Genomic DNA, 223,568 nt, shown 5'->3' with positions numbered 1-223,568 from the left:
CACGTCGCCCGAGAGCATCGATTCCGACAGCTTGAACACATCGTAGCGGGCCACGTTCAGCACCGCATCGTGCACCTGGTCGAAGGTAAGTTCGCCGGACGGGTACAGCAGCCCCAGCTTCTGGATTTCCTGGTGCGCCGCCAGCAGGTTGCCTTCGACCTTGTCGGCGATGAACTGCAGCGCACGCCGGCCCGGCTCGCCGCCCTCCACGCGCTGCTGCTGCAGCGACAGTCGCTCGCCGACCCAGGCCGGCAGCCGGGTACGGTCCACGGTGTCGACCTTGATCGACACGCCGGCGCCTTCCAGCGCCTGGAACCAGGCCGACTTGGACGCGGCAAAATCCAGCCGCGGCAGCGTCACCAGCAGCACCACGTCTGGAGACGGCTGGGCGGCCACGGCGCGCAGCGCCTCGCCGCCGTCCTTGCCGGGCTTGCCCGACGGGATGCGCAGTTCAACGATCTTGCGATCGCCGAACAGCGACATGGACTGCTGCGCCTCGACCAGCTGGCCCCAGTGGAAACCGCGCTCGGCAACCAGCACCTCGCGTTCGGAAAAACCGGCTTCGCGCGCCGTCGCGCGCAGGCGGTCGACGGCTTCCAGCACCAGCAGGTGCTCGTCGCCATGCACCACATACAACGGCGCCAGGCCCTTGGCCTTCGCCTGCCGCAGGTGCGCGTCGAGCCCGTCGAGCTTGAGCTGCATGCCGTGATCAGATTGCCTTGACGGCGGCCAGCCGGCGCATCAACTGCTGCACGATATCGCGCTGCATATCGCGGTACAGCTGCTCCTCTTCGTAGGTCTTGGCCAGCGTATTGGCTTCGTTGTAGGTCAGGTCGCGCGTCAGGATCAGCTGCGACGGCGGAATCAGTTCCTTGCCGGCGGGGTCGCGCAGGCGGAAGGTGAAACGCTGCGTCAGGCGGTATTCACGCACCACGCCTTCGGTCGTGATCGACAGGATGGTCTTGGTGCGGGTGTCCTGCAGCACGTCCAGCAGGGCGTCGGCCTCTTTCTGGTCGACCACCACCTGGGTGTCGGAGCCGCCGCGGATGGCGCGGCGCAGGTCCGCGCCCATCAGCGAATTGGCCGGAATCCCGATATAGAGCCGCTTGAAGGCGAAATCCGAGTTGCCGCGCATGTGGAAGCCGCAGCCGGCCAGCAGGCCCGTTGCCGGCACCGCCAGCATTGCCGCGAGCACCTTGCGGCGGCCCATGTTCAGTCGCTTCATTCTTGGCGATTCCTTGTCAGGTTCCGGGGCCAGCTTACAACACCACGTTGACCAGGCGGCCAGGCACCACCACGATCTTCTTCGGCGCCTTGCCCTCGGCAAACTTGGCCACGGTCTCGCTGGCGGCAGCGGTTGCCTCGATGGCGGCGCGGTCGGCGTCGGCGGGCACGGTGATGCTGCCGCGCACCTTGCCGTTGATCTGCAGCACCAGTTCGATCTCGCTGCGCACCAGCGCGGCTTCATCGACCTGCGGCCACGGTGCGTCGAGCAGGTCGCCGGCTTCGGCGGCGTAGCCCAGCTGCTCCCACAGGCCGTGGGTGATGTGCGGCACCACCGGGTACAGCACGCGCAGCAGGATGCCGAAGCACTCGCGGCGCGCGGCCGGCGAGGCGGTCTTGGCATCGTCCAGCGCGTTCAGCATCTTCATCGTGGCGGACACCACGGTGTTGTACTGGATGCGCTGGTAGTCGTAGTTGGCCTGCTTGAGCACGCCGTGGATCTCGCGGCGCAGCTCGGCGTCTTCGGCAGTGGGATTGCCGGCGGCGCCGTCGCGGATGGCCGCGGCGTTGGCAAAGCCATGGTTCCACACGCGGCGCAGGAAACGCGACGCGCCCTCCACGCCCGAGCCGCTCCATTCAAGCTGCTGCTCCGGCGGCGCGGCGAACATGACGAACAGGCGCGCGGTGTCGGCGCCGTACTGGTCGATCAGCGCCTGCGGGTCGATGCCGTTGTTCTTGGACTTCGACATCTTCTCGACGCCGCCGATCACCACCGGCTGGCCGTCGGCGATCAGCGTGGCGCCCACCGGGCGGCCGCGCTCGTCGGTGCGCAGGTCGACCTCGGCCGGGTTGTACCAGTGCTTCTTGCCCGAGGCGTCTTCGCGGTAATAGGTCTCGTTGAGCACCATGCCCTGCGTCAGCAGGTTGGTGAAGGGCTCGTCGAACCTGACCAGGCCCAGGTCGCGCATGACCTTGGTCCAGAAGCGCGCGTACAGCAGGTGCAGGATGGCGTGTTCGATGCCGCCGATGTACTGGTCCATCGGCATCCAGTAATCGTTGCGCGCATCGACCATGGCGGCCGCGTCCGGGCAGGTATAGCGCATGTAGTACCAGCACGAATCGATGAAGGTATCCATCGTGTCGGTCTCGCGGCGCGCCGGCTTGCCGCACGACGGGCAGGTGCACTGCAGGAAGCGCGCATCCTTGGCCAGCGGGTTGCCGGTGCCGTCCGGCACCAGGTCTTCGGGCAGCACCACCGGCAGGTCCTGCTCGGGCACCGGCACCACGCCGCAGCTGTCGCAGTGGATCAGCGGGATCGGTGTGCCCCAGTAGCGCTGGCGCGAGATGCCCCAGTCGCGCAGGCGCCAGGTCACCTTCTTCTCGCCGATGCCCTTGGCACCCAGGTCGGCGGCAATGGCTTCGACCGCGGCCTGGTAGCCGAGGCCGTCGTACTTGCCGCTGTGGATGCAGGTGCCGTTTTCCTTGTCGCCGTACCATTCCTGCCAGGCTTCGGTCGAGTAGGCCTGGCCTTTCACGTCGATGACTTGCCTGATCGGCAGCTTGTACTTGAGCGCGAAGGCGAAGTCGCGCTCATCGTGCGCGGGCACGCCCATCACGGCGCCGTCGCCATAGCTCATCAGCACATAGTTGCCGACCCACACGTCGACCTTCTCGCCGGTCAGCGGGTGCACCACCTGCAGGCCGGTCGGCATGCCCTTCTTCTCCATGGTCGCCATGTCGGCTTCCATGACCGAGCCATGCTTGCATTCGTCGATGAAGGCAGCCAGCTCGGGGTTGTTCAGCGCGGCGTGCGTGGCCAGCGGGTGCTCGGCGGCGACCGCGCAGAAGGTCACGCCCATGATGGTGTCGGCGCGCGTGGTGAACACATACAGCTTGCCGTCATTGATCGGCTTGCCATCCTCGCCCGGGATGTCGTGCGGGAACGCAAAGCGCACGCCCACGCTCTTGCCGATCCAGTTCTGCTGCATCACCTTGACGCGCTCGGGCCAGCCCAGCTGGTCCAGGTCGCCCAGCAGTTCCTCCGCATACTCGGTGATGCGCAGGTAGTACATCGGGATCTCGCGCTTTTCCACCACCGCGCCCGAGCGCCAGCCGCGGCCATCGATGACCTGCTCATTGGCCAGCACGGTCTGGTCCACCGGGTCCCAGTTGACGGTACCGGTCTTGCGGTAAGCGATGCCCTTTTCCAGCATCTTCAGGAACAGCCACTGGTTCCAGCGGTAGTAGTCCGGGCTGCAGGTGGCGACCTCGCGCGACCAGTCGATGGCCAGGCCCATCGACTGCATCTGCTTCTTCATGTAAGCGATGTTGTCGTAGGTCCAGGCCGCCGGCGCCACGCCGTTGTTCAGCGCCGCGTTCTCGGCCGGCATGCCGAAGGCGTCCCAGCCCATCGGCATCAGCACGTTGTTGCCGTTCATGCGCAGGTAGCGCGCCATCACGTCGTTGATGGTGTAGTTGCGCACATGGCCCATGTGCAGCTTGCCCGACGGATACGGCAGCATCGAGCAGGCGTAGAACTTGGGCTTTTCCTTGCCGTCGGCCCCGGCCGCATGCTCCGACACGCGATAGGCGTCGATGGCTTGCCAGTGCTGCTGGGCGGCTTGTTCAACGGCGGAAGGAAGGTATTTGTCTTGCATGGTCGGGACAGCAGTCAGGACAACGTCTGCGCGGCAACTGGCCTGCCGGCATCCGGGGGAATCGTTGGAAGGTAAGCGGCGGGCGCTGGTCGCGGCGCCCGCCCGGCGTGCAATGCGAAAGAGTTCGATTATAACCGTGGCACCGGGCCGGCTTGCCGCCCCGGGGGCCAGGCGCGAAGGCCTTACTTCAGGCCCAGCACGTCCTGCATGTCGAACATGCCGTTGGGCTTGTCGGTCAGGAAGCGGGCGGCGCGCACGGCACCGTCGGCATACGACTGGCGGCTGGAGGACTTGTGGCTGATCTCGATGCGCTCGCCGATGCCGGCGAACATCACGGTATGGTCGCCGACGATATCGCCGCCGCGCACGGTGGCGAAGCCGATCGCGTTCGGGTCGCGCTCGCCGGTGTGGCCTTCGCGGGCGTAGACCGCGCAGGTCTTCAGGTCGCGACCGAGGGCATCGGCAATCACTTCACCCATCTTCAGCGCGGTGCCCGACGGGGCGTCGACCTTGAAACGGTGGTGGGCCTCGATCACTTCGATGTCGTAGCCGGTCGACAGCAGCCTGGCGGCCACTTCCAGCAGCTTGAAGGTGGCGTTGACGCCGACGCTGAAATTGGCGGCGCAGACAATGCTGATTGACTTTGCGGCCTCGGCCAGCACGGCCTTGCCGGCTTCATCGAAGCCGGTGGTGCCGATCACCATCTTCACGCCCAGCTTCTGCGCCGCGGCCACGTGGGCCAGCGTGCCTTCGGGACGGGTGAAGTCGATCAGGCAATCCGCGCCGGCCAGCACGGCTTGCACGTCGGCGCTGATCGCCACGCCGGTCTGGCGGCCCAGCAGCAGGCCCGCATCCTGGCCCAGCGCCGGCGAACCCGGCACGTCGAGCGCGCCCGCCAGGCTCACGCCCTCGGTGTTCAGCACGTGTTCGATCAGCATGCGGCCCATGCGGCCCGATGCGCCTGCGATGGCGATGTTCATGGTGTCTGGCTCAGCGGAATGTGCGCGATGCGCGGAAAGTGAAAGAGCCGGCCATGCCTGACCGGCCCGGAAATCTGGAGGCGCGCCGCAGCCGGCACGCCCGCGCGGCGGATCAGTTGGCGGCCGGCTTGGGTGCCTCGGCGGGCGCGGGGGCCTGGGCCGGCTCGGCGGCCGGGGCCGCAGCCTCGGCGGAGGTCGCGGCGGGGGTGGGCTGCGCCGCACCCGTGGTGGCTGCCGGCTGCTGCGCCTGCCGCGGCACAAAGTTCTCCACCGTGGTCTGCGGCTCGGCCGGGGCGGCCGCGGCGCTGGTGGAAATCCTGCCCGGCCGCTGCTCCTTCAGCGCCTTCTTCATGCCGTCGATTTCGGCAATCAACTCGTACTCGGACGGCAACTCGTCGCCGCCAAACTTGACCAGCTTGTCGCCTTCGAAGAACACCGTGTAGCGGCGCTGCTGCACCACCGGGGTACTGCCGCGGCGGAACGAGAACACGTAGTCCCAGCGGTTGGCGTGGAACACATCGGTCAGCAGCGGCGTGCCAAGCAGGAACTTGACCTGGTCGCGGGTCATGCCTTCGCGCAGTTGCGCGGCGGCTTCGTGTGAAACGAAGTTGCCCTGCACGATATTGATTCGGTACGGCGTGATGGCGTTGGCTACCTTGCGCGAGGTGGAATCGTAGGCCGAGCAAGCGCCGGCCAGCAGGGCCGCGGCCAGCAGGGAGACAACCAGCGTCGGGCGCATGGCGGACGAACGGATAGAACGCATGTATCTCGCTTCCGGGAGGGAAAGAAAAGTACTGCGGCAAAGAACCGCTGCGCGGGCATAAAAACGGCGCAAAATGCGCCGATTGCACCACACACGCAGATTGCGCCTGCCGCGGCAACCACTTGGGACGGCACGCGCGCCGGGGCGCGAAGCCCACATGGGGCATCGCCGCCGCAAGCGACTTTTGCTGCCAAAACCCTTATGATTCAACTATCCAGACATTGTACTCTAGGGAGTCACCCACATGCCGAGTCCGGCGGACCTCAAGAATATCGGCCTGAAGGCGACTGTGCCCCGGCTGAAGATTCTTGAAATTTTTCAGACCAGCGAACAGCGGCACCTGAGCGCTGAAGACGTCTACCGTATCCTGCTGAACGAACATATGGATATCGGCCTGGCCACCGTCTATCGCGTGCTGACCCAGTTCGAGCAGGCAGGGCTGCTGTCGCGCAACAATTTCGAATCCGGCAAGGCAATTTTCGAGCTGAACGAAGGCAAGCACCATGACCACCTGGTGTGCATTGACTGCGGCCGGGTCGAAGAATTCTTCGATTCCGAAATCGAACAGCGCCAGCAAAGCATTGCGCGCGAGCGCGGCTTTACCCTGCAGGAACACGCGCTGTCGCTGTACGGCAACTGCACCAAGACAGACTGTCCCCACAGACCCAAACGATAAGCCCGCACGCTTCCGCTACCGGAGCGCAGACGAGCAACAAAAAACCGGCGCCTGGCGCCGGTTTTTTGTTGGCTGCCTGTCGCGCTCAGGGCGCCTGCAGATCCTGCAGGTCCTGCTCGGTCGCCACCCGCGCCGGGCGTCCCGGCGGCAGGCCGACGAACTCGCCCACCACCTGGCGGAACAGGCTGCGTGCCCACACCAGCATCGGATGGGTGTTGCGGCTGCGGTGCCAGAACATGTTCAGGCCGAGCGTGGTGTTCAGCTCCGCCGGCAGCGGGAAGGCCTTCAGGCCATAGGTCTCGCAGGCCATGTCCTTGGTCAGCGCATTGACCGTGAAGATCATGTCGGTCTGCGCCGCCAGTTCGGCCTGGGCCCGCCAGGAATGCACCGTCAGCGTCGCATTGCGCTTGAGGCCGCGCTGCTGCAGCGCGTAATCGAGCGGGATCAGCGACGGCGCCGGACGGCCCGCGCCGCCCGAATGCGCCATGAAGATATGGCCGCAATCCAGGTATTGCTCGAGCGTGCAGTGGTTCTTCAGTACCGGATGGTCCTTGCGCGCGCACACCCACAGGTTCAGCGACGTCACCATTTCCTCGACGATTTCCGGGTGGCGGGTCGGGAATGGCGAAAATGCCAGGTCGAGCTCATTGGCGCGCATCGAGGCGACATCCGTTTCCCACGAATGGGACTCGACCAGCTTGATATGCAGGTCCGGCGCCAGTTGCTTGACGCGCAGCACAAAACGGTTGAATACCGTGTCGCCCAGTTCCGCGGCAAAGCCGATGCTGAGCGTGCCGGTGGCGATGGCCGGATCGAAATTGTCGGCGTCGCCCTCGTTGATGGACGACCACAGATCCAGCATGTCGCGGATCTTGGGGCCCAGTTCCAGCGCGCGCGGCGTCGGCGTCAGGCCGTGCGGGACGCGGATAAAGAGCGGATCGTCAAAGATTTCGCGCAGCCTGCCCAGCGAGTGCGAGACCGCCGGCGCGGTCATATGCATCTTTTCCGCTACATAAGTGGCGTTTCGCTTGCTCAGCAGTTCGGTGAAGATCACTAAGAGCTTCGTGTCTACGTTCACCATGATCAGGCCTCGGTCGGATTATTCTTAGCTAGATGGCCCCACCACTTGCACTGGCTGCACATCAGATTTCAACAGCGTCTTATTAGTGTAAGAGGAAAAAACAAGCTCGGAAAGCAAATTCGGCATTTCTGAAATGGCTGTCCAGGGCATAAATCTGAAAAATTGCGCGCATTTCGCGCTATTGATTGCACTTGGGTACATTTCCCGCGCCGCAACATGTACCCGCGCATCGGGGTATAGTGGGCATACCGATTCCATTTTTATCATTCTTTTCTGACGGCACGAATCCGCGCCATGCCTGAACACTTTCGCCTCCCGGTACCCCTGCCCAAAGCCTACCGCCTGCTGAACCACGGCCCCACCGTGCTGGTCAGCGCGGCCGCCGGCGGCAAGCGCAATATCATGGCCGCCGCCTGGGCCATGCCGCTGGATTTTGCCCCGCCCAAGGTGGCGGTGGTGCTGGACAAGAGCACCTGGACGCGACGCCTGCTGGAGGACAGCGGCGAGTTCGTGCTGCAGGTGCCCACGGTCAGCCAGGTCGACCTGACCGAGGCGCTGGGTTCCAGCTCCGGCCTGGCGCTGATGGAACAGGAAGGCACCGACAAGTTCGACGCCTACGGACTCGGCACCTTTGCCGGCGCGGCGGTCGGCGCTCCGCTGCTCGAAGGCTGCGCGGCCTGGCTGGAATGCCGGCTGTTGCCCGAACCTGCCACGCAGCAGACCTATGACCTGTTCCTGGGCGAAGTCGTCGCCGCGCATGCGGATACGCGCGTGTTCAGCGACGGGCGCTGGCATTTCGACGGACATGACGGCCTGCGCACCATCCACCATGTGGCCGGCGGCCATTTCCTGGTGGACGGTGCCGCGGTCGACGCGCGCCCGCTGGCGCCCCGCCCCGCCGGCTGAACCCCGCCGCGCCGGAAAAATAAAAACGCGCCCGTGGGCGCGTTTTTATTGACTGCGGTGGCGGAATTACTTGGCCGCGACGCGGACCATTTCCAGCACCTTGTTCGAGTAGCCCCACTCGTTGTCGTACCAGCTCACGACCTTGATGAAGGTGCCGTCCAGCGCGATGCCGGCTTCGGCGTCGAAGATCGAGGTACGGGCGTCGCCGCGGAAGTCGGTGGCGACAACCTTGTCTTCGGTGTAGCCCAGCACGCCCTTGAGCGCGCCCTGGCTCTGGGCCTTCATTTCGGCGCAGATTTCTTCATAGGTCGCCGACTTTTCCAGCTCGACGGTCAGGTCGACCACGGACACGTCCGAGGTCGGCACGCGGAACGACATGCCGGTCAGCTTCTTGTTCAGCTGCGGAATCACCACGCCCACGGCCTTGGCGGCACCGGTCGACGACGGGATGATGTTTTCCAGGATGCCGCGGCCGCCGCGCCAGTCCTTGTTGGACGGGCCGTCAACGGTCTTCTGGGTGGCGGTGGCGGCGTGCACGGTGGTCATCAGGCCACGCTTGATGCCCCACTTGTCGTTCAGCACCTTGGCCACCGGTGCCAGGCAGTTGGTGGTGCAGCTGGCGTTGGAGATGATCGCCTCGCCCTTGTACGACTCGTGGTTCACGCCGTACACGAACATCGGGGTATCGTCCTTGGACGGGGCCGACATGATCACCTTCTTCGCGCCCGCGTCGAGGTGCTTCTGCGCGCCTTCCTTGGTCAGGAAGATGCCGGTCGACTCGACCACCACGTCGGCGCCGATCTCGCCCCACTTCAGCTCGGCCGGATCCTTGACCGCGGTCAGGCGGATCTTCTTGCCGTTGACGACCAGGGTGTTGCCGTCGACCGAGACTTCGCCGTCAAAGCGGCCATGCACCGAGTCGTACTTCAGCATGTACGCCAGGTAGTCGGGCTCCAGCAGGTCGTTGATGCCAACGACTTCGATGTCCTTGAAGTTGGCGACGGCGGCGCGGAACACCATGCGTCCGATGCGGCCGAAGCCGTTGATGCCGATCTTGATGGTCATGACTGTATCTCCTGAGGATCGATTGAAACCGGTGGGCGCCGCGTCTGCCGCGCGGCGCACCGCGCGGCTCCAGCGCCCGGATGCTTAGATAAGGGTGTCTTTCACCGTGCGGACCACGTTCTCGACGGTAAAGCCGAAGTGCTTGAACAGCACGCCGGCCGGGGCCGATTCACCAAAGGTGTCGATGCCCACCACCGCCTGGACCTGGTACTTCCACCAGAAGTCCGTCACGCCCGCCTCGACCGCCACGCGCGGCACGCCGGCCGGCAGCACGCTGGCCTTGTAGGCGGTGTCCTGCTTGTCGAACACGGTGGTGGCCGGCACCGAGACCACGCGCACATGCACGCCTTCGGCGGCCAGCGCGTCAGCGGCACCGACGGCCAGGCCCACTTCGGAGCCGGTGGCCAGGATCACGGCATCCGGGCGCTTGGTCCTGGGGTTGACGCTGTCGCGCAGCACATAGCCGCCACGCGCGATATTGGCGCGGGTGGCGTCGTCGCGGCGCTGGAACGGCAGGTTCTGGCGGCTGAAGATCAGGCAGCTCGGGCCGTTCTCGCGGCGGATCGACTCGGCCCAGGCCACGGCGGTTTCGGTGGTGTCGGCGGTGCGCCAGACATCCATGTTCGGGATCAGGCGCAGGCTGGCGACGTGCTCGATCGACTGGTGGGTCGGGCCGTCTTCGCCCAGGCCGATGGAGTCGTGGGTGAACACGAACAGCGTGCGGATCTTCATCAGCGCCGCCATGCGCAGCGCGTTGCGGCTGTAGTCCGAGAACGTCAGGAAGGTGGCGCCGTAGGGAATGTAGCCACCATGCAGCGTGATGCCGTTCATGATGGCGCTCATGCCGAACTCGCGCACGCCGTAGTTGATATGGTTGCCCCAGGCATCCACGCGCACGGCCTGGCTGCCCGACCAGTTGGTCAGGTTCGAGCCGGTCAGGTCGGCCGAGCCGCCGAGGAACTCGGGCAGCACCGGGCCGAAGGCTTCGATGGTGTTCTGGCTGGCCTTGCGGGTGGCGATGGTCTCGGCCTTCTCTTCGCACTTGGCGATGAAGGCGTCGACGGCGGCATCGAACGAACCCGGCAGCTCGCCCTTCATGCGGCGGCTGAACTCGCCGGCCTCATACGGGTGGCGCTCTGCATACGATTCGAACAGGGCGTTCCAGGCGCGCTCCAGGGCCTGGCCGTTGGCCTTGGCGTCCCAGGCGTCGTAGACCTCGGCCGGCACTTCGAACGGGGCGTGGGCCCAGCCCAGCGCCTCGCGCGTGGCCAGCACTTCGGCGCCGCCCAGCGGGGCGCCGTGCACGTCGTGGCCGCCTTCCTTGTTGGGCGCGCCCTTGCCGATCTTGGTGCGGCAGCAGATCAGGGTCGGCTTGTCGCTGGCCTTGGCCCGCGCGATGGCGTTGTCGACCGCGACCACGTCGTGGCCGTCGATGCCGCGGATCACGTTCCAGCCATAGGCTTCGAAACGCTTCGGGGTATCGTCGTTGAACCAGTGCACCACGTCGCCGTCGATCGAGATGCCGTTGTCATCCCACAGCGCAATCAGCTTGTTCAGCTTGAGCGTGCCGGCCAGCGAGCAGGCCTCGTGCGAGATGCCTTCCATCAGGCAGCCGTCGCCCAGGAAGACATAGGTGTGGTGATTGACGATGTCAAAGCCGGGGCGGTTGAATTCTTCGCCCAGCAGGCGCTCGGCCAGCGCCATGCCGACGGCGTTGGTGATGCCCTGGCCGAGCGGCCCGGTGGTGGTTTCCACGCCCGGGGTGATGCCGTATTCCGGGTGGCCGGCGGTCTTGCTGTGCAGCTGGCGGAAGTTCTTCAGCTCTTCGACTGGCAGCGCATAGCCAGTCAGGTGCAAGAGCGAATAGATCAGCATCGAGCCGTGTCCGTTGGACAACACGAAGCGGTCGCGGTCGGCCCATTGCGGGTTGCCCGGGTTGTGCTTCAGGTGGCGGCCCCACAGCGCCACGGCGATGTCTGCCATGCCCATCGGCGCACCGGGGTGGCCAGAATTGGCCTGCTGGACGGCGTCCATGGCAAGCACGCGGATGGCGTCGGCCATCAGCTTGGCGGGCTGGGAAGCAAAAGGACTTGTGGCGGGATGGGCAAGGGCGGACATGCGGGCGGATTCGGCGTGAGCCTTGGCGGCAGGAAAACCGCAATTTTAGCAGAAGCTAGGGGGTTTTCCGGACTCCCGGACCACCCCCGCGGCGGAGTCCGGGCGATCACCGCAGGGCGCCTGGCGCGCCCGCGCCCCCGCATCGGAACTATCCGGGCCCCGACATGCCCGATGCTTCACCCCGGCGACACCCCCGCCGCCGGCGTGCCGCACTTCGACAGCGTAGCGCGGCACGCGTAAGATGCACTCTCGCACCGCGCGGCCCGCCAGCCGCGCCGGGTTTCCCGCAATCAGGAGACGATCATGACCAGACCGGCCAACACCCCCTGGCTCACCCCCTACCTGACCGTCGCCAACGGGCGTGCCGCGCTGGACTTCTACAGCCGCGCCTTCGGCTTTGCCGCCGGCAACGTGGTCGACGAAAACGGCGTGCCGACCCATGCCGAGATGCACTACCAGGGCCAACTGGTGGTGATGTTCGCGCCCGAAGGCGCCTGGGGCAGCACCGCGCGCACGCCGCGCTCGCTGGGCGTGGAATGCCCGCAGACCTTCTATGTCTATTGCGACGATGTCGACGCCATGCACCAGCGCGCGGTCGACGCCGGCGCGGTCAGCCTGATGGCGCCGGCCGACCAGTTCTGGGGCGACCGCTACTGCATGGTCGAGGACCCCGACGGCTACCGCTGGGGCTTCGGCAAGCCGCTGGACCAGGCAAGCTGATGGCACCACGTTTCTTCGTTGGCGGCGCAGACACCGTGCTGGCCGCCGAGTCCGATTTCCCCTTGCCCGAACCGGTGGTGCGCCACGCGCAGGTGCTGCGCCTGGCGCCGGGCGACGCCATCATCCTGTTCGACGGCCGCGGCGGCAGCCATGCCGCCACGCTGGTCGAGCTGGGCAAGCGCCACGCGCTGGCGCGCATCGGCGCGCATGACGCGGCCGAGGCCGAGCCGCCCTTCCGTGTCACGCTGGCGCAGGGCCTGGCCGGCGGCGACAAGATGGACTGGCTGATCGAGAAAGCGGTGGAGCTGGGCGTCGCCGCGATCCAGCCGCTGCAGGCGAGCCGCTCGGTGGTGCGCCTGGCGGGAGAGCGCGCACAGAAGCGCCAGGCGCACTGGCAGGCGCTGGTGCAGGCTGCCTGCGAGCAATGTGGCCGAAATCGTTTGCCGGAGGTCGCTCCGGTCGCTAACTTTGAGACGTGGCTGGCGCAGACCGGCACAGGCGGCGCCAGGCTGCTGGTGTCGCCGCGCGCCGACCAGTCCCTGCCGGCATTCGTCGCCGAGCGGCGCGAGGCCTTGCTGGCCGATGGCGTGACGCTGCTGATCGGCCCGGAAGGCGGCCTCGCGCCCGAGGAAGAACAGGCCGCGCGGCATGCGGGTTTCACCGGCGTGTCGCTTGGCCCCCGCATCCTGCGTACGGAAACCGCCGGGCTGGCATGCCTGGCAACCCTCAACGCCTTGCTGGGCGGATTCTGACGGCGGCGGCCATCCCGGCCCCGCGTCACCTTGCAACCCTGACTGAAAGGAGTCGACCATGGGACTACTCGATAGCGTGCTGGGCGGCGTGCTCGGACAACTCGGCGGCGCGCGCGGCGAGGCCGGCGGTGCCGGCGGGCTCGACCCCAAGCTGATGATGGCGCTCGGCCTGCTGGCGACGCTGGCCATGCGCGGCCGCGGGCAGGCAGGCGCCGCCGGCGATGCAGCGCAGGCCGATGATGGCCTGGGCGGCCTGGGCAGCCTCGGCGGGCTGTTGGGCGGCATGCTCGGCGGCGGCGGTGCCGGCGCGGCGCCCGGCGCCGCCACCGGCGGCCTCGACCTGGGCTCGCTGCTCGGCGGCCTGCTGGGCGGCCAGGGCGGCGCACCGGCCAACAGCCAGGCAATGGGCGCGGCCGCGGGCGGCATCGGCGCGCTGCAGCAGATCCTGGCGCAGGCCGGCCTGGGCGAACAGGTGAATTCGTGGATCGGCAGCGGCGCCAACCAGCCGGTCACGCCGTCGGCGCTGAGCAATGCGCTGGGCGACACCGGCGCGCTCGAATCGCTGGCACAGTCGACGGGCATGTCGCAGGACGATGTGGCCGCGCACCTGAGCGAAGGCCTGCCGGAACTGATCGACCGTCTTACGCCGCATGGGCACCTGCCGGCGCAGGAATAGTACTGCCCCCGCCAGCAAGCAAAAAGCCCGCATCAGCGGGCTTTTTGCTTGCTATGCCGTGGAACGACCCGGCGAGCGCAGTCAGGCAAACGATCAGGCGAACGAATAGAACACCCGGAACTGTACCTTGCGCTCGCCCCAGAACTCGGCGGCGTCGCGGAACACGTCAAGCAGCACCTCGCGCGCTTCCTTGTCGAATTTCTGCGCGATCGGCAGGCCCTCCAGCACGATCACGAAGCCCGGCTGCTGGCCGGCCTTGTAGATCATGTCGGTCAGGCAGTCGGCCAGTGCGTCGAAATTCTTGCCGAAATGCTTCGGGAAGGTGAACGACGTGGCGATGGTTTCCAGGATCTCCGCCTTGCTCGCGCAATGGGCGCAATTGGCATAGAGGAAATGCTGCCCGAGATCGGCGGCCGCCTGGGCCAGCTCAGGCACGCGGAAAGCGCGGATCGACTGGACGATGTTCGGACGCACCGTCTTGAACAGGTTCATGGCCCCCTCGCTGGTGCCGTCATTCCAACCAGGACCGGCGGGCATGGCCACGGGTGCGGTCGCGGGCGGGAGTTTTTGCATGAGCTCCTGGCTCGGCATCATCAGCACGTTGTCGTATAGGTTCTGGGCCTGCTGCTGAGCCCGCTGCCAGCCATCTCCGGCGCCGCGCTCTTCGCGGGCGGCAAGGGCGTCGCCCAATCCGAAAATGTCAGTCATCATTTGAGTATCCGTTTGAAGCTGTTGTAGTGATCTTCCGTGTAGTAACAATCGTTGGCAGCGCGTTGTTCCCCGCCGCAGACGATCCGCCTGGCTCCCCGGTTCCCTCTCCTGGCGCTCTTGACCGTGTATTCGCGGTAGTACCCGCGTTCACGTTGCGGCAGGATGCGTTCGTAGTTGCCGAATCTCGATCCGTCCTTGTCATACGGGAACGGGCCGCCGGCTTCGATGCGCTCCAGCGTCTGCCGTGCATCGTTGGGCAACTGCTGCACAGCAATGGTTCCCACCTCTTCGGTTTGCGCCTGGCGTGCCAGCGCCGGCTGCGCCAGGGCCAGCACCAGCGCCGCGCCGGTCATGGACCGGGCCAGCATGCGCGTTGCGTGCCGCATCAGAGGAACTTGGAAACCCACGTTGCTTGTCTTGGTTGAACCGGAAATCGAGCCTGCCGCTGGTTGGGTAGACGATCTGTCCGGGCCACCCTGGCCAGCGCCCTGCGCCACCCGTAGAGGAGCGCGATGGATGCCGGCCGCACCGGGGCGCTCATGGCGAGCGCCTGTATCAAAGGCGTAAGGTTACGCGCATGCTCGAAATTAATCAATCCCAGCCCTGTTGCAGCGCTATTTCTTCAATTGTTTCAATATGTTAAGCGTATGTGTGCGCATACTAACCATGCACATGTGGACGAAAAAAAAGCCGGGCGGACCCGGCTTTTCGTCACATTGGCCTGTCAGCTGGCCATGCAGGGGGCTTAACGCTTGGCTGCGGCGTCCGCCACGACCAGCGCGGTCATGTTGACGATGCGGCGCACCGTGGCCGACGGCGTCAGGATATGCACCGGGGCCTTCACGCCCAGCAGGATCGGCCCGATCGCGACATTGTTGCCCGCGGCAACCTTGAGCAGGTTGTACGAGATATTGGCCGCATCGATGTTCGGGCACACCAGCAGGTTGGCTTCGCCCTTGAGCGAGCCGTCCGGCACCAGCTGGTCGCGCAGCTTCTGGTCGAGCGCGCTGTCGCCGTGCATTTCGCCGTCGATCTCCAGTTCCGGGGCGCGATCGCGCAGGATGGCGAGGGTTTCGCGCATCTTGCGGGCCGAAGGCGCTTCGGACGAGCCGAAGTTCGAATGCGACAGCAGCGCGACCTTGGGCTCGATGCCGAAGCGCTTCAGTTCCTCGGCTGCCATCAGCGTGATCTGGGCCAGTTCGTCGGCGGTCGGGTCGACGTTGACGTGCGTGTCCACCAGGAAGATCTGGCGGCCCGGCAGCACCAGGCCGTTCATTGCCGCGTAAACCTTGTTGGTCCCGCCCAGCACCTGGTCGATATAGCGCAGGTGCGCCGCGGTATTGCTGACGGTGCCGCAGATCATGCCGTCGGCCTCGCCCTTGTTCACCAGCATGGCGCCGATCAGCGTGGTGCGGCGGCGCATTTCCAGCTTGGCGTACTGGGGCGTGATGCCCTCGCGGGCCATCATGCGGTAGTAGGCGTCGGAATAGTCGCGGAAGCGCTCGTCGTGTTCCGGGTTGACCACGGTGAAGTCCACGCCGGCGCGCAGGCGCAGGCCGAAGCGCTCGATGCGGTGCTGCAGCACGGCCGGACGGCCGATCAGGATCGGGTTGGCCAGCTTTTCGTCGACGATCACCTGCACCGCGCGCAGCACGCGCTCTTCCTCGCCCTCGGCGAAGACGATGCGCTTCCTTTCCATCTCGACCTTGCGCGCGGCGGCGTAGATCGGCTTCATCACCGTGCCCGAGTGGTACACGAACTGCTGCAGCTGCAGGCGGTAGGCGTCCATGTCCTCGATCGGACGGGCGGCCACGCCGGACTTCATCGCGGCTTCGGCCACGGCCGGGGCCACCTTGACGATCAGGCGCGGGTCGAACGGCTTCGGAATCAGGTATTCGGGACCGAACGACAGGTCCTGGATGCCATAGGCGGTGGCGACGATGTCGCTCTGCTCCTGGCGTGCCAGCTCGGCCAGGGCATTGGCCGCGGCGATTTCCATCTCACGCGTGATGGTGGTGGCGCCGCAGTCCAGCGCCCCGCGGAAGATGAACGGGAAGCACAGGACGTTGTTGACCTGGTTCGGGTAGTCGGTACGGCCGGTGGCCATCACGGCGTCCGGGCGCACTTCCTTGACCAGCTCCGGCGCGATTTCCGGGTTCGGGTTGGCCAGGGCCAGCACCAGCGGCTTGTCGGCCATGCGCTGGACCATGTCCTGCTTGAGCACGCCGGCGGCGGACAGGCCCAGGAAAATGTCGGCGTCGTCGATGACTTCGCCCAGCTTGCGCTTGTCGGTCTTCTGGCAGAAGCGCGCCTTTTCCGGGTCCATCAGCTCGGTACGGCCCTCGTAGACCACGCCGGCCAGGTCCGTCACCCAGATGTTCTCGATGGGCAGGCCGATGTCGACCAGCAGGTCCAGGCAGGCCAGCGCGGCCGCGCCGGCCCCGGAGGCCACCAGCTTGACCTGCTTGATGTCCTTGCCGACCACCTTCAGGCCATTGATGACGGCCGCGGCCACCACGATGGCGGTGCCGTGCTGGTCATCGTGGAAGACGGGGATCTTCATCTTCTCGCGCAGCTTGCGCTCGACGTAGAAGCACTCCGGTGCCTTGATGTCTTCCAGGTTGATGCCGCCGAAGGTGGGCTCGAGCGCGGCAATGATCTGGACCAGCTTTTCCGGATCCTTCTCGTCGACCTCGATATCGAACACGTCGATACCGGCAAACTTCTTGAACAGGCCAGCCTTGCCTTCCATCACCGGCTTGGAAGCCGCGGCGCCAATGTCGCCCAGGCCCAGCACGGCGGTGCCATTAGTGATCACCGCGACCAGGTTGCCGCGGGCGGTGTAGCGGAAGGAATTGGCCGGATCGGAAACGATCTCTTCACAGGCCGCGGCCACGCCCGGCGAATAGGCCAGGGCCAGATCGCGCTGGTTCGACAGCGGCTTGGTCGGCGTGACCGAGATCTTGCCGGGGGTGGGAAACTCGTGGTACTCGAGCGCCGCTTTGCGCAGCGCCTCACGCTGCTGCTGTTTCAGATCGTCTTGGGACGGGGGCTGCTGAGGGCTGGTCATCGGCGCATCTTCCAATCGGTGGAGCCGTCATTGACGAGGCGGGGACGATCGGCGGACCGGCTCCACGTGTCCGCCCTTCTCTTCCTTTGGAACCCCGCATTTTATATAGTGAAATACTATTTCACAATAAGCGTTTTGCTTGGGGCACCTTTGCGATTCGGTACAATATGCCCCATCCCCCGGGGCAATACCAGCAAGCGTAGCGCCTGCTGACAGAAGCGGCGCACCGCCGAGCGGTCATGGCTGTCGTGCGCGGCAGTATCTTGCTGAAATGCCGGGCGCGCCCCATCCTGATGCGCTGCGCGGACACCGCGGGATTGTTCCTCAATCGTCAAGCATCTTCCCGCAACGCGCAGCCATCCCGATGGCGCCCTTCCGCCGCCGGTCTCCTACTACGATGCCCCACGCCCAGCCTGCCCAGCTTTCCGAGTTCGACCTGATCCGCCGCTATTTCACGCGGCCGGTGCGCAAGGCCGCGCTCGGCGTGGGCGATGACTGCGCGCTGATCGAAGGCCGCCCCGGCCACCACCTGGCCATCAGCACCGACATGCTGGTCAGCGGCCGGCATTTCTTCCCGGACGTGGCACCGCGCGCACTCGGCCACAAGGCCCTGGCCGTGAACCTGTCCGACCTGGCCGCCATGGGCGCCGAGCCGCGCGCCTTCACACTGGCGCTGGCGCTGCCCGAGGCCGAGCCCGCCTGGCTGGCCGAACTTGCCGGGGGCATGCTGGCGCTGGCCGACGCCCACGGCTGCGAACTGATCGGCGGCGATACCACGCGCGGTCCGCTGACGCTGTCGCTGACAGTATTCGGCGACGTGCCGCTACGCGCCGCGCTGCGTCGCGACGCCGCCCGCCCCGGCGACGACATCTGGATCTCCGGCACCCTCGGCGACGCCCGCCTGGCGCTGGGCGACTGCCGCGGCGAATGGCTGCTGCCGGAACCCGAGTTCAGCCAGGTCCGGCCCCGCATGGACACGCCCACGCCGCGCGTGGCGCTGGGCATGGCGCTGCGTGGCGTGGCGCATGCCGCACTTGATATTTCCGACGGCCTGGTCGGCGACCTTGGCCATATCCTGGAACGCTCGCAGGTGGGCGCGCTGGTCGATGTCGATGCGCTGCCGCGCTCGGCGGTGCTGGCCGGCCAGCCGGACGCCATCCAGCGCGAATGCGTGCTGGCCGGCGGCGACGACTATGAGCTGTGCTTCACCGCGCCCGCCGGCAACCGCGACGCCATTGCCGCGATCAGCGAGCGCCTGGGGCTGCCGCTGACGCGTATCGGCACGATCACGCCGGAGGCCGGCCTGCGGCTGGTCGACGGTGCCGGCAACCCGACCCGCTACGAAGGCGCCAGCTTCGACCACTTTGCGGCCCCCTGATGGCTGCCCCCTGACACCGGGTCACAGGCATGTCATGATGCCGGCATCGGCATCGGCGCCTGCGCGGGCACGGGAGTCCCGCGAGCATTGCAGCGCAAGCCGGCCATAACCATAAGCAGTCACTGCACCACACGAGCCAACTTTGATGTCCACCTTCCCTCCCGGGGCCGCGCCGCGCGACCCCGCCCTGACCCTGGAAGCCGGCCAGACCGTCAAGGTCACGCGCCCGAGCGTGCGCTTCATGCTGGCCCATCCGGCGCACCTGCTCGCCTTCGGCTTTGGCTCGGGCCTGTCCCCGGTCGGGCCGGGCACGGTCGGCACGCTCTTCGCCTGGCTGTCGTTCGTGGTGATCTCGCGGTGGATCGAACCCACCACCTGGCTGTGGATCATCGTCGGCGGCTTCCTGCTGGGCCTGTGGGCGTGCGCCCGCACCGCGCGCGACATGGGCGTGCACGACCACGGCAGCATGGTCTGGGACGAGATCGTCGCCTTCTGGCTGGTGCTGGCCTTTGTCATGCCGACCGGCTTCTGGGGGCAGTTCGCCGCCTTCCTGTGGTTCCGGCTGTTCGATATCGCCAAGCCGGCACCGATCGGCCACTATGACCGCACGCTCAAGGGCCCGGGCCTGCGCGGCGGCTTTGGCGTGATGTTCGACGATATCTTCGCGGCCTTCTACACGCTGCTGGTGTTTGCGCTGTGGCGCTCGTTCTGAGCCACGATCGCCGCGCAATGCCAGCCGTTTGAAGCGGATTTCCAATCACCACCCCATATCCATCATGTCCGTCAGCCGCCTGCTCGACCAGCTCGCCATCCAGGCCGGCGTCGCCCTAGCCGACAAATCCCTGATGCTCGCCACCGCCGAATCCTGCACCGGCGGGCTGGTGGCCGCCGCCATTACCGATGTGTCGGGCTCATCCGGCTGGTTCGAGCGCGGCTTCGTCACCTATTCCAACGAGGCCAAGTCCACCATGCTGGGCGTGCCCGCCAAGCTGATCCGCGACCACGGCGCGGTCAGCGAGGAAGTGGCGCGCGCCATGGCCGAGGGGGCCCTGCTCAACAGCCGCGCCCAGGTGGCGCTGTCGGTCACCGGCGTGGCCGGCCCCAACGGCGGCACCCCGGATAAGCCGGTGGGCATGGTCTGCTTCGGCTGGAGCAACCGCATCACCACCCTGACGGAAACCCAGCGCTTTCGCGGCGACCGCGGCCAGATCCGCCGGCAGGCCGCCGAGCACGCCATGCGCGGGCTGCTGGAGCTGATCCGGAACGAGGCCTGAGGCCGGCTCCCGGCAATCTCCGCCCCCAATAAAAAAACCGCGCCGTCTCCGGCGCGGTTTTTTTGTCTTTGCCAGGGCTCAGCCGTGGCGGTAGCGGTTGATGGTTTCGCGCGTCTGCAGCGCGACATTGCGCGCCGCCGTGGCGAAGTCCTTCTCGCGGCTGGCATAGAGGATGGCGCGCGACGAGTTGATCATCATGCCGGTGCCGTCCGCGGTGCGCCCCGCCTTGACGGTGGCTTCGATATCGCCACCCTGGGCGCCGATGCCCGGAATCAGCAGCGGCATGTCGCCGACGATCTGGCGCACCCGCGCGATCTCGTTGGGGAAGGTCGCGCCGACCACCAACCCCATCTGCCCGGTGGTGTTCCAGCGCTCGCGCGCGGCCTCGGCCACCAGCTGGTACAGCGGCTTGCCGTCGACCTGCAGGAACTGCACGTCCGAGCCGCCCGGGTTGGAGGTGCGGCACAGTACAATCACGCCGCGGTCCGGGTAGGCCAGGTAAGGCTGCATCGAATCGAAGCCCATGTACGGGCTGACCGTGACCGCGTCGGCGTGGTAGCGCTCGAAGGCTTCCAGCGCGTAGTGCTCGGCGGTCGAGCCGATGTCGCCGCGCTTGGCGTCCAGGATCACCGGAATGCCGGGATGGGCGTCGTGGATGTAGTGGATCAGCTGCTCGAGCTGGTCTTCGGCGCGCTGCGAATGGAAGTAGGCGATCTGCGGCTTGAAGGCGCAGACCAGGTCGGCGGTGGCGTCGACGATCTCGCGGCAGAACGAGAAGATGGCGCCGCCCGTCCCGGTCAGGGACAGCGGCAGCTTCTGCGGGTCAGGATCGAGCCCGACGCACAGAAGGGAATCGTTGCGCTGCCAGGCGGCAGCAAGCTGCTCGGTGAAAGTCATGGGTACTCGGAATATCCTGGTGGCGCCGGCGCCTCACTGGACCGGCCGGCGCGGTTGGCCGCAGCGGCGTGAAAACCTCTCATGCCTGCAGCATATGTCGCTTTCGGCAATTTTACCCGCTGCGTGCTATCGTTTTGCGCTTCCTCTCAAAAACAAAGCGCGGCATCGCGCACAGCCGCGTCCCGTCATGTCTCTCGATCGCCGCGGTACCTTCCTGCTTGTCGTGCTCACCCTGGCCTGGGGCATCAACTGGCCCATCATGAAGGTGGGCGTAGCGCACTTTCCGGCGATGGGCTTCCGCCTGCTGTGCATGGGCGGCGGGCTGGTGGCGCTGGGGCTGGCGCTGCGGCTGCGCGGCGATTCGCTGGCCGTGCCGCGGCGCGAATGGGGCACCGTGGTCCGGCTGGCGATTCCCAACATGGTGATCTGGCACCTGTTCGCGATCTGCGCGGTCAAGATGCTGTCCTCGGGCCGCGCCGCCATCCTTGGCTACACCATGCCGATCTGGGCGGTGGTCTGGGGGCTGGTGTTCTTCCGCGAGCGCATCAGTGCCTGGGCCTGGATCGGCATCGGCTGCGCGCTGGCCGGCACCGTGCTGCTGCTGTCGGGCGAGCTCGCCGCGCTGACCGGCAGCCCCGCCGGCACGCTGCTGATGCTGCTGGCCGCGGCCGGCTGGGGCTTTGGCACCCAGCTGATGAAGCGCACCCAGACTGACGTGCCCATCGGCGCGATGACCTTCTGGATGCTGGCCGTGACCCTGCCCTTCCTGGCGGTTGGCTCGCTGCTGCTGGAAGACGGCTGGCGCCTGCCCACGGCCATCGAATGGGCCGCGATCGCGTACAACGCGGTGGTGGTCTTCGCCTTCTGCCACCTGGTCTGGTTCGGGCTGGCGCGCAGCCTGCCGCCGGTGGTGTCGAGCCTGTCGATCATGTTCATCCCGGTGGTCGGGGTGTTCTCGGGGATGTGGCTGCTGGGCGAGCAGCCGCACTGGCAGGACTACGCGGCCATCGTGCTGATGTTCCTGGCGCTGTCCTCGGTGATGCTGGCGCCGCTGCTGTGGCGCCGGCTGCGGGGCGCGCTGGGCTGATCTCCGGGGTGGGCACGCCCCGGGTCGTGAGCGGGCAACAGACGGCCGCTTGCGCGGAGATTTCACTTAACAAGCCACCCTCCGTTGGGCTACACTCGCGGCCATCACAATCCCGGAGAAATTACGTGGGCAGTAGCATCGGGGGTTCGAGTTGCCGCAGCAGCACTGCGACCTCTGCGAATGCCATGTCACTGCGGGCTGCGTAACGACGACCCGCCCGGAGCACCCGGCTCCGCGCCTCGTCGGCCTCGCCCGCAGCAGAACTGCGGGCGAGTGTCTTTCCGTGCCACCGGCGGCGCCATCCATGCGCGCCGCACCGCTGCGGATTTTCCCTCTCCCGGCTAGCCAGCCAACCCAGGCAAACGCCATCGTCTTGTACCGCCCGCCGCGCCGCTGCGCCGGCAGCCGCGGTACAGCGCGATCACGCTTGCCCGTGGCCCGGCCATTGCGGATCGCCTGCCGGCGTGCCGCTCGGCCATGCAGGGCATGACGGACTACCTGGGAATGCGGCGAGCCGCCTGCGCTTGTCTTCGCGCTTGTCTTTGTTATTCGTCGCAATCAGCAATAAGGAATCCCGGGGATGATCAACCTGTTCGTCCTGCAAAAAGGCCGGCTTGCCCAGGAGCAGGTCGACGAGCGCAATGAGCTGCTGCAGCACAAGCCGATCTGGATCGATGTCGTCAATCCCGACGACGAGGAACTGAACTGGATCAAGGAAGCCTATGGCGTCGCCCTTCCTGAACTGGAAGACCTGGGCGACCTGGAAGCGTCCGCGCGATATTTCGAGGGCGAGGACGAGAATATCCATATCCGCACCGACTTCCTGCTCGACGAGGAAGAGGTATCGCGCAACGTGCGCGTGGCCTTTGTGCTGACGCGCGACGTGCTGTTCTCCATCCACGACGAAGACCTGCCGGTGTTCCGCCTGGTACGGCTGCGCGCGCGCATGCGCCCGGGCTCGGTGCGCAATGCCAAGGACGTGCTGATGGACCTGTACGCGACCGACGCGGAATACTCCGCCGACTCGATCGAGGAAGTCTACGAACGCCTGGAAGAGGCCAGCCGCCGCGTGCTGGCCGAGAACGTGACCGATGCCGCCGCGGCCGACGTGCTGGAGACCATCGCCCGCGAGGAAGACCTGAACGGCCGCATCCGCCGCAACGTGATGGACACGCGCCGCGCGGTGTCCTTCCTGATGCGCAGCCAGCTGCTGTCGGCCGAGCAGCAGGACGAAGCGCGCCAGATCCTGCGCGACATCGACTCGATCGAGAACCACACCGCGTTCCTGTTCGACAAGATCAACTTCCTGATGGACGCGACCGTCGGTTTCATCAACATCAACCAGAACAAGATCATCAAGCTGTTCTCGGTGGTGTCGGTGGCGCTGATGCCGCCCACGCTGATCGCCAGCATCTACGGCATGAACTTCAAGTTCATGCCGGAGCTGGACTGGGTCGCGGGCTATCCGTGGGCGATCGCGCTGATGGCGGTGTCGGCGGCGATCCCGCTGGTGTATTTCCGCAGGAAGGGGTGGTTGAGCTGAGCCCCGCGGGGCTCAGTCGGGCAGCGTGGCTGCCCCCATCCGCCGCGCGATGATGCCCGCCTTGACGCGGAAGTTCACGCGCACATTGGCGCAGTATTCCTTCTTGTCGAAGCACTTGGGCGCCGGAAGCGCCGCGGCCAGGCGCGCGGACTGGCCCACGCTGAGCTTGTCGGCGCCGGTGCGGAAGTAGTGCTGCGCCGCGGCCTGCGCGCCGAAGACACCTTCGCCCCACTCCACTGAGTTCAGGTAGATCTCGTAGATGCGCTGCTTGTCCAGCAAGAACTCGAGCATCCAAGTGATGGCCAGCTCCTGTCCCTTGCGCAGGTAGTTCTGCTCGGACGAGAGGAACAGGTTCTTGGCCAGCTGCTGCGTGATGGTGGAACCACCGCGCACGATGCGTCCGCGCTTCTTGTTGCGCTCCCAGGCATCGAGCATGGCGTCGAGCTCATAGCCGGGGTGGTTGACGAAGTCGGCGTCTTCGCTGGCGATCACCGCGCGTTTCAGATTGCGCGAGATGCGGTCGTAGGGCACCCATTGCCGGTCGAGGCCGCAGTTCCAGACCTTGAGGCCGCACAGGCGCCAGCGCTCGGCGCGCATGAAGGTGGTGGTGGTCGGGTTGAGGTACTGCCACGAGGCGATCTGCACGAAGAAGTACAGCTGCATCGCCACCACGCCCGCAGCCACGCAGCCGAGCAGGTAGCCCAGCCAGCGCAGCGGGTTGAACACGGCGCGGGCCGGCGCGGCACCGGCCGGGCGGTTGCGGTTAGCCACGGCTGGCGGCGCCCCGGTCAGCCCTTGCGTTCGGCCTGCAGCGCGGCGCGCAGCTCGGCCAGCACGGGCGCGGTGCGGGGCCGCACGCCACGCCAGATATAGAAGGCCTCGGCGGCCTGTTCGACCAGCATGCCCAGGCCGTCGCTCACGCGCGCGCCGCAGCGCGCGGCGAACTGCAGGAACACGGTGGGCTCGGCGCCGTACATCATGTCGTAGGCCAGCACGCCATCGCCCAGCAGGAACTCGGGCACCGGCGGCACTTCGCCATGCAGGCTGCTGGACGAGGCATTGATGACCACGTCGACGGCTTCGTCCTCGGACAGCCCGTCGAGCGCATCGAGCCCGCCGCCCCACAGTTCAACGCCGTACTGGTCGGCGGCTTCGACAAATTCTTCCAGCATGTCGCTGGCGCGCGATGCGGTGCGGTTGGCCACCACGATGCGCGACGGCCGGCATTCGATCAGCGGCAGCATCGCGCCCATGGCGGCGCCGCCGGCGCCCAGCAGCAGCACGCGCTTGCCTTCGATCAGCGTGTCGAGGTTGTCCTGGATATCGCGCACCAGGCCGATGCCGTCGGTGTTGTCGCCATGGATCAGGCCCTCTTCGATCCACAGCGTGTTGACCGCGCCGGCGGCCTCGGCGCGCTCGGTCAGGCGGTCGGCCAGGTCGTAGGCCTCCAGCTTGAACGGCACCGTCACGTTGCAGCCATAGCCGCCGTCGGCAAAGAACTGGCGCACGGTGTCGGCAAACCCGTCCAGCGGCGCCTCCAGGCGCTCGTACTGCACGGCCTCGCCGGTCTGGCGCGCAAAGGCGGCGTGGATCGCCGGCGAGCGGCTGTGCGCGACCGGGTTGCCGATCACCACATAGCGGTCGGAGCTGGCTTGGGAAGATTCAGTGGATGTCATCAGCGTGCCTGCAAGCGGGTTTCCAGCCCGCTGCGCGAAAACTTGAAAGTGGAAATGACTTCGAGGATGTCCTGGCGCGACGTCATCTCGGCGGTAAAGGCGCCAAACGGCGCGGCCGCGCGCACGATCGCCACCGCCTGGCGGTCCAGCGCGGGATCGCCCGAGCTCTTGACCACGTCGATGGCGTCGACGTTGTAGCCGTCGCGGTTGTAGCCGAGCTTGCCCAGCCGGTTGACGTTGATCACCAGGATCAGCTGGCCGTACAGCGGCTTGCCATTGCGTTGCGGGAAGTCGGTGGTGCCGCGCGCCTCGATCTTGCGGCGCAGGCGGTCGTAGTACTGCGCGTAGTCGACCGCCTGCGCACTGGTGGCGGTCAGCTGGAAGCGCTTGGGCCGCTTGGCGTAGTGCTCCAGGTTGCGGCCGATCTCGGCCTCGAGCCTGGCCATCTCGTCGGTCGAGGTGCGCTCGTCCTGGCCGCGCTGCGGGGTGTCCTGGCGCTTCTCGCCGGGCTTGAGCGGCTGGTTGCGCACCGCCGGCGCGGCCTCGCGCGACTGGGTCAGCAGGCGTTGCTGCTCCTGTTCCAGCTGCTCGACGCGGCGCTGCACCTGGCGCACCAGGTCGCCCTCCTGCGTCAGGGTCTGCGCGGGCAGCGGCGTGGTGGCGCGCTGCAGGTCATGGTCGCCGCCGCCGTCCAGGTTGGCTTGCGCCAGCGCGGTCGGGTTGCGCGGCTTCTGCGCCGACTTGGCATTGACCAGCACCACGTCCAGCGCGGCATCGGTGCGCTTGATCTCGAACACCTCGGGCGCGGCCACCCGCACCATCAGCAGCACCGCGTGCACGGCCACGGAAATGGCCAGAGCCCTGGCGAGCGTACTGCTGTTGTGCCACCTGGCATGCCACCAGTGGCGGGGAGCGGCGAGAGTGGCGTTCACGATGGCTGGAAGATGGCTCTGGAGGCAACCGCGGGAAAATCAGACGGAGCCGGCCGGACGAAGCCGGCAGGGCTTGCAGGACCGGGGCGCGCGGGCCCCGGATCAGACAGGCATTGTAAGTGAGCCCCGCCGATTTCCGAAGGTTTCAGCCGGCCGCCGGCGCGCCGGTGTCGCGCTCGCCCGACGCCTCGCCGGCGCCGTCGTCGCCGGACTCGGCCGGGGCCTCGTCGGACACGCCCGCGGCCTGCTCGGCGGCATCCTCGGCCGCCGCCTCGGCAGCGGCTTCGGCGGACAACTCTGCGGCTTCCTCGTCGCTTTCCAGCTCTTCCTCGGGCACCTCGCCTTCACCGGCAAAGATTTCCAGCACCCGGCAGGACACTTCCAGCGTGATCTCGTCGGTCTCGCCGATCTCCAGCAGCACCTGGGTGCCGCGCTGCGCCTGCATCAGTTCGGGCACGCGCGTGACCAGCGGGATCTCGGTAAAGCGCACCGCGCCTTCCTTGAGCACCGAGGCCACCATGCGCTCGCGGTTCTCCTGCTTGAGCCAGCGCAGGCACCAGTAGCGCTCCATGGTCGACTGGTGGTCGGCATAGGCGGCGTAGGTGCCTTCAAAGTCCGCCACCGCGGCCAGCAGGTCGGCGTCCTTGGGCTTGAACGGCGCCACCAGCTTGGCGGTCACGCCGTGCTGGGCCACCGCCAGGATCTGCCACTGGTTGACCAGGTCGACATAGCGGCGCAGCGGCGAGGTGCTCCACGCGTACTGCGCCACGCCCAGGCCCTCGTGCGGCGCCGGGTAGGTCTGCATGCGGGTGCGGTGCATGCCCCACGCCTTCTGCGTGCGGTAGATGCCCGGCACGCCGTTGTCGGCCAGCAGCTTGCCCCAGGTGCTGTTGGCCAGGATCATCATCTCGGCCACGATCTTGTCCAGCGGCGAGCCGCGCTTGCGCTGCTCGATGCGCACGCGCTGGCTGCCGTCGGCCTGGTCGTCCAGGTAGAAGTTGAAATCGGCGCGGTTATGCGTCTCGGGGCGCAGGCCGCTGGCCAGGCGCGCCTTCTGGCGCTCGTCGTACAGGTAGCCGGCGAAGTGCCACAGCTGCGTCAGCGCATCGCGGAACGGGTAGTCGCCGGTGCCCTCGGCAAGCGAGGCCTCGGTGATCACATCGTCCAGCAGGTTGTGGCGCAGGTTGGCGGCGATCGGCACCATCTCGGCGCGGGTCTCGCTGCCGGTGATCAGCCACACGCTCGGATCCACCGTCACATACAGCGACAGCGCCGGGCACTGGCGCCCTTCCTGCAGCGTGTAGCGCTCCACCACAGCGTCGGGCAGCATGGTGATCTTGTCGCCGGGGAAGTAGACCGTGGACAGGCGCTGGCGCGCGACGGCGTCGAGCGGCTCGCCGCGGCGGATGCCCAGCGCGGGCGCGGCGATATGGATGCCGATGCGCAGCTTGCCGTCGGGCAGCCGGGTCACGGACAGCGCGTCGTCGATCTCGGTGGTGGTGACGTCGTCGATCGAGAACGCCTCCACGTCGGCCACCGGCAACTCGGTGGACGGCTCGGGTACGTCGTTGTCCGGGAAGCCTGTGCCCTTGGGGAAGCACTCGGCCAGGAACTTGGCCTCATGCAGCGCACGCGCACTGGCCACGCCGCCGGCGGCCACCATCAGCCGCATCGGGCTCATGCCCAGCGCGGTGCAGGCGGCATCCATGGCCTTGTATTCCAGGCTGTTCTTGTCCGGCTTGAACAGCAGCTGCAGCACCTTGTTGCGGAAGGTTTCGGGCAGCGTCAGCGCCTTGAGCTGTTCTTCATATTCGGCCTGCACCAGCGCCTGTTGGCGCTTGCGCTCGAGCGCGGCCAGCGCCGCCTTGAGCTGGTCTTCGGGCGCGCGCTGGTAGCGGCCGCGCCCCTTGCGGCGGAAGTACACCGGGTTGCCGTGCAGCGCCATCGCCAGCGCCGCCTGCTGCAGCGCGCCGGATTCGGCGCCGTAGTATTCGGCGGCCAGCTCGGCAAAGCCGAATTCCGCCTCGGGCGCGCATTCCCACAGGAAGTCCAGGTCGATCTCGGCCACCATGTCGCCGGTCTGGCGCACCAGCTCGATCGCCGACGGCTGCGCGAACTGCAGCAGCACGTCGCGCGACTTGACCTTGGTGCGCTTGCCCGCCGGCAACTCGACCTGGTAAGCCTCGCCCTGCTGGTTCAGCACGGTGCCGGCGCGGATTTCGCCGCCTTCTTCGAACAGCAACTGCATCGATCGGTACTTTCAGATATGCGCGGACCCGCATCGGGCCGCCTTGGGGGCAGCGCTGGAGCGGATCCTGTGGGAAAAATGGTGCAACCGGGCGCGAACGCGCGGTAACGCGTGCGAACGGAAACGACTGCGGGGCGCCAATCACTGACCGGGGACCGCGGGCCGCGCCGCATGGATACGGCCTGAGACCTGGAATGATACCGCACCCCGGTCCGGCGACCCGGGGCCGGCGCGCCGGCAAGGTGCGTCAGCCCGGGCCGCCGTGGCCCCGGCGTCTCAGAGCGACATGCCGCCGCTGGCTTCGATCGCCACGCCGTTGACGTAGCTGGCGTCGTCGCTGGCCAGGAAGGCGTAGATGCTGGCGATCTCGGCCGGCTCGGCCAGGCGGCGCAGCCAGCACGACGACTTCATGCCGTCCAGCACCTTCTCGGGCACGCTCTGCAGGATCTCGGTATTGACGAAGCCCGGGCATACCGCGTTCACGCGCACGCCCTTGGGGCCCAGTTCGCGCGCCCAGGTCTTGGTAAAGCCGATCACGCCGAACTTGCTGGCCGCGTAGTTGGTCTGGCCGAAGTTGCCATACAGGCCGACCACGCTGGAGGCGTTCAGGATCACGCCCTTGCCCTGCTCGCTCATCAGGCCGGCCACGGCCTGCGCGCAGTTGAAGACGCCCTTCAGGTTGACGTCGATGACGGCGTCGAACTGGGCCTCGGTCATCTTGGCCAGGCGCGCGTCTTTGGTGATACCGGCGTTATTGACGAGGATGTCGACGCGGGCGTGCGCGGCCAGCACGGCGGCCACCATGGCATCGACCTCATCGCGCCGGGTCACGTCTACGCGATACGCCGACACGGTGGCGCCGGTGGCGGCCAGCTTGCCGGCGGCCTCGCGCACGCGCGCCTCCTGCACGTCGCACAGGACGACGATGGCGCCGTCGGCGGCAAAGCGCTGCGCCGTGGCAAAGCCGATGCCAGCGGCGGCACCGGTGATGATGGCAACCCGACCCTGCAGTTTCATCTCGTGGTCTCTTTCTTGGTTTCGGTAGTGTGTGGGGAGGGGCTTCGGTCTGTGGTCCGCATATATTTGGGATGCGGAATCGCCTCGGTCCCCGGGGATGGCCGCGACAGCAGGTCCGGCAGGAACACTTCTGTCACGAGCATGACGCCGCCGCCGCGTCGGAACACCGAGCGTCGCGCCGGCAGCATGGGCAGTGGCGCCATGGCCGGCAGCACGCGCTGCAGGGCCTGGCGCAGCGGATGGTGCGGCAGCAGCCGCGCAAACTGGAACGGCTCGCGCTCCACCGCCGGATCGACAAAGAGCCGCCCGCCGAGCGGGCGCTCGCCCAGCCCGCGCAGGAACGGCCAGTCGCGGCGCGCATGGCGCTGGCGCACCACGGTATGGGCAAAGATGGCGGGAATATCGTCGCAGATCAGCAGCACCTCGCGCGTCAGCGCCGGGGTGCGGTCTTGCTGGCCCAGCACCTGCCATTCATCAGCCAGCGGGCGCTGCGGGCACTGCAGCAGCCGCGCCACGCGAAAGCGCTCCGACGCGGCCACCAGGCGCGCGGTCAGCGAGCCGTCATCGCCGGTCACCCAGCGCCGCAGATTGGGCGGGATGGCCGCATCAAAGGCCAGGTGCGCACTCCAGCCGCAGCGGCGCGCGGACTGCGCGCTCATGCCGCGCTGGCGCCGGCCGGCACCTTGCCGCCAGGACCATAGCCGCAGAATGCAAGCACATCGTCGACGTAGTCGGCGAATTCGCTGATGCCATGGTCGCTGCCCTCGATCACGCGGATCTTCGCGCCCGGGCAGGCGGCCACCATTTCGCGGTAGTCCAGCACCTCGTCGCCGGTGGCGGCGATCAGGTAATAGCGCGCGGGGTCGGTGATGGTGTCGACGCGCAGGTCCAGCAGCTCCTGCAGGTGGCGGCGCTCGACCGTGACCGAGCCGCCGCCGTGCCACAGCGGCTGCTCGCCCAGGTAGGTTTCCAGGTCGGTCCAGGGGTGGATGGCCGGATTGAGCAGCACGGTCTTGCAGCCATGCTTCTCGCCCAGCCAGCGGGCATAGAAGCCACCCAGCGACGAGCCGACGATGGCGATTTCCTGGTCGCCGCCGGCCCGTGCGGCGCGGATCGCCGCTTGCGCCTGGGCGATGGCCAGTTCCGGCGAGACATTGAGCGTGGGGCAGGCGTAGTAGCGGCCCACGCCCCACTCGCGCATGCGCTCCTGCACCAGCCGGGCCTTGAACGACTGGGGCGAGGAACGGAATCCGTGCAGATACAGCAGCATGGTCGTACGTCCGCCGGTCAGCGTGCCGCGTCCTGGGCCAGCGCGTCCAGCAGCTTCTGGTGCACGCCGCCGAAGCCGCCGTTGCTCATCACCAGCACATGGTCGCCCGGCTGCGCCGCGGCGCGCACGGACTGCACCAGCGCGCCCAGGTCCTGAAATGCGGTGGCCTTGTCGCCCAGCGGCGCCAGCGATTCGGCCAGGTCCCAGCCCAGCGCGTCCTTGCCGGCCGGGGCGCCGTAGCCGAACACCAGGTCGGCCTGCGCCAGGCTGGCCGGCAGCTGCGCCTTCATGACGCCCAGCTTCATGGTGTTGGAGCGCGGCTCCAGCACGGCCAGGATGCGGGCATTGCCGACGCGGCGGCGCAGACCTTCCAGCGTGGTCTGGATCGCGGTCGGATGGTGGGCGAAGTCGTCGTAGACGGTCACGCCGCCGGCCACGCCGCGCACTTCCATGCGGCGCTTGACGTTGGCGAAGCGTCCGAGCGACTCGATCGCCTGCGCGGCCGGCACGCCCACATGGCGCGCGGCGGCGATCGCGGCCAGCGCGTTCATGCGGTTGTGGGTGCCCTGCAGGTCCCAGACCACGGTACCGGCCACCGCTTCGCCGAACCAGACGTCGAAGGCGTCCTTGCCAGGCGCGGCCTTGGCGCCGGCGGCATCGCTCTCGCGCCAGTCGCCCACGCCGAACTGCTCGACCTCGCTCCAGCAGCCGCGCTCGAGCACCCGCGCCAGGCTGGCTTCCACGCCGTTGACGACGATCCGGCCCTGGCCGGGCACGGTGCGCACCAGGTGGTGGAACTGGGTCTCGATCGCCGCCAGATCCGGGAAGATGTCGGCGTGGTCGTATTCCAGGTTGTTCAGGATGGCGGTGCGCGGGCGGTAGTGGACGAACTTGCTGCGCTTGTCGAAGAAGGCGGTGTCGTACTCGTCGGCCTCGATCACGAAGAAGTCCGACTCGGTCACGCGCGCCGAGATGCCGAAGTTCTGCGGCACCCCGCCCACCAGGAAGCCCGGGTTATAGCCGGCATCCTCCAGGATCCAGGCCAGCATCGACGTGGTGGTGGTCTTGCCATGCGTGCCGGCCACCGCCAGCACCCACTTGCGCGCCAGCACGTGCTCGCCCAGCCATTGCGGGCCCGACACATAAGGCAGGTTGCGGTCGAGGATGGCCTCCATCAGCGGATTGCCGCGCGAGACCACGTTGCCGATCACGAACAGGTCCGGCGCCAGCGACAGCTGGGCCGGGTCGAAGCCCTCGATCAGCTCGATCCCCTGGGCCTCGAGCTGGGTGCTCATCGGCGGGTAGACATTGGCATCGCAGCCCGTGACGCGGTAGCCGGCCTGCTTGGCCAGCACCGCCAGGCCGCCCATGAAGGTGCCGCAGATGCCAAGGATGTGAATATGCATGGGTTCCCGGAAAGACTTGAAGCCCGCAGGCGTGGGGATTCGGCACCCGGCGGCGCGGCGGCTTTTTGCCGTGGTTTGCCGTAAGGCGGCCGGGCAGGAAGCCTTCAATTGTACCCGAGCGCCAGCGCCCTTCGCTGCACTGCGGCACCGTGCCTGCCGGCAGCGCGGATGGCTCCGGTATCATGGGGCATGACCCGACGCACTGCTCCCGACCCCACCCGCCTGCGCGAGGAAATCGCCCAGGCAGCCGCCCGGATGATTGCCGAAGACGGTGCCGACTACGCCACCGCCAAGCGCAAGGCCGCCCGCCAGGTGCTGGGCGAACAGCGCGTGCCCGGCGAATGGCTGCCCGACAATGAGCAGGTCGAAGCCGAAGTGCGCGCCTACCAGGCGCTGTTCCACGCCGACAGCCAGCCGCGCGTGCTGGTGCTGCTGCGCCGGCTGGCGGTGCTGGCCATGGAAGACCTGGCTGCGTTCCGGCCCTACCTGGCCGGCGCCGTGCTCAACGGCACCGCCACCGAGCACTCCGATATCTATCTGCAGTGCTTCTGCGACAGCGCCAAGGACGCGGCGCTGCACCTGATCAACGCCGGCGTCGACTTTGAAACCAGTGAGAGCCGCCACTTCGGCGGCCGCGGCGAGGTCGAGACCCTCAGCTTCCTGTGGAAAGGCCAGTGGCCCGACCGCCGCGAGGCCCGGCTGCTGGCCGGCGAAGTGCGCGCGGAACTGGGTGCCCCGGTCGGCATTCATATAGCGCTGTATGATGCCGTCGACGAACGCGGCGCCGTGCGTGCCGACGCCTCCGGGCGCCCGCCCCGCGCGGATGTGCAGGCGGTACGGGCGCTGCTGGACGCGCCCGCTGCTGCCGACCCGGCCGACCCAACCTGAAAGCCGCCCCCAACTGACTGGTCCAAGCCATCTCCATGACTGAAACCGCCTCTTCGCCCACCCGCCGCTCCCGCCTCTGGCTGTGGATCGCCGTGGCCGTGGTCGCCTGCGCCGCCGGCGCGCTGGCTGGCCACTTTGTGTTCTCGCCCAAGCCCGCCGGCGACCATGCGGTGGAAACCTTCTTCCAGACGCGCCTGCCCGACGCTGCCGGCGCCGACCTGGACCTGGGCAAGCTGCGCGGCAAGACCGTGGTGGTCAACTTCTGGGCGCCCTGGTGCGGCCCGTGCGTCGAGGAAATGCCGGAGCTGACCGCCCTGCATGAGGAATACAAGAACCGCCAGGTGGAGTTTGTCGGCATCGGCATCGATTCCGCTGCCAATATCCAGCAGTTCACCCGGAAGGTGCCGGTGGCTTACCCGCTGGCCGTGGCCGGCTTTGCCGGCACCGAGCTGTCCCGCAACTTTGGCAACAGCGCCGGCGGCCTGCCCTACACCGTGGTGATCAACCCTGACGGATCGGTGAAGTATCGCAAGATGGGGCGAGTGACGGCCGAGGAACTGCGGTCCGTGCTGCCGCGCACGTGAACGCATTCTTCCGCCAAAGTCGCTGAATTTCGGTTTTCTTCAGTGATTTGTTTCGCCGGGAGACCTAAACGACGAGAAAGTGCTCAAAAGGGCGCCGATGCGTAGCGCAGGGCCGTCAAGCCTTGTATCGCGTGCTAGACAAATCCCTCTAAGCTACGGTAATCTCCGCGCAATTTCGTTGATCTGGTCGAGCCGCCGTGACTGCAACCCGCTCCATCCGTCGCTCAGCCCGCTACCGCAAGGTGCTGGTCCTGCATGGGCCAAACCTGAACCTGCTGGGCACGCGCGAGCCGGAAACCTACGGCCACACGACGCTTGCCGATATCGACACGGCCCTGGCGGAACGCGCGGCAAAAGCCGGCATTTCGCTTGAGACGTTCCAGTCCAACCACGAGGGGGCACTGGTCGACCGCGTCCACGCCGCCCGCGCGGAAGGGGTCGAGTTCATCATCATCAACCCGGCTGCCTACACGCACACCAGCGTGGCGCTGCGCGATGCCCTGGCCGGCGTGGCGATCCCGTTCGTCGAGGTACACCTGTCGAACGTGCATCGGCGCGAAAGCTTCCGGCACCACTCCTATTTCTCCGACGTGGCGGTCGGGGTGATCTGCGGGCTTGGCTGGCAGGGTTACCTGCTGGCGCTGGACTATGTGCTGGGCCAGGAGCAGCCGCCACCCGAGAGTTCGGGGAGCTGAACTCCCAAGATTTTTTCGACAACCTGCGCGCGCCGCCCGGCGGCCTGCGCCCGCTGGCGTGCCTCGGCACGGCGGGCGCGGATTTCCGGTGGCCGGCAACACGATTCTTCCGCCGCGGCCCGTCCCGGGCAGCGGCCGGATAACCCGATTCAGGAGGATAAAAAGATGGACCTGCGCAAGCTGAAGACGCTTATCGACCTGGTGGCCGAATCCGGCATCTCCGAGCTGGAAGTCACCGAAGGCGACGGCAAGGTACGCATCGTCAAGCAACCGCCGCAAATCATCGCCGCGCCGATGGCCATGCCGCAGATGCAGGCGCTGCCGCCCGCTGCGGCCGCCGCACCGGCTGGTGCCGCGGCACCGGCGGCCGAGCCCGCCGCCCAGCTGCCCGCCGGCCATATCGTGACCTCGCCGATGGTGGGCACGTTCTACCGCGCGCCGTCGCCGGGCGCCGCGCCCTTCGTCAACGTCGGCGATTCGGTCAAGGAAGGCCAGACCGTCTGCATCATCGAAGCCATGAAGCTGCTCAACGAAATCGAGTGCGACAAGGCCGGCGTCATCAAGGAAATCCTGGTCGAGAACGGCCAGGCCGTGGAATACGGCCAGCCGCTGTTCGTCATCGGCTGATCCTGACCGGCATGCCTGGCCGCACGCTGCCATCGGCATGCCATGGCGTTGTCTGACGCCAGGGACGTTGTGGGCTTCGCGGCCCGTTCCGTGCAGTTCCATGCAGTTCCGCGCAGTATGGCGGCCACGGCGGCGACAGCCCCCGGGGCTGCGCGCCCGGCGTGCCATTGCGCCACGCGGCGGGACCGCTACTGTTCTCGCAGAGAGAGACCATGTTTGAAAAAATTCTGATCGCGAACCGCGGCGAAATCGCTCTTCGCATCCAGCGCGCCTGCCGCGAACTGGGCATCAAGACGGTCGTGGTGTACTCCGAGGCCGACAAGGAGGCCAAGTACGTACGCCTGGCCGACGAAGCCGTCTGCATCGGCCCGGCCCCGTCGCCGCTGTCGTACCTGAACATGCCGGCCATCATCTCGGCCGCCGAAGTGACCGACGCGCAGGCCATCCACCCCGGCTACGGCTTCCTGTCGGAGAACGCCGACTTTGCCGAGCGCGTGGAGAAATCCGGCTTCGTCTTTATCGGCCCGACCGCCGAAAGCATCCGCCTGATGGGTGACAAGGTGTCGGCCAAGCAGGCCATGATCAAGGCTGGCGTGCCGTGCGTGCCCGGCTCGGACGGCGCCCTGCCCGACGATCCCAAGGAAATCCTGGCCACCGCGCGCCGCGTGGGCTACCCGGTGATCATCAAGGCCGCCGGCGGCGGCGGTGGCCGCGGCATGCGCGTGGTGCATACCGAGGCCGCGCTGATCAACGCCGTCAACATGACGCGCGAAGAAGCCGGCCGTGCCTTCGGCAATCCCGAGGTCTACATGGAGAAGTTCCTCGAGAACCCGCGCCATGTGGAGATCCAGATCCTGGCCGACCAGCATCGCCAGGCGATCTGGCTGGGCGAGCGTGACTGCTCGATGCAGCGCCGGCACCAGAAGGTGCTGGAGGAAGCGCCCGCACCGCACATCCCGCGCCGCCTGATCGAGCGCATCGGCGACCGCTGCGCCGAGGCTTGCAGGAAGATGGGCTACCGCGGCGCCGGCACCTTCGAGTTCCTGTACGAGAACAACGAGTTCTACTTCATCGAGATGAACACGCGCGTGCAGGTCGAGCACCCGGTCACCGAGATGATCACCGGCATCGACATCGTGCAGGAGCAGATCCGCATCGCCTTCGGCGAGAAGCTGCGCTTGCGCCAGAAGGATGTGCAGTTCCGCGGCCACGCGATCGAATGCCGCGTGAACGCCGAGGATCCGTTCAAGTTCACGCCGTCGCCGGGCCGCATCACCGCCTGGCACATGCCCGGCGGCCCGGGTGTGCGGGTCGACTCGCACGCGTATGATGGTTACTTCGTCCCGTCCAACTACGATTCGATGATCGGCAAGATCATCACCTACGGCGCCACGCGCGAGCAGGCTATCGCCCGCATGCGCATCGCGCTGTCGGAAATGGTGGTGGACGGCATCCTGACCAACGTGCCGCTGCACCGCGAGCTGATGATGGACGCCAACTTCGTTGAAGGCGGCACCAGCATCCACTATCTCGAGCATCGCCTGGCGGAGCGCGCGAAGGCCTGACGCAACGTAACCCGCAACACAAAAGCAGCACGCAAGGAAGCCCGTGGCATTTCAGGAATGTGTGATCGAAGTGGCGCAGGACCAGGCCGAAGCCTGGTCTGACGCCCTGTTCGACCTCGGCGCGCTGTCGGTCTCGGTGGAAGACGCCGATGCCGACACGCCCGACGAGCAGCCGCTCTTTGGCGAGCCCGGGCTGGAACCGAAGCAACTCGCGTGGAACCGCTCGCGCGTGGTGGCGCTGTTCGGCGACGATGCCGACCCGGCCGTCGTCGTGGCGGCAGCCGCCAACCAGCTTGGCATCGACCCGGTGCCGCCCTACCAGCTGCGCGCGGTCGAGGACCAGGACTGGGTGCGGCTGACGCAATCGCAGTTCGAGCCGATCCGCATCGGCGAGCGCATCTGGGTGGTGCCGTCGTGGCACGACGCCCCCGAGCCCGATGCCGTGGTGCTTGAGCTCGACCCGGGCCTGGCCTTCGGCACCGGCAGCCATCCCACCACGCGGCTGTGCATGCAGTGGCTGGAGCAGAACCTGAAGCCGGGCGAAACCGTGCTCGACTACGGCTGCGGCTCCGGCATCCTGGCGATCGTGGCGCGCAAGCTGGGCGCGGGCGACACCGTTGGCATCGACATCGATCCCAACGCCGTGGAAGCGTCGCGCTACAACGCCGAGCGCAACCGCGTGCAAGCGTCGTTCGCGCTGCCGGAATCGGTGTCCGAGGCCAGCTATGACCTGGTGGTCGCCAACATCCTGTCCAATCCGCTCAAGCTGATGGCGGCCATGCTGAGTGCGCGCGTGCGCGCCGGCGGACGGCTGGTGCTCTCCGGCGTGCTGGAACGCCAGGCGGATGAAGTCGCCGCGGCCTATGCACCCTGGCTGCCGCTGACGGTGTGGCGCAGCGAGGAAGGCTGGGTCTGCCTGCATGGCACCCGTCCCTGATTCACCCCGATGGCCGCCGTCAAGTTAGTCACGCGCTGTCCGGCCTGCCGCACCGCCTTCCGGCTGGTCGCCGACCAGTTGCGCCTGCGCCAGGGCCTGGTGCGCTGCGGCCAGTGCGAAACGGTGTTCGATGCGCGCGAGCACCTGATCGAAATTCCGCTGCCGTCCGACAGCACCGCGGGCAGCACCGCGCCGTCGGCCCGGAAGCCGACGCCGCCATCCGTACCCGCCCCGGCAACTGAACCCGCCGCGTCGCCCGCGTCGGCGCAAGCCGCGCCCGCGCCGCAGCCCGCCTTCACCCCGACCATCGACCCCGGCTATGACGTGCCGGCGCTGGATGCGCCGACGATGCTGATGTCGTCGCCGGAGGACATGGCCATGCCGCCGCAGGCAGGCATGGACGATGCCGAGATCGAGCGCGCGCTGCACGAAGCCAACGAAGCCGTGGCCCATCGCGATGCGCACGACGGGGAACGCCAGGCGGCCAGCCCGGCGCCGGAGCAGCCGGCCCCAGCCTGGCCGGCGCTCGATCACGGCGCGCTGGATACCCCTGCACCAGCCGTGTCGCCACTACCTGTGCCGACGCCGGCAGTGCCCGCCCCGGCCACCATTCCCAGCGCGAGCGAGTTCCTGCGTGCCGCGTCGGCCGATGCCGGGTCCGAACCGGCACCGTGGCCGGACGAGGTGCAGCACTACATCGGCGCGTTGCCCGGCGCATCGTCTTCTGCATCGCCCATCGCCGGCGACGAGGTCGAAGCAGAACCAGCCCTCGGCCCTGACACCAGCCAGCCATCCACCGTCACCGGCGGGGCCGTCGCGCGCGAACAGACCACGCGCCGCTGGGTGCGCGCCGAGGCACCGGCCGGCCCGGTCTTCGCCCCCGACTTCCTGCGCCATGCGCGCGCGCGTGAGCGCGAACGCCAGCCGCGCAAGCCCGTGGCGGTGCCCCGCGCCGCCTGGCGCGTTGCCGCCGTGCTGCTCGCCCTCGCCGCGCTCGTGCAGGGGGTGTACCTGGGGCGCAGCCAGCTGGCCGGGCACTTCCCGATGCTGCGCCCGGCACTCGAGGCCGCCTGTGCGCCGCTGCGCTGCGAGGTGCCGCCCTGGCGCGACATCGATGCGCTGCGCATCGAGACCTCGCAGCTGCAGCGCCAGGATGAAGGCGGCGACACCTACCTGCTGGCGGTGACGCTGCGCAACCTGAGCCGCGCCAGTACCGCCCTGCCCGCGATCGAGCTGGTGATGACCGACCTGCAGGACCAGCTGCTGCTGCGCCGGGTGCTGCAGCCCGCCGAGTACCTGGAACCGTCGCAAAAGGCCTTCGCCGCGCAGGGTCTTCGCGCGGGCATGGAGCTGCCGGTTCGGGTACGATTCCGGACGCAGCAGGCGCCAGCCAACTATCGCGTGCTGATTTTTTACCCCTGAATTCCTGGCCCGCCGCCGGACCGAATCCGAGTCCGGCGGCGGGCCGCGCCCCCGCTCCGGACACCGAGCCGGAAATCCATCAGATATCAAGGAGTAGACATGAGCAACGTCACCCTCGGCGGCAACGCCATCGAAGTCGCAGGCAAGTTCCCGCAAGCCGGCGACAAGGCCCCGGCCTTCGCCCTGGTCGGCAAGGACCTGAAGGACGTCACGCTGGCCGACTTCGCCGGCAAGCGCAAGGTGCTGAACATCGTCCCGAGCCTGGACACCCCGGTGTGCCAGGCCTCGGCGCGCAAGTTCAACGAAGCCGCCAGCGGCCTCGCCAACACCGTGGTGCTGACGATCTCGGCCGACCTGCCGTTCGCCATGGGCCGCTTCTGCACCGCTGAAGGCCTGGCCAACGTGGTGCCGCTGTCGACCATGCGCGGCGCGGAGTTCAAGGGCAACTACGGCGTGGACATCAAGACCGGCCCGCTGGCCGGCGTGACCGCGCGCGCGGTGGTGGTGCTCGACGAGAACGACACCGTCAAGTACAGCCAGCTGGTGTCCGAGATCAAGAACGAGCCGGACTACGACGCAGCCCTGGCCGCGCTGAAGTAATCAGCGGCACGCCCCGGAACCCTCGGGTTCCGGGACGGCAGCGGCCGCCCGCATCCCGGGGCGGCCGCTTTTTGTTTTCTGCCTGACCGATACCGCCCGCAAGGGCTCCGTTCCACCCAATCATCCTGACACCTGGAGAGAGCATGGCCAGCCTGATCTGCGGCTCCGTCGCCTACGACACCATCATGACGTTCGACGGACGCTTCCGTGAACACATCCTGCCGGACCAGATCCACATGCTGAACGTCTCGTTCCTGGTGCCCGGCATGCGCCGCGAGTTCGGCGGCTGCGCCGGCAACATCGCCTACACGCTGAAGATGCTCGGCGGCGATCCGGTGGTGATGGCCACCGTCGGCACCGACGCCGAGCCCTACCTGGAATACCTGCGCAAGCTGGAGATCCCCACCGGCCACATCCGCGTGCTGCCCGAGACCTTCACGGCGCAGGCCATGATCACCACCGACCTGGACAACAACCAGATCACCGCCTTCCACCCTGGCGCAATGAGCCAGTCGCAGCTGAACAACGTCAAGGATGCGCTGGGCGGCGCCGGCGCGCCGGGCCTGGGCATCGTCGCGCCCGACAGCCGCGAAGGCATGCTGCACCATGCGCGCCAGTTCGCCGAAGCCGGCGTGCCGTTCATCTTTGACCTGGGTCAGGCCATGCCCCTGTTCAACGGCGAAGACCTGCGGGAGTTCGTTGAACTCGCCAGTTACGTGACAGTCAATGACTACGAGGCGCAGGTCCTGCTGTCCCGCACGGCGTGGACCAGCGCCGAGGTTGCCGCCAAGGTTCGTGCCTTCATCGTCACGCACGGCGAGCGCGGCGCCAGCATCTTTGCCGATGGCCGCCAGTACGCGATCCCGGCCGTTACGGCCGAGCGCATCGTGGACCCGACCGGCTGCGGCGACGCCTTCCGGGGCGGGCTGCTGTTCGGCATGGAAAACGGATTAGACTGGGAAACGACTGGCCGCCTGGCGTCGCTGATGGGTTCGGTCAAGATCGCGCAACAGGGTCCGCAGAATCACTGGTTGTCGCGCGAGGAAATCGGCAACCGGTTCCAGTCGGCATTCGGGTACCGCTACGCCTGACCTGCGGCCAGCGCGTGGCTCTTTTCGGGAAATGACATGAACAACAAGCTTCGTGGCGGCGCGGTGGCCGTCCTTGGTGCCACCCTGGTGGCCTCCCTGGTGGCCGGCTGCGCCACGCAATCCAACTCCAACAGCGTCTACAGCTCCGGCCAGGCGCAGCGCGAGCAGACCGTGCGCTATGGCGTGGTCGAAGGCATCCGCGAGGTCACCATCCAGGGTAACCAGAGCGGCGCCGGCACGCTGGCGGGCGGCGCCATCGGCGGCATTGCGGCCGGCAGCACCATCGGCAGCGGCAACGGCGCGGTGGCGGCCGGCATCCTCGGCGCAGTGCTGGGCGGCATAGCCGGCAGCGCGACCGAGAACAAGATCAACCAGCGCCGCGGTCTGGAAATCACCGTGCGCCTGGATAACGGCGAGATGCGCGCGATCACGCAAGAGGCCGACGAAGCCTTCCGCCCTGGCGAGCGCGTGCGGCTGCTGTCGTCGGGCGGCGTGACCCGGGTCACGCACTGACTGCCTGAGGGCCTCTGAGGGCCTCTGAGGGGCCGCGGAAAGGCGCAGCACAGGCGCCGCACCCGAAAGGGTCGCGGCGCTTTTTCTTTGCGTCTTTGCAATCTCGTTACATTGTCGCGGGCGCGCGCCCATGAAAAAACCCGCCGGGCGGATGCCATCGGCGGGTCGGCAAGACCAGGTGTCTTGCGGACCGGATACGCAGTATCCGGTCATGCGGGCACGCACTGCGTGCCGGTGCGGTTCCTTGCAGAACGCGTAAGGTCCACTCCGTGGCGGAGCAGCTTACGGACGGTTGCCCGTCGGGAACGGCCAGGCAGCGGCCGGGTTCAGCGCGGTCTTGGCAGCCGAAGCGGGAGCAACGGCAGGGGCCGCGGCAGGCTTGGCGGCAGCCTTCTTGGCAGCCGGCTTCTTGGCAGCAGCCTTCTTGGCGGCCGGCTTCTTGGCAGCAGCCTTCTTGGCAGCAACCTTCTTCACTGCAGCCTTCTTGGCCGGTGCCTTCTTGGCGGCTGCCTTCTTGGCCGGTGCGGCCTTCTTGGCGGCGACCTTCTTCACCGCGGCCTTCTTGGCGGCCGGTGCCTTCTTGGCGGCGGCCTTCTTGGCCGGTGCGGCCTTCTTGGCGGCGACCTTCTTCACCGCAGCCTTCTTCGCGGCCGGTGCCTTCTTGGCGGCTGCCTTCTTGGCCGGTGCGGCCTTCTTGGCGGCGACCTTCTTCACAGCGGCCTTCTTGGCCGGTGCCTTCTTGGCGGCCGGTGCTGCCTTCTTGGCGGCGACCTTCTTCACAGCAGCCTTCTTGGCGGCCGGCTTGGCGGCCTTCTTAGCCGCCGGCTTTTTCTTTGCAGCAGTTGCCATGGATAACTCCTTCACTAGAGAGTGAATATCGAATGACCTAAGTTGGCGACCCGACCGACCCGAGGCGCGCCACTTCAGCGCGGCCCCAGTCGAGCGAGCGATTCATCGGCGTACGGCCCGACAGCTGCTGCACGCTAATGAATTCGGTTGCAGGCGCACCGCCCCTGGCGGTGACTTGGCGGCCGGAGCGAGCCCGCAAGCGGGTCTCGGGCACGTGCCGCGCCCTGGAATATTCGATCAGCCCGCACCGCCCGTTGAGCCGGCGCACGGCCAGAAATGAGGAGATATCGGACAGCTGGCCTGCGGTGCGGGCTTGGCCTCGCGCACGGCAGGCGGCGTTCATTCGTTGGTAGCGGGTCCAACCCGTTAATGGACCAAGGGAGACTGCACGCGTTTTAAGAAGCCGATCCGGCCTGGTCTGCGTCAAAGTTCTCGTGCTCCTCAGCTACTACCTTCGTCACTGCATCGAAGCGCGCATCGCGCTCGTCGTTCGATCTTGCTTCCTGCTTCTCTGCAATGAAGTGAGACTCTTGTCAAGGCGAATCATAATTCGTTTGCACGATGATGTTAAGAAAAAAGTGCAAAAAAACTTGCGCGCATGCATCGCTCCAACTAGATCTCACGCGCAGTGTCACGAAGACGTTGCCGATGACATCGAAACGCATCGCTCGCACGCAGGTGCGGACACGCGTTTCGCGCGCTCGCGCACGCTGCGCGACGCCCCTTCGCACACACCTCGCTCGCAGCTTTTACACACCGCCGCGCGAACCGATAAGAGGCAGCGCGACGCGCGCCCGAAGCGCGCGCAGAACTTCCGCGCGCGCCATCGCACTTTCCGAAAAGCCGCATGGACAAAGGCTTTGCGGGCGATGCATCGAAGCGCGAGTCGCATGCGGCAACCTGCGTGACTGCGCGCCCGCTCACGCGCGCGACGCACTGCCCCGCGCGCGTTCGGCAAGCTTTACACAGTCGGTGGACAGCGCTCGCGCCGCGATGACGTCGACGCTCGGCGACACGCGCGCCGAGCGTTGCGCGACACCATCGCCGATCGCGTCAGAGAGTGATGCGTGCACGCAACGGTTTGCATCGACGCAACAGCGCATGAGCATCGCGAGGGCATCCGAGCGTTGCGATCGAGCCAAGCGGCGACGCTCGCGAAGCATCGCGGCAACACTTCGGCAAGCGCGTCGACCATGTCATCGCCATCTGTGTCCGACCCGCGCGCTTGCCCTGCGATGCGGATCGCGCGCGTCGCGTCTCGCGTCCACGCGCGCTCACCCGAACACTCGCCGTGCGCTGACTGTCGGCGCTTCGTACATCCGCTTAGAGGATTGCTTCAGCGCCCGCCCGCCGGCGCATTTTGCTGCGACACAATAACCCGCAAACGGCTGCTGCATGCGGCTTTGCGGGTAGCAGGCGGTGCCGGCGGACACGCGCGCGTCCCGCCGCGCCGGATTGCAGCGCGGCGCCAGCGCCAGTAGATTGGCGTGGCGACGAACCTCAAAGGAGACATCATGCGCATCCATTCCCCCCTTGCCTCGACCCTGCGCGCCGCCGTGCTCGCCGCCACCCTGCTCGGCAGCGCCGCGGCGATGGCGCAGGCCACGCCCAGCGGCATGTGGAAGACCATCGACGACAACACCGGCAAGCCGCGCGGGCTGGTTGAGATCACCGAGAAGAACGGCGTCTTCAGCGGACGCGTGGTAAAGAGCTTCGTCGAGAGCGAAGGCAAGCCGAAGGTGTGCGACAAGTGCACCGACGCGCGCAAGGACCAGCCCGTCATCGGCATGACCATCCTGACCGGCCTGCGCAAGACCGCCGACAACGAGTGGAGCGGCGGCGAAATCCTGGATCCGGAAAACGGCAAGGTCTACAAGAGCAAGATGTCGCTGGCCGAGGACGGCAACAAGCTCAACGTGCGCGGCTTCATCGGCATCAGCCTGATCGGGCGCACCCAGACCTGGGAGCGCGATCACTGATCCTGGTCCACGGCGCGGGACTCAGGGTTTCTCCGGGGCACGCGGTTGCATGCTCCGGCCGAAGAAGAAACGGCAGTCGAAAAAAAACCGGGCGGTGATGAACCGCCCGGTTTTTTTGTCCACGATGCTGCGCTTTACATCCGGTAGCGCAGGGTGGCCATGACACTGCGCGGAGCGCCCGGCATGTTCAGGTTGGGATTGGTGCCATGCGCCGAGACGATGTAGTTCTTGTTGAACAGGTTGTAGAGGTTCAACTGCGCCTCGAACGGGCCATGGCGGTACCAGGCCATCATGTCCGCCGTGACGTAGCCGGGCAGCGTGACGGTGTTGGCCTGATCGGCCATCCGGGCACCAACCAGGTTCAGGCCGCCGCCGATGCCAAAGCCATTGCCCAGCGTCTTGGTCAGCCAGACGTTGCCGGAGTGGCGAGGCGTCAGCGTGGCACGCTTGCCCTGGAACAGAGGGGTCGACTTGGTGACCACGGCATCCAGGTAAGCGTAGCCGGCCAGCACGCGCCAGCCGCTGCCGAGCTCCGCGGCGCCGCTCAGCTCGACGCCGTCGGTGCGCTGCTCGCCAACCGGGATCAGCGCCGTGCCGGTGGCATTGGCAATCTTCATATTGTTCCGTTCCAGCCGGAACACAGAAATCGTCGTGCTCGCCTTGCCGTCGAGCCAGTCGTACTTGGCACCGACTTCGGCGTTGTTGGTCGTTTCCGGCGCCAGTTCGGCGTTGTTGGCGGCCAGCGCGAAGGTCTCGCCAGACGGCTGGAACGAGCGGCTCCACGACGCGTAATACGACTGCACCTTCGACGGCTGCCAGACCAGGCCCGCACGCGGGCTCCAGGCGTTATCGGTGCGCGACAGGTTGGGCTGCCCAGGCAGGCGCTGGAAAGTGTCTTGCTGGAAGTTGTCGTACCGGATCCCGAGCAGCGCCTTCCATTGCTCAGTGAGCGTGACCATGTCCTGCGTGTAGAACGCCAGGGTCTTGGCCGTGGCCAGGTTGCTCGTGGCCGGCGTGCCGCCAACCAGGACCGGCAGCGTCGGCAGTACCGGATTGAACAGATCGAAGGTGCCTGGTACGGCCTTGGAAAAGTTGACCAGGTCCTTGTTCTGCTGGCCGATCTCCATCCCGTACAGGATTTCGTGCTTCATACCGAAGATCGTCGCCTTCTGCGTCAGGTCCGTCTGGTTGAACCAGCCGTGCTCCTCGCGGTAGACGTTGGAGTGCGACATCGTCAGCCGCTGCGTCACCTCGTTGACCGAGCTGGTCAGCGTGTTATTGCGGTTCAGCGAGTAATGGTAGTACCGCGTGGCATTGCGGATCGACCAGTCGTCGTTGAAGCGATGGTTGATCGTGGCCGTGCCCGAGTACACGCGCGACTGGCTAAAGTCGGCGTCGCGCGCATTGGCCGCGCCGTAGTAGCGCGAGGCCGGCACGTCCACCGGGCGCCCCTTGTAGGCCGGGATGCCGAAGTCCGTCACGCGGCGGTCTTCGAGGTAGTCGGCCTGCAGCAGCACGGTGGTGTCGGGCGCGATGCGCAGCTCCAGCGACGGCGCGATCGCCGAGCGGTCCAGGAACTGCTGCGAGCGGTAGCTGTTGGCCTTCTCCACCGCGCCGGTCACGCGGAAGGCGGCGGCGCCGTCGGCGAACACGCGGCCCACGTCGGCTTCGGCGCGGCGGTCGGCCCACATGCCGTAGCTCAGCGCAAAGTCGGTGACATCGATGCCCGGCTTCTTGGTCACGCGGTTGATCAGGCCGCCCGACGAGCCGCGGCCATACAGCACCGCCGCCGGCCCCTTGATGACTTCGACACGGTCGACGTTGGACAGGTCGCGGAAGTACAGCGCGTCGTCACGGATGCCGTCGACGAACTGGTCGGCGATGGCGGAAAAGCCGCGGATCGACACCTGGTCGCGCTGGCCGTCGCCGGTGGAGAACGACACACCCGGCACGTTCTTCAGCGCGTCCTGCATCGAGGTGGCGTGCTGGTCGCGCATGACATCGGCGGTGACCACATTGACGGTCTGCGGAACGTCGCGCAGCGGCGCCTCGGTCTTGGTCGCGCTGACCGTATTGGACGGGTTATAGCCCTCGCCAAGCTCACGGCCGACGTCGGCCTTGACGGTGACCTCCGGCAACTGCGCCGGAGCTGCTGGCACGGCCTGGGCCCACGCCAGCATGGGTTGAAAAACGAGGCTCCCCGCCACCGCTGCACACATCGGGTGAAGTTTGATTCTCATTGCCCTGTAATCGACTGTAATTTTTTTGAAAATGCGGGCGCATTATCGATTACAGGATTGCCACGGTCAACGAGATTGCGAATTATTCCTATTCTCGATCAGTATATGTTGCTTTCAGCATAAACCGCGGTTACCACCGTCCGTCTTGTGAACGATTTCCGGACTTGCCGCCCCGACGCGAAGCCTCATTCCTTAGCCCAGTTGCCCGGCGAGGGCACCGCGCGCCTCGGCAACAAACGCTGACTCCCGGCGCCGCGCGGGCAGCAGGAAGAACTCCGCCTCAGGCAGCCGCGGCAGCCCCAGGCGTGCGATGGCGGCGGCGTCCAGCGGCGCCACGCCGGGGCCGATCGCCGAGGCGTTCAGGCACGACAGGCCCAGCCCCGCCGCCAGCGCCAGGTGCAGCCCCGCCACGCCCGACGCCGAGTGCGCAATCTCGAACGGCAGCCGCTTGCGCAGCAGCAGCTGCACCACGTACTGGTGCAGCGAGCAGGTATCGGGCAGCAGCACCAGCGGCAGCGTCGCGGGCAGGCTGTCGGCCTCGGCCGGCGCGGCCACCCAGGCAAGCGGCTCGCGCCGCAGCACCGTGCCGCGCGTGCCCTGCCCGCGCGTGCCCGGCAGGCGCATGCTGAGGCCGATATCGAAGGTGTCCATCTCCGCGGCGGCATCGATCGCCGCGCTCTTCATCACCGTCACGTGCAGGCGCAGGTATGGGTAGCGCTCGCGCAGGCCGCGCAGCATGCCGGCGATCTCGCCCGGGCGGAAGTAGTCGGTCACCGCCAGGCGCAGCTCGCCCTCCAGCGCGTGGCCGCGCAGTTCCTGCAGGGCCAGTTCGTTCAGCGCCAGGATGCGCCGCGCGTGCTCCAGCAGCCGCTGGCCCGCCGGCGTGGGCAGCGCGCCGTGACGGCCGCGCGTCAGCAGCGGCACGCCGGCGCGCTCTTCCAGCTTGCGCAGCTGCTCGCTGACGGAGGACTGCGACAGGAACAGCCTGGGCGCCGCCGCCGACAGGCTGCCGCTGTCCGCGACCGTCACAAAGGTGCGCAACTGGTCGGTTTCGAATCCACGCATGGCAAGGCTCCCGGCAAGGACGGTTACTTCGGTATATCCGATGGACCGTATCGAATATTCCCGCTTTTCCGATACTACACCACCCCCTACCATGGCATCACCAACCCTCGCAAAACCAAGGAGCCAGCCATGCCCCACATCGTCCTGCACCTGTCCGGCCAACCCGACGCCGCCCTGACCCGCCGCAGCGCAAAGGCGATCGCCGACCTTACCGAGCGTGTGCTCGGCAAGCAGCGCGAGGTGATTGCCGTCACGGTCCAGTACATCCCGCACGACAGCTGGATCATCGCCGACGTGCCACTGTCCGAGCAGGGCCGCAATGCCTTTCACCTGGACATCAGCGTGACCGATGAGACCAATACCAAGGCGGAGAAGGCGCAGTTCATCGCGGCCGTGTTCGAGACCATGTCGGGGCTGCTGGGCAACCTGCATCCGGTGTCCTACGTGCACGTGATCGACGCCCGTGCCGCGGCCTACGGCTATGGCGGGCGCACGCAGGAGTATCGCCACCAGCACGGCTGAAATGGCACGCCGCCTTCCTGCCTGCCGCGGCCGGCGCGGCTGCCCGCGGCGAGACCCGAGGTTTCGCCGCGGGCCAAGCTGTGGCACAGTCCCCGGCTGATCCCTTATCCTGACGGACTGACAACGACAAGGCGCCACAAGCGCCGGCCCCCGCGCGGCAAATGGACCGCACCTCAGGAGAAGGCAACCCTGAAGGAGATCCGATGTCGTTTCTGATCGTACTGGCAGCCCTTGCCTTTCTGATGCTCGCCGCCTACCGCGGCTACAGCGTGATCCTGTTCGCGCCCATCGCCGCGCTGGGCGCGGTGCTGCTGACCGACCCGTCCGCGGTCGCACCGGTGTTCACCGGCATCTTCATGGAGAAGATGGTCGGCTTCGTGAAGCTGTATTTCCCGGTGTTCTTATTAGGCGCGGTGTTCGGCAAGGTGGTGGAGCTGTCCGGCTTCTCCGAGTCCATCGTCGCCGCGGCGATCCGCTATATCGGGCGTTCGCGAGCCAACGCGGTGATCGTCACGGTGTGCGCGCTGCTGACCTACGGCGGCGTGTCGCTGTTCGTGGTGGTGTTCGCGGTCTATCCGTTCGCGGCCGAGTTGTATCGCCAGAGCAACATCCCCAAGCGGCTGATGCCGGGCGCGCTCGCGCTGGGCGCGTTCTCGTTCACCATGGATTCACTGCCGGGCACGCCGCAGATCCAGAACATCATCCCCACCAACTTCTTCAACACCACCTCCTGGGCCGCGCCGGCGCTGGGCGTGGCCGGGTCGCTGTTTATCCTGGTGGTGGGCCTGAGCTACCTGGAATGGCGCCGCCGCGCCGCCGCCGCGCGCGGTGAGGGCTACGGCACCAACCTGCGCAACGAGCCGGAGCGCAGCCAGTCCGGCAAGCTGCCGCACCCGCTGCTGGCGCTGCTGCCGCTGGTGGTGGTGGGCGTGGCCAACTTCTGGCTGACGCGGATGATCCCGCTCTGGTACGGCGCGTCCAACAGCGTGGCGCTGCCGGGCCTGCCCAAGCCGGTGGAAACCAGGATCGCCAGCGTGACCGCGATCTGGGCGGTGGAAGGCGCGCTGCTGCTGGGCATCGCCGTGGTGCTGGTGACCGCCTTCGGCGCGCTGCGCGAGCGCTTTGCCGAGGGCACCAAGGGCGCCGTCAGCGGCGCGCTGCTGGCGTCGATGAACACCGCATCGGAGTATGGCTTCGGCGGGGTCATCGCCGCCCTGCCCGGCTTCCTGGTGGTCAGCGACGCGCTGCGCGCGATCCCCAATCCGCTGGTCAACGCCGCGGTGTCGGTCAGCACGCTGGCCGGCATCACCGGCTCGGCCTCGGGCGGTATGAGCATTGCGCTGGCGGCGATGTCGCAGACCTTTATCGCGGGCGCGCAGGCCATGCAGATCCCGCTGGAGGTGTTGCACCGCGTGGTGTCGATGGCCAGCGGCGGCATGGATACCCTGCCGCACAACGGCGCCGTGATCACACTGCTGGCGGTGACAGGCCTGACCCACCGCGAGTCCTACCGCGATATCTTCGCCGTCACAATGATCAAGACCGCCGCGGTGTTCTTCGTCATCACCGTGTATTTTCTGACCGGACTGGTCTGAAGCAATCGCGGCCCGCGCGGCTTGTACATTCCAGGTGTTGTTAACTAGTGTGGTTGGGTGCCGCCGGGCACCCGGCCCGGCAAACCAGGAAGCCAACGCATGAAGCAAATCACCCTGCCCGACGGCGAGCGCGTCCCGGCGCTCGGCATGGGAACGTGGAATATGGGCGAGTCGCGCGCCGCGCGCGCCGAGGAGATCGCCACGCTGCGCCTGGGCCTGGACCTTGGCCTGCGGCTGATCGATACCGCCGAGATGTACGGCGAGGGCCAGTCCGAAGAGATGATCGGCGAGGCCATCGCCGGCCGCCGCGACGAGGCCTTCCTCGTCAGCAAGGTCTATCCGTTCAACGCCAGCCGGCGCGGCACGGTGCAGGCCTGCGAGCGCAGCCTGAAGCGGCTGCGCACCGACCGCATCGACCTGTATTTATTGCACTGGCGCGGCGGCGTGCCACTGGAAGAAACCGTGCAGGCCATGGAGGCGCTGCAGCGCGACGGCAAGATCCGCCGCTGGGGCGTCAGCAACCTGGACCTGTCCGATATGCAGGAGTTGTGGGACGCGCCCGGCGGCGACCGGCTGGCCACTAACCAGCTGCTGTACAACCTGGGCCGGCGCGGCATCGAGTGGGACCTGTTGCCGTGGCTGCGCCAGCGCGGCGTGCCCGTGATGGCCTATTCGCCGATCGAGCAGTCGCGCCTGTTAAGCAACCCCGGGCTGAAGCGCTTTGCGCGCGACCACGGCATGACCGCGGCACAGGCGGCGCTGGCGTGGCTGCTGGCGCAGGACGGCGTGATCGCCATCCCCAAGACCGGCCAACGCGAGCGCCTGCAGGAGAACCTGGGCGCGCTGTCGCATACGCTGTCGGCGGACCAGCTGGCCGAACTCGACCGCATCTTCCCGCCACCGGACGGCCCAGGGCCGCTGGAAATGCTGTGACGCAAGTGCCTGGGGCCCGCCCTTAGTTCTGGCGGGCCAGGTAGCGCTCGCGCTCGACATAGCGCACCAGGTAGCTGCGGGCCTTCTCGCGGGTGTCGGTAGTCACGCGCGCCGCCGCCTGGCGGGCGCTGTTCTTGCCGTGCGACGACGACATCTGCGCATCCAGGTAGCCGCGGAATGAATCGTGCATCGCGTCCAGCTCAGGCTGGCACGCGGACAGGGCCAGGTCCGCCACGTCCTTGGGCTGGCCCTTGGCCGACAGGTTGTCGTTGGCCTTCTTCTGGACGCAATCCATGTATTTCGCGCGCAACGCCTGCCAGCTGCCGGGGTCGACGGCTGGCTGCGCCTCGGCGCTGGCGTCACTGGAAGGAACCGGAGGCGGTGAAGCGCACGCGGCCAGGAGGGCCAGCGGCAGGGCGATCAGGAGTTTTTTCATGAGGGGCGAAGCTGTCACGGCGCACGGGCGTCACATGTGTGTCCATGGGACGTAGCGGGCGCAAGGCCCATTATTCTTGCCGCGAACGCCCCTCCCGCACCAGCTTCGTCACAAATGGAAACGACTCGGCACAGTTACATCATTGGTCCGGGTGCTTCCGGCGCCTATCCTTCAACAACGACAACAACACCAAGGAGACGAGATGAAACGTCGAACCTTCCTTTCGGCCAGCGCGGGTCTGGCTCTCGGCAGCCTGGCCTTGGGCGCCTGCACCACCACCAAACCCGATACCCCCACCGACAAGTCCGCGCGCCGGCGCGAACTGGACTCCGGCGTGGACGGCACGCTGTCGCGCCTCTACAGTTCAGTCCAGGGCTCGCGCGAGCTGGGCAACCGTGCACGCGGCATCCTGGTGTTTCCGAAGACCCTGTCGGCGGGCTTTATCGTCGGCGGCGAGTATGGCGACGGTGCCCTGCGCTCGGGCGGCGCCACGCGCGGCTATTACCGCCTGATATCCGGGTCGGTCGGCTGGCAGATCGGCGCGCAGTCCAAGGCCGTGATCTTGATGTTCCTGACGCAGGACGCCTACGACAAGTTCGTGCGTAGCGAAGGCTGGACCGCCGGCGTCGATGCTACCGTGGCAGTGGCCACCGTTGGCGCGAACGGCGTGCTGGACACCAACACCGGCCAGCAGCCCATCGTCGGCTTCGTCATGACCAATGCCGGCCTGATGGCGGGCCTGAGCTTCGAGGGCAGCAAGATCAGCAAGCTCGACCTGTAAGGGCGGGCTCTCAATGACCGCCGCGCGGCCGGCGTGCCGCGCGGCGCCCGTGCTTTTTCTCGGCCGCGCGCCGCGAGAGGATAGAATTCGTCCCTTTGGCCGAATTCCCATGTGGTTCAAGAATCTGCAGGTCCATCGTTTCTCCGCCCCGTGGTCGCCGAGCGCCGACGAGGTCGAAGCCAGCCTGGCGAAGCACGCCTTCTTCCCCGGTACCAGCCTCGAAATGCAGACGCAAGGCTGGGCCTCGCCGCGTGACAACGGCCAGCTGGTCCATACCGTCGGCGGCCAGATGCTGCTGACGCTGCGCACCGAAAAGAAGCTGCTGCCCACCACCGTGGTCAACCAGGTGACGCGCGCGCGCGCCGCCGAGATCGAAGAGCAGCAAGGCTACAAGCCGGGCCGCAAGCAAATGAAGGAACTGAAGGAGCAGGTCACCGAAGAGCTGCTGCCGCGCGCCTTCAGCATCCGCCGCGACACGCGCGTGTGGATCGACCCGGACAACGGCTGGCTTGCCATTGACGCCGCCGCCGCGGCCAAGGCCGATGAAGTGCGCGGCATGCTGTTCAAGGCGCTGGATCCGCTGCCGCTGATCAACCTGCACGTCAACCAGTCGCCGGTGGCTGCCATGACCGAATGGCTGGCGGGCGATGCGGCACCGGGCGGCTTCACCGTCGACCAGGAAATCGAGCTGCAGTCCGGCGCGGAAAGCAAGGCCACGGTGCGCTACGTGCGCCACCCGCTGGACCCGGAAGACCTGCGCCGCCATATCGCCGCCGGCAAGCGCTGCACGCGCCTGGCGATGACGTGGAACGACCGTGTGTCGTTCGTGCTGACCGACGGGCTGGTGGTCAAGAAAGTGGCGCCGCTCGACGTGATCAAGGAACAGGCCGACGGCACGGCGCACGATGAAGACGAGCGCTTTGACGCTGACTTCACCATGATGGCCGGCGAACTCGCCGGCATGCTGAGCGACCTCACCGAGGCGCTCGGCGGCGAGCGCAAGGCCTGAGCCGAAGCGCCTGCAAGACCCGTGGCGCTGTTGCATGACAGCGCCACGCAAGCGCTTACTCCACCCAGTTCACCTTCGGGAAGCGCCCGGCGAACCCTTCCGGCATCGCCACCACCTTCTTCCCCACGTAGTCGAAGAAGACAAAGCCCGACTTGGCCATCGCGATCAACGCGCCGTCGGCCGGGCGCGTAATGCGGAAGATGATGTCGCCGCCGTACTTGTTGAAGTCCATCACCCCCACCTCGAACAGCAGCTGATCGCGCGCATGCGCCTCGTTGCGGTACATCGTGGCCAGGTCGGTCACGATGATGCCGACGCCTTCCTCCCGCACGTCCTCGCTGCCGAATTCAAACAGGAACCGCGCCCGCGCCTCGGAGATCATCGAGATCATCGAATCGTTGGCAAGGTGGTTGGCCGAGTTGATATCGGTCACGCGCACGGTCAGGTGCGTGGCGTAGCAGAACTGGTCGGCGGGCAGGTCGAGTTTGAGGCGGGCCATGGTGGAGCTAGCGAAAAATGGATCGGACGCCGCACGGAATCCGATGGGTAACGGGCTGAGCCCGGCGGCGGCGCCCATCATAAGGGAATTGCCGGTTCGGATTGCGGCACTGCCGCATCCGCCCTCCACGACACGCCTCCGGGTAAGTACTCACCACGCATTTCGTCCATCCCGCCGATGCCGCGGTGTGGCGCTGCCTCGTACGCTGCGCGCTGCCGTGGCCCCTGGCGCATTGATGCCCAGGGCCGCGCACCGACACGAAGTCAACGACAGGAGAAGACACGATGCAAGCTGACCGCCGCAAAGCGCTGCACTGGCTGGGAGCAGGGTCCCTCGCCGCCGGCGCCTCGACCCTTGGAATCGGCCGCGCCATGGCCCAGCAAGCCTGGCCGTCGCGCCTGGTGCGGCTGGTCGTGCCCTACCCGCCCGGCGGCGCCACCGACGTGCTGGCGCGCGCGCTGGGCGACCCGCTCGGCAAGCTGTGGCAACGCCCGGTGATCGTGGAGAACCGCCCCGGCGTGGGCGGCATGATCGGCGCCGACGCGGTCGCCAAGGCGCCGGCGGACGGCTACACGCTGCTGCTGGGCCTGCCCAGCCTGGTACAGACGCCCTATATGGTGGCCAAGCCGCCGTTCGACCCGCTGCGCGACCTGACCGCCATCTGCCAGCTATGCACGTCCAGCCTGGTGCTGACCGCCAGCAGCGCCATGCCGCGCACGCTGCCGCAGATGGTCGGCCTGGCCAGGTCCCAGCCCGAGAAATATTCCTATGGCACCTACGGCATCGGCACCGGCGCCCACCTCTACATGCAGGTCTTCCTCAAGGGCGCGGGCGCCCAACTGGTCCATGTCCCGTACAAGGGCGAAGCCCCCATCGCCACCGACCTGATCGGCGGCCAGATCTCATTGGGCACGCTGTCGCCGATGACCGTGCGCCAGCACGCGCGCTCCGGCAAGCTCCAGCCTCTGGCCGTCACCGGCAATACCCGCGCGCCGATGCTGCCGGACGTGCCGACCTTCCAGGAGCTCGGCTACAAGGGGCTGGACGGCCCCGCCTGGCTGGGCCTGTTCGCCACCGCCGGCACGCCACAGGCCATCGTCGACAAGATCTCGACGGATGTGGAAACGGTGATGGCCGCGCCGGACATCCGCCAGCGCCTGGCCGAGCTGGGGCTGATCGTGAAGACGACGCAGCCGGCGGCCTTTGCGGCGGCGACCCGCGCGGATCAGGCTTACTGGGGCAACGTGATCAAGGAGAACAATATCCGGCTGGATTGAATTGCTGCGGTCCGCGGCGGACATCGCAGGGTCTGCCGCTGACGCGCCAGCCGCGCCGCACACTGCGGTGGCCGCCGCCGTTGCGGCCCTGCCAGCTTACCTGGCGTCCGGCCAGGAGACCTGCTTCCAGTAGGCCTCCTTCGAACGGATCTTGCCGTTCACCACGCGATAGACCTCCAGCCCGGCAGCGTCCACCTTCATCTTCCCCCCGCTGGCAGGCACCTGCACGCGGAAGCGCATGAGGGCCAGTTCACCGCTGTACTCAAGCCTGACGTCCGAAAACACCGGTGCATTGGCCTTGTCGTCAAAGAAGCGCTGCTGCAAATAGGCCCGCGCCGCGGCCTTGCCGCGCACGACCAGGCCGTGCGGGTCGGATTCGCCGGTCGGCAGGGTCCACACGAAGTCATCATCCAGACACGCGGCGATGCGCTCCATGTCTGCGCAGGCAAAGGCAGCGAAGAATTCGCCCATGACTGCTTTTACGTCCGATCCGGCCATCTTGTCTCCTCTTCTGGCTGTGCTCGCAGGCGGTTGCCGGAGGGATCTTGACCAAAGGACGGGATTCGCACCACCACCCGAAAAGGATGGGGTGCGCAAGCGTTCCGGCAAGAGCTTGTCAGACTCAGAAGTCGTAAGTCATGCCAGTTGAGACCGCCTTGATCGTCGTGCCGCTGATGCAGGTACCGGTCGCATCCTTGCAGTCGACCACGGCACCGTGGCCACCTGCGCCGAGATCGTAGTGTGCCCCTTGCTGGTTTTTCATGATGGCACCGACCAGGTACCAGGTCGTCCGGTGGTCACTGAAGTAGTGCCGGTAGCCAAGCGCGTACATGTTGGCCTGATTGGCGATCGGCCCGGCCACCTGCGTCAGGGGAACGCCAGGCTGATTGACCACGCCGCCCGGATCGCCGGGAGTGCGGCCAGCATGGGCCCAGGCTGCGATGATCTCATCTGCCGGGGTGATTTTCTGCGTCAGCGACGTGTAGTACGCGTTGTTCCGGGTCCGTTCATTGAAGGTGTTGTCAGGAGCGCTGCGTTTCAGGCGTTCCCAGATGAAGCTGGCGGTCGTGCCAGTCTTCGCGAGCACATACTGGATGCCCGCCTTGAATGCGCTCTCGTTGGCAATGCCAACCGAGCCCGCGGGCGGGTTGACGCCGTCGGACGCACCCAGCTCGTCACCGACGCGGTTGACGTTGGCATGACGCTCGTAGGCGGCCGTCAGGTAGAGCGGGCCATTTGAATAGGCCAGCGACGTACTCCACAAGTTGCCGAAGGAACCGTCCTGGCAGCCATTGGTTCCGGGAAGATTGCCGCCGGTGCAGTTCGGTTCGCCGCGGGCGGTAATGGAGTTATCGGTCGAACGGTTCTGGCCCGGCGAGAACAGCACCGCGCCGCTGAAGCCCTTGACCGTCGGCGACTCGTACCAGATGGCATGCGGTACCCGCGTGGCGAATTCCACGCGATTGTCGCCGCCGCTGTTGCCCATGATGCTGCGGTAGTCGCCCAGCGTGTTCACAAACGGATCCATGCGCTGTGTCGAGTTCTTGTACGGCGCATCGGTCTTGCCCAGCTTGATCGCCCCCCAGTTGCCCTGCATGCCCAGGAAGCTGTTGCGCGATCCAATTGCGCCCTTGACCGAGCTGTCATTCGACACCCCGCCGTTGGTACAGCAGTTGTTGCCCGGCGTTGCCGCGAACTGGATGTCGGCCTCCAGTTGGATCAAGGCTTTCAGATTGTCGGTAACCGGGCGTTCGCCCTTGATACCAAACAGGGAGTTGTTGCTTGACACCTGGGGCATCCAGCCGTTCTTGCCCTGGGCGCCCGGCCGGTCACCAAGGCCGTTGTCGACGTAGTCGAACGACAGATCACCATGCCCATACAGCGTGATTTCACCGCCGCCGACCTGGAATGTCAGCGCTGACCCTGGCTTCATCCGCACCGCCGGCACCTCTGCTGCCGCCTGGGCAGGCTGCTCGCTCTTCTGCTGCATCTGGGTGTTGACCTGGTCCATCTGGGCCTTCAGCGCAAGCATCTGCTGCTGCAGTGCCTCGAATTTGGCGCCCAGATTGTCGTCCAGCTGTGCCGCCTGTGGAGCGCTGACCGTGAATGCCAGCAGGCCTCCTGCTAGTAACGATAAAAACTTCCTGTACATCATGATGTCTCCTCCTGTTTTTCTGAACCGACTCGCGTGTTTCGCTATTGGCAAGATGCTTTTGTTGGCTGATCTCCTCGCTTAAACGCTGTGCATGGCATGGCCCGGGCAAGCCTCGTTTATATTTCACACACTGAATGTGATATATTAACGTCACATTAATAATGCCTATTGCAGCACAATTTAATGAACCAGAAAAACTTGCCTCACCCTGGAATGGTCATTGCCAAAATGATGCATATTGCTCACAGTGCACGATTCCTCCGGGAAGTATGAATACGAACCCGGAACCAACGCATTTTTCATGCGATATCTACATGAACGCCTCTTATCTATGCACGCCCTACGACTCCCTTACTGACACACAATATATGGTATATCACATGTCAGTAAACTTTTTTTTCGAAAAAAATGCACTGGGGAGTGGGCACACTGAGCGGCCAGTGGAATGACATTGGGAGGCAGATCCCCCTTCCCGCAAGCCCACCGGGTTGCTGCGCGAACACGGGCAAATGACACGCCGTGACCGAGCCAGACCGGTGCGCCACTGGCTGGACATCAAGCGGCCTTACTCGCGCCCCCGAATCAGCGACAATTGCGCCTGCGCCGAGGCGCTGTTCCGCACGTCTTCGCCCGCCTGGACGCTTTGACCTATATTCCCTTGCGAATTGTCGAGGAGGTATTGATGGCACCCTACGCGCGCATTCTCCCGCTCATTCTGCTTTCCGGCCTTCTGAACGGCGTGGCCCATGCCGACGACCGAGCCGATGTGCTCGCGGCCAATCAGGCGATGAGCAAGGCGTTCTCTACGCTGGACATCAAAGCATTCGATCCGCTTTGGGCGCACGACAACAGCGTCACCATCATCCATCCCAGCAGCAAGACAGTGCTGGTCGGTTGGGAGGCCGTGCGGAAGAGCTGGGCAGAGGGTACGCTGACGCGATACAAGGAAATCACGGTCACCATGGATGACCCAGGCATCAGCATCACGAACAATGTCGCGCTCGTTGTCGGCATCGAGAAGGTGCGTGGCACCCGTACGAACGGCGATGCCGCCGAGTTCTCAGCCCTGACAACAAACGTCTATGAAAAGCGCAACGGGCACTGGCTGATGGTGCATCACCATGGGAGCCGAATGCCGCAGTAAGCGCTGGGGGTGATGTGTTCCCTGGCAGTTGAGGCCCCTGCCGTGCGGGCAGCGTGGCGGCCCGCTGACACCTGCCTGCCGGTGTATCCGGCTACGCCACCAGCGCCCGCAACTCGCGCTGCATCGCAGGCACCAGCTGGCTGGCGCACCGTGCAAGATTGACCTGCCTGGCCGCGGCCGCGATTTCAATCAGCGCCGGCTCAATGTCGTACCCCCTCTGCTGCAGCCACTCGAGCACATCCAGCAAGTGCCACAGCGAACTGCTGCCTTCATGCACCGGCACCGGGAAGGACTCCGGATAGCCAAGCATCAGCTTGCGCATGTTCTGGCGAGACACACCAACCATATCGGCAATATCCGTGAGGCCCACCAGGTCCGGCGCCGCCTCGATCAGCGCGGCCGACGGCATGGCGCTGCGGGCATCGGCCAGGGCACTCACCATGGCTACCCGCGCCGACTCTGCCTCGCGGACAAACGCCAGCGCCACGCGGCCCGGCAGGCCAGTGCCCACCAGCGCATCATCGCACCCTGCCTCTCCCAGGCGTTCGACCAGCGCGTCGGTATCGACGTCGGCCTGCGACAGGTGAAATTTGAGGGTGAAGGCATATTCCATGGTCATGTCCTGAGTTGCAGTACGCGCAGCGTTGTCACTTCCTGCTGATGCGAGCAGTTGTCCACGATCCGCCTGATGGCATTGGCGTGGTTGCCTGGATTCTTCGGCGTGCTCCAGATGCTGGATACGCAGAATTCGCCGCAGCGGCACTCCTTGTCGTTGTCGGGGCAGTAGATGCGGCCCCACGCATGACCGTTGCCGTTTGACGGCTCGACACGCCAGCCACTCAGTTCTGCATGTCGGAGTGCGGCTTCAATCTCCTTCTTTGGGTGCCTGGCGCGGGTCATCCGTGTCTCCGACATTAGATGGGCCATCATTGGTTGTCAACTGACAACCAATGAATAAGCACAATCCGAGGGAATCGGAGAATTGTCTTTGGACGGGTCCGAGCGGGTGTTGAGAGGACTCTGGAATCCGAGGAAACGACGTCGTAGCCAGCGTCGCTCGTCTGGCTACGCTGGCTGATGGACTTGCCGGCAAGCGGGCATCGTCAGCGCGCAGGCAGAACGACTCCTTGCTGCTGAGCCGCCGTGGCTTCAGCGAGCCAAGCCAATTGCCAAGCCCGCTCTCAAGCGACGGGGGTCCTGTGTCGAATGTTGCCTCGCCGGGGTCGCCCGGCGCCAGCCATCACTTCTTCTTCCTGGGATCGTCGGCCGGATTGACGTAGGTGATCCCCCAAGGCCCCGCCACGTTGATCTGGATAACGGTTTCCTCCTTGGTCCAGCCAAAGTGGTGCATCTTGGGTGGCATGACAATCAGGCTGCCAGGGCCGAGCGGCGAGGTCTTTTCCGGGTCGAGCTTGTCGTCCATGCCATAGTTGAACGTCCCGGAAAGCACGGTCACGCGCTCCACGCCAGGGTGCCAGTGCGCCGCAACCTTGGCATCCGCCGGAAGCATGATCCGGGCCGTGATCGGCCCTTTCTTGTCCATCTGCCCTTCAAGCACGGCGACTTTGGCACCCGGTATCAGTGGCAGGTCCGTCCATTTGAGCGCATCGGGGGTGACCATGATCAGATTGCTCGCGGTGGCGGCCCATGCCGCAGACATGGTCAGGCAAACGCCGAAGACCAGTGTGGCAATCGGGGAAAGCTTGTTCTTCATGGTGCGCTCCTTCCTGAGACGGCAGCCAGACGGGCGGTTCCGCCGCCAGCCGCCCTGGTGAATTCCACTGCATGGCAGGTCCAGGCATGCAGGCCCGGGCCTCGGCATGTCCAGACCAACAAAGTGACGCATATCGCGGACCACCCGTGGCGCAAGGCTGACGGGCGGGTGCGTGACGCTCGCACGGTGTGCCTGGTGCACCGTGGATCGGCGAAAGCGTTTCATTTGCGAAACACGGCGATTAGCGGTTTGCCTGGTCCGCATCGGCCTTGCCAGGCCCGGCAGGGGTATCCCACAGTGCGGCCGCACCGGGCCGCCGGGCCGGCCCAGGCGAAGGCTTGCGCGGAACCTCCAGGGGGCGGCCGTTTGCCGCTTTACTCCCCCGTCAAGGGCCGATGCCGCTCCTTCAACGCCATCGGCGACGGATCGCGCCCGTCGGACGGCAGCGGCGCCTTGCTTGCCGCGCGTAGCTTGCCGCGAAAGAACCCCATGTAGATTGCGACAACCAGCAGCAGCGTGCAGGTGCTGAGCACCACCTGGATCCGCTCGCCGGGCACGAAGAGCATGGCGCCCAGGATCGCGACGATCACGGCGATGGTGAGGTAGCTCAGGAACGGGAATGCCCACATGCGGAACTGGAGCGGCGCCGCGCCGGATTGCTCATGGCGCCGGCGCTGGCGGATCTGGGCCAGCGCCACCAGAACATAGATGAACAGGACCAGCGTGCCGGATGCATTCAGCAGGAAGGTGAATGCGCTTTCCATGGAAATGGTGTTCAGCATCGACATGCCCAGGCCAAGCCCCGCGCTGAAGATCACCGCGCGGTAGGGGACATGGCGCGCGTTCAGCTTGCCTGCGGCCAACGGCGCGTGGCCGCTGCGAGACAGTTCCTGCAAGGCGCGCGAGGCCACGTAGATGCCCGAATTCAGGCAAGACAGCACCGCGGTCAGCACGATGAACTTCATCGCGATATCGGCACCGGGAATGCCCATCACGCCCATGGCGGCAACAAACGGTGATGCACCGGCCTTGAGCGAACTCCAGGGAACGATCGTCACGATCAGGATGATCGAGACGACATAGAACAGCAGGATACGCAGCGTCACCGTATTGGCGGCGCGGGCCACGTTCCTGGCCGGCGCATCCGACTCCGCGGCGGCGACGGACGCGATCTCGCTGCCGGTGAAGGCAAAGAAGATGGCCGGAATCGCGGCGAACACCGACGAGATGCCGTTGGGGAAGAAGCCGCCATGGTCCACCACGTTTGCCAGCACCGCAGGCCCCGGCCCTGTAACGCCCGCGATATAGGACACGCACAGGATCGCGAAGACAAGGATAGCCATCACCTTGAGCGAGGCAAACCAGAACTCGAACTCACCGTAGGCCTTGGTCGACACCAGGTTGGTCACCATCATCGAGCCGATCAGCAGCGTGTTCATCAGCCATGTCGGCGCCGGCACCCACGCCTGGATCATCTCCGTCGCGACGATCGCTTCAATGGCGACCACGCACAGCCAGAAGAACCAGTACAGCCAGCCGCTGGTGAATCCGGCCCAATCGCCCATGCCCTTGCGGATGTACTCCACGAAGGAGCCGCGGCCCGGATCCGCCACCGCCATTTCCCCCAGCATGCGCATGATCATCAGCACGATCAGGCCAGCCAGGATATAGCTGACGATCACGCCCGGTCCCGCGCGCAGAATGGCAGCGCTGCTGCCCACGAACAGCCCGGCGCCGATGATGCCGCCAAAGGCAATCATGACGACATGCCTGGATTTCAGGTAGCGGGAAGCGTCTGAACGCCCTTCTCTGGTATCAGTCTCTTTACTCATGGTTCTCCTCCGAGGGGTCTCCTCCGTTTTGCCCGCCCATGGGAATGCAGATAGCTTCAGCAGCCGCTGCCGAATCCCACGAACAGCCGCTTTTTTCTGGTCCGGCAGACCAGCCATCAACCTGGAAATCAGGCCAATCAAAGAAAATGGCCGAGCGCGCCCGGACCAGGCGCTTGCTGGCCTCCAGGGCAGTTCACTGACCGGTTAGGGAAAGACCCCTCGATGCAGCCTTGAAAGCGCGGGGGGTCGGATCAGGTTCCGGCAGCGCCATGGGCTGCCGGATGATCGTCAGTCCTTGAACACCGCGAAGCTGTAACGCGGATCGCTGTGCAGGGCCCAATAGGCATCGCGCAGGCGAGCCGTCTCCGGGCCGGCGCCGCCCTTGCCGATCGCCACGCCATTGACCCAGCCGACCGGCATGATCCCGCCCGCGCTGCTGGTGATGAACACTTCGTCGGCGAGCTCCAGCTCCTGGACCGGAAGCGCCCGCTCCTCGACGCGCAGGCCCATCCTGGCCGCAAGCTCCATCGCGGTCTTCCGGGTCACGCCGCGCAGGACGCCGTCTTTCGGGGTGACGACGATGCCGTCCGTGATGGCAAACACATTGAAGCCAGCCCCTTCCACGACATTGCCCGCGCCATCCGACAACGCCGCGGTCTCCTGCCCGTGGTCATAGGCATCGAACAGGCCGCGCACCAGGTCCAGCCAGTGGTAGTTCTTCACCGTCGGATCGACCGATTCCGGGGCGATGCGCCGCACCTCGCTCACGTGCAGCCGCAAACCCCGCTCACGCTGCTCGGGGTTGGCAATCCAGACGAAGGGAACGGCGAAAGCGTAGAAGCGATTGGTGCACTCGCGCGGGTCGCGCGATCCCGGCGCAGGAACGCCGCGCGTGCAGATGACCTCGACATAGGCATTGCGCAAGCCCGAGCGCTGCACCAGCGTGACCAGGATCTGCCGGATCTGCGAGCGCGAGTAGGGCAGCGACATGCGCAGGTTCGCCATGCCGTCCTCAAAGCGGGTCAGGTGATCGTCGAGCCGGAAGAACCGGCCGTCCCACACCTGCGCCACGTCATACGTGGCATCGGAATGGAGAAAGCCCCAGTCGAGCATGGAGATCTTTGCCTCGCTGATCGGCACGATTGCGCCATCGACAAAGGCAAGACTCTGCGGCAGGCCAGCGACCGCCGCGGGTGCATGGGATGGCGAGGAAACGGAAAGGGTAGTCATGGCAGTCAGGTGATAAGCGGCGCGGCGTACAGGCGTGGCGATGCCACCCCCTGCTCCGCGCAGGAAGAAAAGACTTGGAAGAATTGGCAGTGCCAGGATGCGGGCGCCGATGGCCGGGAATGATTCACCCCGGCCCGCGCACCGTGCGATCCCTCCAGAAAGTACTAACCGGCGACCGGTGTCGAAACGCCCACCTTCACCTCATCCATGGCCACGTAGGAGTGCGTGATGCGCACCCCGGGCAGCTTGAGGATCCGCTCCTCCAGCAGTTGCCGGAAGGCGGCAATATGTGCCACGCGGATCTTCATGACGAAGTCCACATCGCCGGTGATCATGTGGCACTCAACGATCTCCTCGATATCGGCAATGGCGGCCCGGAACCGCTCATAGACGCCGTCGACCGCCCGGTCGAACAGCACGAAGGCGAAGATCAGCATGGGATAGCCCACCAGCTCCGGCGACAGCACGGCCTGGTAAGACTGGATATAGCCGTCGCGCTCCAGGCGCCGGACCCGCTCCAGGCAGGGCGTGGGACTGAGATCGACTTCCGATGCCAGCCACTGGTTGGTCGCGCGCCCGTGGGTCTGTAGCAGCCGCAGGATGCGGCGATCAATGTCATCGAGTTCGCGCCGGCCGGGCTCGGACGGCGTGGCGCGCTTTAGATCGGACCCGGGGGGCATTTCGTACTCCGCAATTCAGGCAACAAGATGGCTTGGATTGCCAGAAGGATAGTACTTTTATCCACTAGGCGCGCACTAGTGTTTGTACTTATGCCATGTAATTTTAGTAAATCAGCATAAATAACTACAAAACACTAAGTTCACGGAATTTTATAAACACATGGTGTGCTTGCCGCGATTCTCGGATTTCGGGGCGGGATACCGGGGGGGAGGGACCGCTGGCGTGCTACGGCGTATAGCCGTCATTCAGCGTTCTGAGGAAAGCGGTCACGTCACGGATATCCGCTTCAGACCAGACCGGCTTTTCACCTTTGCGATGCGTGAACGGCGCATTGACGCGATCGACATTGTCCTGCAGCGCTTCGGGGAGGTCGTCGAACCGGCGCTTGCCGTCGGGATGCGGATACCATTTTTGTGGCGCGGTATCGCGCTCCACATAGAAACGCAGCGCGTCTTCCAGCGTGTGGAAGCGCCCGTTATGGAAAAACGCCCCACGCGTGGCCACGTTGCGCAGCGTAGGGGTCCTGAACATCCCGCAATACGCCCGCTCCTGCGTCTTGTCGGTCCGTGCCGGGCCGCACAACCCCATGTCGTAATAGCCGCGATCGGTGTTAGCCGGAATTTCCGGATTGCGCGGCACGCCGATCGCTGCGAAGCTGAAATCGGTAAGCAGCGGGTGCGCGCCGTTGGCGCCTGGCTCAACGATGTGGCAGGCGGCGCAGTTGCCGCCATCCCGGTCCTTGAACAGCCTGAGGCCGCGCAGTTCCTGCGCGCTCAGCGCAACCTTGCCGTCCAGGTAAAGATCGAACTTGCTGTCGTAGGGCTGGAAGCTCGGGTCGTCAAGCTGGAAGCGCTGCAAGGCCTGGCCCAGCGCCTTGAAGGCTGCCTCGGGGCGGGAAAAGATGTCGCGGCCGAAGACTTCACGAAAACGCTGGGCGTAGGCGCTCCTGGAAAGGCGCGCCACCACGGCTTCGACGCCTGCATTGGCCATTTCGTTCGAAGCCAGCAACGGCGCCGCCGCTTGCTCGGCCATGGTGTTGAAGCGGCCATCCCAGGTAAAGCCGCCGACGGGGACATTGTCGGTATCGGTCAGGCGCTCGCGCAGGTTCGACTGATAAGTCTTGAACCAGATTGGTGTGCGACGCAGATAGCGCAGCGACGGCACTGCCCGGGTCCCGTGGGCCTGCAGGTCCGGCCCGCCCAGTTGCACAGCCAGTGCATTGGGCGGACCGTAGGCATGGTCGGGACTATGGCAGCTTGCACAGGACATGCGGCCCGACGCCGACAGCGAAGCGTCGAAAAATGCCAGCCGCCCGAGCTCGGCCACCGCCTTGCCGGAGGGCGCGGCGGCAGGCCTGGACTCGCGGCTGCATGCGCACAGGCAAAGCAGCGCCGCCGCGATAAAGGCGGCTCCCGCCTTGCGCCAGGTCTTGCTCACTGCAGGTTGGTAAAGATGTCGGTACCGAAAGCCGCCAGGTTCTTGTCGTCCGCGTAGCCCAGGTACTCATTGGTCTGGAAGATGTTCTCCAGGCTCTTGAGCAACGAATAGTGGTTATACGGCGTATTGCTCACCGTGCCAGGCTTGATGTACTTCGAGAGCATGACCGCACCAACACGGTCGCCGCCCACGCCCTGATAGTGCAGCTTATATTGCAGGCTCGGCGAAACCGTCAGGATCGCATCGTCCGGCCGCGTCACGTTGGGGCCGATCTGCTGGCCGCAGCAAGCGTCGCCGGGCAGGTTCAACGTCACCGTCGTCACGCCGTTGGCGGTCGTCGAGCCAGCCGGAACGATGTCGGCCGATTCATCGAAGTTGATGATGATGAGGCCGTCCTTCTGGTAGGCGGGCGAGGCCTGAATGGTCGCGATCCATTTTTTCAGGAAGGCATTGATCGAAAACAGGCCGCCCTTGTCGCCGTTGACACAGGGCTTGGCGCCGGTGCCATCACCGTCGTGGCCGTCATCGCACAGGTTCGGGGTGATGAACACGAAGTTGGGGGTGGTATCGACCGACTTCAGGTCCTTTTCCAGGTTCGCATCCAGGTTCACGACATGGTTATCGCAATAGCTCTGGTTGTCGATGATCGAATGGAAATAGACAAACGGATTATGGCGAGTCGCGTACTGGTCGCCCTTCGGCACGTCGGCCGTCGGTGCCTGCGCGGACTGGGTATTGTCGATGGCGCCGATCTTGGGATGGCCGCAGGTGGCCGACTCGCGGGTCGGGTCGTTGCCCATGTCCCCCATATAGCCCTTCCAGGTCAGGCCCAGGTCATCCAGCTGGTTGACGAAGGTCTTCACTTCCTTGGGATACACGCAGCCCATGCCATTCTTCGTCTTCAGCACCTTCGGATTGCCGGCGTCCGCGCCGTCGGCAACCACGTCGTTGAAGCCCTGGAAGCAATCGCTCTGCGTTTCCCTGGTGGAGGGCTGGCCGCTCATCATGGCGATGTAGTTGTCCAGGCTGACGTGACCGGTGCCAAAGTACTGCGTCAGCAGCGCACCCTGCTTCGCCATGGCTTGCAGGTCAGGATCCTGCGTGCTGGAGCCGAAGGTGTCGTTGTAGTTCTTGTTTTCCATGGTCAGCACGAAGACATGCTTGACTGACTGCATGGTCGCCGGCCCACTATCGCCAAAGCTGTTGCAGGCGCTCAAGGCGCCTGCAACCGTGACACAAGACAACAGCGCGCAGGCCGCACGGCCCAGCACGCCGAACGAATATCGGCCCTTGAACAGCATGGATAACTCCCGGATCGGCCGGGCTCTTGTGGGGGCGCCCTTGCCATTGTTTTGTCATGCCCAAGGTTCGACCGTTGACCAGTCACCTCAGGAGTGGCGATTGTCTGGAAAATCGGTGACAAAACAATGAAACGGGTTGCATGGGCACGGCTCGGGACAAGTCGTCAGGGATGCGGGGCAAGAGGCGCTTTCAGTTGCCCTTCCCGACTGGCGAGCGTCGGCTCACGAACGCGTCCACGCCTTCGCGGAAGGCCAATCCAAATTGAATCTCCAGAGAAACGAAATTTTGATCCACGCTCGAGCGAACGTTGGGAGCGCTATGGAATCGGCGGCGTGCGAATACGTTGCCATTGCACAGGCTAAGGGGCGGGTGTTCGGTCACTGCCGTACGCCCGCGACATTTCAAGCAATCACCTTCAATTAGCAGCTGGAACCGTAGATTGGCGGATTGAGTTTGCCACCAGGACTCAGGCTCCACCACAGCCCATCCTTCATGACCTCGGGGCTCGTGCCACATCCGCCTCGCCGGAAGGTATCGAAACTAGCTCCTGCGATATCCCTTCCCTCAGGATTCACGAGTCGGTACTCGGGACGTCCGCCTCGATCTCTCTTCAGAATGAGAGATCCGCCCGAATAGTGGAAAGCGATGGAGCCATCAATGCTCATTGCGGATTGGATAAGAATACCCTCCGGACCGGCTAGTTCCTTACGGTACATGTGGGTCTTGCGATTCGTGTCAGTGAACGCAAAACCGGGTGAATCCTTCCAATGATCGGCGGGACATTCGCCGCGATGGTCGAGTGGTATAGGTGTAGGAAGCATCGGCCGAGGTATTGTCAAATCTGGTGTACGAGGGCTGATCGTGGCCGGTTGTCAGGCGGCGAGTTTCTGCTGATCCGGCGGATTGTCTTGCGCCGGAGTTCCGTCCTTGAAGGGAACACCCTTCAAGAGCAGTTCGATGTGTTCGGCGCCATTGATGCGGCGCCATGTTTTCTCGGCTTCCTCGATCAGCTTGAAGGCCAGGCCAAGGAAGGTTGCTCGTGACACACAATTGCGCGTGCGCGTCGTGCGGTGACGCACGGTCGCGAAGGTCGACTCAATCGCGTTCGTCGTGCGGATGTGCTGCCAGTGCTCGGCCGGGAAGTCGTAGAACGTCAGCAGGCTGTCTCGATCTTTGGTGAGCACGCCGGTGGCCTTGGGGTACTTGGCGCCGTAGATCGTTACAAAGCGATCGAAGGCGGCATAGGCATCTGCCTTGGTGGCTGCCATCCAAATCGCCTGCAGATCTGCCTTGGCGCGGCCATGCTGGGATTTTGGCAAGGCGTTCAGGACATTGCCCATTTTGTGGAACCAGCAACGCTGGGTACGCGTGGCCGGAAACACCTCCTCCAGGGCAGCCCAGAATCCCATGGCGCCATCGCCGACCGCCGCCAGCGGGCCAGCCTGCAGGCCGCGGGATTTCAGGTCCAACAGTACTTCCGCCCACGATGCCTTCGATTCCCGATAGCCGTCACCGATCGCCACGCGCTCCTTCGTGCCGTCGGGCTTAACGCCGATGATCACCAGCAGGCATTGCCCGTCCGATCCCTCGCTGCGCAGACCCGTGTGGATGCCGTCCACCCACCAGTACACATAGCGCGCTGCCGACAGATCACGCTGATTCCAGCTCGCATGCTCATCTGCCCACTGTGCCTTCAACCGGCTCACCACGTTGGCCGATAGTCCTTTGGCATCGTCGCCCAGCAGTACCGACAGCGCCTCACTCATGTCTCCTGTCGAGATTCCCTTCAGGTACAGCCAGGGCAGCGCTGCACTCACCCGCGGCGATTTCCTCACATACGGCGGCACGATCGCCGAGTTGAACTTCACGCCAGACCCGGACCGGTCGCGCACCTTGGGCACCTTCACCTCAATCGGGCCGGCCCCCGTCAGCACCTCGCGCTCAGGGAGATAGCCATTGCGCACCACGGCGCGCTGCCCGCTCAAGGTCTTGACGTTACCGAACTGCTCAAGCAGCTCTGCCAGCTCCACTTCGATCGCCTCCTGGATGACCCGCCGGGCCCCGCGCCTGATCAGCTCCTCGAGCCCCAGCCCGATTTCCGATAGACCGACTGCTTCTTTACCTTTATCCTTGTTCATGGTGGACTTTTCTTGTGCTGGTTTCCGATCTCGACAATCAGATTCTCAGCGAAAAGCTCCACCGCCCTCGACTCCGCGCCTCAAATTCCCCGCCGTACACCACTTTCGACTTTAGCTCGCATCGGCCGGAACGACATGCTGTAGAGCATGCATCCATTTGCCTTTCGGTCAATTGTTTTCCACAGCACCGGATCAGGACGCCCGCCTGGGCTTACGGGAAAGAAGAAGTTATATAGGACCTTAACCTCGTCGAAGAGGGGGATATCGACGCGCTCACCGGACAATGAAAATACTTGCGAGCCATCCTTGGTTGCCACAAGGTAAGCCGGTCCGTTCGGCTCCTGGGGTACCGTCGAGTGTGTTTCCTCAATGGTGGAGATTCGTTCCCACTCGGGCCGCAGTACTTCTCGCAACGTCCTCATGTCCAAGACGCCAAACCCTCCGGGGACAGCTATTGCCTCGATTCTGAGTTGCTGCCCTTGCCCCGCCTGCACAAAGGCTATGTCCCAGCTTGCGGACGATACATAGTGGTGAGGCGACTCAGCAGACTTCTTGCCGTTGGTGAACCTCACGTACGCATGCTCTGCCGCAGGGCCGCCGGCAAAGTCGAGTCGATACCGAACATGCCTCGAGGTCCGGTCGTCCGCCCACGAATCGAGAGTGATACCGGAAAACCGCTCTACCGCGGCAGGCTTCCCGTCCGGGTAGAGTAACTCGCCGCATCCCTGGCGGTAGGCGACGACACCAAGATGCTCGCCCCCAAGGGGTACTGGCACGATGGACTCAAACTGCCGGCGGCTTCGCGCTGGCTCTCGTTTAAGAACGTACCGGGTAACGCCGTCCCCGTGCTTCACTGTGGAGACCATGCTGAACCAGTCCGGATCGCGCTCAATGGCCCCCTTGTAACCCGTGGGACCGTAGCCGGTGAATGGCTCCGCCACAGGAGGCGCGCCAGGATCGGGCTCGCATTGATATGCAGCGAGAGTATGGCCAGTCGAAAGTGCGAAGGAGCCGATGAGAATGAGAAGGCAATGCAACGGTTTCATGTTCGTCCTGATAGCGCGGTCACTTGGTTGCTCGGAACAAACACAAGAGCGTATCGGCCTCCCGCAGCAATCAAAAGGCGCCTACACCTCCATCTTGCGATAGCGCAACCAACCCACTCATTTCAGGGTTCGACTAGAAACAGCATTTGCATCTTGGTGTATGGAGGCGCAGTTGGATGACCAGACCACGCGTCGACGGTGGCACTGCGAGCCTGTTCTCAGGGAATACCGAGAACCTCCGCGATCTTGTCGACGAACTTTACCCCGAGCTTTCCATAGCCGTCCGCAGTCGGATGAATCTCGTTCTCCCAGTCCGCCGTGGCGCCATTATCGTCGGTCCCCGCCGGGGCCAGCGTGCCGCGCGTATCGGCCACATGAAAATTCGGGATGCCGGCCTGGAGGATGACGTCTTCGGCAAGTCGGTCGGTGAAGTCATGGGACAGGGCAATCCAACGATCCTCGGGGATGCCATAGGTCTGCAGCGCGGGAAACAACCACGGCCCCCGGCCCAGCCCCGCACCGCTGTCGCGCGGCGTGGCGTAGTCGTAGGTGTGCGTGATGATCGGCGTGTTCTGGTTCTGCGCGCTGATCCGGCGCAGGAAGTCCAGGGCTCGGTACTGGTCCAGCATATACCGTGTGAATGCAATCCAGCCCGGCTGGGAGATAAAGGTACTGATCGCGTCCGGGCCATCCCATTCATCGTCAGTCAGCAGCAGCCTGTCGTTGGGCGGCCTGCGATGGCCGTTGGCATCGGTCGGCGTGGTCTGGATGGCGTCGATCAGGTCGTTGCCGCCGCCCGACAACAGGATGACGGTCCAGGCCTGGTCGTGTGGACCGACAAGGAAACTGTAGAACAGGGGATCCTGGCGGCTGTCGAGCATATGGGCCAGGGTGTCGCCAGGATCCGCGCAATCCACGGCGATTGCGCTGCGCGACAGCCACATGTTCATCAGCAAATTTGAGCCGCTGAACGGCCTCAACGTATTGATGGAGAACCAGGAGTCGCCCAGGGCCAGGCATTGCAGGTCGAAGTCGCCGAGGATCGGCGCGCCTTCGCGCATCATGTCAAAGGACTGCACTGGCTTGAGTCGGTTGGGGCGTTCGGCTGATCCTGGCATCGCACACCTCGCTCTACTCTCGACAACTTTCCCGGCCCGCCCGGCACGTAGCTACTGTCAGCCACAGGCTGGCCCACGCTGCCTTCCTGTCGTTGAAGGAAATCGTAGGCGTTGCCCGGACAATGCCAAGTCATTGCGATTGAAGTCTGGTCTGCACGGAATTCAGCAAAGGCAAAAGGGGACGGATCTATTCCTGATCAGATCTTGAAACAGATCTGCCCCTTTCTTCTTGCTTTGCGCACCGCACCATTCCCCCCTTACCCCCGCCAAATGTCCGGTTTCGGACCTGCATGAATTGTCTAGAATTCATGTGACTGCCGAACCCCTCCAGCGGCACACCAGCAGCGGCTTTGCAGCCAGTTGCCTGGTGCCGTCTGTGGGCACCCCTGGCCCGGATAGTCGGGCCCCAGTCAGCCGCGACCGGCACGGCTGATCACGCTGCCTGGTGTCGTCGTGGAACTCATTGCGGTGAATGGCCTCGGGAAGACCTACTGGACACGAACGGGTCCGGTGGTTGCGCTGCGGGACATTCATTTCGCGATCGAAAGGGGTCAGTTCGTCGCCATCGTCGGCCCCTCTGGCTGTGGGAAAACAACACTCCTCAAGATACTGACCGGGCTGATTCCCGCCTCGCACGGCGAGGCGCGGCTCAGCGGCACGGCGATAACCGGGCCGCGGCGCGACGTTGGGGTTGTCTTCCAGTCCCCCGTCCTGTTTCCCTGGCGTACCGTGCTCGGCAACGTCATGCTTCCCGTGGATGTGCAGCGCCTGGGCCGCGACAACCTGATGTCGCGTGCCATGACCCTGCTATCCCTTGTCGGCCTCCAGGGTTTCGAAGGGCGTTACCCGCGCGAGTTGTCCGGCGGCATGCAGCAGCGCGTGGCCATGGTGCGGGCGCTGATCCATGACCCCGCGATCCTGCTGATGGATGAGCCGTTCGGCGCGCTGGACGCGATGACCCGGGAACAGATGAATCTGCAACTGCAGGAGATCTGGCTGGACCGGGAGGAAACCGTGCTGTTTATCACCCACTCCATCCCCGAGGCCGTCTTCCTGGCGGACCGGGTGCTGGTGATGACGCAGCGCCCGGGCAGGATCGTGGATGACCTTGCCGTGGATCTTGCACGGCCGCGCAGCCTGGATGTCATGACCACATCCGAGTTTGGCCGCCATGTGAAGCGCATCCGAGCCAGATTCATGAATTCGGGGGTATCTGCGCCATGATCCGGCCACCAGACTTCGTGCTGCGCCTGCTCCTCGTGCTCGCGGTGCTCGCTATCTGGGAAGGCGTCGTGCGTCTTTCGGCAATACCCGCCTATATCCTCCCGGCGCCGTCGAGGGTATTCATGGCGCTGTATCAGGGCATCGTATCGACGCTCTATGTCCGGCACTTGTGGGTCACCCTTGCCGAAACGCTGATCGGTTTCCTGGCAGGCTCAGTGCTTGCGCTCGCGCTCGGCACCCTGATCGCGCTGAGCCGCCACGGGGAATACTTCCTCTATCCGTTCATCGTCATGTTCCAGGCCATGCCAAAAGTGGCACTGGCCCCGCTCATCATTGTGTGGTTTGGACTGGGCATCGGTTCGAAAGTCGCGCAGGCCGCGCTGACTGCCTTCTTTCCGCTGATGGTGAACACGATCGCCGGCCTGAACGCGGCGGACGAAGATCGCGTTGCGCTTATGCGCTCGATCGACGCATCGGAAATGCAGATCTTCCGGATGCTGCGCATTCCGAGCGCGTTGCCGTTTATCTTCGCCGGCTTTGAGATCGCCATGATGCTGTCGCTGATCGGCGCGATCGTTGCGGAGTTTGTCGGCGCGCAAAAGGGACTCGGCGTGCTGATCATGAGCATGACGTTCACGATGGATGTCGCCGGGCAGTTCTCGGTGCTCATCATCCTGTCGTTGCTGGGATTGCTGCTTCATACCCTGATCGTCCGCATCCGCAGGCGACTGCTTTTCTGGGAAGTCTCGCAGCAGAAGAAGGCCGATCTACCACCGGAGGGACAACTCAAATGAAGCGCATCCATTTCCTTGCCACTGCCGCCCTCTTCCTTGGCCTTTGCGCTGCCGACACGTCTGCCCAGACGATCGTGCGGCTAGGCTGGTGTGCGCGCACGATCAGCACCGCTGCGGCGCCATTCGCCGTTGCCATGAAGATGGGCTGGTATGCCCGTGACGGCATCAAGGTGGAGCTTGTTCCCATCACAGGTTCCACAGACTGTGTGAAGCTTGTGGCGACGAGAGAGGTTCCATACTCCCTGCCTTCGTCTGAGCCACTTGCCATCATCCGGCAGCAAGGCGTGAAGGCAAAGATCTTCTATACGGCATACCAGGGGAACATCTATGGGCTCGCCGTGCCCCAGGGCAGCGCCATCACCCGAATCTCGGACCTCAAGGGCAAGACCATCGGCGTCACCTCCATGGGCTCGGGCGGCGTCATCATTGCACGCGCCCTGGCGGCCAATGCAGGACTCAATCCGGACAGCGACATCCGCATCGTCGTGGTCGGCGAAGGCGCGCAGACGGCGGCCCTGGTTCGCACCGGGCAGGTCGACGCGCTGAGCCAGTTCGACACGCAGTACGCCATGGTCGAAAACGCGGGAATCAAGCTGCGGATGTTGCCTGGCAAGGAAATCGAGCAGTTTCCGTCGAACGGCTTTCTTGCGCTCGAAGATACCCTGCGCAACAACCGCAGGCAGGCGGTTGCGCTGGCGCAGGGCTATGCCAAGGGAACCGTCTTCACGATTGCCAATCCGGTGGCAGCCATTCGCATTCTTTGGGAGGTATTTCCTGAAACCAGGCCGACCGGCATCGACGAAGCCACTGCCATGCGCGAAGGCACCAAGACGCTTGAAGCGCGCATCCGGAACTGGAAACTCGAGAAAGCCGGTGTCTCCAGATGGGGCGAGAGTTCAGAGACCCACTACGCCGCCTATGCGAGCTTCATGGAGAAATGGGGAATCACCAAGGGAAAAGTCCCGGCAGGCGAACTCATCACCAATGACCTGATCGACGACATAAACAACTTCAACCAGGCCGAGATCGCTGCCGCCGCCAGGGCTTACAAGGCCCCATGACCTGCCGGCCGCGGGGGCGGAAGCGAAACCGATGCACGCAGCAGGCGGGCGGCACCTTTGCCAGTGGCTACGAGAGGCGACCCGCGCTATTGCGGCCACATCACGTTGATGACTGCGCTGGCACCCCGCGCGATCGCCTGATGACCCGCGACGGTCGGGTGAACGCCGTCCCAGAAGAGATACCCGCCTGGCGCATCGCAATAGGGATGCTCCGTCGTGTTCAGCCTGATGCAAGGCGCCGAGACGATGGAGAATCCGAACGATGCGGGCGCGGCAGTGATGGCATGATGCAGGGCAAAGACATCGACGCGCCCGACAGGCACGCCCAGCCCCGCCTGCAGCCCGGAGAGCATCTGTTCCAGCCCCGCATTGAACTGCTGCGTGAAAAGGCTGGCATAGAACTGCACGATCGGCCCCTGCAACTGCGCCTCCGGCGCCAGGCCAAGGTCAGGCAGGTTCGGCACGAGGAAATTGCGCGCGCCTGCACCGTAAAGCAAGAGCAGATTGTTCTGGATGACGCCAATGGCCTGCTGCAGGATCAGGGCGCTCTGCGCGCCGCTTGGGTCTGTCGCAAGCGCCAGGACGGCATCGCGCAGGTCATCGCCACCGATCCAGGCCACATAGACCGCATCCGCGGCCGCCCGCCCGCCGGCGTCGGCCAGGTACCGGCTGACCTGCCCGGTCAGGTCGTAGGGGCCCGCCAGCCTGGCGCGGGCGCCGCCAACCGCATAATTGAAGAACACGCCGGGATTGCGCAACGCGGGACCGGCTGTAGTCAGCTGCTCGATCCAGGTCTTGCCGTTGCTGAAGTGATGCCCGCCGCGCGCGTAGGGTGCAATGGGGACGAGGCTCTGGAACGGGGGGACTAAGTCCGTGCCCAGCAGGACGAAGGCATTGCCGGGGTCCGACAGGCTGTCGCCGAACACGATGAACTGCCTGGGCTGACCGGCAAATACAGGCGAAGCCAGCGCGAGCACCAGCAGCGCGCCAAGCCAGGTTGCCCTTACCCTGTTCAGGAAGTCTCTCATGGGCGCCACCCGTCTCGCAATTTTACCGACTCAGTATTGGTAGAGGCCTCCGCAAAAGTCAACCTGGCGGCTGCGGCAGATGGGGATCGGGGATAGCGATGACGGAGGCTGGGCGCAAATCCCCTCGTGGTCACCGCCGCTGCCTTGTCACCTCTGTACGTAGCCGATCCGAGCCGTCGCCACGTACTGCCGCACCGCCGTGACGATGGCATGGACAATGCGCGCCTGATTTCCCGGATCACTAACGTAACGCTCGTCAGCAGGATCAACAATGACACCCGCTTCCAACAACAACGCAGGCATCGCGGCTTTTCGGAGGACCACCAGATCGTCGAAGCGGTAGATACCGATATCGGGTGCCAGCAGCTCGCGTGATTCGCCTTCGATTGGCTCCGCATGATGCAGCGTCGGCGGCCGGCCCAGCTTGCGCATTTCCGCGCCCAGCATCTGCGCGACGGCGAGGCTTTGCTCGTAGTGCGCGTTGCGTTGCGACACGAAGATCGAATAGCCGGAAATGGGCCGGGTGGTCCGATACGCGTCGTGGCCGCCGACTGCGATCTTTTCGAGGTACTGCAACTGCGCAGAGTCGTGGTGGATCGACAGGAACAGGTCGGCCTGCCGAGCGTTGGCGAACCGGGCGCGCTCTTCCAGCGACACGTTGTCGCCCGGACCGCGGGTCAGGGCCACGTCGAACCCGGCCTGTGTGAGCGCCCGCACCAGCAGCGACGCAAGCCCGTCGTTGTAGCAAACCTCATGGATGCCACGAACGCCCAGTGCACCGCCCTGCGCCGGCGTGTGACCTGGATCGATGACGATGCGGGCCGGGCGCGTGCCGTTGACTGGCGGCGACGCGCCGGCGAGCGTCGGCAGGCAAGCTGCCAGCCACGCAAGCATCGCGCGGCGCCTGACGGAGATCACCGGCGCCATCGGATCAGTTCCAGGACTTCCTGGCGATCATGTCGTTGCGGCAGGTGCCCGCCTTGCATTCGCGCACGCGGTCGCGCAGGTATTCAGCACGGTCGCGGTTCACGCGGTAATTGCAGTCCACGTCAATCGCGCCGCCCGACTCGCATGACGCGTCGCGGTACTTGATCCACTCCAGCTGGGTGTCCTTCAGCTTCTGTTTCACGCTGTCCCCAACCATGCCGCGCAGCTCGTTGTAGCTCCCGTTCAGCTCCTTGTCGGATTCCAGAAACAGCTTGGCGAAGCAGTAGGTCTTGTCGTAGCTGGTGCGGTACTTGTCGCATTCGTTGGCGGCCTGGGCAACGACCGGGGTCAGCAGAACGAGGGTCAGGGCAGAAAGGATGGCTTTCATCGGATTCGTATGGAGAAAGGTTTGGATTTCCTGCATGCACCCGAGCGGTATCGCCTGGCAGGCTGAACGGGTGCGCACAGTGTATCCGCTGCAACTTGCGGCGGCATCCGGTCGCTTCCTTGGAAGGAGGCCCGTCCAAGCCACGCTTGACGAGATCGCGCCGAAGCGGATAGATTGACGAAACTATGAGCCGCCGCCCCGCCCCCCTCTCTCCTGATCTCGCTGCGAACCAACCGCAGTGGGGCGCGCGCGCCAAATCCAAAAAACAGTCGCTCATCTGACCGGAGCGTGCTGTTCCGTCAGTTGAGCGACGGAACAGCATCAGTGTGGAAGACGGTCTGCCAATCCCTCCCTTACCGTCTTGAGCGCGTCTTGCTCTGTCGCTTGCCTGTGCGGTTTCCGAATCGGTCGATCCGGAGCATGCAATGCAAGAAGTGAAGTATCTCTATCGTGGTATCTGGCTACCCCTGGTCACCCCTTTTCGCAACGATGAGGTCGATCACGTCGCACTGCGGCGGCTAGTGGCCCATTACCGCTGCAGCGGCCTGGCGGGGTTCGTGGTGTGCGGCAGCACTGGTGAAGCCGCCGCGCTCGACGAGGCGGAACAGTTGGCCGTGCTGGATACCGTGCTGGCCGAGGCCGGGGAGTTGCCGGTCATGATGGGCTTGGCTGGCAACAATCTCCGGCATGTGCTGAGCCGTCTGGACAGGATTGGCGAACGTCCGCTGGCGGGGATCCTGGCGCCTGCGCCGTACTACATAAGACCGTCGCAGGAAGGATTGAAGGATTACTTTCGCAAGCTGGCCGACAGATCTCACACACCACTGGTGCTGTACGACATCCCCTATCGAACCGGAGTGACGCTGAGCGCCGAAACGCTGCTCTCGTTGGCGAGTCACGGCAATATCCGAGGTATCAAGGACTGCGGCGGTAACGCTGATACCACGCAGGCGTTAATCGCCGATGGCCGCCTGGCCGTCCTCGCGGGAGAGGACCACCAACTGCTTGCCACGTTGTGCATGGGCGGTCAGGGCGCCATCGTTGCGTCAGCGCACATTCGGCCTGATCTGTTCTCGGCGTTGTGGCGCGCCGTGACTGAACAGCGCTTGAGCGTCGCCCGCCACCTTTTCCATGTCCTGATGCCGATGATTCGGCTTATGTTTGCAGAACCTAACCCTGGTCCGGTCAAGACCCTGCTGGCCAGGCATAGCTGGTTGTCTGATGAACTGCGTTTGCCGATGATGTCGGCTTCAACCGCGCTCGCCGAGCAATTGGTGATGACGTGTGAGGCCTTGGATTCGGTGCGCGCGAATGCGTGGTAGTTGCGCAGGATAGAGGCAGGCGTACGGTCACTGCTGCATACGGCAAACGGCGACGGATCTATTTCTGATCCAGATCTTGAAATAGCTCTGTCCCCTTCCTCCGCATGCGTATTCATAGGTCGGAGTCGATCAATTGGGAAATTTCCCGGATCACTTTCGGAAATCGCCCGATTGATTCCGTACCCAACGCCTAGTTCCATGTCTCCGATGGCGCCTTGCCATGCTCATCGGAGCCGGAAATGGCCTCAATCGGACGCAAGATTCTTCACACAGCGACCTGTGCAGACCTTTGCACTACGTCAAGTTGGACTCAGTTCTTCCAGTTGGTGAGTTCGCGTTGCCGTATCCGCCGGCGGCGGCCAAGCTTGGGCTGAGTGACATGCCTATCCGTTCGCCATGGGGCCGGCGTCGGCCCGTTCGCAGGGAGGTTCGCAATGTCCGGACTACAAGGGCTATCTGGCGCACCCGCAGGTACGCTTATCACAATCTCGGAGTTGCATCGCCTGGCTACGCTCCTTGGTTGCCGTTACGACGTTGACGCTCACCATGAAGCAAATGGCCACTGGGTGGTTATCTTCACGATCGCGGATCGTCACTACGGACTCAGTACAGTGCGGGGCCAGTTGCGGCGCTGGCGCCGGCTCGAGCCTCTTCTGACGTTCTTGAGCGCACATTGTCAGCACCACGGCGCGATGCGCTTGCATAGTGGCTCATGGACCTTCTCTCGGTCCGCGGCGTCTCCCGACTGACTACCAGTGCACGCGCCGCAGTGTCACAGCAGCAACAAGCGCGGAAATCGTACAGACAACTGCGACTGGCAGTGCAGAATCATCGTAGGCAATACCCGCCAGGAACGCGACAGCGCCGCCGGTCAATGTCTGCAGTCCGCCCAGCATGCCGGCGGCAAAGGCGCGGTACTCGGCGGCGACATTCATGATCCATGCGTTGGCGATGGGTACGATCAGGCAGTAACCCAATTGGGCAGCGGCCAATGCCGCCAGAAACAGCTGAAGCGTGCGCACTTCCGTGATGGAGAGAAGCAATAGCCCAAGCGCCGAAAGGCATTGGCAGAAGATGCCGGCGGCAACAAGGCTGCGCTCCGACACGCGTGCCATCAGCGCGCCGGAGCACAGATAGCCGATCACGCCGACGCCTGCAAAGCCAGCAAAAACGCCCCCTATCGCGGTGACTGACAAGCTAAAACGACTTGCCAACAGGAATGGTTTGGCCACCAGTAAAGTGGTATAGCCGCTCTGTGTCGCGCACAGCAGGATCAGCGGGATCCTGGCCATCATGCAAAGGCCAGTCAACTCGCCAAGCGACATCACCTGCCCCGGAGGCCGGGTATCGCGAGCGACGGCCGAGGCCGGAGGCGGAAATATTGCGAATAGCAGCGGAACCGCGAGCAGGGGCATGCAGAACGCGGCAAACATTGTGCGCCACCCCCACGCAGCGGCGATCCATCCGGCAGCCAACGGCGCAACGATGCTGGTTGCTTCCAATGCAGCTTGCCCGTAGGCAAATAGCTTCTTGTATCGCTCATGGGTCAAGAGGTCACGCATCAGGGCCCGGTTGCCAACCGCGCCTATTGCATTCACCGCGAACATTGCCAGCAAGGCTATGGCAAAGGCCAGGTAGCTTTGGGCAGTGGCACTTAGCAAGCCCAGCACGCCGGCCCCCACGGCGCTCACGGCTACGGTGCGCAGCCTGCCAATATGATCGACCAGCCATGGCGCACCGAGAAAAACTGCGGCGCCCACCATCAAGGTTGCCGAGAAGAAGGCCTGAAATCTCGGCTGGCTGACGCCAAGGTCGGCGCCGATCAAAGGCAGAACGGGGCTGAGCACATCGAATAGCGTCGCCACCAGTATCGTTCGGAAGACCAGGCAAACATAGACGATAGCTGTTTCTGATTTCAGGCGGCCAGTCATTTGCGTTCGGGAAAAGCCATCGCTGTTGCCAACGGCATGGTTCTCATCGTTAGCTCATATTGCAACAAGAGTGGTGCCATGGCATGCGGAATTGTCTCGGCATGCCATGGCTGATCTCCGTATTTCAAGCAGCTAGAGCTTCACGCTGGTCAAGGCGATGGAGTTTCCGCCCGCTTGCGATCCACGATTGATGATCGCTCGTCGGAAGACAGCGCTGACCCCACGATCGCGTTGGTTCCATCCGGCAACGCGACCGCCTGGTCCGCATGGCCTGCGAGCTGCTCGAATGGATCCTGCGACCCGAGGTCCTGGGCCTGTGTCGCGTGACAATTGCCGAAGCACCACGGTTTCCACAGCTGGCCCGAACAGTAGTCGACTTCGCCATCCTCGGCGCGGCACGCTCATTCGAGCCGGTATTCCGCACATGGGCTGCCGGCAATCCGAGCGATGATGAAATCGCTTTCGTGGCCTCGCAGTTCCTGCAGAGCGTGGCGGCCGAGCCGTTCCATCGGGCGGTTCAGGGATTGGATGCGGCGGGGTTGGATGCGCCGCGGCGTGAGAAGGTGCGGCGGGCTGTTCGGTTGTTTTTGCGGGGGTTTTTGCAGCGGGATGAGGGCTGACTGACCGCGTCGGCAATCCTGTGCTGTGAACTTAGACTCGTCTCATTCTCCGACATGCGCGTGAAGCGTAGGCTTGCCCATGGTGCTGAACACACCCCCCGAGCGTTGCCACGGCCGATAGCCGTGGCGCGTCTTCCATAGCTTTCTGCTAAGGCCGGGCAGCGCGCATCGATACAAGACCCGAGAGGGGAAACATGCGGGCCGATCTGCGGGGCGGTGTTCAAGTGCCCGGCCGCCCAGTTTGCACGGGCGAATCCAAGTTTCGAATCAGGAGTTCGCTATGCAGAAGATATCTTCCACTGCGCACGTGCGCACATTCACGACCAGCTACAGGCATTTCCGCGTCAAGGCAACTGAAGGTAATCGCTATAGTGGGATGCGATGCGTTCCATGGATTCGGTTAGGTGGGGTATGGTTGGAACGGGCAGGCTTCAAGGTCGGGCAAGCGCTCAAAGTGGAAGTACGGAATAAGGTTGTCGTAATTTCCTCGGAATAGCGCCAAGAGGGGAGCGATTCGTAGATGCTTTGCTGCGGATCCCCCAAACTCTCCGGTCGCGTCTGTCCCACTATGCATGTTGTTGCCGACGTTTCCTCTCACCACAGTGCCGACGGAAAGCCTGACCGGTCGGGGGTCGCACAGCTTCAAGGAACCCGCGCCCGCTTGAGCTTGGCCGACCGATCACCGGCTCATCGACACGTCTCCCGTGGGCTTGTCTAAGCGACGTCGGCACGCACAGCCCTCTTAACGATCACGGTAATCACGGGCTGTTAACGTCATAACGCCAAGAGTCCGCGCTGCAGTTCGTCAGGGCCAGATGCTCGAGAAGCGATCCCGCGAAGGCGCCGACGAATGGCGTTGCGACGGACCGGCCGGCCACCAGGGTGGTGCCGCACTCATCCTTCGTCCTGCGCAGCAGATCCTGGTAGGCTGGCAGGCTGATATCGATCCGCCGACTGGCCTGGGACTCTCCAGCTGCCCAAATGTCACGAGCCAGGCGGCTGCCGGGGAAGGCATGTAGCTGGACCTCCGTGAAGTGCCGGATCCCATCGCCGATGCCGGCTTCGATTACTCGCTCAGCTTCCAGGCGGTCCAGTCCACGGCGTAGTGTCACGTTGTCCACGGCCACCATTGCCACGCGCTCTTTCGCCTTCACCGGCCCGTTATCTAGGTCCAGCCTGCTGGGGTCTCGCACGACCCTATAGCCAAGCCGCTCAAGACGCTCTCCGACGACGTCCACCTTGTATCGGCCGATGTCACCGCTGTTCACAAGAAGGCAGGTGCTCAAGCTAGACGTGCTGACTTTGTCGTAGTCGGTTAAACGCACAACGCTGCCGCGCGCTAGCCGTTTGGAGAGAACCAAAGTCCAAAGCGCGGCTTGACCAAGATGGCCCAAACCGATCACCCACCCACTGTCGAAGTGAAGTGGCTTGCCTGCAGGCAAGCTGAATCGGACCTCCCTAGTTCCGGCAAGTGGGTGCTGACGGTATAGATATTGAAACGCCTCGTTGAGGGCCGCACCAGCTGCGGCAACTCCCAACTCAACGGGAGCGCTTGCGCTCGACCGAGGCGCTTCGTCGGGGGTCAACAAGAAGGCATCGTCGGAGATAGCCATTCGGATGCAGAATCTCCTGGCCTGGCAAGCGGCGTTGCCAAGGCTGACGGTGGCAGCCTCATGCGCCAGAGTTCCCCTAGGTACGCATCCTGCTGCGGCAGCCACCTCCGATAGCTTCCGTCCCCGGAACCAGGCCAAGGAGCAGGTTTGACTGTCGTCTCCAGTCAGCTCGACCCCGCCGAGGAAAGTCTTGGGCGCAGCATGGATTAGGGTCAGAGCGGCAGCTTCGATGGCCGGCGACGCGACCGCCCCTGGCGTGATCTGAATACGAAGCTGGAATCCAGCGAACAATGCCCTAGCTTCTTCAACGCTAGTTGCGCGCCCTTCGTCCATCGCCAGCTTGACCGTGCGGTTCAGTGTCTCCATGAGGTCCACGTGAGACTCCTCTTTTAGATGAATTGGATGGCCGAAGCCGCTTTGGCACCGAAGCGGCTGACCCATTGCCGATTTCCTTGGAAAACGTGAACGCCCAAGGCCCAAGGCGACGTGTCCTTCAGTGCAAACGACGGCACAATGAGCGCGACGTGCCCGGCGATGGCGACCATGGGGTGAGCTTTGTCGGTTGCGCTTTGGGAGCAGCCGACAGGGTGGGTGTGAACGTCACCGACGACTTCAAGTCCCAGCCGATAGCAGTGCCCCCAAGCGCGGGACATTTCTTCGGCGGTGAGGACCACGTAGTCGTGCTTACGGAAGCTCTCCACCGCAACTTGGTCATAGAGCAGGAACGCTTGAACCTCCCGCACACCCTCATGTTGCTTGCCGAGCAAGAAAGCGCCAGCCTCCTTATGCCCACGACCGGAGCAAGCCAAGCTTTCCATCAAGCTCTCGTAGACCGGCCGAGGGAACTTAAGCAGCGGGAGGAACATAGTCAGCCCCGTTGAGCATCGTCCACACCACCGTCAGATACCGCGCCAGCCCAAGTTTGGGGTCCCACGTCCAGGCCGGGTGCTGCTGCAGCCAGACCTCGTGACCGGGCAGGCTCTGGCGGTCGCAAGGGATGTACAGCGCCGTGCCGCCCTGCCAGTCCGAGCGCAGGGCACTGCCGAAGCGCGGCCCTGTACGCGGCCACTTGTGTCCCGCCAGCCAGGAGCCAGCTTGCGGGTCCCAGAAGGCGCCGGTCGGCGCATTGGGATAGCCGTCGCACTGAAGGCGCAGAGTGAAGCTGCGCCCATCTTGGGCGAACACGTCGCAATAGACGTAAGGCCAATCCACCTGCCGCAGCCGCCACTGCTGATTCATCTCGCCCATGAGGAAGGGCGCTTCCTCCAGATGGCGCTGTAAAGTGGCGTGGTCGGATGACAAGCTCGGATCGCCATTGACCGTGTAAGTGCGTACCAAGTCAAAGGTGGCACTGCAGGTGCCCGGCTCAATGAAGCTGCCGACGTGCTGGTCACGAGTGGGCTGCACGTTGCTGCCGGCGACCTGCAGCACTAGCTCATTCGCATCCGTGTCAGAGATGCCGTACTTGTTAATCGCCCAGCGACGCACGCGTCCGATACGCGTCGTCGGAGGGAAGTGGCGTGTCTCCTGCCGGCCGGCGTAACGCACCACCACATGCACCTGAACGCAGTGGCAGACGTGGAACACTTTGCCGTGGGTCAGTTGCTCGTTGTCAGCAAACTCACGAGTGTGGACGTCGTCGTCAGCCTCGTCGAAGATCTGCAGACCCGCCACATGGTGGCCGGCTGCAGCCAACGCTTGCTGGGCGGCGGCGAGAATCGCTTCCTTGGAAGCGTGCTCATCGACGTGGATAACTAGGCCGTCGCGGGCCTGAGGCGACTGAAGGATGATGCGCTTGGACATGATTGACCTCGTTGGCAGCCGGAACAGCCCGGCCTCACAAGATCAATCGGTACTTATGGAAAAAGCCTCGCGCTCGGCAAGCAGTGGACGTTGATCAGTCCTCTAGGCGCTTGTCGCAGGGAAACATGAATGCGCATGTGTGACAAGCGCGTTCGTCGTTGGGCGAAGCTGGGTAGTGGCCACCACAGTAGTGCTGCGCTCTCGTCGTGTAAGTCTGCAGCGTATTTGAGCGGACCACGCCGACGTCGCGCTTCTCCCCGTCGCCCAGCGTGACGACTTCCACCTTGAGCTTGACTCCACCTTTCGCCGCGCTAGCAGCGACCAAGGCTGCCACAGGCTGCTTCAGCGCTTCGTAGCTGCTCTTATTACCTGTGCGGATGAACCTGAGAGTCTGCTGGCTGCCGCAGCTAAGAATTTGGTCAGGCTTGAGGCTAACACTCAGCGGTCCGAGCTGGAGCCCGACGGAGCCACACGGTTTACCGCCCTCCAGCAAGACCGTACGAGCATGTTGGACACCTCGTATCACCTTCTCGCGAATCGCCGACGCGGATGGATGTTCGTGCAACCCCAATGCCTGCAACTGTTCCTCCATCGCCGCCTGCCACTTCCCATCGCTAAGACGGTTGGAGTCTGCTGTCAGGGTCCGCACCGTATTGCGCGTAGCCAGGTCCACGGCACGGTATAACTGCAGCTCCTCGCGAGGTCGCCCCTTGGCTCGAGCGGACATCTCGCGCCGCTTTGGACACTTGATGTACTCGAGGTACTCATCAAGGCTCACTTCCATCGGCGTGGCGTTGGCGGTCGTCGGGACCGCGCTTGCCGGTGGCGATGCAAACGAGGGTGGCTGCAGTAGTTGCAGCCGGTTGGCTAGGGCGTCCGGTAGTTCCTCACCATCAACGGTGTAAATCGCCAGGTGCAGGCGCGCTCGCGACACCGCCACATAGAGCAAGTTGTGGCGCTCATTCAAAAGCACCTTCGCCGCAGACTCTTCGCTCAAGACCGCGTCAGGCAGCAGCTTGTTGGACCGGCTCCGAGGCTGTTGGTACGTACTCTTGCTGACCCGCATGAAGTGCACCGCATCGAACTCCAGACCCTTACTGCCGTGGGCGGTCAGGATCCGAACCGCCTCCATCCCCTCCGCCTCAGGAGGGACCATGCGCATGCTGCGGTCTTCACCTAGGCGGACACGGTCACGAATACGCTGGCCAAGATTCCTTACGGTGGCCCACTTGCCGGTTCCGTCTGCGGTCCTGCAGAAATGCACGAACTGCCAAACGGCCATCAGCGCATTGGCTGTAGCCTGACCAGGCTGGCAAGCCAGATCGCGGAGCCATTGCCCCTCTTCAAGCAGCAGGTGTGACAACGCCTTCCACGGGGAGTCGTTCGGCGCAATGGCAGTGCACAGCCGCTTGAGGTTGCTGAAAGCCTGTCTGTCTTCCGGCGGGAGAGCCGTTTCGTCGACTGCTGTCCAGGGCGAGTCCTTGGTCACTCTTGCGAAGACGGCATCTGCTCCTTGTCGGCTCAACTGCAGCATGGGGGAGTGCCACACGCGCACCAAGCTCGCCCCAAGAGGGTCCACTGCCAACTGCAGCAGGCAGATCAAGTCCTTGATCTCAGGGCGCTCGAAGATATTGCCAAGGTAGAGGACCGGTATGCCTCTTTGCTCCAGCCCCAGGGCGATGCTCGCTCCATCTGAATTGCGGTAGGTGATGACTGCCTGCTCTGCCAAACTCACTCCGTCATCACGCAAAGACCGGATGCGCCAGGCGAGCGCGTCCAGTTCGGTATCCCTGTTCGCGCTGACGATGTGCTTCGGTCCATGGCCGACCGACCCCATTTCTGCATTCAAGCGGACGATAGCGCGTCCGGCTGGATTGGCTCTTGCGACGCCAGTAAAGACGTCAACGATCTCCTGCGAACTTCGATGGTTGAGCAACAGCGGGATAGCTACCGCGCCGGGAAAGTCCTGCTGAAAGTTCGCGAGGTTGCTCGATGAGGCGCCCATGAAGGCATAAATTGCCTGATTGGCGTCACCCACTACCCATAACGTCTTGGCATGTCTGGCGAGCTCCTTTACCAGCAATGCACTGGCGCGGTTGACGTCTTGGTACTCGTCAACCATGACATGGTCGACATCGGCCAAGAAGCGCTCAACGGAAGCATGGTGCGCCTGCAGCACTCGGATAGTCGCACAGAGCAGGTCCGTCAAGTCGATGGCCTTTCGCGCCAGCAGGACGTCCTCGTAGCGCTGGAAGATGGCCGCAGCGTCTTGACGGCGCGCCTGCCACTCAGGGTCAGGATTTGGCTGACCGACTATCGCTGCATTGAACTGATCCGCAGTAAAGACCTCATCCTTGGCGCGCCTGACCGCGTCGATGACATTTTCTAGCCAGGGCAGTGGGTTCGAGAATGGGTCGTAGGCCTGTAGCTGCAAGGTTGGCAGTTCGTCCTCGAGCATGGCCAATGCAGCCAACTTGTCGAGAACCGGAAAGATCGGGCCCAACCCTATAAGATTGCCAAACTTGCGAAGGAACTCCAGACCGAAGGCGTGAAAGGTTCCTATCCAGACCCGGTCGGCACTATCGATGCCGCCAGCACGCGCTCGCTGTACGAGCTCTCTAGCTGCCTTGTTGGAGAAGGTCAGCACGACAATCTTGCTAGGGTCGGCGCCCTGAGAGATGAGGCGCCGCAAGCGCAGTAGCAGGGTCGTCGTCTTGCCTGTCCCTGGACCGGCCTCGATGAGACTAACTGCTGCGTCGCTGTTGACAGCTGGCTCTTGCGCGGGCGTTGGCGTCAGGGGCAGCGTATAGGCCTTCGCAGAATCCTTGACCTCAGGCAAGAGTACAGCGTCGTAGACCTGAAGCTGCACCAGTTCCAACGGGAGTTTGCGCCGCTTGGCGCTGTCGTTGGAGCTGAGCCCATGTTCGAGGAAGTCGCGCCTGGCTTCCTGCTGTGGTAGCAAGAACTCCCGAGAGAAGACATTGGCCTGCAGCTCCTGGCGTTCTCGTACGCCGTAGCTTTCGACTTCCTTGACACCATTCGTCTCACCTTCGCCGCCAAGCGACTCCTGCTTGACCTCAACAGTTCCTACCAGTGATGGGTGCAGTCGAAGGTGGCCGATTTCGTGGGCAATCAGAAATGCCTTAACCTCATCGCTAACATCATTGCGTACGTAGATCCACTTCTTCTTTACGTTGACTGTCGCATCAGCCTTTTTTAGCAGTGTGAAGCTCGGTTCTACACACTTGAGCTTGATGTCTAGGTGTTCGCAAGCTATGCGAACAAGCCCATAACCAGTTCCGTCGAGCGTCAACGCGGCATCCACCAGCTCCTTGCGCAGCAGATGTGCTTCTTGTCGAGCGGACTCAAATGGGTTCATCGAAAACGAGAGGCTGGAGGCTTGGCGCGGCGATGAAAGCGGCTAAGAGCGATCAAGGATCGCCCGCTTTGTCGTTTCATCAGTTATGCATTCCTCAACTGCTTGCCGCCACGTTCGAGGAGGCCCGTCTGCTGGCTTATCTGTTGCACTGAATCTCTGCTGGGCGGGCTGCCTAGAGTGCAGTCCTAATCCAGCTCGCAGTGCTGTCGGTGAGGTACCAATGTGAGATGCCAGCTTGGAAAAGAACCAATCGGGTGCATCCCCCATATCCGAGCCTTCCTCGGTAGCCATGACGAGCAAGTCATCTTCTCCGTGCTCGTCGCTACCAAAGACTTCAAGCGTTGCTGCTCGAGTTGCTTTGGCTCCAGAGACAGAAGCCAGCTTGTTCATGGCTTGCTGGATTTCTGTGCTCGAGGGAACGCCGCGCAGTTCTTGCAGCTTCTTGAGCAGACCGCTTTGTATTGGCAATAGCTCCTCATCTGAGAGCTCCACGGCTTGCAGCTCGTCTTCAGTTGGTGCGGTGATGAGCAGCTGCGCCATCGCGTACTGATGGAGCTCCCGATCATACTCGGGAAACTTCTGGATGAACGAGGCCAGGATCTCGGGATCGAATTCCTCGGCGGCATCGTAGTAGAGGTCGAGAACCTCATCCAGGGAAAGGCGATGATTTTCCATATCTATTGCTCCAGCTTCTGCTTGATGATTTCGATCGCTTCGTTGATGTATTTGGTAGCGCTGGTTTCCCCAACCCTCATCAAGCTGGTAACGGTGACTTCGTCCTTCTTCTTGGAGTGGATCTTGCATCCGCCGTAAAAGCGGAAGGTGAATGCACGTTGAGGCAAATCTGGCAGCTCTTCGACGACTTCACGGATGCGCTCGAGCTTGTTCTCGCGTTCAGCGCGCTCCTGCAACTCCGTGAGGTACTCCTCAGGCGAAAGCAGATGAGCGGACGTGTCAACAGCATCCTCTTGCTGCGCCTGAACGCCGACCGCTTCGGCGTCATCGTCCAGAGACACGCCCGCGCTGAACTTTTTTGCGTTCAAGCGTCCCGCAAAGTCCTTGCACCGCCGGCTAACGTACTGCCCGAATGCGACTTCGGCGTGGCATGGGATCTTTTGGTCGGTCAAGATCTTTAGCGCCACGTCCTGGATGAAGTCGTCGGTCGCGGCGTCCTTACCCCCGAACTTCTGCCACATCGGGTGCTTGGCTACATGTGCTTTTACGTGCAATGCAACACGCGCCAGCAAAATGGAGGCATAGGAGTTCTCCTCCCGGCTGCCTTGCGGCGAGCGGCGTGTGAGCATCGCGACTACCTCATCCTCGACGTACCCGGCTTGGCCGCGGGGAATCCGCAGGCGCCTCAGCCTCTCTGGCATATCGAGGCCCTGAAGCCCATTGAGGAGGCTAGCCCGCGGCTCCGGCGGGTTCCACAACTGATCAGTCTGGTTGTCTTTTTCCATACTATGAAATCCAAGCTACGATGATCTACAGCCTCACCTGATCAATCGGGGTTCGCGGAAAAAGCCTCGCGTCGGAAAAGAGGTCGCGCAAACGGTCGACGCTTCGGGCTCCCCTTTGGCAGAGAGATCGGCCGAAGATCCGCTTCCGGTCTACCGAGGAGGGATCGAAAGTTGGCTACTCGCCGATAGCGGCTATTTCCATCTTGAGTCGCAGCCGCAAAAGAAGAAAAGGGAGCCAAATTGGCTCCCTTTCTTCTTTCATTCAATCCCAGCTCAACGCCCCACCCGTCTGATACTCAATAACCCGAGTCTCAAAGAAGTTCCTCTCCTTCTTCAAGTCAATCATCTCAGACATCCACGGGAACGGATTCTCTTCATTCGCGAACAGCTGCTCCAACCCAATCTGCTGGCACCGCCGATTGCAAATGAAGCGCAGGTAACCCTTAAACATCGGGGCATTCAACCCCAGCACCCCACGCGGCATCGTATCCTCAGCATAGCGATACTCCAGATCCACCGCCTTCTTGAACAGCTCAGTAATCTCAGCCTTGAACTCCGCCGTCCACAGATGCGGATTCTCCAGCTTGATCTGGTTGATCAGATCAATACCAAAATTGCAGTGCAGCGACTCATCCCGCAGGATGTACTGATACTGCTCAGCAGCCCCAGTCATCTTGTTCTGCCGCCCCATCGCCAGAATCTGCGTAAAGCCCACATAGAAGAACAGCCCTTCCATGATGCAAGCAAACACGATCAGCGACTTCAACAGCTTCTGGTCATTCTCCGGCGTACCAGTCTTGAACGACGGATCCGTCAGCGTGTCGATGAACGGGATCAAGAACTCGTCCTTGTCGCGGATCGACTGCACTTCGTGGTACGCGTTGAAGATCTCGGCTTCGTTCAGGCCGAGGGACTCCACGATGTACTGGTAGGCGTGCGTGTGGATGGCCTCTTCAAAGGCCTGGCGCAGGAGGTACTGGCGGCATTCCGGCGCGGTGATCTGGCGGTAGGTGCCCAGCACGATGTTGTTGGCGGCCAGCGAGTCGGCGGTGACGAAGAAGCCGAGGTTGCGCTTGATGATGCGGCGCTCGTCTTCAGTCAGGCCGTTGGGGTCTTTCCACAGGGCGATGTCGCGGGACATGTTGATTTCCTGCGGCATCCAGTGGTTGGCGCAGCCGGCCAGGTATTTTTCCCACGCCCACTTGTACTTGAACGGCACCAGCTGGTTGACGTCGGTCGAGCCGTTGATCACGCGCTTGTCGGCGGCGTTGACGCGGCGGTTGCTTTGCAGGGCGGCGGCGTTGGGGTTGTTGCCCAGGATGCCAGGCTGCGTGGCGGCCGGCGGCAGTACGCCTTGTTGGTCGGCGGTGGTAGCAGCGGGTTGCGGGGCAGGCTGCGGTGCGGCCTGCGGGGTGGCTTGAACGTCGTCGTCCCAGCTCAGCATGATGTGGTTCTCCGTGATTCGATTTGGGGGCGGCGGGTGGTCAGGTTTGACTTGTCACTTCGTGGTGGCGCCGGCCCTCTCCCCCGGCCCCTCTCCCGCGGGCGGGAGAGGGGAGCAAACCCCGGGGTGGTGGTTACTTCGTGATTACTGGCAGGCCTCGCACTCTTCAAAGCCAGGGTCGCCCGGGCGCATCGTGCAGACCGCGCCTTCGGCTTCCGGCATGGCCGGGGCCGATGCGGCGGCTGCGTCCAGGGCGGAGCCGCTGTCGCTGCCCGACGACACTGCGTTCAGCGAGCCGCGCGACACGGTGGACTTCTCCACGTGGGTCGCAGCCATGGTGCGCAGGTAGTAGGTGGTCTTCAGGCCGCGCAGCCAGGCCAGCTTGTAGGTGTCGTCCAGCTTCTTGCCCGAGGCGCCGGCCATGTAGATGTTCAGGGACTGGGCCTGGTCGATCCACTTCTGGCGGCGGCTGGCGGCTTCCACCAGCCAGGTCGGTTCCACTTCGAACGCGGTGGCGTAGATGTCGCGCAGGTCTTGCGGGATGCGGTCGATGCGCGACAGCGAGCCGTCAAAGTACTTCAGGTCGGCAACCATCACCTCGTCCCACAGGCCGCGTTCCTTCAGGTCGCGCACCAGGTAGTCGTTGACCACGGTGAACTCGCCCGACAGGTTGGACTTGACGTACAGGTTCTGGAAGGTCGGCTCGATGCAGGCCGACACGCCGATGATGTTCGAAATGGTCGCGGTCGGGGCGATTGCGATGCAGTTCGAGTTGCGCATGCCGTGCTGCTTGATGCGGGCGCGCAGCGCGTCCCAGTCCATCGTGCTCGACAGGTCCACTTCCAGGTAGCCACCGCGCTCTTCGGCCAGCAGCTTGAGCGAGTCCTGCGGCAGGATGCCACGGTCCCACAGCGAGCCGGCGTAGGTCTCGTAGCGGCCACGCTCTTCGGCCAGCTCGGTGGAAGCCTGGTAGGCGTAGTAGCACACCGCTTCCATCGAGGTATCGGCGAACTTGACGGCGGCGTCGCTCGAATACGGCGTGCGCAGCACGTGCAGGCAGTCCTGGAAGCCCATGATGCCCATGCCGACCGGACGGTGGCGCAGGTTGGAATTGCGTGCCTTCTCAACCGCGTAGTAGTTGATGTCGATCACGTTGTCGAGCATGCGCATGGCGGTGCGCACGGTCTTCTGCAGCTTGGCGTGGTCCAGCGCGAAGGTGCCGTCGGCCTGCCTGGTCATGTGGGCGACCAGGTTGACCGAGCCCAGGTTGCACACGGCGATCTCGCTGTCATTGGTATTGAGCGTGATTTCCGTGCACAGGTTGGAGCTGTGCACCACGCCCACGTGCTGCTGCGGGCTGCGGATGTTGCACGGGTCCTTGAAGGTGATCCACGGGTGGCCGGTCTCGAACAACATGCCCAGCATCTTGCGCCACAGTTGCAGCGCGGGCAGCTTCTTGAACAGCTTCAGCTCACCGCTGGCGGCCTTGGCTTCATAGCCCAGGTAGGCCGTCTCGAATGCCTTGCCGACCTTGTCGTGCAGGTCCGGGCAGGTGGCGGGCGAGAACAGGGTCCACTCGCCGCCTTCCATCACGCGCTTCATGAACAGGTCCGGAATCCAGTTGGCCGTGTTCATGTCGTGGGTGCGGCGGCGGTCGTCGCCGGTGTTCTTGCGCAGTTCCAGGAATTCTTCGATGTCCAGGTGCCACGTTTCCAGGTAGGCGCAGACGGCGCCCTTGCGCTTGCCGCCCTGGTTCACCGCCACGGCGGTGTCGTTGACCACCTTCAGGAACGGCACCACGCCTTGCGACTTGCCGTTGGTGCCCTTGATGTGCGAGCCCAGTGCGCGCACGTTGGTCCAGTCATTGCCCAGGCCGCCGGCAAACTTGGACAGCAGCGCGTTTTCCTTCAGCGCTTCGTAGATGCCTTCCAGGTCGTCCGACACGGTGGTCAGGTAGCACGACGACAGCTGCGAGCGGCGGGTGCCGGAGTTGAACAGGGTCGGCGTGGACGACATGAAATCGAACGACGACAGCAACTGGTAGAACTCGATGGCGCGGGCTTCGCGGTCCTTCTCGTTCAGCGCCAGGCCCATGGCCACGCGCATGAAGAAGGCCTGCGGCATTTCGATGCGGGTTTCATCGATATGCAGGAAGTAGCGGTCGTACAGGGTCTGCAGGCCCAGGTAGTTGAACTGGAAGTCGCGGCCGGCGTCCAGCGCCGCGCCCAGGCGGGCCAGGTCGTAGGTGGCCAGTTGCTCGTCCAGCAGTTCGGCGGCAATGCCGCGGGCGATGAACTTGGGGAAGTACTCGGCGTAGCGGCTCGACATCTCGGCCTGGGTCACTTCGGTGCCCAGGATTTCCTTGCGGATGGTGTGCAGCAGGATACGGGCGGTGACCTGGCTGTAGTCCGGGTCCTTTTCGATCAGGGTACGCGCGGCCAGGATGGCGGAGTCGTACACCTGCGTCATCGGCACGCCTTCGTACAGGTTCTTCAGGGTTTCCTTCAGGATCGGCTCGGCGCTGACGGCATTGCCCAGGCCCGAGCAGGCGTTGTCGATCAGGTCGTGCAGCGCGGCGATATCCAGCACGTGCGTGACGCCGCCATCGGTCACGTTGACCGAGATGCCGCCTTCCTGCACGCGGGCCACGGCCTGCGCGTTGGCTTGCGCGCGCTCGTCCTTGCGCTTCTCGCGGTACAGCACGTAGGCGCGGGCCACTTCATGCTCGCCCGAGCGCATCAGCGCCAGTTCCACGTGGTCCTGCACGTCTTCGATATGGATGGCACCGCCGTTGGGGCGGCTGCGCACCAGCGCGCGCACCACGTTGTCGGTCAGTTGCTCGACGATCTCGCGCACGCGCGCGGAAGCGGCGCCCTGCCCGCCGTTCACGGCGAGGAAGGCCTTGGTCATGGCAACGGCGATCTTGGACGGCTCGAAAGCCACCACGGCGCCATTGCGTCGAATGATCTTGTGATCCGGGTAGTTCGTATTGGCGGCGTTGGCGGGGGTCTGCTGCGCGGTCGGTGCAATACCGGCGGCGGCGGCGCCACCCGTGGTGATTTCGTTCTGGGCCGTTTGCATGAGAACTCCTGTTTTTACCCTGGAAATAAGAGACAAAGAGTCCCTGGCGAAATGCGGCGAAAAGAACGTCCCTCCCGGCTCGAAAAGCGGGTTCGGACAGACTGCCTTCACGTGAACATTTCGCCAGGGACTCTTGTGATTCGCTGGCCTTACGGGGCGGTTTCGGGACGATGCACGAAGTTCGTGATCCCCGACTCACCCTTGGGCCGGCTCCCCGGTTTGACTACTAGATATAGTGGGTGCTGCCTGAAACTGGGCTAAGTATAGTGAAACGAATCCGAATGACCAGTCTTGACAAGCGCTTTTTGGGGGGCGGTGGCGCCGATGCGGCGGCGCCACATGCCCGCAAGCCTAATACACGCAAGGGTTTTCGCCAGACTGTTCGCAACTGCACATTTCACAAAAATTTTTTTGATTGTTGCGAGGTTGCGATAGCCCCACACCGGGGCCGGGCATGCGCGCCGGAACGGGGCGCGCGGGGCCGGGAAATGACGTTAAGAATTCGTCACCCAACCAGCCGCGCCAGGGCGCTGGTAGGGCAACATGCCGGGCGCCACGCCTGCCTGGCTGGCAAAGCGCGCCCAGTCGAAATGCGGGCCGGGATCGGTCTTGCGGCCGGGGGCGATGTCGCTGTGGCCGGCAATCGCGCGCACCGGGTAGGCGGCCATCAGCGCGGGCACCAGCGCGGCCACGGTGTCGTACTGGGCCAGGGTGAACGGCAGGTCGTCGCAGCCCTCGATCTCGATGCCGATGGAAAAATCGTTGCAGCGCGTGCGGCCGAAGAAGTCTGACTGCCCGGCATGCCAGGCCCGCTGCGTGCACGGGACAAACTGCACCAGCTCGCCCGCGCGGGTGACCAGGAAGTGCGCGGACACCTGGACCTGGTGGATGGTGGCAAAGAACGGGTGCTTATCGGGATCGAGCCGGTTCTGGAAGAAGGCTTCGATATCGCCGCTGCCGAACTGGCCGGGCGGCAGGCTGATGTTGTGCAGCACCACCAGCTCCACCGGCATGCCGGCCGGACGCTCGTCGAAGTTGGGCGACGGCACGCGGCGCGCGGCGGGGACCCAGCCGTCGGCGTCGGGCAGGTAGCGGTGCGCGGCGTTGGTCATGGCGTGCCCTCGCCTTCCACGGTGCCGCGGTCGGCGGCGTCCATGGCCTCGCGGATGCCCAGCTGCTGGATGCGGTAGCGCAGCTGGCGCAGGTTCAGGCCCAGCAGCGGCGCGGCCGCGGTGCGGTTGAAATTGGTCTGCGCCAGCGCCTGCAGGATCAGCTCGCGCTCCACGGCTTCCAGCCTGGCCGTCAGGTCGATCGGGAAGACGACGCCGCGGCGGGCGCGCTCGGCGGGATCGCCGGCGGGCTCGGGTTCGGGTGCGCTGGCGGCAGGTTGTGCCACGGGTGGCGGCTCTGCCGGTGCCGGTGCCGGTGCCGGGGCCGGTGCCGGGGCCGGCGCGGCGACAGGCGGCACCGCCCACATGCCCGCGGTGCCCCAGGCTGCGTAACTGTTAGGCGCCATCGCCGGCGCGGGAGCATGCATCAGCCCGGCGCGCTCGGCGCCGGCATCCAGCTGGCCCAGGTCGGCCAGCTCGATCTCTTCGGTCTCGGCAAAAGCGTAGGCACGCTCCAGCAGGTTCTCCAGCTCGCGCACATTGCCCGGGAAGGGATACGCCACCAGCCGTTGCAGCGCCGCCGGCGTCAGCCGCTTGGGGCGCGGGTCGCCGTAGCGCACCGCCAGGTGGTCCAGGATGGCGCGCGCCAGCACCGGGATGTCTTCACCGCGCTCGCGCAGCGTGGGCATGCGCAGCGCCAGCACGTTCAGGCGGTAGTACAAGTCCTGCCGGAACTGCCCGGCCGCCACCATCGCCGCCAGGTCCTTGTGGCTGGCGCACATCACGCGCACGTCGACAGGGTCTTCGCGGCTGGCGCCGATCTTGCGCACGCGGCGCTCCTGCAGCGCGCGCAGCAGCTTGACCTGCATCGGCAGCGGCAGGTCGGCCACCTCGTCGAGCAGCAGCGTGCCGCCGTTGGCGGCCTGGAAGAAGCCGCCGCGCTCGGCGTCGGCGCCGGTAAAGGCGCCTTTGACGTGGCCGAAGAACTCGGACTCCATCAGGTTCTCGGGGATGGCGCCGCAGTTGACGGCGATAAAGGGGTGCGCGGCGCGCCCGCTGATCGCATGGATGGCTTGCGCGGCGCGCTCCTTGCCGCTGCCGGATTCGCCGCTGATCACCACCGGCGCCATGCTGCGCGCCAGCCGCGACAGCGAGCGGCGCACCTCCTGGATGGCGGCGGAATGGCCGGGCAGCAGCGCGGCGGCGCGGTCGGCGGCCCGCTCCGCCGCGGCGGCGGCGTCGGCATCGGCGCTGTCGCGCTGCTGGCGGCCCAGTGCGTTCAGCACCAGGCTGCGCAGCTGCTCCAGCGACACCGGCTTGGCGATGTAATCGAAGGCGCCGGCCTTGAGCGCTTCCACGGCGTTGTCGGCGCTGCCATAGGCGGTGATGACCGCCACCGGGATGCGCTCAGGCGCGGCCGAGAGCTGGCGCACGATCTCGATGCCCAGGCCGTCGCCCAGGCGCATGTCGGTCAGCACCAGGCTGTAGCGGCCCTGCGTCAGCTTCTCGCGCGCTTCGGCCAGGGAGCCGGCCAGCACCACGTCATGGCCCATGCGGCGGATCGAGATGTCCAGCAGCTCGCGCAGGTCGGCCTCGTCGTCGATGACCAGGATGGGATCGGGCGCTCGGGACATTCGGGGTCGCATGGGTGGTGGCTGGATTGAACAGGTCAGGCGGTGGCCGTCGAAGCCGCCTCCGCGCTCTCGATGCGCAGCGTCAGCACGAACGCCTTGCCCGGCAGTGTATCGCGCGCGGCGGGGACCAGCATGCCGGTGCGCTCGAGCAGCGCGGGCAATGAGATCGTGCCGTAGCGCACCAGGGCGTCATTGGCGCCGCACAGTTCGCGCGCCATGAACAGCCCCAGCCCGGTGCCCTGGGCGTTGCTGGTGAAGAAGGGTTCGAACAGGCTGCGCTGGTGTTCGCGCGCCACCTCGGCGCCGTCGTTCCAGACGATCAGCTCGGCGTGGTGCTGGTCCAGCGCGTGCGCCAGCAGCCGGATCGAGCCCGGCAGCCGGCTGCAGTAGCGCCAGGCGTTGTCCAGCAGGTTGCCCAGCACCTGCTGCAGCTGCGAGGCGTCGAACACCACCGGCTGGGCCACGTCCACGGTCAGCCGGATGGCGTTGGCGTTGACGTCGGCCCGGCCGGCCGGGCGGGTCTCGCCGGCGCGCGGGCGGCGCGAGCGCATTTCGGCGCGCCAGCGATCGATGATCTCGGGCAGCGCCTGCGCCAGGTGCACGGTGCTGCGGCCGGTGCGCGGGCGGCGCGACATCTGCAGCACGTCTGACACCACCTGGTCCAGCCGGCGCACGTTGTCGTTGATGATGCGCAGCAGGCGGGCGTCGATATCGACGGTACCGCCCAGCTCCGACGCGCCGGGATCGAGCCGGTCGGAGTCGCCCAGCAGCTCGCTGGCCTGGCTGATCGCCGCCAGCGGGTTGCGGATCTGGTGCGCGATGCTGGCCACCAGCCGGCCCATGGCGGCCAGCTTTTCCTGCTGCACCTGCTCGGCGATGCGTTCCCAGCTTTCGATATGGACCAGCACGGTGTCGCGCATCTCGCTGCGCAAGAGCGCCTCGTCCTCCTGCGACCAGGCCATGGCCTCGTTCTGGGCGATGGCCAGGCGCAGGCGCCCGGCGGCTTCGGGCGACAGTTCGCGCCATGCGGCCGTATCCAGCGTGGCCGGCACGGTGCGGCCATGCGCCATGGTCGAGCGCAATCCGGCCAGCCCCGGCAGCACAAAGCGCAGCCGCAGGCGGGTGTGATGCATGGTGCCGTCGGCCAGCGCGGTGCCGGAGGCCATCGGCAGCAGCTGCAGGATGCGCGGCACGTCGTCCTTGCTGCGCAGCCAGTCGCGCAGCATTTCCATCAGCGGCTGCAGGCGCGGGATGCGGCGCAGGTCGAACAGCTCGGCATCGCCGCCCTGCCCGGTTGCGCCACCCGTCGTGCCATCCGTGGCGCCACTCAATCGCCGCGAGTGGAGACGCTCATGCGACTGCACGCCCAGCAGCACCACCGCCGCGGGGTTGGCGGCCACCACCGCGCCGTTGGCGCGCACCAGCATCACGCCGTCCTGCATGTCGTTGACCATCAGCCGGTTGACCATCTGCTGCAGGCGCAGCTCCTGCTCGCGCGCCAGCGCCAGGCGCTCCTGCGCCATCTGGCGGTTGGCCAGCATATACATCAGCAGCGCGGCGATCATGAACACCAGGCCGAACAGGCCCGATCCCAGCAGCCCGGCATCGGCCTGGCGCAGCAGGATGGTGTGCATGAAGGGCCCGCTCATCACCACCAGCGCGGAGAGCGCCGCGGCAAACAGCGCGAACAGCAGGCTGGTCAGCGCGCCGGCTTCCAGCGCCGGCAGCAGGAAGATCATGGCCAGGCCCTCGGCCTGCCCGCCCCGCCCCAGCACGCTGAAGACCAACGCCAGCAGGGCCAGGTCGGCCAGCACCTGCACCCGCACGCGCAGGTGGAAGCGGCGGCGCAGCAGCGTGCCGGCCAGCATGGCCAGGGCGATGCCAAGATAGGGCACGGCCACGCTCATGGCCGCCGCATGCACGATGCCGCCCAGGCCGAACGGCAAGGCAGGAATGGCGGCGCTGGTCGTCGTGGTGGCCAGTTCGCCGCGCCGCATCAGCGCAAAGCCGACCAGCAGCAGGCCCACGGCCACGCGGGTCCAGCAGAAATAGCGCAGCAGGCGCCAGTGGAAGTCAGGCGGTTCGGGCTGGCCCCACAACTGCGCCAGGGCACGCCAGGCGTTCAGCCGCTGCCAGCCCGACGACGCCGGCTCCGTCATGGGCGGGCACCGCCGCTGCCGTTGCCGTTAGCGCCCTCGGCCCGGCTTTCGTCAGGCAGATGGCTGCGGCGGCAGTAGTGCAGGCCGCGCCAGGCAATGGCCTCGCCCTGCGGCAGGTGCACGCCGCAGTGGGCGCACTGGACCATGGGTTCGGCAGCGTCGTCGGCCGGGCCGGCGGCGGGGCGTTGGCCGGCGTTGCGGGCCTGGCGTGCGCGCTGTTCAGCCAGCCGGGCCTCGGCGCGGGCGCGCAGCCACCAGAAGACGCCCAGCACCACGGCCAGCAGGATCAGGATACGTGCCATGGGGACTCAGACGCGGTGCAGGACGACTTCAATCACGAAACGGCTGCCGACATAGGCCAGCAGCAGGATGCCGAACGAGGCGATGACCCAGCGCAGCGCCACCTTGCCGCGCCAGCCGCGGTAGATGCGCCCGGCCAGGATGCCGCCGAACATGGCCCACGAGATCAGCGCGAACACCGTCTTGTGGTCCAGCCGGAAGGCGCGGCCGAAGAGTTCTTCAGAAAACAGCAAACCCGAGCCGATGGTCAGCGTCAGCAGCACAAAGCCGGCGCCGATCAGCCGGAACAGCAGCTTCTCCAGCGTCAGCAGCGGCGGCAGCAGGTCCAGCCAGCGCCCCAGCCACTCGCTCGGCTGCTGGTCCGCCGGGCGCGCCGGCGCGTGCCGGAAGCCATGCAGGCGCCGTTCGGCCAAGAGCATCAGGAAGGCGTGGAAGGCCGCCAGCGTGAACAGCCCGTAGGCCACGTTGGCGATGATGAAATGCAGCTTGAACAGCGGCCGCGCCGCGTAGCCCAGGATCTGCGAGCCGGGGAAGGCCAGCGGCATCAGGCTGGCCACCAGCGCCACCGGGATCACGATCAGGCCCAGGCCCGCCAGCGAGAAGAAGAAGCTTTCTATCCAGTAGATGCCCACGCCCAGCCACAGCATCGCGGACAGCGCAAAGGCAAAGCCGAACATCATGCGCTCGGCCGGGAAGATGGTTTCATGCAGCAGCAGGCCGTGGCTGGCCAGCGCCGCCAGCATCAGCACGTGCCACCAGGCCGGGCGCCCTTCGCCGTGCGCGCCGCCGGCCGGAGGGTTGGGACCGCCGCCGGCCACCAGCACGGCCGATGCCGATCCGCCAGCCTGGCCGGCAGTGGCCGCAACACGCGGATGGCGCGTGGCCCAGCCATGGAAGGCCAGGCCGCAATAGAGAAGTGCCGTCAGGGCATACAGTACAATGACCATTTACGCAGTTTACCTTAGTGCCCACGGACGGTGGCGGCCGGTGTAACCGGTGTTCCAGGTCCGCCCCGTGTGCCGGACTGCCTCCGATTTCAGCCCCGAGCCCTGCTCAGACTTCTCCCCCGATTCCTGCCATGCTGGACAATCTCACTCAACGCCTGGCGCGTGTGGTCAAGACCATGCGCGGCGAGGCGCGCCTGACCGAGGCCAACACCGCCGAGATGCTGCGCGAAGTGCGCCTTGCCATGCTCGAAGCCGACGTGGCGCTGCCGGTCGTGCGCGAATTCGTTGCCCGCGTGAAGGAAAAGGCCATGGGCGAGGAGGTTGTCAGCAGCCTCACCCCGGGCCAGGCCCTGGTCGGCGTGGTCCAGCGCGAGCTGACCGCCGTGATCGGCGGCACCGACGCGGCCAGCGGCAACAACAAGGAAGCCGAGCTGAACCTGGCCGTGCAGCCGCCCGCCATCATCCTGATGGCCGGCCTGCAGGGTGCCGGCAAGACCACCACCGTGGGCAAGCTGGCCAAGTGGCTCAAGGAGAACAAAAAGAAGAAGGTGCTGACGGTCTCGTGCGACGTCTACCGCCCCGCCGCCATCGCCCAGCTCAAGACGGTTTCCGAGCAGGTCGGCGCTGACTTCTTCCCGTCGCAGCCGGACCAGAAGCCCGCGGACATCGCCCGCGCGGCGGTGGACTGGGCGCGCAAGCACTACCACGACGTGCTGATCGTCGACACGGCCGGCCGGCTGGGTATCGACGAGTTGATGATGCAGGAAATCGCCGCCCTGCACGCCGAGCTGAAGCCCGCCGAAACCCTGTTCGTGGTCGACGCCATGCTGGGCCAGGACGCGGTCAACACCGCCAAGGCCTTCAACGACACCCTGCCGCTGACCGGCGTGGTGCTGACCAAGCTGGACGGCGATGCGCGCGGCGGCGCGGCACTGTCGGTGCGCCATATCACCGGCCGCCCGATCAAGTTCGTCGGCGTCGGCGAGAAGCTGGACGGCCTGGAGCCCTTCTACCCCGACCGCATGGCCCAGCGCATCCTGGGCATGGGCGACATCCTCGCGCTGGTCGAGGAAGCCCAGCGCGGCGTGGACATGGAAGCGGCCGAGAAGCTGGCCAAGAAGATCAAGAAGACCGGCGACTTCGACCTGGAAGACTTCAAGGCCCAGATCGGCCAGATGAAGAAGATGGGCGGCCTGGGCAGCCTGGTCGACAAGCTGCCGGCGCAGTTCGCCCAGCAGGCGCAGGGCGCCAACATGGACCAGGCCGAGAAGCAGGTGGCCCGCATGGAAGGCATCATCAACAGCATGACGCCGGCCGAGCGCGCCAAGCCCGACCTGATCAAGGCCAGCCGCAAGCGCCGCATTGCCGCGGGCGCCGGCGTGCACGTGCAGGAAGTGAACCGCCTGCTCAACCAGTTCGACCAGATGCAGTCCATGATGAAAAAGCTCAAGGGCGGCGGCATGATGAAGATGATGCGCCAGATGGGCGCCATGAAGGGCGGCATGAAGGGCCTCTTCAACCGCTAGCATCCGTCGCCGCAACACGAACTGCCTCCCCCGCAAAAGAACAGGAAAGACATCATGATGAGCGCCGTACAGGCCCGCGAGCTGTGGGCCAACTCCGAAGAAATCGTCTCCGCCGCGGAAGTCCAGGCCTCACTGGACCGCATGGCGACGGAAATCACCGCCAAGATGGGCGATGCCTTCCCGCTGGTGCTGTCCGTGATGGGCGGCGCGGTGGTCTTCACCGGCATGCTGCTGCCCAAGCTGGCGTTCCCGCTGGAGTTCGACTACATCCACCTCTCGCGCTACAACAACAAGACCGTGGGCGGCGAGATGCAGTGGCGCGTGGCCCCGCGCGAATCGGTCAAGGACCGCGTGGTGCTGGTGCTGGACGACATCCTGGATGAAGGCGAGACCATGGCCGCCATCCGCGAGCGCATCATGGACATGGGCGCCAGGGAATTCCACGCCGCGGTGCTGTGCGAGAAGACGCTGACCAAGACCAAGCCCATGCACCCGGACTTCTGCGGCTTTGCCGTGCCGGACCGCTATGTCTTTGGCTGCGGCATGGATGCCAAGGGCTACTGGCGCAACCTGGACTCGATCCGCGCGATGGTTTGAATTTGGTGGACTGATGGTTTGCTCCCCTCTCCCGCTTTCGGGACAGGGGAGCAAACCCATCGGTTACGCCTGGTGCGGCGCCAAAATCGGCCACAGCGAGGCCAGCAGCAGCACGGCCATGCCGATATTGAAGGCGCGCAGCACCTTCGGGCGCGCCAGCCAGCGCCGCAGCGCCGAGCCGCACAAGGCCCACATCGCCACGCTGGGCAGGTTGACCACCCCGAAGATCCCCGCCAGCAGCAGCACGTTGAGCCACAGGTTGCCGTGCAGTACATAGGTGCTGCACGCGCCCACCGCCATCACCCACGCCTTGGGATTGACCCACTGGAACGCCGCCGCGGCCCAGAAGCCCATCGGCCGCTTCACCTGCTGGTCCTGCACGCCGCCGGCGGTGGCCAGCTTCCATGCCAGCCACACCAGGTAGACCGTCGCCACCACGCGCAACACCTGCCAGGTCCACGGAAAGGCGTGGAACAGCGATCCCAGCCCCAGCCCGACCAATCCCACCATCAGCGCAAAGCCAATGCTCACACCGAGCAGGTGCGGCAACGTGCGCACGAAGCCGAAGTTCACGCCCGAGGCAAGCAGCATCGTATTGTTGGGACCGGGGGTGATCGACGACACCAGCGCAAAGCCGGCAAACGCGGCAAAGACACCGGTTCCGGCGGCGAGTTGGGACACTTCCATGACTGACTCCAGGGGCGTTCAGGCCTATTCAGGGAAATCAGTCTACGGTCAGTCAGCGGTACAGTACCGGTACAATTTTTCAAAAATAGGCCGATACAGGGACTGTCAGTTTCCCTCCGGCTTGTGGACGAAAATCCACGCCTGATAGCTGCCCTTGCCGGCAAACGCGGCGTTGGCCGGCGCAAACCCGGCCACGCGCAATGGCACGCCGGGGGCCTGGCTGTAGACGCCGACAATGCCGTTGTCCGGACCGGGAACGATGCCCCACTCGGCGCCTGGCGGCAGCGGGTCACGCCAGGCCCGGCGCAGGTAGCGCGCGACCACGGGCTGGCGCGGGTCGAGCACCAGGTCATCGAGACGTTTGGGGTATTGCCCGGCCGGGCTGGCGTCGTAGTACCTGCCGATCGCCCTGCGGATCTCGTTGCCGTGCGCCAGCAGGTCGGCTTCACGCGCGCGCCGCTCCTGCGTGGCCCACAGCAGGCCGAACTGGCCCAGCATCACGCCAAGGATGGCCAGCGCCACCAGTGCGCCAATATAGACAGAACCCGAGACAGAACCCGGGACAGACCCGCGGCCGCGCCGGTCACCAGCTCGCATAGTCAGTCCCGTCACGCGCCTTGCCCGGCGCGCCGCTGTGGACATCGGCAATGCCGCCCTTGGGCGAGCGCTCGAACACCCAGCTGTCGCGCCGGTTGGTGACCGGGTCCAGCGGCAGCTCGCGCAGGTAGCGGCGCTGTACCAGCTCGTCCAGCGATGCCGGCGACTTGCCGCGGTCGTCGCGGTAGTCGTCCAGCGCCCGGCGCAGCGTCACCAGGTTGTGGCGCAGCACGGTCTCGCGGGCCTTGTCCTGCTGGCGGAAGTACTGCGGCATGGCCAGCGACAGCAGCGTGGCGATGATGGCCAGCACCACCAGCAGTTCGATCAGCGTGAAACCGCGGCGGCGCATGCGGTCACCACCGGTCGTAGTGCGAGCCATCGAGCGCCTCGCCGGTATTGCGCGACATCACGTCGTACACGTCGTCGCCCTCGCGCGGCGCGTCTGGCGGGCTCTGGTAGCTGCGCAGGCGCCAGTGGCGCGCGGCGGGCTCGCCGGGGCAGCCGCACAGCGGGTCGCGCGGCAGGCGGCGCAGGAAGTACAGGCGGCGCTCGCCGGCGGGATCGGTGGCATCGGGCACGCCCTCGGCCAGCGCCTCCAGCGACGGCGGGTAACCACTGTCGCCGACCTTGCGCTGGATCTTGCCGGCGTCGGCCGCGTCCTTGTAATCGTCGATGGCCTTGCGCAGCTCGCGCAGCGCGCGGCGCAGCTCGGTCTCCTGCGCCCGGCGCGCGGTCAGTTCCGCCAGCGGCAGCGCCACCGAGGCCAGCAGTGCCATCAGTGCCAGCGTGACCATCAGTTCGATCAGCGTGAAGCCGCGCGCGGCGCGGGTAAGGTCGGTACGCACGGCGATGGCCTAGCGCGGGGCGGCCGGCGGCTCGCCCAGCCTGCCGGGCGACGGCGCTGTGATCGATGGCGGCGGCGCGGCGGGCACCGCGGGGGCTGGCGCGGCGGGCTGCGGGACATGCTCCACCGGCACTTGCACCACCGGCGACACCGCCTGCGGCGTGGCCGGCGGCGGCAAGACACCACTGGCACCCGTCCCCGCCGGGTCCGGCGTCACGCTGACCCGCACGCCTTCCGAGCCCACCAGCGCCAGCGGCTGGATGCCGGGCCGCGCCTCGGTGCCGCTGGCGAAGGTGCTGACCTGGAACGCGGGCAGGTCCAGGCTGCGCTCGATATGCGGCGTGATCAGCAGCACGATTTCGGTCTGTTCCTGCTTGTCCTGCCGCGTGCCGAAGATGCGGTCGAGCACCGGAATGCGGCTTACCCCCGGCAAGCCTTCGCCGGCCTTGATGTCGGCGCGGCGGATCAGGCCGGCCAGCACCTGGGTCTCGTTGTTGCGCGCGGTCAGCGTGGTCTTGGCGCTGCGCGTGCCGAGCACATAGGTGATCAGCCCGGTGCGCGTCACGGTCTCGCTGATGATGTTGCTGACGTCCATCGCCAGCCGGATGCCGATCTCGTTGCTCAGGCTGATATTGGGCTCCACATCCAGCTTGAGCCCCACGTCCTGGTACTGCACCGACTCGGTCACCACGCCGTTGGCGTTGGTGGTGGTCACCACCGGCACGCGCTCGCCGATGCTGATGGTGGCCTTCTCCCGGTTCCTGACGCGGATCTTTGGGTTGGCCAGCGTCTGCGTATTGCCACTACGCTGCAGCAGATTGAGCGTGACCTGCGGGCTGCCGGCATCGAGCAGGATGTTGTCGGCGTTGATATTGCGCAGCGCGCTCACTGCGACGCCGGCCCCGCCCGGATTGACCGCCTCGGACAATGTGCCGGTGATCTTGCCGGGGTAGCCGATGCCCAGGTTGAGCAGGTCGTTGCGCGCCACCTCCAGCACCTGCACGTCCAGCGTGACCTCGGACTGCGGCAGGTCCAGCGCCTGGATCAGCCGCTCGATCGCCTGCAGCGTCTCGACGCTGTCGCGCACCACCACGCCGTTCAGGCGGTCGTCGACCAGGATCTCCCTGGGCCGGAACAGCTGCTTGATCTGCGCCACCGCCTGCCTGGGGTCGCTGTGGCTGAGGAAGAAGGTGCGCACCGCCAGCGATCGGTAGTCGCGCTCCTTGTCGGGGCGGGACGGGTAGATCAGGAGGGTGTCGGCGTTCAGGGTCTGCTTCTGCAGGTTGGCGGTGGCCAGCAGCAGGTTGATGGCGTCCTCGGCCGTGGTGGTGCTGGCCGAGATGCTGGCGCGCGCATTGGGGTTGATGTCCTTGTCCAGCACGATGCTGATGCCGGCGATGCGCGCGATCAGGTCGAAGATGGCGGTCAGGCTCTGCTCGCGGAAGTTCAGCGCGACCGGCCTGCGCAGCGCGGCGCCGAGCTTCGGGCTGAGCGCGTCGACGCTGGCCAGCCGCTGCATCAGCGCTTCGCGCAGTTCCTGCGCCTCGCGCAGGTTGGGCAACTGGTCCAGCACCTGCTGCACGCGGCGCAGCGCGGCCTGCGGATCGGTGCGCTGCAGTGCGCGTGCCTCGTCCAGTTGCGGACGCAGGCGCCGGATCACCTGGATGCGGTGGATCTCCTGCTGCGCGCCGAGGTTGGCCGGGTCGTAGGCCAGCACCTCGCGCAGCGCGGCAATGGCGGCCTCGTCGTCGCCGCGTTCCAGCGCGGCATCGGCCTCGCGCACGGACTCGCGCACCAGTGTTTCCACGCGCCGGTAGTAGGCATTGCGCAGGCCGATATCGTCCGGGTTGCGGCGCATCTGTTCGCGCAGGACTTCGACCGACTCGGCGTACTGCCCCTCACTCGCATAGCCTTCGCTCTCGCGGATTGCACCGGCGGTGCCGCAGCCGGCCAGCACAACTGCCATCACCAGGCTGATTGTGCGCGGCATGGCCATCACTGCCCTCCCACCGCCGGGCGCGGCGTGACCGGCACCACCGACACATGCCGCATCGGCAGGTAGGTCAGCGTGACGCCGCTCTGCGCGATCCGGTCGATGCGGTACTCGCGCTCCAGCACCGCGCCCACGCCGTGGTGGCCCGGCACGCCGCAGCGCTCGCACAACAGGTAGGTATTGCCGAAGGCCTGCAGCGCGATCACCGGCGGCTGGCCCTGGTAGCGCCACATCGCCGACACCTGGAACGGCATCGGCGGCGGGCCGGGGCGCGACTTCGGGACTGGAATCGCCACCGGGTCCGCCGCCGGCGCGGGGAGCGGCGCCCAGCTGAACGCAGGGAACAGGTTGGGCGGCGTGGGTCCTGCCGCCGGATCCGGCGCGCGGGTCATGGCAGGCAGGTCCGCAATCGCCAAGTTCCCCACCATGCCGGCATCGATGATGCGAGCAACGTCTTCCAGCCGCGCGGCCTGCGCCGCCGGCCACGGCAGCGCGGCCAGTGCCAGCGCGAACGTGCGCCTCACTCCGACACCCCCGGCAGGCTGAAGCGCAGCCGCATACTGATGCTGGCCTCACCGACCGCGCGGCGCTGCAGCGTGACGGCCTCGATCATCAGGCCGGGCTCTTGCGACAGGTCCTGCAGCATGCGCCGCAGCGCCGGGTACTCCCCGGCCAGCGGCAGCTCCACGGTCAGCCGCTGCAGCCGTTCCGGCCCCAGCACGGCAAGCCGGTACGAGGCTTCGCGCACCGGGAAGCCCTGCGCCGCCATCAGCTTAAAGGCTTGTTCCAGCCGGCTGCCGAGGCGGCTTGCAGCGGGCAGGTCACGCCGGTCGGGCGCGGCCGGATCGCCCACGTCGCCGTGCGGATGGCGCGCCGCGGGCAGCACCGCGATGGCGCTGCGCGCCTGCGCCTCCTCCTCGGCGACCGCGTTGCGGCCTGGCGTGATGTAGAGCGCTTGCATGGCCAGCGCGGCAAGCGCCACCGCCAGCGCGCTCAGTCCCGGCCGGCCCAGTGCGCGTGCGGCCAGCGCAGCCTGCCAGCGCAGGCGCGGGCCGAGGTCGGGTGGAAGCTCGCCGGGCAGCCTGCGCAGCGGCATGCCGCGCAGCCAGGCGATGACAGAGGCGGCGTCCCACTTCATTGGCGCACCAGCGAAACGCGCAGCGTTATCGTCAACGGCTGCTGCGGGTCGTTTGCCTTGATGGCGCTCCGGGTCAGCGTGGCGTCCACGCCTGGCGCTGCCTGCAGCGCTTCCAGGTAGCGGAAGGCCGACGTCATGTCGCGCGCCTCCAGTTCGATACTGGCCGCGCGTTCGGCTGCCTGGATATCGACCATGGTCAGGGCCGTGTCCGCTGTCAGCGCCGCGCCGATCGCATCGGCCAGCACCAGCGCATCGCCATGCAACGCGGCGAACGCCGCCAGCTGTCGCTTCTGTTCGGGCAGCCGCAGCATGCGCCCCTTGAGCTGGCGCGCCTGCTGCCCGGCCAGCCGGGTCAGGCGCCGCTGCACCGCCTGCGCCTGCCGTGCCTCCGCTTCCATCGCCAGCCAGTCCTGCCATGCCGTCCCCGCCGCCACTGCTGCCCCCAGCCACGCCGCCGCCACCATGGGCGCCTGCCACTGCCGCCGCCGGGCGAAGTCGAGCGGCGGCCGTCGGCGCCGGTGCAGCGCCGCCCTCCCCCACGCGCTGGCCGCCGCGATGCCACGGCGCAGCCGCAGCATCAGTTTGCGCAGGCTGCTCATGCCCATACCGGCTCCCGTAAACCGCGGTCCCTGCCCCATGGCTGCATGATGCCGAGCCACTGGCCCGCACCCACATCGCCATCGGCCGGCGCCAGCGCGGGGTCGGTTGCGGTCACCAGCGCCGGAGGCGGTGCCTCGCCCAGCAACGCCTCCGCCGCGGCCAGGCGCTGGCGGATGCCCGTGCCGGGCGCACAGTGCAGGCTGGCCACAGCGGTCCACTGCCCGTCGCGGCGATGGATGCAAGTCAACGCCTGCGGTTCGTTGAGCGCGAAGGCACAGTCAGATCGCAGTCGGCCAGAGAACTGTGCCAGTGCGACCAACAGCAGCGGCTGGCACCGCACCATGCGCAAGCCAACGTCGCGCAACTGTTCGCGCAGGCCTTGCAGCAGTCCCGCTTCGACGGCGACGGCCAGCCGCGTCGCCCCGTAAGGCGTGTCGGCCACGGCGATGCAGCGCTCGCCGCCCGCGCCTTCGAGCCATTCGTCGAACAAGGCCTGCGCCAGCGCCTCGCAATCCGCCGGATGCCGGAACGCCTGCCACGGCAGCACCGCGTATTGCGCATGGGGGAAGCCCAGCCAGACTGCAATCCGGTCGAACCGGCGCAGGCGCCCGCGCGGCATGTCCGCCAGTGCGGCAGCAAACGCCTGCGGCCAGTCGCCAGGCGCATGGCCTTGCTGCAAGGGCATGGCAAGGGGGCCGATGCCGCGCGCGGCCCAATGCACGCCGGCCGCATCCAGGCGCGCCACCAGTTCAACCGAGAGGAAGGACACGGAGGATCTCCTGCAATGTGGTCAGCCCGCTGGCGGCGCTCTCCAGTGCAATCTCTCGCACATCGACATGGCCGGCGCGCCGCGCGGTCTCGCGCAGCGCCGCGGCCGACTCGCGCCGCAGCAGCGCGTCCTTGAGCGCATCGTCGATGCGCAGCACCTCGGCCAGCGCCAGCCGGCCATGGAAGCCGGTGCCGCGGCAGGCTTCGCAGCCGTCGCCCTGGCGGAAGTGCCCGGCGCGCACCTGCTCCGGCGTCAGGCGCGCCCTGGCTGCCAGCCAGGGCGCGGGCCGGTGGTCGCGCGCGCAGTGCTCGCACACGCGCCGCACCAGCCGCTGCGCCACCACGCCCTGCAGCGCCTCGACAAAGCTGGCCGGCTCGACGCCCATGTACAGGAAGCGTTCGAGCACGCTGAAGGCGGTGTTGGCGTGCACCGACGACATCACCAGGTGCCCCGTCAGCGCCGCCTGCACCGCGATCGCCGCGGTCTCGCCGTCGCGGATCTCGCCGACCAGCACGGTGTCGGGGTCGTGGCGCAGGATCGAGCGCAGGCCGCGGGCGAAGGTCAGGCCCTTCTTCTCGTTGACCGGGATCTGCAGCACGCCGGCCAGTTCGTATTCGACCGGGTCTTCGATGGTGATGATCTTGTGCTCGCCGGTGTTGGTCTCGGACAGCGCCGCGTAGAGCGTGGTCGACTTGCCGCTGCCGGTGGGGCCGGTGACCAGCACCATGCCGTAGGGCACGCTGGCCAGCGAGCGGATGCGGGCGATCGATCCGGGCGTCAGGCCAAGCGCATCCAGTGTCAGCGCGCTGCCACGCTGGGACTTGTCCAGCACGCGCAGCACCGCGTCCTCGCCGTGGATGCTGGGCATGACCGAGACGCGGAAATCCACGTCGCGGCCCTGCAACTGCGCCTGGAAGCGGCCGTCCTGCGGCACACGCCGCTCGCCGATGTCCAGCCCCGACAGCACCTTGATGCGCGACAGCACCTGCGCTGCGGTATCGGCGCCCGCGGCACGCCCGGACTGCTGCAGCACGCCGTCGATGCGGTACCTGACCACCAGCGCATCGGGCACGCTTTCGACGTGGATGTCGGAGGCGCGGCTGTGCAAGGCATCGAACAGCATCGAGTTGACCAGCCGCACGATCGGGCTTTCGTCGCGGGCAATGCTGGTCAGCGAAATCTCGTGGATGCCGTCGGCACTGCGCTCGTCCTGCCCGGCCAGGTCGAGGCTTTCCATCGCGCGCTCGCCGCGCTCGGCCTGGCGCAGCGCCGCCTGCACCGCGCCCGGCAGGCTCATCGCGCCGAACGCGCGGCGCAGCACGGGATGCGCCTGGTACCAGTGGCGCAGCGCCAGCGAACAGGGATCGGCCAGCACCACGTAGTCGGCACCGTCCACGCGCACGGGCAGCACCCCGCGCGCCAGCGCATCGGGCAGCGGCAACGCGTCGAAATGCCAGTTGCCCTCCAGCTGCTGCGGGGCCAGCGGCACCAGCCCCAGCAACGCGGCCACCTCCGGCAGGTGCTGCGGCGACCCGGCCAGCAGTTCGACCAGGTAGGCCGACAGGGTCTGCTGGCGCAGGCGCGCCGCGTCGCGCCAGGTGTCTTCGAGGACTTGCATCGCCTACTCCTGGATGGCCCCGGCCAGTTCGAAGATCGGCATGTAGAGCAGGAACACCACCAGGCCGATCAGCCCGCCCACCACCAGCATCAGCACCGGGCCGAAGACCTTGCTGAAGACCTCGATGGCGCGCTCCAGCGCCTCGTCGTGGAACAGCGCGATGCGTTCGCACATGGCCGCGATCTCGCCGCTCTGCTCACCCACGCGCAGCAGGCGCTCGGCCACCGGCGTGGCGAGACGGTGCGCGGTGAGGGTGGCGGCCAGCGGCTGGCCGGCGCGCACCCCAGCCAGCGCGCGCGCCACGTCGGGCCGGTAGTCGGCCGGCAGCAGGCCGCCGGCCAGCTCGATCGCCTCGACCACGGTCATGCCGCCCGACAGCAGCATGCCGATGGTGCGATAGAAGCGCGCCAGCACGAACAGCACGCGCTGCGCGCGCAGCGCGGGAATGCGCCATAGCAGGCCGGATACTGCGCCCCTGACCGTCGCGGTGCGCCATGCCAGCACCAGCGCCGCCACCGCCGCCGCCATGCCCGCCGCGATCGCCATGCCGCGCGCTTCGACCTGCGCGCCCCACCACACCATGAAGCGGGCCCCCGCCGGCAGGCTGGCGACCGAATCGAACACGGCGGCAAAGCGCGGCACCACGAAGAACAGCATGAACAGCAGGATCAGCGCGCCCACGCCGACCACCACGGCCGGGTACATCAGCGCGCCGCGCACGCGCGCGCGGATGGTGTCGAGCTGCGCCTCATACAGGCGGTAGCGGCGCAGGGCCAGCGCCAGTTGGCCGGAATGCTCGGATGAGGCGGCCGTGGCCACCAGCAGCGGCGGGAACACGTCGGGCTGGCGCGCCATCGCGCCGGACAGCGGCATGCCCTGGTACATCGCCTGCAGCAACTGCGCGAGCACCTGCCGCGTGGTGCCGGTGCCCTTGTCGCGCAGCGCTTCCATGGCCTCGACCAGCACCAGCCCGGCATCGAGCAGCACGCCCAGTTCCTGGATGAAGATGCCCAGCGCGAAGCGCGGCCTGCGCGCGGGCAGGCGCAAGCGCCGCGTGGCTTTCAGCGACAGGACCCGCAGGCCTTCGTCCTGCAGCCGCCGGCGCGCTTCGTCCAGGGCCGGGGCCTGCAGGCGCCGTGCTTCGATGCGGCCGTCGCGCAGCACGCGCGCCTCGAACTCGTTCACGGTGCGCCCTCCCCCGATGGCGCCCGGCCGGGGCTAGAAGCCATAGACCAGGTCTTTGTCGTCGCCGCTGCCGCCCGGCTTGCCGTCCTTGCCCAGCGAGATGATCTCGACCTCGCTGCCGGCACCCGGGTTTTTCCACAGATAGGCATGGCCCCAGGGATCGGGCGGCAGGCCCTTGGCCAGGTAGGGGCCGTCCCAGCGCGGATCGTTCCCCTTCTGCACCAGCGCATTGAGCCCTTCCTGCTCGCTCGGGTAATGGCCGGTGTCCAGCCGGTACTGGGTCACGGCATCGGCCAGGGTCTTCATCTGCGCCTTGGCGGACTTGACCCGGGCCTTGTCCACCTGCGAGAACAGCCGCGGCCCGACATAGCCGGCCAGCAGCGCGATGATCAGCAGCACCACCAGCAGCTCAAGCAACGTGAACCCTGCCGGCGCCATACCCACGGTCTGGCGGACCCTACGGAACATGCCTGCGCAATCGATGTGCGGAGACCACTTCGGCGCCATGGCACCCCTCGAATTGAATTACCGCTGCGTGCGGAGGTGAGGAAATTCTAGTCAGCAAAATGCGTGATTCAAGATAAAAATCTTGAGTTGCCGAAGTACAAGAAATATAACAATCCTGACTTAATACCAGAAACAACATCCAATCCGCTCCGCCCACATCCAGTCTTCTGATTTTTAAAGCCTCTACATATTTCACGCGAATTCTTTCCGGTGCCACGGAAGGGAGAGGCGCTTTCGACGATCGGCAGCAACGCCATATCCAGCGCGAGTTTGACAAAAATTTTGATGGCATGACGCAGAAATTTGAACACGCATCCAATTGCATAGCTGGTTTCGCAATCCCGGAACGAAGGCATAGGCCATCCGTTTTATTTCCGTAATTTCAGAAAATAGTGAAAGCGTAAAACCATGAAAATTCGAGTAGCATTGCGGTCAAATTTCCAATGGCATCCGCCATAAATACAGACGCAGGATCTTGTAAAGGGCCAGGACCCGGCTGATGCCGGCGCTGGCCGATCTGCATGCGCCATCGCCAGCGTGGACCCGGCACTGCCCGGAAACGATGGCCGTCACCGGAGATAAGACAATGAAGATCAAGCAGACCGTTTTCCCAGCCGTCCTGCTGCTCGGCAGCGGACTTCTGGCCTCGCCCGCGCGGGCGCACGGCGTGGTGGAGTTCCCGATCGCGCGCCAGCTCAAGTGCTTCCAGGACGGCGGCTACTGGTGGCCGGCGGATGGCTCCGGCGTGCCCAACGCCGCCTGCCGCGAGGCCTTCCGGCGCAGCGGCGCCTACCCTTTCCAGCAATGGAACGAGATCACCGGCTTCCCCGAGGACTACAACAGCCAGGCCTCGGTCGAACGGGCCATCAAGGACGGCACGCTGTGCAGCGGGGGCGATCCCAAGAAGGCGGGGCTCGACGTGCGCTCGACGCAGTGGCACAAGACCCCGATCAAGCCCGACAAGGGCAAGATCCGCGTGATGTTCTACGCCACGGCGGCGCATAACCCGTCGTTCGTGCGCATCTACCTGACCAGGGCATCGTATGTCTATGGCGAGCCGCTGCGCTGGGCGGACCTGGAGCAGATCTACGCCGGCGCGGCGCCCGCGCCGCAGACCATCGGCGGCAAGCGCTACTATGTCTACGACGTGCCGATCCCGGCCGGGCGCACCGGCAACGCCGTGATGTACCTGCGCTGGCAGCGGCAGGACGCGGGGCGCGAAGGGTTCTACAACTGCAGCGACGTCACCATCGAGAGCGCCGCGGGCGTGCCCACCGACGGCTTCGCCTGGTTCGATGGCGGCTTCTTCGTCAGGCAGGGCTTTGAGCCGGTGCCCGGCGACCAGGTGCGCTTTCGCGTGCTGGGCAGCGATGCCGGCGGCAAGGAACGCGTGGACGAGCGCCTGCCCATCACCCCGCAGAACGCGCCGCAATCCGCATGGGGTCCGCAACTGGCCAACCTGCTCAACGGCAAGTACAGCGCGCTGCTGCGCATTGGCGAGCGCCAGGGCAACCACGTGGCGTTCAACACGGCCAACCTGCAGGCCAACGTGATCTGGCTGAAGAACGAGAAGGACTCGGCGCAGCTGTCGATCCTGTCGCCGGATGCGCCCACGCCGGCGCCAGCGCCGGCGCCGCCCGCCCCATCTCCTGCTCCGGCTCCTGCCCCGGCTCCCGCACCCACTCCCGCGCCAGCCCCGGCACCTGGCCAGTATCCGAAATGGCCCGCAGGCATCGGCAGCTACAAGCCTGGCGTCAGCATCGTGGTCGGCGTGGACGGCAAGCTGTGGCGCTGCCGGCCGGCGCCATTCGGCGGCTGGTGCAACATCAATCATCCGGCCTACACGCCGGGCGGGCCGCAGGTGCCCAAGGAGGTAGATGCGCAAGCCTGGATGCCCGCGCAGTAGCAGCACGGGCCGGCGTGGCGGGCCCAAGCCCGCCACGCGTCGTCCCGCCGAAAACACGGCCGCCGGTGCGGCCGCGAAGCGACCCAAGACCACACCATGCACCTGACACCGCTTGCCCAACTGCTGATTGCCCACCTTGGCGACCTGGGCAGCCAGTGCGGCCTGTCCCGCACCGCCAGCCAGATCCTGAGCCTGCTCTATATCGCGCCGCGGGCGCTGAACGCCGACGAGATCGCGCAGGCGCTGAGCCGCTCGCGCTCCAATATCAGCGTGGGATTGAGGGAACTGGATTCCTGGAACCTGACCCGCCCCTGTCAGGCCGACGTGCCGCGCGACCGGCGCGAATACCTGCGCGTGCCCGCCGACGTGTGGGTCAGCTTCCGCACGCTGGCCGCCGAACGCAAGCGCCGCGAGATCGACCCGGCGCTGCGGGCACTGCGCGCGCTGCGCCAGGAAGCCGACGTGGCCCAGGACGATCCCCAGTTGCTGGCGCGCATCGATGCGCTGGTGGAACTGCTGGCGCTGCTCGGCAACTGGCTGCACGGCATGCAGCGGCTGGACGACGAGGCGCTGCGGCGCACGCTGCGCCACGGCGCCGCGCAGGAACCGTATTGAGCCTCAGGCGCCGCCGGACTTGCGGCGCCCCGCCGGCGCCATCAACGCTCGCTGCGGTATGGGCGTTCGCGCAGCCATTTGGTGGCGATCCACTTCTCGCCGGATGCCACCGGCAGGCCCGCGTGCAGGGTGCGGTCGTCGAGCGTGCCGTCCGGCAGCAGGTAGCTGAAGTACACCGCGTTGCCCTTGACCGGCGCCACCTCCAGGCCCACGCGCGGGAACGCGGTGGCGCCGCCCGCCTCGGGCGTGTTCAGGTAGATCACCAGGGTGGCGATGCGCTGCCCGCCGACGGCAAGCTGGCGCGCCTCGCCGGGGCGCTGCGGGTTGAAGTAGTCGAAGTGCGGCTGGTACTCGCCGCCGGGCTTGTAGTTGAGGATCTGCAGCCCTTCGCCATGCTCGGCCGGCACGCCGGTAACCGCGGCGATGCGGGCCTCGATGCGCGCGATCAGGGCATGCTCGGCCACCTGGAACATCGCGCCCATGCTGGTGCGGGCGTCGATCAGGTTTTCGTCGCCGGTGTCGGGGTTGACCACCGGCGAGCGCGCCAGCCGGCCGCGCGACAGCGCCACCAGGGCATCGCACTCGTCGTCGGTCAGCAGCTGCTGCAACAGCTGGACCTGCGGCGCCTCCAGCCGGAACAGGATCGGGACCTGGCGGTCGCCACCATCGGCCGCGTAGACCGCATGCGTGCCGGCGGCCGCGGGGCGGGCCTGTGCGGGCCGGACCGGCTGAGCTGGCGTGGGGCCATCGGCGCCCGGTGCAAACGCCGTGGCCACGGCCTGGCGCGCGAAGGCATCGTCATAGCCCGAGCGCAGCATCGACAGCACCAGCGCATCGGCGGCAAAGCCCTGCGCGATATGCCGGGCCAGCCATTGTTCGAGTTCGGGCGAGGATGCGGTGTAGCCGGCCTTGCCGCCGGCAACGGATGCTTCGCGGATCATGACGGGTTGGCTGCGACGCGTTGCGGCGAGAACGGGTTGCGGGCAGGCGGCTCCGCCACCGGTGCGCGCGGGCGCGACGGCGTGATCTCGGGTTCGCCGGCCACGGTGACAGTGGCTTCGGAATACTGCCAGCGCTTCCACGCGGCCAGCACGGCGTTGGGGTACTCGGGGCGGCCGCGGCTGCCGTTGTAGCGGCCCAGCGCCAGGTACAGGTCACCCTGCTCGCGGTCCAGGTAGTAGCGCAGGATGGTGCAGCCGTAGCGCAGGTTGCTCTGCAGGTGGAAGAGCTTGCGCGCGTCGCTGTCGCCGATGGTGCGCACCCAGAACGGCATTACCTGCATCAGCCCGCGCGCACCGGCCGCGCTGATCGCGTACTTGCGGAAGTTGCTCTCGACCTGGACCAGGCCCAGCACCAGCGCGGGCTCCAGCCCGGCGCGCTTGGCCTCGTAGTAGGCCACTTCGATCAGTTCCACGCGCATCTGCGGCTCGGGGATGCGCGATGCCAGGCGGGCGGACATCTCGCCCAGCCACTTCAGGTAGGCCAGGCGCTCGCCGCCGGATGCAAACACCGGCCGCGTGGGCCGGTCATCGGCAATGGCGGCGGCCAGCGCGCCGCGCACGGAATCGGCCAGGTCTTCTTCCTTTTGCGCGCCGGCATGGGCTGCCACGGCCGCCAGGGCCAGCAGCAGCCCCGCGCCCAGGCGGCGGGCGGCGTCGGTCATGCCGCGGGCGGCGCGCATGGGGCTCAGTTCGCCAGCTGGCTGCGCACGTGGCCAACCACGTCGGCCACGCTGACGGCGGTGGCCTGCGCGTCGCGCCGGCCCTGGTACTCGACCTTGCCTTCCTTCAGGCCGCGGTCGCCCACCACCACGCGGTGCGGCACGCCGATCAGTTCCCAGTCAGCAAACATCACGCCCGGGCGCTCGCCGCGGTCGTCGAGGATGACGTCCACGCCGGCGGCGAGCAGCTCGGCATGGACGCGGTCGGCCTCGGCCTTGACGGCTTCGGAACGGTCGTAGCCGACCGGGCAGATCACCACCGCGAACGGGGCGATCGCGGCCGGCCAGATGATGCCGCGCTCATCGAAATTCTGTTCGATCGCCGCGCCCAGGATACGGGTGACGCCAATGCCATAGCAGCCCATCTGCATCGGCTGGGTCTTGCCGTTCTCGTCCAGGAAGGTCGCGTTCATGGACTCGGAATAGCGCGTGCCCAGCATGAACACGTGGCCCACCTCGATGCCGCGGCAGATTTCCAGCGTGCCCTGGCCGTCCGGCGAGGCGTCGCCGGCCACCACGTTGCGCAGGTCGGCCACGATCGGCTCGGGCAGGTCGCGGCCCCAGTTGACGCCGGTGTAGTGGTAGTCGCGGTAGTTGGCGCCGCAGACGAAGTCGCTCATGTTGGCGACGGTGCGGTCGGCCACCACCTTGACCGGCTTCTTCAAGTCGATCGGGCCCAGGTAGCCCGGCGGCGAGCCGAAGGCGTCGACGATCTCGTTCTCGGTGGCAAAGCGGAAGTCCGCCAGGCCCGGCACCTTGGACGCCTTGACCTCGTTCAGCTCGTGGTCGGCACGGATCAGCAGCAGCCAGATCTCGGCGCCGGCCTCGGTGTCCTTGGCCAGCACGATCGACTTGACGTTGCGCTCGAGCGGGACGTTCAGGAATGCCGCCACCTGCTCGCACTTGACCTTTTCCGGGGTGAAGGCCTTGACCAGGTCTTCCCCGGGCGCGGCGCGCCCGGCCAGCAGCGGCAGCGCCTCGGCGGCCTCCATGTTGGCGGCGTAGTCCGAGGTCGGGCAGTAGACGATGGCGTCTTCGCCGGTCTCGGCGATCACGTGGAACTCATGCGAGCCCGAGCCGCCGATGGCGCCGTTGTCGGCCGCCACGGCGCGGAAATCCAGGCCAAAGCGGCGAAAGATGCGCACGTAGGCGTCGTACATGTTCTCGTACGACTTGCGCAGGCCGTCGGTGTCGCGGTCGAAGGAATAGGCATCCTTCATGGTGAACTCGCGCCCGCGCATGATGCCGAAGCGCGGCCGGCGCTCGTCGCGGAACTTGGTCTGGATCTGGTAGAAATTGACCGGCAGCTGCTTGTAGCTGCGGATTTCCGAGCGGGCGATGTCGGTCACCACCTCTTCCGAGGTCGGCTGGACCGCGAAGTCGCGCTCATGGCGGTCCTTCAGGCGCAGCAGTTCGGGGCCCATCTTGTCCCAGCGGCCGGTTTCCTGCCACAGCTCGGCCGGCTGGATCACCGGCATGGCCAGCTCCACCGCGCCGGCCCGGTTCATTTCCTCGCGGACGATGTTCTCCACCTTGCGGATCACGCGCAGTCCGATCGGCATGTAGTTGTAGATGCCGGCACCCAGCTTCTTGATCATGCCGGCGCGCATCATCAGCTTGTGCGAAACGATTTCCGCGTCGGCGGGCGCTTCCTTGAGGGTGGAAATGAAGAATTGCGAGGCTTTCATCCGTAATTTCTCTCTGGGCCGCCGAGGTCGGAAAAATCCGTCCCGGTGAAATCCGGGGGGCCGGCGGCACTGAATTATGCGCACGCGCCTGAAACTGCCCTTCCGCTCGGGGAAAACCAGCATCCCCCGGTCCGGGCCCGGCTGCGCGCTTCCTTTATAATCAGCGTAATTCTAAAGGATTCGAGGTGCAGTCATGCTCGATCGTGAAGGCTTTCGCCCGAACGTCGGCATCATCCTCCTCAACGCAAGAAACGAGGTTTTCTGGGGCAAGCGAATCGGCGAACACTCCTGGCAGTTCCCGCAAGGTGGCATCAAGTACGGCGAAACGCCGGAACAGGCCATGTACCGCGAACTGCATGAGGAAACCGGCCTGCTTCCGGAGCACGTCAGGATCGTCGGTCGCACGCGCGACTGGCTGCGTTACGAGGTGCCGGACAAGTTCATCCGCCGCGAGATCCGCGGCCACTACAAGGGCCAGAAACAAATCTGGTTCCTGCTGCGCATGGCCGGCAGGGACTGCGATATCCACTTGCGCGCCACCGATCACCCGGAGTTCGACGCCTGGCGCTGGAGCCATTACTGGGTGCCGCTGGAGGCGGTGATCGAGTTCAAGCGCGATGTTTACCAGCTGGCGCTGACGGAATTGTCGCGCTTCCTGAACCGGCACCCGCGCGTGCCGCTGAGTCCTTATGGTACGCACGGCACACATGGCCCCCACGGCATGCATGGCCGCCACGGCGGGCCGCGCAGCCAGGCGCTCAGCCGCGCCCAGCAGGCGCAGCAGGCCGACGCCGACTGCCATGCCGAGGCCGAGCATGCGGCGGAGCACGTATCGCCGGCGACGCCGGTTTCCACCTCACGGAGCACTGATGAATAGTTTTACCGGCCTGGGCCGCCGCGGCGGCCTGAGTGCTGCCGGATTGCTGCTTGCCGCGGCCAGCCTTGCGCTGGCCGGCTGCAAGACCACCGGCAAGGAGATGGCGCAGGAAGAAAGCAGCTGGAGCAACCCGTTCGCGCCCAAGGCCTTCGAGGAAGCCAAGGCGATGCTGCCGCCGCCGCCGCAGGACGCCAACCTGATCCCGTTCTCGGTGTCGGGCACCGGCTCGCTGTCGTTTGCGGTGGATGGCAAGTCGGTCTCGGTGGGCAAGGACAAAGTGGTGCGCTACACCGTCGTCACCACCAGCGACAGCGGCGCGCGCAACGTAACCTTTGAAGGCATGCGCTGCGACGTGTTCGAGCGCAAGCTCTACGCCACGCTACCCAAGGGCGCGACCGAATGGGTGCCCAACCGCAGCGACTACGGCGAGACCTGGCACCGCATGGAGACCGGCGTGCGCAACGCCTACGCCGCCACGCTGGCGATCGATTTCTTCTGCGATGCCCATACCGTGGCCGGCACTGCCGACGCCATGGTGCGCGACCTGCAAACGCACGCGCCGCGCAAGCGCTGAAGCGCGGCGTCGGCATGAAAAACGGCGGGGCTGCCAGGCAGTCCCGCCGTTTTTGTTTGCGCCCGGCCTTTAGAACCCATTTCATAATGAAATGGGTTCTTAGCCGCGATGCCGGGTCAGACCAGCACGAGGTTGTCGCGGTGGATCAGTTCGGGCTCGTTCAGGTGGCCGAGCACGGACTCGATCTCGGACGAGGGCTTGCGCGCGATCAGCCGCGCCTCGGCGCTGGAATAGTTGGTGATGCCGCGCGCGACCTCCTTGCCCTGGGTGTCGACGCAGGCGATCACCTCGCCGCGGGCGAACTCGCCCTGCACTTCCGTCACGCCGATCGGCAGCAGCGACTTGCCGCCGCTGGTGAGTTTCTCTACCGCGCCGTTGTCGATCAGGACCCGGCCGCGCAGCTGCAGGTGGTCGGCCATCCATTGCTTGCGCGCCGTGAGCCGCCCGGTCGGCGCCAGCAGCTGGGTGCCGATGGCCTCGCCCGCGGCCAGGCGCTCCAGCACGTTGGCTTCGCGCCCGGAGGCGATGGTGGTGTGGGCGCCGGACTTGGCCGCGCGCTTGGCCGCCAGGATCTTGGTCAGCATGCCGCCGCGCCCGATCGACGTGCCGGCCCCGCCGGCCATGGCTTCCAGCTCGGGCGTGCCGGCCAGGGCCTCGTCCACGAACTGCGCGGCCGGGTCCTTGCGCGGATCGGCGGTGTACAGGCCGCGCTGGTCGGTCAGGATCACCAGCACATCGCCTTCGATCAGGTTGGTCACCAGCGCGCCCAGCGTGTCGTTGTCGCCGAACTTGATTTCGTCGGTGACCACGGTGTCGTTCTCGTTGATGATCGGCACCACGCCCAGGGACAACAGCGTGAGCAGGGTCGAGCGCGCGTTCAGGTAGCGTTCGCGGTCGGCCAGGTCGGCGTGGGTCAGCAGCACCTGCGCGGTGCGGATGCCATAGCGGCCGAACTGGCTTTCATAGACCTGCGCCAGGCCCATCTGGCCGACGGCGGCGGCAGCCTGCAGCTCGTGGATTTCCTTCGGGCGGCGCACCCAGCCCAGGCGCTGCATGCCTTCGGCGATGGCGCCGGAGCTGACCAGCACCACTTCCTTGCCGGCCACGCGCAGCCTGGCGATCTGAGCCGCCCAGCGGGCGATGGCGTCGTGATCCAGACCCTTGCCGTCGTTGGTGACCAGGCTGGAACCGACTTTGACGACGATGCGCTTTGCCTGCGCGATGACCGATTGCATGACGGGAATCCTGTCTCCCGGGCAGCCGGCGGCGGGCGCCGCGCCCGAATTGTCCGTGGGTATTCTTCTGGGTTGGGACGCGCCGGCGGCCGTCCCGCTTATGCTTCGTCCTGCCCCTGGTCGACGTTGTGCAGGCGCTCGTCCAGGCGGATGTCCGGCTCGGCCAGCGCCGCGGCCTCTTCGGCCTTGATCGCCTGCAGGTGGTCCTTGATCGCGTAGATCAGCTCGCGGCAGCCTTCGCCGGTCAGCGCCGAGATCTGGAACACCGGGCCCTTCCACTTGTAGCGCTTGAGGAAGTCCTTCACCCTGGCCGCGCGCTCTTCGTCGGGAACCACGTCGAGCTTGTTCAGCACCAGCCAGCGCGGCTTGTCGTACAGGGTCTCGTCGTACTTCTTCAGTTCGTTGACGATGGCCTTGGCCTCGGCCACCGGGTCGACCGCTTCGTCGAACGGTGCCAGGTCCACGATATGCAGCAGCAGGCCGGTGCGCTGCAGGTGGCGCAGGAACTGGTGGCCCAGGCCCGCGCCTTCGGCGGCGCCTTCGATCAGGCCGGGGATGTCGGCAACCACGAACGATTGTTCATGGTCCACGCGCACCACGCCCAGGTTCGGATGCAGCGTGGTGAACGGATAGTCCGCCACCTTCGGGCGCGCGTTGGACACATGCGAGATAAAGGTCGACTTGCCGGCGTTGGGCATGCCCAGCAGGCCGACGTCGGCCAGCACCTTGAGCTCGAGCTTGAGCATGCGGCGCTCGCCCGGCTTGCCGTCCACCTGCTGGCGCGGCGCGCGGTTGGTACTGGACTTGAAGTGCAGGTTGCCCCAGCCGCCCATGCCGCCTTCGGCCAGGCATACGCGCTGGCCGTGCTCGGTCAGGTCGGCGATGACTTCGCCGGTGTCCATGTCGGTGATCAGCGTGCCCACCGGCATGCGCAGCGCGATGTCCTCGCCGGCGGCGCCGTAGCAGTCGGAGCCGCGGCCGTTCTCGCCGTTGCGGGCGACATGCTTCTTGGCGTAGCGGAAGTCGATCAGCGTATTGATGTTGCGGTCCGCCACGGCGAACACGCTGCCGCCGCGGCCGCCATCGCCACCATCCGGGCCGCCGAAGGGCACAAACTTCTCGCGCCGGAACGAGGCGCTGCCATTGCCGCCGTTGCCGGCGATGGCTTCGATTCGGGCTTCGTCGATGAACTTCATGATGGTTTTCCGTGATGGATCGGCGCGCGGGCGGCTGGATGCCGCCTGCCGGCCGGGCACACCGCAAAAGGCGCTATCCGAACGACCATGCGCGCGGCGCAGGGGGCTGCGGCGGCGGGACCGTCTGGATAGTGCCTCTAATTGTGGCCAGAAAAGAAAAAGCCCCGCAAGGGTTGCGGGGCCTTCATCCTGCAAAGGCTGTTATCAGGCCGCCGGAACGACGCTGACTTGCTGCTTCTTGGCAGGGCCCTTGACGGCGAACTGCACGTGGCCGTCCACCAGGGCAAACAGCGTGTGGTCCTTGCCCACGCCGACGTTGTCGCCGGCATGCACGCGGGTACCGCGTTGGCGGATGATGATGCCGCCGGCGTTGATGGCCTGGCCACCAAACACCTTCACGCCCAGACGCTTCGATTCGGAATCACGGCCGTTCCGCGTGGAACCGCCGCCTTTTTTCTGTGCCATGTCTTACTCCTGTCGCTTTACCTGGTTACGCTCGATCGATCAGGCAACGATCGCTTCGATGCGCAGTTCGGTGTAATTCTGACGATGGCCCTGACGCTTCTGGTAGTGCTTGCGACGGCGCATCTTGAAGATCTTCACCTTGTCGTGACGACCTTGGGAGATAACGGTAGCTTTGACGGAAGCCCCGCTAACCAGCGGCGTACCAAACTTGATTTGGTCGCCGGCGCCCACTGCGAGCACCTGGTCGAGCGTGATTTCTGCGCCAATGTCTGCCGGTATCTGTTCTACTTTCAGTTTTTCGCCAGCAGCAACCTTGTATTGCTTGCCGCCGGTTTTTACGACCGCGTACATTGTCGAACCTCTCGGATGTGAATAAAACGCCTTGCCGGCACTGGCGCGCCCTGCGCAGCCGGTCAAAGCACGGCGTAGCGCGTGGGCGGGCTCACTGCGGCCCGGTTATCCCCCGCCGGCCAGAACCCGCAAAGCGAGCGCAACAGCCGGAGGAAACCGGTAATTGTAAACGAGATCCGGGAAAAGCGCAAAGAAAACAGGCACATAGCCTGTACGCGGCGATAGCGCCACAGCAAGTGTGGCATGCGCCTCAGGTCAGCTCGGCGAGAAGGAATCCGGCCAGTGCGGCAAAAGCCACCCACAGCGCAGTGCGGCGCAGCGGGCGACGGGGTGCGGGCTTGTTCATGGCGCCATTATAGATGCGCCCCATGCGGACACCCTGGGCGCATCCCCCGATCGGGTATGTTTAGAAGCGGCCCATACGTAGAACGCCTTGCGCATCGCATATAATCGTCCGGTTTTGCGTAACGGTGATCATCTTGCCCCAGCCTTCCGCCACTGCCTTGCTTGCCCCGGTCGCTGCAGACATGCGCGCGGTCGATGCTGTTATCCGCCAGCGGCTATCCTCTGAAGTCCCACTGATCGAACAGATCGGCGAATACATCATCAGCGCGGGCGGCAAGCGCCTGCGCCCGGTGATCCTGCTGCTGATGGCGCGCGCGATGGGCTACGACGGCAACCGCCACCACGAGCTGGCCGCCGTCGTGGAATTCATCCACACCGCCACCCTGCTGCACGACGACGTCGTCGACGAGTCCGAGCTGCGGCGCGGGCGCGACACCGCCAACGCCGTGTTCGGCAACGCCGCCAGCGTGCTGGTGGGCGACTTCCTCTATTCGCGCGCGTTCCAGATGATGGTCGATGCGGGCAGCATGCGCATCATGGAGATCCTGTCCAACGCGACCAACGTGATCGCCGAGGGCGAGGTGCTGCAGCTGCTGAACATGCACGACCCCGAGGTCACCGTCGAGCGCTACCTGCAGGTCATCCGCTACAAGACCGCCAAGCTGTTCGAGGCCGCCGCGCAGCTCGGCGCCGTGCTGGCCGGCGCCGACGCGCAGATGGAAGAAGCCGCGGCCGAATACGGCCGCCGCATCGGCACCGCCTTCCAGCTGATCGACGACATGCTGGACTACACCGCCAGCGCCGAGCAGATGGGCAAGAACGCCGGCGACGACCTGCGCGAAGGCAAACCCACCCTGCCGCTGCTGCACCTGCTGGAACACGGCACGCCCGAGCAGCGCCAGCTGGCGCGCGATGCCGTCGTGCAGGGCGGCACCGAGCACTTCGACGCCGTGTTCGCCGCGATCCACGCCAGCGGCGCGCTGGAGGTCACCTTCGAGGCCGCACGGCGCGAGGCCGAGGCCGCCGAGCAGGCGGCACGGCAGTTCCCGCCGTCCGAGCTGAAGGAAACCCTGATCCAGCTCTGCGCGTTCTCGCTGCAGCGGCAGTCCTGACACCACCACGGGGATGGCAGCGGAAGCGGGACGAACGGCGATTTTCCTCACCCTCTTCCATTCCCAAAAAAACACTGCTAAACTTACCTTCTTTGCTGCTGACGACCAAACGTCTGCCAGCAAACCAAATCGGGGTGTAGCTTAGCCTGGTAGAGCGCTACGTTCGGGACGTAGAGGCCGGAGGTTCGAATCCTCTCACCCCGACCAGATTTAAAAGGCCGAATCAACTGACGTTGATTCGGCCTTTTGTCTTTCTGCACTCCTCCCCGCCCCCCTCATCCCTTGATCGCCTTGCGCTGACGCTTGAATGTCTTCAGGCCGGCCGCGGAGAACAGCTGGCTGCGCCCCTCTTCCGCATGGGGAACCAGCTTGCCGCCTCAGATCAAAACGGTGTGGCGTCTTCCGTTGTGAAAGGGCCAATGGAAACGTGGGAACGGACAGGGATTCCTCTCAAAAGGGCCACGGCCCACACGTAGCGAAGTTGCCCTAAACGCCCTCCCCCCTTCATCAGGGTTGCGCTCGTGTCGCGCAAACGCCAATGCCGCGCCGCCATCGCCTTTACAAAAAGTGACCCCAGCGGCAAACTGCCCCGATCCGGGGACGTGGGTCTGTCCGCCCCCGCCTGCATGGCATCCGCCATCGCCTAACCGCACCGCACAGCGCATCTGTCATGACACTCGGTCTTGCCCTGGCCCAGAGCCGGCGTATCGCGCCCGCCCTGCTTGCTCAGCTGGAGCAGGCCGCGCGTGAAAAGCAGTCGCAGCTGATCGACGAGATCATCGGCAGCGGCACCATGAGCGCGCACGACCTGGCGCTGTTCGCCGCGGACAAGTACCAGCTGCCGCTGCTGGACCTGGCCCAGTACAACCTGACCAAGGTGCCGTCGGCACTGGCTGGCAACCGCGAATTCCACGCGCACCGGCTGCTGCCGCTGGGCCGGCGCGAGAACCGGCTGTTGCTGGCGATGTCCGACCCGTCCAACCAGGCCGGGCTGGATGCCATCAAGGAAAAGTACAAGCTGCCGGTCGAAGCGGTGGTGGTCGAGCACGACAAGCTGATGAAGCATGTGCGCTCCGCCGGCGAGGCCCTGGGCACCATGAAGAACATCTCGCCGGTGCAGGCCGAGCGCAAGATGATCGAATACGATCCGGTGGCCGCGGCCGGCAACCAGCGCAACCGCACCACCGCCGACAATATCGACGACGCCCCGGTGGTGCGTTTCCTGCAGAAGCTGCTGACCGAGGCCTTCCACCGTGGCGCCTCGGACCTGCACTTCGAGCCGTTCGAGACCTTCTACCGCATCCGCTTCCGCGTCGACGGCGTGCTGCAGGAGGTCGCGCGCCCGCCGCTGGATATCCGCGACAAGGTCGCCACCCGCATCAAGGTGCTGTCGCGGCTGGATATTTCTGAAAAGCGCGTGCCGCAGGACGGCCGCATGAAGCTGCTGCTCTCCCTGCCCAAGGACAAGGATTCCAAGGAAACGGTCGAGAAGGCGGTGGACTTCCGCGTATCGACGCTGCCGACGCTGTTCGGCGAGAAGATCGTGATGCGGATTCTCGAATCGTCGTCCGACAAGCTTGATATCGACCAGCTCGGCTATGAGCCCGGGCAGAAGGCGCTGCTGCTGGACGTGATCAAGCGCCCCTACGGCATGGTGCTGGTGACCGGCCCCACCGGCAGCGGCAAGACGGTGTCGCTGTACACCTTCCTGAACCTGCTGAACCAGGGCGACATCAATATCTCCACCGCCGAGGACCCGGCGGAAATCCAGCTGCCGGGCATCAACCAGGTCAACGTCAACGAGAAGGCGGGCCTGACCTTTGCCGCGGCGCTGCGCTCGTTCCTGCGCCAGGATCCGGACATCATCATGGTCGGCGAAATCCGCGACCTGGAAACCGCCGATATCTCGATCAAGGCCGCGCAGACCGGCCACCTGGTGTTGTCGACACTGCACACCAACGATGCGCCGACCACGCTGACCCGTTTGATGAACATGGGTGTGGCGGCCTTCAATATTGCGTCGAGCGTGCTGATGATCACCGCGCAGCGGCTGGCGCGGCGGCTGTGCCACTGCAAGCGCGAGGGCGAGATCCCGCGCGAGGCGCTGCTGGAGGCGGGCTTCCGCGAACAAGACCTGGACGGCAGCTGGCAGCCCTACCACCCGGTCGGCTGCGAGCGCTGCAACGGCACCGGCTACAAGGGCCGCTGCGGCATCTACCAGGTCATGCCGATCACCGAACCGATGCAGGAAATCATCCTGACGCACGGCACGGCGTTACAGATTGCAGAGCAGGCGCGCAAGGACGGCGTGCTATCGTTGCGCGAAGCGGGCCTGCTGAAGGTAAAGCAGGGCGTCACGTCACTCGAAGAAGTGCTGGCGACAACGAATACTTAGGGAAGCCACGTAAATACAAGACGCAGAACAAGCGTCGTTTACATTGGGGGTCAATATCATGGCGACGCGCGCACCAGCGGCGGGTGCCCGGACGGCGGCAGCGTCACGGGCGAAATCAGGGAAGGGGCGCAAGGCGCCCACCCAGTACATCTTCGAGTGGGAAGGCAAGGACCGCAAGGGCAAGACCTTCACCGGCGAGCTGCGCGCCGAAAACCAGGCCGAGGTCACCGCCACGCTGCGCAAGCAGGGCCTGACCATCGTCAAGCTGAAGAAGCGCAAGGCCGCGCGCGGGCGCAAGATCACCCAGAAGGACATTGCCTACTTCACCCGGCAACTGTCCACCATGCTCAAGGCCGGCATTCCGCTGCTGCAGTCGATCGACATCATCGCGCGCGGGCATGCGAACCCCAACTTCACCCAGCTGCTGTCCGACATCCGCTTCGACATCGAGGCCGGCAGCAGCATGGCCGCGGCGTTCCGGCGCCATCCGCAGTATTTCGACACGCTGTACTGCAACCTGATCGATGCCGGCGAACAGGGCGGTATCCTGGACTCGCTGCTGGAGCGCCTGTCGCTCTACATGGAAAAGACCATCGCGCTGAAGAGCCAGATCAAGTCGGCGATGATCTACCCGATCGCGGTGCTGACGGTGGCCTTTGCCGTCACGGTGATCCTGATGCTGTTCGTGATTCCGGCGTTCAAGGGCGTGTTCACCAGCTTCGGCGCCAACCTGCCTGCGCCGACGCTGGTGGTGATCGCGATCTCGGACTTCTTTGTCCGGTACTGGTACGTGGTGATCGGGGTGCCGGTGGCGGGCATCACCTTCTATCTGCGCGCGCTGAAGAAATCCGAGAAAGTACAGCGCGCAACCGACCGCACGCTGCTGAAGCTGCCGATTTTCGGCAACCTGTTCCGCAAGGCCGTGATCGCACGCTGGACCCGCACGCTGGCCACCATGTTCGCCGCCGGCACGCCGCTGGTGGAGTCGATGGAGTCCGTGGCCGGCGCGGCCGGCAACTGGGTCTACTACGACGCCACGCGCGAGATCGAGCAATCGGTGCGCATCGGCACCAGCCTGACCAACGCGATGCAGGCTACCCATGTGTTTGACAACATGGTGCTGCAGATGACGCAGATCGGCGAGGAGTCCGGCGCGCTGGACAACATGCTGCTGAAGGTCGCCGAGTTCTACGAGCGCGAGGTCGACGACGCCGTCGCCGCCATTTCCAGCCTGATCGAGCCGCTGATCATCGTGGTGCTGGGCGTGCTGATCGGCGGCATGGTGGTGGCGATGTACCTGCCGATCTTCAAGCTGGGACAGGTGGTGTAAGCAATGCTGTCCGCGTGGTCCGCTTCTCCCTACCTTTCGTCGCCCCCCTCCGGTAGCGCGCCGCTGCTGCAGGCGCTGGCGGCGCTGCCGCCCGCCTTCCTGGTGGCGCTCGCGGCGCTGCTCGGGCTGGTGGTCGGCAGCTTCCTCAATGTGGTCATCCACCGGGTGCCGCGCATGATGGAGCGCGACGAGGCCAACTATATCGCCGAGCTGCGCGGCGATCCGCTGCCCTACCCCGGCCGCTACAACCTGATGGTGCCGCGCTCGGCCTGCCCGCATTGCGGCCACGCGATCGCGCCCTGGGAAAACGTGCCGGTGCTGAGCTACCTGTTCCTGCGCGGACGCTGCTCGGCATGCAAGGCGCCGATCAGCGTGCGCTATCCGCTGGTGGAGCTGGCCTGCGGCGTGCTGAGCGCGCTGGTGGCGTGGCGCTTCGGCCCCGGCGGGCAGGCGCTGGCCGCGCTGGTGCTGGTGTGGGCGCTGCTGGCGCTGACCATGATCGATGCCGATACGCAATTGCTGCCGGACCAGATCACGCTGCCGCTGCTGTGGCTGGGCCTGCTGCTGAACCTTGGCGGCCTGTTCGTGGCGCTGCCGGACGCGGTGATCGGCGCCGCCGCCGGCTACCTGATGCTGTGGACGGCCTACTGGCTGTTCCGGCTGGTGCGCGGCAAGGAAGGCATGGGCTTTGGCGACTTCAAGCTGATGGCGGCGCTGGGCGCCTGGTTCGGCTGGCAGGCGCTGCCGGCGCTGGTGCTGCTGTCGTCGGTGGTGGGCGTGCTGTTCGGGCTGGCCAATATCGCGCTGCGCCGCCAGGAGCGCGATACGCCCTTCCCGTTCGGGCCCTTCATCGCGCTGGCCGGCGTGGTGGTGCTGCTGTTCGGCCCCGGCGTGCTGCCGCTGTTTGCCTGGCCATGACGGCCATGGCGGTGTCCGACGCCGGCCGCTGAAGCTGGTATCGTTGCAGCAACCCCGTCAAACAGAACCTCACATGCTCGAAATCGGACTGACTGGCGGCATCGGCAGCGGCAAGACCCGCGTGGCCGACATGTTCGCCGCGCATGGCGCCGCGATCATCGACACCGACCTGCTCGCGCATGAGATCACTGCCCCGGGCGGGCGCGCCATCCCGGCGCTGGTCGAGGCCTTCGGCCCCGCCTGCCTGCGCGCGGACGGCGCCATGGATCGCGACGCCATGCGCGCGCTGGTGTTTGCCGACCCGGCCGCCAAGGCGCGGCTTGAGGCCATCACGCACCCGCTGATCCGTGCGCTGACCAGCGAGCGCGCACAGTCGATCCGCGATGCGGGCGAGCATCCTTACCTGATCTACGTGGTGCCGCTGCTGGTGGAATCGGGCACATGGCGCGAGCGCGTGGGCCGCGTGCTGGTGGTGGACTGCACCGAGGCCACCCAGGTGGCGCGCGTGATGTCGCGCAACGGCTTCAGCCGTGAGCAGGTGCAGGCCATCATGGCCAGACAGGCGACACGCGGCGCGCGCCTGGCATGTGCCGACGACGTCATCGACAACGACGGGCCGGTGGAAGCGCTCGTCGCGCAGGTCGACCGGCTCGACCGCTACTATCGTGAACTGTCGGCCGCGGCCACGGTCCATCCATAACGCGCAACCCGGCACGCCGGCGCATGGCATCACGCACGCGACATTGTCCTCGGCCCTTGTCTCGCATAGAATGCGCTGGAATATGCGGGGAAATCGCCGCATACTGCCGGTATCCGCCTGCCATAGATCGCCCCTTCCGGCATTTCCCGGGCCTCATTCTGCACCGGGCCGCTCCTGAAAGCGCCCGACGCCCTGCACGGACATAGCACTTGATTCTGTACGAATACCCTTTCAACGAACGCATCAGGACACTCCTGCGCCTGGAGGACCTGTTCGATCGGCTGGAATATTTTCTCGGCCAGGATCATGCCCATCAGCACCATGTCGCGCTGACCACGCTGTTCGAGATCATCGACGTGGCCGGCCGCGCCGATCTCAAGACCGACCTGATCAAGGAACTGGAGCGCCAGCGCCAGGCCCTGGCGCCGCTGCGCGCCAACCCGCAGATCGACCAGGAGGCGCTCGACGCCATCATCGGCGAGATCGAGCAGGGCATCGGCATGCTCAACCAGACCGTGGGCAAGGCCGGCCAGCTGCTGACCGACAACGAGTGGCTGACCAGCATCCGCAGCCGCGCGATCATCCCAGGCGGCACCTGCGAGTTCGACCTGCCGGCCTACTACGCCTGGCAGCACCGCCCCGCCGAAGACCGCCGCGCCGACATCCTGAAGTGGGTTCGTCCGCTGCTGTCGTTGCGCATGGGCACCAGCATCGTGCTGCGCCTGCTGCGCGAAGCGGGCCAGAGCGGCAAGGTGATCGCCACCGGCGGCAGCTACCAGCAGATGCTGTCCGGGCGCAGCTACCAGCTGATGCAGGTCTGGCTGGACGAATCGCTGCTGGCCTTCATCCCCGAGATGAGCGCCAACAAGTACATGCTGTGGGTGCGCTTCACGCAGCAGGACGGCGACCTGCGCCCGCGCGCGGTCGATGCGGATATCCCGTTCCTGCTGAAACTCTGCAATTTCTGAAGCCTGCGCTGAACGCTATGCCTGCTGTCGTCAAATGCCCCACCTGCGGCACCGAGGTGGCCTGGGTGCCCGACAACAAATTCCGCCCGTTCTGTTCCGAACGCTGCAAGCAGATCGATCTCGGCGCCTGGGCGTCCGAGAAGTACGTGATCGGCGGCAAGCCGGGCGAGACCTCGCCCGACCAGTCTGAAGACGAGGACGACTGAAGGGGCGGCGCAAGCGCCCTCGCCTTCAGCGTCCCCCGTGGCTCAGTGCGCCGCCGCCAGCACGCGGCGGTAGAACCCCACGCACACCAGCACGAACACCGCCAGGCCCAGCCACTGCGCGGTCGCTTCAAACCCGCTCCCGACCAGCGCCAGCGGCGCATCCCTGCCGGACAGGCCGATCACCGCGGCCAGCATCACGCCGACCAGGCTTTCCCCCACGATCAGGCCCGAGGCCAGCAGGGTGCCGCGCCGCTCGGCATGTTCCAGCGCCAGCCTGACGTCGTCGCCGCGCGCGGTGGCGCGGCGGCGCTCGCCGCGCAGCAGGAGCCACGACAGCACCGCCCCGACCACCAGCGCCGAGCTGATCGTCGGCGGCAGGTAGATGCCGATGCCCACCGCCAGCACTGGCAGGCGCGCCGCGCCGCGGCGGCGGCGCAGCGCCTCGTCGATGGCGATCAGCACCACGCCCAGCCCGATGCCGATCAGGATCATGGTCCAGTTGAGCTGGTGGGTGAAGATGCCGGTGGCGATCGCGGTCATCAGCGTCGCCTGCGGCGCGGCCAGCGCCTGGTTCGGGTCCATGCCCGCACGCGGCAGTGCGCCGGCGAAGCCATAGGCGCTGTAGAGCAGTTCCAGCACCGGCGGGATCACCGCGGCGCCGACCACGCAGCCGATCAGCAGCGCCACCTGCTGGCGCCACGGCGTGGCGCCGACCAGCCAGCCGGTCTTCAGGTCCTGCAGGTTGTCGTTGGCGATGGACGCCACCGCCACCACCGCCGAAGTGGTGAAGATCGCCAGCGCAATCGCGAACTTGCTGCCCTCGGGCGTGACCAGCAGCCCGTCGGCCTGGCCCGCCAGCAGGATCAGCAGCGACACCAGGATCACCGCGATGATGCCGATGCCCGAGATCGGGCTGGCCGACGAGCCCACCAGCCCGGCCATGTAGCCGCACGCGGCCGCCACCAGGAAGCCGAAGACAAACGCGAACACCACCGCGTAGATCACCAGGCGCCAGCGCGCGCCGCCATCGAGCGGCGCCGGCGCGAGGAACCAGGCGAACACCGTCACCAGCACCGCCAGCAGCCCCAGCATCACCAGCCCGATCCATCTGGCCGGCATGTCCTGCTGCGTGCGCGGCATCTTGCCCTGCCCCGCCGGCCCGCCCTGCAGCGCGCCGAACGAGGCGCGGATGCCGTACAGCATCGGCCCGGCCAGCGACAGCAGCGTCCAGATCGCGGCGATGCCGATGGTGCCGGCGCCGATAAATCGCGCCTGCTGGCTCCACACCATGGTGCCGAAGGCCGACAGCGTGGCGCCGTCCGGGCGTGGCGTGATGGCGGTCAGCCACGGCACCGCGACGCCCCAGGTCAGCACCAGCCCGAGCAGCATGGCCAGCCCGCCGACGATGCCGACGAGGTAGCCCGCGCCGACCAGCGCCAGCGAGAAGCCCATCGACAGCCGCACCACCGAGGCGCCGGCGGACAGCCAGAAGTTGGCGCCCTCGGCCAGCACGCGCAGCCCGCCGGCGGCAAAGCTGAACAGCCCCGCCACCAGGCCGCCGGCCATCAGGTCGGCCAGGCCGGTCGCCTGCGGCTTCCGGCCCGGTGCGGCCTCGTCCGGCACGGCACTGCCCACGCGCAGGATTTCGGCCGCGGCCACGCCCTCGGGGTAAGGCAGTTCGCTCTGCACCACCATCGCATGGCGCAACGGAATGCTGAACACCACGCCCAGCATGCCGCCGGCCGCACAGATCGCCAGCGTCTGCCAGAACGGAAAGCCCTGCCAGTGGCCCAGCATCACCAGGCCCGGCAGGATAAAGATGATCGACGACAGGGTGCCCGCGGCCGAGGCCTGCGTCTGCACCATGTTGTTTTCCAGGATATTGGCGCCGGGGAAGAGCCGCAGCACGGCCATCGAGATCACGGCCGCCGGGATTGCCGACGAGAACGTCAGGCCGACCTTCAGCCCCAGGTAGATGTTGGAAGCGGTGAACACGACCGTGATCAGCGCACCGAGGATGATGCCGCGCAGGGTCAGTTCAGGCAGGGAAACGTCGTCGGCGATACGATCGACACGGTGCATGCAGGGTCCTTTCCTGTGGATCAGGGCCTGATCAGGCCCTGGCGGCGCACAAGCGGGCGCCGCGGCCGCTTGCCCGACAGCGGGAAGGCAGGGTCAGCCGTTGCCCGATTCCTCGGCCAGCCACGCCACCACGGGAATGGTGGCCGGCAGCAGCGGCTCAACCGTCACCGGTGTGCGCTGCCACGAGAAGGCCTGGCCTTCGCGGCCGACGGGCTCGCCCCGCCAGTCGGTGACCTTGCAGAAATACAGCCGCACATAGGCGTGCGGGTAGTCATGTTCCAGGATGTGCCAGCGCTCGCATTGCGTGACATCAAGGCCCAGCTCTTCATGGAGTTCGCGGGCGAGCGCGGCCTCGACCGACTCGCCGGGCTCCAGCTTGCCGCCGGGGAATTCCCAGTAGCCCTCATAGGGCTTGCCGGCCGGGCGCTGCGCCAGCAGGAAGCGGCCGTCGGGCTGCACCAGCACGCCGACCGCCACCTCGGTCACCTTGCGCGGCGGGTTGCCGCCGGCCTGCGCGGGGTTCTCCGTGGCAGCGCTCATGCCTTGGCGTCTCCGGGGACCTCGGCGATATAGGGCTTGCCGTGCTTGCCGCCCCAGTCGCGCGCGAACTGCCAGGCGACGCGGCCCGAGCGCGAGCCGCGCTCCAATGCCCACACCAGCGCGTCGCCGCGCGCGGCGGCGATGTCCTCTTCGGTGCAGCCGAAATGCCTGAGCCAGTGGCCGACGATGGCCAGGTATTCGTCCTGCTTGGGCGGGTAGAACGACAGCCACAGCCCGAAGCGCTCGGACAGCGAGATCTTCTCTTCCACTACTTCGCCGGGATGGATCTCGCCGTCGTCGGTGTGGCGGTAGGTCTCGTTGTCCTTCATGTATTCCGGCAGCAGGTGCCGGCGATTGGAGGTGGCGTAGATCAGCACGTTGTCCGACTGCGCCGCCACCGAGCCGTCCAGCGCCGACTTGAGCGACTTGTAGCCCGACTCGCCTTCCTCGAACGACAGGTCGTCGCAGAAGATCACGAAGCGCTCGGGGCGCTGCGACACCAGTTCGACGATATCGCCGAGGTCGCCCAGGTCGTCCTTGTCGACTTCAACCAGCCGCAGCCCGTCCTTGACGAAGGCATTGAGGCAGGCCTTGATCAGCGACGACTTGCCGGTGCCGCGCGCGCCGGTCAGCAGCACATTGTTGGCCGGCAGCTGGTTCACGAACTGGCGCGTATTGGCGACGATGGCGTCCTTCTGGCGCTCGATGTTCTTCAGGTCGTCCAGGTGGATCGGCGGCAGCTGGCGCACCGGCTGCAGGTAGCCGATATTGCCGAACAGGCTCTGCCGCTTGCGCCAGCGGAACGCCACGGCCTCCTGCCAGTCGGCATCGCTCAGTTGCGGCGGCAGCCATTGTTCGAGTCGGGCGAGGAAGTTGTCGAGGCGGGCGGCAAGGTCGGACATGGCGGGGACGCGCCAGGGGCGCGGTATCGGCTGGCAGGGAAATCGATGTCCTTCCCACGTGGGCGGGAAGGACGGACAGGCTCAAGAACGATAGTCGGCGTTGATCGACACGTAGTCGTGCGACAGGTCGCAGGTCCATACGGTCGCTTCGGCCTTGCCGCGGCCGAGCGCGATGCGCACGGTAATCTCGGCCTGCTTCATCACGCGCTGGCCGTCTTCTTCGCGGTAGTCGGGGTTGCGGCCGCCGTCGCGGGCGACCCAGACATCGTCCAGCCACAGGTTCACGCGGTCGACGTCGAGGTCATTCACGCCGGCATACCCGACCGCGGCCAGGATGCGGCCCAGGTTGGGGTCCGATGCATAGAACGCGGTCTTGACCAGCGGCGAGTGGGCCACGGCATAGGCGATCTGGCGGCACTCGGCCACATCCTTGCCGCCTTCGACGCGGATGGTCATCAGCTTGGTGGCGCCTTCGCCGTCGCGCACGATCATCTGCGCCAGCTCCTGCGCCAGCGCGGTCACCGCGTCGCGCAGCGCCTCGAAGGCCGGGCCTTCGGCGCGGTCGACCACGGCGCCGGACTTGCCAGTGGCGATCAGCACGAACGAATCGTTGGTCGAGGTATCGCCGTCGATGGTGATGCTGTTGAACGAGTGGTCAGCGGCGTGGGACACCAGCGCCTGCAGCACCGGCTGGGCCACGGCGGCGTCCATGGCGATAAAGCCGAGCATGGTCGCCATGTTCGGGCGGATCATGCCCGCGCCCTTGCTGATGCCCGACAGCGTCACGGTCTTGCCGTCGATCTGCACCGTGCGCGACGCCGCCTTGGGCTGCGTGTCGGTGGTCATGATGGCCTCGGCGGCGGCCAGCCAGTTGTCCGGCTTCGCGTTGGCGATGGCGGCGGGCAGGCCGGCGACCAGGCGGTCCACCGGCAGCGGCTCCAGGATCACGCCGGTCGAGAACGGCAGCACTTGCTCGGGAGCGATGCCCAGTTGCGCGGCCAGCGCGTCGCAGGTGGCGCGGGCATTGGCCAGGCCCGGCTCGCCGGTGCCGGCGTTGGCATTGCCGGTGTTGACTACCAGCGCGCGGATGCCCTTGCCCGCGGCGAGATGCTCGCGGCATACCTGCACCGGCGCGGCGCAGAAGCGGTTGCTGGTGAAGACGCCGGCCACGGTGCTGCCCGCGGCCACGCGCACCACCAGCACGTCCTTGCGGTTGGCCTTGCGGATGCCCGCCTCGGCCCAGCCCAGCTCCACGCCGGCGACGGATTTCAGGTTCTCTGCCTGGGGCAGCGGAAGATTGACGGGCATGTGGACTCCTCTTTCCTGCTTGCGTTGGCTGCTTGCGCCTTCTGCCAGCGAATTGCCTGTTGTTGCTTGTCTCAGACGAACATGCCCGCTATGGGCGGGCATGTCGTTTCCATTCGCATCACGCCCCGTGCGACGGGCGCAACGTCATAGCAGTGCGCGGCTCAGCTGAGCTTGCCGTGGCACTGCTTGAACTTCTTGCCCGAGCCGCACGGGCACGGGTCGTTGCGGCCGACTTTGGGCATCTCTGCCAGCGCCAGCTCGGCGGCGGCCATGGCCATACCGGTGCGCGGCGACGGCGCTTCTTCCACCGGCTCGCGCCCTTCGGCGAACTCGTCGTGCTTGTACTGCACGTTCTCCAGGTGCGACAGGCCTTCCTCGATCTCTTCCGAAGCCTGCTCCAGCTCTTCCGGCGACTGGATCTGCACGTTGAAGGTCACGCGCGTGACTTCGTTCTTGATCAGGTCCAGCAGGCGCGCGAACAGCTCGAACGACTCGCGCTTGTATTCCTGCTTGGGATCCTTCTGCGCATAGCCGCGCAGGTGGATGCCCTGGCGCAGGTGGTCCAGCGCGGCCAGGTGCTCGCGCCAGTGCGTGTCGATGCTCTGCAGCATGACCGAGCGCTCGAAGCCGGCGAACGACTCGCGGCCGACCTGCGCGACCTTGCTGTCGTAGCGCTCCGCGGCCGCCTTCATGATCAGGTCGAGCAGCGCTTCGTCCTCGATGCTCTGCGCGCCCTCGATGGTCTTCGCCAGCGGCACTTCCAGGCCCCAGTCCTCGCGCAGGCGCGTTTCCAGGCCGGCGATGTTCCACTGCTCTTCCATGGTGTCGGCCGGCACGTGGTCGCGGAACAGCTCGACGATCACGCTCTCGCGCAGGTTGCCCACCATCTCGCCGACATCCTGGGCTTCCAGCACGTCGTTGCGCAGCTTGTAGATTTCCTTGCGCTGGTCGTTGGCGACGTCGTCGTATTGCAGCAGCTGCTTGCGGATATCGAAGTTGCGGCCTTCGACCTTGCGCTGCGCCGATTCGATCGAGCGCGTGACGATGCCGGCTTCGATCGGCTCGCCCTCGGGCATCTTCAGGCGTTCCATGATGGCGCGCACACGGTCGCCCGCGAAGATGCGCAGCAGCTGGTCATCCAGCGACAGGTAGAAGCGCGACGAACCCGGGTCGCCCTGGCGGCCGGCACGGCCGCGCAGCTGGTTGTCGATCCGGCGCGACTCATGGCGCTCGGTGCCGACGATATGCAGGCCGCCGGCAGCCTTGACCTGCTCGTGCAGCGACTGCCACTCATCCTCGAGCTGCTTGATGCGCGCGGCCTTCTCGGCGTCGGACAGGTTCGGGTCCGCCTCGATAAAGCCGGACTGCTTCTCCACATTGCCGCCCAGCACGATGTCGGTACCGCGGCCGGCCATGTTGGTGGCAATGGTGATCATCTTGGGGCGGCCGGCCTGGGCCACGATCTCGGCTTCGCGCGCGTGCTGCTTGGCGTTGAGCACCTGGTGCGGCAGCTTCTCGCGGTCGAGCAGGCCCGACAGGTATTCCGAGGTCTCGATCGAGGTGGTGCCCACCAGCACCGGCTGGCCACGCTCGTGGCAGTCGCGGATATCGCGCACCACGGCGTCGTAGCGCTCCTTGCCGGTCTTGTAGATCTGGTCCTGCTGGTCCTTGCGCTGGGCCGGGCGGTTGGTCGGGATCACCACCACTTCCAGGCCGTAGATCTCCTGGAACTCATACGCTTCGGTGTCAGCCGTGCCGGTCATGCCGGCCAGCTTGCTGTACATGCGGAAGTAGTTCTGGAAGGTGATCGTCGCCAGCGTCTGGTTCTCTTGCTGGACGGTGACGCCTTCCTTGGCTTCCACGGCCTGGTGCAGGCCGTCGGACCAGCGGCGGCCGGTCATCAGGCGGCCGGTGAATTCATCGACGATCACGACTTCGTCGTTCTGCACCACGTAGTGCTGGTCGCGATGGAACAGGCTGTGTGCGCGCAGGGCGGCGTACAGGTGGTGCATCAGCGTGATGTTCTGCGGCGCGTAGAGCGACTCGCCTTCGCCGATCAGGCCCAGCTGCGACAGGATCTCTTCGGCCTTCTCGTGGCCAGCCTCGGTCAGGTAGACCTGGTGGCCCTTCTCGTCGACGTAGTAGTCGCCCGGCTTCTCGACGCCCGTGCCATCGGCCTTTTCCTCGCCGATCTGGCGCTCGAGCAGCTTGGGGATGCCGTTCATGCGCTGGTACAGGTCGGTCTGGTTCTCGGCCTGGCCGGAGATGATCAGCGGGGTGCGGGCCTCGTCGATCAGGATCGAGTCCACTTCGTCGACGATGGCGTAGTTCAGCGGGCGCTGCACGCGCTGCGACGGGTCGTAGACCATGTTGTCGCGCAGGTAGTCGAAGCCGAACTCGTTGTTGGTGCCGTAGGTGATGTCCGAGTTGTACGCCGCCTGCTTGGCGTCGTGCGGCATCTGCGACAGGTTCACGCCCACCGACAGGCCCAGGAAGTTGTACAGCCGGCCCATCCACTCGGCATCGCGCTGCGCCAGGTAGTCGTTGACGGTGACCACGTGCACGCCCTTGCCGGTAATGGCATTCAGGTACACGGCCAGCGTCGCGGTCAGCGTCTTGCCCTCGCCGGTGCGCATTTCGGCGATCTTGTTGTCGTTCAGCACCATGCCGCCGATCAGCTGCACGTCGAAGTGGCGCATCTTCATGACGCGCTTGCTGGCCTCGCGGCAGACGGCGAAGGCCTCGGGCAGCAGCGCCTCGAGCGATTCACCGCCGGCGTGGCGCTGCCGGAAGGTCTCCGTCATGCCGCGCAGTTCGTCGTCCGAAATTTGTTCGAACTTCGGCTCCAGCGCATTGATCTGCACCACCGTGCGGCGATATTGCTTGATCAGCCGCTCATTGCGGCTGCCGAAGACTTTCTTGAGAAGGCCCGTGATCATCGATTGCTTTCACCTGCGCGGAACCGGGCTGGCATCCCCAGGGAGGGCGGGCTGCTCTGGCGACCGGGCGCGGTAATGGATAGATTGGCGCAAAACGCCGAGTTTATCATGTGCCGGGGTCACGGCCGGCTGGGTGCGGGCCGTGTTGCACAGTTGCCTCCGCACCCGCCTGAAGATTGTCCCCGGGGCTTGCCAGCCGCAGTTTGGGGTGATTGGGCCAGCTTCAATCCAGACATGGCCGCCATGCGCACGCGCCGCCCCTTGCTAGAATGGAAGGATGCGCCGCTTCACCCACCACGCCCTGCAAACCCCCGCCGCCAAGCCGCTCAACGACTGGCTGGCCAAGGCCGGCCCGGTTTCGGCCCTGATGCAGACCGCGCGCCAGCTGTCGGTGCTGGAGGCCGAGGTGCTGGCCCTGCTGCCCGCCGGCATGCGCGCTGGCCTGGCCGTGGCCGGCGTCAAGCGCGATCCGGGCGACCCGAACGGGCAGGTACTGCTGTTGCTTGCCGCCCATGGCGCAGCCGCGGCGAGGGTGCGCCAGATCGTGCCGACGCTGCTCGGGCGGCTGCAGCAGCGCGGCTCGCCGGTCACCTCGATCCGGGTGCGGGTACAGCCGGAGGTGCAGCGCCACTCGGACTGGGAAGTGGAGCCGGTGGCACGTCCGCGCACCAGCGGCCGCATGACGCCCACGGGGCTGGCCAACCTCGACCAACTCGCGCGCAGCCTGCCGGACTCGCCGCTGCGCGACGCGCTCAATACCCTGCTGGCCCACCACCGCTGATGGCCTGCGTGCGCAAGAAAACAAAAAGCCGACCCGAAGGTCGGCTTTTTCATGCCTGCGCGGCGCCTCAGGCGAAGGCCGGCTGTGCCTGCGGCAGGAACGCGGCCGGAGCTGCCTCGATACGGTCAAAGGTGACCAGCTCGTAGGCTTCCTGGTCGGCCAGCAATGCACGCAGCAGCTGGTTGTTCAGGCCGTGGCCCGACTTGTTCGCCACATAGGCGCCGATCAGCGGATGGCCCACCACATACAGGTCGCCGATCGCATCCAGGATCTTGTGGCGCACGAACTCGTCGCCGTAGCGCAGCTCTTCGTTGTTGAGCATGCGGTGCTCGTCCAGCACGATCGCGTTGTCCAGGCTGCCGCCGCGCGCCAGGCCCATCTCGCGCAGAGCCTCGACCTCGTGCGCAAAGCCGAAGGTGCGGGCGCGGGCGATCTCGCGCACGTAGCTGGTATCGGCAAAGTCGATCGAGAAGGTCTGGCCGGTCTTGTCGACGGCCGGGTGGCGGAAGTCGATGGTGAACGACAGCTTGAAGCCGAAGAACGGCTCCAGCCGCGCCAGCTTGTCGCCCTCGCGCACTTCCACCGGCTTCTTGACGCGGATGAAGGTCTTCAGCGCATTCTGTTCTTCGATGCCGGCCGACTGCAGCAGGAACACGAAGGACGCGGCGCTGCCGTCCATGATCGGGATTTCCTCGGCATCGACGTCGACATAGAGGTTGTCGATGCCCAGGCCGGCGCAGGCCGACATCAGGTGCTCGACGGTCGAAACGCGCGCGCCATCCTTCTGCAGCACCGACGCCAGGCGCGTGTCGCCGATGGCCGACGCGGCCACGGGAATCTCGACGGCCTCGGGCAGGTCGACGCGGGTAAAGACGATACCGGTATCCGCCGGTGCGGGACGCAGGGTCAGCGTGACCTTGCGGCCCGAGTGCAGGCCGATGCCAACGGTCTTCACCAGGGATTTGATCGTGCGCTGTTTGAGCATGACAGCCTCAACTATTATTAAAATCTATCGTATGGCTTTTCTGATTAATGGATTTTACCACCACCGGAGGAGCGTTGCAGCCGGTTTTGTTTCCGGCTGTTAACACTATATTAATAAGTTACGTATTATCCACGTTTACCCGGGTGACTGTGTCAGCCGCGCAACGCTGCCAGCACCGCCTCGGCGCTGCTGACGCGGAATTCACCGGGCGCCTCGACGTCCAGCCGGGTGACGACGCCGTCATCGATCACCATCGCGTAACGCTTGGAGCGCACGCCCATGCCGCGCCCGGTCAGGTCCTGGTCCAGGCCCAGCGCGCGGGTCCACTCCGCGCTGCCGTCGGCCATCATGCGCACCGTGCCGGCGGCATGCTGCTCACGGCCCCAGGCGCCCATCACAAAGGCGTCGTTGACCGATACGCACCAGACTTCGTCGACGCCGGCTTCGCGCAGCGCGGCGGCATGCTGTACAAAGCCCGGCACATGCCTGGCCGAGCAGGTCGGGGTAAAGGCGCCAGGCAGGCCAAACACCACGATCTTGCGGCCGCGGACCAGGTCCGCCACCTTGAAGGCATTGGGGCCGAGCGCGCAGCCGTTGCCTTCGGTATCGAAGAATTCCTGCAGCGTGGCGTCGGGGACGCGGGAACCGACAGTGATCATGGGTCGTGCTCTCCTGGGTTTTCTGAAGAATAGTCCGGATGCCGGGGTGCGGAGTCGCGCCCCGGCGCAGGGCAACCCCAGGATCATAGGCTTCCTGCCGGCGTTGCCAAAGCCGGATCACATCCGGTGACATCCGGCGCGAATCCGATACACGTTGCTACAAAGACGTCCGCGCGACGCACCTTTTGGGTGCGCCGCGCGGACGGTGATACATCCCGACCGGGAAGGCGGGAAACCAGTCCGGGGAGGCGGCCAGCGGCACGCCCGTCCCGGCGACGGGATGCGGGTGAAGCTCAGTCCGGCGCAGGCGCGGCGCCGCCGGCGGCCCGGCGGTTCACGTCAGTCCATGCAAGGCACGCGCGGATAGGGAGCACACGTGCATCGCGACAAGGCGACGCGTTCCGACAGGCGGCCGGTGGAGGCACCGATGCCGCGCCAGGCAGGGCTCAGTCTGCCTGCTTGCGCAGGAAGGCCGGGATATCGTACGTATCCACACCCTTCTCCTGCAGCGCCGCGACGTGGGCCGATGCCGACTCACGCGAGCTGCGCCACACTGCCGGCGTATCCAGGTTGCTGTAGTCCGGCGAGCTGTGCGTGGCCGCGGCGGCGGTCATGCTGGCCATCATCTGCACCGGCATGTTGTCGGTACCGGTCTTGAGCAGGGTCATCGGCTGTTGCTTCTTGGCCGAGCGGCCCAGGCCCGTGGCCACCACCGTCACGCGCAGCGCATCGCTCATCGAATCGTCGTACACCGTACCGAAGATCACGGTCGCATCTTCCGCGGCGTAGCTGCGGATGGTGTTCATGACTTCCTTGGTTTCCGACAGCTTCAGCGAACGGCTGGCGGTGATGTTGACCAGCACGCCGCGCGCGCCGGACAGGTCGACGCCTTCCAGCAGCGGGCTGGCAACGGCCTGCTCGGCCGCCAGGCGGGCACGGTCCACGCCCGACACGGTGGCCGTCCCCATCATGGCCTTGCCCTGCTCGCCCATCACCGTCTTCACGTCTTCGAAGTCGACGTTCACCAGGCCGTCAACGTTGATGATCTCGGCAATGCCGGCCACCGCGTTGTGCAGCACGTCGTCGGCGCACTGGAAGCACTTGTCCATCTCGGCGTCGTCGCCCATCACTTCGAACAGCTTCTCGTTGAGCACCACGATCAGCGAGTCGACGCTCGATTCCAGCTCGCTGGAACCGTGCTCGGCCACCTTGGCGCGACGCGCGCCTTCGAAGTCGAACGGCTTGCTGACCACGCCCACGGTCAGGATGCCCATTTCCTTGGCAACCTGCGCCACGATCGGGGCCGCACCGGTACCGGTGCCGCCGCCCATGCCGGCAGTGATGAAGACCATGTGCGCGCCACGCAGGGAGTCGGCAATCTGCTCGCGCGCCTGATCCGCGCAGTTGCGGCCGACTTCCGGCTTGGCGCCGGCGCCCAGACCCGTGTTGCCCAGCTGCAGCACGCGCGAAGCGCTCGAGCGCTTCAGGGCCTGCGCGTCGGTGTTCATGCAGATGAATTCGACGCCTTGCACGCCGCGGCTGATCATGTGCTGCACGGCATTACCGCCCGCGCCGCCCACGCCGACCACTTTGATAATGGTGCCGTCCTGCACTTCCGTTTCGATCATGTCAAAGTCCATCACTGCCTCCGAGAAAAATCAGTCCCCAGACGATGCAGCCTCCCCGCCGCAACCCCTGGTTTCTGAACAAGAAACCAATAAAAAGAAAACCAGAAAACTTCCATTCAGCACACAGGCCTGTCCGGTAGACCGGTACGCCCGCGCGCCGTTGCATCGTCAGCGCGTCAATTTCCGCATTGATCAGAAATTGCCGACAAACCATTCCTTCATGCGGGTCCACACCTGCTTGACCGAGCCGCTCTGCACGGCCACCTTGCGTCCGCGCATGCGTTGCACGCGGCCTTCCAGCAGCAGGCCCATCACGGTCGCGTAGCGCGGGCTCTTCACCACCTCGTGCAGATTGCCGCGATACTCCGGCACACCCACGCGCACCGGCTTGAGGAAGATGTCCTCGCCCAGCTCGACCATGCCCGGCATCATCGCGGTGCCACCGGTGATGACCACACCGGACGACAGCAGTTCTTCATAGCCCGACTCGCGCACCACCTGGTGCACCAGCGAGTACAGCTCTTCGATCCGCGGCTCGATCACCGCGGCCAGCGCCTGGCGGCTGAGCGTGCGCGTGCCGCGGTCGCCCACGCCAGGCACTTCGATCATGTCTTCCGGGTCGGCGATCGCCTGCTTGGCGATGCCGTACTGGATCTTGATGTCCTCGGCATCGGGCGTCGGCGTGCGCAGCGCCATCGCAATGTCGTTGGTGATCTGGTCGCCGGCGATGGGGATCACGGCCGTATGGCGGATCGCGCCTTCGCTGAAGATGGCGATGTCGGTGGTGCCGCCGCCGATGTCGACCAGCACCACACCCAGCTCCTTCTCGTCCTCGGTCAGCACCGCCAGGCTGGAGGCCAGCGGCTGCAGGATCAGGTCGTGCACTTCCAGGCCGCAGCGGCGCACGCACTTGACGATATTCTGCGCGGCGCTGACCGCGCCGGTGACAATATGCACCTTCACTTCCAGGCGGATGCCGCTCATGCCGATGGGCTCGCGCACGTCTTCCTGGCCGTCGATGATGAATTCCTGCGTGAGGATGTGCAGGATCTGCTGGTCGGTCGGGATATTGACCGCCTTGGCGGTCTCGATCACGCGCGCCACGTCGGTCTGCGTGACCTCCTTGTCCTTGATCGCCACCATGCCGCTGGAGTTGAAGCTGCGGATGTGGCTGCCGGCGATGCCGGTGAAGACCTCCGAAATCTTGCAGTCGGCCATCAGTTCGGCCTCTTCCAGCGCCTTCTGGATGGACTGCACGGTGGCCTCGATATTGACCACGACCCCTTTCTTCAGACCCTTGGACTCTGACTGGCCCATCCCGATCACCTCGTAGCTGCCGTCGGGGCGCAGTTCTGCCACCACCGCCGCCACCTTCGAGGTGCCGATATCCAGACCGACCAACAGGTCCTTGTATTCCTTGCTCATCGGGTTTTCTCCGCGTTCTTGCTCTTCAGTCGCGTCGGATTGTTGTTGGAAGTACCTGAAACCGTTGCTGCCGCCGCCGGCTTGGCCGCGGCCGCTGCTTTCACTACCTTCACTGCCTTTTCGGCCCGGACCGCCGCCGCAACCTGCGCGTCGGTCAGGAAGCGGGCATTGGCGGCGCGGATGGCGAAGCCGTTGGGATAGCGCAGGTCGGCAGACTCGATCTGGCTGCCCCATTGCTGGGTGACCTGCGGCCAGGCCGCGACAAAGCGCCGGACCCGCTGGTCCATCGCCACGCGTTCCTCATCGTTCTGCTCGCGGCCCAGTTCGACCTCCATGCCGTTGGACAGCTTGGCGCGCCAGGCATAGCGGCCGGACAGCGCCACCGCCAGCGGCTCGGCCTTGAGCGGCTTGAACCACTGGCGCATGACCTCGAGCTTCTCGATCACGTCGCCCTCGCTGTCCGGCGGCCCGTCCAGCGCCAGCAGCTGTGCGTCTTCTTCCGCCTCGGCGGTGTTGGCGACAAAGACCTCGCCATAGGTATTGATCAGGCGACCGCTTTCGGGCGGGCCCCAGGTGCCCAGCGCCTCGTGTTCCTCAACCTCTACCGCCAGGCCGTTGGGCCACTCGCGCCGCACGCTGGCGCGCCGCACCCACGGCACCGACTCGAAGGCCTGCCGCGCCGCGTTCAGGTCCAGCGTGAAGAAATTGCCGGTCAGCTTGCCCAGCGCGCTGGCGCGCACGCTGGGCGCGTTCACGTGGCGCAGGGCGGCGCCGTCCATCGGGCCGATCTCCACATGGGTGATGGCGAACACCGGCCGCTGCGCCAGCCACAGCAGGCCTGCCGCGAGCGCCATCAGCACCACCAGCGCGTACAGCGCGGAGGCGATCAGGTTGAGCAGGCGTGCGTTATGCCACATGGTCCGGTGGGGTCCTGTTCGGTTGCGTTACTCGGGTTTCCAATGCTCGTTCGGATGCAGGTCCAGCGTTGCGGCAGCCACCACCTGCATGACGAAGTCCTCGTAGCTGATGCCGACCGCGCGCGCCGCCATCGGCACCAGCGAATGGCCGGTCATGCCGGGCGAGGTATTCATCTCGAGCAGGAAAGGCTTGCCGTCGGCGCGCAGCATCACATCGGCGCGCGCCCAGCCGCGGCAGCCAAGGACGCGGTAGGCCTGCACCGCCAGCGCCTGGACTTCGCGTTCGACTGCAGGGTCCAGGCCCGACGGGCACAAGTACTGGGTATCGTCAGTAAAGTACTTATTTTGATAGTCGTAGTTGGCTTCGGGCGCGACGATGCGGATGACGGGCAGCGCTTCGGCGGTGTCGCCCTCGCCCACGATCGGGCAGGTCAGCTCGGCGCCGTCGATAAAGGTCTCGGCGATGACGTCGTGGTCCAGCGCCGCGGCCTTCTCGAAGGCCGCGCGCATCTGGTCCGCCGCGGTGACCTTGGTCAGGCCGATCGACGAGCCCTCGCGCGCCGGCTTGACGATCAGCGGCAGGCCCAGGTCGGCGGCCACGGCGTCGAAGTCGGTGCCCGCATGCAGCATGGCAAAGCGCGGCGTGGCCAGATCGTGGGTCATCCACAGGCGCTTGGTGGCCTGCTTGTCCATGGCCATGGCCGAGGCCAGCACGCCGCTGCCGGTGTACGGCACGCCCAGCTGCTCGAGCAGGCCCTGGATGGTGCCGTCCTCGCCGTAGCGGCCATGCAGCGCGATAAAGACACGGTCAAAGCCGGCCGCGGCCAGCTCGGCCACGCCCTGCAGGCCCGGATCGAATCCATGCGCGTCCACGCCGCGCGAGAGCAGCGCGGCCAGCACGCCGTTGCCGGACATCAGCGAGATCTCGCGCTCGGCCGAGCGCCCGCCCAGCAGCACGCCGACCTTGCCCAGCGACCTGGGATCGATATTGGGATGGGCGACGAAGCTCATGCCTGGCTCCCTTGCTGCAGCGGTTGCTGGTGCGACACCAGTTGTCCGGGCACGCCTCCGATCGAGCCCGCGCCCATTGTCACGACCACATCGCCGGGCCGGACGGCATTCAGGATGGCCTGCGGCATGTCTTCCATCTGCTCCACGAAAACAGGTTCTACCTTGCCGGCCACGCGCAGCGCGCGGGTCAGCGCACGGCCGTCGGCGGCCACGATCGGGGCTTCGCCGGCGGCGTAGACCTCGGCCAGCAGCAGGGCATCGACGGTGCCCAGCACTTTGACGAAGTCCTCAAAGCAATCCCGCGTACGGGTAAAGCGGTGCGGCTGGAACGCCAGCACCAGGCGGCGCCCCGGGAACGCGCCGCGCGCGGCGGCCAGCGTGGCCGCCATCTCAACCGGGTGATGGCCGTAGTCGTCCACCAGGGTGAAGGTGCCGGCGCCGTCGGGCGTGGCCACCTCGCCGTAGCGCTGGAAGCGCCGGCCCACGCCGTGGAATTCGCGCAACGCCTTGACGATGGCGGCATCGGGGACTTCCAGCTCGGTGGCGATGGCGATCGCCGCCAGCGCGTTCTGCACGTTGTGCAGGCCGGGCAGGTTCAGCACGATCTCCAGCGGCGGCTCGGCATGGCCGTTGAGCTGGCGCCGCACGGTGAAATGCATCTGGCCGTCGACCGCGCGCGCGTCCACGGCGCGGATCTGCGCGTCTTCGGCAAAGCCGTAGCGCACCACCGGCTTGGACACGAACGGCAGGATCTCGCGCACGTTGGGGTCGTCCACGCACAGCACCGCGATGCCGTAGAACGGCAGCCGCTGGGTGAACTCGATGAACGCCTGCTTGAGCCGGGCAAAATCGTGCCCGTAGGTGTCCATGTGGTCGGCGTCGATATTGGTGATGACCTCCATGACCGGGAACAGGTTCAGGAACGATGCGTCCGACTCGTCGGCCTCGGCCACGATGAAGTCGCCCGTGCCCAGGCGCGCATTGGCGCCGGCCGAGTTCAGGCGGCCGCCGATCACGAAGGTCGGGTCCAGCCCGCCTTCAGCCAGCACCGACGCCACCAGGCTGGTGGTGGTGGTCTTGCCGTGCGTGCCGGCGATGGCCACGCCCTGCTTCAGGCGCATCAGCTCGGCCAGCATCACCGCGCGCGGCACCACCGGGATGCGCTTGCTGCGGGCGGCCAGCACTTCGGGGTTGTCGCCGCTGACCGCGGTCGACACCACCACGGCGTTGGCGCCGGTCACGTTGGCCGCGTCATGGCCGTGCATCACCGTGGCGCCCAGCGACGCCAGGCGCCGCGTGGCGGCATTGTTGCCCACGTCGGAGCCCGAGACCTTGTATCCCAGGTTCAGCAGGACCTCGGCGATGCCGCTCATGCCGGCCCCGCCGATGCCCACGAAGTGGATGTTCTTGACGATATGCTTCATTCGATTGCTGCTTGTATAGGCTTCAGTCCCTGGCCAGCTCGCTGCATACCTCGGCAACGCGCCGGGTAGCCTCTGGCCTGGCCAGTCCGCGCGCCAGGCGCGCCATGTCTTTCAGCTGCGGCCGGGTCAGGCTGGCGATGGTCCGCGCCAGGCCTTCGGCCGTCAGGTCTTTTTGCTGCACGAGCAGGGCCGCGCCCTGACCCGACAAAAACTTTGCGTTGGTGGTCTGGTGGTCGTCCACCGCGTGCGGGAACGGCACGAACAGCGCCGCCACGCCCGCCGCGGCCACTTCCGAGACCGTCATCGCGCCGGCGCGGCAGATCACCAGGTCCGCGTCGGCATAGGCCCTGGCCATGTCGTCGATAAACGGCAGCGTCTGCGCCGGCACCCGCGCGGCCGCATAGTTGGCGCGCAGCGTATCGATCTGCTTCGCGCCCGCCTGGTGCGTCACCACCGGGCGCTCGCCTTCAGGCAACAGCGCGATGGCCCTGGGCACCACCTCGTTGAGCGCCGCGGCGCCCAGGCTGCCGCCCACCACCAGGATGCGCAGCGGGCCGCCGCGCTGGTCGTAGCGCGCCTCGGGGGCGTCCAGGTGCGCCAGTTCCGCGCGCACCGGGTTGCCCGTCCATTCACCGCCGGGTAGAGCATCCGGGAATGCGCACAGCACGCGGTCGGCCACTTTGGCCAGCACCTTGTTGGCCAGGCCCGCGATCGAGTTCTGCTCGTGCAGCACCAGCGGGCGCCCCAGCAGCGAGGCCATCATCCCCGCCGGGAAGGTGATATAGCCGCCCATGCCAAGCACCACGCTCGGGCGCACCCGACGCAGCGCGACGATGCTCTGCCAGAACGCACGCAGCAGGTTCAGCGGCAGCAGGAACTTGGTCACCAGCCCCTTGCCGCGCAGTCCGCCGAACTGGATGAACTCCATCGGGATGCCGTGCCTGGGCACCAGCGTGGCTTCCATGCCGGTGCGATTGCCCAGCCACACCACTTTCCAGCCCTGCTCGCGCAGCGCCTGCGCGACCGCCAGCCCCGGGAACACATGTCCCCCGGTGCCGCCGGCCATCACGAGCAGGGTGCGCGGTTGGGTCATACCTTCCCTCCGCGCATCAGTACTCGATTCTCGTAGTCAATGCGCAGCAGGATCGCCAGCGCCACGCAGTTCATCAGGATCCCCGAGCCGCCATAGCTGACCAGCGGCAGCGTCAGCCCCTTGGTCGGCAGCAGGCCCAGGTTCACGCCCATGTTGATAAAGGTCTGCCAGCCGATCCACACGCCGATGCCCTTGGCCACCAGGCCGGCAAAGGTGCGGTCCAGCTGCAGCGCGGTGCGGCCGATACCGAAGGAGCGGCGCACCAGCCAGTAGAACAGCACGATCACCACCAGCACGCCGATAAAGCCAAATTCCTCGCCGATCACCGCCAGAATGAAGTCGGTATGCGCTTCGGGCAGGTAGTGCAGCTTCTCGATACTGCCGCCCAGCCCCACGCCGGTCCACTCGCCGCGGCCGAAAGCGATCAGCGAGTGAGTCAGCTGGTAGGCCTTGCCCAGCGCGTTGTTCTCTTCCCATGGGTTCAGGTAGGCGAAGATCCGCTCGCGCCGCCAGGGGGAAGCGGTGATCAGCAGCGCGAACGCGCCCACCGCCACGCCGACCAGTCCGGCAAACAGCTTGCCGTTGATGCCGCCCAGGAACAGGATGCCCATCGCCACCGCGGCGATCACCAGGAACGCGCCCATGTCGGGTTCCAGCAGCAGCAGCATGCCCACCACCACCACCGCCACGCCCATCGGCAGGAAGCCCTTGGACACGGTCTGCATCCACTCCTGCTTGCGCACGGTGTAGTTGGCGGCATACAGCACCACCGCCAGCTTCATCAGCTCCGACGGCTGGAAGTTCATCACCCCCAGTGGAATCCAGCGCCGCGCGCCGTTCACGCCCTTGCCGATGAACGGCACCAGCACGATCACCAGCAGGACCAGCGCCACGATAAAGAGCTTGGGCGCATAGCGGTCCCACACCTTTACCGGGATCTGGAACGCGGCCAGCCCGACCGACAGCCCGATCAGGAGCGCGAACGCGTGCCGCAGCAGGAAGTGGCTTTCGCGGTAGTTGGCGTAGCGCGGCGAGTCCGGCAGCGCGATCGAGGCCGAATAGACCATCACCAGGCCGAGCGCGAGCAGCACGATCGAGACCCACAGCATGGGCTGGTCATACTCCATCATGCGCGAACGGGTCGGCTTGACGCCCGACACCGCGTCGCGCAGGCCACCCCAGGCATTGCCGATGGTGGCGCCGATAAAACCGCTGCGCTTGACCTGTGCGTCGCTCATGGCAGGATCCCCCGGGACAGGGCCAGTTCTTCCACCGCGCCGCGGAAGACCTCGGCGCGATGCACGTAGTTGCGGAACATGTCGAGGCTGGCGCACGCCGGCGACAGCAGCACCACATCGCCGGCTTCGGCCAGTTCGGCGGCCTTCGTCACGGCCTCTTCCAGCGTGGTGGCGTCGACCATGCTGGCGCCGCTGCCTTGCAGGGCCGCAGTCAGCACCTCGCGCAGCTCACCCGCCGCGCGGCCGATCAGCACCACCGCGCGCGCGTACTGCGCCACCGGCGCGGCCAGCGGCGAGAAGTCCTGGCCCTTGCCTTCGCCACCGGCGATCAGCACCACGCGCTTGTCCAGCCCCGACAGCGCGGCCACGGTAGCACCCACGTTGGTGCCCTTGCTGTCGTCGAAATACTCCACGTCGTCGATGGTGGCGACCCACTCGACTCGGTGCGGCTCGCCGCGGTACTCGCGCAGGCCGTGCAGCAGTGCGTTCATGGGCAGGTCGATGGCCCGGCACAGCGCCAGCGCGGCCATCGCGTTGGTGGCGTTGTGCATGCCGCGGATATGCAGCGCGTCGGCCGGCATCAGGCGCTTGTGGCGCACCGGCATGGCTTCCTGAGTCGCCTCGGCGGCCTTGCGGCGGCGCGGCTTGCCCTCCCCTTCCGCATCCGGATCGGGTTCGGCCAGCACCAGCCAGGGCATGCCGCCTTCGCGCAAGATGCCGAAGCTGCCGGGCGCTTCCGGCAGGTCGGTGCCGAAGGTCAGCAGGGTGCGCCCGGGGCGCGCCATGTCCAGGGTCAGGCGGTCGTTGCGGTTGAGCACCTGCACGCACTCGCTGCCAGCCGGCCCGAAAATGCGGGCCTTGGACGCGGCGTAGGCCTCCATCGAGCCATGCCAGTCCAGGTGGTCCTGGGTGACGTTGAGCACGGTCGCCGCGGCCGGCGCCAGCGTATGCGTGGTTTCCAGCTGGAAGCTGGACAGCTCCAGCACCCAGACGTCCGGCAGCGATGCCGAGGCGATGCAGGCTGACAGCTTGTCCAGCGCCGACGGGCTGATATTGCCCGCCACCGCCACGCTCTTGCCGGCGCGCTCCACCAGCCCGCCGGTCAGCGCGGTGGTGGTGGTCTTGCCGTTGGTGCCGGTGATGGCCAGGATCTTCGGCGCGTAGCCGGACTCGGCTTCCAGGTGGCGCAGCGCGCGCACGAACAGCTCGATCTCTCCCCACACCGGGATGCCGCGCGCCTGCGCCGCGGCCAGCAGCGCGCCGGTGCCGGCTTCCAGCGGCGACAGGCCGGGGCTGATCGCCACCAGGCCGATGCCGTCGAGCAGGCTTTCGGCAAACGGGCCGCCGACGAATTCGGCCGAGGTCAGCTCGGCCTGCAGGAAGACAAGGTTGGCGGGGGCCTCGCGCGTGTCGGCCACGCGCACCGCGCAGCCGTTCAGGCCACACCAGCGCGCCATGGCCAGCCCCGACTCACCGAGGCCCAGTACCAGCACATGAGGTTTCTGCAGCTCGCCAAACACTTCGATTTCCTGCCTTTGGTTTCCTGTATCTATAGAGAGAGCGCCGTCAGTCCCTGACCTGCGCCGCCATTAACGCAACTTCAGCGTCGACAACCCGATCAGCACCAGCAGCATGGTGATGATCCAGAAGCGCACCGTGACCTGGGTTTCCTTCCAGCCGCCCAGTTCGAAATGGTGATGCAGCGGCGCCATCCGGAACAGCCGCCTGCCTTCGCCATAACGGCGCTTGGTGATCTTGAACCACGTCACCTGCAGCATCACCGACAGCGTTTCCACCACGAAGATGCCGCCCATCACGAACAGCACGATCTCCTGGCGCACGATCACCGCCACCGTGCCCAGCGCGCCGCCCAGCGCCAGCGCGCCGACGTCGCCCATGAATACCTGCGCCGGGTGCGCGTTGAACCACAGGAACGCGAGCCCCGCCCCGGCCAGCGCCGAGCAGAAGATCAGCAGCTCGCCCGCGCCCGGGATATGCGGAAACAGCAGGTACTTGCTGTAGACCGCGCTGCCCATCACATACGCAAACACACCCAGGCCGCTGCCGACCAGCACCACCGGCATGATCACCAGGCCGTCCAGGCCGTCGGTCAGGTTGACGGCATTGCTCGAGCCCACGATCACCAGGTAGGTCAGCACGATGAAGCCGGCCACGCCCAGCGGGTAGCTGATCTCCTTGAAGAAAGGCACGATCAGGTTGGACTTGTAGGGCATGTCCAGCGACAGCCCGCCCTCGACCCAGCTCAGGAACAGGTCCCACACCCTCACGTTGCTGCTTTCCGACACCGAGAACGCCAGGTAGACCGCGGCCACCAGGCCGATCAGCGTCTGCCAGAAGAACTTCTCGCGGCTCGACATGCCGCGCGGATCGCGATACACCACCTTGCGGTAGTCGTCGACCCAGCCGATGGCGCCGTAGCCGAAGGTGACCAGCATCACCACCCAGATAAACCGGTTGCCCCAGTCGCACCACAGCAGCGTCGACACCGCGATCGAAACCAGCACCAGCACGCCGCCCATGGTCGGCGTGCCGGACTTGACCAGGTGCGTCTGCGGGCCGATGGTGCGCACCGCCTGGCCGACCTTCAGCTCGGTCAGCTTGCGGATCACCCACGGACCAAACGCCAGCCCGATCAGCAGCGCGGTGAGGTTGGCCATCACCGCGCGGAAAGTCAGGTAGTTGACGACCCGGAGGAAGCTGTAGTCGTTTTGCAGCCACTGGGCCAGAGCCAATAACATCGTGTTGTCTTATTTAGTGGGCGGAAGTGTCTGCGACCAGCGCCGCGACCATCCGTTCCATGCGCATGAAGCGCGATCCCTTCACCAGCACGGCGCCCGCTTGCGCCACCATGCCCCTGCTGTCTTCCTCCAGTGCCGTCACCAGGTCTTCCGCGGTGCCGAAATGCCGGGCGCCGGCACCGAATGCCTGCACCGCATGCACGGCCAGTTCGCCGGTCGCCCACAGCGTGCCGACGCCGCGCGCCTTCGCGTAGGCACCGATCTCTTCGTGGAATGCCGGACCCTGGTCGCCGACTTCGCCCATGTCGCCCAGCACCAGCACGCGCGGCGCGGCAAAGCCGGCCAGCACGTCGATGGCGGCGCGCATGGAGTCGGGGTTGGCGTTATAGGTGTCGTCGATGACTACCGTCCCACCCGTCGTGTACTTGACCTGCAGCCGGCCCTTGACCGCACTGAATCCGGCCAGGCCCGACTGGATCGCGGGCACGTGCACACCCGCGGCCAGCGCGCAGGCGATGGCGGCCAGCGCGTTGCGCACGTTGTGCTCGCCCAGCAGCGCCAGGCGTACGTCGAAGGCATGGCCAGGCGCGCGCACCTGCATCACCTGGGCGCCGTCGACCAGCGTCACGGTGGCGTGCACATCGGCGCGCTGCGAGGTACCGAACGACAGCGCGCGGCGTGCGCCCGCGGCCTCGCGCCACACCGGCGCGTGAGCGCCGCCGCTTTCCGCGTCGAACGGGTACACCGCTACGCCGCCGGCCGGCAGCGCCGCGATCGCGGCGGCATGCTCGTGCGCCACGGCTTCCACGCTGACCATGAATTCCTGGTGCTCGCGCTGCGCGTTGGTGATCACCGCCACGGTGGGCTGGGCGATGCCGGCCAGGTAGACGGTCTCGCCCGGATGGTTCATGCCAAGCTCAAGCACCGCCAGCTTGTGCGTGGCGCGCAGGCGCAACACCGTCAGCGGCAGGCCGATATCGTTGTTCAGGTTGCCGCCGGTGGCCAGGCGCTGGTCCTCGCCCACCGCCGCGGCAAAGATGGCCGCGATCATTTCCTTGACCGTGGTCTTGCCGTTGCTGCCGGTCACCGCCACCGCCGGCAGGGTGAACTGGCGGCGCCAGCCTGCGCCCAGCTCGCCCAGCGCAAGGCGCGTATCCGGCGCGACGATGGCCGGCACGCCGGCATCGACCTCACGGCTGACCAGCACCGCGGCGGCGCCGCGCGCCACCACGTCGGCGATAAAGTCGTGCGCGTCGAAGCGCTCGCCCTTGAGGGCGACGAACAGGTCGCCGGGCCCGACGCTGCGGCTGTCGGTATGCACGCGCGCAAACTGCACGGCGCCGTCGCCGCGAACGCGCGCGCCGGCGATCCAGCCGGCGGCTTGCTGCAAGGTAGTCATTGGGGTCTGGCTCATGCCGATACTCCGCGTGTGGCCAGTGCCAGGCGTACGTGTTCGCGATCGGAGAACGGGCGCTTGCGGCCCTGGATCTCCTGGGTGGCCTCATGGCCCTTGCCCGCCACCAGCACCACGTCGGCCGCGGCCGCGTGCCTGACGGCATAGAGGATGGCGGCGGCGCGGTCTTCGATCTGGCGCCCGCGCGCGCGCTCGGCCATGCCGTCGGCAATGGCTTCCAGGATCTCCTGCGGGTCTTCGCTGCGCGGGTTGTCGCTGGTCAGGATGACCTCGTCAGCCAGGCGCTCGGCCACCGCGCCCATCAGCGGACGCTTGATCGGGTCGCGGTCGCCGCCGCAGCCGAACACGCACCACAGGCGGCCGTTGCGCGCCTGCGCCACCGGGCGCAGCGCGGCCAGGGTCTGTTCCAGCGCGTCGGGCGTATGGGCGTAGTCGACCACGGCCAGCGGCGCATCCGGGCCGCCGCCGGCGCCGAACAGCTCCATGCGTCCTTCCACCGGCGTCAGCGCGCGCAGCGCGGCAATGGCCGCGTCCCACGGCACGCCATTGGCCAGCGCCGCGCCCAGCACTGCCAGCAGGTTGCTGACGTTGAAGGCGCCGATCATCGGCGTGGCCATTTCGGCGCTGCCGAAGCTGCCGTCGATATGGAAGGCGGTGCCGGTGGGCGTGGCGCGCACGTCGGTCGCGCGCAGCCACTCGCCGCGCGGGCCGCGCACCATGGCCGCGCCCGGGCCGTCGATGCCGTATTCGATCACGTGCGGCGCGGCGATGGCGGCGGCATCGGCCGCCAGCAGGCGCCGGCCCATGGCGTCGTCGCGGTTGATGACGGCCGTGCGCAAGCCGTCCCAGCGGAACAGGCGGCTCTTGGCGGCCTCGTACTCGGCCATCGAGCCGTGGTAGTCGAGGTGGTCCTGGGTCAGGTTGGTCAGCACCGCCACCGAGAAATGCGTGCCGGCCACGCGCTCCTGCTCCAGGCCGTGCGAGGACACTTCCATCGCCACCGCGCGTGCGCCGGCGTCATGCAGCGCGGCCAGGCTGGCCTGCAGCTGCACCGCGTCGGGCGTGGTGAAGCCGGTGGCCTGCAGCGCGCCCGGGAAGCCGGTGCCCAGCGTGCCGATGGCCGCGCAGGGCGTGCCGGCGGCCTGCAGCACCCGCGCCAGCCACTGGCTGCACGAGGTCTTGCCGTTGGTGCCGGTGATGCCGGTCACGGCCAGGCCGCGCACCGGGTTGCCATGCCAGCCGGCGGCGATCGGGCCGGCCAGCTGGTGCAGGTGGCTCACGGCCAGGTGCGGCACGACGTCGCCGAAGGGCCAGTCGAAGCCGTCGGCCTCGTAGACCACGGCACCGGCGCCGGCGGCGATCGCCTGGGCGATATAGGGGCGGCCGTCGGTCGCCAGGCGCGCGTTGCCGAGCACGTAGGCAAAGAACACATCGCCGGGCGCCAGGCGCCGGGTGTCGCCGGTGAGCTGTGCTGCGGCGGCCACGTTGGTACGCAGCCAGGCCAGCGCGTTGCTGGCCTGGGCGGTGACCTCGAGGGGGAGCAGGGGCTTGGCCGTCATCGGGTCGATCTCATTGGGTCGAACTCCACGGTTCGCTTTCCTGCACCTTGTCGCTGACCACCAGCTGGCGGATCGGCGAATCGGGCTGGACATTCAGTGCGCGCAGCGTGCCGCCGGTAATGGCCGCGAACGCCGGGCCGGCCACCAGGCCGCCGTAGTGGCTGCCGGCGGTGGGCTCGTCCACGCTGACCGCCACGATGACGCGCGGGTTCGACATCGGCGCCAGGCCGATGAACGAGGCGCGGTACTTGCTGCGGTTGTAGCCGCGGCCTTCATGCTTGTAGGCGGTACCGGTCTTGCCGCCGACGCGGTAGCCCATCACCTGCGCCTCGGGGGCGGTGCCGCCGGGCGCGGTCACGGTCTCGAGCATGGCGCGCACATCGCGCGCCACCTGCGGCGACAGGATGCGTTCGCCGGTGACCGGACCGCTGGTGCGGAACATCGACACCGGGATCAGCTCGCCGTCGTGCGCAAAGATGGTGTAGGCATGCGCCATCTGGAACAGCGAGACCGACAGGCCGTAGCCATATGACATCGTGGCCTGCTCGATCGGCCGCCAGCTCTTGAACGGGCGCACGCGGCCGGCCACGGCGCCGGGGAAGCCGATCTTGGGCGCCTGGCCGAGGCCGACGCTGGTGAACATGTCCCACATCTCCTGCGGCTTCATCATCATCGCGATCTTGGTCGTGCCGATGTTGCTCGACTTCTGGATCACGCCGCTCACGGTCAGGGCCCCGTAGTTATGGGTATCGCTGATGGTCGCGCCTTCGAAGTTGTACTTGCCGGAGGTGGTGACCACCGTGGACGGCGTCACGCGCTTGAGCTGCAGCGCCAGGCCGATGGTGATCGGCTTCATCATCGAGCCCGGCTCGAAGGTGTCGGTCAGCACGCGGTTGCGCAGCTGCTCGCCGGACAGCCGGCTGCGGTCGTTGGGGTTGTAGGTGGGCCAGTTGGCCAGCGCCAGCACCTCGCCGGTCTGGGCGTCCAGCACCACCGCGCTGGCGGCCTTGGCCTTGTGGCGCTCGACCACGGCCTTGAGCTCGTTGTAGGCCAGGTACTGGATCTTGGCGTCGATCGACAGCTGGATGTCCTGGCCGTCGCGCGGCGTCTTCAGCACGCCCACGTCCTCGACCACGCGGCCCAGCCGGTCCTTGATCACCTGGCGCGCGCCGGCACGGCCGGCCAGGCCGGGCTCGCGCGCCAGCTCCACGCCTTCCTGGCCGCGGTCTTCCACGTTGGTGAAGCCGACGATATGCGCCATCGCCTCCCCTTCCGGGTAGAAGCGCTTGTATTCGCGGGTCTGGTGGATGCCTTCGATCTTCAGCGCGGCAATCTTGTCGGCGACATCGGGCAGCACCTGGCGCTTCAGGTAGACAAAGCCCTTGTCCTCGGACAGCTTTTTGCCCAGGTCTTTCTCCGACATGCCGAGCAGCTTGGCCAGCTGGCGGATCTTGGCGGCGTCGACCTGGTTGGGCACGTCTTCGGGCACCGCCCAGATCGCCTTGACCGGCAGGCTGGTGGCCAGCACCAGGCCGTTGCGGTCCAGGATCTTGCCGCGCGTGGCGGGCAGCTCCAGCGTGCGCTGGAAGCGCTTCTTGCCCTCGGCCTCGTAGAACTGGTTGCCCGGGCCCTGGATCCAGGCCGCGCGCACGGCGAGCGCGACGAAGGCCGCGAACATCATGAACACCACCAGCTTGGAGCGCCACATCGGCAGGCGCAGGCCCAGCACCGGGCTGGCCGAGAACTGGCCGCTGCGCGGGCGCGAGGCGGTGCCGTTGCGGTCGCGGCGGGGCGGGTTGGGACGGGCCATGCTCATCGGCGCGCCTCCGCGGCACTGGCCGGCGCCGCCTCGGCGGGCGGCGGCAGCACGATGCCGGACAGGTATTGGGTCTTGCCGGGGTTGACCGGCGCCATCTTCAGCTGCGCGCGCGCCGTATCGGCGATGCGCGCGCTCTTGCCCAGCGCGCTCTGCTGGTACTGCAGGCGCGACCAGTCGATATCGAGCTGCTTCTCTTCAGACTGGGCCCGCTCCAGCGCCACGAACAGCGTGCGCGCCTGGTGCTGCGCGCTCACCAGCGACAGCGCGCACAGGATCAGCGCGGCGAGCAGGAAGAAGGTCAGGCGGTTCATGCGCGCGCACCTCCGCCGGCAGGCGCCGCGGGCGCCAGCTTCTCGGCCACGCGCATCACGGCCGAGCGCGCGCGCGGGTTGGCGGCCACCTCGTCGGCGCCGGGCTTGTAGCGGCCGAGCAGGCGCAGCGTCGGTTGCGGCAGGTCGGCCGCGCGCAGCGGCGCGCGGCGCAGCGCCGGGTCGGCATCCTGCTGGGGACGGGCGTGCGCCGCCATGAACCGCTTGACGATGCGGTCCTCCAGCGAGTGGAAGCTGATCACCACCAGGCGCCCTCCGACCTGCAGCAGTTCATACGCCGCCTTCAGCCCTCTTTCGAGGTCCTCAAGCTCTTGATTGACGTGAATCCGTAGAGCCTGAAAGGTGCGGGTCGCAGGGTCCTGACCCTTCTCGCGTGTTTTGACGGCTTTCGCCACGAGCGCGGCAAGGTCGGCAGTAGTGGCGATGGGTCCGCCATCGCCGGGTTCGCGCCGGCGAGCAACAATCGCCTTTGCAATCTGTACAGCAAACCGTTCTTCCCCATAGTCTCGTATCACCCTGGCAATGTCCTGCTCATCCGCCTGCGCCAGCCACTGGGCGGCGGTGATGCCGCGCGTGGTGTCCATGCGCATGTCCAGCGGGCCCTCGAAACGAAAGGAAAACCCCCTCGCCGCCTCATCGATCTGGGGCGAGCTGATCCCCAGGTCGAGCAGCACGCCAGCCACATGGCCGCGCCCGGAAAGGCGTTCGGCCATGGCCGCAAAGCTCGCGTGCTCAATGGAGAAGCGGGCATCCTTGATGGCGCCCGCTTCTGCGATTGCTGCTGGGTCCTTGTCGAATGCAACCAGGGCCCCGTCTGGCCCCAGCCGGGCCAGCACCGCCCGGCTGTGCCCTCCCCTGCCGAAGGTGCCGTCGACGTAGATCCCGTCCGGCCGCCAGACCAGAGCCTCGACGGCCTCGTCCAGCAGCACGGTGCGATGGTGCAGGGCGGGGGTTGCCGGTGTTCCGGTAGGACTCATGACCTCTTCAGAAAGAGAAATTCTTCAATGCTTCGGGCATGCCCTGCGCCATCGCCTGCTGTTCCTTGGCGGCGTATGTCGCGGCATCCCACACTTCGAAATGGCTGCCCATGCCGAGCAGCATGACTTCTTTGTCGAGCATGGCGGCACTGCGCAGCTCCGGTGCGATCAGCACCCGGCCCGCGCCGTCCATTTCCACGTCGGCGGCGTTGCCCAGGAAGATGCGCTTCCACCAGTGCGCATCCATCGGCAGCGCTGCAATGCGCGTGCGGAAGTTTTCCCACTCGGGCCGGGGAAACAGCAGCAGGCAGCCATCCGGGTGCTTGGTCAGCGTCACCCGGCCCTCGGCCTGCTGTTGCAGCGCCTCGCGATGCCGGGACGGAACAGACATCCGCCCCTTGGCATCCAGCGAGAGTGCCGACGCTCCCTGAAACAAGCTCGCTCCCGGTCCCTGCCGGCCAGTTGCCGGCCGGCATGCGCTTGAATCCTTCTGTTCCGACTATGACGAGATCATCCCACGGTCGGGGCCCAATTTCACACAAAAATACACTTCCTCACACTATTTCCCACTTTAGAGGAAGCGATATGGGCGGTCAAGGCTGCAAGCAGGGCAGCAAACGAGATTTTTTGAATCAGAACAATGACTTAGCGCGCACACTTCACGCACCGAAAAAGTGAATCCTTAATGAAATGAAGATCTTAGGGAGGAAAGCAGAGAAACCACCTGAGAACCACTTGCGGGGGAACTGCCGGCGGCGCGGAAAAGACCTGTCCCGTCGCGCCGAGAAAGGATACAACAATTGCCCGCCAGCCCCGCTGAATCCAGGGCCTGGCGGCGGGCACGCTGGCTTCAGGCCCGCATCAGATGCGATAAGCGGCGGTGGTCATCACGCGCGACGCGCCGCGCATCAGCGCCCGCACCGGCGCGGGCAACGGCATCCCGCCGGCCGCGCGCGCGGCGTCGCCGTGGCGGATCTCGTCGTCGCGCATCTGCTCGAGGATGGCGCGCGAGCGGCCGTCGGCCTCGGGCAGGCGGTCCAGGTGCCCGCCCAGATGGTGCTCGACCTGGTGCTCGGTCTCGGCGACGAAGCCCAGGCTGACGCGATCGCCGGCGCGGCCGGCGACCCAGCCGATGGCAAAGGCGCCGGCATACCACAGCGGATTGAGCAGGCTCGGACGCGACCCCAGCTCGCGCAGGCGCTCGGCGCACCAGGCCAGGTGGTCCTCCTCTTCGCGCGCGGCGGCATCCATCTGCGCGCGCACGGCGCCATTGCGCGCGGTCAGCTTCTGCGCCTGGTACAGGGCCTGCGCGCAGACCTCGCCGACATGGTTGATGCGCATCAGGCCGGCCACATGGCGGCGTTCGTCGGCGCTCATCTGTTCGGTGTCCGGCGCCAGCCGGTCAGCCGGGTTGGCGCGCGCCGAGCGCGTGGCGCCGGCGATGGCGCGCAATGCCACGTCGAATTCTTTGATCAGGGTGTCCATGTCGCAGAGGCGGTTGGTCTTGGTTCCCGGCAGTCCCTGCCATGGTGGGGTGCGCAGCGGTGGCGCGGCACACGATGGGGCCATCGGGATTACCCGCATTGTAGCTTGCCTCTAATCGGCGCCAGCCCGCATCGCGCCTTGGATTGATACGCCTGGCTACACAGAAACCCTGAGTTGCTAAAACCAGACAAGGGGGTTGAGCCCGGCTGGTGAATGAAAAGTTGTTTGTTACAGTACTTCGCAACTTCCAAGGAAGTTTGACGCGCGGGGGATGGAGACCAACAGGAGGTTCTCCCGGGCAGTCACCAATAATTCTTACAGTGGAGATCAACGAGCATGAAGAAATCGCTTCTGGCGCTGGCAGCGCTTGGCACGTTTGCTGGGGCGGCGCAGGCCCAATCGAGCGTCACGCTTTACGGCGTGGTGGATGCCAACGTCGAATTTGCCACGAATCTGGTCAATCCCAGCGGCGGCTCCGACCACCGCTTTGCCCTGAACGGCGGAGGCCTGTCCGGCTCGCGCTGGGGCCTGCGCGGTGTGGAAGACCTGGGCAGTGGCCTGAGCGCAGTTTTCGTGCTGGAAAGCGGTTTCGGCGTGGACGATGGCAAGTCGCAGCAAGGCGGCCGCTTGTTTGGCCGTCAGGCATTCGTCGGCGTGAAGAGCAACACTGCCGGCCAGGTCACCTTGGGGCGCCAGTACACCACGATGTTCGATGCACTGGCCAACTTCTCGCCAGCCGGCTATGCAACCCTGTATGAACCGACGGTAGCCCTGCTCGGCACGGACTTCCGCTCGGATAACACGGTCAAGTACAGCGGTGTGTTCGGCCCGGTGACCGTGGGAGCTCATTGGTCCTTCGGCAACGGCGCGCCCGGCAGCGGCGAAGTACCGGGCCAGTTCCGCCGCGACACCGGCTTTGGTGCCGCAGCAACGTACGCGGCTGGCCCGTTCGGCGCCACCGTCGCCTATGACCAATCCAACCCGAGTGTCACCAGTGGCGCCGCCTTCCTCGGCACCGGCACCGTCAAGAAGGCTGCTGTCGCCGGCAGCTACGCCTTCGGCCCGGCCAAGGTCATGGCAGGCTATCGCTGGGGCCAGGCCAAGGATCAGGCCGAGCGGACCGTGGTTCGTGACGATATGTTCTGGGCCGGTGCAAACTACCAGGTCACCGGGGCCTTCGGCCTGACGCTGGACTACTTCTACCAGGCCTTCAAGTCTTCGACCGTGAGCACGCTCAAGCCGAGTGGCAATCCCTGGCAGGTCATGCTCATCGCCGACTACAACCTGTCCAAGCGTACCGACGTATACCTGACCACGGCCTACGCCAAGCATGCCGGCCTGGGCATCGACACGGCGTCTATCAACTTCGCCAACGGCTACAAGCCGGGCGGGGACAAGGGCATGTTCGGCGCTGCCGTGGGTATCCGCCACAAGTTCTAAGCGCATCCCGCTCGAACTGGCAAGGCACCTTCGGGTGCCTTTTTTCGTTGGCACGGCCGACTCACGGCCATAGGGCATCACCTCATCGGCGCCCTTGCAAGCGGCAACTAGAATGCACTGGCCAGCCCGACCGGGCCGCCCGGACCCAACCAGGAGACGTTGCATGCCATCCAATCGCCGGCGCGCCATCGCGCTGTTGCTGTCCGGCAGTTTCGCCGTGCTCGTCAGCCAGGCCGTGCTGGCAGCCGATCCGTACCCGAGCAAACCGATCCGGCTGGTGGTGCCCTTCGCCGCCGGCGGCACCACCGACATCCTGGCCCGTGCCGTGGCTGCCGAACTGGCCAGGCTGCCGGGCTGGAACGTGGTGGTCGACAACAAACCCGGCGCCGGCGGCAATATCGGCGCCGACATCGTCGCCAAGGCCGCGCCCGACGGATACACGCTGCTGATGGGCACCGTCGGCACCCATGGCATCAACCAGTCGCTGTACGGCAAGCTGCCGTTCGACCCGATCAAGGACTTCGCGCCGATCACCGAGGTGGCGGCCGTGCCCAACGTGCTGGTGCTCAACCCGGCGTTCGCGCAGCAGAACAAGATCGATAGCGTCAAGGACCTGATCGCCTATGCGCGCGCCAATCCCGGCAAGCTCAACATGGCCTCCAGCGGCAACGGCACCTCGATCCACCTGGCCGGCGAACTGTTCAAGACGCAGACCCGGACCTTCATGGTCCACTTCCCGTACAAGGGCAGCGGCCCGGCGCTGACGGACCTGGCGGGGGGCACCATGCAGGTGATGTTCGACAACCTGCCTTCGTCGATGGCGCTGATCAGGAGCGGCAAGCTCAAGGCGCTGGCCGTCACCAGCGCCAGGCCGTCGCCGGCACTGCCCGGGGTGCCGACTGTCGCCCAGGCAGCGGGCCTGCCGCAGTACGAAGCCAGCTCCTGGTTCGGCATGCTGGCGCCGGCCGGCACGCCGCCGGACATCGTTCACCGCATCCAGCAGGAAGTGGCCAAGGCCCTGGGCGCCCCGGCCGTGCGCGAGCGCCTGCAGGCGCAGGGCGCCGAGCCCGTCGGCAGCACGCCGGAGCAGTTCGCCGCGTTCATCCGCGCCGAGACCGCCAAGTGGGCCAGGGTAGTCAAGGATTCGGGCGCCAAGGTCGATTGACGACGATTTGATCGCCGGCAGGGCGGCGGCGCGCATCGCGCATATACTTGAGGCATCAAATGTCTGCCGCCCGCAGCGCGGGTGGCCCCTGGCGGCTGTTGCCGCACACCTGCGCAGCGATGCACTGAAGATGCCAAACCCGTCCCCTGCCGCCGGCGCCGAGAGCCCGCCGGTCGATCTCGAAACCCGTGCCGATCACACCGGGCACGAGGCCCTGCGCCTGTGGCTGCGGCTCCTGACCTGTACCAACCTGATCGAGGGCGATATCCGCTCGCGGCTGCGCCAGGACTTTGCCTGTACCCTGCCCCGCTTCGACCTGATGGCGCAACTCGACCGGCACCCGGAAGGCCTGAAGATGGGCGAGCTGTCGCGCCGCATGATGGTGACCGGCGGCAACGTCACCGGCATCACCGACCAGCTGCAGCAAGAAGGCCTGGTCTCGCGCGAGGCCCTGCCCACCGACCGCCGCGCCTACCTGATCCGCCTGACCCCGGCCGGGCGCGCGGCGTTCTCGCGCATGGCGCGCGCGCATGAGGACTGGATCGAGCAACTGCTCTCGGGCCTGGCCGAGACCGACCGGCGCGCCCTGTTCCGACTGCTGGGCCGGCTCAAGACCAGCCTGATCTCGCCATGAAACCGCTTGCCATCCTCACCCTGTGCGGCCTGCTGCCGGTGCTGGCGGCCTGCAGCAGCACGCCGCGGCCGCCGCAGGTCACGCCGGTGAACGCCACCATCAAGCTCGGCCGCGTCACCGAAAAGACCTTCCTGACCCGACTGGACGTCGCCCAGGTGCCTCCCTACTATGGCGGCGGCACCAGCGTCGGCGTGGGCGCCGCGGGCGGCAGTGGCGGCGGCGGCGTGGGCGTGGGCTTTGCCTTCGACCTGAGCCAGCTGTTCAACAAACCCGCGCCGGTGCAGCAGGTCGACCTGTTCCAGTACAAGGTACGGACCCTGGACGGCGCGACCGTGTCGGCCAACGCGCCGGCGGCGCCGGGTCTGGAGCCTGGCGCATGCGTGCGGGTGATCTACCCCGACGGCAGCCAGGAAGCCCGCCTGGCGCCATCGAACGAGTGCTGAGCCGCCGCGGCGCGGCCTGAAAGCACAACGGCCTCCGCGCAGGAGGCCGTTGTCGTTTGCGGCGACCGCCGCCTGGGCCGCTCAGGCAGCCTGGCGGCTGTCGCGCAGTTCGCGGCGCAGGATCTTGCCGACGTTGGTCTTGGGCAGCTCCGTGCGGAACTCGACGTACTTGGGCCGCTTGTAGCCGGTCAGCCGCTCCTTGCAGAACTCGATCACATCGGCCTCGGTCAGCGCCGGATCCTTCCTGACCACGAACAGCTTGACCACCTCGCCCGAGTGCGTGTCCGGCACGCCCACGGCCGCGACTTCGAGCACGCCCGGGCACTCTGCGACCACGCCTTCGACTTCGTTCGGGTACACGTTGAAGCCCGATACCAGGATCATGTCCTTCTTGCGGTCGACGATCTTGGTGTAGCCGCGCTCGTCCATCACGCCGATGTCACCGGTCTTGAAGAAGCCGTCCGGGGCCATGACCTTGGCGGTCTCGTCCGGGCGGTTCCAGTAGCCGGCCATCACCTGCGGGCCGCGGATGCAGATCTCGCCCGGCTGGCCGAGCGGCACGTCGTTGCCGTCGTCGTCGCGGATCACCACTTCGGTCGAAGGCAGCGGCATGCCGATGGTGCCCGAGAACGCATTGGTATCGGTCGGGTTGCAGGTGGCCGAGGGCGAGGTCTCGGACAGGCCGTAGCCTTCGATGATCGGGCAGCCGGTCTTGGCCAGCCACTGCCTGGCCACCGCCTCCTGCACCGCCATGCCGCCCCCGTTGGCCACCCGCAGGCCGGAGAAATCGACCTTGCTGATTTCCGGGTTGTTGAGCAGCGCGTTGTACAGCGTATTGACGGCCGGGAACATGTTGAACTTGTACTTCTGCAGTTCCTTGATGAAGCCCGGGATGTCGCGCGGGTTCGGGATCAGCACGCTGGTGCCGCCGCTGCGCATGCCCAGCAGGCAGCAGACCGTCAGCGCAAAGATGTGGTACAGCGGCAGCGCGGTGATGGTGATCGGCTGGTCGATATGCGCGCCCTTGTTCAGCGCCGGCTGCATCCACGCCTCGGACTGCAGCACGTTGGCCACGATATTACGGTGCAGCAGCACCGCGCCCTTGGAAACGCCGGTGGTGCCGCCCGTGTACTGCAGGAAGGCGACGTCGTCCGGGCCGGTGGTGACGGGCTGCAGCGTCAACCTGCGGCCTTCGGCCAGCACGCTGTTGAAGCGCACGCAGTTGGGCAGCTCCCACGCGGGCACCATCTTCTTGACGTTGCGCACCACGAAATTGACGATCGCGCCCTTCAGCCCGCCCAACAAATCGCCCATGCTGGCCACCACCACGTGCTTGACCGGGGTCCTGGCCAGCACCTGCTGCAGCGTGGTGGCAAAGTTCTCCAGGATCACGATGGCCTCGGCGCCGCTGTCCTTGAGCTGGTGCTCGAGCTCGCGCGGGGTGTAGAGCGGGTTGACGTTGACCACCACGAAGCCCGCGCGCAGCACCGCTGCCAGCACCACCGGGTACTGCAGCACGTTCGGCATCATGATCGCCACGCGTGCGCCGGGGCGCAGCCCGCGCGACTGCAGCCATGCGGCAAAGTGTGCCGAGAGCTGGTCCAGTTCGCCGTAGGTGATGGCCTTGTCCATGCAGATGAAGGCCTTGCGGTCGGCATAGGTGCGGAAAGACGCTTCGAGCAGCGCGGCAAGCGAGCGGAACTGGCTGGCATCGATCTCGGCAGGGACGCCGGCCGGGTAGTGTTTCAGCCAAATTCTTTCCATAGCACCGTCTCCTGAATTTCTGAATGGTCGTTCGATTTTTCCGAGATGCTAAACGTGCGCCCCGGTTAAAACAACAACTTAGACGAAGTCCTCGGGGCCATCGGTGCTGACCGATGGCCCCTGGCGGGCATTATGCGCCACCGGTCGGCCGTAAGCAGCGGGATAACCCCTAGTACAGCGGCAGGTACGATTACCCGCTCACCCGCCGCTGGGCAGCACCAGCTTCATCATGTTGGCGGCGAGCTCCTGTGCCAGCGTCTCAGGGTCCATGCGGCCCGGCTCATGCCAGGTGTACAGGAAGCCCACCACGCTGCCGATCGCATGCGCGGTCACGCGCGCGTCGCCGAAGGCAAACACGCCGTCGCGCTTGCCCTCTTCCAGCAACGCATAGAGATCACGGTAGAAGTCGCGCGCCATGCTGTCGAGCCACGCAACGGTGTCGGGGCGCAGGTACTGGTTGTCGCGAAAGCTCAGCGTGGCCGGCACATGGCAGGCCACGCAGCGCCGCGCCATCTCGAGCAGGCAGGCCTGCAGGCGCGCGCGCACCGGCAGCGCCGGGTCGGCGGTCTCGCGGATCACGGGCAGGCAGGTCTGGGCCGACTCGCGGCACAGGATGTCGAAGATCTCGTACTTGTCAGTAAAGTAGTAGTAGACCGCCGGCTTGGTCACGCCCAGCGCACGGCACAGATCGTTCATGGTCATGCCGGGGTAGCCCTTGCTGTAGAAGAGCTGCGCCGCGGTATCGAGGATCTGGCGGCGCCGGGCCTCCTGGCGCTCGGCGATATGCGGGCGGGCCGGTTGCGGCTCGGGTGGTGCGCTCGACGGCGGGTTCAGCGGTGCGGATCTGTGTGCAATCGACATGATGCAATTCTCGCATGACGGGATCGGTATGCCAGCCCGGTCGAGTCCTTGGCCGATTGACGCGAATGCCCGATCCCCCTACGATCCTACCCAGCGGTAAATAAATATACCATTGGGTACATACCCGCGCTGCCCCGGTGCAACGCACGCCATCAACCATCCCGCATCATGACGTCCCACAAGCTCCTGATCGCCAATCGCGGCGAAATCGCCATCCGGGTCGCGCGTGCCGCCGCGGCCATGGGCATCCCCAGCGTGGCGCTGTACAGCGACGACGACCGCGACGCGCTGCACGTGCGCAAGGCCGACGCGGCCGTGGCGCTGCCCGGCACCGGTCCGCGCGCCTACCTCGACATTGCCGCCGTGGTCGACGCCGCGCGGCGCGCGGGCTGCGGCATGGTGCATCCCGGCTACGGCTTCCTGTCCGAGAACGCAGACTTCGCGCAGGCCTGCCTGGACGCCGGACTGGTCTTCGCCGGCCCCGCGCCCGACGTGCTGCGCCTGTTCGGCGACAAGGCCCGCGCCCGCGCGCTGGCGCGCGAGCATGGCGTGCCGGTCGTGCCCGGCACCGCCGGCCCGACCACGCTGGAACAGGCGCGGGCCTTCTTCGGCAACCTGGGCGGACCGGCGGGCATGATGATCAAGGCGCTCGCCGGCGGCGGCGGGCGCGGCATGCGCGCGGTCCATCGCGCGGAGGAAATCGACGAGGCCTATGTCCGCTGCGTCTCCGAAGCGACCGCCGCGTTCGGCAACGGCGCGATCTACGTCGAGCGTATCGTCAGCGCGCCGCGCCATATCGAGATACAGGTAGTCGCCGACGCCGAGGGCCGCGTGCTGACGCTGGGCGAGCGCGAATGCAGCCTGCAGCGCCGCCATCAGAAGCTGGTCGAGATCGCGCCCAGCCCGGCGCTGGATGACGCACTGCGCGCAAGGCTGGCCGATGCCGCCGCAACGCTGGCGCGCGCCGCCGCCTATCGCGGCATCGGCACCTTCGAGTTCCTGGTGGAGGATGGCGGCAATGTCGGCGACGGCGGCCCATCGTTCTGGTTCATGGAGGCCAACCCGCGCCTGCAGGTCGAGCACACGGTGACCGAGATGGTCACCGGCGTCGACCTCGTGCAAACCCAGCTGGCGATTGCCGCCGGCGCGCGCCTGGCCGACCTGGGCCTGGAGCGGGCGCCCGCGCCGCGCGGCATCGCGGTGCAGCTGCGCATCAATGCCGAGCACCTCGACGCGCAGGGCCAGCTGCGCCCGGCCAGCGGCACGCTGACGGCGTTCGAGCCGCCCAGCGGGCCAGGCGTGCGCGTGGACAGCGCGGGCTTTGCCGGCATGACGGCGAATCCGCGCTTTGATTCGCTGCTGGCCAAGCTGATCGTGCACGAACCCGGCGGCAACTATGCGCGCGCACTGGCAATCGCCTATCGCGCGCTGTGCGAATTCCGCATCGAAGGCATCGACACCAACCGCGGCTTGCTGCAGGATCTGCTGCAGCTGGACGACGTGCGCCGCAATGCCGTGCACACGCAGTACCTGGACCAGGCGCTGGCCGCACTGGCCGGCGCCGAAGCCGACCACCCGGTGCTGCACGCGCCGCCCGCCCTCGCCGGCGGCGCACCGGCCACTGAGGACAATGCGCTGGCCGATATCCCCGATGACGCCATCGCCGTGCCCGCGCCCATGGACGGCGCGCTTGCCGCCATCCACGTGCGCGAAGGCGACACCGTCAGGCGCGGCCAGCCGCTGGCGATCATCGAAGCGATGAAGATGGAGCACCCGCTGGAGGCGCCCGCCGCCGGCACGGTGCTGCGCGTGCTGGCCGCCGCTGGGGCCACGCTGCGCGCCGGCGCGGCAGTGATCGTGCTGGCGCCCGGCGACGATGCCGGCCATGCCGCCGAAGCTGCCGCCGCGGCCGACCTCGACCATGTGCGCGCCGACCTGCGCGCGACGCTGGAGCGCCACGCTTTCGGCCACGACGCCGCGCGTGCCCAGGCCGTGGCCAGGCGTCACGCCCAAGGCGGCCGCACCGCGCGCGAGAACATCGCCCAGCTGTGCGACGACGATTCCTTTATCGAATACGGCGCGCTTGCCATTGCCGCGCAACGGCAGCGGCGCAGCGTCGAGGACCTGATCAGCGCCACGCCCGCCGACGGCATCGTCACCGGCATCGGCACCGTCAACGCCGCGCGCTTCCCCGATGCCGACACGCGCTGCATGGTGCTGGCCTACGACTACACCGTGCTGGCCGGCACGCAGGGCTTCTACGGGCACAAGAAGCTGGACCGCATGCTGGCGCTGGCGCGCCAGTGGCAGGTGCCGGTGGTGCTGTTTGCCGAGGGCGGCGGCGGTCGCCCGGGCGATACCGACATGCCGGTGGTGGCCGGGCTCGATTGCACCTCGTTCATCCAGTTCGCGCGGCTCTCGGGCCAGGTGCCGCTGGTCGGCATCGTCTCGGGCCGCTGCTTTGCCGGCAATGCGGCGCTGCTGGGCTGCGCCGACGTCATCATCGCCACGCGCAGCGCCACCATCGGCATGGGCGGGCCGGCCATGATCGAAGGCGGCGGGCTGGGCGTGTTCGCGCCGGAGGAAGTGGGGCCCGTCAGCGTGCAGGGACCCAATGGCGTGATCGACGTGCTGGTCGATGACGAAGACGCCGCGGTCGATGCCGCGCAGCGCTACCTGTCCTACTTCCAGGGCGACGTGCGCGACTGGCAGGCCGAAGACCCGCGCCACCTGCGCCACGCCATCCCCGAGAACCGCCTGCGCAGCTACGACATGCGCGCGGTGATCGCCGCCATGGCGGACAGCGGCTCGGTGCTGGAGCTGCGCGCGGCGTTCGGCACCGGCATCATCACCGCGCTGATCCGCATCGAAGGCCGTGCCTTCGGCTGCATCGCCAACAACCCGCGCCATCTGGGCGGCGCCATCGACAGCGCCGCCGCCGACAAGGCCGCGCGCTTCATGCAGCTGTGCGACGCGCACGGGCTGCCGATCGTGTCGCTGTGCGACACCCCGGGCTTCATGGTCGGGCCGCAGGCGGAGAAGACCGCCACGGTGCGGCATGTGTCGCGCCTCTTTGTCACCGCCGGCGCGCTGCGCGTGCCGTTCTTTACCGTGGTGCTGCGCAAGGGCTACGGGCTGGGCGCGCAGGCCATGGCCGGCGGCAGCTTTGCCGCGCCCTTCTTCACCGCGGCCTGGCCCAGCGGCGAGTTCGGCGCGATGGGCATCGAAGGCTCGATCCGGCTGGGCTTCCGCAAGGAGCTGGAGGCCGTGGCCGACCCCGACGAGCGCGAAGCGCTGTTCGCGCGCATGGTCGATGGCGCCTACCAGCGCGGCCGCGCGCTCAACATGGCCAGCCACCTGGAGATCGACGCCGTGATCGACCCGGCCGACACCCGCCGCTGGCTGCTGCGCGGGCTGGCCTCGGTGCCGCCCGGCAGCTTCGGCCGGCAGGCCGGCTCACCGCGGCGTTTCATCGATACCTGGTAAGCCGCGCGCGGCGGCTCAGTTGGCTGCCGTCCTGCTGCCCGCGGTCAGCGTGTCGGTGCGCGTGGCGGGCGGCGCCAGCCGGCGCAGCGCGGCTTCGCGCTCGGCGGCGGGCAGCGCGCCAATGCGGCCGGCTTCGGCATAGAAACGCTGCCAGTCGCCATTGCACTGCGCCAGCAGCGCGGTGAAGGCCGGCACCCACTGCTGGTACGTCGCCACAGCGGCCAGGTGAGCGTTGGTCAGCGGCTGGTCGAACCAGCGGTCATAGCCGCTGTATCCGCCCCACTCCGTGCGCAGCCGCGCGTACTCGCTGCGCAGGTCGGCGAAGATCTTCGCCTTGCCCTCGCGCTTGGCACCGTCATCGAGCGGAGCCTGGTACAGCGCCACCAGCCGGTCGCGCGTGCCCAGCAGCAGCGCGCGGAACTGCTGGCGCCGGGCATCGTACTGGCGATAGCTGGCGCGCGCGTCCTCCGACGCAGCCTCGGCCAGCCAGCGCTCCACGCCCGCCGCTTCCACCGCGGTGGCAAAGGACTCGTTGAAGGCGGTGTCGTTGCGCACGTACACCACCTGGTGCGCCAGCTCATGGAAGATCAGCCGCGCCAGCTCGCCCTCGGGCAGGTAGACGAAGGTGTTGAGCAGCGGGTCGTCGAAATAGCCCAGCGTCGAATAGGCGGGGATGCCGGCCACGTAGGTCTCCAGCCCGTCCCGGCGCAGGCCCTGCGCGTAGTGCTCGGCATCGGACTGCGCGTAGTAGCCGCGGTAGCTGATGCAGCCGACGATGGGGAAGCACCACTTGCGCAATTCCATCGACAGCTCGGGCGTGGCGAACACGCTCCACACCACGTAGGGCCGGTGCAGGTTGGCGTAGCGGCGGTAGCTGCCGTTGTCGGGCAGCTTCAGCTCGCGCGAGGCAAAGTCGCGCATGCGGCCGGCCAGCGCCAGCCGCTGGGCCAGGCGCGCGTCGTTGGCGTCGCGCGCGCTGGCAATGGCGTCGGTCAGCGGCTGCGCCTGGGCCATCACGCCAAGATGCCCGCCGATCGACTGCGCGTAGTAGCCCAGGGCCTCGCACCCTGCCATCAGCAGGACCACGGCCGTCAGGCCCGTTGCCGCCAGGAGTGCCGCCCAGCGGCGGCGGCCGGGCCGCTGTGTCATGCCGGCAGGACCGCCCCTTCCGTGCAGGCCTCAACCTGCACCAGGCAGTCGTAGAACACCGGCGCGCGGCCCAGGTCGGTCAGGCGCTGGCTGGTCAGCTCGTTGGCGTTCTTGCCGTCCGGGGCCAGCTTCTTCCACCAGATCGACAGCCCCACCACCAGCCCGCGCCGGGCGCGGTCGGTGACGCGGGCGCGCGCCACCATGCTGCCGCGGTCGTTGAAGGCGCGCACCAGCGCACCGTGCACGATGCCGCGCTCGGCGGCGTCGGCCGGGTGGATGTCCAGGTGCGGCTCGCCCTCGGTGGCGCGCAGGCTGTCGACGTTGACGAAGGAGCTGTTGAGGAAGTTGCGCGCCGGCGGCGAGATCATCGCCAGCGGATAGCGCGCCGCCAGTTCGGGCGCGGTCTGCGGTGCCTCGTACTGCGGCACGTAGTCGGGCAGCGGGTCAAAGCCGTCCCGCGCCATCGGCTCCGAATAGAACTGGCACCTGCCCGACGCCGTCGGAAAGCCGCCCTCGGCGAACGGCGCCGCCGGCAGCGCCAGCTTCTGCCAGCCCTGTTCCTTCAGTGATTCCCAGCTGATGCCAGCCGCGCGCGCATCGCCCGGAATGATGGCCTGCGCGGCGATGGCCTCGTCGCTGTCGGCAAAGCACGCCTCGGTGAAGCCCATGCGCTGTGCCAGGCGGCGGAAGATCTCGGTATTGGGCAGGGCCTCGCCCATCGGCGCGATGGCGGCGTTGTTGGCCAGGAAATAGGTGTGGCCGTAGGCCTTGTGCACATCGGTGTGCTCGAGCTGCGTGGTCGCCGGCAGGATGATGTCGGCATAGTCGGCGGTGTCGGTGCGGAAGTGCTCCAGCACCACCGTGAACAGGTCCTCGCGCGCGAAGCCCGCGGCGACCGTGCCGGATTGCGGCGCCACCGCGACCGGATTGCTGTTGTAGACCACCACGGCCTCGATGCGCGGCGCGCCGGGCGCCGGCTCGGCCAGCAGCGCGTCGCCGATGGTGCTCATGTTGACGATGCGCGGCAGCTTCTGCGGCCAGCCCGGCAGCAGGTCCGGGCGCTGCAGCGCGGCCTCGTTGACCGGGAAGAAGCCCGAGGTCGACAACTGCAGCCCGCCCGCCGGGTGGCGCCAGGCGCCCACCAGCGACGGCAGGCACGCCACCGCGCGCACCGCCTGGCCGCCGCCGTGCACGCGCTGCATGCCATAGTTCAGGCGGATCGCCACCGGCTGGCGCTCGCGCACGGCCAGTTGGCCATAGAGGCCGGCCAGCCATTCGATGTCCTCGACCGGGATGCCGCAGATTTCGGCCGCGCGGGCCGGAGTGTAGGCCTGCGCGCGCTCGCGCAGCGCCTCGAAGCCGACCGTGTGGCGTTCGATGTAGTCGTGGTCGAGCAGGTCGTCGCGGATCAGCACATGGATCAGCGCCAGCGCCAGCGCGCCGTCGGTGCCGGGCATCGGCGCGATATGGCGGTGGCACTTCTCGGCGCTCAGCGAGCGGTACGGGTCGATCGCCACCAGCGTGGCGCCGCGCCGCTTGGCTTCCTGGGCGCGGGTCCAGAAGTGCAGGTTGGAGGCAATCGGGTTGCCGCCCCAGATGATCACCAGCCTGGCATCGACCACGTGCTCCATGTCCATGCCCACGCTGGCGCCGTAGGTATAGCGCAGCGCCGTGGCGCCGGCGCTGGCGCAGATGGTGCGGTCCAGCCGCGATGCGCCCAGCTTGTTGAAGAAGCGCGCGGCCATGCTCTCGCCCTGCACCAGCCCCATGGTGCCGGCGTAGCTGTACGGCACGATGGCCTGCGGGTCGCGCGCGGCGATCGCCTGCAGGCGGGTGGCGATGGTGTCCAGCGCCTCGTCCCAGGAGATCGGCGCGAACTTGCCTTCGCCCTTCTTGCCGATGCGCTTCATTGGCGTCAGCAGCCGGTCCGGGTGGTAAGTGCGTTCCGTGTAGCGCGACACCTTGGTGCACAGCACGCCCTGCGTCCCGGGGTGGTCGGGATCGCCCGCTACCTTGACGGCACGGCCGTCCTCGACGGTGACGAGCAATGCACAAGTGTCGGGGCAGTCATGCGGACAGGCGGCGCGGACGATGCGGGAAGCCATGGGGTCTCCGGGCGGGGGATGTGTTGTTTTCGTTCAGTCGTACGGAACTGGATCTGCCGGCGCAGGCGGCGGGTAGCGGCGCCTGCGCCGCGCCGGCGGGCGGCGCACCCCCCGGCCGTGCGGGGTGATGGCGGGGAGTATCTCGACCCGATTGTATTCGATTATGATGTGCCGGCGCGCTCGCGGCACAGACCGGGACGCGCACCATGCCGCACGATCCGGGCAACTTGCCGGCGACAGACCGGCCGACGCGGCGAACGGGTAACCGAACCACAATTCGCGGGGGGTTTATGTCTTTCCGATCAGGGGTCAATGGCCGGCTTGCCGGCCTGCTGCTGGCGTGCGCCATCGGCACCGGTGGCGCATCCTGCGCTGCCTTCGCAGCCAATACGGCGGGCACCGCCGCCACAGCCGAAAGCGGCGTCACCGCCGACACCATCCTGCTGGGCCAGTCCGCCGCGCTGACCGGCCCGACCGCCATGCTCGGCAAGCAGATGAACTCGGGCGCGCGGCTGTATTTCGACCATATCAACCAGCAGGGCGGCATCTACGGCCGCAAGATCCAGCTGGAGGCGCTGGACGACTACTACGAGCCCGAGCCCGCCGCCAAGAACACCAAAAAGCTGATCGAGGAAGACCGTGTCTTCGCCCTCTTCGGCTATGTCGGCACGCCCACCAGCCAGGCCGCGCTGCCGCTGGCGATCCAGGCCAGGGTGCCATTCTTTGGCCCGTACACCGGCGCGCGCTCGGTGCGCGAGCCGCGCAGCCGCTACGTCTTCCATGTCCGCGCCGGCTACAACGACGAGGCCACGGCGATCCTGCGCCAGATCCAGACCACCGGCCTGAAACGCGTGGCCGTGGTCTACAACGACGACGCCTACGGCAGGGCCGAGCTCGAAGAGCTGGAACGTGCGCTGAAGACCATGGCCGACAGCGGCGTGCAGCTGGTGGCGCGCGAGGGCGTGGTGCGCAATACCACGGAAATCGGCGACGCCATGCAGGGCTCGATGAAGGCCAGGCCCGACGCCGTGGTCATGATCAGCGCCTACCGCACCGCCGGCGCCTTCGTGAAGGAAGCGCTGCGCCGCGGCTACAACGGCCAGTTCTACAACGTCTCCTTCGTCGGCACCCAGGCGCTGGCCAACGTGGTCGGCGCGCAGGGCAGCGGCGTGATCATCTCGCAGGTGATGCCGCACCCGGGCAACGCCACGCTGCCGATCGTGCGGGAATACCTGCGCCTGCTGCAGGCCGCCGGCAAGGCCAGCGAATTCGACTACGCCAGCATCGAAGGCTTTATCGCCGCCAAGGCCTTCACCGAAGGCCTGCGCCGCGCCGGCAAGGACCTGAACCGCGAGAAGTTCGTCACCGCGCTGGAAACGATGCGCAGCTACGACCTGGGTGGATACATCGTCAACTTCACGCCGGAGAACCACGTGGGTTCGAAGTTCGTGGAGATGACGATCATCAATTCGAAGGGGCAGGTGATCCGCTGAGCTTCCGGGCTTTTCTCCTCCCCGCTCGAGGGAGGAGAAAATAACGCCCTACTTCATGTCGTTCAGGTGGCACGCCGAAAACCGCATCGGCGCAATCTCCTTCAGCAGCGGCTGCTCTTCCCGGCAACGCGCCATCGCGTGCGGGCAGCGCGGATGGAAGTGGCAGCCCGGCGGCGGGTCCAGCGGCGACGGGATCTCGCCGCGGATCGCCACATAGGTCTTGCGGGCCACCTCCAGCTTGGGGGCCTCGGCCAGCAGGGCCTGGGTATAGGGATGGTTGGGCGCGGCGAACACGTCCTCGGTCGGCGCCGACTCCACCACCCGCCCCAGGTACATGATCACCACGCGGTCGCTGATGTGCTTGACCACGCCCAGGTCGTGGCTGATGAACAGGTAGGTCAGGTTCAGCTCTTCGCGCAGGCGCATGAACAGGTTCAGCACCTGGGCCTGGATCGACACGTCCAGTGCCGCCACTGACTCGTCGCACACCAGGAATTCTGGCTTGACCGCCAGCGCCCGGGCGATGCCGATGCGCGCGCGCTGCCCGCCCGAGAACTGGTGCGGGAAGCGCCGCAGCACGGTCGGGTCCATGCCCACGCGCACCAGCATGTCTTCGACATAGCCCTTCTGCGCGCCACGCTCGACCATGCCGTGCACCACCGGTGCCTCGCCGACGATATCCAGCACGCGCAGCCGCGGATTGAGCGAAGCATAAGGGTCCTGGAAGATCATCTGGATCGCCAGCTGCTTCTCGCGGCGCTTGTCGGGCGGCAGGTGGTCCAGGTTGATGCCGCGCCACAGGCGCTCGCCCTCGGTCAGCGAGTGCAGGCCCACGGCCATGCGCCCGAGCGTGGACTTGCCGCAGCCGGACTCGCCGACCAGGCCCACCACCTCGCCCGCGCGGATGCTCAGGTCGACGCGGTCGACCGCGTGCACCACCTCTTCATGCGCATGGGCGCCGAACAGGTTGGCGATGCGGGCGGCAGCATCCAGCGACTTGACGAAGCGCTTGGACACGCCGCGCAGTTCGAGGATCGGTGCGCCCGGCGTGGTCCCCGCTTCAGCGGTGGGATTCATCATCGGTCGGGGTTGCAGTGCAGTGGCGCTCATGCGGCCTCCTGGTTGGCCAGCACCGGATGGAAGCAGCGCAGGCGGCGGCCGTCGGCGGCGGTTTCCAGCGGCGGCTCGCTCTTGCAGGCAGCGGTGGCGTAGGGGCAGCGTTCGCGGAAGGCACAGCCGCCCGGCAGGTTCAGCAGCGACGGCGTCATGCCCGGAATCTGCCGCAGCGGCGCGCCGCGCGGGTTGCGCGACGGCGCCGAGCTGATCAGGCCGTGGGTATACGGGTGCTCCGGGTGCTCCAGCACCTGGCGCACGTCGCCGGCCTCGACGATCCTGCCTGCGTACATCACGCACACGGTATCCGCCAGCCCCGCCACCACCGACAGGTCGTGCGTGATCCAGATCAGCGCCGTGCCCGACTCGCGGCACAGGGTCTGCATCTCGTACAGGATCTGGCCCTGGATGGTCACGTCCAGCGCGGTGGTCGGCTCGTCGGCGATGATCAGGTCAGGCTTGTTCAGCAGCGCGATCGCAATCGCCACACGCTGGCGCATGCCGCCCGAGAACTGGTGCGGGTAGGCCTGCAGGCGCTCGTCCGGCGACGGGATGCCAACCCGCGCCAGCGCATTGCGCGCGCGTTCGCGCGCCACTGCCTTGCCCACCTTTTCATGCGCCAGCACCGCCTCGATCATCTGCGTGTCGATGCGCAGGACCGGGTTCAGCGTCATCATCGGGTCCTGGAAGATCATGGCGATGCGGTTGCCGCGCACGTCGCGCTGCTGCGCCGGCGTGAGCGCGCGCAGGTCGCGCGTGACGCCGTCGCGGCTGGTCAGCGCGATGCGGCCGTCGACGATCTTCCCGGGCGCATCGATCAGGCCCATGATCGAATAGCCGGTCATGGACTTGCCCGAGCCGGACTCGCCCACCAGCCCCATGATCTCGCCGCGGCCCACGGTGAAGGACACGTCGTCGACGGCCCTGGCGATGCCGCCGCGCGTGTAGAAATGCGTTTTCAGGTGTTCGACCACCAGTGTCGGTTGTGCCATGTTCCGCTCCTGGTTATTGCGTCTGCAGGCGCGGGTTCAGCACATCGCGCAACTGGTCGGCCACCAGGTTCATCGCCACGATGGTGACCACCAGCGCGATGCCGGGAAAGAAGCTGATCCAGTACTTGCCCGAGAGCATGTACTGCTGCCCGTTCGAGATCAGCGAGCCCAGCGACGGCTCGGTGACCGGCACGCCCAGCCCGAGGAAGGACAGCGTCGCTTCCAGCGTGATCGCTGATGCCACCTGCAGCGCCGCGATCACGATCAGCGGCGGCAGGCAGTTGGGCAGCAGGTGGCGGAACATGATGCGCGTGGGCGGCAGGCCCAGGCAGGTGGCAGCCTCGATGTACTCCTTGCGGCGCTCCACCAGCGCGGCGCTGCGCGTGGTGCGCGCGTAGTAGGCCCACTGCACCGCCACCAGCGCGATCACGATATTGCCCAGCCCGGGGCGCAGGAAGGCCAGCAGGATCAGCGCCAGCAGGATCGGCGGGAACGACAGCTGCAGGTCGGCCACGCGCATGATGAAGGCCTCGGTGCGCCCGCCCAGGAAGCCGGCAAGCAGGCCGAGCGTGGCGCCCAGCAGCAGCGCGATGATGGTGCTGAGCACGCCCACGCCGATGCTGATGCGCAGCCCGTACATCACCGCCGACAGGATGTCGCGGCCCTGCTCGTCCGAGCCCAGCAGGAAGGTCATGCCGTTGCCGGCCTGCTCGCCCGGCGCCAGGCGCGCATCGAGCACGTCCAGCGTGGCCAGGTCATAGGGGTTCTGCGGCGCCAGCCACGGCGCGAAGATGGCGACCAGGATGATGACGACCAGCGTCACCAGCCCGGCCACGGCAATCTTGCTGGAGAAGAACTCGGCGGCAAAGCGCCGCCACGGCGATTGCTCGCGCGCCGCGGGCGGCGGCGTCTTGTCGTCTTGTTCTACAGATACGGCACTCATGGCTCAGCCCTTGTTGTCGGCAATGCGCACGCGCGGATCGAGCATGCTGTAGAGGATGTCCACCACCAGGTTGATCAGGATGAACAGCGTCACGATCACCATCAGGTAGGCGACGATCACCGGCCGGTCCAGCAGCTGGATCGAGTCGATGATGAGCTTGCCCATGCCGGGCCAGGCAAAGATCGATTCGGTCACGATCGCAAAGGCGATGATCGAGCCGAACTGCAGCGCGATCACCGTGACGATCGGGATCAGGATGTTCTTGAGCACATGCACGCCGACGATGCGGGTGTTGGACAGCCCCTTGGCGCGCGCGAACTTGACGTAGTCCTGCAACATCGCCTCCTGCGTGCCGGCGCGCGTGAGCCGGATCACCATGGCGATATTCAGCAGCGACAGTGTCACCGCCGGCAGGATCAGGTGGCGGATGCCGTCGGCGGTCAGGAAGCTGAGCGGGATGCCGAGCACGCGCACGGTCTCGCCGCGGCCGTTGGACGGCAGCCAGCCGAGCTGCACCGCGAATACCATGATCAGCATCAGCCCGACCCAGAAGGTGGGCAGCGAGAAGCCCAGGATCGACACCGTCATGATCGACTTGCCGGCGATGCCCTTGGGGCGCAGCCCGGCCCACAGTCCCAGCGGGATGCCCAGCACGATCGCCAGCAGGATCGCGCAGACGGCCAGCTCCATGGTGGCGGGCATGCGCTCGAAGATCAGCTTGAGCGCCGGCGTGCCGTGCGCGAACGATGTGCCCAGGTTGCCATGCAGCGCGTTCTGCAGGAACACCCAGTACTGCTCCCACAGCGGCTTGTCCAGGCCCAGCGCCGCGATGGTGCGCTTGATGTCCTCCTGGTCGGCCTGCGGGTTGATCAGGATGTCGACGGGATTGCCGATGGCAAAGACGCCGAGGAAAACCAGCAGCGACATGACGAAGAGCACGACCACGCTCTGCATCAGGCGCCGGATGATAAAGACCAGCATGTTCGAACCACGTTCCTTTCGCGCGCGAATGCACGCCGCGCCCGGGCCGCGCCGTGGCGCTTCCCGGGTGTGGCGCGGCAGCCATGCGCGGCACCGCAAACTCGGCCGGCAGACAACCCGCTGGCCGAGGCTCCTGTGTTACCGGAGCTTACTGGGGCTTGAAGTTGTGCGCGTAGGTGCGCTCGTCGGTACGCGGCACGTAGGCAATGCCCTTCTGCGTAGCCCAGGTGGTCACCTGCTGGTGGATCGGGATGATACCGCCATCGTTGATCGCGATCGCGGTGGCCTCCTGCAGCAGCTTGGAGCGTTCGTTGTCATCCACCGTGGCCAGGGCCTTCTCCAGCACCACGTCCATCTTCGGGTTGCAGTACTCGCCCCAGTTGGTGGTGCCGAAGCCTTTCTTGCTGTCCTCGCACGCCAGCAGCGCGCGCAGCGGCGAGCTGACCTCGCCGGTCTGCGCGCCCCAGCCGAGCAGCCCGAACGACCACTCATGCTTGATGCCCTTGGACGAGTATGTCGCCATCGGCATGCCCTCGACCTTGGTGACGATGCCGATGCGCGTCAGGTTCTGCGCAATGGTCTGCGCGATCTTCTCGTCGTTGACATAGCGGTTGTTCGGAGTATGGAGCGTCACGCCGAAGCCGTTCGGATAGCCTGCGTCGGCCAGCAGCTTCTTGGCGCCCTCGGGGTCGTACTTGACCGTCTTCAGGTTGGGGTTGTAGCCGAACAGCGTGGGCGGCACCAGGTTGTTGGTCGGCTCGGACAGGCCTTCCATCAGGCGGTCCTTGATGCCCTGCCGGTTGATCGCCATGCTGATGGCATTGCGCACGCGCGCGTCCTTCAGCGGGTTCTTGTCCATCGGCGCGCCTTCCTTCGTGGTGACGAAGGGCGACTTGTCGCGCTTGGCATCGAAATACAGGTAGATCACGCGGTGCGAGATCTTGGAGAAGAACGACAGCTTGGGATCCTTGCGCACCTTGGGCAGGTCAGGCGTGGGCACGTTCTCGATCGCCTGCACGTCGCCCGACAGCAGCGCCGCCAGGCGCGTGGCCGGGTTGGGGATGAAGCGCAGCGTGACCTTGTCCCACGCCGGCCGGGGGCCCCAGTAGTCGTTGTTGCGCACCAGCTCGACCCGGTCGTCGCGCGCGTAGCTGACGAACTTGAACGGCCCGGTGCCGACCATGCCCTTGCCCTGCGCGAAATCATCCGAGCTCAGGCCCTGCGTGGCCTTCTTCTGCACGATGTAGATCGACGTGAGGTCGTTCAGCATCAGCGGATAGGGCTGGTTGGTGGTCAGCTGGATGGTGTACTTGTCGATCACCTTCTTGTTGATGATCGCCTTGGTGTAGACGTCGAACTTGCCGGGGCTGTTCTGGATGGTGGCCGGGCGGTCCAGCGACCAGATGACGTCTTCAGCGGTCAGCTCCGAGCCATCATGGAACTTCACGCCCTTGCGGAGCTTGAATTCCCACGTGAGGTTGTTGACCAGCTTCCACGACTCGGCCAGGCCCGGAATGATGCGGCTGTCCGGGTCCATCTTGGTCAGCGAGTCGAACATGTGCTCGGAGACGTTGATATTGGAGAACAGGTTGTAGAAGTGCGGATCCATCGAGGTCGGCGGCGAACTCATGGCCAGTTTGAGGTCCGCGGCCCGGGCGGTGCCGGCAAGTGCCAGGCCAAGGGCCCCGGCTACCGCCACCACACCAATTGCCTTCTTGAAAGTGCGAAGGGACATCGCGCAATTCTCCCTGTAGGAAGTGAAGCAGACGTTTTAGGATCGGCAATGCGCCGCACCGCGGGTCACGCGGCGGCGCTGCGTTTTGGTGCGCTTTGGAATGCGCTTGCGCGTCCCAAAGCGACTGGCTTGCCGGCCGGGCACTTCAAGCATGAACTGTTCCAGCAGTGGATACGCGACGGCAATGCGTGGAAACCCGCCCGCGCTGGCATATTGCACTGCGCCAACCGGGCAAGCGCGCAGGAAATCGCCGCATTTTGGCGCTTTCGCGGGAGGCATCGTATGATCGGGGTATCCAACGCTAACGCCCCTTACTCTCAGGGCAGCCCGGCATCATGAAGCTCATCCCCGAAATCCTGCAGGCACAAGCCGAAATCCGCGCGATCCGGCGCGACATCCACGCCCACCCTGAACTCTGCTTCGAAGAGCAGCGCACCGCCGACGTGGTCGCGCGCAATCTGGAATCGTGGGGCATCGAAGTGCATCGCGGCCTGGGCACCACCGGCCTGGTCGGCGTGATCCGCAACGGCAACAGCGCGCGCGCCATCGGCCTGCGCGCCGACATGGACGCGCTGCCGCTGCAGGAAGCCAACACCTTCGGCCACCGTTCGCAGCACACCGGCAAGATGCACGCCTGCGGCCACGACGGCCACACCGCGATGCTGCTTGGCGCCGCGCGCTACCTGGCGCAGCATAAGCCGTTCGACGGCACCGTGCACCTGATCTTCCAGCCGGCCGAGGAAGGCGGCGGCGGCGCCCGCGAGATGATCAAGGACGGCCTGTTCGAGCGCTTTCCGTGCGACGCGGTGTTCGGCGTGCACAACTGGCCGGGCATGCCGGTGGGCGCGTTCGGCACGCGCGCGGGCCCGCTGATGGCATCGAGCAACGAGTTCCGCATCGTCGTGCGCGGCAAGGGCGCGCACGCGGCCATGCCCAACAACGGCAATGACCCGGTCTTCACCGCGGCGCAGATCGTGTCGGCGCTGCAGGGCGTCATCACGCGCAACAAGCGCCCGATCGACACCGCGGTGATCTCGGTCACGCAGTTCCATGCGGGCGATGCCACCAATATCGTGCCGGACCAGGCCTGGATCGGCGGCACGGTGCGCACCTTCACGGTGCCGGTGCTGGACCTGATCGAGCGACGCATGGAAGAAGTCGCGCGCGCGGTGGCGGCGGCATTCGACTGCACCATCGAATACGAATTCCACCGCAACTATCCGCCGACCATCAACAGCGAGGCCGAGACCGGCTTTGCCACCTCGGTCGCCGCGGAACTGGTCGGTGCAGACAACGTCGACAGCAATGTCGAGCCCACCATGGGCGCCGAGGATTTCTCGTTCATGCTGCAGCACAAGCCGGGCTGCTACCTGTTCCTGGGCAACGGCGACGGCGGGCATCGCGATGCCGGCCATGGCATCGGGCCCTGCATGCTGCACAACCCGAGCTACGATTTCAACGACGAACTGCTGCCGGTCGGCGCGACGTTCTTCGTGCGGCTGGTGGAGAAGTGGCTGGCACCTGCGTGACTGTCGTACCTGAGCGCAGCTGCCTGACCGCAGCATTACGATAACTACAGGGGAGCTACCGCGATGGGCCGCTCTGCGCTGGATCGCGAGACAGCGCGCAGCTTCGCGCGCGTGGCGCTGGACAATATCCTGCGCCGGTATCCGTACAAGCTGGATCACATGATGGCCTGCGCCGGCGACGTGGCCGAGCCCGCGGCCTGGCACCCGGTCTTCTGCGGCAGCTACGACTGGCATTCCAGCGTGCACATGCACTGGCTGCTGGTACGGCTGCTGGCGCTGTGGCCGGACCTGGAAGAGGCACCGCGCATCCGCGCCGCGCTGGATGCCCAGCTGCGGCCAGAGCACATGGCGGTCGAACTGGCCTACTTCCAGCGGCCCCACGCACGCACCTTCGAGCGCCCCTACGGCTGGGGCTGGATGCTGAAGCTGCAGGCCGAGTTGCTGGTGCAGGCGCGCCAGGACCCGCAGGCCGCCACCTGGGCCGACGCGTGCGCGCCGCTGGCCTCGCATTTGTCGCACCAGCTTGCGGAGTTCCTCGATGCGGCGGTGTTCCCGGTGCGCACCGGCACCCACTTCAACAGCGCTTTCGCTCTGGTCATGGCGATGGCCTATGCGCGCACGCACCAGGACCTGGCCTTGCGGCGCGCCATCGTGCGGCGGGCGCATCGCTGGTTCGGACACGACCAGAAATATCCTGCCCGCTATGAACCCGGCGGCGATGAGTTCCTGTCCGGCGGGCTGACCGAAGCCGTGCTGATGCACGCCGTGATGGACGGCTGCGCGTTTTCGGAATGGTGGGAATTGTTCGTGCCGGGGCAGGCGGAGCTGGCCAACTGGCTGACGCCGGTGGAAGTCGCCAATCGCAGCGATCCCAAGACCTCGCATCTGGACGGACTCAACCTGTCGCGCGCATGGTGCTGGCGCCTGCTGGAGCCTGCCCTGCCCGATCCGCTGCGGCCACTGGCTGTCCGTGCGTGGTCAGAGCATCTCGGGGCGTCGCTGCCGCAGGCGGTCGAAGGCGAGTATGTGTCGACACACTGGCTGGCCTCGTTCGCGGTACTCGCGCTGGCCGAGCCGATCGGCGGCTGAGGATGCCGCCGGGGCGCTTCAGTCCAGCGCGATATCGCCGTACCAGGATTCGGCCTTGCTCCTGGTGTTGTCGGTATCGGTCATGATGCCCACGGCGATGACCCGGCCCGGGTCGGTCCCGAACGCCTTGCGGTAGTCCGCGCGCAGGTCGCGCTCGTGGCAACGCCACTCATTGGCGTACTTCGTGCCGCTATCCACCACGATCATGCGCACACGGTCGGTGTGCGGATTTTTCACCACCGAACCTTCGGCGCGCCGTCCGCCCCAGATATACATCAGGGTGGCGTAAGGCATTTCGCGACCGGTGGTCAGCCGCGCCATCTCGTACATCAGCTGGTCTTTCAACGATAAGGCGCCCTTGTCGCCGTCGAAGGCGACAAACAGGCGCAGCGGCGAATCCTCGCGCGGGCCGACGCTGTTGTCGGCATTGCGGATGATGCCGCTGGTCTTCCAGGTCCAGCGCAGCGTGCCGGCATCGCGGTCACGCAGCGGGACATACAGGCCGGAGGCGGAACTGTCGGCCTGCGCATGGACAACCACGCGCTGGTCGACCTCGGCCAGCGAATAGCGGGTGGGGACCTTGTTGCGGTTGATGGTCCAGGGCTGCCAGCCAACCGGCAGCTGGTCTCCGCGCGGCGAGACCGAGAACAACGGCAGCGTGGCGAGGGTGACCGGCGCTGCGTCGGCGGGTTCGCCATCGTCCCCGGCTTCAGCTTCTGCCGCGCGGGTGTTGGCGGCAGCCAGCGGGTCGGAAGACGGCCCCGCTTCGGCATCCTTCTGCGCCGCCGCGTATGCAGCCATGCGCTTGGCGAACGCCTCGCAATCGACCGCGGAAGTGGCAGCCATCGGGGCCGGATCGCCCGGGGATAGCGCGGAATCAGAGGGATTGGATGCGCATCCTGCCAGCAGCAGCGCGCTGGCGGCGCCAGTCAAAACCAGCCTGAACATCTTGGCCGTCATGTAACCCCTCGAAACCCGAAACCCGGACCTGCTCTGTCGACAATGGTCCGGCTATTGCTCACTACTTGCTGCAAACATGGGTTGCAGCCGACTTCGTGCCGCAGAGGGGCACTTGGGTGTCGACCATATCAGAAGGCGGGCAGCGTCGGAATGCTCCCTGACCCGCGCTGCGGCACGAAAACAACGCGCTCCTGCGTGCCTGCGCCAGGATCAGCTGCGCCGCGCCAAAGCAAAAACCCCCAGCCTTTTGGGCTGGGGGTTCTGCGGGATAAGAGCCTGGCGATGACCTACTTTCACACGGGTAATCCGCACTATCATCGGCGCGGAGTCGTTTCACGGACCTGTTCGGGATGGGAAGGGGTGGTTCCAACTCGCTATGGTCACCAGGCATAAGGGGTTGCAGCGCTGAGGTTGAGGTCAACGCTGCGAATAGGGATGTAGTTGGGGTTGTGCGTCTTGTGTCAACTGTTTCGGCACAGTCACGATCACACACACCAGGCAAAACACACTGGTTATAGGATCAAGCCTTACGGGCAATTAGTACTGGTTAGCTTAACGCATTACTGCGCTTCCACACCCAGCCTATCAACGTCCTGGTCTCGAACGACCCTTCAAGGCGGTCAAGCCGCCAGGGAATCCTCATCTTCAGGCGAGTTTCCCGCTTAGATGCTTTCAGCGGTTATCTCTTCCGTACATAGCTACCCTGCGATGCCTCTGGCGAGACAACAGGTACACCAGCGGTACGTCCACTCCGGTCCTCTCGTACTAGGAGCAGCCCCCGTCAAGATTCCAACGCCCACGGCAGATAGGGACCAAACTGTCTCACGACGTTTTAAACCCAGCTCACGTACCTCTTTAAATGGCGAACAGCCATACCCTTGGGACCGGCTACAGCCCCAGGATGAGATGAGCCGACATCGAGGTGCCAAACACCGCCGTCGATATGAACTCTTGGGCGGTATCAGCCTGTTATCCCCAGAGTACCTTTTATCCGTTGAGCGATGGCCCTTCCATTCAGAACCACCGGATCACTATGTCCTGCTTTCGCACCTGCTCGACTTGTCGGTCTCGCAGTTAAGCACGCTTTTGCCATTGCACTTTAGGTACGATGTCCGACCGTACCAAGCGTACCTTCGAACTCCTCCGTTACACTTTGGGAGGAGACCGCCCCAGTCAAACTGCCTACCATGCACTGTCCCCGACCCGGATTCACGGGTCAAGGTTAGAACCTCAAACAAACCAGGGTGGTATTTCAAGGACGGCTCCACGTGAACTAGCGTCCACGCTTCAAAGCCTCCCACCTATCCTACACAGATCGGTTCAAAGTCCAATGCAAAGCTACAGTAAAGGTTCATGGGGTCTTTCCGTCTAGCCGCGGGGAGATTGCATCATCACAAACACTTCAACTTCGCTGAGTCTCGGGAGGAGACAGTGTGGCCATCGTTACGCCATTCGTGCAGGTCGGAACTTACCCGACAAGGAATTTCGCTACCTTAGGACCGTTATAGTTACGGCCGCCGTTTACCGGGACTTCAATCAAGAGCTTGCACCCCATCATTTAATCTTCCGGCACCGGGCAGGCGTCACACCCTATACGTCCACTTTCGTGTTTGCAGAGTGCTGTGTTTTTATTAAACAGTCGCAGCCACCATTTTATTGCAACCCCTTCACCCTTCTGGCGCAGGCCAGTCAAGCTACCAGGGCGTACCTTATCCCGAAGTTACGGTACCAATTTGCCGAGTTCCTTCTCCCGAGTTCTCTCAAGCGCCTTAGAATACTCATCTCGCCCACCTGTGTCGGTTTGCGGTACGGTCTCGTATGACTGAAGCTTAGAGGCTTTTCTTGGAACCACTTCCAATTGCTTCGCAGCACTAGGCCGCTCGCCCCACATCCTTGAATCCCGCGCCCGGATTTGCCAAAGCGCCTTCTCCAATGCAGGGACCGGGACTTCCAACACCCGGACAACCTTCCGCGATCCGTCCCCCCATCGCATCATACGACGGTGCAGGAATATTAACCTGCTTCCCATCAGCTACGCATCTCTGCCTCGCCTTAGGGGCCGACTCACCCTACGCCGATGAACGTTGCGTAGGAAACCTTGGGCTTACGGCGAGGGGGCCTTTCACCCCCTTTATCGCTACTCATGTCAGCATTCGCACTTCTGATACCTCCAGCATCCTTTACAAGACACCTTCACAGGCTTACAGAACGCTCTCCTACCACGCACATTACTGTGCGTCCGCAGCTTCGGTGACTGGCTTAGCCCCGTTACATCTTCCGCGCAGGACGACTCGATCAGTGAGCTATTACGCTTTCTTTAAAGGGTGGCTGCTTCTAAGCCAACCTCCTGACTGTTTTAGCCTTCCCACTTCGTTTCCCACTTAGCCAATCTTGGGGACCTTAGCTGGCGGTCTGGGTTGTTTCCCTCTTGACACCGGACGTTAGCACCCGATGTCTGTCTCCCGTGATTGCACTCTTCGGTATTCGGAGTTTGCTATGGCGGGGTAATCAGCAATAGACCCCCCAACCATGACAGTGCTCTACCCCCGAAGGTGACACACGAGGCACTACCTAAATAGTTTTCGGAGAGAACCAGCTATTTCCAGATTTGTTTAGCCTTTCACCCCTATCCACAGCTCATCCCCTAACTTTTCAACGTTAGTGGGTTCGGTCCTCCAGTACGTGTTACCGCACCTTCAACCTGGCCATGGATAGATCATCTGGTTTCGGGTCTACACCCAGCGACTCAACGCCCTGTTCGGACTCGCTTTCGCTACGCCTTCCCTAATCGGTTAAGCTTGCCACTGAATGTAAGTCGCTGACCCATTATACAAAAGGTACGCCGTCACCCGTTTCCAGGCTCCGACTGTTTGTATGCATGCGGTTTCAGGATCTATTTCACTCCCCTCCCGGGGTTCTTTTCGCCTTTCCCTCACGGTACTGGTTCACTATCGGTCGATCACGAGTATTTAGCCTTGGAGGATGGTCCCCCCATCTTCAGACAGGATTTCACGTGTCCCGCCCTACTTGTCGTACACCTAGTTCCACAATCGTGTTTTCGCATACAGGGCTATCACCTGCTATGGCCGGGCTTTCCATCCCGTTCTGCTAACACCACTGCTAAAGAGTACAAGGCTCTTCCCATTTCGTTCGCCACTACTTTGGGAATCTCGGTTGATTTCTGTTCCTGCAGCTACTTAGATGTTTCAGTTCGCCGCGTTCGCTTCCCTGACCTATGGATTCAGTCAGGGATGACCCATACGGGCCGGGTTTCCCCATTCGGACATCTCCGGATCAAAGCTTGTTTGCCAGCTCCCCGAAGCTTTTCGCAGGCTACCGCGTCCTTCATCGCCTGTGATCGCCAAGGCATCCACCACATGCACTTGTTCGCTTGACCCTATAACGAGTGTGTCTCGATCGCTCGAAACAGTCGCTACAGGATGAGTTCTCGCATTTGTGCCGTATTCCAAGTCATCTTTCGATCACTTAAATACATTTTGGTTGATACAATCACAACCCGGTATCGCGTTTAACTACTGTGCTTCTCATCAAAGCACCGCGACACCTTTACTACATCCCATATTTTTAAAGAACAGCCGATCTTGCGATCGCTTGGCAATGCCAAATGCAAACGCTCAATGCTAAGCGCTTGCATTTGACCACCAATTCCAAGGTACCAGGTGATGGTGGAGGATGACGGGATCGAACCGACGACCCCCTGCTTGCAAAGCAGGTGCTCTCCCAGCTGAGCTAATCCCCCTTCCGGATAACTTGGTGGGTCTGGTAGGACTTGAACCTACGACCCCCGCCTTATCAAGACGGTGCTCTAACCACCTGAGCTACAGACCCTTGGCTGTAACAGCAAACAAACCGATAAGTGTGAACGCTAGGCTTGAGACACAAGCCTCTAGAAAGGAGGTGATCCAGCCGCACCTTCCGATACGGCTACCTTGTTACGACTTCACCCCAGTCATGAACCCTGCCGTGGTAATCGCCCTCCTTGCGGTTAGGCTAACTACTTCTGGCAAAACCCACTCCCATGGTGTGACGGGCGGTGTGTACAAGACCCGGGAACGTATTCACCGCGGCATGCTGATCCGCGATTACTAGCGATTCCAGCTTCACGTAGTCGAGTTGCAGACTACGATCCGGACTACGATGCGTTTTCTGGGATTAGCTCCCCCTCGCGGGTTGGCAACCCTCTGTACGCACCATTGTATGACGTGTGAAGCCCTACCCATAAGGGCCATGAGGACTTGACGTCATCCCCACCTTCCTCCGGTTTGTCACCGGCAGTCTCTCTAGAGTGCCCTTTCGTAGCAACTAGAGACAAGGGTTGCGCTCGTTGCGGGACTTAACCCAACATCTCACGACACGAGCTGACGACAGCCATGCAGCACCTGTGTCCACTTTCCCTTTCGGGCACCTAATGCATCTCTGCTTCGTTAGTGGCATGTCAAGGGTAGGTAAGGTTTTTCGCGTTGCATCGAATTAATCCACATCATCCACCGCTTGTGCGGGTCCCCGTCAATTCCTTTGAGTTTTAATCTTGCGACCGTACTCCCCAGGCGGTCAACTTCACGCGTTAGCTACGTTACTGAAGAAATGAATCCCCAACAACTAGTTGACATCGTTTAGGGCGTGGACTACCAGGGTATCTAATCCTGTTTGCTCCCCACGCTTTCGTGCATGAGCGTCAGTGACGTCCCAGGGGGCTGCCTTCGCCATCGGTATTCCTCCACATCTCTACGCATTTCACTGCTACACGTGGAATTCTACCCCCCTCTGACATACTCTAGCCTTGCAGTCACAAGCGCCATTCCCAAGTTGAGCTCGGGGATTTCACGCCTGTCTTACAAAACCGCCTGCGCACGCTTTACGCCCAGTAATTCCGATTAACGCTCGCACCCTACGTATTACCGCGGCTGCTGGCACGTAGTTAGCCGGTGCTTATTCTTCCGGTACCGTCATCGACCCCAGGTATTAACCAGAGCCATTTCTTTCCGGACAAAAGTGCTTTACAACCCGAAGGCCTTCTTCACACACGCGGCATTGCTGGATCAGGGTTGCCCCCATTGTCCAAAATTCCCCACTGCTGCCTCCCGTAGGAGTCTGGGCCGTGTCTCAGTCCCAGTGTGGCTGATCGTCCTCTCAGACCAGCTACTGATCGTCGCCTTGGTAGGCTCTTACCCCACCAACTAGCTAATCAGACATCGGCCGCTCCTGTAGCGCGAGGCCTTGCGGTCCCCCGCTTTCACCCTCAGGTCGTATGCGGTATTAGCTAATCTTTCGACTAGTTATCCCCCACTACAGGGCACGTTCCGATGTATTACTCACCCGTTCGCCACTCGCCACCAGGCCGAAGCCCGTGCTGCCGTTCGACTTGCATGTGTAAGGCATGCCGCCAGCGTTCAATCTGAGCCAGGATCAAACTCTTCAGTTCAATCTCTGTGTGGAAGCCTCGCGGCTCCCTCGCTCTTTCGAGCGGTCGCTCACTCTCAGAAAACTGACTGACCAGATCCGAAGATCCAGTCACGTTTTGCTGTGCGAGCACTGTATAACTTGTGAAGCAACACTGTCCGAAGACAGTGGCGTCCGCTACCCAGCGCCCACACTTATCGGTTGTTTGTTTGTTAAAGAACTACGCTACCGGCTTTGCCGTTTGCGTCGCTGCGTTGTCTGCAGCAGAGAAACGAGATTATGCAGAGCTTTCTTCGTTTCGTCAACCGTTTCAGCAATCTTTTTTTGCTGCGGCCGGCGCTGCAAACTTCGCTGCGCCAGCCTTCCGGCTGACCCCGCAACCCTTGCTGCGTCTGCTTTGCAGCGCTGCGTTGCGTGTTGCGAGGGGGCGAATAGTAGGCCGGTTTCGCCGCCCTTGCAACAACTTTGTCACGATGATCCGCTAGGGGTTTCGGTGATTATGTCGTAACCCATTGAGCTGCAAAGGAAATCCCCGGGAACCCAGGCGCGGGAGAAAGATAATACCCCCGCGCGGACCTCGGGTATTCCCTGATCCAGACTATTAACGATGCTGGAAATTCGGCGCGCGCTTCTCGACAAAGGCGGCCATGCCTTCCTTCTGGTCTTCGCTGGCGAAGGTCGAATGGAACAGCCTGCGCTCGAAGTGCACGCCTTCGGCCAGCGTGGTCTCGTAGGCGGTGTTGACCGATTCCTTGATCATCATGACCACCGGCAGCGAGAACCCGGCGATGGTCTCGGCGGCCGCCAGCACTTCGTCCAGCAGCTTGTCGGCCGGCACCACGCGCGACACCAGGCCGGCGCGCTCGGCTTCGGCGGCGTCCATCATGCGCGCGGTCAGGCACAGGTCCATGGCCTTGGCCTTGGACACCGCGCGCGGCAGGCGCTGGGTGCCGCCGGCGCCGGGCATGGTGCCCAGCTTCACCTCAGGCTGGCCGAACCTGGCCGAATCCGCCGCGATGATGATGTCGCACATCATGGCCAGCTCGCAGCCGCCACCCAGCGCATAGCCGGCCACGCCGGCGATCACCGGCTTGCGGATCTTGCGGATGGTTTCCCAGTTGCGGGTGATGTAGTCGCCCTTGTACACATCCATGAAGGAATACTTGGCCATCATGCCGATATCGGCGCCGGCGGCGAAGGCGCGCTCGCTGCCGGTAATGACGATGGCGCCGATGCCCTCATCCTGGTCGAAGGCGATCAGTGCGGCGCCCAGTTCATCCATCAGCGCGTCATTGAGCGCGTTCAGGGCCTTGGGGCGGTTCAGCGTGACCAGGCCAACGCGGCCGCGCGTCTCGACCAAGATGTTTTCGTACGGCATGTCTTCTCCTATGTATTGGCAGGCGGATGGCACCGTCGCCACCGGCTGCGGGCTATTCTGCCACCGGTCGCGACGTGGCGGCGCAGGCGCCGCCTAGAGCATGTGCGCCAGGAATTCGCGCGTGCGCGCGTGGGCTGGTGCCCCGAACACGTCCTCAGGCGGCCCTTCCTCAAGAATCCTGCCCTCGTCCATGAACACGACATGGTTTGCCACTTCCCGCGCAAACCCCATTTCATGCGTGACGACAAGCATGGTCATATGTTCTTCAGCCAGTTGCCGCATGGTGCGCAGCACCTCCCCGGTCAGTTCCGGATCCAGCGCGGAAGTCGGCTCGTCGAACAGCATGATGTCGGGCTCCATCGCCAGCGCCCGCGCAATCGCCACCCGCTGCTTCTGGCCGCCGGACAGGCGCGCGGGATAGCTGTCCCGCTTGGCCAGCAGGCCGACCTTGCGCAACAACTCCTCTGCCTTGGGCACCACCGCGTCGCGCGCCAGTCCCTTGACGGTCATGGGTGCTTCAATGATGTTCTGCAGCACCGTCATGTGCGGAAACAGGTTGAACGACTGGAACACCATGCCCATCTTCCGGCAGATGCGGCGCACTTCCGCGTCCGCCACATATCTGGCTGCGCCGTCGGGGCCGGCTGCCGCCAGCGCCTCGCCTTCGATTTCAACGGTGCCGCGGTCGATCACTTCAAGATGATTCAGGCAGCGCAGCAAGGTACTCTTGCCCGAACCCGACGGCCCGATCACCGCGGTGACATCGCCCTTGCGCAAGGTCAGGGAGACGCCGCGCAAGACCTGCAGTGCCCCGAACGATTTGACAATGTCCCGCGCCGCGATCATGACGCCGGGCGCATGGTTCGGCGTGGCGCCGGTCGGGCTAGTCATCATGTTTGGCATAGCGTTTTTCGAGATTCTGGAAGAACCAGGTCAGAATCAGCGTCATCACCAGATAGAAGAGCGCGGCGACCAGGAAAGGCGTGGTGGTGAAATCGCGCTGCACGATGCCGCGCGCGGTGCGAAGAATATCGTTGAGGGCCAGCACGTAGATCAGGGACGTGTCCTTGATCAGCGTAATGGTTTCGTTGCTGACCGGCGGCAAGACCCGGCTGACCATCTGCGGCAGCACGACCCGGCGCATGGTCTGGAAGTAGCTCATGCCCAGCGCCTTGCTGGCCTCATACTGGCCGCGATCGACTGACTTGATCCCGGCACGGAAAATCTCCGCGAAATAGGCCGCGTAGTTCAGGGCAAAGGCGACCACCGCGGCGGGAAAGTCGGGCAGGCGCACGCCGATGACCGGCACGAACGGCAGCGCGAAATAGATAAACAGCATCTGCAGCATCAGCGGCGTGCCGCGCATCAGCCAGATGTAGCCATTGACCAGGCCGCTCAGCCACGGCCATGACGAGATGCGTGCCAGCGCCAGCGCCAGGCCCAGCGGCACCGACAGGGCGAGCGTGATGGCAAACAGTGTGAGCGTGACTTGCGCACCCTGCGCCAATGGCGCCAGAAGAGATAAGACGTAGTCCATGCTCGCGTGAAACAGAAAGGGGTGGAATCCCGGGCGCCAGGGCGGCGCCCGGGTCCGGATGCGGCGCGGCGCGCGGCCTGAACGGCGCAGGGCGTCACGCAGCGTCCGGATTACCTGGTGATGTCAGTGCCAAACCACTGCGTGGCGATGCGGGCTGCCGTGCCATCCTGCTTCATGGAGGCCAGGGTCTTGTCGAGCTTGCCGAGCAGCTCGGCGTCATCCTTGCGCACGCCCACGCCATACTCTTCGGTACCGAAGTTTTCCTCCAGCACCTTGTATTCGCCGGCACGCTTGCTGATCAGGTAGCGCCCCACCACTTCATCCACCACGATCGCGTCGAGGCGGCCGGTCGACAGGTCCATCAGGGCCGTCACGTTGTCGCCGAAGGTCTTGAGTTCCTTCAGGCTGGCGGCGACCTGGGCTTCCTTCTTGATCGCATCCACCGCGCTGCTGCCGTCCTGCGCGCCGACGATGCGGCCGGCCAGGTCTGCCTTGGCCTTCACCGGGGAGTTGGCACCGACGATGACGATCTGGTGGTTGGTCATATAGGGCGCGGTGAAGCTGATGTTCTTCTTGCGCTCTTCCGTGATGGTCAGCCCGTTCCACAGCACATCCACGCGCTTGCCGTTGAGTTCCGCCTCCTTGGCGCTCCAGTCGATCGGCTTGAATTCAACCGTCATGCCAAGACGCCGGCTGGCCTCCCTGGCCATATCGATATCGAAGCCGACCAGCTCGTTGCTGTTATCGCGGAAACCCATGGGCGGGAAGTTGTCGTCCAGGCCGACAATGATCTTGCTGGCCGTGGCCGTGTCGGTGCCGGCGGCGGGGGCTGCGTCTTTCTTGCCGCACGCCGCAAACAGCGCCACGGACGAAATCAGGAGTAATGCAGCGATCTTCTTCATAAGATTTCCAATGCGGATAGAGGCAAATAGGCGAACATGCCGGGGTCCGCACACGGATGCCGGCAGGTTTCAGATTGTTGTTGGCAGCGCGATTATAGAGCGGCGCCCGCGACCGGCATTGCGGACCCTGCCGGCATTGGCAGCCACGTGCCCGTCCCCGCAGCCAAAAATTAGTGCTAACATTTGCCGACCGACTGGTCGGTTTATTTAAGAGGCGCCGTCGCAAGCAGCCGCCGCGCCGACCGCAAGAACAGAATCCGGCAGGAGACAAACAATGCCCCCGATGTCCACCTCCGCTGGCCAGCCGGTCAGCATCGATGCCGGCCCGGTCTTGCTGCAATGGCAGGGCCCGGTGGCCGTGATCACCCTGAACCGCCCCGACAAGCTCAACAGCTTCACCCGCGCGATGCACCAGGCGCTGCAGCAGGCGCTCGACCACGTCGAGGCCGGCGGCGCGCGCGCGCTGCTGCTGACCGGCGCGGGCCGCGGCTTCTGCGCCGGCCAGGACCTGGCCGACCTGGATTTCACGCCCGGGCACATGACCGACCTGGGCGAGCTGATCGATACCTGGTTCAATCCGCTGATCCGCCGGCTGCAGGCCCTGCCGCTGCCGGTAGTGGCCGCGGTCAACGGCACCGCGGCGGGCGCCGGGGCCAACCTGGCGCTGGCCTGCGACATGGTGCTGGCGGCGCGCTCGGCCAGCTTTATCCAGGCGTTCGTCAAGATCGGGCTGGTGCCGGATTCGGGCGGCACCTGGCTGCTGCCGCAGCGCATCGGCATGGCGCGCGCGCTGGGCCTGGCCATGACCGGCGAGCGGCTGAGCGCCGAAAAGGCCGAGAAATGGGGCCTGGTCTGGGAGACCATGGACGACCCGCTGCTGCCGGAACAGGCGCTGGCACTGGCCACGCACCTGGCCGGGCAACCAACCCGGGCGCTGGCGGCGATCAAGCGCGCCATGTATGCCAGCGCCACGGCCACGCTGGACGCCCAGCTGGACCTGGAACGCGACCTGCAGCGCGAGCTGGGCCAGTCCGCCGACTATGCGGAAGGGGTCAACGCCTTCCTCGAAAAGCGCGCGCCGCACTTCACCGGCAAATAAGCCGCGCGGGCCAGCCCCGCGCATATATATAGGAGACCAGCTTGAAACAGGACCCACAGGCCCTCGCCGAAGCGGCCGCCGCCGCCATGTATGAAGCCGACACCTGCAGCCGCTGGCTGGGCATCACGGTCGAGGCCGTGCGGCCCGGCTATGCGCGGCTGACCATGCCGGTGCGCAAGGAATTCCTCAACGGCCACGGCATCTGCCACGGCGGGCTGATGTTCACGCTGGCCGATTCCACTTTCGCTTTCGCCTGCAACAGCCATAACATCAACACCGTGGCGGCGGGCTGCAGCATCGAGTTCCTCAAGCCCGTGCACGGCGGCGACGTGCTGACCGCCGAGGCCACCGAGCAGGTCCTGTCCGGCCGGCACGGCATCTACGACATCCGCGTGACCAATGCCGCGGGCCAGGTGGTGGCGATGTTCCGCGGCAAGTCGGCGCAGATCAAGGGACACGTGGTGCCGCCGCCAGAAGCAACGGAAGTCGCCTGAACAACAATACGCTGACGACAAACGCCCCCCGTGCAGGAGACGACATGAGCACGCGCCTGACCGATCTGCCCCTGGATGCGATCGAGACCGCCAGCCGCGCCGAGCTGCAGGCCTTGCAGCTGGAGCGCCTGCGCTGGTCGCTCCACCACGCCTACGCCAATTCGCCGGTGTACCGCCGCAAGTTCGACGAGGCCGGCGTGCATCCGGACCAGCTGCGCTCGCTGGCCGACCTGGCGCGCTTTCCGTTCACCAGCAAGCAGGACCTGCGCGACAACTACCCGTTCGGCATGTTCGCCGTGCCGCAGGACCGCGTGGCGCGCATCCATGCCTCGTCCGGCACCACCGGCAAGCCCACCGTGGTCGGCTACACGCTCCAGGACATCGACAACTGGGCCACGGTGATGGCGCGCTCGATCCGCGCGTCGGGCGCGCGGCGCGGCGACAAGGTGCACATCAGCTACGGCTACGGCCTCTTCACCGGCGGCCTGGGCGCGCACTACGGCGTGGAAAAGGCCGGCCTGACCGCGATCCCGTTCGGCGGCGGCCAGACCGAGCGGCAGGTGCAGCTGATCATGGACTTCAAGCCCGAAGTGATCATGGTGACCCCCAGCTACATGCTGGCGATCGCCGACGAATTCGAGCGCCAGGGCATCGACCCGGCCAGCACCTCGCTGCGCGTGGGCATCTTCGGCGCGGAGCCGTGGACGCCGGAAATGCGGCTGGCGATCGAGAAGCGCATGGGCATCTCGGCGGTCGACATCTACGGCCTGTCGGAAGTCATGGGCCCGGGCGTGGCCAACGAATGCGCCGAGACCAAGGACGGCCCGACCATCTGGGAAGACCACTTCTACCCGGAGATCATCGATCCAGTTACCGGCGCGGTGCTGCCCGACGGCGAGTTCGGCGAACTGGTGTTCACCTCGCTGACCAAGGAGGCGATGCCGGTGGTGCGCTACCGTACCCGCGACCTGACCCGGCTGTTGCCGGGCACCGCGCGTGCGGCGTTCCGCCGCATGGAGAAGGTCACCGGCCGGACCGATGACATGATGATCGTGCGCGGGGTCAACGTGTTCCCGTCGCAGATCGAGGAACTGATCCTCAGGCACGCCGAGCTGGCGCCGCACTACCAGTGCGTGCTGAGCAAGGACGGCCACATGGACACGCTGACGGTGCGCGTGGAATGCGCCCACGGCAGCGAACCGGGGCTGGCGCAAGGCGCGCGCGAGCGGCTGGCGCACGAGATCAAGGCCTATATCGGCGTCACCGCCGGCATCGAGGTGCTGCCCGAGGGCGGCATCGAGCGCTCGGTGGGCAAGGCGCGGCGCATCGTCGACCAGCGCCCGCGCTGAGGGCCATTCACCAAGAATAAAGGGCGCCGCGATGGCGCCCTTCCTCCGATGCCGGCTGCCGCGGTCAGCTGCGCGGCATCAGCACCCACATGCGGCCGCCCTGCTTCATGCGGCCCGCGGTCTCGCCGGCGGCGTCGCCGGCACCCCAGAAGAAGTCCGCGCGCACCCCGCCCTTGATGGCGCTGCCGGTGTCCTGCGCGAACATCAGCCGCTGGATCGGCTCGGTCGACAGCGGGCGCGTGGTCGACAGGAACACCGGCACCCCCAGCGGGATGGTGGCCGGGTCGACCGCGATCGAGCGCTCCGCGGTCAGCGGCACGCCCAGCGCGCCCACCGGGCCGTCGTTGGTGGGCGGCAGCTCGCGGAAGAAGACAAAGCGCGGGTTGATGTTGAGCATCTCGTCGATGCGGCCCGGGTTGGCGCGCGCCCAGGCCTTGATGCCCTGCATGGTGGCCTGCGCCGGCGTGATCTCGCCGCGGTCCAGCAGCCACTTGCCGAACGAGCGGAACGGCTGGTCGTTGGTGCCGCCGAAGCCCACCCGCATCATGCTGCCGTCGGCCATGCGGATGCGGCCCGAGCCCTGGATCTGCAGGAAAGCAGCCTCGACCGCGTCATCCACCCAGACCAGCTCGTTGCCGCGCATGGCCGGGTTCTGCAGCAGCTCGGCGCGCGCCGGCAGCGCGCGGTTGGCAAACTGCGCGGGCTTGCGGTACAGCGGCACCTGGTACTGGCCCTGGCGCGTGCGCGAGCCGTGCAGGATCGGCTCGTAGTAGCCGGTGATCAGGCCGCTGTCGGTGCCGTCGCCATTGACCACGCGGAACGGCTGGAAATTGCTTTCGAAGTAGGCGCGCATGGCGTTGACGTCGCCGGCGTCGACCATCATGCCGACGGCGCAGGCACGGCTCCATTCGGCGCGCTTCTTCAGCGCCTGGCAGCTCTGCTGCAGCGCGGGCCAGGCGGCGCGCACGTCGTCCTGGGCCCAGCCCCCGATCTCGGCCCAGCTGGCGGCCTGCAGCCGGCCCTTCTGCGACGACGCCGACGGCGGCGCGGTGCCGGACGGGCCGGTCTCGATGCGCGGCGGCGGGCCGCTCATGCAGCCGGCCAGCAGCACCGCCGCGCCGGCCAGCGCGAGCCAGCCGCGCATGCGGCGCGGGTGCGAAGGGGAAACCGGGGAAATCAGGGAAGCGTCCGCGTATGCCATCTTGCTATTGTTCAAAGTCCTGGAAGGCGCAGCTTGCAGGGCCGCACTCACCTGGAATGCCCCTACAATCCCACCGTCATCCTTCAACCACCGCCTGCGCCCCAGCGGGCTGCGCCACATCCGCCATGAGCAAGTTCTTCGAAGCCCATCCCATGCTGCTGTTCGCCCTGGAAGCCGGCGTGGCGCTGTTCCTGCTGATCTTTATCGTGGTCTGGACCATGGGCACGGCAAAAAAGAACCCGCGTCCCACGCGCGCACCGTCCGACCACCCGTCGCGCCAACCGGCGCAGGGCGCCGCGCAAGCGCCGCCGCAGGATCAGGACAGCGCGCCGCGCCAGTAGGTTCCCCGCACGTTCAGTGCAGCATGCGCGGCAGCACCAGCGCGAATTCGGGGATCGGCACCTCGAAGCGGTGGCCGTCCTCGGCCACGCAGAAGTATTCGCCCTTCATCGAACCCACCGGGGTCGAGATCGTGGCCCAGCTGGTGTACTCGAAATGCTCGCCCGGCTTGAGCAGCGGCTGATGGCCGACCACGCCCAGGCCCGCCACTTCCTGCGTGCCGTTGTCGCTGTCGGTGATGATCCAGTGGCGCGAGATCAGCTGTGCCGCGACCTCCCCGGTATTGTGGATGGTGATGGTGTAGGCGAACGCATGGCGCCCGCGCTCAGGGTCTGACTGGTCCGGCAGGTACTGGGTGCGTACCGAGACGGAAAAAGCGTATTCGCTCATCGTGGGCAGGGCCGGCGCGGGACGCCAGGCAGGGAAAAGGGTAGCCGCATTGTGCGGGATGGCCGCGGCACGGGCAAGAGCACCGGCAAGAGCACCGGGCGGCGGGGCAGCGGTAGAATATAGCCCTTTCAGGGCCTGGCCGTGCCGGACGGCCCTCCCGATCCCCTCTGGCACCCGCCCGTGGCGCGCCAGAGACGCAAACAGCATTCCCCTGCACCCCACATCCTAGCCGCCGACATGAGCACGCCCACCTACCGCATCGCACCGTCCATCCTGTCCGCCGACTTTGCCCGCCTGGGCGAGGAAGTGCGCCGCGTGACCGAGGCCGGCGCTGACTGGATCCACTTTGACGTGATGGACAACCATTACGTGCCCAACCTGACCGTGGGCCCGCTGGTGTGCGAGGCGATCCGCCCGCACGTGACGGCCCCGATCGACGTGCACCTGATGGTGCGCCCGGTGGACCGGATCATCCCGGACTTTGCCAAGGCCGGCGCCAATATCATCACCTTCCACCCGGAAGCCAGCGAACACGTCGACCGCTCGCTCGCGCTGATCCGCGATCACGGCTGCCAGGCCGGCCTGGTGTTCAACCCGGCCACGCCGCTGCACCACCTGGACCACGTGATGGACCGCCTGGACGTGATTCTGCTGATGTCGGTCAACCCGGGCTTCGGCGGCCAGTCGTTCATCCCCGAGACGCTCAACAAGCTGCGCGCCGTGCGCCAGCGCATCGACGCATACACCGCCCGCACCGGCCGCACCATCCTGCTGGAAGTCGACGGCGGCGTGAAGGTGGACAACATCGCCGAGGTCGCGGCGGCCGGCGCCGACACCTTCGTGGCGGGCTCGGCCGTGTTCGGCAAGCCCGATGCCGACGGCGGCTACCGCGGCATCATCTCGGCGCTGCGCGGCGAACTGGCGAAGGTTGGCCAGCAGGCCGGCCAATGATGGACGGCATGGTCCTGCGCCGCACCGACTGGCGCGGCATCGAAGGCGTGATCGTCGACCTGGACGGCACCATGGTCGACACCGCGGGCGACTTCCACGCGTCGATCAACGCCATGCTGCTGACGCTGGGCCGCCAGCACCCCAACCTGGGCCCGGTGGCGCCGATGTCCGAGGCGGAGATCGTGAGCTATGTCGGCAAGGGCTCCGAGAACCTGATCCGGCGCGTGCTGGACGCGCGCTTCTCGCCGCTGCACGCCAACGGCCTGTTCGCCGACGCCTATGCGCTGTACGACCGCGAGTACATCCGCATCAACGGCCAGTTCTCGCAGGTCTACCCGGGCGTGCGCGAAGGCCTGGCGGCGATGAAGGCGGCCGGGCTGCGCCTGGCCTGCGTGACCAACAAGCCCTACAGCTTCACCGAGCCGCTGCTGGCCAAGACCGGTCTGGCCCAGTACTTCGAGCTGGTCTACGGCGGCGACGCCTTCCCGCTGCGCAAGCCCGACCCCTTCCCGCTGCTGAAAGTGGCCGACGCCTTCGGCCTGGAGCCGTCGGCGATGGCGGCGCTGGGCGACTCGGAAAACGACGCGCAGGCGGCCCGCGCGGCCGGCATGGGGGTGCTGCTGGTGCCCTATGGCTACAACCATGGCAACCCTGTACAAGGCGTTGAAGCCGATGGTATAGTCGACTCCATTGCCCATGCCGCAGCGCTGTTTGCGTCACACTGGGCAGGTCACCGATAGCGACCGAATCTCAAGACATTTCATGTTTCTCAACCGCAAACGCATCTCTTCTGGCAGTGATCGGCAGGCCTGGCCCTGGCGTCGCTGGCGCGCCTCCCAACAGGCGTAAAGTGCGTTCGCGAGTCTGCTGACGAGCCCTCGTCCCGAGGGCCTCGCCACCACCGGCCAAGGTAGCCACCGATGCCGGGCATCACCACCCAAACCCGCCAAAAGCCAGCGTAGCCAAAATTCTCTGCTACGTTTAGCTCAAGAACGCGCCGCACGCCCTCTCTCCGGCCGTGTGCAGACTTGTCCGCAAGCTTGCTGCACCACGGTTCGCCACCGGGGCGGGATTCCATACGCTCCAGCCTTATCTGCCGACAAGCGGCGCCGCGCCTGACCCATGCCGCAGCGCGGGCCGCACAAGAGGACCGACATGACCGAACTGGAATTCAAATCGCTGGCCGACCAGGGCTACAACCGCATCCCCCTGATCGCCGAGGCCTTTGCCGACCTGGAAACACCGCTGTCGCTGTACCTGAAGCTGGCCCAGTCGCAGACCCGCGGCGTCAACACCTTCCTGCTGGAATCGGTGGTCGGCGGCGAGCGCTTCGGGCGTTTTTCATTTATCGGCCTGCATGCCCGCACGCTGCTGCGCGCCTATGGCAACCGCACCGAGGTAGTGACCGACGGCAAGGTGGTCGAAACCCACGAAGGCAATCCGCTCGATTTCATCGGCGAGTTCGAGGCACGCTTCAAGGTGGCGCTGCGCCCCGGCCTGCCCCGTTTCTGCGGCGGCCTGGCCGGCTACTTCGGCTATGACGCGGTGCGCTATATCGAGAAGAAGCTCGCCAACACGCACAAGCCCGATGACCTGAACCTGCCCGATATCCAGCTGCTGCTGTGCGAGGAACTGGCCGTCATCGACAACCTGTCGGGCAAGCTCTACCTGATCGTCTACGCCGACCCGACCACGCCCGAGGCCTATCCTCGCGCCCGCCAGCGCCTGCGCGAGCTGCGCATGAAGCTGCGCCAGCCGGTGGACGTGCCGGTCACGAGCCCGTCGGTGCAGACCGAGGTCTACCGCGAGTTCGCCAAGCCCGACTACCTGGCCGCCGTGCACAAGGCCAAGGAATACATCATGGCCGGCGACATGATGCAGGTGCAGATCGGCCAGCGCCTGGTCAAGCCCTACCGCGACGCGCCGCTGTCGCTGTACCGCGCGCTGCGCTCGCTGAACCCGTCGCCGTACATGTACTTCTACAACTTCGGCGACTTCCAGGTGGTAGGCGCCTCGCCGGAGATCCTGGTGCGCCAGGAAGAGCGCAAGGTCGGCACCAACGGCGACACCCGCAGCGAGCACATCGTCACCATCCGCCCGCTGGCCGGCACGCGCCCGCGCGGCAATACGCCGGAAAAGGACGCCCAGCTGGCCACCGAGCTGCTGAACGATCCCAAGGAGATCGCCGAGCACGTGATGCTGATCGACCTGGCGCGCAACGACATCGGCCGCATTGCCGAGACCGGCTCGGTCAAGGTCACCGACAAGATGGTGATCGAGAAATACTCGCACGTGCAGCATATCGTCAGCTCGGTCGAAGGCACGCTGCGCGAAGGCATGAGCAACCTGGACGTGCTGCGCGCGACCTTCCCGGCCGGCACGCTGTCGGGCGCGCCCAAGGTCCACGCCATGGAGATCATCGATGAGCTGGAGCCGCGCAAGCGCGGCATCTACGGCGGCGCGGTGGGCTACCTGTCGTTCGGCGGCGAGATGGACCTGGCGATCGCGATCCGCACCGGCATCGTCAAGGACGGCAACCTCTACGTGCAGGCCGCCGCCGGCATCGTTGCCGATTCGGACCCCGAGGCCGAATGGAGGGAAACCGAAGCCAAGGCGCGCGCCGTGATCCGCGCCGCCGAGCAGGTCCAGGATGGCCTGGACTCCGACATCTGAAAGAACAGGAGACAGACGCCATGCTGCTGATGATCGACAACTACGATTCGTTCACCTACAACCTGGTCCAGTATTTCGGCGAACTGGGCGTGGACGTGCGCACCTACCGCAACGATGAGATCACCATCGAGGAGATCGAGGCGCTCAGGCCCGACCATATCTGCGTCTCGCCCGGGCCGTGCAGCCCCAGGGAAGCCGGCATCTCGGTGGCGGCGCTGCAGCATTTTGCCGGCAAGGTCCCGCTGCTGGGCGTGTGCCTGGGCCACCAGGCCATCGGCGAGGCCTTCGGCGGCAAGGTGATCCGCGCCAAGCAGGTCATGCACGGCAAGGTCAGCACCATCGAGACCACGCAGCAAGGCGTGTTCGCCGGGCTGCCCAGGCACTTCGACGTGACGCGCTATCATTCGCTGGCGATCGAGCGCGAAACCCTGCCCGATTGCCTGGAGATCACCGCCTGGACCCCGGACGGCGAGATCATGGGCGTGCGCCACAAGACGCTCGCCGTCGAAGGCGTACAGTTCCATCCCGAGTCGATCCTGTCCGAGCACGGCCATGCCCTGCTCGCCAACTTCGTCAAGGCGCCGCGATGAGACTGCTCGATTCCGCACCCGCCAGCACGCACCACGCCCCGCAGACTTCAGATACCGAGAACGCCATGTCCATCACGCCGCAAGAAGCCCTGACGCGCTGCATCGAACACCGCGAGATCTTCCATGACGAGATGCTGCACCTGATGCGGCAGATCATGCAGGCGCAGATCTCGCCGGTGATGGCCGCCGCGATCCTGACCGGCCTGCGCGTCAAGAAGGAAACCATCGGCGAGATCTCCGCCGCCGCGCAGGTGATGCGCGAATTTGCCAACAAGGTGCCGGTCAAGGACCGCGAGAACTTCGTCGATATCGTCGGCACCGGCGGCGACGGTTCGCACACGTTCAATATCTCGACCGCGTCGATGTTCGTCGCGGCCGCCGCCGGCGCGAAGATCGCCAAGCACGGCAACCGCGGCGTCAGCTCCAAGTCGGGCAGCGCCGACGTGCTGGAAGCGCTGGGCGTGAACATCATGCTCACGCCCGAGCAGGTCGGCCAGTGCATCGAAGAAACGGGCATCGGCTTCATGTTCGCGCCCACGCACCACCCGGCGATGAAGAACGTCGCGCCGATCCGCAAGGAAATGGGCGTGCGCACCATCTTCAATATCCTGGGCCCGCTGACCAACCCGGCGGACGCGCCCAACATCCTGATGGGCGTGTTCCACCCCGACCTGGTCGGCATCCAGGTGCGCGTGATGCAGCGCCTGGGCGCCAGGCACGCCATCGTGGTCTACGGCAAGGACGGCATGGACGAAGTCTCGCTGGGCGCCGCCACGCTGGTGGGCGAACTGAAGGACGGCGAGGTGCGCGAATATGAAATCCACCCCGAGGACTTCGGCCTGCAGATGATCTCCAACCGTGGCCTGAAGGTGGCCGATGCGGCGGAATCGAAGGAAATGCTGCTCGAGGCGCTGTCCAACGTGCCGGGCACCCCGCGCGAGATCGTATCGCTGAACGCCGGCACCGCGCTGTACGCCGCCAACGTGGCCGACTCGGTCGAAGACGGCATCCGCCGCGCGCGCGAAGCGATTGCCAGCGGCGCGGCGCGCGAGAGGCTCGACCAGTTCGTGCGTGCCACCCAGCAGTTCAAGGCCTGATCCACATTTTTCTGGCGGAACGCCTTATGTCCGACATCCTGCAAAAGATCCTGGCCGTGAAGGCCGATGAAGTCGCCGCCGCGCGCAAGAAGCGCGACCTGCCCAGCCTGCGCGCCGAGGCCGAAAGCCTGCGCAGCGAGGCCGGCCTCGCCCCGCGCGGCTTCGCGCGCGCGCTGCGCGAGAAGATCACCGCCGGCGACGCCGGCGTGATCGCCGAGGTCAAGAAGGCATCGCCGTCCAAGGGCGTGCTGCGCGAACACTTCGTGCCCGAGGCGATTGCCGAAAGCTACGCCAGCCATGGCGCCGCCTGCCTGTCGGTGCTGACCGACGTGAACTTCTTCCAGGGCCACGCCGACTACCTGAAGCGCGCGCGCGGCGCCTGCCCGCTGCCTGCCCTGCGCAAGGACTTCATGGTCGACCTGTACCAGGTCTACGAAGCGCGCACCTGGGGCGCCGACTGCATCCTGCTGATCGTCGCCGCGCTGGACCCGGGCCTGATGGCCGACCTGGAAGCCTGTGCGCTTGAGCTCGGCATGGACGTGCTGGTGGAAGTGCATGGCGACGACGAGCTCGACGCGGCCCTGCGCCTGAAGACCCCGCTGCTGGGCGTGAACAACCGCAACCTGCGCACCTTCGAGGTGTCGCTGGACAACACCCTGGACCTGCTGCCGCACATGCCTGCCGACAAGCTGGTGGTGACCGAATCCGGCATCCTCGGGCCGGCCGATGTGAAACGCATGCGCGATGCCGATGTGCATGCCTTCCTGGTCGGTGAAGCGTTCATGCGCGCACCGGACCCGGGTGTGGAGCTGGCGCGGTTGTTTGCCTGAGCGATGGCCCAGGAAATCGAACTCAAACTGGCCGTCCCCGACGACGCCCTGGCCCCGCTGGCCGCCTGGCTCGACGCCAACGGCGCCCCGCAGGGCGAAGCCACGCTGCTCAACGTCTACCTCGACACCCCGGAACGCAACCTGGCGCAGGCGCGCGCCGCGCTGCGGCTGCGCCGCAAGGGCGCGCAATGGCTGCAGACACTGAAGACTGCCGGCAGCAGCCAAAGCGGCCTGGCCACGCGGAATGAGTGGGAAACCGAGATCGCCGGCGAGGCCATCGACCTGCAGCGCTTCGCCGCCGAGGCGCAGGCCGTGCTGGCACCGCTGGCCGGCCGGCTGGCCCCGGTGTTCCGCACCGACTTCGTGCGCCGCACCTGGCTGGTCACGCAGGACGGCGCGCGCATCGAAGCCGCGCTCGACACCGGCAGTATCACCGCGCCCGCCAGCGCCGCACAGGAGCGCATCCAGGAACTCGAACTGGAATGGCTGGACGGTGACGCCGCCCACGCGGCCGATGCCCTGCGCGCCTTTGCCGCGCGGCTGGCCACCGTTGCCGCGCTCACGCCCTCGGACCTCAGCAAAGCCGCCCGCGGCTACCGCCTGGCGGGAATCGCCGAGGGCAAGGCGTCATAATCGCGGTTTTCCCGCCAAGCTATCCTCACGCATGCAAGCCGATCTCTTCGCCGCCGAAGTCTCCCCCGCCCCCGGCGAACCGTCCCCTGCCGCCAGCCTGCAGGCCCAGGCCGACGCCCTGCCCGCGGCCTGGCGCGCGCTGATGGACCCATGCATCCGCGTGCCGGCGTGGCAGGAGCTGGCCGCCTTTGTCGACGGCGAACGTGCCGCCGGCAAGCCGGTGTTCCCGCACCATGTCTTCCACGCCCTGCACCTGACGCCGCCCGACGCGGTCAAGGTGGTGATCCTGGGCCAGGACCCCTATCACGGCACCGGCACGGTCGGCGGCGTGGAGCTGCCGCAGGCGCACGGGCTGGCGTTCTCGGTACCGGAAGGCATCAAGGTGCCGCCCAGCCTGCGCAATATCTTCAAGGAAATCGCCGCCGAGTTCGGCGCGCACGGCAACGGTGCTCCGCGTACCTCCGGCAACCTGGAAGGCTGGGCGCGCCAGGGCGTGCTGCTGCTCAACACCGTGCTGACGGTGGAACAGGGCCAGGCCGCCAGCCATGCGCGGCGCGGCTGGGAAGCCGTCACCGATTGCCTGATCCAGAGCCTCGCCGCCAGCCGGCAGAACCTGGTGTTCATGCTGTGGGGCAGCCACGCGCAGGCCAAGAAGCCGCTGCTGGGCGCCGGTCACTGCGTGCTGGAAGCGCCGCATCCGTCGCCGCTGTCGGCGCACCGGGGATTCCTGGGCTGCGGCCACTTCCGCGAAGCCAACCGCTGGCTGGAAGCGAACGGCCGCACGCCGGTCGACTGGACTACCGCCTGATCCCTTAAATCGTCGGCCGGAACTCGAAGCCGCCGAATTCCCCTTCCCCTGGCCCGACCTCGACAAACGTCACTTGCGCCGCCGGCGGGCCCTTTTCCATCCATGCCTGCAGGGCTTCGAGCTGCCTGACCGTACCGTGCGCCATCACCTCGACCGTGCCGTCGGTCCGGTTGCGCACCCAGCCGCCAAGCTCCAGGTCGTCCGCCGCGTCGGCGCAGGCAGCGCGGTAGCCCACGCCCTGCACACGTCCATGCGCGACCAGGCGCCAGGTTTCCTTCTTCATGGCTCTTTCCTCCGGGCGCACGCCGGCAGCATGCGCGAAGTGTCATCCACACCAAGTAAACTAGACCGCCATGCCGGGCGTTACAAAGAGATGCGCGCCGCCCGGCGTGAAGCCGGCGGCATGCGGGCTTTGCCATTGTCCGCCGGGGCCGCGAACCAGGGCCGGGTTACCAGCCCCGCCATCCAAGCTCGATACAAGCCCGAGAAGCGCCCATGATGCCACCCGCCGACCACAGCGCGGCCCCGCCCGCCCCTGGCTATGACAGCCAGCTGCTGCGCGCGCCGCCCAACCGCTTCGACCTGGCACTGCTGCCGATCATCCTGGCCGTGATCGTGATGGTCGCGTTCGCCGCGCAGCAGATGAATGCCCCGTTCCACCCCGACCAGCAGCTGGCGGTGCACCTGGACGTGGCCTACCTGCCCTACTATCTGATGCGCACCAGCATCCGCATGCTGGCGGCGCTGGCGGCGTCGCTGCTGTTTTCGCTGGCCTTTGCCGCGCTGGCGTCCAAGAGCCGCACGGCGGAGAAGGTGCTGGTGCCTGCACTGGACATCCTGCAGTCGATCCCGGTGCTGGGCTTCCTGTCGATCACCGTGACCGGCTTTATCGCCCTGTTCCCCGGCAATCTCGCCGGGGTGGAATGTGCGGCCATCTTCGCCATCTTTACCTCGCAGGCGTGGAACATGGCGTTCAGCCTGTACCAGTCGTTCCGCACCATTCCGGGCGACCTGCTTGAGGCCGCGGTCATGTTCCGGCTGTCGCCGTGGCAACGCTTCTGGCGGCTGGAAGTGCCGTTCGCCATGCCCGGGCTGCTGTGGAACATGATGATGTCGATGTCCGGCGGCTGGTTCTTCGTGGTGGCGTCCGAGGCGATCTCGGTGTCGGGCCACGATATCCGCCTGCCCGGCATCGGCTCCTACATCGCGCTGGCGATCCTGCAGAAGAATCTGGCCGCGATCGGCTGGGCCATCCTGGCGATGCTGCTGGGCATCCTGCTGTACGACCAGCTGCTGTTCCGCCCGCTGGTGGCGTGGGCCGACCGCTTCCGCTTCGAGACGCTGGCGCAGGACAAGCAGCCAGAGTCGTGGCTGCTGGACCTGCTGCGCCGCTCGGTGTGGACGGGCGCGCTGCTGACGCGTACGGCGGCGCTGGCCGAACGCACGCTCGCGTGGGGCGCGCGCCGCGGGCAGGCTCCGGCGCGGCCGGAGAACCCGCGCCGCGCGCAGTGGTTCGGCCGCCTGCGCGACGCCGTGATCATACTGGTGGCGCTGGCCGCGCTGCTGCGCGTGGGTTACTTCGTGCACAGCGAAGTGGGGCTGGCCGAAGTCGGCCATGTATTGTGGCTCGGCACCATCACCATGGTGCGCGTGGTGGTGCTGATCGCCCTGGCGGCGCTGGTGTGGGTGCCGATCGGCATCCGCATCGGCCTGAACCCGGACCTGGCGCGTGTTGCCCAGCCGGTGGCACAGTTCCTGGCCGCCTTCCCGGCCAACCTGATGTTTCCGCTGGCGGTGATGCTGATCGTGCGCTTCGGGCTGAACCCGGAGATCTGGCTGAGCCCGCTGCTGATCTTCGGCACGCAGTGGTACATCCTGTTCAATGTGGTCGCGGGGGCCTCCGGCATCCCTACCGAGCTGAAGCTGGCGGCGCGCAACTTCGGGCTGCGCGGCTGGCTACTGTGGAAGCGCTTCCTGATCCCCGCGGTCTTCCCCAGCCTGCTGACCGGGCTGGTGACGGCCGCCGGCGGCTCGTGGAACGCCAGTATCGTGTCCGAGTACGTGACCTGGGGCGACCGCACCATCGTCGCCACCGGGCTGGGCAGCTATATCGCCGAGACCACCGCGCGCGGCGACTTCCCGCGCATTGCGCTGGGCATCGTGGTGATGGCGCTGTTCGTGGTCGGCTTCAACCGGCTGCTGTGGAACCGCCTGTATCAACTCGCGCAAGAGCGCACCCGCTTGTAAGGCAATCATGGCCGAGAACCATACCGCTACCGCTGCCGCGCCCGCCGTGATCGAACTGCGCGGCGTCGGCAAGATCTTCCGCACCGCCAGCCAGAGCGACCGCTCCGTGCTCGAAGGCGTGGACCTGACGCTGCGCGAGGGCGAGATCGTCGCCATGCTGGGCAAGTCCGGCTCGGGCAAGTCCACGCTGTTGCGCATCATGGCCGGGCTGGTCGGCGCCGATCGCGGCGACGTGCGTTTTCGCGGCGAGCGCCTGGCCGGCACTGCCGAGGGCATCGCCATGGTGTTCCAGTCGTTCGCGCTGTTCCCGTGGCTGACTGTGCAGCAGAACGTCGAACTGGGACTGGAAGCGCAGGGCGTGCCCAAGGCCGAGCGCGAGCGCCGCGCCGAGGCCGCGATCGACATGATCGGGCTGGCCGGCTTCAACAGCGCGCTGCCGCGCGAGCTGTCGGGCGGCATGCGCCAGCGCGTCGGCATTGCGCGCGCGCTGGTGACCGAGCCGGACCTGCTGCTGATGGACGAGGCCTTCTCGGCACTGGACGTGCTGACCGGCGAGACCCTGCGCGACGAGATGCTGGCGCTGTGGGAAAGCGGCCGCGCCAACATCCGGAGCATCCTGATCGTCTCGCACAATATCGAAGAGGCGGTGATGATGGCCGACCGCATCGTGATCCTGTCGAGCGACCCGGGCCGCATCCGCGCCGAGGTGCGGGTGGCACTGCCGCGCCCGCGCAACCGCGACAGCGCGCAGGTGCGCGCGCTGGTCGACGAGATCTACGCGCTGATGACCGCCCCCGCCGTCGAAGCGCGGCTGCCCGCGCAAGCGCCCGCGCGCCAGATCGGCTACCGGCTGCCGGAGGCCGACATCAGCCAGATGGAAGCCATCCTCGACCTGCTGTGCGAGGCGCCCTTCGACGGCCGTGCCGACCTGCCCCACCTGGCCGACGAAGCCGGCCTCACCGACGACGAACTGCTGCCCGCATGCGAGGCGTTGCAGCTGGTGCAACTGGTCTCGATCGAGCGCGGCGACATCGCCGTCACCCATGCCGGCCGTGCGTGGTACGCCGCCGAGCCGCAGCAGCGCAAAGTGATGTTCGGCCAGCAACTGCTGGGCAACATCGCGCTGGCCGCGCATATCCGCCGCGAACTGGTGGCAAGCGAAGCCGGCGAGATCCGCGAGGAACAGGTGCTGAACGAACTGGAGCAGTTCCTGAAGCCGGCCGAGGCCGAGCGCGTGCTGAGCGTGGCGATCGGCTGGGGACGCTATGGCGAGATCTACGAATACAGCTACAACAGCGGCATGCTGACGCTGCCTGAGGAAGAGCTGCCCGAAGCGCAGTCAGCCGAAGACTGACCGGCCCCGGGGCGCTCAGGCGCGTGCGCGCATGGCGCGTCCGATCGCCCCCGTGCGCAGTGCGATCTTGGCCGCGTCCTCGCGCAACGCGCGCAGGCGGCGGTCCAGCACCGCGTTGGCCGACCGGCCGGTTGAGCTGGCGGTGGGGCCGGCCTCGTGGCTGGATTCGCCGGCGGCGGCGGCGTGCACCAGCACGTCGGTGCGGCGCTTGTCGGCCGAATCGGCCAGGCGCGCGCGGCGTTCGGCGGCGGCATCCTCGGCGGCCTCCGCGACTTCGTTGCTGACGGTGCCGTCGAGGGTCCCTTCCCGCTTGTCCGCAGCCACAGGCGCCGCCTCCGTCCGTTCCGCCGGCGTCTTCCCGCCGCGGATAAAGCCCGCGCCGCGGCCACCGCCCCGCTCATCGGCATGCAGCCGCTCGCTGGCCACCTGCAGGCTGTGGCTGGCCGCCTCGGTGGCCTGCTCGATCGCGGCTTCGGCAGCCGGGATATCGAGCTCGCCATAGTGCTGGCGCACCTGGATGCGCGCCGCCGCCACGTGCGCCGCCACCAGGTAGTTCTGCACGATAAAGCGGTTCAGGTTGTCCACCGCGCGGTGCCGGCTCTTGGGCTCGTCCAGCATGCGCTGGAACGACGAGATCAGTGCCGACAGGTTGTCCATGAACTGCTTGCGCTGCACACGGTAGGCAAAGTCGTCCTTGGCCCGGCGCAGCAGCAGGTCGCGCGTGGCGCCGATATAGCGGCGGTTGGCCTGCAGCACGGCTTCCACCAGCTTGGGAATGGCGCGGTATTCCCAGCTCGGCAGCACAAAGCTGAACAGCGAGGCAATGATGCCGCCGATCACCGTATCCACCAGCCGTTCGCCAGCCACGGTGGGACTGTTCGGCATCAGCAGGTGGATCTGGATCAGTACCTGGATGCAGGCGGCAATCGCGGTGTAGCGGTACTTGATGGTCACGAACGCGGCGCTGGCCACCAGCGACAGGAACAGCACGCCCAGCAGGATCAGCGGCTGGTGTACCACCTTCAGGATTGCGACCGAGACCACGCAGCCGATCAGCGTGCCGATCACGCGGTCGTTGTAGCGCTGCTTGGTCATGCTGAAGTTGGGCTTCAGGATGACGATGATGGTCAGCAGGATCCAGTAGCTGTGCGACACATAGGGCACGTGCTCGGCGATCCACAGCCCCAGCGCCACCGCCATCGAGATCCGCAGCGAGAAGCGGAACGCCGGCGAACGCCATTTCAGGTTGTCGCGCAGCACGCTGAACTCATACTTCTGGCGCGTCAGGAACGGCGTCATGTCGGAGCCGGGCAGCACCCTGGACGGCTCCACCGGCGTGCGCGAGGCCTCGTGCAGCTGGCCGACCAGCGTGATCGCGCCGCGCATCATGTCGAGCGTCTCGACCAGCGCCGTCATCGCCGCCGGGTTGATATGGTGGTGGCGCAGCTGCGCGATCTCGGCCTCGACCGCGCGCAGGCCCTGGCGGTACTCCACCGTGGCGTACGAGGCGCGGCCGCGCGTGACCTCGTAGGCGATCTCTTCCACATCCTTGCACATCAGCACCACCAGCCCGCGCAGGTGGTCCAGCACCGGCGTGCCGCCGAAGGTCTGGCGCAAGAGCGGATAGTCGGTGTTGGTCGACAGGATGTACTCGTACAGGTCGAGCATGCGCATATGCACCTGCACCAGCAGCCCGTCGTACGGGGTGCGGTTGCCGCGCAGCACCAGGTCGCGCGCGGCCTGCTGGCGCTCGGCCACCACGATCTGCTGGCGCACCAGCTGGTTGAACTGGGCCTCGTAGTCGTTGCCGGCATCATAGAAGCCGGCCTTGATCTCGAGATAGCCGGCCAGCTCGTACAACGATTCGGCCAGCACCTGCTGCTTGGTGCGGCGCTCGGTGATCCAGCTCACCAGCATGGCGTAGCCCAGGTAGGCGACCGCGCCGATGCTGAACAGCGCCGCGTGCTCCAGCGCGCGCCGCACCAGGAAGTCTTCGTTGATCGTGAGGGTCATCACGAACAGCGCCGCGAACTGCAGCGGCAGCGTCTTGTTGCCGTACACCGTCATCATGCCGGCCAGGAACGTCACCAGCACCAGCAGGAACGGCATCACGCGCGCGAACGGCGTGGCCAGCGCCACCACCAGCGTGACCACGCTGCACAGCAGCACGCTGGCCAGCATCTCGTTGAACTTGTGGTTCAGCGGGCTGGGCAGGTCCATCAGGCTGGTGCACAGCGCCCCCATCGACACCACCATCGCGGTGGGCAGGTCGCTGAAGTGCAGCGCGATCAGCGTGGCGCCGATCACGCCCGTGGCCGAACGCAGCCCCCGGTAGACGTAGTGCGAATACAGGAAGGTGCGGGGATCGTGCGCGTATTGCATGCAGTGGGGGCGATGGACTGCGGTGGCGGGTGTGGCTGCGGAAGACTAGTTCACTGGCCCAGCCAGCGCGAGCGTGCCGCGTGCCGCCCACTCTCAAGCTTGACCTTGAACTGCGCCGCCGGCTCGCGCGCCAGCGTCACCGGCAAGGTCTGCAGCTCATCGCGCCGGAAGGCGTGCACCGCGATCCGGTCGCCGGTGCGGTAGCGCGCCAGCAGCTTGTCGAGCTGGCCCGGCGCCACGCGCAGGCCGTCGACGGCCACCAGCAGGTCGCCCGCGGACAGGCCCGCGGCCTGCGCCGCGCCGCCGTCCAGCACCTGGCTGACGCGCACCCAGCCGTCCTCGGTCTTGACCTTGATCCCCAGCGCCGCGGTGCGCGCCGGCTTCTGCGCCTCGGCCTTGACGCCGAACACCTTGAACAGCCCCGGCAGCGGCAGCTCGCCGGTGCCTTCGGTCAGCGAGCGCAGCAGCGGCCCCATGCGCAGGCCGGTGACTTCATCGAACAGCGCATGGACCTCGGCCTCGGTCACGCCGCGCTGCACCGCGCCCGGCGCATAGAAGCCGCGGCCGTAGCGGCGCCACAGCGCGCGCATGACATCGTCCAGCGAGCGCCGCCCGCGGGTCTTGTCGCGGATGGTCAGGTCCAGCGCCAGCGCCACCAGCGAACCCTTGGTGTAGTAGCTGACGATGGCATTGGGGGCGTTCTCGTCCTGGCGGTAGTACTTGGTCCAGGCGTCGAAGGAGCTTTCCGCCACGCTCTGCTTGGTGCGGCCGCTGCCGCGCAGCACGCCGTTCCAGGTCTTGGCCAGCATCTCGAGGTACTGTTCATCGGTGACGCAGCCCGAGCGCACCAGCACCAGGTCGTCGTAGTAGCTGGTGAAGCCCTCGAACAGCCACAGCAGTGGCGTGTAGGTTTCCTCGGCCAGCCGGTACGGCACGAACGCGGCCGGCTTGATGCGCTTGACGTTCCAGGTGTGGAAATACTCGTGGCTGCACAGCCCGAGGAAGGTACGGTAACCCTCGCTGGTGTCGCCGTTGTCACTCATGCCGCGCACCGGCAGGTCATTGCGCGCACAGATCAGCGCCGTGCTGGCGCGGTGCTCCAGGCCGCCGTAGCCGTCGGTGGTGACCATCGTCATGAAGACATAGCGGCGGTTGCTGTCCAGGAACGGCGCCTGCGCGGTCTTGGGCTCGAACAGCCGGATCTGCGTCTCGCAGATGCGCTTCAGGTCGCGGCAGACGCGCTCGAGGTCGAGCTGCGGCACGCGCCCGGTGAAGACCACGTCGTGCTGCGCGCCGCAGGCGCGGAAGCTGGCCAGCTGGAAGGTGCCCATCTCGACCGGATGGTCGACCAGCTCATCGTAGTCGGCCACCTGGTAGCGGCCGAAGCCGTAGCGCTTCGCGCCAGCGCGGCCCGGCGCCTCGCGCATGGCGGTGGCCACGCGCCAGTCGCGGTAGGCCTCGCCCGCCGGCGCATGGATATCGACGGTGCAGGGCTGCCCGGCCTGCCCGTCCACGCGCAGGAACACCGAGCTGCCGTTGAAGAAGCCGTGGGTGTTGTCCAGGTGTGCGGCGCGCACCGACAGGTCCCAGGCATAGACCTCGTAGCTGAGCGTCAGCGGGCCGTCGGCAACGCTGATCGGCGCGGCCTGCCAGCTCTGCTTGTCGAGCTTGGTCAGCTTGACCGCGCGCCCGCCCGCATCGGCACGGATGCGCACGATATTGCGCGCGAAGTCCCGGATCATGTAGCTGCCCGGGATCCAGGCCGGCAGCGAGAAACGCTGGCCGGCGGGATCGGGCTCGCTCACGGTGACGGTGACGGCAAACAGGTGCGCTTCAGGCTGAAGCGGGGCGATGGCGTAGCGGATCGGCGTCATGGGCGGGATTGTAACGTCGGCACATACGGTCGGTGCCAACGCAGTTTTGCAGCAAGGCGACTGTCGCGCGCGATCAGCCGCGATTCACATCCACCACCACGCGCCCGCGCATGCCGCCTTCCATGATCCTGCGGCCTGCCTCGATCGCATCGCCCAGGCCGATCTCGCGCGTCAGCGCGTTGAGCCGGTCCGGTTCCAGGTCGCTGGCCAGCCGCTGCCAGGCCTGCTCGCGCAGCGGCATCGCCGCCATCACGCTGTCGATGCCGTGCAGCGTAATGCCGCGCAGGATGAACGGCGCCACCGACCCCGGGAAGTCCAGGCCCTGCGCCAGCCCGCACGCGGTCACCACGCCGCCGTAGCGCACCTGCGCGCAGGCATTGACCAGCGTGTGCGAGCCGACCGAGTCGACCACCGCGGCCCAGCGTTCTTTCTGCAGCGGCTTGCCGGGCACGCCCAGCTCGGCGCGGTCGATCACTTCGTCGGCGCCCAGCGCCTTCAGGAAGTCAGCTTCTTTGGTCTTCCCGGTCGAGGCCACCACCTTGTAGCCCAGCCTGCTCAGCAGCGAGATCGCCACCGTCCCCACCCCGCCCGAGGCGCCGGTCACCAGCACCTCGCCATCGCCCGGGCGCACCGGGCCGTTGACGCCGCCGCGCTCCAGCGCCAGCACCGACAGCATCGCGGTATAGCCCGCGGTGCCGATCGCCATGGCCTGGCGCGTGGTGAAGGCGCCGGGCAGGCGCACCAGCCAGTCGCCCTTCAGCCGCGCGCGCTGCGCCAGGCAGCCCCAGTGCGTCTCGCCCACGCCATAGCCGTTGAGCACCACCTTGTCGCCGGCCTGCCAGCGCGGGTGCGCGGATTCCAGCACCGTGCCGGCACCGTCGATGCCCGCCACCATCGGCCACTTTCGCACCACCGGCGAGCGGCCCGTGATCGCCAGCCCGTCCTTGAAGTTGATGGTGGAATAGTCGACGGCGACCAGCACGTCGCCATCGGCGGGAAGCTGCGTGTCGTCGAGCGTGGCGACGCTGGCCTGGGTGGCGCCGTCGGCCTGGGTCAGCAGCAATGCCTGGAAGGTCATGGTGTCTCCTTTGTCGCCTGGCGGCGATCGCATGGAATATCGGGAATGGCAGAAAGCAGAACGGCCGGACAAGTCCGGCCGTCGATCAGGCCGGGACAGGTCCGGCGCGCGCTTATTTCTTGAGGCTGGCGAGCTTGCGTTCCAGCGTGGCGACGTCGGCCGCGCCCGGGATGCGGGTGCCGTCCGTGAAGAACACAGCAGGCGTGCCGTTGATATTCAGGCTGTGGCCCAGCGCCAGGTTCTCTTCCAGCGGGGTCTTGCAGCTGCCGTTGCCGCTCAGCGCCACCTGCTTGAGCATCCAGTCGCGCCAGGCCTTGGTGCGGTCGGACGCGCACCAGACCTGCTTGGCCTTGGTTTCCGAATCCGGCGACAGCACCGGGTACAGGAAGGTGTACACGGTGATGTTGTCCATCTGCTGGAAGGTCTGCTCGATGCGCTTGCAGTAGCCGCAGTTGGGGTCGGAGAACACCGCCACCTGGCGGCTGCCATCGCCCTTGGTCCACTTGATCGCGCGCGCCAGCGGCAGGTCCGACCACTTGATGCGGTTGATCTCGGCCAGCCGCTCCTCGGTCAGGTTGGTGCCGGTGCGGGTGTCGATCATCTCGCCGTTCAGGATGTAGCGGCCCGAGGCATCGGTGTAGACCACCTGCCCGCCGATATTGGCCTCGAACAGGCCCGGCACCGGGGTCTTGCTGACGCTCTTCACTTCGGCGCGGGCGCCCAGCATCTTCTGCAGCGACTCCTTGATGCGGTCGGTGCCGGGCTCGCCCGCTGCCATGGCATGCAGCGCAAAGCCCGCCGCGGCCAGCCCGCCGACGATGGCGGTGATCGCGGCGCTCGTGGCGGGGCGGCGGCGCAGGATTTGGAACATGTGGACTCCAGAGTATTCGGTAGAAGGGTCGGATCGTGGGCCCGGCAGCGGTCAGCCGAGCGCGCGCCCGATCAGGAAGCGCTTGAGCAAGGACTGCCCGCCGACCGCGCGCATGCCGGTGTTGCGCACCACGCGCGCCACGCCGCCGGGCAGCGAGAACAGCCGGTGCAGTCCGTCGGTGGCCGCGGTCAGCGACAACAGATCGGTGGCGCGGGCACGCTCGTAACGGCGCAGCAGGCGCAGGTCGCCCTCGCTGCGGAAAGATTCTTTGTCGGCCATCACGCGGCCAAGTTCCGCGACATCGCGCAGGCCCAGGTTCATGCCCTGCCCGGCCAGCGGATGCACCACATGCGCGGCGTCGCCCACCAGCGCCATGTGCGGCTGCACGAAGTGGTCGGCACGCTGCAGCACCAGCGGGAAGCCCTGCGCGGGGGTCACGCAGCGCAGCGCGCCGAACTGCGCGCCAACCGCGCCGCTGGCACCCTGCATCACGGTGGCGGCCAGGGCCTCGGGCGACAGTGCCAGCAGCTCGCGCGCGTGGGCCTCGTCGGCGGACCAGACCATCGACACATGGTTGTCCGGCAGCGGCAGCATCGCCAGCACTTCGCCGTTGGCGGGCTCCTCGTCGGCCATCAGCTTTTCCGGCGCGCCCAGGAACCACTGCCACGCCGTTTCCTGGTGCGGGCGCTCGCAGGCGAAATTGGCGACCACGCCCAGCTGGCGGTACTTGCGCGTGCTGACGCCGATATGGCATTGCTGGCGCAGCCAGGAGCGCGCGCCGTCGGCGCCGACCACGCAGGCCGTGCGCAGCTTCTCGCCATTGGCCAGGGTCAGCGTGACGCCGTCCGGATCGCGCTCGAACGCGCTTGCGGTGGCGTCCTGCCAGGTCACCTGGTGCTGGAAGCCCAGCGCCGTGTCCAGCGCGCGCTCGACGTGGCCGGATTCGATGATCCAGGCCAGCTGCGGCACCGCGGCGGCGTAGGCCGAGAAATGCAGGTCCCCGTCCAGGGTCGGCGACGTCTCGGCCGCGCTGACATCGCCGAACACGCGCATGTCGCGCACCGGCTGGATCCGCGCCGGGTCCAGCGCTTCCCACACGCGCATGCGCTCCAGCAGCGCGTGCGAGCTGGCCGAGAAGGCGTAGATGCGGCTGTCCCAGTCATCCGGCCCGGCCGCCGTGCGGCCGCTGGCGCGGGGCGGCTTCGGCGCGACCAGCGCCACGTCCATGCCCTGCTGGGCCAGCAGCAGCGCGCAGGACTTGCCGACGATGCCGCCGCCGACGACAGCAACCTGGAAAGCGGAGGAGTTGCGCGCGGACGGGCGCGCGGACGCGTGGGATCGGGTCATGGCTGGATTATAGCCACGTCACTCTGTGGCCCGTCCGGGCCCACGCCCGGCGGCTGACGCAAGGCAAGCAGACCCGCCCGACAATGCAGGGCAAGCGCCGCAAGCAGCATGCCCTTCCCGGCCGGCCCTTATATCTTCCGGTCATAAGGCTTAGAACAAAACAATGCGTATGGCGGTCCGCGGCCGGTCAGGTGCAGGGCTATATTGAAACGAAATGTTTCACGCCGGGGAACTAACCACCTGAAGGGAGGTGGAAAAATGCTTAAAGCAACATTTTTGATTGCCGCCGCCAGCATTGGGATCGTTGGCCCGGCATTCGGGGGCACCGGTCCTCGCGATGTCTACACAGACGGCGCGAAGGCTTCGAGGTTTGATGTGTATACCGATGGAGCGCGCACGACCGACGCCCGCGACACCTTCACCGATGGCGCACGCGTGATCGACAAGCGCGACATGTTCACGGACGGCGCAAAGACCACGGACAAGAGAGACGCGTTTACTGACGGAGCCTGATCGCACAGGACTCAATCGAGCGCCAGATCGCAATGCACGGCCAAGCTTGAAACCTTGGCCGTCTTGTTTTGCTGGCCGGCCCCGCTTTCCTGCTGGTGCCGGCCCGGATCATCCGCAAACGCCGCCAACCCGCGGCCTGCCTTCGCCGCCCATCTGCCAATTCCGGCGCCTGAAAGGGTTACAATCGCGGTTTTCCGTGGCAAAACTCGCACAACATCGTTGAGCCAGCGCGATGTGATGTCTTTGTCTCGCCCTGATGCAGTCCCGGTTGTAGTGCGATCCGCGCCTGTCGCAGGCTTGGCGGCACGGGCCCCGCATCACGCAACCCATTGATTCCTAAGACAACACCATGAGCCTCCAATGCGGCATCGTCGGCCTGCCCAACGTCGGCAAGTCCACGCTGTTCAATGCCCTGACCAAGGCCGGCATCGCCGCCGAAAACTACCCGTTCTGCACCATCGAGCCCAACGTGGGCGTGGTCGAAGTGCCGGACCCGAGGCTCGGCAAGCTGGCCGAGATCGTCAAGCCTGAGCGCATCCTGCCGGCCACGGTCGAGTTCGTCGATATCGCCGGCCTGGTGGCGGGTGCCTCCAAGGGTGAAGGCCTGGGCAACCAGTTCCTGGCCAATATCCGCGAATGCGACGCCATCACCCACGTGGTGCGCTGCTTCGAGGATGACAACGTGATCCACGTGGCCGGCAAGGTCGACCCGCTGTCAGATATCGAAGTCATCAACACCGAACTCGCGCTGGCCGACCTGGCTACCGTCGAAAAGGCCCTGGCCCGCTACATCAAGCCGGCCCGCGCCGGCGACAAGGAAGCCCAGCGGCTGGTCGCCGTGCTGGAAAAGGCCCAGGCCGTGCTCGACCAGGCCAAGGCCGTGCGCACCCTGGACCTGGCCCCGGAAGAGTGGGAAGCCATCCGCCCGTTCTGCCTGATCACCGCCAAGCCGACCATGTACGTCGCCAACGTGCGTGAAGACGGCTTCGAGAACAACCCGCACCTGGACGCCGTGCGCGCGCACGCCAAGCAGACGGATTCTCCCGTGGTCTCCGTCTGCGCCGCCATCGAAGCCGAGATAGCCGACCTGGACGACGCCGACAAGGCCGAATTCCTGGCCGACCTGGGCATGGAAGAACCCGGCCTGGACCGCGTAATCCGCGCCGGCTTCAAGCTGCTCGGCCTGCAGACCTACTTCACCGCCGGCGTCAAGGAAGTGCGCGCCTGGACCATCCACGTCGGCGACACCGCCCCCAAGGCGGCCGGCGTGATCCACACCGACTTCGAACGCGGCTTCATCCGCGCGCAGACCATCGCCTATGAAGACTTCATTGGCTTCAAGGGCGAGACCGGCGCCAAGGAAGCCGGCAAGATGCGGGCGGAAGGCAAGGAGTATGTGGTGAAGGATGGGGATGTGATGAACTTCCTGTTCAACGTCTGACGCCAGAGCTGTTGTTACGGGATGTCTCACGACATCCCGTAACCAACCAGGAAGCCCAGCCACTGCTGGGCTTTTTTCTTTTTCAGGGTAGCGGACGATGGTTCAGCACCGCTCGGCCGCCTCGCCTTGGGCAGTTGCCAGCACGCGACCAACGTGCCGTGCACACCATCTTGCACAGTCCCATCCCAAACAAGTTCGGAAATTTCAGTGCTGCTTTCGGGATTCCTCCCACTTTCACTTCCTCCGGCGTTGCCCAGTATGCATCCTGAGGATCTCCATGCTGGTCCGGACAATTGCTCGTTGATGAGCGAGACCTGATTCAGTGTCGATAGAAAGGACTATCCATGCTTTTAGAGCCAAATGCATTCAACGGCGTCCTGGGGCTCGCGCTGACCTCCGCTGTGCTGATTGCCATTCCAGGTCCGAGCATCATGTTTCTTATCGGGCAAACGATAGCAGTAGGACGGAGAAATGCGTTGCGAGGTGTGATCGGCAATGCGATCGGAACCTATTGCGTTGCTGTGATCGTAGCGATCGGAATCGGCTCACTGCTTATGCGCTCCGGCCACGCTTTGATTTTCATTCGGTTGCTAGGCGCCTTGGTCTTACTGGGCATCGGCTTTCAATATCTGTTCTTTTCCAGGCCTATGCTGGCAGGAGGAGAAAGCACCCCCAAGAAAAGCCGGCAATCATTGCTTGCAGGAATCATCGTGGGTTCGACCAATCCGAAAGCGCTGATTATGTTTGGCTCGATCGTCCCGAGCTTTATGAGCGACGGGGCGGACAGCCCTATCCTCTATTTGCTGGGTTTTTCACTGATACCGATTGGCCTGGGACTAGTCATCGATGCGGCGTGGGTCGCCGCCGCCCATGTCGCGAGTTCGAGCACACTATTCAACGGGAAGAGGCTAAGGTTATTCAATATCTTGGGTGGCGGATTGATGATTTCGATGGCCATTCTATTGGCAGCTGAAGCCCTGCATTGACGATTGCATTCGAATTTGATCTGGCAGGACAGGGGACCTCACAACTTCTCCATCCCCCTCCCCCGTAACCCCACCAGCAGCGCCTGCCCGTCCGCCCCCACGCGGAATTCCCCATACCCGGCCTGCGCAAACCGCTCGCCCTGCCCCTCCTGGAAGAAATACGCATCGGTCGACACCTGCACCTGCATGCCGCCCCAGCGCGAGCGGGCGATCTGGTAGCGCAGCAGTTGTTCGCCCGCCGCCAGCGGCTCGCCGCCGTGTACGCGCACGAAGCTGGCCAAGCCCTGCTTGTCGCGGCGGATCACGGCCACGCCGTCGCGGGGCGGCCGGTCATCGCGCGTCTGCGCGGCGCGGATCCGGTTGCCGATGTCGAAGTTCAAGGCCATGTAGTCGCCCTGCATCAGCGAGCGCGGGTCGACCGGGGCGAGCTTGAGGAGGACGGTGTCGCCGCGCGCCAGCAGGCGCTCCTTGCCGGCGATGCCGGCGGCGGCCAGTGCCAGGGTCAGGGCCCAGGCGATCAGGATCCAGCGTTTCATGCGGCCTCCATCTCGGTGCGGCCCAGCAGCCAGTAGCGGCCGGCCAGCAGCAGCACGCCGGCTGCGGCGAGCGTGCCGGACTTGGCCAGCAGGGTCCAGTGCAGCGCCGAGTAATACCAGATGAAGCCGATGGCGATGCTGGCGATGCCCAGGCCCAGCCACGGCATCGACGCGCGCCGCAGGGCCAGCCCCAGCACGAGCACGCCGGCCACCACGGCGGGCGCGGCCGCCATCAGCGCACCGAAGGCCACCAGGCCGGCAAGGACGGCGCCCTGCATGGCGGGGCTCAGTGCCAGGCGGCGGCATTCGGCCAGCGCAAACCCGGCCAGCACCAGCGTGGCCAGTGCGCCCGCGACCCAGTGCGCCAGCGGGATGTGCGCGGCTGCCGGGCTGCCCAGCCAGGCCAGCGGATGGCTCATGCCGGTGACGAGCAGCGCGACCGCCAGCGTGAACAGCAGGGTCGCGTCGGCCAGCGGTTCCAGCAGCGTGTGGCGGCCTGCCGCGCACAGGCTGGATTCCGCCAGCGTGAAGCCCACCACCAGCGCGCAGCCAAGCGGCACCAGCCAGCCGAGGGACCACGTCAGCAGCAGCCAGTCCTTTGGCTCACTGCCGGCCAGGACAAGATGCACAGCGCCTGCCAGCCCGATCCATGCGCCCAGCCCGCACAACGACCGGTGCAGCCGGTTGGGCACGAGCAACGCCAGCGCGGCCTCGAACAGTGCCAGACCGGCCCAGAAGCCCGCGCTCTCGGTGACGCGCATGAAGCCCAGCGCCTCGCTCAGCCCGAACACGGCCATGCCCTGTCCGCTCAGGCTCACGGCCAGCGCGAACTGCCCCGCGGCGATGCCGCCGCCGCGCCAGTACAGCAGCGCGGCCAGCGCGATCATGGCCAGGCCGGTCAGTGCCATGGCGATGCCGTTCTCGCGCGCGGCGACGAAGACCGTGCCGACCAGGAAGGACTGGAAGAACAAGGCGCCCAGCCACCCCGCCGCGCCCATCAGGCAGCGCACGGCCCAGGGGGTATCGATGTGCGCGGGCGGCTCGCCCTGAACCTCGCCGCGGGCGGCGAGCTGCTGCCAGAGTTGTTGCTCGGTGCGCGGTATGTTGGTCATGCCTGCTCCAGTTGGCTGCGCCAGGCACGCATCAGCCAGGCAGCCGCGCCGGCGGCCAGGCCGATGGTCACCAGACCGAGCAGCAGGAAGGCGCCGAAATCGCCCTTGCCTTCGAACAGCACCTTGGCGATCGCGGCCACCGCCAGCACGATGCCGGTCAGGCAGGCCAGGCTCAGCACCACGATGTCGAAGGCGCGCTGGCGGAACCACCAGATCAGGGCGGCCAGCACCACCACCGCCAGCGTGAAGGCGGCGCCATCGAAATGGCTGCCCAGCAGGCTGGCCAGCCCCAGCGAGCCGGCGTGCACGCAGGCCAGCGCGGCCAGCATGCGGCTGCCGGTCTGCCCGCGAAAGCCCAGTGCCGGCGCCCGGGCGCACAGCAGCTCCCACAGTGCCAGCTGCAGCATGACCGCGCCCAGCAGCGCCAGCGAGGCGGTACGCATATAGCGCGCGTCGAACAGCAACGCGAACACGCCCTCCATGCCGAAGCGGATGCTGAAGTAGCGCAGCAGCGCCACGTTGCCGACCACGATCGCCAGCCACCAGTGCGGCGCCGCGCGCGCCGCCAGCGCCCAGGGCACCGCCAGCAGCGCCCACAGCGCGAACAGCTGCCAGGCATCGGCGCCGGTCTGGTAGGTCTGCCCGATCACCGCCAGCAGCACGCCGGCCAGTACCTGCGCGCCGCCGAGCGCGGCGCGGCCCGCGGTGTCGCCAGCCGGGCGCAGCCAGGCAAAACCGGCAAGCAGCGTGAGCGCGCCGGCCAGCAGGCCGAACTTGGAAAACTTGTGCAGATCCTGCCAGTTGAAGGCGAAGAACACGATCACGCCGGCGCACAGCAGCGCGGTGCCCAGCGCCATCAGTGCCGTGTCCAGCCAGCGGCGCCAGTCGGTGGCGACCGGTTCGGTGCGCGCCCAGGGCGCGGCGACGCCGGCCGGCGCCAGGCGCCCGAGTGCGCGCCAGTGGGCCAGGGCCCGGCGGATGGCCCGTCGTTCGCCTTGCTCGCCGCCTGCGGTGGGTGTGCCTTGCATGTAAGTGTCCTTACGTGCCGAGATGACGGGGACTTTAGCAAAGCGAAGCGGGGGCCGCACCTGTTGCGTGGGAGGGGGCGGTGCGGTCGCGCTCAAATCTATGCCGGACCTGCGCGGGCCGGTATGCTGTGGCTTTTCACGCTTTCCCGCTCCATGACTCTCGGAATCCTTGCCGCCATCCATGATGAAGTCGATGGCCTGGTGGCCGCCATGCGCCATGACGACAGCCGCGCCACCGTGCGTACCATCGGCATGCGCGACTACTACGCCGGCCATCTGTACGGGCAGCCATGCGTGCTGGTGCTGGCGCGCATGGGCAAGGTGGCGGCGTCGGCCACCACGGTCACGCTGATCCGCGAGTTCGGGGCGAAGCAGATTGTCTTTACCGGGCTGGCCGGCGGTGTCGGGGCCGATACCCAGGTAGGCGACATCGTCATTGCCGACCGCACCATCCAGCATGACCTGGACGCGCGCCCGTTCTTCGGGCGCCACGAGGTGCCGCTGCTGGACCGCGCCGAATTCCCGGCCGATCCGGCACTGACCGCCGAACTGCATGCCGCCGCCGCGGACTTCCTGCGGCAGGACCTGGCCGTCGAGGTGCCGCGCGAGGTGCGCGAACGTTTTGGGGTCGCCTCTCCGGCGCTGCACCAGGGCATGATCGCCAGCGGCGACCAGTTCATCGGCTCGCCCGCCGCGGTGGCGGAGTTGCGCGAGCGCCTGCCCGGACTGCTGGCGGTGGAGATGGAAGGCGCCGCGGTGGCGCAGGTCTGCCATGAATATGGCGTGCCGTACGCGGTCATGCGGACCATTTCGGACCGCGCCGACGATACCGCGCATGTGGACTTTTCGGCATTTCTTACCGACGTGGCCAGCCACTATTCCAGCGGCGTGCTGCGCCGGCTGCTGGCGGCCAGGGCCTGAGCCGGGGCCCGGCGCGCATCTGACCGCGATCAAACCGCGTGCAGATTCCCGACCGGGCCGTCAGTTCTGTTTTTACCGTCCGCGCGGCCGCACCGCGCCCCAGAACCCCACCAGCAGCGCCGGGCCGGCGATCACCGCCAGCCAGCTGCCGAGCTGCCCGTCGACAAACAGGTGCAGCGCCCGGCCACCGTAGAATGCGCCCGCCGCACCCGCCGCGCCCAGCACCAGCGCGGCCGGCAGGGTCACCACGCGCCCTGCCGGATGCAGCCGGCGCGCCGCCAGCCCCACCAGCAAACCCACGATCAAGGTGCCCAGCATCCGCGTCTCCTGTGTTGTCAGCATCACAACCGAAAAGGCTGCGGCGTAACGATACTGCAATCCGGGGCCGCTGCCACCCACCGCGGCCCTGCGCCTGCAATTAGCGATCCCGGCGGTATAATGACATTCGGCCCGGCCACGCTCCGGGCCGTATCCGTCCCCTACAAATGCAACTGCTCGCGATCGGCATCAATCACACCACGGCACCTGTCTCGCTGCGCGAGCGGGTGGCGTTTCCGCTCGAGCAGATCAAGCCCGCGCTGGGTGCGCTGCGCTCCCACCTGTCGGGGCGCAGCGGCACCGAAGCCGCCATCCTGTCCACCTGCAACCGCACCGAGATCTATTGCGCAACCGACGTCCTGACGCCGGGCACGGATGGTTTCGAGCACACCCTGCACTGGCTGTCGCAGCACCACAACGTGCCGGCCGGCGAACTGGCCCCGCACCTGTACGCGCTGCCGCAGTCCGAAGCCGTGCGCCATGCCTTCCGCGTGGCCAGCGGCCTGGATTCGATGGTGCTGGGAGAAACCCAGATCCTGGGCCAGCTCAAGGACGCCGTGCGCACGGCCGGCGAAGCCGGCTCGCTGGGCACGTACCTGAACCAACTGTTCCAGCGCACCTTCGCGGTGGCCAAGGAAGTGCGCGGCCAGACCGAGATCGGCGCGCATTCGGTGTCGATGGCCGCGGCCGCGGTACGGCTGGCGCAGCGGATCTTTGAAAGCGTCTCGACCCAGCGAGTGCTGTTTATCGGCGCGGGCGAGATGATCGAACTGTGCGCGACGCACTTCGCCGCGCAGCAGCCGCGCCAGATCGTGGTGGCGAACCGCACCGTGGAACGCGGCGAAAAGCTCGCCGAACAGCTTTCCGGCCAGGGCCTGACCGCCAACGCGATCCGCCTGACGGACCTGGGTGAGCGCCTGCATGAATTCGACATCGTGGTGTCCTGCACCGCCAGCTCGCTGCCGATCATCGGCCTGGGCGCGGTGGAGCGCGCGGTCAAACGCCGCAAGCACCGCCCGATCATGATGGTCGACCTGGCCGTGCCACGCGACGTCGAGCCCGAGGTCGCGCGCCTGGACGACGTCTTCCTGTACACCGTCGACGATCTCGGCGCGATCGTGCGCGAAGGCAACGCGATGCGCCAGGCCGCGGTGGCGCAGGCCGAGGCCATTATCGAAAGCCGGGTGCAGAACTTCATGCACTGGCTGGAAACCCGCAGCGTGGTGCCGGTCATCCGCGAGCTGCAGACCAGCGGCGAGGCCATCCGCCAGGCCGAGCTGGAACGCGCGCGCCGCATGCTGGCGCGCGGCGACGACCCCGAAGCCGTGCTCGAGGCCCTCTCCGGCGCGCTGACCCGCAAGTTCCTGCACGGCCCCACGCACGCGCTGAACCACACCCAGGGCGAGGACCGCGAGGCGCTGCTGCGCCTGGTGCCGGGCCTGTTCCGCCACAGCAGCCACTCCGAGCGCTAGCCGCGCTCGCCCAGCCGCCGGCGCGCCGCGCCGGGCATGCCATCGCCGCCGCCCCTGTCTTGCGCGCGGCCCGGCCCACCCAATCCTGTCCGCCCCCGATGAAAGCCAGCATGCTTGCCAAGCTCGACCAACTGGCCGAGCGACTCGATGAAGTCAACGCCCTGCTCGCGCGCGAAGACGCGACCGCCAGGATCGACCAGTACCGCAAGCTCAGCCGCGAGCATGCCGAGCTGTCGCCGGTGGCCGAGCAATACGGGCAGTACCGCCAGGCCCAGGACGACCTGGCCACCGCGCAGGCGCTGCTGGACGATCCGGAGATGAAG

203 protein-coding genes, 3 tRNA genes and 3 rRNA genes (2 of these 209 only partly in view) are annotated in these 223,568 nt (G+C 66.3%); 78 read left to right on the top strand and 131 right to left on the bottom strand.

Annotation, left to right across the window (positions count from 1 at the left end; translation table 11 throughout):
* The 5 genes from holA to ACZ5MJ_RS01900 form a co-directional block, all read right to left on the bottom strand.
* On the bottom strand, positions 1-702 hold the 5' portion of the coding sequence (gene holA / locus ACZ5MJ_RS01920; RefSeq protein WP_464221973.1) for a DNA polymerase III subunit delta. The gene continues 357 nt to the left of window position 1, outside the view; the window shows 702 of its 1,059 coding nt (coding positions 1-702); it begins with the start codon at positions 700-702; the stop codon falls past the left edge of the window.
* Between the two features lie 7 nt (positions 703-709).
* Positions 710-1,225, bottom strand: a complete 516-nt coding sequence (locus tag ACZ5MJ_RS01915) for an LPS-assembly lipoprotein LptE (protein ID WP_464221972.1) — start codon at positions 1,223-1,225, stop codon at positions 710-712.
* Positions 1,226-1,259: 34 nt separating this feature from the next.
* The gene (gene leuS / locus ACZ5MJ_RS01910; protein WP_464221970.1) at positions 1,260-3,881 is read right to left on the bottom strand and encodes a leucine--tRNA ligase; all 2,622 of its coding nucleotides are present in this window, start codon (positions 3,879-3,881) and stop codon (positions 1,260-1,262) included.
* Between the two features lie 182 nt (positions 3,882-4,063).
* Entirely contained in the window at positions 4,064-4,861 is a 798-nt protein-coding gene (dapB, locus tag ACZ5MJ_RS01905) for a 4-hydroxy-tetrahydrodipicolinate reductase (protein ID WP_464221969.1), read from the bottom strand.
* A gap of 112 nt (positions 4,862-4,973) precedes the next feature.
* Positions 4,974-5,624, bottom strand: a complete 651-nt coding sequence (locus ACZ5MJ_RS01900; protein WP_464221967.1) for an outer membrane protein assembly factor BamE — start codon at positions 5,622-5,624, stop codon at positions 4,974-4,976.
* Positions 5,625-5,868: 244 nt separating this feature from the next.
* Between ACZ5MJ_RS01900 and fur the strand changes: the two genes are divergently transcribed.
* Positions 5,869-6,300, top strand: coding sequence for a ferric iron uptake transcriptional regulator (gene fur, locus ACZ5MJ_RS01895; protein ID WP_464221965.1), 432 nt, complete (start codon positions 5,869-5,871; stop codon positions 6,298-6,300).
* A gap of 85 nt (positions 6,301-6,385) precedes the next feature.
* Here fur and ACZ5MJ_RS01890 read toward each other — a convergent pair whose 3' ends face one another.
* Positions 6,386-7,381, bottom strand: a complete 996-nt coding sequence (locus ACZ5MJ_RS01890) for a LysR family transcriptional regulator (protein WP_464221963.1) — start codon at positions 7,379-7,381, stop codon at positions 6,386-6,388.
* A gap of 294 nt (positions 7,382-7,675) precedes the next feature.
* Here ACZ5MJ_RS01890 and ACZ5MJ_RS01885 point away from each other — a divergent pair, with 294 nt between their 5' ends.
* Positions 7,676-8,287, top strand: coding sequence for a flavin reductase family protein (locus ACZ5MJ_RS01885; protein ID WP_464221962.1), 612 nt, complete (start codon positions 7,676-7,678; stop codon positions 8,285-8,287).
* 66 nt (positions 8,288-8,353) lie between these two features.
* On the opposite strand, the gene gap is transcribed toward ACZ5MJ_RS01885, so the two are convergent.
* Together gap and tkt are read right to left on the bottom strand one after the other, a co-directional pair.
* Positions 8,354-9,352 (bottom strand): type I glyceraldehyde-3-phosphate dehydrogenase, encoded by a 999-nt coding sequence (gap, locus tag ACZ5MJ_RS01880; RefSeq protein WP_010813209.1) that lies wholly within the window; start codon positions 9,350-9,352, stop codon positions 8,354-8,356.
* An 84-nt stretch (positions 9,353-9,436) separates the two neighbouring features.
* Complete coding sequence (gene tkt / locus ACZ5MJ_RS01875; RefSeq protein WP_464221957.1) at positions 9,437-11,470, bottom strand: transketolase; 2,034 nt, start codon at positions 11,468-11,470, stop codon at positions 9,437-9,439.
* Between the two features lie 303 nt (positions 11,471-11,773).
* On the opposite strand from tkt, the gene ACZ5MJ_RS01870 reads away from it, so the two are divergent.
* The 3 genes from ACZ5MJ_RS01870 to ACZ5MJ_RS01860 are packed head-to-tail and all read left to right on the top strand — an operon-like array spanning position 11,774 to position 13,618.
* Positions 11,774-12,190 (top strand): VOC family protein, encoded by a 417-nt coding sequence (locus ACZ5MJ_RS01870; RefSeq protein ID WP_115216012.1) that lies wholly within the window; start codon positions 11,774-11,776, stop codon positions 12,188-12,190.
* Complete coding sequence (locus tag ACZ5MJ_RS01865) at positions 12,190-12,942, top strand: 16S rRNA (uracil(1498)-N(3))-methyltransferase (protein ID WP_464221955.1); 753 nt, start codon at positions 12,190-12,192, stop codon at positions 12,940-12,942. Before ACZ5MJ_RS01870 ends, ACZ5MJ_RS01865 begins: the two co-directional genes overlap by 1 nt.
* A gap of 58 nt (positions 12,943-13,000) precedes the next feature.
* The gene (locus tag ACZ5MJ_RS01860; RefSeq protein ID WP_464221952.1) at positions 13,001-13,618 is read left to right on the top strand and encodes a YidB family protein; all 618 of its coding nucleotides are present in this window, start codon (positions 13,001-13,003) and stop codon (positions 13,616-13,618) included.
* 93 nt (positions 13,619-13,711) lie between these two features.
* Here ACZ5MJ_RS01860 and ACZ5MJ_RS01855 read toward each other — a convergent pair whose 3' ends face one another.
* The 3 genes from ACZ5MJ_RS01855 to ACZ5MJ_RS01845 form a co-directional block, all read right to left on the bottom strand.
* Positions 13,712-14,329 (bottom strand): barstar family protein, encoded by a 618-nt coding sequence (locus tag ACZ5MJ_RS01855; RefSeq protein ID WP_464221950.1) that lies wholly within the window; start codon positions 14,327-14,329, stop codon positions 13,712-13,714.
* A complete protein-coding gene (locus ACZ5MJ_RS01850) occupies positions 14,326-14,697 on the bottom strand; it encodes a guanyl-specific ribonuclease (protein ID WP_464221948.1) in 372 nt (123 codons plus the stop codon). The genes ACZ5MJ_RS01855 and ACZ5MJ_RS01850 overlap by 4 nt, the downstream gene beginning before the upstream one ends.
* A gap of 377 nt (positions 14,698-15,074) precedes the next feature.
* Positions 15,075-17,399 (bottom strand): NADP-dependent malic enzyme, encoded by a 2,325-nt coding sequence (locus tag ACZ5MJ_RS01845; RefSeq protein WP_464221945.1) that lies wholly within the window; start codon positions 17,397-17,399, stop codon positions 15,075-15,077.
* 397 nt (positions 17,400-17,796) lie between these two features.
* Between ACZ5MJ_RS01845 and thiL the strand changes: the two genes are divergently transcribed.
* From thiL to ACZ5MJ_RS01830, 3 genes are all read left to right on the top strand, one after another.
* Positions 17,797-18,777, top strand: a complete 981-nt coding sequence (gene thiL, locus ACZ5MJ_RS01840) for a thiamine-phosphate kinase (protein ID WP_464221943.1) — start codon at positions 17,797-17,799, stop codon at positions 18,775-18,777.
* Between the two features lie 145 nt (positions 18,778-18,922).
* Positions 18,923-19,489, top strand: coding sequence for a phosphatidylglycerophosphatase A family protein (locus tag ACZ5MJ_RS01835; protein WP_464221942.1), 567 nt, complete (start codon positions 18,923-18,925; stop codon positions 19,487-19,489).
* 64 nt (positions 19,490-19,553) lie between these two features.
* Positions 19,554-20,051, top strand: a complete 498-nt coding sequence (locus ACZ5MJ_RS01830; RefSeq protein WP_464221940.1) for a CinA family protein — start codon at positions 19,554-19,556, stop codon at positions 20,049-20,051.
* A gap of 78 nt (positions 20,052-20,129) precedes the next feature.
* Here the strand turns inward: ACZ5MJ_RS01830 and pyrF are convergent, their stop codons facing one another.
* Positions 20,130-20,948: an orotidine-5'-phosphate decarboxylase gene (gene pyrF, locus ACZ5MJ_RS01825; RefSeq protein WP_432258226.1), complete on the bottom strand. Its 819-nt coding sequence runs from the start codon at positions 20,946-20,948 to the stop codon at positions 20,130-20,132.
* A 187-nt stretch (positions 20,949-21,135) separates the two neighbouring features.
* Between pyrF and ACZ5MJ_RS01820 the strand changes: the two genes are divergently transcribed.
* Together ACZ5MJ_RS01820 and corA are read left to right on the top strand one after the other, a co-directional pair.
* Complete coding sequence (locus tag ACZ5MJ_RS01820) at positions 21,136-22,035, top strand: DMT family transporter (protein WP_464221937.1); 900 nt, start codon at positions 21,136-21,138, stop codon at positions 22,033-22,035.
* Between the two features lie 580 nt (positions 22,036-22,615).
* Positions 22,616-23,578 carry a magnesium/cobalt transporter CorA gene (corA, locus tag ACZ5MJ_RS01815; RefSeq protein WP_078197850.1) on the top strand — a complete coding sequence of 321 codons (963 nt, stop codon included), beginning with the start codon at positions 22,616-22,618 and terminating at the stop codon, positions 23,576-23,578.
* 12 nt (positions 23,579-23,590) lie between these two features.
* Here the strand turns inward: corA and mtgA are convergent, their stop codons facing one another.
* From mtgA to mpl, 8 genes are all read right to left on the bottom strand, one after another.
* A complete protein-coding gene (mtgA, locus tag ACZ5MJ_RS01810) occupies positions 23,591-24,292 on the bottom strand; it encodes a monofunctional biosynthetic peptidoglycan transglycosylase (protein WP_464223629.1) in 702 nt (233 codons plus the stop codon).
* Between the two features lie 74 nt (positions 24,293-24,366).
* Entirely contained in the window at positions 24,367-25,254 is an 888-nt protein-coding gene (aroE, locus tag ACZ5MJ_RS01805) for a shikimate dehydrogenase (protein ID WP_464221936.1), read from the bottom strand.
* Entirely contained in the window at positions 25,254-26,186 is a 933-nt protein-coding gene (locus tag ACZ5MJ_RS01800; protein ID WP_464221934.1) for an energy transducer TonB, read from the bottom strand. Before ACZ5MJ_RS01800 ends, aroE begins: the two co-directional genes overlap by 1 nt.
* Positions 26,187-26,331: 145 nt before the next feature.
* The gene (locus ACZ5MJ_RS01795) at positions 26,332-28,434 is read right to left on the bottom strand and encodes a ribonuclease catalytic domain-containing protein (RefSeq protein WP_464221932.1); all 2,103 of its coding nucleotides are present in this window, start codon (positions 28,432-28,434) and stop codon (positions 26,332-26,334) included.
* A gap of 276 nt (positions 28,435-28,710) precedes the next feature.
* A complete protein-coding gene (gene fabG, locus ACZ5MJ_RS01790; RefSeq protein ID WP_464221931.1) occupies positions 28,711-29,451 on the bottom strand; it encodes a 3-oxoacyl-ACP reductase FabG in 741 nt (246 codons plus the stop codon).
* Positions 29,448-30,110, bottom strand: coding sequence for a chorismate--pyruvate lyase family protein (locus tag ACZ5MJ_RS01785; protein WP_464221930.1), 663 nt, complete (start codon positions 30,108-30,110; stop codon positions 29,448-29,450). The genes fabG and ACZ5MJ_RS01785 overlap by 4 nt, the downstream gene beginning before the upstream one ends.
* Positions 30,107-30,721, bottom strand: a complete 615-nt coding sequence (locus ACZ5MJ_RS01780; RefSeq protein ID WP_464221929.1) for a YqiA/YcfP family alpha/beta fold hydrolase — start codon at positions 30,719-30,721, stop codon at positions 30,107-30,109. The genes ACZ5MJ_RS01785 and ACZ5MJ_RS01780 overlap by 4 nt, the downstream gene beginning before the upstream one ends.
* A 17-nt stretch (positions 30,722-30,738) precedes the next feature.
* Entirely contained in the window at positions 30,739-32,127 is a 1,389-nt protein-coding gene (gene mpl / locus ACZ5MJ_RS01775) for a UDP-N-acetylmuramate:L-alanyl-gamma-D-glutamyl-meso-diaminopimelate ligase (RefSeq protein ID WP_464221928.1), read from the bottom strand.
* Positions 32,128-32,316: 189 nt separating this feature from the next.
* On the opposite strand from mpl, the gene ACZ5MJ_RS01770 reads away from it, so the two are divergent.
* From ACZ5MJ_RS01770 to ACZ5MJ_RS01725, 10 genes are all read left to right on the top strand, one after another.
* The gene (locus ACZ5MJ_RS01770; RefSeq protein ID WP_464221926.1) at positions 32,317-33,015 is read left to right on the top strand and encodes a UDP-N-acetylmuramate--alanine ligase; all 699 of its coding nucleotides are present in this window, start codon (positions 32,317-32,319) and stop codon (positions 33,013-33,015) included.
* Positions 33,016-33,050: 35 nt separating this feature from the next.
* Positions 33,051-33,599, top strand: coding sequence for a TlpA family protein disulfide reductase (locus ACZ5MJ_RS01765; RefSeq protein ID WP_464221925.1), 549 nt, complete (start codon positions 33,051-33,053; stop codon positions 33,597-33,599).
* 197 nt (positions 33,600-33,796) lie between these two features.
* A complete protein-coding gene (gene aroQ / locus ACZ5MJ_RS01760) occupies positions 33,797-34,294 on the top strand; it encodes a type II 3-dehydroquinate dehydratase (protein WP_464221924.1) in 498 nt (165 codons plus the stop codon).
* Positions 34,295-34,459: 165 nt separating this feature from the next.
* Positions 34,460-34,921, top strand: a complete 462-nt coding sequence (gene accB, locus ACZ5MJ_RS01755; RefSeq protein WP_464221923.1) for an acetyl-CoA carboxylase biotin carboxyl carrier protein — start codon at positions 34,460-34,462, stop codon at positions 34,919-34,921.
* A 212-nt stretch (positions 34,922-35,133) separates the two neighbouring features.
* A complete protein-coding gene (accC, locus tag ACZ5MJ_RS01750) occupies positions 35,134-36,486 on the top strand; it encodes an acetyl-CoA carboxylase biotin carboxylase subunit (protein WP_464221922.1) in 1,353 nt (450 codons plus the stop codon).
* A 43-nt stretch (positions 36,487-36,529) separates the two neighbouring features.
* Complete coding sequence (gene prmA / locus ACZ5MJ_RS01745) at positions 36,530-37,423, top strand: 50S ribosomal protein L11 methyltransferase (RefSeq protein ID WP_464221920.1); 894 nt, start codon at positions 36,530-36,532, stop codon at positions 37,421-37,423.
* 9 nt (positions 37,424-37,432) lie between these two features.
* Entirely contained in the window at positions 37,433-38,845 is a 1,413-nt protein-coding gene (locus tag ACZ5MJ_RS01740; RefSeq protein WP_464221918.1) for a DUF3426 domain-containing protein, read from the top strand.
* A gap of 99 nt (positions 38,846-38,944) precedes the next feature.
* Entirely contained in the window at positions 38,945-39,445 is a 501-nt protein-coding gene (tpx, locus tag ACZ5MJ_RS01735; RefSeq protein WP_464221917.1) for a thiol peroxidase, read from the top strand.
* Positions 39,446-39,588: 143 nt separating this feature from the next.
* A complete protein-coding gene (locus ACZ5MJ_RS01730; protein ID WP_464221914.1) occupies positions 39,589-40,536 on the top strand; it encodes a carbohydrate kinase family protein in 948 nt (315 codons plus the stop codon).
* A 36-nt stretch (positions 40,537-40,572) separates the two neighbouring features.
* Positions 40,573-41,049: an outer membrane lipoprotein gene (locus tag ACZ5MJ_RS01725; protein WP_464221912.1), complete on the top strand. Its 477-nt coding sequence runs from the start codon at positions 40,573-40,575 to the stop codon at positions 41,047-41,049.
* A gap of 282 nt (positions 41,050-41,331) precedes the next feature.
* Here the strand turns inward: ACZ5MJ_RS01725 and ACZ5MJ_RS01720 are convergent, their stop codons facing one another.
* Both ACZ5MJ_RS01720 and ACZ5MJ_RS01715 read right to left on the bottom strand, forming a co-directional pair.
* The gene (locus ACZ5MJ_RS01720) at positions 41,332-41,898 is read right to left on the bottom strand and encodes a histone H1-like DNA-binding protein (RefSeq protein WP_464221910.1); all 567 of its coding nucleotides are present in this window, start codon (positions 41,896-41,898) and stop codon (positions 41,332-41,334) included.
* 1,274 nt (positions 41,899-43,172) lie between these two features.
* Complete coding sequence (locus ACZ5MJ_RS01715; RefSeq protein ID WP_464221909.1) at positions 43,173-43,424, bottom strand: hypothetical protein; 252 nt, start codon at positions 43,422-43,424, stop codon at positions 43,173-43,175.
* Between ACZ5MJ_RS01715 and ACZ5MJ_RS01710 the strand changes: the two genes are divergently transcribed.
* Positions 43,413-43,877 (top strand): DUF2147 domain-containing protein, encoded by a 465-nt coding sequence (locus ACZ5MJ_RS01710; protein WP_464221907.1) that lies wholly within the window; start codon positions 43,413-43,415, stop codon positions 43,875-43,877. The genes ACZ5MJ_RS01715 and ACZ5MJ_RS01710 overlap by 12 nt on opposite strands.
* Before the next feature lie 134 nt (positions 43,878-44,011).
* Here the strand turns inward: ACZ5MJ_RS01710 and ACZ5MJ_RS01705 are convergent, their stop codons facing one another.
* Positions 44,012-46,117 (bottom strand): TonB-dependent receptor, encoded by a 2,106-nt coding sequence (locus ACZ5MJ_RS01705; RefSeq protein WP_464221904.1) that lies wholly within the window; start codon positions 46,115-46,117, stop codon positions 44,012-44,014.
* A 192-nt stretch (positions 46,118-46,309) separates the two neighbouring features.
* Positions 46,310-47,182 carry a LysR family transcriptional regulator gene (locus ACZ5MJ_RS01700; RefSeq protein WP_464221902.1) on the bottom strand — a complete coding sequence of 291 codons (873 nt, stop codon included), beginning with the start codon at positions 47,180-47,182 and terminating at the stop codon, positions 46,310-46,312.
* Between the two features lie 129 nt (positions 47,183-47,311).
* Here ACZ5MJ_RS01700 and ACZ5MJ_RS01695 point away from each other — a divergent pair, with 129 nt between their 5' ends.
* From ACZ5MJ_RS01695 to ACZ5MJ_RS01685, 3 genes are all read left to right on the top strand, one after another.
* Positions 47,312-47,704: a tautomerase family protein gene (locus tag ACZ5MJ_RS01695; protein WP_432258249.1), complete on the top strand. Its 393-nt coding sequence runs from the start codon at positions 47,312-47,314 to the stop codon at positions 47,702-47,704.
* Positions 47,705-47,907: 203 nt separating this feature from the next.
* Complete coding sequence (locus ACZ5MJ_RS01690; protein WP_464221900.1) at positions 47,908-49,299, top strand: GntP family permease; 1,392 nt, start codon at positions 47,908-47,910, stop codon at positions 49,297-49,299.
* A 99-nt stretch (positions 49,300-49,398) separates the two neighbouring features.
* Complete coding sequence (locus tag ACZ5MJ_RS01685; protein ID WP_464221899.1) at positions 49,399-50,232, top strand: aldo/keto reductase; 834 nt, start codon at positions 49,399-49,401, stop codon at positions 50,230-50,232.
* A gap of 22 nt (positions 50,233-50,254) precedes the next feature.
* On the opposite strand, the gene ACZ5MJ_RS01680 is transcribed toward ACZ5MJ_RS01685, so the two are convergent.
* The gene (locus ACZ5MJ_RS01680; protein ID WP_464221898.1) at positions 50,255-50,668 is read right to left on the bottom strand and encodes a hypothetical protein; all 414 of its coding nucleotides are present in this window, start codon (positions 50,666-50,668) and stop codon (positions 50,255-50,257) included.
* Between the two features lie 202 nt (positions 50,669-50,870).
* On the opposite strand from ACZ5MJ_RS01680, the gene ACZ5MJ_RS01675 reads away from it, so the two are divergent.
* Positions 50,871-51,449 (top strand): BPSL1445 family SYLF domain-containing lipoprotein, encoded by a 579-nt coding sequence (locus tag ACZ5MJ_RS01675; protein WP_464221897.1) that lies wholly within the window; start codon positions 50,871-50,873, stop codon positions 51,447-51,449.
* Between the two features lie 109 nt (positions 51,450-51,558).
* Positions 51,559-52,458, top strand: a complete 900-nt coding sequence (locus tag ACZ5MJ_RS01670) for a recombination-associated protein RdgC (protein WP_464221895.1) — start codon at positions 51,559-51,561, stop codon at positions 52,456-52,458.
* A gap of 55 nt (positions 52,459-52,513) precedes the next feature.
* Here ACZ5MJ_RS01670 and ACZ5MJ_RS01665 read toward each other — a convergent pair whose 3' ends face one another.
* On the bottom strand, positions 52,514-52,957 hold the full coding sequence (locus tag ACZ5MJ_RS01665; RefSeq protein WP_464221894.1) for a thioesterase family protein: 444 nt from the start codon (positions 52,955-52,957) through the stop codon (positions 52,514-52,516).
* 284 nt (positions 52,958-53,241) lie between these two features.
* Here ACZ5MJ_RS01665 and ACZ5MJ_RS01660 point away from each other — a divergent pair, with 284 nt between their 5' ends.
* Complete coding sequence (locus ACZ5MJ_RS01660) at positions 53,242-54,234, top strand: Bug family tripartite tricarboxylate transporter substrate binding protein (RefSeq protein WP_464221893.1); 993 nt, start codon at positions 53,242-53,244, stop codon at positions 54,232-54,234.
* Positions 54,235-54,330: 96 nt separating this feature from the next.
* Here ACZ5MJ_RS01660 and ACZ5MJ_RS01655 read toward each other — a convergent pair whose 3' ends face one another.
* On the bottom strand, positions 54,331-54,732 hold the full coding sequence (locus ACZ5MJ_RS01655; RefSeq protein ID WP_464221892.1) for a nuclear transport factor 2 family protein: 402 nt from the start codon (positions 54,730-54,732) through the stop codon (positions 54,331-54,333).
* Between the two features lie 124 nt (positions 54,733-54,856).
* Positions 54,857-56,389: a porin gene (locus tag ACZ5MJ_RS01650; protein ID WP_464221891.1), complete on the bottom strand. Its 1,533-nt coding sequence runs from the start codon at positions 56,387-56,389 to the stop codon at positions 54,857-54,859.
* Positions 56,390-57,071: 682 nt separating this feature from the next.
* On the opposite strand from ACZ5MJ_RS01650, the gene ACZ5MJ_RS01645 reads away from it, so the two are divergent.
* Entirely contained in the window at positions 57,072-57,533 is a 462-nt protein-coding gene (locus ACZ5MJ_RS01645) for a YybH family protein (RefSeq protein ID WP_464221890.1), read from the top strand.
* A gap of 91 nt (positions 57,534-57,624) precedes the next feature.
* Here ACZ5MJ_RS01645 and ACZ5MJ_RS01640 read toward each other — a convergent pair whose 3' ends face one another.
* From ACZ5MJ_RS01640 to ACZ5MJ_RS01590, 11 genes are all read right to left on the bottom strand, one after another.
* Positions 57,625-58,146 carry a helix-turn-helix transcriptional regulator gene (locus tag ACZ5MJ_RS01640; RefSeq protein ID WP_464221888.1) on the bottom strand — a complete coding sequence of 174 codons (522 nt, stop codon included), beginning with the start codon at positions 58,144-58,146 and terminating at the stop codon, positions 57,625-57,627.
* A gap of 2 nt (positions 58,147-58,148) precedes the next feature.
* Positions 58,149-58,433 (bottom strand): hypothetical protein, encoded by a 285-nt coding sequence (locus ACZ5MJ_RS01635; protein ID WP_464221887.1) that lies wholly within the window; start codon positions 58,431-58,433, stop codon positions 58,149-58,151.
* A gap of 340 nt (positions 58,434-58,773) precedes the next feature.
* Entirely contained in the window at positions 58,774-59,247 is a 474-nt protein-coding gene (locus ACZ5MJ_RS01630; RefSeq protein ID WP_464221886.1) for a cupin domain-containing protein, read from the bottom strand.
* A 374-nt stretch (positions 59,248-59,621) separates the two neighbouring features.
* Positions 59,622-61,079: an amino acid permease gene (locus ACZ5MJ_RS01625; protein WP_464221884.1), complete on the bottom strand. Its 1,458-nt coding sequence runs from the start codon at positions 61,077-61,079 to the stop codon at positions 59,622-59,624.
* A 288-nt stretch (positions 61,080-61,367) separates the two neighbouring features.
* Positions 61,368-62,309, bottom strand: coding sequence for an aminotransferase class IV (locus tag ACZ5MJ_RS01620; RefSeq protein WP_464221882.1), 942 nt, complete (start codon positions 62,307-62,309; stop codon positions 61,368-61,370).
* 164 nt (positions 62,310-62,473) lie between these two features.
* Complete coding sequence (locus ACZ5MJ_RS01615) at positions 62,474-62,989, bottom strand: Lrp/AsnC ligand binding domain-containing protein (protein WP_464221880.1); 516 nt, start codon at positions 62,987-62,989, stop codon at positions 62,474-62,476.
* 226 nt (positions 62,990-63,215) lie between these two features.
* Complete coding sequence (locus ACZ5MJ_RS01610; RefSeq protein ID WP_464221878.1) at positions 63,216-64,427, bottom strand: cytochrome-c peroxidase; 1,212 nt, start codon at positions 64,425-64,427, stop codon at positions 63,216-63,218.
* On the bottom strand, positions 64,424-65,728 hold the full coding sequence (locus tag ACZ5MJ_RS01605) for an alkaline phosphatase family protein (RefSeq protein WP_464221877.1): 1,305 nt from the start codon (positions 65,726-65,728) through the stop codon (positions 64,424-64,426). The genes ACZ5MJ_RS01610 and ACZ5MJ_RS01605 overlap by 4 nt, the downstream gene beginning before the upstream one ends.
* Before the next feature lie 873 nt (positions 65,729-66,601).
* The gene (locus tag ACZ5MJ_RS01600; protein ID WP_464221875.1) at positions 66,602-67,867 is read right to left on the bottom strand and encodes an IS256 family transposase; all 1,266 of its coding nucleotides are present in this window, start codon (positions 67,865-67,867) and stop codon (positions 66,602-66,604) included.
* 80 nt (positions 67,868-67,947) lie between these two features.
* Complete coding sequence (locus tag ACZ5MJ_RS01595; RefSeq protein WP_464221873.1) at positions 67,948-68,913, bottom strand: hypothetical protein; 966 nt, start codon at positions 68,911-68,913, stop codon at positions 67,948-67,950.
* 218 nt (positions 68,914-69,131) lie between these two features.
* Positions 69,132-69,977 carry a hypothetical protein gene (locus ACZ5MJ_RS01590; protein WP_464221872.1) on the bottom strand — a complete coding sequence of 282 codons (846 nt, stop codon included), beginning with the start codon at positions 69,975-69,977 and terminating at the stop codon, positions 69,132-69,134.
* Positions 69,978-70,484: 507 nt separating this feature from the next.
* Here ACZ5MJ_RS01590 and ACZ5MJ_RS01585 point away from each other — a divergent pair.
* Genes ACZ5MJ_RS01585 through ACZ5MJ_RS01575 form a run of 3 tightly spaced genes read left to right on the top strand, consistent with a single transcriptional unit; the run spans position 70,485 to position 73,110 of the window.
* The gene (locus ACZ5MJ_RS01585; protein ID WP_464221871.1) at positions 70,485-71,255 is read left to right on the top strand and encodes an ABC transporter ATP-binding protein; all 771 of its coding nucleotides are present in this window, start codon (positions 70,485-70,487) and stop codon (positions 71,253-71,255) included.
* 17 nt (positions 71,256-71,272) lie between these two features.
* Positions 71,273-72,049, top strand: coding sequence for an ABC transporter permease (locus tag ACZ5MJ_RS01580; protein WP_464221869.1), 777 nt, complete (start codon positions 71,273-71,275; stop codon positions 72,047-72,049).
* On the top strand, positions 72,046-73,110 hold the full coding sequence (locus ACZ5MJ_RS01575) for an ABC transporter substrate-binding protein (protein ID WP_464221868.1): 1,065 nt from the start codon (positions 72,046-72,048) through the stop codon (positions 73,108-73,110). The genes ACZ5MJ_RS01580 and ACZ5MJ_RS01575 overlap by 4 nt, the downstream gene beginning before the upstream one ends.
* 86 nt (positions 73,111-73,196) lie before the next feature.
* Here the strand turns inward: ACZ5MJ_RS01575 and ACZ5MJ_RS01570 are convergent, their stop codons facing one another.
* From ACZ5MJ_RS01570 to ACZ5MJ_RS01560, 3 genes are all read right to left on the bottom strand, one after another.
* Positions 73,197-74,138: an SGNH/GDSL hydrolase family protein gene (locus tag ACZ5MJ_RS01570; RefSeq protein ID WP_464221866.1), complete on the bottom strand. Its 942-nt coding sequence runs from the start codon at positions 74,136-74,138 to the stop codon at positions 73,197-73,199.
* Positions 74,139-74,285: 147 nt separating this feature from the next.
* Complete coding sequence (locus tag ACZ5MJ_RS01565; RefSeq protein ID WP_464221865.1) at positions 74,286-75,065, bottom strand: N-acetylmuramoyl-L-alanine amidase family protein; 780 nt, start codon at positions 75,063-75,065, stop codon at positions 74,286-74,288.
* Between the two features lie 4 nt (positions 75,066-75,069).
* On the bottom strand, positions 75,070-75,453 hold the full coding sequence (locus tag ACZ5MJ_RS01560; protein WP_464221864.1) for a lysozyme inhibitor LprI family protein: 384 nt from the start codon (positions 75,451-75,453) through the stop codon (positions 75,070-75,072).
* A gap of 425 nt (positions 75,454-75,878) precedes the next feature.
* On the opposite strand from ACZ5MJ_RS01560, the gene dapA reads away from it, so the two are divergent.
* Complete coding sequence (gene dapA / locus ACZ5MJ_RS01555) at positions 75,879-76,775, top strand: 4-hydroxy-tetrahydrodipicolinate synthase (protein WP_464221863.1); 897 nt, start codon at positions 75,879-75,881, stop codon at positions 76,773-76,775.
* Positions 76,776-77,524: 749 nt separating this feature from the next.
* On the opposite strand, the gene ACZ5MJ_RS01550 is transcribed toward dapA, so the two are convergent.
* On the bottom strand, positions 77,525-78,706 hold the full coding sequence (locus ACZ5MJ_RS01550) for an MFS transporter (protein ID WP_464221861.1): 1,182 nt from the start codon (positions 78,704-78,706) through the stop codon (positions 77,525-77,527).
* A 266-nt stretch (positions 78,707-78,972) separates the two neighbouring features.
* Between ACZ5MJ_RS01550 and ACZ5MJ_RS01545 the strand changes: the two genes are divergently transcribed.
* Positions 78,973-79,326 (top strand): TetR/AcrR family transcriptional regulator C-terminal domain-containing protein, encoded by a 354-nt coding sequence (locus tag ACZ5MJ_RS01545; protein WP_464221860.1) that lies wholly within the window; start codon positions 78,973-78,975, stop codon positions 79,324-79,326.
* A 280-nt stretch (positions 79,327-79,606) separates the two neighbouring features.
* Complete coding sequence (locus ACZ5MJ_RS01540) at positions 79,607-79,822, top strand: SymE family type I addiction module toxin (RefSeq protein WP_464221858.1); 216 nt, start codon at positions 79,607-79,609, stop codon at positions 79,820-79,822.
* 262 nt (positions 79,823-80,084) lie between these two features.
* Here ACZ5MJ_RS01540 and ACZ5MJ_RS01535 read toward each other — a convergent pair whose 3' ends face one another.
* From ACZ5MJ_RS01535 to ACZ5MJ_RS01475, 13 genes are all read right to left on the bottom strand, one after another.
* Complete coding sequence (locus tag ACZ5MJ_RS01535) at positions 80,085-81,305, bottom strand: ThiF family adenylyltransferase (RefSeq protein WP_464221857.1); 1,221 nt, start codon at positions 81,303-81,305, stop codon at positions 80,085-80,087.
* Positions 81,306-81,328: 23 nt separating this feature from the next.
* Positions 81,329-81,757 (bottom strand): hypothetical protein, encoded by a 429-nt coding sequence (locus ACZ5MJ_RS01530; RefSeq protein WP_464221856.1) that lies wholly within the window; start codon positions 81,755-81,757, stop codon positions 81,329-81,331.
* A gap of 28 nt (positions 81,758-81,785) precedes the next feature.
* Entirely contained in the window at positions 81,786-82,742 is a 957-nt protein-coding gene (locus tag ACZ5MJ_RS01525) for a DUF7665 family protein (RefSeq protein ID WP_464221855.1), read from the bottom strand.
* Between the two features lie 94 nt (positions 82,743-82,836).
* Positions 82,837-86,121, bottom strand: a complete 3,285-nt coding sequence (locus ACZ5MJ_RS01520) for a UvrD-helicase domain-containing protein (RefSeq protein ID WP_464221853.1) — start codon at positions 86,119-86,121, stop codon at positions 82,837-82,839.
* Between the two features lie 42 nt (positions 86,122-86,163).
* Positions 86,164-86,796 (bottom strand): hypothetical protein, encoded by a 633-nt coding sequence (locus ACZ5MJ_RS01515; RefSeq protein ID WP_464221852.1) that lies wholly within the window; start codon positions 86,794-86,796, stop codon positions 86,164-86,166.
* A gap of 2 nt (positions 86,797-86,798) precedes the next feature.
* Positions 86,799-87,581, bottom strand: coding sequence for a hypothetical protein (locus ACZ5MJ_RS01510; RefSeq protein ID WP_464221851.1), 783 nt, complete (start codon positions 87,579-87,581; stop codon positions 86,799-86,801).
* 262 nt (positions 87,582-87,843) lie between these two features.
* On the bottom strand, positions 87,844-89,025 hold the full coding sequence (locus ACZ5MJ_RS01505) for a ribonucleotide-diphosphate reductase subunit beta (protein WP_464221849.1): 1,182 nt from the start codon (positions 89,023-89,025) through the stop codon (positions 87,844-87,846).
* 144 nt (positions 89,026-89,169) lie between these two features.
* A complete protein-coding gene (locus tag ACZ5MJ_RS01500; RefSeq protein WP_464221847.1) occupies positions 89,170-92,106 on the bottom strand; it encodes a ribonucleoside-diphosphate reductase subunit alpha in 2,937 nt (978 codons plus the stop codon).
* Positions 92,107-92,600: 494 nt separating this feature from the next.
* Positions 92,601-93,218, bottom strand: coding sequence for a 1,6-anhydro-N-acetylmuramyl-L-alanine amidase AmpD (ampD, locus tag ACZ5MJ_RS01495; protein ID WP_464221844.1), 618 nt, complete (start codon positions 93,216-93,218; stop codon positions 92,601-92,603).
* A complete protein-coding gene (locus ACZ5MJ_RS01490; RefSeq protein ID WP_464221842.1) occupies positions 93,215-94,861 on the bottom strand; it encodes a sigma-54-dependent transcriptional regulator in 1,647 nt (548 codons plus the stop codon). Before ACZ5MJ_RS01490 ends, ampD begins: the two co-directional genes overlap by 4 nt.
* A gap of 23 nt (positions 94,862-94,884) precedes the next feature.
* Positions 94,885-97,008 (bottom strand): sensor histidine kinase, encoded by a 2,124-nt coding sequence (locus ACZ5MJ_RS01485; RefSeq protein ID WP_464221840.1) that lies wholly within the window; start codon positions 97,006-97,008, stop codon positions 94,885-94,887.
* Complete coding sequence (locus ACZ5MJ_RS01480) at positions 97,005-97,310, bottom strand: PP0621 family protein (RefSeq protein WP_464221838.1); 306 nt, start codon at positions 97,308-97,310, stop codon at positions 97,005-97,007. The genes ACZ5MJ_RS01485 and ACZ5MJ_RS01480 overlap by 4 nt, the downstream gene beginning before the upstream one ends.
* 6 nt (positions 97,311-97,316) lie before the next feature.
* The gene (locus tag ACZ5MJ_RS01475; protein ID WP_464221836.1) at positions 97,317-98,255 is read right to left on the bottom strand and encodes a cytochrome C assembly family protein; all 939 of its coding nucleotides are present in this window, start codon (positions 98,253-98,255) and stop codon (positions 97,317-97,319) included.
* A 131-nt stretch (positions 98,256-98,386) separates the two neighbouring features.
* Here ACZ5MJ_RS01475 and ffh point away from each other — a divergent pair, with 131 nt between their 5' ends.
* Together ffh and ACZ5MJ_RS01465 are read left to right on the top strand one after the other, a co-directional pair.
* On the top strand, positions 98,387-99,781 hold the full coding sequence (gene ffh, locus ACZ5MJ_RS01470; RefSeq protein WP_464221834.1) for a signal recognition particle protein: 1,395 nt from the start codon (positions 98,387-98,389) through the stop codon (positions 99,779-99,781).
* 54 nt (positions 99,782-99,835) lie between these two features.
* A complete protein-coding gene (locus ACZ5MJ_RS01465; protein ID WP_464221833.1) occupies positions 99,836-100,378 on the top strand; it encodes a hypoxanthine-guanine phosphoribosyltransferase in 543 nt (180 codons plus the stop codon).
* 63 nt (positions 100,379-100,441) lie between these two features.
* Here the strand turns inward: ACZ5MJ_RS01465 and ACZ5MJ_RS01460 are convergent, their stop codons facing one another.
* The 14 genes from ACZ5MJ_RS01460 to ACZ5MJ_RS01395 all read right to left on the bottom strand — a co-directional run bounded on the left by ACZ5MJ_RS01460 (position 100,442) and on the right by ACZ5MJ_RS01395 (position 110,839).
* Positions 100,442-101,065, bottom strand: a complete 624-nt coding sequence (locus ACZ5MJ_RS01460; protein WP_464221832.1) for a LysE family translocator — start codon at positions 101,063-101,065, stop codon at positions 100,442-100,444.
* A gap of 105 nt (positions 101,066-101,170) precedes the next feature.
* Complete coding sequence (locus tag ACZ5MJ_RS01455) at positions 101,171-101,587, bottom strand: type II secretion system protein (RefSeq protein WP_464221831.1); 417 nt, start codon at positions 101,585-101,587, stop codon at positions 101,171-101,173.
* Positions 101,588-101,648: 61 nt separating this feature from the next.
* A complete protein-coding gene (locus ACZ5MJ_RS01450; protein ID WP_464221830.1) occupies positions 101,649-102,041 on the bottom strand; it encodes a type II secretion system protein in 393 nt (130 codons plus the stop codon).
* Entirely contained in the window at positions 102,016-102,507 is a 492-nt protein-coding gene (locus ACZ5MJ_RS01445; protein ID WP_464221829.1) for a type II secretion system protein, read from the bottom strand. Before ACZ5MJ_RS01445 ends, ACZ5MJ_RS01450 begins: the two co-directional genes overlap by 26 nt.
* 9 nt (positions 102,508-102,516) lie before the next feature.
* On the bottom strand, positions 102,517-104,496 hold the full coding sequence (locus ACZ5MJ_RS01440) for a secretin N-terminal domain-containing protein (protein ID WP_464221828.1): 1,980 nt from the start codon (positions 104,494-104,496) through the stop codon (positions 102,517-102,519).
* A gap of 5 nt (positions 104,497-104,501) precedes the next feature.
* Entirely contained in the window at positions 104,502-105,023 is a 522-nt protein-coding gene (locus ACZ5MJ_RS01435) for a hypothetical protein (RefSeq protein ID WP_464221827.1), read from the bottom strand.
* Positions 105,020-105,637, bottom strand: a complete 618-nt coding sequence (locus tag ACZ5MJ_RS01430) for a GspMb/PilO family protein (RefSeq protein ID WP_464221826.1) — start codon at positions 105,635-105,637, stop codon at positions 105,020-105,022. The genes ACZ5MJ_RS01435 and ACZ5MJ_RS01430 overlap by 4 nt, the downstream gene beginning before the upstream one ends.
* A complete protein-coding gene (locus ACZ5MJ_RS01425) occupies positions 105,634-106,236 on the bottom strand; it encodes a hypothetical protein (protein ID WP_464221824.1) in 603 nt (200 codons plus the stop codon). The genes ACZ5MJ_RS01430 and ACZ5MJ_RS01425 overlap by 4 nt, the downstream gene beginning before the upstream one ends.
* Positions 106,233-107,006 carry a hypothetical protein gene (locus tag ACZ5MJ_RS01420; RefSeq protein ID WP_464221822.1) on the bottom strand — a complete coding sequence of 258 codons (774 nt, stop codon included), beginning with the start codon at positions 107,004-107,006 and terminating at the stop codon, positions 106,233-106,235. The genes ACZ5MJ_RS01425 and ACZ5MJ_RS01420 overlap by 4 nt, the downstream gene beginning before the upstream one ends.
* Complete coding sequence (locus ACZ5MJ_RS01415; RefSeq protein ID WP_464221821.1) at positions 106,987-108,624, bottom strand: GspE/PulE family protein; 1,638 nt, start codon at positions 108,622-108,624, stop codon at positions 106,987-106,989. The genes ACZ5MJ_RS01420 and ACZ5MJ_RS01415 overlap by 20 nt, the downstream gene beginning before the upstream one ends.
* 3 nt (positions 108,625-108,627) lie before the next feature.
* The gene (locus tag ACZ5MJ_RS01410) at positions 108,628-109,809 is read right to left on the bottom strand and encodes a type II secretion system F family protein (RefSeq protein WP_464221819.1); all 1,182 of its coding nucleotides are present in this window, start codon (positions 109,807-109,809) and stop codon (positions 108,628-108,630) included.
* A 33-nt stretch (positions 109,810-109,842) separates the two neighbouring features.
* Positions 109,843-110,277, bottom strand: coding sequence for a type II secretion system major pseudopilin GspG (gene gspG / locus ACZ5MJ_RS01405; RefSeq protein ID WP_464221817.1), 435 nt, complete (start codon positions 110,275-110,277; stop codon positions 109,843-109,845).
* 107 nt (positions 110,278-110,384) lie between these two features.
* On the bottom strand, positions 110,385-110,627 hold the full coding sequence (locus ACZ5MJ_RS01400; RefSeq protein ID WP_464221816.1) for a hypothetical protein: 243 nt from the start codon (positions 110,625-110,627) through the stop codon (positions 110,385-110,387).
* A gap of 71 nt (positions 110,628-110,698) precedes the next feature.
* Positions 110,699-110,839, bottom strand: a complete 141-nt coding sequence (locus tag ACZ5MJ_RS01395; RefSeq protein WP_464221814.1) for a hypothetical protein — start codon at positions 110,837-110,839, stop codon at positions 110,699-110,701.
* Positions 110,840-110,902: 63 nt separating this feature from the next.
* Between ACZ5MJ_RS01395 and ACZ5MJ_RS01390 the strand changes: the two genes are divergently transcribed.
* Entirely contained in the window at positions 110,903-112,222 is a 1,320-nt protein-coding gene (locus tag ACZ5MJ_RS01390) for a lytic polysaccharide monooxygenase (protein ID WP_464221812.1), read from the top strand.
* Between the two features lie 96 nt (positions 112,223-112,318).
* Complete coding sequence (locus ACZ5MJ_RS01385) at positions 112,319-112,837, top strand: GbsR/MarR family transcriptional regulator (RefSeq protein ID WP_464221811.1); 519 nt, start codon at positions 112,319-112,321, stop codon at positions 112,835-112,837.
* 41 nt (positions 112,838-112,878) lie between these two features.
* Here the strand turns inward: ACZ5MJ_RS01385 and ACZ5MJ_RS01380 are convergent, their stop codons facing one another.
* The 3 genes from ACZ5MJ_RS01380 to ACZ5MJ_RS01370 are packed head-to-tail and all read right to left on the bottom strand — an operon-like array spanning position 112,879 to position 116,245.
* The gene (locus ACZ5MJ_RS01380) at positions 112,879-113,778 is read right to left on the bottom strand and encodes a 2OG-Fe(II) oxygenase (protein ID WP_464221809.1); all 900 of its coding nucleotides are present in this window, start codon (positions 113,776-113,778) and stop codon (positions 112,879-112,881) included.
* Positions 113,775-114,518, bottom strand: coding sequence for a lytic transglycosylase domain-containing protein (locus ACZ5MJ_RS01375; protein WP_464221808.1), 744 nt, complete (start codon positions 114,516-114,518; stop codon positions 113,775-113,777). The genes ACZ5MJ_RS01380 and ACZ5MJ_RS01375 overlap by 4 nt, the downstream gene beginning before the upstream one ends.
* 5 nt (positions 114,519-114,523) lie before the next feature.
* Entirely contained in the window at positions 114,524-116,245 is a 1,722-nt protein-coding gene (locus ACZ5MJ_RS01370; protein WP_464221806.1) for a proline--tRNA ligase, read from the bottom strand.
* Positions 116,246-116,438: 193 nt separating this feature from the next.
* Between ACZ5MJ_RS01370 and ACZ5MJ_RS01365 the strand changes: the two genes are divergently transcribed.
* Positions 116,439-117,122, top strand: coding sequence for an RNA pyrophosphohydrolase (locus ACZ5MJ_RS01365; protein WP_464221804.1), 684 nt, complete (start codon positions 116,439-116,441; stop codon positions 117,120-117,122).
* The gene (locus ACZ5MJ_RS01360; RefSeq protein WP_464221802.1) at positions 117,115-117,696 is read left to right on the top strand and encodes a CNP1-like family protein; all 582 of its coding nucleotides are present in this window, start codon (positions 117,115-117,117) and stop codon (positions 117,694-117,696) included. Before ACZ5MJ_RS01365 ends, ACZ5MJ_RS01360 begins: the two co-directional genes overlap by 8 nt.
* A gap of 116 nt (positions 117,697-117,812) precedes the next feature.
* On the opposite strand, the gene proB is transcribed toward ACZ5MJ_RS01360, so the two are convergent.
* From proB to rplU, 4 genes are all read right to left on the bottom strand, one after another.
* Entirely contained in the window at positions 117,813-118,931 is a 1,119-nt protein-coding gene (gene proB, locus ACZ5MJ_RS01355) for a glutamate 5-kinase (RefSeq protein ID WP_464221800.1), read from the bottom strand.
* A 98-nt stretch (positions 118,932-119,029) separates the two neighbouring features.
* On the bottom strand, positions 119,030-120,127 hold the full coding sequence (obgE, locus tag ACZ5MJ_RS01350) for a GTPase ObgE (protein WP_464221798.1): 1,098 nt from the start codon (positions 120,125-120,127) through the stop codon (positions 119,030-119,032).
* Between the two features lie 204 nt (positions 120,128-120,331).
* The gene (gene rpmA / locus ACZ5MJ_RS01345; protein ID WP_010814747.1) at positions 120,332-120,592 is read right to left on the bottom strand and encodes a 50S ribosomal protein L27; all 261 of its coding nucleotides are present in this window, start codon (positions 120,590-120,592) and stop codon (positions 120,332-120,334) included.
* Between the two features lie 39 nt (positions 120,593-120,631).
* On the bottom strand, positions 120,632-120,943 hold the full coding sequence (gene rplU / locus ACZ5MJ_RS01340) for a 50S ribosomal protein L21 (RefSeq protein ID WP_006576525.1): 312 nt from the start codon (positions 120,941-120,943) through the stop codon (positions 120,632-120,634).
* Positions 120,944-121,470: 527 nt separating this feature from the next.
* Between rplU and ispB the strand changes: the two genes are divergently transcribed.
* From ispB to ACZ5MJ_RS01300, 8 genes are all read left to right on the top strand, one after another.
* Complete coding sequence (gene ispB / locus ACZ5MJ_RS01335; RefSeq protein ID WP_464223628.1) at positions 121,471-122,400, top strand: octaprenyl diphosphate synthase; 930 nt, start codon at positions 121,471-121,473, stop codon at positions 122,398-122,400.
* A gap of 130 nt (positions 122,401-122,530) precedes the next feature.
* A tRNA-Pro gene (locus tag ACZ5MJ_RS01330) sits at positions 122,531-122,607 on the top strand.
* Between the two features lie 463 nt (positions 122,608-123,070).
* The gene (pilB, locus tag ACZ5MJ_RS01325; protein ID WP_464221790.1) at positions 123,071-124,795 is read left to right on the top strand and encodes a type IV-A pilus assembly ATPase PilB; all 1,725 of its coding nucleotides are present in this window, start codon (positions 123,071-123,073) and stop codon (positions 124,793-124,795) included.
* Between the two features lie 58 nt (positions 124,796-124,853).
* On the top strand, positions 124,854-126,125 hold the full coding sequence (locus ACZ5MJ_RS01320; RefSeq protein ID WP_464221789.1) for a type II secretion system F family protein: 1,272 nt from the start codon (positions 124,854-124,856) through the stop codon (positions 126,123-126,125).
* Between the two features lie 3 nt (positions 126,126-126,128).
* Positions 126,129-127,043 carry a prepilin peptidase gene (locus tag ACZ5MJ_RS01315; protein WP_464221787.1) on the top strand — a complete coding sequence of 305 codons (915 nt, stop codon included), beginning with the start codon at positions 126,129-126,131 and terminating at the stop codon, positions 127,041-127,043.
* Between the two features lie 73 nt (positions 127,044-127,116).
* Positions 127,117-127,743, top strand: coding sequence for a dephospho-CoA kinase (gene coaE, locus ACZ5MJ_RS01310; protein WP_464221785.1), 627 nt, complete (start codon positions 127,117-127,119; stop codon positions 127,741-127,743).
* 209 nt (positions 127,744-127,952) lie between these two features.
* Complete coding sequence (gene zapD / locus ACZ5MJ_RS01305; protein ID WP_464221783.1) at positions 127,953-128,711, top strand: cell division protein ZapD; 759 nt, start codon at positions 127,953-127,955, stop codon at positions 128,709-128,711.
* Positions 128,712-128,728: 17 nt separating this feature from the next.
* Positions 128,729-128,917 (top strand): DNA gyrase inhibitor YacG, encoded by a 189-nt coding sequence (locus ACZ5MJ_RS01300; protein WP_116337924.1) that lies wholly within the window; start codon positions 128,729-128,731, stop codon positions 128,915-128,917.
* Between the two features lie 42 nt (positions 128,918-128,959).
* On the opposite strand, the gene ACZ5MJ_RS01295 is transcribed toward ACZ5MJ_RS01300, so the two are convergent.
* The 5 genes from ACZ5MJ_RS01295 to secA all read right to left on the bottom strand — a co-directional run bounded on the left by ACZ5MJ_RS01295 (position 128,960) and on the right by secA (position 136,688).
* Complete coding sequence (locus tag ACZ5MJ_RS01295) at positions 128,960-130,999, bottom strand: OPT family oligopeptide transporter (protein WP_464221782.1); 2,040 nt, start codon at positions 130,997-130,999, stop codon at positions 128,960-128,962.
* A 93-nt stretch (positions 131,000-131,092) separates the two neighbouring features.
* Positions 131,093-131,539 carry an NUDIX domain-containing protein gene (locus ACZ5MJ_RS01290; RefSeq protein ID WP_464221781.1) on the bottom strand — a complete coding sequence of 149 codons (447 nt, stop codon included), beginning with the start codon at positions 131,537-131,539 and terminating at the stop codon, positions 131,093-131,095.
* Complete coding sequence (locus ACZ5MJ_RS01285; RefSeq protein ID WP_464221780.1) at positions 131,536-132,441, bottom strand: ATP-binding protein; 906 nt, start codon at positions 132,439-132,441, stop codon at positions 131,536-131,538. Before ACZ5MJ_RS01285 ends, ACZ5MJ_RS01290 begins: the two co-directional genes overlap by 4 nt.
* Positions 132,442-132,522: 81 nt before the next feature.
* The gene (argJ, locus tag ACZ5MJ_RS01280) at positions 132,523-133,749 is read right to left on the bottom strand and encodes a bifunctional glutamate N-acetyltransferase/amino-acid acetyltransferase ArgJ (protein WP_464221778.1); all 1,227 of its coding nucleotides are present in this window, start codon (positions 133,747-133,749) and stop codon (positions 132,523-132,525) included.
* A 161-nt stretch (positions 133,750-133,910) separates the two neighbouring features.
* Entirely contained in the window at positions 133,911-136,688 is a 2,778-nt protein-coding gene (gene secA, locus ACZ5MJ_RS01275; protein ID WP_464221775.1) for a preprotein translocase subunit SecA, read from the bottom strand.
* A 277-nt stretch (positions 136,689-136,965) separates the two neighbouring features.
* Here secA and ACZ5MJ_RS01270 point away from each other — a divergent pair, with 277 nt between their 5' ends.
* Complete coding sequence (locus tag ACZ5MJ_RS01270) at positions 136,966-137,469, top strand: DciA family protein (RefSeq protein WP_464221773.1); 504 nt, start codon at positions 136,966-136,968, stop codon at positions 137,467-137,469.
* Between the two features lie 67 nt (positions 137,470-137,536).
* Here the strand turns inward: ACZ5MJ_RS01270 and lpxC are convergent, their stop codons facing one another.
* From lpxC to coq7, 18 genes are all read right to left on the bottom strand, one after another.
* Positions 137,537-138,454, bottom strand: a complete 918-nt coding sequence (gene lpxC / locus ACZ5MJ_RS01265; RefSeq protein ID WP_464221771.1) for a UDP-3-O-acyl-N-acetylglucosamine deacetylase — start codon at positions 138,452-138,454, stop codon at positions 137,537-137,539.
* Positions 138,455-138,606: 152 nt separating this feature from the next.
* Positions 138,607-139,113, bottom strand: a complete 507-nt coding sequence (locus ACZ5MJ_RS01260) for a redoxin family protein (protein WP_464221770.1) — start codon at positions 139,111-139,113, stop codon at positions 138,607-138,609.
* Positions 139,114-139,559: 446 nt separating this feature from the next.
* A complete protein-coding gene (gene ftsZ, locus ACZ5MJ_RS01255) occupies positions 139,560-140,753 on the bottom strand; it encodes a cell division protein FtsZ (RefSeq protein ID WP_464221769.1) in 1,194 nt (397 codons plus the stop codon).
* A 180-nt stretch (positions 140,754-140,933) separates the two neighbouring features.
* Positions 140,934-142,166 carry a cell division protein FtsA gene (gene ftsA / locus ACZ5MJ_RS01250; protein ID WP_012353950.1) on the bottom strand — a complete coding sequence of 411 codons (1,233 nt, stop codon included), beginning with the start codon at positions 142,164-142,166 and terminating at the stop codon, positions 140,934-140,936.
* Complete coding sequence (locus tag ACZ5MJ_RS01245) at positions 142,163-143,083, bottom strand: cell division protein FtsQ/DivIB (RefSeq protein ID WP_464221766.1); 921 nt, start codon at positions 143,081-143,083, stop codon at positions 142,163-142,165. Before ACZ5MJ_RS01245 ends, ftsA begins: the two co-directional genes overlap by 4 nt.
* Before the next feature lie 27 nt (positions 143,084-143,110).
* Complete coding sequence (locus ACZ5MJ_RS01240; RefSeq protein ID WP_464221765.1) at positions 143,111-144,094, bottom strand: D-alanine--D-alanine ligase; 984 nt, start codon at positions 144,092-144,094, stop codon at positions 143,111-143,113.
* Positions 144,091-145,518: a UDP-N-acetylmuramate--L-alanine ligase gene (gene murC / locus ACZ5MJ_RS01235; RefSeq protein ID WP_464221764.1), complete on the bottom strand. Its 1,428-nt coding sequence runs from the start codon at positions 145,516-145,518 to the stop codon at positions 144,091-144,093. Before murC ends, ACZ5MJ_RS01240 begins: the two co-directional genes overlap by 4 nt.
* 22 nt (positions 145,519-145,540) lie before the next feature.
* Positions 145,541-146,611, bottom strand: coding sequence for an undecaprenyldiphospho-muramoylpentapeptide beta-N-acetylglucosaminyltransferase (gene murG, locus ACZ5MJ_RS01230; RefSeq protein ID WP_464221762.1), 1,071 nt, complete (start codon positions 146,609-146,611; stop codon positions 145,541-145,543).
* Positions 146,608-147,849 (bottom strand): putative lipid II flippase FtsW, encoded by a 1,242-nt coding sequence (ftsW, locus tag ACZ5MJ_RS01225; RefSeq protein ID WP_464221760.1) that lies wholly within the window; start codon positions 147,847-147,849, stop codon positions 146,608-146,610. The genes murG and ftsW overlap by 4 nt, the downstream gene beginning before the upstream one ends.
* The gene (murD, locus tag ACZ5MJ_RS01220) at positions 147,846-149,369 is read right to left on the bottom strand and encodes a UDP-N-acetylmuramoyl-L-alanine--D-glutamate ligase (protein WP_464221759.1); all 1,524 of its coding nucleotides are present in this window, start codon (positions 149,367-149,369) and stop codon (positions 147,846-147,848) included. The genes ftsW and murD overlap by 4 nt, the downstream gene beginning before the upstream one ends.
* Positions 149,370-149,438: 69 nt before the next feature.
* Complete coding sequence (mraY, locus tag ACZ5MJ_RS01215) at positions 149,439-150,608, bottom strand: phospho-N-acetylmuramoyl-pentapeptide-transferase (protein ID WP_432258318.1); 1,170 nt, start codon at positions 150,606-150,608, stop codon at positions 149,439-149,441.
* 13 nt (positions 150,609-150,621) lie between these two features.
* Positions 150,622-152,022, bottom strand: a complete 1,401-nt coding sequence (locus ACZ5MJ_RS01210) for a UDP-N-acetylmuramoyl-tripeptide--D-alanyl-D-alanine ligase (protein WP_464221758.1) — start codon at positions 152,020-152,022, stop codon at positions 150,622-150,624.
* Positions 152,019-153,581 carry a UDP-N-acetylmuramoyl-L-alanyl-D-glutamate--2,6-diaminopimelate ligase gene (locus tag ACZ5MJ_RS01205; RefSeq protein WP_464221756.1) on the bottom strand — a complete coding sequence of 521 codons (1,563 nt, stop codon included), beginning with the start codon at positions 153,579-153,581 and terminating at the stop codon, positions 152,019-152,021. The genes ACZ5MJ_RS01210 and ACZ5MJ_RS01205 overlap by 4 nt, the downstream gene beginning before the upstream one ends.
* 10 nt (positions 153,582-153,591) lie before the next feature.
* Positions 153,592-155,397: a peptidoglycan D,D-transpeptidase FtsI family protein gene (locus tag ACZ5MJ_RS01200; protein ID WP_464221754.1), complete on the bottom strand. Its 1,806-nt coding sequence runs from the start codon at positions 155,395-155,397 to the stop codon at positions 153,592-153,594.
* The gene (ftsL, locus tag ACZ5MJ_RS01195) at positions 155,394-155,711 is read right to left on the bottom strand and encodes a cell division protein FtsL (RefSeq protein WP_432258321.1); all 318 of its coding nucleotides are present in this window, start codon (positions 155,709-155,711) and stop codon (positions 155,394-155,396) included. The genes ACZ5MJ_RS01200 and ftsL overlap by 4 nt, the downstream gene beginning before the upstream one ends.
* Positions 155,708-156,706, bottom strand: a complete 999-nt coding sequence (gene rsmH, locus ACZ5MJ_RS01190; protein ID WP_464221752.1) for a 16S rRNA (cytosine(1402)-N(4))-methyltransferase RsmH — start codon at positions 156,704-156,706, stop codon at positions 155,708-155,710. Before rsmH ends, ftsL begins: the two co-directional genes overlap by 4 nt.
* A gap of 7 nt (positions 156,707-156,713) precedes the next feature.
* Positions 156,714-157,142, bottom strand: a complete 429-nt coding sequence (gene mraZ, locus ACZ5MJ_RS01185; RefSeq protein WP_432258323.1) for a division/cell wall cluster transcriptional repressor MraZ — start codon at positions 157,140-157,142, stop codon at positions 156,714-156,716.
* Between the two features lie 425 nt (positions 157,143-157,567).
* Positions 157,568-158,191, bottom strand: coding sequence for a 2-polyprenyl-3-methyl-6-methoxy-1,4-benzoquinone monooxygenase (coq7, locus tag ACZ5MJ_RS01180; RefSeq protein WP_464221750.1), 624 nt, complete (start codon positions 158,189-158,191; stop codon positions 157,568-157,570).
* A gap of 336 nt (positions 158,192-158,527) precedes the next feature.
* Here coq7 and ACZ5MJ_RS01175 point away from each other — a divergent pair, with 336 nt between their 5' ends.
* The 4 genes from ACZ5MJ_RS01175 (at position 158,528) to ACZ5MJ_RS01160 (ending at position 161,873) form a co-directional block, all read left to right on the top strand.
* The gene (locus ACZ5MJ_RS01175) at positions 158,528-159,631 is read left to right on the top strand and encodes a porin (protein WP_464221749.1); all 1,104 of its coding nucleotides are present in this window, start codon (positions 158,528-158,530) and stop codon (positions 159,629-159,631) included.
* Between the two features lie 163 nt (positions 159,632-159,794).
* Entirely contained in the window at positions 159,795-160,796 is a 1,002-nt protein-coding gene (locus ACZ5MJ_RS01170) for a Bug family tripartite tricarboxylate transporter substrate binding protein (protein WP_464221748.1), read from the top strand.
* 130 nt (positions 160,797-160,926) lie between these two features.
* Complete coding sequence (locus tag ACZ5MJ_RS01165; protein ID WP_464221746.1) at positions 160,927-161,430, top strand: MarR family winged helix-turn-helix transcriptional regulator; 504 nt, start codon at positions 160,927-160,929, stop codon at positions 161,428-161,430.
* On the top strand, positions 161,427-161,873 hold the full coding sequence (locus ACZ5MJ_RS01160; protein ID WP_464221744.1) for a hypothetical protein: 447 nt from the start codon (positions 161,427-161,429) through the stop codon (positions 161,871-161,873). Before ACZ5MJ_RS01165 ends, ACZ5MJ_RS01160 begins: the two co-directional genes overlap by 4 nt.
* A gap of 81 nt (positions 161,874-161,954) precedes the next feature.
* On the opposite strand, the gene ACZ5MJ_RS01155 is transcribed toward ACZ5MJ_RS01160, so the two are convergent.
* Together ACZ5MJ_RS01155 and ACZ5MJ_RS01150 are read right to left on the bottom strand one after the other, a co-directional pair.
* Entirely contained in the window at positions 161,955-163,637 is a 1,683-nt protein-coding gene (locus ACZ5MJ_RS01155) for a long-chain-fatty-acid--CoA ligase (RefSeq protein WP_464221743.1), read from the bottom strand.
* Positions 163,638-163,835: 198 nt separating this feature from the next.
* Positions 163,836-164,498 (bottom strand): TetR/AcrR family transcriptional regulator, encoded by a 663-nt coding sequence (locus tag ACZ5MJ_RS01150; RefSeq protein WP_464221741.1) that lies wholly within the window; start codon positions 164,496-164,498, stop codon positions 163,836-163,838.
* Between the two features lie 168 nt (positions 164,499-164,666).
* Here ACZ5MJ_RS01150 and ACZ5MJ_RS01145 point away from each other — a divergent pair, with 168 nt between their 5' ends.
* Entirely contained in the window at positions 164,667-167,984 is a 3,318-nt protein-coding gene (locus ACZ5MJ_RS01145) for an acetyl-CoA carboxylase family protein (RefSeq protein WP_464221740.1), read from the top strand.
* Between the two features lie 15 nt (positions 167,985-167,999).
* Here ACZ5MJ_RS01145 and ACZ5MJ_RS01140 read toward each other — a convergent pair whose 3' ends face one another.
* Together ACZ5MJ_RS01140 and ACZ5MJ_RS01135 are read right to left on the bottom strand one after the other, a co-directional pair.
* Complete coding sequence (locus ACZ5MJ_RS01140) at positions 168,000-169,133, bottom strand: aminopeptidase (RefSeq protein ID WP_464221738.1); 1,134 nt, start codon at positions 169,131-169,133, stop codon at positions 168,000-168,002.
* Positions 169,130-171,238: a molybdopterin-containing oxidoreductase family protein gene (locus ACZ5MJ_RS01135; RefSeq protein WP_464221737.1), complete on the bottom strand. Its 2,109-nt coding sequence runs from the start codon at positions 171,236-171,238 to the stop codon at positions 169,130-169,132. Before ACZ5MJ_RS01135 ends, ACZ5MJ_RS01140 begins: the two co-directional genes overlap by 4 nt.
* Before the next feature lie 290 nt (positions 171,239-171,528).
* Here ACZ5MJ_RS01135 and ACZ5MJ_RS01130 point away from each other — a divergent pair, with 290 nt between their 5' ends.
* On the top strand, positions 171,529-172,731 hold the full coding sequence (locus ACZ5MJ_RS01130) for an ABC transporter substrate-binding protein (RefSeq protein WP_464221736.1): 1,203 nt from the start codon (positions 171,529-171,531) through the stop codon (positions 172,729-172,731).
* 48 nt (positions 172,732-172,779) lie between these two features.
* On the opposite strand, the gene ACZ5MJ_RS01125 is transcribed toward ACZ5MJ_RS01130, so the two are convergent.
* From ACZ5MJ_RS01125 to ACZ5MJ_RS01105, 5 genes are all read right to left on the bottom strand, one after another.
* Entirely contained in the window at positions 172,780-173,841 is a 1,062-nt protein-coding gene (locus tag ACZ5MJ_RS01125; protein WP_432258334.1) for an ABC transporter ATP-binding protein, read from the bottom strand.
* Positions 173,838-174,836, bottom strand: coding sequence for an ABC transporter ATP-binding protein (locus ACZ5MJ_RS01120; RefSeq protein WP_464221734.1), 999 nt, complete (start codon positions 174,834-174,836; stop codon positions 173,838-173,840). Before ACZ5MJ_RS01120 ends, ACZ5MJ_RS01125 begins: the two co-directional genes overlap by 4 nt.
* A 13-nt stretch (positions 174,837-174,849) precedes the next feature.
* Complete coding sequence (locus ACZ5MJ_RS01115; RefSeq protein WP_464221733.1) at positions 174,850-175,779, bottom strand: ABC transporter permease; 930 nt, start codon at positions 175,777-175,779, stop codon at positions 174,850-174,852.
* 3 nt (positions 175,780-175,782) lie between these two features.
* Positions 175,783-176,760 (bottom strand): ABC transporter permease, encoded by a 978-nt coding sequence (locus ACZ5MJ_RS01110; RefSeq protein WP_432258337.1) that lies wholly within the window; start codon positions 176,758-176,760, stop codon positions 175,783-175,785.
* Between the two features lie 148 nt (positions 176,761-176,908).
* The gene (locus tag ACZ5MJ_RS01105) at positions 176,909-178,495 is read right to left on the bottom strand and encodes an ABC transporter substrate-binding protein (protein ID WP_432258338.1); all 1,587 of its coding nucleotides are present in this window, start codon (positions 178,493-178,495) and stop codon (positions 176,909-176,911) included.
* Between the two features lie 48 nt (positions 178,496-178,543).
* Here ACZ5MJ_RS01105 and ACZ5MJ_RS01100 point away from each other — a divergent pair, with 48 nt between their 5' ends.
* From ACZ5MJ_RS01100 to ACZ5MJ_RS01090, 3 genes are all read left to right on the top strand, one after another.
* A complete protein-coding gene (locus tag ACZ5MJ_RS01100) occupies positions 178,544-178,834 on the top strand; it encodes a hypothetical protein (RefSeq protein WP_464221730.1) in 291 nt (96 codons plus the stop codon).
* Complete coding sequence (locus tag ACZ5MJ_RS01095) at positions 178,831-180,024, top strand: M20 aminoacylase family protein (protein ID WP_464221729.1); 1,194 nt, start codon at positions 178,831-178,833, stop codon at positions 180,022-180,024. The genes ACZ5MJ_RS01100 and ACZ5MJ_RS01095 overlap by 4 nt, the downstream gene beginning before the upstream one ends.
* A 63-nt stretch (positions 180,025-180,087) precedes the next feature.
* Positions 180,088-181,113 (top strand): DUF2891 domain-containing protein, encoded by a 1,026-nt coding sequence (locus ACZ5MJ_RS01090; protein ID WP_464221728.1) that lies wholly within the window; start codon positions 180,088-180,090, stop codon positions 181,111-181,113.
* A gap of 18 nt (positions 181,114-181,131) precedes the next feature.
* Here the strand turns inward: ACZ5MJ_RS01090 and ACZ5MJ_RS01085 are convergent, their stop codons facing one another.
* The 10 genes from ACZ5MJ_RS01085 to ACZ5MJ_RS01040 all read right to left on the bottom strand — a co-directional run bounded on the left by ACZ5MJ_RS01085 (position 181,132) and on the right by ACZ5MJ_RS01040 (position 191,311).
* On the bottom strand, positions 181,132-182,073 hold the full coding sequence (locus ACZ5MJ_RS01085) for a DUF3047 domain-containing protein (RefSeq protein WP_464221727.1): 942 nt from the start codon (positions 182,071-182,073) through the stop codon (positions 181,132-181,134).
* A gap of 274 nt (positions 182,074-182,347) precedes the next feature.
* A 5S ribosomal RNA gene (rrf, locus tag ACZ5MJ_RS01080) occupies positions 182,348-182,461 on the bottom strand.
* Positions 182,462-182,589: 128 nt separating this feature from the next.
* Positions 182,590-185,470 (bottom strand): 23S ribosomal RNA (locus ACZ5MJ_RS01075).
* Between the two features lie 287 nt (positions 185,471-185,757).
* Positions 185,758-185,833: transfer RNA gene (locus ACZ5MJ_RS01070), tRNA-Ala, on the bottom strand.
* A gap of 12 nt (positions 185,834-185,845) precedes the next feature.
* Positions 185,846-185,922: transfer RNA gene (locus ACZ5MJ_RS01065), tRNA-Ile, on the bottom strand.
* Between the two features lie 62 nt (positions 185,923-185,984).
* Positions 185,985-187,516: ribosomal RNA gene (locus ACZ5MJ_RS01060) — 16S ribosomal RNA — on the bottom strand.
* The 16S, 23S and 5S rRNA genes sit together here with 2 tRNA genes alongside, the layout of an rRNA operon.
* Positions 187,517-188,095: 579 nt before the next feature.
* A complete protein-coding gene (locus ACZ5MJ_RS01055; protein WP_432258342.1) occupies positions 188,096-188,872 on the bottom strand; it encodes an enoyl-CoA hydratase in 777 nt (258 codons plus the stop codon).
* Positions 188,873-188,965: 93 nt separating this feature from the next.
* Complete coding sequence (locus ACZ5MJ_RS01050) at positions 188,966-189,718, bottom strand: amino acid ABC transporter ATP-binding protein (RefSeq protein ID WP_464223627.1); 753 nt, start codon at positions 189,716-189,718, stop codon at positions 188,966-188,968.
* 37 nt (positions 189,719-189,755) lie between these two features.
* Complete coding sequence (locus ACZ5MJ_RS01045; RefSeq protein ID WP_026201215.1) at positions 189,756-190,409, bottom strand: amino acid ABC transporter permease; 654 nt, start codon at positions 190,407-190,409, stop codon at positions 189,756-189,758.
* A 110-nt stretch (positions 190,410-190,519) separates the two neighbouring features.
* Positions 190,520-191,311: an amino acid ABC transporter substrate-binding protein gene (locus tag ACZ5MJ_RS01040; protein ID WP_464221725.1), complete on the bottom strand. Its 792-nt coding sequence runs from the start codon at positions 191,309-191,311 to the stop codon at positions 190,520-190,522.
* Between the two features lie 274 nt (positions 191,312-191,585).
* Between ACZ5MJ_RS01040 and paaG the strand changes: the two genes are divergently transcribed.
* Genes paaG through paaK form a run of 3 tightly spaced genes read left to right on the top strand, consistent with a single transcriptional unit; the run spans position 191,586 to position 194,253 of the window.
* Positions 191,586-192,410: a 2-(1,2-epoxy-1,2-dihydrophenyl)acetyl-CoA isomerase PaaG gene (gene paaG / locus ACZ5MJ_RS01035; protein WP_464221724.1), complete on the top strand. Its 825-nt coding sequence runs from the start codon at positions 191,586-191,588 to the stop codon at positions 192,408-192,410.
* A 41-nt stretch (positions 192,411-192,451) separates the two neighbouring features.
* Positions 192,452-192,904 (top strand): hydroxyphenylacetyl-CoA thioesterase PaaI, encoded by a 453-nt coding sequence (paaI, locus tag ACZ5MJ_RS01030; protein ID WP_464221723.1) that lies wholly within the window; start codon positions 192,452-192,454, stop codon positions 192,902-192,904.
* Between the two features lie 44 nt (positions 192,905-192,948).
* Positions 192,949-194,253 carry a phenylacetate--CoA ligase PaaK gene (gene paaK, locus ACZ5MJ_RS01025; protein ID WP_464221722.1) on the top strand — a complete coding sequence of 435 codons (1,305 nt, stop codon included), beginning with the start codon at positions 192,949-192,951 and terminating at the stop codon, positions 194,251-194,253.
* 64 nt (positions 194,254-194,317) lie between these two features.
* On the opposite strand, the gene mltA is transcribed toward paaK, so the two are convergent.
* Positions 194,318-195,454, bottom strand: a complete 1,137-nt coding sequence (mltA, locus tag ACZ5MJ_RS01020) for a murein transglycosylase A (protein ID WP_464221721.1) — start codon at positions 195,452-195,454, stop codon at positions 194,318-194,320.
* A 125-nt stretch (positions 195,455-195,579) separates the two neighbouring features.
* On the opposite strand from mltA, the gene ACZ5MJ_RS01015 reads away from it, so the two are divergent.
* Positions 195,580-195,795, top strand: coding sequence for a hypothetical protein (locus ACZ5MJ_RS01015; protein WP_432258401.1), 216 nt, complete (start codon positions 195,580-195,582; stop codon positions 195,793-195,795).
* Between the two features lie 13 nt (positions 195,796-195,808).
* On the opposite strand, the gene apaG is transcribed toward ACZ5MJ_RS01015, so the two are convergent.
* On the bottom strand, positions 195,809-196,183 hold the full coding sequence (apaG, locus tag ACZ5MJ_RS01010; RefSeq protein WP_012353991.1) for a Co2+/Mg2+ efflux protein ApaG: 375 nt from the start codon (positions 196,181-196,183) through the stop codon (positions 195,809-195,811).
* A gap of 237 nt (positions 196,184-196,420) precedes the next feature.
* On the opposite strand from apaG, the gene rpe reads away from it, so the two are divergent.
* From rpe to ACZ5MJ_RS00970, 8 genes are all read left to right on the top strand, one after another.
* On the top strand, positions 196,421-197,134 hold the full coding sequence (gene rpe, locus ACZ5MJ_RS01005; protein ID WP_432258402.1) for a ribulose-phosphate 3-epimerase: 714 nt from the start codon (positions 196,421-196,423) through the stop codon (positions 197,132-197,134).
* Positions 197,131-197,874, top strand: coding sequence for a phosphoglycolate phosphatase (gph, locus tag ACZ5MJ_RS01000; RefSeq protein WP_464221718.1), 744 nt, complete (start codon positions 197,131-197,133; stop codon positions 197,872-197,874). Before rpe ends, gph begins: the two co-directional genes overlap by 4 nt.
* A gap of 415 nt (positions 197,875-198,289) precedes the next feature.
* Positions 198,290-199,807: an anthranilate synthase component I gene (gene trpE / locus ACZ5MJ_RS00995; RefSeq protein WP_464221716.1), complete on the top strand. Its 1,518-nt coding sequence runs from the start codon at positions 198,290-198,292 to the stop codon at positions 199,805-199,807.
* A 20-nt stretch (positions 199,808-199,827) separates the two neighbouring features.
* Positions 199,828-200,397 (top strand): aminodeoxychorismate/anthranilate synthase component II, encoded by a 570-nt coding sequence (locus ACZ5MJ_RS00990; protein ID WP_432258405.1) that lies wholly within the window; start codon positions 199,828-199,830, stop codon positions 200,395-200,397.
* Between the two features lie 65 nt (positions 200,398-200,462).
* A complete protein-coding gene (gene trpD, locus ACZ5MJ_RS00985) occupies positions 200,463-201,494 on the top strand; it encodes an anthranilate phosphoribosyltransferase (RefSeq protein WP_464223626.1) in 1,032 nt (343 codons plus the stop codon).
* Between the two features lie 26 nt (positions 201,495-201,520).
* Positions 201,521-202,324, top strand: a complete 804-nt coding sequence (gene trpC, locus ACZ5MJ_RS00980) for an indole-3-glycerol phosphate synthase TrpC (RefSeq protein ID WP_464221715.1) — start codon at positions 201,521-201,523, stop codon at positions 202,322-202,324.
* A gap of 3 nt (positions 202,325-202,327) precedes the next feature.
* The gene (locus tag ACZ5MJ_RS00975) at positions 202,328-202,957 is read left to right on the top strand and encodes a CYTH domain-containing protein (protein ID WP_464221713.1); all 630 of its coding nucleotides are present in this window, start codon (positions 202,328-202,330) and stop codon (positions 202,955-202,957) included.
* Between the two features lie 31 nt (positions 202,958-202,988).
* Positions 202,989-203,765 (top strand): uracil-DNA glycosylase, encoded by a 777-nt coding sequence (locus tag ACZ5MJ_RS00970; RefSeq protein ID WP_464221712.1) that lies wholly within the window; start codon positions 202,989-202,991, stop codon positions 203,763-203,765.
* Between the two features lie 4 nt (positions 203,766-203,769).
* On the opposite strand, the gene ACZ5MJ_RS00965 is transcribed toward ACZ5MJ_RS00970, so the two are convergent.
* Positions 203,770-204,048 (bottom strand): acylphosphatase, encoded by a 279-nt coding sequence (locus ACZ5MJ_RS00965; RefSeq protein ID WP_464221710.1) that lies wholly within the window; start codon positions 204,046-204,048, stop codon positions 203,770-203,772.
* Positions 204,049-204,260: 212 nt separating this feature from the next.
* On the opposite strand from ACZ5MJ_RS00965, the gene ACZ5MJ_RS00960 reads away from it, so the two are divergent.
* Both ACZ5MJ_RS00960 and ACZ5MJ_RS00955 read left to right on the top strand, forming a co-directional pair.
* Positions 204,261-206,012 (top strand): ABC transporter permease, encoded by a 1,752-nt coding sequence (locus ACZ5MJ_RS00960; protein ID WP_464221708.1) that lies wholly within the window; start codon positions 204,261-204,263, stop codon positions 206,010-206,012.
* A gap of 7 nt (positions 206,013-206,019) precedes the next feature.
* Positions 206,020-207,366: an ABC transporter ATP-binding protein gene (locus ACZ5MJ_RS00955; RefSeq protein ID WP_464221706.1), complete on the top strand. Its 1,347-nt coding sequence runs from the start codon at positions 206,020-206,022 to the stop codon at positions 207,364-207,366.
* A 15-nt stretch (positions 207,367-207,381) separates the two neighbouring features.
* Here ACZ5MJ_RS00955 and ACZ5MJ_RS00950 read toward each other — a convergent pair whose 3' ends face one another.
* The 5 genes from ACZ5MJ_RS00950 to ACZ5MJ_RS00930 all read right to left on the bottom strand — a co-directional run bounded on the left by ACZ5MJ_RS00950 (position 207,382) and on the right by ACZ5MJ_RS00930 (position 214,918).
* On the bottom strand, positions 207,382-209,748 hold the full coding sequence (locus ACZ5MJ_RS00950; RefSeq protein ID WP_464221705.1) for an FUSC family protein: 2,367 nt from the start codon (positions 209,746-209,748) through the stop codon (positions 207,382-207,384).
* Between the two features lie 50 nt (positions 209,749-209,798).
* Positions 209,799-211,622 carry a M61 family metallopeptidase gene (locus ACZ5MJ_RS00945; protein ID WP_464221703.1) on the bottom strand — a complete coding sequence of 608 codons (1,824 nt, stop codon included), beginning with the start codon at positions 211,620-211,622 and terminating at the stop codon, positions 209,799-209,801.
* Between the two features lie 73 nt (positions 211,623-211,695).
* Positions 211,696-212,700, bottom strand: coding sequence for an acrylyl-CoA reductase (NADPH) (acuI, locus tag ACZ5MJ_RS00940; protein WP_464221702.1), 1,005 nt, complete (start codon positions 212,698-212,700; stop codon positions 211,696-211,698).
* Between the two features lie 112 nt (positions 212,701-212,812).
* Positions 212,813-213,571 carry a DsbC family protein gene (locus ACZ5MJ_RS00935; protein WP_464221700.1) on the bottom strand — a complete coding sequence of 253 codons (759 nt, stop codon included), beginning with the start codon at positions 213,569-213,571 and terminating at the stop codon, positions 212,813-212,815.
* Between the two features lie 51 nt (positions 213,572-213,622).
* The gene (locus tag ACZ5MJ_RS00930) at positions 213,623-214,918 is read right to left on the bottom strand and encodes a UbiH/UbiF family hydroxylase (protein WP_464221699.1); all 1,296 of its coding nucleotides are present in this window, start codon (positions 214,916-214,918) and stop codon (positions 213,623-213,625) included.
* A gap of 258 nt (positions 214,919-215,176) precedes the next feature.
* Here ACZ5MJ_RS00930 and ACZ5MJ_RS00925 point away from each other — a divergent pair, with 258 nt between their 5' ends.
* From ACZ5MJ_RS00925 to ACZ5MJ_RS00915, 3 genes are all read left to right on the top strand, one after another.
* Complete coding sequence (locus ACZ5MJ_RS00925) at positions 215,177-215,431, top strand: hypothetical protein (RefSeq protein WP_464221698.1); 255 nt, start codon at positions 215,177-215,179, stop codon at positions 215,429-215,431.
* A gap of 349 nt (positions 215,432-215,780) precedes the next feature.
* On the top strand, positions 215,781-216,872 hold the full coding sequence (gene ychF / locus ACZ5MJ_RS00920; RefSeq protein ID WP_464221697.1) for a redox-regulated ATPase YchF: 1,092 nt from the start codon (positions 215,781-215,783) through the stop codon (positions 216,870-216,872).
* Between the two features lie 344 nt (positions 216,873-217,216).
* Positions 217,217-217,858, top strand: a complete 642-nt coding sequence (locus ACZ5MJ_RS00915) for a LysE family translocator (protein ID WP_464221696.1) — start codon at positions 217,217-217,219, stop codon at positions 217,856-217,858.
* Between the two features lie 38 nt (positions 217,859-217,896).
* Here ACZ5MJ_RS00915 and ACZ5MJ_RS00910 read toward each other — a convergent pair whose 3' ends face one another.
* The 3 genes from ACZ5MJ_RS00910 to ACZ5MJ_RS00900 are packed head-to-tail and all read right to left on the bottom strand — an operon-like array spanning position 217,897 to position 220,534.
* Entirely contained in the window at positions 217,897-218,394 is a 498-nt protein-coding gene (locus tag ACZ5MJ_RS00910; protein WP_464221695.1) for a GDYXXLXY domain-containing protein, read from the bottom strand.
* On the bottom strand, positions 218,391-219,506 hold the full coding sequence (locus ACZ5MJ_RS00905) for a DUF4401 domain-containing protein (RefSeq protein ID WP_464221693.1): 1,116 nt from the start codon (positions 219,504-219,506) through the stop codon (positions 218,391-218,393). Before ACZ5MJ_RS00905 ends, ACZ5MJ_RS00910 begins: the two co-directional genes overlap by 4 nt.
* On the bottom strand, positions 219,503-220,534 hold the full coding sequence (locus tag ACZ5MJ_RS00900) for a DUF2157 domain-containing protein (RefSeq protein ID WP_464221692.1): 1,032 nt from the start codon (positions 220,532-220,534) through the stop codon (positions 219,503-219,505). Before ACZ5MJ_RS00900 ends, ACZ5MJ_RS00905 begins: the two co-directional genes overlap by 4 nt.
* A 153-nt stretch (positions 220,535-220,687) precedes the next feature.
* On the opposite strand from ACZ5MJ_RS00900, the gene ACZ5MJ_RS00895 reads away from it, so the two are divergent.
* Entirely contained in the window at positions 220,688-221,455 is a 768-nt protein-coding gene (locus tag ACZ5MJ_RS00895) for a 5'-methylthioadenosine/adenosylhomocysteine nucleosidase (RefSeq protein WP_464221690.1), read from the top strand.
* Between the two features lie 72 nt (positions 221,456-221,527).
* On the opposite strand, the gene ACZ5MJ_RS00890 is transcribed toward ACZ5MJ_RS00895, so the two are convergent.
* Positions 221,528-221,773 (bottom strand): hypothetical protein, encoded by a 246-nt coding sequence (locus ACZ5MJ_RS00890; protein WP_432258421.1) that lies wholly within the window; start codon positions 221,771-221,773, stop codon positions 221,528-221,530.
* Between the two features lie 167 nt (positions 221,774-221,940).
* On the opposite strand from ACZ5MJ_RS00890, the gene hemA reads away from it, so the two are divergent.
* On the top strand, positions 221,941-223,245 hold the full coding sequence (gene hemA / locus ACZ5MJ_RS00885; RefSeq protein ID WP_078198035.1) for a glutamyl-tRNA reductase: 1,305 nt from the start codon (positions 221,941-221,943) through the stop codon (positions 223,243-223,245).
* A 98-nt stretch (positions 223,246-223,343) separates the two neighbouring features.
* Positions 223,344-223,568, top strand: the 5' end (the start) of a protein-coding gene (prfA, locus tag ACZ5MJ_RS00880; protein WP_432258422.1) for a peptide chain release factor 1. Its footprint extends 858 nt past the window's final position; 225 of the gene's 1,083 nt are visible here — the first part of the coding sequence; it begins with the start codon at positions 223,344-223,346; its stop codon lies beyond the right edge, outside the window.

The organism is Cupriavidus sp. LA-1 (genome assembly GCF_055385985.1).
The sequence above is the reverse complement of the archived record's forward strand: the minus strand, read 5'-3'. Positions and strand labels throughout refer to the sequence as shown.

What these genes read in the sequence shown, in the direction of transcription:
- murC (WP_464221764.1), bottom strand. Translation starts at nt 145,518, where the DNA reads ATGAAGCATATCGTCAAGAACATCCACTTCGTGGGCATCGGCGGGGCC.
- ACZ5MJ_RS01850 (WP_464221948.1), bottom strand. Translation starts at nt 14,697, where the DNA reads ATGCTGGCCCGGTCCATGACCGGCGCGGCGCTGGTGCTGGCCCTGGCG.
- thiL (WP_464221943.1), top strand. Translation starts at nt 17,797, where the DNA reads ATGCCCCACGCCCAGCCTGCCCAGCTTTCCGAGTTCGACCTGATCCGC.
- ACZ5MJ_RS01860 (WP_464221952.1), top strand. Translation starts at nt 13,001, where the DNA reads ATGGGACTACTCGATAGCGTGCTGGGCGGCGTGCTCGGACAACTCGGC.
- ACZ5MJ_RS01640 (WP_464221888.1), bottom strand. Translation starts at nt 58,146, where the DNA reads ATGGAATATGCCTTCACCCTCAAATTTCACCTGTCGCAGGCCGACGTC.
- ACZ5MJ_RS01600 (WP_464221875.1), bottom strand. Translation starts at nt 67,867, where the DNA reads ATGAACAAGGATAAAGGTAAAGAAGCAGTCGGTCTATCGGAAATCGGG.
- ACZ5MJ_RS00970 (WP_464221712.1), top strand. Translation starts at nt 202,989, where the DNA reads ATGCAAGCCGATCTCTTCGCCGCCGAAGTCTCCCCCGCCCCCGGCGAA.
- ACZ5MJ_RS01915 (WP_464221972.1), bottom strand. Translation starts at nt 1,225, where the DNA reads ATGAAGCGACTGAACATGGGCCGCCGCAAGGTGCTCGCGGCAATGCTG.
- ACZ5MJ_RS00945 (WP_464221703.1), bottom strand. Translation starts at nt 211,622, where the DNA reads ATGACGCCGATCCGCTACGCCATCGCCCCGCTTCAGCCTGAAGCGCAC.
- aroE (WP_464221936.1), bottom strand. Translation starts at nt 25,254, where the DNA reads ATGACATCCACTGAATCTTCCCAAGCCAGCTCCGACCGCTATGTGGTG.
- ACZ5MJ_RS01710 (WP_464221907.1), top strand. Translation starts at nt 43,413, where the DNA reads ATGCGCATCCATTCCCCCCTTGCCTCGACCCTGCGCGCCGCCGTGCTC.
- ACZ5MJ_RS01695 (WP_432258249.1), top strand. Translation starts at nt 47,312, where the DNA reads ATGCCCCACATCGTCCTGCACCTGTCCGGCCAACCCGACGCCGCCCTG.
- ACZ5MJ_RS01430 (WP_464221826.1), bottom strand. Translation starts at nt 105,637, where the DNA reads ATGAAGTGGGACGCCGCCTCTGTCATCGCCTGGCTGCGCGGCATGCCG.
- ACZ5MJ_RS01135 (WP_464221737.1), bottom strand. Translation starts at nt 171,238, where the DNA reads ATGGCTTCCCGCATCGTCCGCGCCGCCTGTCCGCATGACTGCCCCGAC.
- ACZ5MJ_RS01670 (WP_464221895.1), top strand. Translation starts at nt 51,559, where the DNA reads ATGTGGTTCAAGAATCTGCAGGTCCATCGTTTCTCCGCCCCGTGGTCG.
- ACZ5MJ_RS01055 (WP_432258342.1), bottom strand. Translation starts at nt 188,872, where the DNA reads ATGCCGTACGAAAACATCTTGGTCGAGACGCGCGGCCGCGTTGGCCTG.
- ACZ5MJ_RS01110 (WP_432258337.1), bottom strand. Translation starts at nt 176,760, where the DNA reads ATGCTGGTCTTTATCATCCGGCGCCTGATGCAGAGCGTGGTCGTGCTC.
- ACZ5MJ_RS01660 (WP_464221893.1), top strand. Translation starts at nt 53,242, where the DNA reads ATGCAAGCTGACCGCCGCAAAGCGCTGCACTGGCTGGGAGCAGGGTCC.
- ACZ5MJ_RS01415 (WP_464221821.1), bottom strand. Translation starts at nt 108,624, where the DNA reads ATGCAAGTCCTCGAAGACACCTGGCGCGACGCGGCGCGCCTGCGCCAG.
- ACZ5MJ_RS01155 (WP_464221743.1), bottom strand. Translation starts at nt 163,637, where the DNA reads ATGGAAAGAATTTGGCTGAAACACTACCCGGCCGGCGTCCCTGCCGAG.
- ACZ5MJ_RS01855 (WP_464221950.1), bottom strand. Translation starts at nt 14,329, where the DNA reads ATGATGACTGACATTTTCGGATTGGGCGACGCCCTTGCCGCCCGCGAA.
- ACZ5MJ_RS01605 (WP_464221877.1), bottom strand. Translation starts at nt 65,728, where the DNA reads ATGCTGTTCAAGGGCCGATATTCGTTCGGCGTGCTGGGCCGTGCGGCC.
- ACZ5MJ_RS00965 (WP_464221710.1), bottom strand. Translation starts at nt 204,048, where the DNA reads ATGAAGAAGGAAACCTGGCGCCTGGTCGCGCATGGACGTGTGCAGGGC.
- gap (WP_010813209.1), bottom strand. Translation starts at nt 9,352, where the DNA reads ATGACCATCAAGATCGGCATCAACGGCTTCGGCCGCATCGGACGCATG.
- mltA (WP_464221721.1), bottom strand. Translation starts at nt 195,454, where the DNA reads ATGGCATACGCGGACGCTTCCCTGATTTCCCCGGTTTCCCCTTCGCAC.
- leuS (WP_464221970.1), bottom strand. Translation starts at nt 3,881, where the DNA reads ATGCAAGACAAATACCTTCCTTCCGCCGTTGAACAAGCCGCCCAGCAG.
- gspG (WP_464221817.1), bottom strand. Translation starts at nt 110,277, where the DNA reads ATGTTCCGTAGGGTCCGCCAGACCGTGGGTATGGCGCCGGCAGGGTTC.
- ACZ5MJ_RS01160 (WP_464221744.1), top strand. Translation starts at nt 161,427, where the DNA reads ATGAAACCGCTTGCCATCCTCACCCTGTGCGGCCTGCTGCCGGTGCTG.
- apaG (WP_012353991.1), bottom strand. Translation starts at nt 196,183, where the DNA reads ATGAGCGAATACGCTTTTTCCGTCTCGGTACGCACCCAGTACCTGCCG.
- ACZ5MJ_RS00890 (WP_432258421.1), bottom strand. Translation starts at nt 221,773, where the DNA reads ATGCTGGGCACCTTGATCGTGGGTTTGCTGGTGGGGCTGGCGGCGCGC.
- ACZ5MJ_RS01045 (WP_026201215.1), bottom strand. Translation starts at nt 190,409, where the DNA reads ATGGACTACGTCTTATCTCTTCTGGCGCCATTGGCGCAGGGTGCGCAA.
- accB (WP_464221923.1), top strand. Translation starts at nt 34,460, where the DNA reads ATGGACCTGCGCAAGCTGAAGACGCTTATCGACCTGGTGGCCGAATCC.
- ACZ5MJ_RS01050 (WP_464223627.1), bottom strand. Translation starts at nt 189,718, where the DNA reads ATGATCGCGGCGCGGGACATTGTCAAATCGTTCGGGGCACTGCAGGTC.
- ACZ5MJ_RS01700 (WP_464221902.1), bottom strand. Translation starts at nt 47,182, where the DNA reads ATGCGTGGATTCGAAACCGACCAGTTGCGCACCTTTGTGACGGTCGCG.
- ACZ5MJ_RS01720 (WP_464221910.1), bottom strand. Translation starts at nt 41,898, where the DNA reads ATGGCAACTGCTGCAAAGAAAAAGCCGGCGGCTAAGAAGGCCGCCAAG.
- ACZ5MJ_RS01150 (WP_464221741.1), bottom strand. Translation starts at nt 164,498, where the DNA reads ATGTCGATTGCACACAGATCCGCACCGCTGAACCCGCCGTCGAGCGCA.
- ACZ5MJ_RS01270 (WP_464221773.1), top strand. Translation starts at nt 136,966, where the DNA reads ATGCGCCGCTTCACCCACCACGCCCTGCAAACCCCCGCCGCCAAGCCG.
- mpl (WP_464221928.1), bottom strand. Translation starts at nt 32,127, where the DNA reads ATGCATATTCACATCCTTGGCATCTGCGGCACCTTCATGGGCGGCCTG.
- obgE (WP_464221798.1), bottom strand. Translation starts at nt 120,127, where the DNA reads ATGAAGTTCATCGACGAAGCCCGAATCGAAGCCATCGCCGGCAACGGC.
- ispB (WP_464223628.1), top strand. Translation starts at nt 121,471, where the DNA reads ATGCGCGCGGTCGATGCTGTTATCCGCCAGCGGCTATCCTCTGAAGTC.
- ACZ5MJ_RS01425 (WP_464221824.1), bottom strand. Translation starts at nt 106,236, where the DNA reads ATGAGCAGCCTGCGCAAACTGATGCTGCGGCTGCGCCGTGGCATCGCG.
- ACZ5MJ_RS01725 (WP_464221912.1), top strand. Translation starts at nt 40,573, where the DNA reads ATGAACAACAAGCTTCGTGGCGGCGCGGTGGCCGTCCTTGGTGCCACC.
- ACZ5MJ_RS00915 (WP_464221696.1), top strand. Translation starts at nt 217,217, where the DNA reads ATGCTTTTAGAGCCAAATGCATTCAACGGCGTCCTGGGGCTCGCGCTG.
- ACZ5MJ_RS01505 (WP_464221849.1), bottom strand. Translation starts at nt 89,025, where the DNA reads ATGCTGAGCTGGGACGACGACGTTCAAGCCACCCCGCAGGCCGCACCG.
- argJ (WP_464221778.1), bottom strand. Translation starts at nt 133,749, where the DNA reads ATGCCCGTCAATCTTCCGCTGCCCCAGGCAGAGAACCTGAAATCCGTC.
- ACZ5MJ_RS01835 (WP_464221942.1), top strand. Translation starts at nt 18,923, where the DNA reads ATGTCCACCTTCCCTCCCGGGGCCGCGCCGCGCGACCCCGCCCTGACC.
- ACZ5MJ_RS01500 (WP_464221847.1), bottom strand. Translation starts at nt 92,106, where the DNA reads ATGCAAACGGCCCAGAACGAAATCACCACGGGTGGCGCCGCCGCCGCC.
- ACZ5MJ_RS01315 (WP_464221787.1), top strand. Translation starts at nt 126,129, where the DNA reads ATGCTGTCCGCGTGGTCCGCTTCTCCCTACCTTTCGTCGCCCCCCTCC.
- ACZ5MJ_RS01380 (WP_464221809.1), bottom strand. Translation starts at nt 113,778, where the DNA reads ATGATCCGCGAAGCATCCGTTGCCGGCGGCAAGGCCGGCTACACCGCA.
- ACZ5MJ_RS00895 (WP_464221690.1), top strand. Translation starts at nt 220,688, where the DNA reads ATGACTCTCGGAATCCTTGCCGCCATCCATGATGAAGTCGATGGCCTG.
- ACZ5MJ_RS01510 (WP_464221851.1), bottom strand. Translation starts at nt 87,581, where the DNA reads ATGGAAAAAGACAACCAGACTGATCAGTTGTGGAACCCGCCGGAGCCG.
- ACZ5MJ_RS01635 (WP_464221887.1), bottom strand. Translation starts at nt 58,433, where the DNA reads ATGACCCGCGCCAGGCACCCAAAGAAGGAGATTGAAGCCGCACTCCGA.
- gph (WP_464221718.1), top strand. Translation starts at nt 197,131, where the DNA reads ATGATGGACGGCATGGTCCTGCGCCGCACCGACTGGCGCGGCATCGAA.
- fur (WP_464221965.1), top strand. Translation starts at nt 5,869, where the DNA reads ATGCCGAGTCCGGCGGACCTCAAGAATATCGGCCTGAAGGCGACTGTG.
- ACZ5MJ_RS01565 (WP_464221865.1), bottom strand. Translation starts at nt 75,065, where the DNA reads ATGGCGCCGGTGATCTCCGTCAGGCGCCGCGCGATGCTTGCGTGGCTG.
- tkt (WP_464221957.1), bottom strand. Translation starts at nt 11,470, where the DNA reads ATGTCCGCCCTTGCCCATCCCGCCACAAGTCCTTTTGCTTCCCAGCCC.
- ACZ5MJ_RS01780 (WP_464221929.1), bottom strand. Translation starts at nt 30,721, where the DNA reads ATGCTGCTGTATCTGCACGGATTCCGTTCCTCGCCCCAGTCGTTCAAG.
- ACZ5MJ_RS00950 (WP_464221705.1), bottom strand. Translation starts at nt 209,748, where the DNA reads ATGCAATACGCGCACGATCCCCGCACCTTCCTGTATTCGCACTACGTC.
- ACZ5MJ_RS01085 (WP_464221727.1), bottom strand. Translation starts at nt 182,073, where the DNA reads ATGACGGCCAAGATGTTCAGGCTGGTTTTGACTGGCGCCGCCAGCGCG.
- ACZ5MJ_RS01590 (WP_464221872.1), bottom strand. Translation starts at nt 69,977, where the DNA reads ATGATGCGCGAAGGCGCGCCGATCCTCGGCGACTTCGACCTGCAATGC.
- ACZ5MJ_RS01795 (WP_464221932.1), bottom strand. Translation starts at nt 28,434, where the DNA reads ATGCAGTTGCTGTTCGAAGAAGGCGGCGAAATCCGCGCCGGCACCGTG.
- ACZ5MJ_RS01480 (WP_464221838.1), bottom strand. Translation starts at nt 97,310, where the DNA reads ATGGCACGTATCCTGATCCTGCTGGCCGTGGTGCTGGGCGTCTTCTGG.
- ACZ5MJ_RS01685 (WP_464221899.1), top strand. Translation starts at nt 49,399, where the DNA reads ATGAAGCAAATCACCCTGCCCGACGGCGAGCGCGTCCCGGCGCTCGGC.
- ACZ5MJ_RS01715 (WP_464221909.1), bottom strand. Translation starts at nt 43,424, where the DNA reads ATGGATGCGCATGATGTCTCCTTTGAGGTTCGTCGCCACGCCAATCTA.
- ACZ5MJ_RS01785 (WP_464221930.1), bottom strand. Translation starts at nt 30,110, where the DNA reads ATGAGCGCGCAGTCCGCGCGCCGCTGCGGCTGGAGTGCGCACCTGGCC.
- accC (WP_464221922.1), top strand. Translation starts at nt 35,134, where the DNA reads ATGTTTGAAAAAATTCTGATCGCGAACCGCGGCGAAATCGCTCTTCGC.
- ACZ5MJ_RS00910 (WP_464221695.1), bottom strand. Translation starts at nt 218,394, where the DNA reads ATGAAACGCTGGATCCTGATCGCCTGGGCCCTGACCCTGGCACTGGCC.
- ACZ5MJ_RS01115 (WP_464221733.1), bottom strand. Translation starts at nt 175,779, where the DNA reads ATGAGTGCCGTATCTGTAGAACAAGACGACAAGACGCCGCCGCCCGCG.
- ACZ5MJ_RS01465 (WP_464221833.1), top strand. Translation starts at nt 99,836, where the DNA reads ATGATGAGCGCCGTACAGGCCCGCGAGCTGTGGGCCAACTCCGAAGAA.
- ACZ5MJ_RS01820 (WP_464221937.1), top strand. Translation starts at nt 21,136, where the DNA reads ATGTCTCTCGATCGCCGCGGTACCTTCCTGCTTGTCGTGCTCACCCTG.
- ACZ5MJ_RS01145 (WP_464221740.1), top strand. Translation starts at nt 164,667, where the DNA reads ATGACGTCCCACAAGCTCCTGATCGCCAATCGCGGCGAAATCGCCATC.
- ACZ5MJ_RS01690 (WP_464221900.1), top strand. Translation starts at nt 47,908, where the DNA reads ATGTCGTTTCTGATCGTACTGGCAGCCCTTGCCTTTCTGATGCTCGCC.
- ACZ5MJ_RS01885 (WP_464221962.1), top strand. Translation starts at nt 7,676, where the DNA reads ATGCCTGAACACTTTCGCCTCCCGGTACCCCTGCCCAAAGCCTACCGC.
- ACZ5MJ_RS01525 (WP_464221855.1), bottom strand. Translation starts at nt 82,742, where the DNA reads ATGTCCAAGCGCATCATCCTTCAGTCGCCTCAGGCCCGCGACGGCCTA.
- ACZ5MJ_RS01845 (WP_464221945.1), bottom strand. Translation starts at nt 17,399, where the DNA reads ATGACCAGCCCTCAGCAGCCCCCGTCCCAAGACGATCTGAAACAGCAG.
- ACZ5MJ_RS01770 (WP_464221926.1), top strand. Translation starts at nt 32,317, where the DNA reads ATGACCCGACGCACTGCTCCCGACCCCACCCGCCTGCGCGAGGAAATC.
- ftsW (WP_464221760.1), bottom strand. Translation starts at nt 147,849, where the DNA reads ATGAGCGACGCACAGGTCAAGCGCAGCGGTTTTATCGGCGCCACCATC.
- ACZ5MJ_RS01675 (WP_464221897.1), top strand. Translation starts at nt 50,871, where the DNA reads ATGAAACGTCGAACCTTCCTTTCGGCCAGCGCGGGTCTGGCTCTCGGC.
- ftsZ (WP_464221769.1), bottom strand. Translation starts at nt 140,753, where the DNA reads ATGGACTTTGACATGATCGAAACGGAAGTGCAGGACGGCACCATTATC.
- ACZ5MJ_RS01375 (WP_464221808.1), bottom strand. Translation starts at nt 114,518, where the DNA reads ATGCGCGCCGCCCGCGGCATGACCGACGCCGCCCGCCGCCTGGGCGCG.
- ftsA (WP_012353950.1), bottom strand. Translation starts at nt 142,166, where the DNA reads ATGAGCAAGGAATACAAGGACCTGTTGGTCGGTCTGGATATCGGCACC.
- ACZ5MJ_RS01320 (WP_464221789.1), top strand. Translation starts at nt 124,854, where the DNA reads ATGGCGACGCGCGCACCAGCGGCGGGTGCCCGGACGGCGGCAGCGTCA.
- ACZ5MJ_RS01295 (WP_464221782.1), bottom strand. Translation starts at nt 130,999, where the DNA reads ATGCACCGTGTCGATCGTATCGCCGACGACGTTTCCCTGCCTGAACTG.
- fabG (WP_464221931.1), bottom strand. Translation starts at nt 29,451, where the DNA reads ATGAAACTGCAGGGTCGGGTTGCCATCATCACCGGTGCCGCCGCTGGC.
- ACZ5MJ_RS01865 (WP_464221955.1), top strand. Translation starts at nt 12,190, where the DNA reads ATGGCACCACGTTTCTTCGTTGGCGGCGCAGACACCGTGCTGGCCGCC.
- ACZ5MJ_RS01870 (WP_115216012.1), top strand. Translation starts at nt 11,774, where the DNA reads ATGACCAGACCGGCCAACACCCCCTGGCTCACCCCCTACCTGACCGTC.
- ACZ5MJ_RS01830 (WP_464221940.1), top strand. Translation starts at nt 19,554, where the DNA reads ATGTCCGTCAGCCGCCTGCTCGACCAGCTCGCCATCCAGGCCGGCGTC.
- ACZ5MJ_RS01515 (WP_464221852.1), bottom strand. Translation starts at nt 86,796, where the DNA reads ATGGAAAATCATCGCCTTTCCCTGGATGAGGTTCTCGACCTCTACTAC.
- paaG (WP_464221724.1), top strand. Translation starts at nt 191,586, where the DNA reads ATGCCCCCGATGTCCACCTCCGCTGGCCAGCCGGTCAGCATCGATGCC.
- ampD (WP_464221844.1), bottom strand. Translation starts at nt 93,218, where the DNA reads ATGACCAACGCCGCGCACCGCTACCTGCCCGACGCCGACGGCTGGGTC.
- ACZ5MJ_RS01620 (WP_464221882.1), bottom strand. Translation starts at nt 62,309, where the DNA reads ATGACTACCCTTTCCGTTTCCTCGCCATCCCATGCACCCGCGGCGGTC.
- rpe (WP_432258402.1), top strand. Translation starts at nt 196,421, where the DNA reads ATGAGCACGCCCACCTACCGCATCGCACCGTCCATCCTGTCCGCCGAC.
- ffh (WP_464221834.1), top strand. Translation starts at nt 98,387, where the DNA reads ATGCTGGACAATCTCACTCAACGCCTGGCGCGTGTGGTCAAGACCATG.
- ACZ5MJ_RS01285 (WP_464221780.1), bottom strand. Translation starts at nt 132,441, where the DNA reads ATGTCCGACCTTGCCGCCCGCCTCGACAACTTCCTCGCCCGACTCGAA.
- pilB (WP_464221790.1), top strand. Translation starts at nt 123,071, where the DNA reads ATGACACTCGGTCTTGCCCTGGCCCAGAGCCGGCGTATCGCGCCCGCC.
- ACZ5MJ_RS01740 (WP_464221918.1), top strand. Translation starts at nt 37,433, where the DNA reads ATGGCCGCCGTCAAGTTAGTCACGCGCTGTCCGGCCTGCCGCACCGCC.
- ACZ5MJ_RS01645 (WP_464221890.1), top strand. Translation starts at nt 57,072, where the DNA reads ATGGCACCCTACGCGCGCATTCTCCCGCTCATTCTGCTTTCCGGCCTT.
- ACZ5MJ_RS01240 (WP_464221765.1), bottom strand. Translation starts at nt 144,094, where the DNA reads ATGAGCTTCGTCGCCCATCCCAATATCGATCCCAGGTCGCTGGGCAAG.
- ACZ5MJ_RS01165 (WP_464221746.1), top strand. Translation starts at nt 160,927, where the DNA reads ATGCCAAACCCGTCCCCTGCCGCCGGCGCCGAGAGCCCGCCGGTCGAT.
- ACZ5MJ_RS00930 (WP_464221699.1), bottom strand. Translation starts at nt 214,918, where the DNA reads ATGACCCGATCCCACGCGTCCGCGCGCCCGTCCGCGCGCAACTCCTCC.
- ACZ5MJ_RS01900 (WP_464221967.1), bottom strand. Translation starts at nt 5,624, where the DNA reads ATGCGTTCTATCCGTTCGTCCGCCATGCGCCCGACGCTGGTTGTCTCC.
- ACZ5MJ_RS01130 (WP_464221736.1), top strand. Translation starts at nt 171,529, where the DNA reads ATGTCTTTCCGATCAGGGGTCAATGGCCGGCTTGCCGGCCTGCTGCTG.
- ACZ5MJ_RS01650 (WP_464221891.1), bottom strand. Translation starts at nt 56,389, where the DNA reads ATGATGTACAGGAAGTTTTTATCGTTACTAGCAGGAGGCCTGCTGGCA.
- rplU (WP_006576525.1), bottom strand. Translation starts at nt 120,943, where the DNA reads ATGTACGCGGTCGTAAAAACCGGCGGCAAGCAATACAAGGTTGCTGCT.
- pyrF (WP_432258226.1), bottom strand. Translation starts at nt 20,948, where the DNA reads ATGACTTTCACCGAGCAGCTTGCTGCCGCCTGGCAGCGCAACGATTCC.
- ACZ5MJ_RS00935 (WP_464221700.1), bottom strand. Translation starts at nt 213,571, where the DNA reads ATGTTCCAAATCCTGCGCCGCCGCCCCGCCACGAGCGCCGCGATCACC.
- ACZ5MJ_RS00905 (WP_464221693.1), bottom strand. Translation starts at nt 219,506, where the DNA reads ATGACCAACATACCGCGCACCGAGCAACAACTCTGGCAGCAGCTCGCC.
- ACZ5MJ_RS00900 (WP_464221692.1), bottom strand. Translation starts at nt 220,534, where the DNA reads ATGCAAGGCACACCCACCGCAGGCGGCGAGCAAGGCGAACGACGGGCC.
- ACZ5MJ_RS01535 (WP_464221857.1), bottom strand. Translation starts at nt 81,305, where the DNA reads ATGGAGACACTGAACCGCACGGTCAAGCTGGCGATGGACGAAGGGCGC.
- ACZ5MJ_RS01105 (WP_432258338.1), bottom strand. Translation starts at nt 178,495, where the DNA reads ATGTCCCTTCGCACTTTCAAGAAGGCAATTGGTGTGGTGGCGGTAGCC.
- ACZ5MJ_RS01730 (WP_464221914.1), top strand. Translation starts at nt 39,589, where the DNA reads ATGGCCAGCCTGATCTGCGGCTCCGTCGCCTACGACACCATCATGACG.
- rsmH (WP_464221752.1), bottom strand. Translation starts at nt 156,706, where the DNA reads ATGAGTCCTACCGGAACACCGGCAACCCCCGCCCTGCACCATCGCACC.
- secA (WP_464221775.1), bottom strand. Translation starts at nt 136,688, where the DNA reads ATGATCACGGGCCTTCTCAAGAAAGTCTTCGGCAGCCGCAATGAGCGG.
- ACZ5MJ_RS01665 (WP_464221894.1), bottom strand. Translation starts at nt 52,957, where the DNA reads ATGGCCCGCCTCAAACTCGACCTGCCCGCCGACCAGTTCTGCTACGCC.
- ACZ5MJ_RS01040 (WP_464221725.1), bottom strand. Translation starts at nt 191,311, where the DNA reads ATGAAGAAGATCGCTGCATTACTCCTGATTTCGTCCGTGGCGCTGTTT.
- ACZ5MJ_RS01300 (WP_116337924.1), top strand. Translation starts at nt 128,729, where the DNA reads ATGCCTGCTGTCGTCAAATGCCCCACCTGCGGCACCGAGGTGGCCTGG.
- ACZ5MJ_RS01490 (WP_464221842.1), bottom strand. Translation starts at nt 94,861, where the DNA reads ATGCGACCCCGAATGTCCCGAGCGCCCGATCCCATCCTGGTCATCGAC.
- ACZ5MJ_RS01390 (WP_464221812.1), top strand. Translation starts at nt 110,903, where the DNA reads ATGAAGATCAAGCAGACCGTTTTCCCAGCCGTCCTGCTGCTCGGCAGC.
- ACZ5MJ_RS01360 (WP_464221802.1), top strand. Translation starts at nt 117,115, where the DNA reads ATGAATAGTTTTACCGGCCTGGGCCGCCGCGGCGGCCTGAGTGCTGCC.
- ACZ5MJ_RS01120 (WP_464221734.1), bottom strand. Translation starts at nt 174,836, where the DNA reads ATGGCACAACCGACACTGGTGGTCGAACACCTGAAAACGCATTTCTAC.
- ACZ5MJ_RS01630 (WP_464221886.1), bottom strand. Translation starts at nt 59,247, where the DNA reads ATGAAGAACAAGCTTTCCCCGATTGCCACACTGGTCTTCGGCGTTTGC.
- ACZ5MJ_RS01615 (WP_464221880.1), bottom strand. Translation starts at nt 62,989, where the DNA reads ATGCCCCCCGGGTCCGATCTAAAGCGCGCCACGCCGTCCGAGCCCGGC.
- ACZ5MJ_RS01705 (WP_464221904.1), bottom strand. Translation starts at nt 46,117, where the DNA reads ATGAGAATCAAACTTCACCCGATGTGTGCAGCGGTGGCGGGGAGCCTC.
- ACZ5MJ_RS01090 (WP_464221728.1), top strand. Translation starts at nt 180,088, where the DNA reads ATGGGCCGCTCTGCGCTGGATCGCGAGACAGCGCGCAGCTTCGCGCGC.
- ACZ5MJ_RS00975 (WP_464221713.1), top strand. Translation starts at nt 202,328, where the DNA reads ATGGCCCAGGAAATCGAACTCAAACTGGCCGTCCCCGACGACGCCCTG.
- ACZ5MJ_RS01140 (WP_464221738.1), bottom strand. Translation starts at nt 169,133, where the DNA reads ATGACACAGCGGCCCGGCCGCCGCCGCTGGGCGGCACTCCTGGCGGCA.
- ACZ5MJ_RS01175 (WP_464221749.1), top strand. Translation starts at nt 158,528, where the DNA reads ATGAAGAAATCGCTTCTGGCGCTGGCAGCGCTTGGCACGTTTGCTGGG.
- ACZ5MJ_RS01015 (WP_432258401.1), top strand. Translation starts at nt 195,580, where the DNA reads ATGAGCAAGTTCTTCGAAGCCCATCCCATGCTGCTGTTCGCCCTGGAA.
- trpE (WP_464221716.1), top strand. Translation starts at nt 198,290, where the DNA reads ATGACCGAACTGGAATTCAAATCGCTGGCCGACCAGGGCTACAACCGC.
- ACZ5MJ_RS01460 (WP_464221832.1), bottom strand. Translation starts at nt 101,065, where the DNA reads ATGGAAGTGTCCCAACTCGCCGCCGGAACCGGTGTCTTTGCCGCGTTT.
- ACZ5MJ_RS01540 (WP_464221858.1), top strand. Translation starts at nt 79,607, where the DNA reads ATGCAGAAGATATCTTCCACTGCGCACGTGCGCACATTCACGACCAGC.
- ACZ5MJ_RS01485 (WP_464221840.1), bottom strand. Translation starts at nt 97,008, where the DNA reads ATGACGGAGCCGGCGTCGTCGGGCTGGCAGCGGCTGAACGCCTGGCGT.
- ACZ5MJ_RS00990 (WP_432258405.1), top strand. Translation starts at nt 199,828, where the DNA reads ATGCTGCTGATGATCGACAACTACGATTCGTTCACCTACAACCTGGTC.
- dapA (WP_464221863.1), top strand. Translation starts at nt 75,879, where the DNA reads ATGCAAGAAGTGAAGTATCTCTATCGTGGTATCTGGCTACCCCTGGTC.
- ACZ5MJ_RS01385 (WP_464221811.1), top strand. Translation starts at nt 112,319, where the DNA reads ATGCACCTGACACCGCTTGCCCAACTGCTGATTGCCCACCTTGGCGAC.
- rpmA (WP_010814747.1), bottom strand. Translation starts at nt 120,592, where the DNA reads ATGGCACAGAAAAAAGGCGGCGGTTCCACGCGGAACGGCCGTGATTCC.
- tpx (WP_464221917.1), top strand. Translation starts at nt 38,945, where the DNA reads ATGAGCAACGTCACCCTCGGCGGCAACGCCATCGAAGTCGCAGGCAAG.
- ACZ5MJ_RS01395 (WP_464221814.1), bottom strand. Translation starts at nt 110,839, where the DNA reads ATGCAGATCGGCCAGCGCCGGCATCAGCCGGGTCCTGGCCCTTTACAA.
- ACZ5MJ_RS01545 (WP_464221860.1), top strand. Translation starts at nt 78,973, where the DNA reads ATGGCCTGCGAGCTGCTCGAATGGATCCTGCGACCCGAGGTCCTGGGC.
- paaK (WP_464221722.1), top strand. Translation starts at nt 192,949, where the DNA reads ATGAGCACGCGCCTGACCGATCTGCCCCTGGATGCGATCGAGACCGCC.
- ACZ5MJ_RS00955 (WP_464221706.1), top strand. Translation starts at nt 206,020, where the DNA reads ATGGCCGAGAACCATACCGCTACCGCTGCCGCGCCCGCCGTGATCGAA.
- ACZ5MJ_RS01440 (WP_464221828.1), bottom strand. Translation starts at nt 104,496, where the DNA reads ATGCCGCGCACAATCAGCCTGGTGATGGCAGTTGTGCTGGCCGGCTGC.
- mraY (WP_432258318.1), bottom strand. Translation starts at nt 150,608, where the DNA reads ATGTTATTGGCTCTGGCCCAGTGGCTGCAAAACGACTACAGCTTCCTC.
- coaE (WP_464221785.1), top strand. Translation starts at nt 127,117, where the DNA reads ATGCTCGAAATCGGACTGACTGGCGGCATCGGCAGCGGCAAGACCCGC.
- ACZ5MJ_RS00925 (WP_464221698.1), top strand. Translation starts at nt 215,177, where the DNA reads ATGCTTAAAGCAACATTTTTGATTGCCGCCGCCAGCATTGGGATCGTT.
- ACZ5MJ_RS01595 (WP_464221873.1), bottom strand. Translation starts at nt 68,913, where the DNA reads ATGAAACCGTTGCATTGCCTTCTCATTCTCATCGGCTCCTTCGCACTT.
- ACZ5MJ_RS01765 (WP_464221925.1), top strand. Translation starts at nt 33,051, where the DNA reads ATGACTGAAACCGCCTCTTCGCCCACCCGCCGCTCCCGCCTCTGGCTG.
- ACZ5MJ_RS01530 (WP_464221856.1), bottom strand. Translation starts at nt 81,757, where the DNA reads ATGGAAAGCTTGGCTTGCTCCGGTCGTGGGCATAAGGAGGCTGGCGCT.
- ACZ5MJ_RS01365 (WP_464221804.1), top strand. Translation starts at nt 116,439, where the DNA reads ATGCTCGATCGTGAAGGCTTTCGCCCGAACGTCGGCATCATCCTCCTC.
- ACZ5MJ_RS01100 (WP_464221730.1), top strand. Translation starts at nt 178,544, where the DNA reads ATGCGCCGCACCGCGGGTCACGCGGCGGCGCTGCGTTTTGGTGCGCTT.
- ACZ5MJ_RS01890 (WP_464221963.1), bottom strand. Translation starts at nt 7,381, where the DNA reads ATGGTGAACGTAGACACGAAGCTCTTAGTGATCTTCACCGAACTGCTG.
- proB (WP_464221800.1), bottom strand. Translation starts at nt 118,931, where the DNA reads ATGCAATCGGTCATCGCGCAGGCAAAGCGCATCGTCGTCAAAGTCGGT.
- ACZ5MJ_RS01210 (WP_464221758.1), bottom strand. Translation starts at nt 152,022, where the DNA reads ATGAGCCAGACCCCAATGACTACCTTGCAGCAAGCCGCCGGCTGGATC.
- ACZ5MJ_RS01260 (WP_464221770.1), bottom strand. Translation starts at nt 139,113, where the DNA reads ATGATCACTGTCGGTTCCCGCGTCCCCGACGCCACGCTGCAGGAATTC.
- trpC (WP_464221715.1), top strand. Translation starts at nt 201,521, where the DNA reads ATGTCCGACATCCTGCAAAAGATCCTGGCCGTGAAGGCCGATGAAGTC.
- ACZ5MJ_RS01680 (WP_464221898.1), bottom strand. Translation starts at nt 50,668, where the DNA reads ATGAAAAAACTCCTGATCGCCCTGCCGCTGGCCCTCCTGGCCGCGTGC.
- dapB (WP_464221969.1), bottom strand. Translation starts at nt 4,861, where the DNA reads ATGAACATCGCCATCGCAGGCGCATCGGGCCGCATGGGCCGCATGCTG.
- ACZ5MJ_RS01290 (WP_464221781.1), bottom strand. Translation starts at nt 131,539, where the DNA reads ATGAGCGCTGCCACGGAGAACCCCGCGCAGGCCGGCGGCAACCCGCCG.
- ACZ5MJ_RS01170 (WP_464221748.1), top strand. Translation starts at nt 159,795, where the DNA reads ATGCCATCCAATCGCCGGCGCGCCATCGCGCTGTTGCTGTCCGGCAGT.
- ACZ5MJ_RS01655 (WP_464221892.1), bottom strand. Translation starts at nt 54,732, where the DNA reads ATGGCCGGATCGGACGTAAAAGCAGTCATGGGCGAATTCTTCGCTGCC.
- coq7 (WP_464221750.1), bottom strand. Translation starts at nt 158,191, where the DNA reads ATGGACACCCTGATCAAAGAATTCGACGTGGCATTGCGCGCCATCGCC.
- ACZ5MJ_RS01560 (WP_464221864.1), bottom strand. Translation starts at nt 75,453, where the DNA reads ATGAAAGCCATCCTTTCTGCCCTGACCCTCGTTCTGCTGACCCCGGTC.
- acuI (WP_464221702.1), bottom strand. Translation starts at nt 212,700, where the DNA reads ATGACCTTCCAGGCATTGCTGCTGACCCAGGCCGACGGCGCCACCCAG.
- ACZ5MJ_RS01450 (WP_464221830.1), bottom strand. Translation starts at nt 102,041, where the DNA reads ATGGCTCGCACTACGACCGGTGGTGACCGCATGCGCCGCCGCGGTTTC.
- ACZ5MJ_RS01625 (WP_464221884.1), bottom strand. Translation starts at nt 61,079, where the DNA reads ATGAGTAAAGAGACTGATACCAGAGAAGGGCGTTCAGACGCTTCCCGC.
- lpxC (WP_464221771.1), bottom strand. Translation starts at nt 138,454, where the DNA reads ATGCTCAAACAGCGCACGATCAAATCCCTGGTGAAGACCGTTGGCATC.
- ACZ5MJ_RS01475 (WP_464221836.1), bottom strand. Translation starts at nt 98,255, where the DNA reads ATGGTCATTGTACTGTATGCCCTGACGGCACTTCTCTATTGCGGCCTG.
- ACZ5MJ_RS01570 (WP_464221866.1), bottom strand. Translation starts at nt 74,138, where the DNA reads ATGAGAGACTTCCTGAACAGGGTAAGGGCAACCTGGCTTGGCGCGCTG.
- murG (WP_464221762.1), bottom strand. Translation starts at nt 146,611, where the DNA reads ATGACCCAACCGCGCACCCTGCTCGTGATGGCCGGCGGCACCGGGGGA.
- trpD (WP_464223626.1), top strand. Translation starts at nt 200,463, where the DNA reads ATGTCCATCACGCCGCAAGAAGCCCTGACGCGCTGCATCGAACACCGC.
- ychF (WP_464221697.1), top strand. Translation starts at nt 215,781, where the DNA reads ATGAGCCTCCAATGCGGCATCGTCGGCCTGCCCAACGTCGGCAAGTCC.
- ACZ5MJ_RS01575 (WP_464221868.1), top strand. Translation starts at nt 72,046, where the DNA reads ATGAAGCGCATCCATTTCCTTGCCACTGCCGCCCTCTTCCTTGGCCTT.
- corA (WP_078197850.1), top strand. Translation starts at nt 22,616, where the DNA reads ATGATCAACCTGTTCGTCCTGCAAAAAGGCCGGCTTGCCCAGGAGCAG.
- ACZ5MJ_RS00960 (WP_464221708.1), top strand. Translation starts at nt 204,261, where the DNA reads ATGATGCCACCCGCCGACCACAGCGCGGCCCCGCCCGCCCCTGGCTAT.
- ACZ5MJ_RS01550 (WP_464221861.1), bottom strand. Translation starts at nt 78,706, where the DNA reads ATGACTGGCCGCCTGAAATCAGAAACAGCTATCGTCTATGTTTGCCTG.
- ACZ5MJ_RS01370 (WP_464221806.1), bottom strand. Translation starts at nt 116,245, where the DNA reads ATGAAAGCCTCGCAATTCTTCATTTCCACCCTCAAGGAAGCGCCCGCC.
- ACZ5MJ_RS01520 (WP_464221853.1), bottom strand. Translation starts at nt 86,121, where the DNA reads ATGAACCCATTTGAGTCCGCTCGACAAGAAGCACATCTGCTGCGCAAG.
- ACZ5MJ_RS01245 (WP_464221766.1), bottom strand. Translation starts at nt 143,083, where the DNA reads ATGTGGCATAACGCACGCCTGCTCAACCTGATCGCCTCCGCGCTGTAC.
- ftsL (WP_432258321.1), bottom strand. Translation starts at nt 155,711, where the DNA reads ATGAACCGCCTGACCTTCTTCCTGCTCGCCGCGCTGATCCTGTGCGCG.
- ACZ5MJ_RS01200 (WP_464221754.1), bottom strand. Translation starts at nt 155,397, where the DNA reads ATGAGCATGGCCCGTCCCAACCCGCCCCGCCGCGACCGCAACGGCACC.
- ACZ5MJ_RS01205 (WP_464221756.1), bottom strand. Translation starts at nt 153,581, where the DNA reads ATGACGGCCAAGCCCCTGCTCCCCCTCGAGGTCACCGCCCAGGCCAGC.
- ACZ5MJ_RS01125 (WP_432258334.1), bottom strand. Translation starts at nt 173,841, where the DNA reads ATGAGCGCCACTGCACTGCAACCCCGACCGATGATGAATCCCACCGCT.
- hemA (WP_078198035.1), top strand. Translation starts at nt 221,941, where the DNA reads ATGCAACTGCTCGCGATCGGCATCAATCACACCACGGCACCTGTCTCG.
- ACZ5MJ_RS01095 (WP_464221729.1), top strand. Translation starts at nt 178,831, where the DNA reads ATGAAGCTCATCCCCGAAATCCTGCAGGCACAAGCCGAAATCCGCGCG.